Source organism: Bradyrhizobium sp. SZCCHNS1050 (assembly GCF_032484785.1).
Classification (GTDB): domain Bacteria; phylum Pseudomonadota; class Alphaproteobacteria; order Rhizobiales; family Xanthobacteraceae; genus Bradyrhizobium.
In genome coordinates, this window is the sequence record NZ_JAUETR010000001.1 from 2,815,577 (window position 1) to 3,046,262 (window position 230,686).

Below are 230,686 nucleotides of genomic sequence, written 5' to 3' on the forward strand. Positions count from 1 at the left end.
GTGGCCTGATCGTAGAGGATGGTCAGGATACGCACCTCGTCGCCCCGAAAGGTGCCGCGGATGTAGAACTTCTTCAGGTTCTGCAGGCCCGAGAGCACGAAGAAGTCGGGCTTCACCACGCTGTAGTCGACGGTGCGGCCGGGCTCCTTCTTCTCGCGGTCGGCGAGCGCCGCGGTGGTCGGGTTCGCCTCCTTGCGGCGTGACAGCACGACCTGCACGGTGCCGGTGGGCGAGGTCCATTTCGAGCCGGTGCCGTCGCTGGTCTGTTGCGGCACCAGCTTTGCGGGAATACCGAGCCGTGCGCCGCTGACCGGCTCGGTCACGAGCTTCCAGCCGACGCCCTCCTGCTTGCGGCGTGCGGTGTCGGCGAGCACGGCGCGCTCCTGCGGGTTCAGCACGCCGGTCGGCTTGCCGCCGACCAGCTTCTGGTATTCCTTGATCGCGTTGACCATGCGCTCGCTGACGTCGCCGGTGATGGCGCCATTGTACTGGCCGACCCAGGCGAGATCGGATTGCAACGCGAGGCGCTCGGCCTGGCTCATCGCATTGGCGGTGTCGGCGGGAGCCTGCACGCCCGGGCGCACCGGCTGGGTCGCGACGGGCTTGGGCTTGGCGCCCGGCAACGCGCCCTGCGGCGTCTGTGCCTGCGCCGACGCGCATGCGGCGATCCCGCAGATGAAGGTTGCCGTGGCCAGCCGTCTCATGACAAATCCCGATGCTCTTGCCGCGCCGTTAAATAAGCACATCTGCTTGGTCGGTCACAATCCGGCGAGGGTTCAGTGCGGAGATCCGGCGTCTTCGCTACGGGCCGACAATGGGCTGACAGCGGTGCGGCAGCGGAAGGACGGTGTAACGATGCTGAGCGACGAAGAACTGGAGCGCTATGCCCGTCACATCGTGCTGCGCGACGTCGGCGGTCCCGGCCAGGCGGCGCTGAAGCGGGCGTCGGTGCTGGTGGTCGGCGCAGGCGGCCTCGGCGCACCGGCGCTGATGTATCTCGCCGCGGCCGGCGTCGGCACGATCGGCGTGGTCGACGACGACGTCGTGTCGCTGTCGAATCTGCAGCGTCAGGTCATCCATGCGACCCCCGACATCGGCAGACCCAAAGTCGAGAGCGCCGCCGAGCGCATCAACGCGCTCAATCCGCATGTGAGCGTCATGGCGCATCGGACCTGGCTCAATGCCGACAACGCGCTCGATCTGATCGGCGCTTATGATCTCGTGCTCGACGGCTCCGACAATTTCGACACCCGCTATCTCGTCTCCGATGCCTGCTTTCTGGCCGCGCGGCCGCTGATCACCGGCGCGCTCGGCACCTTCGATGCGTCGCTGACGACGATCCGGGCGCATGAGCGGAATGAGAAGGGCCAGTTTAATCCGACCTATCGCTGCCTGTTCCCCGAGCCGCCGCCGCCCGGCACGGTGCCCGCCTGCGCCGAAGCCGGCGTCATGGGTGCGCTCGCCGGCATGCTCGGCTCGATGATGGCGCTGGAGGCGATCCGCGAGATCGTCGGCTTCGGCGAGGGGCTGGTGGGACGGCTCTTGATGCTGGACGCGCGCACGATGCGGTTCGAGACCCTGCGCTATGGGCGCGATCCCGCCAATCCGCTGAACGGTGATGGACCTGTCATTGCGGACTTGAGCGCGCATCGGAAGTGACGGCCGCTTGAGTCGAGAGGCGCGCCACAAATTCACTGTCGTCCCGGACAAGCCCGGCGACGCAACGCGTCGTCGGGCGCCGATCCGGGACCATACTCCGTGTATGCAATGAGGCGCACGGAACGGGTCATCTGCCTGTTCCAGACATCACGCGGTATGGGTCCCCGCGTTCGCGGGGACGACACCGAGTTTGTTGCGCGACCTGGACTCGCATGACGCTCAGCCCGGCTGACCGCGCTCGCTGTCCATATGCACCAACTGCGCCTCCGGATAGCGCTCTCCGGCGGCGACACCAATCGGGAAGGCCTTGTCCAGCGCGGCGAGTTGGACCTCGGTGAGCTTGACGCAGAGCGCGCCGAGCGCCTCGTCGAGACGGTCGCGGCGGCGGGCGCCGACCAGCGGGACGATGTCGTTGCCCTGCGCGGCCACCCAGGCGATCGCGACTTGCGCCGGCGTGGCGCCGACCTCGCCTGCCAGGCTGCGCAGCGTGTCGACCAGGCTGAGATTGCGATCGAGATTGTCGCCACTGAAGCGCGGCGAATGGCCACGGAAGTCGGCAGCGTTGGCGCGGTCCATCGACCAGTGCCCGCTGATCAGCCCGCGCGACAGCACGCCATAGGCGGTGATGCCGATGCCGAGCTCGCGGCAGGTTTGCAGGATGTCGCTCTCGATGCCGCGCGAGATCAGCGAATATTCGATTTGCAGATCCGAGATCGGGTGCACCTTGTGCGCCCGGCGAATCGTCTCTGAACCGACCTCCGACAACCCGATATGCCTGATGTAGCCGGCCTGTTTCAGCTCGGCCATCGCGCCGATCGTGTCCTCGATCGGCACCTTGGGATCGAGCCGCGCCGGGCGGTAGATGTCGATGGCGTCGACGCCGAGCCGCTGCAGCGAATAGGACAGGAAGGTTCTGACAGCTTCGGGCCGGCTGTCATAGCCGAGCCAGCTCTTGTCGGGGCCGCGCAGGGCGCCGAACTTCACGGAGATCTGCACGTTGCGCGGACCGGCCGAGGCCAGCGCCTCGCGGATCAGCATCTCGTTGTGGCCCATCCCGTAGAAGTCGCCGGTGTCGAGCAGCGTGATGCCGGCGTCGAGCGCGGCGTGGATGGTGGCGATGCTCTCGGACCGGTCGGTGGGGCCGTAGAAGTCCGACATGCCCATGCAGCCTAGTCCGATGACCGAAACGTCGGGGCCGGTCGAGCCGAGTTGGCGGGTTTGCATGATCAATCTCCTCTTGCTGGCGCAGGCGGCCTGCTGGCCCGCCCGGACAACGCGGATATCGGCGCATTTCCTCGGTTCGATAAGCTGGACAATTTCGAATGGACTGTTCAACATATCGAACAATGAGCGAGCCGGACCTCCGTGATCTTCAAGCCTTCGCTGCCGTGGCTCGCAGCGGCAATTTCCGCCGGGCTGCGCGCGAGCAGGGCCTCGCGGCATCCAGCCTCAGCCAGCGGCTCAAGGAGCTGGAGCAGCGGCTCGGCGTCCGGCTGCTCAACCGGACCACGCGAAGCGTCGGCCTGACGCAGGCCGGCGAGGCGCTGCTGGCACGGCTCGAGCCGGCGCTGTCCGAGATCGAAGCGGCGATCCATCAGGTGCGCGGCCAGCAGCAGGTCGCGGCGGGGCGCCTGCGCATCAATGCGCCGCCGCCCGCGGTCGATCTGGTGCTGGCGCCGATGGTCGCGCCGTTCCTTCAGGCCTATCCGCTGATCGAGCTCGAGATCGTCGCCGACAGCGGCTTCGTCGACATCGTGCAGGCCGGGTTCGATGCCGGCGTGCGCTATGGCGAGCACCTGGCGCAGGACATGATCGCCGTGCCGCTCGGCGAAACGCAGCGCTACGCCATCGTCGCCTCACCGCACTATGTGGCGCAGCATGGCCGTCCCGCGCATCCGCGCGACCTGCTGCAGCAAGGCTGCATTCGCACGCGCTTCTCGTCCGGTGCGATGCTGGATTGGGAGTTCGAGAAGGACGGGCAGGTGATCAGGATCGCGCCGCCGGCCCGGCTGATCGCGGTCCAGCTCGGTCTGGCCTTCCGTGCCGCCTGCGACGGGGTCGGCTATTGGGCGACATTCGAGGGACATGTGCGCGATGCGTTGGCGGCAGGCCGCCTCGTCAGCGTGCTGGACGACTGGTGCCCGCCGTTCCCCGGACCGTATCTATATTACCCGAGCCGCCGGCAACCGCCGCCGGCGCTGGCGGCGTTCGTCGCGTTCGTCGGGGAGTGGCGGAAGCGCGCGGGCGCCCCGCACCCAGCTGCCGTCCCGGCCTCGAGCGGAGACCCATAACCACCAGCGTGAACGAGACGATGACGACCAGCGATGTCCCACGCGGACATTACGCGGTACGGGTCCCTGCGTTCGCAGCGACGACACTGATTGTGGGGTCGAGTGACGGGCCTACAACATGCTCGGCAGCACGCGGTCCGGCGGGCGGTGGTTGTCGAGGAAGGTCTTGATGTTGATGATGACCTTCTCGCCCATTTCGACGCGGCCTTCGATGGTGGCCGAGCCCATGTGCGGCAGCAGCGTCACCTTGCCGGCCTTGGCGAGCCGGACCAGGCGCGGATTCACCGCGGGCTCGTGCTCGAACACGTCGAGACCGGCGCCGGCGATGTCGCCGGCCTCGATCAGCCGCGTCAGCGTCTCCTCGTCGATCACCTCGCCGCGTGCGGTGTTGACGATGTAGGCGTCCTTGCGGATCAGCTTCAGCCGGCGCGCCGACAGCAGATGGAACGTCGCCGGCGTGTGCGGGCAGTTGACCGAGATGATGTCCATCCGCGCCAGCATCTGGTCGAGGCTCTCCCAGTAGGTAGCGCCGAGCTCGTCGGCGATCACGGGAGCGACCGGGCGGCGGTTGTGATAGTGGATCTGCAGGCCGAAGGCGCGGGCACGCCGCGCCACGGCCTGGCCGATCCGGCCCATGCCGATGATGCCCAAGCGCTTGCCGCCGATGCGGTGGCCGAGCATCCAGGTCGGCGACCAGCCCGCCCAGTTCTTGCCCTCGGTGAGGATCGAGGCGCCCTCGATCAGCCGCCGCGGCACGGCGAGGATCAGCGCCATGGTCATGTCGGCGGTGTCCTCGGTGAGGACCTTCGGCGTGTTGGTGACGGTGATGCCGCGCGCCACCGCCGCCGCGACGTCGATGTTGTCGACGCCGTTGCCGAAGTTGGCGATCATGCGCAGCTTGCAATCGGGCTGATTGAGAATGTCGGCGCTGATGTGGTCGGTGACGGTCGGAACCAGCACCTCGGCGGTGCGCACGGCGTCGGCGAGTTGTTCCTGGCTCAACGGCTCGTCGTCGAGATTGAGCCTGGCGTCGAACAGCTCGCGCATGCGCGTCTCGACCGAGTCCGGCAGCTTGCGTGTCACCACGACGAGGGGCTTTTTCCTACCTGACATGTGCTGCTCTCATGAGATCCTTCAGACCTCATTAACCGGGTTCGCCGAAACTACCGTCGTCGCCTGAGAGCGGCGCTTCCCTGGACTGGTCGTGTCGGATCTCGCAGGTGGGCCGATCCGTCCCTGACAGGGCTTCGCGAGCGATTCTCAGGCGCTTCCTGGCCGCTTGTGTTCGGTCCTGTCTAGCAGAAGGCCCGGCCAAGACAAGAAGCCAACGGCAGGTCGGGACTGGCGCTTTCGGCAAGCCCTCTCCGAGCACGAAGGGGGGCAGCCGGGCGGTTCGATGGGGATCGGGCGAAGGATCGCAACGCAATCCGCTTTGATCGGAGCGCGGGTCGATCCTTTCGAGGGAGAGTGAGTTGAGTAAATTGACGTTGTGGCGTTTCGGTGCTGTCGTGGTGCTGCTGGTCTGTCTGTTCGACGTTGCCGTCGGCAGGGGCGGCGTTGCGGCGAAGGACTCCGTTCTCACCACCAGCGGCCTGCCGGTGCCGCGCTATGTCAGCCTGAAGTCGGATCATGTGAACGTTCGTGCCGGTCCGACCAAGGACAACGACGTGGCCTGGGTCTATACGCGCTCCGGCCTGCCGGTCGAGATCACTGCGGAATATGAGAACTGGCGCCGCGTGCGCGATTCCGAAGGCTCGGAGGGGTGGGTCTATCACTCGTTGCTGTCGGGGCGCCGCACGGCGGTGGTCACGATGAAGAACAAGGACGATCTCGCCCCGATCTACGAGAGCGCCGACGCGACCAGCGCGGTCACAGCGCGGCTGCAGGCAGGCGTTGTCGCGCAGGTGAAGAAATGCGGCAATGGCTGGTGCCGCGTGCTCGGCAATGGTTTCGAAGGCTGGATCCAGCAGCAGCGGCTGTGGGGCGTCTACGCCGACGAGCAGGTCAATTGAAGGCCCAGGTCAGCGCAATGCGCTGACCTCCATCCTGACGCGCTCCCGACACAAAAATGCCCGCAGCGGGTGCGGGCATGGTGCTTCGATGAAGACCTTCCGGAGGCTCAGCGCTTCTTGCGCAGCCGGACGACCATGTCGATCCGGGCGATCTCGTAACCTTCGGGCGCCTCCGGCAGCTTCGACAGCGCCAGATGCTGGTCCGGGATGTCGACCAGCTCGTGGTTGTTCTCGAGATAGAAGTGATGGTGGGCGGTGACGTTGGTGTCAAAATACGTCTTCGTGCCGTCAACGCTGACCTGGCGCAGCAGGCCGGCGTCGGTCAGCTGGTTCAGCGTATTATAGACCGTGGCGAGCGAGACCGGAACCTTGGCCAGCGTCGCTTCCTCGTAGAGCATTTCGGCGGTCAGATGCCGCGCGCCCTTGCCGAACAGCAGCCAGCCGAGGGCCATGCGCTGGCGGGTCGGGCGCAGCCCGGCCGCCTGCAGCATCTCGTTGACGTCGTGCCATGGGCAGCCATTGAGTGCTGGCTGCCGGCCGTTCCCGAGATCCGGGTTGCCGCGGTCATGACCACTCATCGAGGCGTTGTTGCTGACATCCACTTCAAGCACCGCACAATCTCGCTCTCATCCACAACCGATATAGGAAGAAACCCATTCAGATGCAAGCTTATCGCAACTAACGTATCTAGAACGCTCCTAAACTGCATTTGCCGCCCGGTTCGGGCGCCGGCCCTGGTGCTGCGTCGATTTACCTGGATACGCGCATTGACGCCGCAATCCTCTATGTTAGAGAGCGCCCGGACCCGATTTGCCCTGCCATGGTGAGCGCCGGCGGCCGTGATGGCCATGTGCGCGAATCCAGGCGTCGTTAGGCCCGCCGCTGACAGCGGTCATGTTCGCCAAGTGCGATGGCCCAGCCTTCGTGCCGACGCGATGACCGGCCAGCGCGGCGCGGAAGGGGGCGGCGCGCGGGAAGGGTCCATGTCGCGCGGCACAAATTCCACCGGGGATCGTTGAGAAAGGCCACCAAGCATGCTGGATCGGCGCAGCGCATATGAATACGAGGACCTGCTGGCCTGCGGCCGCGGGGAGCTGTTCGGCCCCGGCAATGCACAACTGCCGCTGCCGCCGATGCTGATGTTCGATCGGATCGTCGAGATCTCCGAGACCGGCGGCGAGTTCGGCAAGGGCGTCGTCCGCGCCGAGCTCGACGTGAAGCCGGATCTCTGGTTCTTCGGCTGCCATTTCAAGAATGATCCGGTGATGCCGGGCTGTCTCGGCCTCGATGCGATGTGGCAGATGGTCGGCTTCTACCTCGGCTGGACCGGCGGCGCGGGGCGCGGCCGTGCGCTGGGCCTCGGCGATCTCAAGTTTTCCGGCCAGGTGCTGCCGACCGCCCGCAAGGTTGTGTACAACGTCGACATCAAGCGCGTGATGCGCTCAAAGCTGGTGCTCGGTATTGCCGACGGGTGGCTTTCGATGGATGGCGAGATTATCTATCGCGCCAAGGACCTGAAGGTCGGCCTGTTCAAGCAGGGCGCCGCGCCGACTTGAACCGGCAGGCTGCGACCACAGACAGTGCAGCAGGCACGGCTGCAACACAACACACGAGCAAGGTGAGGCGGACATCATGAGGCGGGTTGTCATCACGGGCATGGGCATCGTCTCATCGATCGGCAACAACACCCAGGAGGTGCTCGCCAGCCTGTACGAGGCGAAGTCCGGTATCTCCCGCGCCGAGAAATATGCCGAGCTTGGTTTTCGTTCGCAGGTGCAAGGTGCGCCGACGCTGAATCCCGCCGACGTGGTCGACCGCCGCGCCATGCGCTTCCTCGGCGAGGGGGCGGCGTGGAATCATGTCGCCATGGAGCAGGCCATCCTCGATTCCGGGTTGGAGCCGACCGACGTCTCCAACGTCAGAACCGGCATCATCATGGGCTCAGGCGGGCCATCGACGCGCACGCTGGTGGAAGCGGCCGACATCACCCGCACCAAGGGCCCGAAGCGCGTCGGTCCGTTCGCCGTGCCGAAGGCAATGTCGTCGACGGCCTCGGCGACGTTGGCGACCTGGTTCAAGATCAAGGGCGTCAACTACTCGATCTCCTCGGCCTGTGCGACCTCCAATCATTGCATCGGCAATTCCTACGAGATGATCCAGTACGGCAAGCAGGACGTGATGTTCGCCGGCGGCTGCGAAGAGCTCGACTGGACGCTGTCGGTGCTGTTCGACGCGATGGGTGCGATGTCGTCGAAGCACAACGACACGCCTGCGACCGCGTCGCGGCCCTATGACGTCACGCGCGACGGCTTCGTGATCGCCGGCGGCGCCGGCGTCCTCGTGCTGGAAGAGCTCGAGCACGCCAAGGCGCGCGGCGCCAAGATCTACGGCGAGATCGTGGGCTACGGCGCGACCTCGGACGGCTACGACATGGTGGCGCCGTCGGGCGAAGGCGCCGAGCGCTGCATGCAGCTCGCGCTGTCGACCGTGAAGACGAAGATCGACTACATCAATCCGCATGCGACTTCGACGCCGGCCGGCGATCCGCCGGAGATCGAGGCGATCCGCAAGGTGTTCGGCCGCGGCGAGAAATGTCCGCCAATCTCGGCGACCAAGGCGCTGACCGGCCACTCGCTCGGCGCCACCGGCGTCCAGGAAGCGATCTATTCGCTGCTGATGATGAAGAACGGCTTCATCTGCGAGAGCGCCAACATCACCGAGCTCGATCCCGCCTTCGCCGACATGCCGATCGTGCGCAAGCGCATCGACAACGCCAAGCTCGGCACCGTGCTGTCGAACTCGTTCGGCTTCGGCGGCACCAACGCGACGCTGGTGTTCAAGCAGCTCGACGCCTAAGATTTCCAACAGCACTGGTTTCGTCGGCATCATGGCCGGGCAGCAGCGCGAAGCTCATTCTTCGCACCGATGTCCGGCCATTGGCGTCTCGAAGACGGAACGATCATCCTGGCTGGGTCGATCCCGGCATGACGAAGGAGAGACATCATGCAGGGACTGATGGCAGGCAAGCGCGGCCTGGTCATGGGCATCGCCAACGACCATTCGATCGCCTGGGGCATCGCCAAGACGCTGGCGGCGCATGGTGCCGAGATGGCCTTCACCTATCAGGGCGACGCGCTCGGCAAGCGCGTCCGTCCGCTCGCCGATGAGCTCGGCGTCAAGCACGTGTTGCCTTGCGACGTCGAGGACATCGCCAGCGTCGACGGCGTGTTCACCGCATTGCGCGAGGCCTGGGGCGGGCTCGACTTCGTCGTCCATGCGGTCGCCTTCTCCGACAAGAACGAGCTCAAGGGCCGCTACGCCGACACCTCGCGCGAGAATTTTGCGCGCACGATGCTGATCTCCTGCTTCTCCTTCACCGAGATCGCCAAGCGCGCCGCCGAGCTGATGCCGGAAAGCGGCGGCAGCATGATCACCTTGACCTTCGACGGCTCCAACCGCGTGATGCCGAACTACAACGTGATGGGTGTCGCCAAGGCCGCGTTGGAAGCCTCGGTGCGCTATCTCGCCGCCGACTACGGCCGCCGCAGCATCCGTGTCAACGCGATCTCGGCCGGCCCGGTGCGCACGCTGGCGGGCTCGGGCATCGGCGATGCCCGCTTCATGTTCGCCTTTCAGCAGAAGCACTCGCCGCTCGGTCGCGGCGTGACCCTGGAGGAGCTTGGCGGCTCGGCGCTCTATCTGCTGTCGGAGCTGTCCGGCGGCGTCACCGGCGAGATCCACTACGTCGATTCCGGCTACAACGTGATCTCGATGCCGCGCCCCGAGGATCTCAAGGCGGACTGACCTCCGCGCGCATCGGCGGTATCAGGGGAACGCGAGACTCCGTCCCCCGATCGACCCAAATTTTCCCAGTTGAAGACAATGTTCCTGAACGGCTAATCAGGAAGCATTGGCGCAACTCGTGTTGGTTGTTGCGACGACGCTGCGATGCATCATGACCGGTGCATCGGCCGCGGCCGTCAGCTAGCCGCTCGCGCCGGCAGCAAGACAAGTCGTGGGGGCGATTGATGCTGCGTTCGAAGGCCCGTGTCATCGCTCTCTGCGCGATGACCGGCATTGCGCTTGTGGCAGGGGGCGTCGGGCCGGCGCAGGCGCAATCGAGCGTCTGGGACTCCACGATCTCCAACACCAGCTGGTATGTGCCGACGGCGCAGCTGCTCGCCTACATGTCGCCGAAGACGGGCTTCTCCAATCCGGTCCCGATCGGTGACCAGACGTTGTGGACCTTGGGCACCGCGAGCAACGGCGCCTTCACCGGCACCAGCGTCGCGCAGCTCAGGATCGGGCTGGCGCTGCTGACGGACACCTCGACCATCCAGGGCTTCGTCACCACCAGCGGCCAGATCACCATGCTGTTCACGCCGACCGGCGGCGGCACTGCGACCGTCGGACTCGGCTATATGCGCAACGTCAACGGCGTGACCAGCATGGAAATGCAGATGATCACCGGCGACAGCCTGCTGGTGACGCATTGGGCCTACATGCTCCCCTATGATCCCGCGACCTTCACGCCGCCGCCGTCGGCACCGGTGCCGGCCAACTCAGTGCCGCAATGGGCGTGGACCGCCGGCACGCCTTGGCGGATCGTCAGTCCCACATTGTTCGGCACGCAGGCGCCGGGCCGTTTCGTCATCACGAGCTATCAGAACGGCTATTTCTGGGGTGCGGGCGTCGCGCCGCCCGGCAGCGCCGCGGCCGGCTTCACGCTGCTCGGCTCGGTGACTCCCGAGGGCAGCGTGCTGTTCAACACCCTCTCGCGCGGCACCCTGACCAGCCTCTATGGCACGGCGAGCGGCAACGCCGCAGGCGCGCAGATGCTGGTGTCGACCTACGACCTCACCGGAAACCTGACCGGAGGACTGGCGACGATGTCGCTGATCCGGCCTTATGCGGATACGCTGCGGTCTGCAGGCGGCCGCGTCGGCTTGGAAGCGGCTGACGTACTGTACCGGCTGTCGATGACGTCGGCCGGCTGGACCGGATCGATGGTCTCGGGCTTTGCCGCGCTTGATAATCTCAGCGGTCCATCTCTCAGCGCCGCCGTGAAGCAGACGTTGCCGGTGTTGACCGGGGCGGCCTCGCAGGCGACCCATGTCAGCCAGCAGGCGTTCCGGCAGACGATGACCAACAGGCTCGACGATGTCGGCAGCATCGGCTGGGCCGCTGGTCGCAATGTCTGGATGCAGCCCCTCGGCAGCACCGCGCAGCAGACGGGGCGCGATGGCGTTCCCGGCTATGACGCCTCCGGCGGCGGTCTGGCGTTCGGCGCCGACGTCGCAGTCTCGTCCCGCGCCATCATTGGCGGCGTTCTCGGTTATTCTCATCACACGATCACCGGAAGCGACGCCGCCGTGCCGAACCGTCTCGGTCTCGCCTCCTATCAGCTCGGGCTCTATGGAGCCTACGCGATCACCCGTGATGTCCTCTTCGACTATCAGCTCGATGGCGGATCGACCGATAACGGCGAAAACAGGTCGCTGAGCTTCATGGGCGCATCCGCCGGCGGCAGCTATCGTTCCTACAGCGGCCATGCCGGCGCAGGCATCAAGACGCGCATTCCGCTGCAGGACCGATTCGCGCTCGTTCCAGCACTGCGCCTGGACTACGGCACGGTTCGCAGCAATTCCTACGGCGAGAACGGTGCCGGCGGCTTCAGCCTCAACGTCGATCCTCAGATCTATCAGGAGCTCGTGACGACGGCGCAGCTGAAAGCGGTCTACGCGCCCACCAGGCAGATTCGTCTGACCAGCGATATCGGCGTCGGCTACAACGCGCTGAATCAGCCGCTGCAGATCCGCGCGGCGTTCTCGGGCGGGGGCGAGAGCTTCGTCACCCATGGCCTCGGCCTGTCGCCATGGATCTATTCGGCGGGCCTTGGTCTTGTGGCCGCCGGCAACGACCGGCTCGACCTCAGCATCCGCTATGGCATCAACGCGACATCGTCCGGTCTCGTCCAGCAGTCGGGCCACGCGGTGCTGAAGATCAGGCTGTGACGCGCCGAGCTCGTCGTTCTATTCGCGCCCGAAATAGGCCGGCAAGCGCTGGTCGAGCCGGAATTTAAGCATCGAACGCGCCATGTCGCGCAGCACATTGTTGTTCGCAGCCTCCGGCGGCGAAGCGGGGAATGCGGAGTTGTCGACGTCCCCGGCGTGAGACGGCGGTCCGACGCCGGACGTCAGCCGTGAGAGCAGCGATCTGGAGCTCGTGGCAGGCTCGCGCGTCTCGAACGTCGCGCCGTCATAGAGCTGGATATCGATCATGGTGAAGACGTGGCTGATCCGGCCGAATCCCTCGCCCCGGTTGATGACACCGACGCCGGTAACCTCGTCGTTTGTCGAGGGTTCGCTGTCGGTCCGGCGGGTGATCACGAGGTAGCGAGCGCACCCTGCCGTGCCGGCCACCTTCTTGACGATGGGCGTGAGCTTCCCGTTCTCGGCCTTGACCGGTGGCGACTGATAGAACGGATCGAATGCGCCCTTGGGGACGCTGATGCGGCGGATCCCGCTATCACCCGCGGCTGCCTTCACACGCGCGTAGACGATGTCGTCGAAACCCCAGGACACCGGCACTTCGGCGTACTCGTTGCCCAGGCGGGTCATGCCGTTCTTCTGCACCGTGAAGGCATCGCCGAGCGCGGCGATCACCCCGACCTCGCACGGTCCGCCCTCGCGAAGGGCCGTCGTCGTCTTGGCTGCCTTGGCAGCGGTGCCCGCGGTCCTTGGCGCTGTTTTGGCATTCAGCGGCGCCGGCGCCGATTGCGCCAGGGCATTGGTGCATGACCAGATCACGGCCATGAACAGCGGCGCCAGTCGGCGAGAGATTGTCACTGGGAGAGCTCGTCGCATAAGGGAGAGGATTGGGCCAATGAAGCTCGTTCGAACCGTGTGAACGCGGGCGACGGCATCATTCGATCTTCAGATAGCTCGGCAGGTCGCGATCGAGCTTCGCCGCGACCAGAGTACGCAGCCGCTCGCGCAGGACGGTGCTGGAGGCCGCAGCCGCGAGAGGCTCGGGGAAGTCGGCATTGTTGAGCTTATTGAGAGGATCCTCGGTGAGCCTCATGGTCTCGGCCAGCCTGGCGCCGGTATCCGCCGAGAACGAGCTGATCTTCTCGTAGGATTGGCCGTCGATGAGCGTGATGTTGACGTTCGCAAACAGATGCGAGTGCCTGAGGATCGATCCGACCCCCTGATTGTAGGCGCCGATGCCTCTGAGCCTCAGGGTGGTGTTGGGAATGGTCGTCTCGAACCTGGTGACGACGAGGTAGCGTGCGCAGTTGGCATTCGTGGTGACGTTGCGCACGATCGAGGCCAGGCTCTCCTTCGGATCGGGCAGGAAGCGCGACGTCGGATGGTAGTAGGGCTCGAACGCGCCTTTCGGATAGCCGATCCTGTGCACGGCCGGGTCGCCGCCGGTGGCCGCGCGCACGCGCGCCATGGCGAGGTCGTCCAGTCCCCATCCCGGCAACGTGACTTCGTCCTCTTCGATTTCAAACACGGTGAGGCGAGCTGGTCGCCGAGTGCGGAAATGACGCCAAGACGGCACGGACCGCTTTCGATGGCGCCTGGTTTCGCCATCGCCTTTGTCTTTCCGGAGGGTTTCTTGGCCGCGGGGGCGGCCTTGGGCGCCGTTGCTGACGGCGCCTGGGCCCAACAAGCCCCGGTTGCGAAGGCAGCGGCGAGGACGAAGAGCGCAAGGCGACGGATCGGCAGGAGCGGCACGGACATGGGGACGGTTCGAGAATGCAAGGTCGTCGGGAACTCGAACTTAGTTCGCCTGCGAAGGCGCACGCAACGGTTTCCGGTCGCCACGCGCAAGATTTGCGCTTGCACGCTCTGCGATCAGGAGGCCGCCGCCTGACCGTCACGCTTCCAGCGATAATATTTCATGATCCGGCCGTGCAGCGGGTCAGCTTCCTCCTTTTCCAGCACGAAGCCCTCGCGCTCATACCAGCGCCACGCCTTGTCGTTGCCCTTTGCGCAGCGCAGCCACACTTCGTCGGGGAGCAGCTCGCGGGTGAAGGCGAGCAGCCGGCGGCCGAGCGAGCGGCCCTGATGGGACGGGGCGATCATCAGCTGGTCGAGATAGAGCGTGGGGACGTTGATCGCGAGCATCGCCGCGAGGCCGCCGCGGTCGTCGGCGACATACAGGCTCCAACCGCCGGCGACTTCGCGCGGCACGCGCTCCCTGAGGACCGCGAGCAGCCTCTCGCTCTGCGCTTCCAGACCCGTCGAACACCAGCTCTCCATCCAGAGCCTGGCGACGGCGTCGTATTCGTCCGGGCGGGCAGGGCGGATGATAGGATGGTGCATGTGGGTGACCTTAAGCGGGGTGACGGCCTCTGCATCCGCAGCCGTGACCCGGGACGCGCGAGGGTGCACGACCAATAGGACAACAAAAAAGGGCGGCCCGAAAGCCGCCCTTTGTATTTCATTCGAAGGGGACGCCGGCTTTACTCGCCAGCGGCTTCGCGCGCCTCGGCGGGCGCGTCCTTCTGCTTGGCCTCGAGATCCTCGCCGGTGGTCTGGTCGACCGCCTTCATCGACAGCCGGGTCTTGCCGCGGTCGTCGAAGCCGAGCAGCTTGACCTTGACCTTGTCGCCTTCCTTGACGACGTCGGTGGTCTTCTGCACGCGCTTGTCGGCGAGCTGCGAGATGTGCACGAGGCCGTCGCGGGTGCCGAAGAAGTTCACGAAAGCGCCGAACTCCATCACCTTGACGACGGTGCCGTCATAGATCTGGCCGACTTCCGGATCGGAGGCGATCGACTTGATCCACTTGATGGCGGCCTTCATCGCCTCGCCGTCGTTGGAGGCGACCTTCACGGTGCCGTCGTCCTCGATGTTGACCTTGGCGCCGGTCTTCTCGACGATCTCGCGGATCACCTTGCCGCCGGTGCCGATCACTTCGCGGATCTTGTCGGTCGGGATCTTGAAGGTCTCGATGCGCGGCGCGTATTCGCCGAGCTCGGCGCGCGCGGCGGTCAGCGCCTTGGACATCTCACCCAGGATGTGGATGCGGCCTTCGCGGGCCTGGCCCAGCGCAACCCGCATGATCTCCTCGGTGATGCCCTCGATCTTGATGTCCATCTGCAGCGAGGTGATGCCGCTCTCGGTGCCCGCAACCTTGAAGTCCATGTCGCCGAGATGGTCCTCGTCGCCGAGAATGTCGGACAGCACGGCGAAGCGGCTGCCTTCCAGGATCAGACCCATCGCGATGCCCGCAGTCGGCCGCTTCAGCGGCACGCCTGCATCCATCAGCGCCAGCGAGGAGCCGCAGACGGTGGCCATCGACGACGAACCGTTGGACTCGGTCACCTCCGACACCACGCGCGTGGTGTAGGGGAACTCGTGGTGCGGCGGCAGCACCGGGTGGATGGCGCGCCAGGCGAGCTTGCCGTGGCCGATCTCACGGCGCTTGGTGCCGCCGAGACGGCCGGTCTCACCGACGGAGTAGGGCGGGAAGTTGTAGTGCAGCAGGAACGTCTCTTTGTACGTCCCCGACAGCGCGTCGATGTACTGCTCGTCCTCGCCGGTGCCGAGCGTGGTCACGACCAGCGCCTGGGTTTCGCCGCGGGTGAACAGCGCCGAACCGTGGGCGCGGGGCAGCACGCCGACCTCGCAGACGATGTTGCGCACCGTCTTGGCGTCACGGCCGTCGATGCGCTTGCCGGTGTCCAGGATGTTCCAGCGGACGATCTTGGCCTCGAGCTCCTTGAACACGGCGGCGATCCGGAGCTTGTCGTATTTCGGCTCCTGCCCCTCGGGGAAGAAGTAGGCCATCACCTTTTCCTTGACGGCGCCGACGGCAGCATAGCGCTGCTGCTTGATCGGAATCGCGTAGGCGTTGCGCAGGTCCTGCTCGGCGATCCCGAGCATCTCCTTCTCGATCGCGCCGTTGTCGATGATCGCGACGTCGCGCGGCTCCTTGGCGGCCTTCTCGGCGAGCTCGATGATCGCGTTGATCACCGGCTGGAAGTGACGGTGACCGAACATCACCGCACCGAGCATGATGTCCTCGTTGAGCTCCTTGGCCTCCGATTCCACCATCAGCACGGCGTCCGAGGTGCCGGCGACGACCAGGTCGAGCTGGGTGTCGGCCATCTCGTCGAGGGTCGGATTGAGGATGTATTCGTCATTGGCGAAGCCGACGCGGGCCGCGCCGATCGGACCCTTGAACGGAACGCCCGACAAGGTCAGGGCGGCCGACGCGCCGACCAGCGCCACGATGTCCGGATCGTTCTCCATGTCGTGCGACAGCACGGTCACGATCACCTGGGTCTCGTTGCGCCAGGCATCGACGAACAGCGGGCGGATCGGGCGGTCGATCAGGCGGGAGACCAGCGTCTCCTTCTCGGTCGGACGGCCCTCGCGCTTGAAATAGCCGCCGGGAATGCGGCCCGCGGCGTAGGTCTTTTCCTGATAGTCGACGGTCAGGGGCAGGAAGTCGACGCCCTCGCGCGGCGCCTTGGCGGCGACGACGGTCGCGAGCACGACGGTCTCGCCATAGGTGGCGACGACGGCGCCGTCAGCCTGGCGGGCGATCTTGCCGGTTTCCAGCCTGAGCGGACGCCCACCCCAGTCGATCTCGACGGAATGCTTGGTAAACATGGGTATCTTCTTTCATGAGATGATCGAAGGCAGACCCCCCGGAAACAAAAAAACCATGCGCAAGATTGCAGGGCGCTGGAAAACGATCAGCGCCCTGCGATCCTGCCATGGTTTTCTTATTTCGGATGGCGTCCATCCTTCTCGTAAATAACGGGCACCTTGCCCGTTACGCCCAGCGGCCGGATTGCTGCTGAGGCGTACTGCATGGTCCGGGCAGGATCAGTCGAAGAGCGTATCTGCCTCTTTCCAGATCCAGCCAGACCGCATGATCCCGGACTCGCGAACGCCGCGATCGAAGCGGCGTCCTCGGCATCATGCCATCAACGCGCGCTGGACTGCGCGCGCTCATTCCAACGCGAAGCTCAACGACGGATGTTGTGCTTCTCGAGCAGCGCCTTGTAGCGCGCCTCGTCGTTCTTCTTCAGATAGTCCAGCAGCGAACGGCGGGTCGACACCAGCTTCAGGAGACCGCGGCGGGAGTGGTTGTCCTTGCCGTGGGTCTTGAAATGGCTGGTCAGGTTGTTGATGCGTTCCGACAGGATCGCAACCTGCACCTCGGGAGAACCGGTATCACCGGCCTTGGTGGCATTCGCCTTGATGATTTCCGCCTTGCGCTCTGCGGTCACCGACATCGTCAGTCTCTTTCGTTGCGACCGGAGCTGGCAGTCAGTCCGGTCAGGTTGAACACGCGCTTGGGGATGAGTTCGCCATTGCCAATTTCGGCAAGCGCCAGAAGGCGGCCTGCGACCGTGACATAGACTGTGCCGCTACTATTGGGCGCATCCCGTCCGCGCAACAAAACGGCCTGGCCCCTGTGGAGCCTTGCCGCATCAGCCCGAGTGACGGCCAGTGCCGGGATGTCGTCCAGCGCGGTCTCAACGGGCAGGAGTGCGTCGGCGAGGCTTCCCTCACCGGACGCGGCTCTATTGCACAAAGCCTCCAACTGTTCCAGCGGAATCATGTCGTTCTCGGTAAACGGACCCACCAGGGTCCGCCGGAGCGCGCTGATATGGCCGTAACAGCCGAGGAGGCGGCCCATGTCGCGGGCCAGCGCCCGGACATAGGTTCCCTTGCCGCATTCCGCCTCGAATACCGAATGGTCGGGGTCGGGCTGGTCGACGAGGGTCAGTTCATGGATCTCGACCGGGCGCGGCTGGAGCTCGACGACCTCGCCGTCGCGGGCGAGATCATAGGCGCGCTCGCCCTGGATCTTGATCGCGGAATAGCGCGGCGGCGTCTGCTCGATCCGGCCGGTAAATTGCGGCAGCAGCGCCCGGATCGCCGCGGCATCCGGCCGGCTGTCGCTGGTCTCGACGACCCGTCCTTCGGTGTCGTCGGTATCGCGCTCCTCTCCCCAGGTCACGGTGAAGCGGTAGCGCTTGCGGCCGTCCATCACGAAGGGAACCGTCTTGGTGGCTTCGCCCAGCGCGATCGGCAGGCCGCCGGAGGCGAGCGGATCGAGCGTGCCGGCATGGCCGGCGCGCTTGGCCTGGAACAGGCGCTTCACCACCGCCACGGCCTGGGTCGAGGTCATGCCGATCGGCTTGTCGAGCACGACCCAGCCATGGACGTCGCGACGATCGCGGCGCGGCTGGCTGCCCTGACCGTTCCCTTGGCGCGGCTTGTTGCGCGGATCGTTGTTGTCGCGCGGCGGGCGTCCGTCGGCAGAATGGATCGTCTTGGCCGCGGTCGGTTCGGCGCTCGGCGCGTCGACAGTGCCGGTTTCGGGGGGAATGGTCATCAGCTCTCTTCCGAATCCGAATTGAGGTCTCTCTGCACCGCGGGTGTTCGCAGTAATTTCTCGATCCGTTCCGCTTCGTCGAATCGCTCGTCGACGCGGAAGCGGATGTCAGGTGCAAATTTCAGGTTAACGCGCCGCGCGATGTCGCCGCGCAGGAACTTCTTGTTGCGCTCCAGCGCCGTGAGCACGACGTCCGTATCCTGTCCGCCGAGGGGCATGATGTAGATCGTGGCGAGCTTCAGGTCGGGCGACATGCGGACTTCGGGCACCGTAATGATGTGTCCCTCCAGGTCCGGGTCGTGCACGTCACCGTGGCTGAGAATGTCGGCGACAGCGTGACGCACGGTCTCGGCCACGCGCAACTGACGCTGCGAGCCGCCGGAAGCGGCGCTTCCCCTCTGGTGATGGCGAGGCATTTTTCAAAAATCCAATGGATCGTCGCCCGGCGTGAGCACGGGCGAGAGGATCATTCTGATTGAGTTCAACGACGCTTCGTTAAGTTCAAGAGGCGCGGCGATTCCGCATGTTCACGGAATCGCTGCTCGCTCGAATTGCAGCGCTCTGTAGGATTCGGACTTACAGCGAGCGCTGGATGGTCTCCACGCGATAACACTCGATGACGTCGCCGACACGCATGTCGCCGTAGCTCTCGAAGGCCATGCCGCATTCCTGGCCGGCCTGCACTTCCTTCACTTCGTCCTTGAAGCGCTTCAGGGTCGACAGCTTGCCCTCGTGAACCACGACGTTGTCGCGGATCAGGCGGACATTGGCGCCGCGTTCGACAGTGCCGTCGGTGACGCGGCAGCCGGCGACCTTGCCGACCTTGGAGATGTTGAACACCTCCAGGATCTGCGCATTGCCGAGCATGGTTTCCCGAAGCGTGGGGGCCAGGAGGCCGCTCATCGCCTTCTTCACGTCATCCACGAGGTCGTAGATGATGTTGTAGTAGCGGATCTCGATGCCGTTGCGCTTGGCGAGTGCGGCCGCTTCCTTGTTGGCTCGCACCGAGAAGCCGATGATCGCGGCGTTGAAGCCTTCGGCCAGCGTGACGTCGGACTCGCTGATGCCGCCGACGCCGGCATGCAGGATGCGGGCGGCGACCTCCTCGGTGCCGAGCTTCTCCAGCGAGCCGAGAATGGCTTCCAGCGAGCCCTGCACGTCGGCCTTGATGATCAGCGGGAATTCCTTGCGGCCCACAGTCTTCAATTGCGACATCATCTGTTCGAGCGAACCGCGCATGCCGGAGATCGAGGCTGCCGCGTTCTCGCGCTTCTGATGCGCGCGATAGCTGGTGACCTGGCGGGCGCGGGCTTCGTTCTCGACGACGGCGAGACGATCGCCAGCTTCCGGCGGACCGTTGAAGCCGAGCACCTCGACCGGCACCGACGGGCCTGCCTCCTGAAGCGTCTCGCCCTGGTCCGAGATCAGCGCGCGGACGCGGCCCATCTCGGCGCCGGCGACGATGATATCGCCGACCCGCAAGGTGCCGCGCTGAACCAGCACGGTGGCGACCGGGCCGCGGCCGCGATCGAGCTTGGCTTCGATCACGGTGCCTTCGGCCGGGCGATCCGAATTGGTCTTGAGGTCGAGGATGTCGGCCTGCAACGCGATCATCTCGAGCAGACGATCGAGATTGGTCTTGTTCTTGGCGGACACCTCGACGTCGACGACCTCGCCGCCCAGCGATTCGACCTGCACCTCGTGCTGGAGCAGCTCGGTGCGGACGCGCTCGGGACGGGCGTCGGGCTTGTCGATCTTGTTGATCGCCACGATCATCGGCACCTTCGCCGCCTTGGCGTGGTTGATCGCCTCGATCGTCTGCGGCATGACGCCGTCATCGGCCGCGACCACCAGCACGACGATGTCGGTGACCTTGGCGCCGCGGGCGCGCATCGCGGTGAACGCGGCGTGGCCGGGCGTGTCGATGAAGGTGATCTTCTTGCCGGAATCCGGCGCGGTCACCTGATAGGCGCCGATGTGCTGGGTGATGCCGCCGGCTTCGCCCGAGACCACATTGGCGTGGCGCAGCGCGTCGAGCAGCGAGGTCTTGCCGTGGTCGACGTGGCCCATGACGGTGACGACCGGCGAGCGCGGCTCGGTGTCGGTCGAATCGTCGACGACGTCGAACAGGCCCTCCTCCACGTCCGAGGCGGCGACGCGCTTGACGGTGTGGCCGAGTTCTTCCGCGATCAGCTGCGCGGTGTCGGCATCGATCACGTCGGTGATCTTGTGCATCGCGCCCTGGCGCATCAGCAGACGGATCACGTCGACCGCGCGCTCCGACATGCGGTTCGCCAGCTCCTGGATGGTGATGGCTTCCGGAATCGTCACCTCGCGGACGAGCTTCTCCTTCTGCTCGTTGGCGGCATGGCCCTTCAGGCGCTGGGTGCGGCGGCGGAACGACGCGATCGAGCGCTCGCGCACATCGTCGGCCGTGAGCGCCGTGACCACCGTCAGGCGGCCGCGCTGCTTCTGCGGGCCCGGCTTGTGCGTGGTCTTCGGCGGCGGCGCGGGACGTGCGGCTCCGCCGGGACCCCTGCGGATCTGGCGCGGACCCTCATCCTCGTCCGGACCGGCGGCAACGGCCGCCGGCGCGCGGCCGAGCGGACCGCCGGCGGCAGGACGGGCGCCGGCCGGGCGTGCGCCGGCCGGCTGAGCGCCACCGGGCCGCGAGCTCGGACCACCAATCTGCTGCGGCCGGCTGCCCGGTGCGCCGACGGGCCTGCCGGGGGCGGGCGTCGAGCGGGCCGGAGCGGCTGCGGCGGGCTGGGGCGCGGATGTCGCCGGACGGGGCGCCTCGCCTTCACCGAACCGCTTCTTGGCTTCGAGCTCGGCCTTGCGCTTGGCTTCCTCTTCGTGACGGTGCCGCTCTTCCTCGGCCTTGCGGCGCGCCTCGGCAGCCTCGCGCTCGGCGCGTTCGGCGGCTTCGCGCTCGGCGCGGCGGCGGGCTTCCTCTTCGGCCTGGCGGCGTTCCTCGATGTCGCGCACGCGGGCATCGGCCAGCGCGCTGGCGCGCGCCGAGCGCTCGTCCTCGGTCAGGGTGCGGAGCACGACGCCGGACCCGCCGCGCTGCGACGAGCCGGATGGGCGCGGACCGGATGAGCGCGGCGATGGCGGGGGCGGCGGCGCCTTGGCGACGGTCGGCTCCGGTGCATGCGGAGCATCAGGCCCCCCATCGCCGACGCGGCGCTTGCCGCGCTTCTCGACCACCACCTGCTTGCTCCGGCCATGTGGGAAGCTCTGGCGTACCGTGCCGGTCTCGACGCGCGGCTTCAGCGTCAAGGTCTTGCTCGGGACACTCAGTTTCTTGTCGCCCGGAGTGTTGTTGTCGGCCATTCAGTCGTCCTAATCTCGTTACCAGCGTGCGGGCTACCGCACCGTCTCATTCGTGCAATCGTCGCGATGTCTTCGTAGCTATGGCTTCAAAGTGCTATGTCTTCGAAGTCGAAGCAGATTTCGTGGCCGCGGTTCCGGCAATCTTGTCAGCGTCGGCCGACCGGTATCGGACCAGTGTCTGGCTGCGCGACAGGAATGTCCTGCTCGCCGGGCCTGCGAGCACGGCAGCATGTATCACATTTGAGCGCCCAAGTGCCAAATCCAATTCTGCCGAAGTGAGACAGCAGATGATCGGAATTGTCGGGGCTTGGTCCTGACCCCCGTCGTTCGGCCGCACCAGCGCGTCGAGCTTGCGGATCCCGTCGGCTGCGCCGTCCGCGGCATGGACGAGGGCTGCCAATGTCGACCGTGCTGGCCGCTGCGACAGCGCCGCTTCCACCTTGGAGAAACCGGAGGCGACCTGACCGGCCTTGGCGGCAATCCCCAGCGCTTCGATCGCGCTGCGGGCCAGCAAGGCTTCCAGGTCTGCGGCAAGGGTTGGCGGGACGCGGACGTTGGTCTTGAAGCCCCGGCTGAAATGGTGACGCCGCACCGCCTCCGCAACCGCCTGGCGCGAGGCGGTGATCCACAAGCCCCGTCCGGGCAGCTTGCGCTTGATGTCGGGCACGACCTCGCCCGACGGGCCGACGACGAAGCGGATCAGCTCGCCGATCGGCCGCACTTCGCGGCTGACCGCGCACATGCGCATGGTCGCGGACTTCTCGGTCCGCGGTCCATTGTCGAGCTCGGGGTCGGCCAAAGCGAGCATGCGGTGATGCGGCTCCTCATCTCAAGCGAGCTGGGTCAGGGTGGGGGTCATCGTGGTGTCCATGGGGCGAGCCAAGCGGGTCAGGCGGGCTGTCCTTCGGTCGTTTCGTCCTCATTCTCGGGTTCGGCTTCGGCCTTGGCGAGGTCAGCCTCACTGACCCAGCCGGCCTTGACGCGGGCCTGCATGACCATGGCCTCGGCATCGTCGCGGGAGATATCGAGACCGTCGAGAATGCCGGGGAATTTGGTGGCTTCGCCACCCTCCTTGCGCTCGGTCCAGCCGACCAGATCGTCGGTCGCGCAGCCCGCGAGGTCCTCGACCGTCTTGATGTCGTTCTCGCCGAACTTGACCAGCATCTTGGTGGTGACGCCGGGCACGTCCTTCACCGCGTCCTCGACGCCGAGCTCCTTGCGCCTAGCCTCGAGCTCGGCTTCCTGCTGCTCGAGGAATTCGCGGGCGCGGGTCTGCAGCTCGGTCGCGGTTTCCTCGTCGAAGCCCTCGATGCCGGCGAGATCCTTGAGGTCGACCAAGGCGAGCTCCTCGACCGAGGTGAAGCCTTCGGACGCCAGCAGCTGGCCGACGACCTCGTCGACGTTCAGCGATTCCATGAACACGCGGGTGGAATTCTCGAAGTCGGCCTGGCGGCGCTCGGATTCCTCCTGCTCGGTCAGGATGTCGATGTCCCAGCCGGTCAGCTGCGAGGCGAGGCGGACGTTCTGGCCGCGGCGGCCGATCGCCAGCGAGAGCTGGTTGTTGGTGTCGGGCACCACGACCTCGATGCGCTCGCGGTCCTCGTCGATGACGACCTTGGCGACTTCGGCCGGCGCCAGCGCGTTGACCACGAAGGTCGCGATGTCGGGCGACCACGGAATGATGTCGATTTTCTCGCCCTGCAGCTCGTTCACCACCGCCTGCACGCGCGAGCCGCGCATGCCGACGCAGGCGCCGACGGGGTCGACCGAGGAGTCGCGGGAGACAACGCCGATCTTGGCGCGCGAGCCGGGGTCGCGAGCGACCGCCTTGATCTCGACGATGCCGTCATAGATCTCCGGCACCTCCTGCGCGAACAGCTTGGCCATGAACTGCGGATGGGTGCGCGACAGGAAGATCTGCGGGCCGCGGGTCTCGCGGCGGACGTCGAAGACGTAGGCGCGGACGCGGTCGCCGTTGCGGAACACCTCGCGCGGCAGCATCTCGTCGCGGCGGATGATCGCCTCGCCGCGCCCGAGGTCGAGGATCACGCTGCCATATTCGACGCGCTTGACGACGCCATTGACGATGTCGCCGATGCGGTCCTTGAACTCCTGGTACTGCCGGTCGCGCTCGGCCTCGCGCACCTTCTGCACGATGACCTGCTTGGCCGACTGCGCGGCGATGCGGCCATATTCCAGCGGCGGCAGGGTGTCGGCGATGGTGTCGCCGATCTGCGCGCCCGGGTTGGCGCGGCGCGCGTCATCCAGCGAGATCTGGTTGGAGGGGTTCTCGACCTTCTCGACCACCAGCATGTGGCGCGACAGCCGCAGCTCACCCTTCTTCGGATCGATCTCGGCATGAACGTCGGTCTCGCTGCCGTAGCGGGCGCGGGCGGCCTTGGCGATCGCGTCTTCCATCGCCGCGATCACGATGCCGCGGTCGATCGACTTCTCGCGCGCGACGGCGTCGGCGATCTGCAGCAGTTCCAACCGGTTGGCGCTGACGGCCATGGCTCAAATCTCCTCTAATCAGGATCGATCTCGCCTCTGCGCGCGCGATCGGCGGCGAGGCGATGTTTCTTGGTATTGGTCGGCAGCGGCTTCTTGGCCGGCTTGTCGTCTTTTGCTTTCGGCTTCGGCTTGGGCTTCGCCTGGGCCGCCGGCTTGGCGTGCGGCGCCAGCGGTGGGACGATTCCAAGCTCGCGCTTCTTCTCGCGCTCGGCCGCCTTGCCGCGGCGCATGGATTCGGCGATCAGCTCGTCGGTCAGCACCATCTTGGCGTCGCCGATGTCGGCCATCAGCAGCACGACATCCGGCTCCTGGTCCTTGGCCACGTCATCGCGGGTGATGCGCACGCCGTCGCCTTCGACGCCGGCGATGGTGCCGCGGAAGCGTTTGCGGTTCTGATGGGCCACCGCCATCTCGATCTTGACGAGATGACCGATGTGACGTTCGAAATCGGAGCGGCGGACCAGCGGCCGGTCGATGCCCGGCGAGGAGATCTCGAGCCGATAGGCACCGTCGATCGGATCGGCGATGTCCAGCACCGGCGACAGCGCCCGCGACACCGCCTCGCAATCCTCGATCTGCATCGTGCCGTCGGGACGCTCGGCCATCACCTGGACCGTGCAACCACCTTCGCCCGAAATGCGGATCCGCACCAGGCGGTACCCCATTCCCTGCAGCACCGGGTCGGCCACCGCCGCCACGCGCGCCGCGACGCCCGGCTCGACGACGAGGCGGGGCTCGGTCAGGAGGTCGGTGTCAGCGGTTGCGAACGTAGGTTCCGTCATCGAGGCGTCGATCGCGTGTCTTGCTTGGTTGGGCCGTCGGGCCTGTTCGATCGCGCTCACCGGACCGATCCCGCCCGTGGCGGAGCGATCCAGGTAACAAAAAAGAGCGGGTCCGGAAGGGCCCACCCTCACTACGCGATCGTATATGAGATGATGTTTGATGGCGCTCATATAGCCGCTTTGCCGCCTGACGGCAAGGGTCGTGTCGCCTCAAACGGCGCCTGGAACTGGGAATTTGCTCCGCGCCAGGACTGCGGATCGGATCGTTTTCCCCGACCGGGAACGGCCGAATGCCGCAGGGTCTAACCCTTCATTCACCAAGATCGCTTAAAAATGAGCTGAGTTCGTGCTTTTCGCCCCCGTCGTCGTGCCGCACGGAGTGGAGCGCACGGAAACGTGTCGCGTTGCGTATCGAGTAGACGTCATGACCCCGGCAACCGCGCTGATCCCCGGCCTCGGCGGGATCGTCAGGCAGGGCAATGCTGAACGCGGCCTCGAGGCCACGCGCCGCATCGCCGACCTGTTCTTCGAGGATGCGACGAAGCTGCGTCCCGAGCACATCAATCTGTTCGACGGTCTCCTGATCGATCTGGTCCCGTTCGCGGATCTGCCGACGCGGATCGATCTGGCGGAGCGGTTGTCGCGGCTCCTCAAGGCGCCCCGTGCCGTCGTCAGCCGGCTGGCGCGCGACGACGAGGTCGCGGTGGCGGGGCCGCTGTTGCGCCGTTCGCTCGTGCTCGACGATCCCGTGCTCATCGCTATTGCGCGCGACAAGAGCCAGGGTCATTTGCTCGCGATGGCAGAGCGGACGCGCCTATCGGCCGATACGACCGATGTGCTGGTGCGCCGTGGCGATCGCGACGTAGTGCGGCGGGCCGCTGCCAATGATGGCGCAGCGTTTTCCCCGCGCGGCTATGCCGCGCTGATCCACCGCGCGAGTTCAGACGGCGTGCTGACGCTCACGGTCGGCCGGCGCGCAGATGTTTCCGACGATCATCTGAAACAACTGCTGGCCGGCTCGCTCGATGTCATCAGGCGGCGGCTGTTCGATGTCGTGCCGCCGGACAAGCAGGCGAGGATCAGGCAGGCTCTCGCCGAACTCGCCGATGCGGCGCGTACAGCGCATAGCACGCGCGATTTCGTGCCGGCGCAGCGGACCATCCTGTCGCTGTATGAAGCCGGTGCCTTGGACCAGTCGGCGTTGTTCGGCTTCGCATCCGAGCACAAATACGAGGAGGTCATCGCGGCGCTCGCCGCAATGACGGGATTGAAGATCGCGACGCTCGACCGACTGGTGTCGGGCAATCGTCACGATCCGCTGCTGATCCTGGGGCGCATGATCGGGCTCGATTGGCGCACCGTGCACTCACTGATCCTGCTGCGCCTCGGACCGAAACGCGTGCCGGCGCAGCGCGATATCGATGCGATCAGGGTCAACTACGCGCGCCTGCTGCCATCGACCGCCGAACGCGTCGTCGCGTTCTGGAAGACACGACACTGAGTGACCTCGCCGGCGCAGCGGTCAGCGCCGGCTGAAGATCAGATAGTTGGCGACGCGGCCTTCGCGCGTGGCCTTCCGCCCGTAGCGCGTCATGGTGTAGCCCGGCCAGGGCAGACGCCAGTCGTCGGCGCGCTCGGCCGTCCAGGCGAACTCCGGCGAACGCAGCAGATGCCACAACGTCCAGGCGCAATAGTCGGCGATGTCGCTGACGAAGCGGAACTCGCCGCCGGGCTTCAGGACGCGCGCCATCGCTGCGATCGTCGCATCCTGCACGAAACGCCGCTTCCAGTGCCGCCGCTTCGGCCAGGGATCGGGATGGATCAGGTCGATCCGCTGCAGCGACTGCGGCGGCAGCCAGGCCAACAGCTCGGCGGCGTCGCCCGCCACCAGCCTGATATTGCCGATGTTGTCGGCCTCGATGGCCGACAGGATCTTGGCCATGCCGTTGACATAGGGCTCGCAGCCGATGAAGCCGGTGGTCGGAAACGCCTTCGCTTCGGCGGCAAGATGCTCGCCGCCGCCAAACCCGATCTCCAGCCGCAGCGCGTCGACCGGCGGATGGTACAGCGTGGGCAGCACGGCTTCCGCGGGCGCGGCGAGATCGAGCGCGAGGTGCGGCAGCAGGTTGTCGACCAGGCCGGCCTGATGCGCCCGCAGCTTGTGGCCCTTGCGCCGGCCGAAGAACGAGCCCTGACCGTGCAGGGCCTCGGTGCCGGTGTGATCGTCGTCGACGGGCATGTTGATCGCTGGGCTCATCGCAGGGTTTGATAGAGACGGTAGAGCAGCCTTGTCCGCGGCTCGATCGAGGAAATGTACATCTGCTCGTAATGCGTATGCGCGCCCTTGCCATCGACGCCGAGCCCATCGAGCGTCGCCGTGAACGGTGCGGTGAAATTGCCGTCGGAACCGCCCCCGGTATAGGTGTCGACCAGCTCGAAGCCGATCTCGTCGGCCAGGGATTTCGCATGCTCGAACAGGGCGGCGCCGGCGTTGCCCTTGACGTAAGGCGGCCGGTTCACCTCGCCGCTCACTTCGACCGTGACGCCATCGCTGCGCGAGGTCAGCCCCAGGATCTTGGGCAGGATCTCCGCGGCATCGGCAGGCGTCGGCAGCCGTGCATCGACCTCGGCATAAGCTTCCTCAGCGATCACGTTGGGACGGGTGCCGCCGCGCACGACGCCGACATTCACGGTGATGCCGCGGGCGGGGTCGTTGAGCGCTTCGAGCGCATGGATGACGTTGGCGAGTTCGCGGATCGCACTGCGTCCATCCTGTGGACGCGCGCCGGCGTGCGCGGGCACGCCGCGGATTGCCACGTCGAACCGCGCCACGCCCTTGCGTCCGGTCACGATCTTGCCGCCGTCGCGCGCCGGCTCGGTGACGAGGACGTATTTGGCCTTGCGGCCTTCCTCCTCGATCAGCGCGCGCGAGGTCGGGCTGCCGATCTCTTCATCCGAGACGAACAAATGAGTAATGCCGAGGGGCGATTTTTGACCCTCTGCGCAGAGCTGACGAAAGGCGTGAAAGGCGAGATACGCGCCGCCCTTCATGTCGTAGATCCCCGGACCGTACGCAACGTCGCCGTCGACTGAGAACGGCAGCCGCGCGATGAACCCGATCGGATGCACCGTGTCGAGATGGCTCAGGACCAGGATGCCCGGCTCGTCCTGTCCCCACGCCGACCGTGCGACGAGGTGGTCGCCGCAGCCGTCGCGTCCGGCGATCCGTTCGATCGTGGCATCGAGCCCGCGATAGCCATCCGCGACAAGGGAAGCCAGCTTGTTGACCTGATCAGGCGCCTCGGTCGGGGTCTCGAGCTCGACCCATTGGCGGATGCCTTCGAGAATTGTGCGACTATCGAACGGGCTGCTGCTGGTGGTCATGAGCTTTGTAAATCGTTCTCGATGGTTACGAAGTGGTAGCAGGCGGTGGACGCGCTTGGCGCGTCGCTGGGCGGGTTGGCGGCTGGGACGCCGGAGTTCCAGGCCACATGTGCATAAAAAGATTTAGAGCGCGATAGCCTTTCCCGAAGGGGAGCCATCGCGCTCTATTGGTCGTGATCCAACCTGTCTATCGGCTCATTCGTCCGGCGGAACGCAGCGTGCCCAGCGCGTCGTCCGCAAACGTGCCCCGCTGATGGCCCCCCGAGGGCGCTGACATTCCTATGAGAGTGATCACGATAGGAATGTCAGCGCCGGCGCATCAGCTAGCCTTCTTCCGGAGCTTCGCGATCAGCGATCTGCTCGACCAGGTCGACGATGCTGCGACGAAGCTTCGAATCGTGGATCCGCGTGAATGCGCGGGTCAACGCCAGTCCTTCGGAGGTTGCCAGGAAATCAGACACATAGGCGGGCGAAGCGCCTTCGCCGAAAGCTTCACCGTTGGTCCCGCCACTCGGGACCCCTTCGAACAGGAAGGAGACCGGGACCTGCAGAACCTCCGAGATCTGCTGAATCCGGCTGGCGCCGACTCGATTGGTGCCTTTTTCGTACTTCTGTATCTGCTGGAACGTGAGTCCGAGAGCCTCACCGAGTTTTTCCTGGCTCATGCCCAACATGATACGGCGCATCCGCACCCGGCTGCCGACATGCTTGTCAACAGGGTTGGGCGCTTTCGTCGACATCTCTCAACTCCTTAGAATGGGCCTCGGAACGAGGCGGTCGCAGTATGCCTCAGGCGCTCACACCGTCAATTTATGTTCGCATGTCGTACTAACGAAGACGGCCGAGCAACGAACTGGACGGCTCATGCTGCCGCGCGAGAATGCGAATTGCAGCAGCTATCTGTCAACACTTGGGGTTTTGCTTGTCAAAAAAAATCTTACGGACCCGGAAAGAATCGAGATCTTGCTGTCGTCAGGGAAGCTTTTGAGCAACACGTCTGCGAACGACGGTGCTCAGGGCGATCACTAACAGGATCGCAACCGGAATGTCGCCGAGCCTTGCATAGGCTGTCGGCTGCAACGCAACAGGCAGCGCGGAATCCAGCACGCCCTCTGCGCCGAGAGGCAATTGCTTAACGATACGGCCGACGGGATCGATCACTGCGGAGATGCCGGTGTTCGCAGATCGAACTAATGGAAGTCCTTGCTCGATCGCGCGCCACTGCGCTTGCTGCAGATGCTGATGAGGCCCAGTCGAAATGCCGAACCAGCCATCGTTCGTCAAGTTGACGATCCAGCCCGGTCGTTCTTCGGTCGGCACGCTGTCACTCGGAAAGATCGCCTCGTAGCAGATCAAGGGAAGAACACGCGGAGCGTGTGGCACGTCCAGGTTGCGTCGCGCCGTGCCGGGGATGAAGCCGCCCTGCACCCGCGTGAGCTGCTCGAGCCCGATCCGCTCCAGCAGATTCTGGAACGGCAGGAACTCGCCGAACGGGACCAGATGGAGCTTGTCGTAGACCGACAGCACGGTGCCGTCGTGATCGATCACGTAGATCGAATTGTAGGCCCGGGTGATGGGGGTGTTGCGAGGCGCGTCGGGGGCGCGGACCGAACCGGTGATCAGCACCGTGCCCGGCGACAGCAGGTCGGCGATCTGGCCCATCGCGTCCGCCTCGCGGGTCAGGAAGAACGGGAACGCCGATTCCGGCCAGATCAGGACGTTGGTGTCCCGGACGCCGGTGGCGTTCGGGCCGGAGGCGCGGTCCGACAGCGCCAGATAGCGGCGCATGACATCGACCTTGGCGCCATAGTTGAATTTGACGTCCTGCTGCAGGTTCGGCTGCATGATCCGCAGCTTGAGGTCGGCGACGAAGGCCGTCGGATGCAGGCCGAGCCGGATGGCGCCGAACACGCCCATCATCACGAGCAGGGCGGCGGCCGCGGCCGGCGCCCGCCAGCGCTCACGCCATGTCTTGCCGTCGATCAGCACCGCGGGGCTGGCAAAGATCGCGGTCGCCAGGAACGTCATGCCCCAGATCCCGATCAGCGAGGCCGTCTGCGCCAGCGCGAGCGGCTGCGACAGGGCATAGCCGAACGTGTTCCAGGGAAAGCCAGTCAGCGCGTGGCCGCGCAGCCATTCGCTCGCGGTCAGGCAGACGGCGAGCGCCAGGATGCGGGTTGCATCACGCGTCCAGATCAACCGGGCCAGGGCGAAGCCCAGGGCCGGAAACAGCGCGAGATAGGCCGGCAGGCCCAGCACGGCGAACGGCATCAGCCAGGCGAAGGTGTCGGCATCGACCAGGAACGCGTTGCCGATCCAGTAAAGGCCGGGGACGAAATAGCCCATGCCGAAGCAGAAGCCGGTGAAGGCGGCAGCCGGGATGCCGCGCCGCCGTCCCGCCGCGGCGCCATCGATCAGCCAGACCAGAACCGGGAAGGTGATCGCAAGCACCGGCCAGGCGTTGAACGGGGCCATCGCGAGCGAGGAGAGCGCGCCGGCGGCGAGCGCGATCGCCGCACGCTTCCAGCCCCAGGCCAGGACAACGCCAATGGCGAGGCCGCGAATCGTCGATGGGCGGATCACTGTGAGCTGGCTCCATCGCCCCGTGGCGGGCTGCTATCGTCGTGGACCGGCGCAGGGCCGGCCTCTGTCGGCGGCGGCTCGGCCGGGACGTCCGTGTCGGCCGGGGTCGCTTCCGGCGCAACGTCTCGACGCCGGCTTTCGCGCTGCGGGCGGGGAGTCGGGCGTTCCTTGCGCGGCGCGATGCGCAGGCGCTTGACCCGGCGCGGATCGGCATCGAGCACCTCGACCTCGAAATTGCCGGGGCCGGAGATCAGCTCGCCGCGCACCGGCAGCCGGCCGACATGGTTGACGAGATAGCCGCCGAGCGTCTCCACCCCTTCGCCCGCCTCTCCCGTCACGAACTCCTCGCCGATCACCCGGCGTACGTCGTCGAGGCTGGCGCGGGCGTCCGCGATGAAGGCGTTGTCGGCCTGCCGCACGATCGCCGGCGGCTCGTCGCTGTCGTGCTCGTCGTCGATCTCGCCGACGATCTGCTCGACGATGTCCTCGATGGAGACCAGCCCGTCGGTGCCGCCATATTCGTCGACGACCAGCGCCAGATGGATGCGCGAGGCCTGCATCTGCGCCAGCAGGTCGATCGCGCGCATCGACGGCGGCACGTAGAGCAGCTTGCGGATGATGTTGGCCTCGAACAGCGGCATCGACAGATCGACGGCCTTGAGATCGAGGCCGGCGGGCAGCGGCTTCTTGCGCCGCGCCTTCACCTCGTCGGAGACCCGGGCCTGCGCTGTGGTGAAGGCGAGCAGGTCGCGGATGTGCACCATGCCTTCGGGGTCGTCGAGCGTGTCGTTGTAGACGACGAGGCGCGAATGCGATGCGCTCTCGAACAGGCTCATCAGTTCGCCGAGCGTGATGTCGCGCCGGACGGCGACGATGTCGGCACGATGCACCATCACGTCGGCGATGCGCCGCTCGTGCAAATCGAGGATGTTGCGCAGGAGCGTGCGCTCGACCGCGGAGAAGCCGATGTCATCGGGCGTCGAGGCATCGAGCACGACCTGCAGATCGTCGCGAACCGAGCCGCCGCCTTTCCAGCCGAACAGGTTGCGCAGCGCGCGAAACAGCCAGTTCTCGCCCGGCGAGCGGCCGAGCTCGGCCGGCGGCACCACGGCCGGCAGATTGCGCGTCTGGCGCGGATTGTCGTGGATGGGCTCGGAATCGGCCATGGTCAGTTCATCCGTTCCCGGTCGGCATAGGGATCGGGGATGCCGAGATGGGCCAGGATCTCGGTCTCCAGCGCCTCCATCTCCTCGGCCTCGTCATCGGTCTCGTGATCGTAGCCGATCAGATGCAGGAAGCCGTGCACGGTGAGATGGCTGAGATGATGCTCGAACGGCTTCTGTTCGTCGTCGGCCTCGCGCCGCATCGTCTCATAGGCGATGGCGATGTCGCCGAGCATGCGCGGGGCATCATCCTCGCCGCGCGGTCCGGTCGGCTGCAGCGCCGGAAACGACAGCACGTTGGTGGGCTTGTCGATGCCGCGCCAATTGCTGTTCAGGGTGCGGATGCCCTGGTCGTCCGTCAGCATGACGGCGATCTCGGCGTCGCCGACATCGGCATCGACCATCTCGGCCGCGGCGAGAATGGCGCGTTGTATGACGTCCTCGGCGTCAGGCTGGTCCTGCCAGCAATCGGCTGCGACGATCACCTCGGTCGTTGGAATGGGACTTTGTGGCATCCTGGTCGATATCTGTGCGGATGGCGCTGGAACGACGCGACCATCGGCGTGCTTGCTCTCGCGTCAGCGGGCTTTCGGCCCCTCATAGGCGGCGACGATGCGCGCCACCAATTCGTGGCGGATGACATCCTCGCCGGTGAACCGGACCTGCGCGATCCCCTCGACACCGTCGAGCAGGCGCGCGGCTTCGGCGAGTCCGGAGGTCTGGCCGTTCGGCAAATCGACCTGCGAGGGATCGCCGGTGATGATCATGCGGCTGTTCTCGCCGAGACGCGTGAGGAACATCTTCATCTGCATCGATGTGGTGTTCTGCGCCTCGTCGAGGATGATCGCGGCGTTGGTCAAGGTGCGCCCGCGCATGAAGGCGAGCGGCGCGATCTCGATCTCGCCGGCCTGCAGCGCGCGCTCGACGATGCGCGCGTCCATCAGATCGTACAGCGCGTCGTAGATCGGGCGCAGATAGGGATCGACCTTCTCACGGAGGTCGCCAGGCAGGAAGCCGAGCCGCTCGCCGGCTTCGACCGCCGGGCGTGAGAGGATGATGCGGTCGACTTCCTTCCGCTCGAACAGCTGCGCCGCATGCGCGACCGCAAGCCAGGTCTTGCCGGTGCCGGCCGGGCCGATGCCGAACACGAGCTCGTGCCGCTTCAGCGCGCGGATGTAGGAATCCTGCGCGGCGGTGCGGGCGCGCACCGGGCGCTTGCGCAGGTTGATGCTCTCGAACGCGTTCTTGGCGTTCTTGGCGTCGAACTCGAACAGCGAGCCCTGCGCCACCACGGCGCGGATCGCGCCCTCGACGTCGCCCTGCGCCAGATCGTGGCCCTTCACGGCCTGCGCATAGAGCGATTCGAGCACGCGCCGCGCGGCATCGCAGCCGTCGCGTGTTCCGCCGATGGTGATGTGGTTGCCGCGGGAATCGACGACGACGCCGAGCCGTCGTTCGACCAGGGCCAGATTCTGGCCGTAAGGCCCGACCAGGGCGGAGGCGGCACGGTTGTCGTCGAAATCGATGACGACCTGGGTCTCGGGGGGCATGGACATGTCGCGGTCGTACTTGCGGCTGGGAGCGAGGGAAGACGGATCCGATGCGCTCTTGGGCAAGTGCTCAGCCTCCGATGGACACGAGGGGCGTGGGGGAGATCACTGCCGGCGCCGCCGTGACGAGCTCGCCGAGCAGGCTGTAGCGTTCGAGACTGTCGATCCGCACCGGCAGAACCTGGCCGATGATGTCGTCGGACGCCATGACGTGGGCCGGCTGCAGATACGCGGTCCGTCCGACCAGTTGCCCGGGCTTGCGCGCTGGCCGCTCGAACAACACGTCGACGACCTGGCCGATCGCGGCCTTGTTGAAGGCTGCTTGCTGGCTGTCGATCAAGCTCTGGAGGCGCTCCAATCGCTCGTCCATCTCGGTCGCTGACACCATCTCCGGCATGTCCGCTGCCGGAGTTCCCGGGCGCGGCGAATACTTGAACGAATACGCCGCAGCGTAGCCGATTTGGTCGATCAGGGCGAGGGTGGCGCGAAAATCTTCCTCGGTCTCGCCCGGGAACCCGACGATGAAATCCGAAGAGAATGCAATGTCGTGACGGGCGGCGCGAAAACGGTCGACGACTTTGCGATAGTCAGTCGCCGTGTGTTTGCGGTTCATGGCGTTCAGGATGCGGTCAGATCCCGACTGAACCGGCAGATGCACGAACGGCATCACCGCTTCGAGATCGCGATGCGCCGCGATCAGGCTGTCGTCGACGTCGTTGGGATGGCTGGTCGAGTAGCGGATCCGCGCCACGCCCGGAATCTCGGCGATCCCATGGAGCAGCCGCCCCAGCGTCCAGGGCCGGCCGTCAGGGCCTTCGCCGTGATAGGCGTTGACGTTCTGGCCGATCAGGGTGATCTCGCGAACGCCATTGTCGACGAGCTGCGTCACGTCGTCGACGATGCGTGTCACCGCACGCGACATCTCGCTGCCGCGCGTATACGGCACCACGCAGAAGGTGCAGAACTTGTCGCAGCCTTCCTGCACGGTCACGAAGGCCGAGACGCCGCGGGCGCGGATCGCCTCGCGGCTGGGCTTCGCCAGGAAGCCGAACTTGTCCTGGGCCGGGAATTCGGTCTCGATCGCCCGCTCGCCGCGGCGGGCCTGGGCCAGCAGCTGCGGCAGATGGTGGTAGCTCTGCGGGCCGACCACGACGTCGACGGTGGGGGCGCGGGCGATGATCTCCTCGCCTTCCGCTTGCGCCACGCAGCCGGCCACCGCGATCTGCATCGTCCGGCCGGCCCGCGCGGCGTCCTCCTTCGCGACCCGCAGCCGCCCGAGCTCCGAATAGACCTTCTCGGAGGCCTTCTCGCGGATGTGGCAGGTGTTGAGGATCACGAGATCGGCGTCACCGGCCTCGGCGGTCTCGACGAAGCCCTCAGGCCCCAGCGTGTCCACCATGCGCTGGGCATCGTAGACGTTCATCTGGCAGCCATAGGACTTGATGTGCAGCTTGCGCGGCGGCGTCATGAACCCTTGCATGCAGTCGGAGGCGCGCCCAATTCGGCGCCGCGCTCAGATATAGGCTAGGGGGCCGAAAATCCAGCGATCGCGGGCTTTTTCTCGGCCAGCCGGCTCAGAATCGCCGGCAACTGCCGCATGTCGTCGAAAACCACGGTGGCGCCGGCCGCGCGCAGGTCGTCGGCGTGCCCGGGCCGGCAGTGGCTGCCGCCGTGAAACCCGAGCACTGTCATGCCGGCGGCGACACCGCCCCGGATACCGGCCGTGCTGTCCTCGACCACCACGCAGGCCGTGGGACGCGCCTTCATCTGCGCTGCGGCGAACAGAAACAGATCGGGCGCGGGCTTGCCGTTCTCGACCTGGGAGGATGAGAAGATGTGCGGGGCGAGGCGATCGTAGAGCCGGGTGGCGCCAAGGCTGACGCGCATGCGCTGGTGCGAGCCGGAGGAGGCGACGCACACCGGCACGTCGATGGTGTCGAGCGTCTCCGCGATCCCGTCGATGGCCGCGAGGTCCTGCTCGAAGGCGCGGAACAGGCGATCCTGCAGTTTCGGGTTGAAATCGTCGGGCAGGGAACGGCCGAGCTCGGCCTCGACCTCGAGCTTCGCCTGTTTCAGGGAGCGGCCCAGGAACCGCGCGAACACCTGCTCGGTCGTGATCGGATAGCCGCACAGGCTGAGCACGTCGGCGTGCGTCTGACAGGAGATCACCTCGCTGTCGACCAGCACGCCATCGCAATCGAAAATGACGAGATCGAGGTTCGAAGCCGTCGCCGCGTCAGCCATTCGTCTCTTCGTCGAGCGGCACGCAATACAGCTCCAGCCGGTGATCGACCAGCTTGTAGCCGAGCTTGCGGGCGATCTCGGCCTGCAGCTTCTCGATCTCCTCGGAGGTGAACTCGATCACCTTGCCGTCGCGCAGATTGATCAGATGATCATGATGGCTGTCGCGCATCTGCTCGTAGCGGGCGCGACCCTCGCGGAAATCATGCCGTTCGATGATGCCGGCATCCTCGAACAGCTTCACGGTGCGATAGACCGTGGAGATCGAGATCTTGTCGTCGACGGCGACGCAGCGCCGGTACAACTCCTCGACGTCGGGATGGTCGCAGGCTTCCGCGAGCACGCGGGCAATGACCCGGCGCTGCTCGGTCATGCGCATGCCGGTGGCGGCACAGCGGGCCTCGATTCCGGTGGAATTGAGCGCTGGCGTGGTTTTCAAGGAGGTCATCGTGTCTCGCCTCAAGGATGCGCTTTCTGCCACCAAGCGCAGGTTACGACAAGTCCCGGCGCATCAGAAGCGCATTCAACTGTTCCCCGCCGGGCTGAAGGTAATAGCGTTCCCGACGGCCCACGGTCGCAAATCCGGCGCGTTCATAGAGTCGGCGGGCCGGCTGGTTGTTTTCCTCCACTTCGAGAAAGACCGTCCGGACCCCGCGCCCCGCGAGGTGCCCGAGATGCTGCAGCAACAGATCACGAGAAAATCCGCGGCCGCGCTGATTTGGGTCAAGTGCAACTGACAATATTTCCGCTTCGTCCGCGCCGATTCGCGAGACGATGAAGCCGATGAGCTTCCGCCCGAGCCGCAGCCGATGGATCATGGTGTTGCGCTCGGCCAGCATCGCCTCGAACTCGCCTTCGCCCCAGCCGCGGTGAAACGAGGCGGCGTGGATCTGGGCGAGCCTGGCGGCGTCGCGCGGCGCGGCCGCTTCGATCAACGGTTTGGGGCTGCCGAGCCAGCGGAAGAACATGTTCATGACGAGACGGCCGTCTGCGCCGGTTGACGCGCCGCCCCGGCGGGCGGCTTGACGTCGGGCGCGCGCAGATAGAACGGTCGCGCCGGCGCGTGCGCCGGGTCGGCGGCCGCGCCAAGCCAGGCGACCCAGCCGATGTCGGGTCCGTCTTGCGAGTCGACCGCAACTGGCGCGGCGGCTTCCTTGGGCCACCGCTCGGCCAGCAGCGCCGCGGCGTTGCCGACGAGGTGCGGGGCGCCGAGCCGCGCGGCCGGCAGGACGTCGTCTGTCGCAGCGACCTGGGGCGCGACCAGTTCCTCGCCGCTGCCGCTCACGACTTGGTAGTAGACATGGTCGTGCCGGGCATCGATCGCCGAGATCACCGGGTTGGCGCGGTCCTCGCTGACGATCGGCGCCGCGTAGGCGGACAGCGTGGTCACGCCGACGACCGGCTTGTGCGCCGCCAAGGCAATGCCGCGCGCGGCGGAGAGGCCGACGCGCAGCCCGGTGAAACTACCAGGACCCGTCGTCACCGCGATGCGGTCGAGCTCGTGGAAGCCGACGCCCGACTGGCGCATCACGCGCGCGATCAGCGGCATCAGCGCCTCGGCGTGGCCGCGCTTCATCGGCAGCGTTTCCTCGGCGCGCATCGCGGCCGAATCAGTGTCCAGAACGGCAGCCGCGCAATGGTCGAGGGCAGTATCGATGGCGAGGATCAACATCCGGTCAGATTCACATTGAAAGGAGCGCCGAATACCTTTTTGGGGCTTTGATAAAGTCGGTTGCCGCTTTCTTACATCCTGATCGGGAAAAACGCATCACGGCGCACGACCGCAAACTACTGAATTGGCGCTCATTCAAGCAAATCTTTCCGGGCTGTTGGATTGATCGTCCGGTTCGACGCTCAGGCCGCCGCGCCATCCCGGTGGCAAAGGCGATGCCCGGCGCGATGAGGCCGGGTCGAGGCGATCAATCGCTCGCAAGCTGGTGCTCGGGTTCGGCACCGACGGCATGGGGATCACCGCCTCATCCGGGCCAGCCTCAAACGCCCAATTCCGCTCGGTCAAGTTCGAGCCCAGTGGGGGGCGATGAGCAGGTCCGGCGAAAGTGCCGATTGGCGCGAGTCTGGGCGGCGTCGGCGAAGCCGGTCGGCGCGCCGAGCGCGGTGACCAGCGAGATACCGTCGAGCATGCGGCGGGGGCGGCCGTGGCCGCCACCCTCGGCGGCGCAGCGTGAGCGGAGGCTGATTGGCGCGCAGATCTGTTCGCCAACCCCATTCGCCATTGCCTTCCTACATCGGCCGGACTTCAACCACCTCGGGCACGAAGTGCTTCAGCAGGTTCTGGATGCCGTGCTGCAGGGTCGCGGTCGATGACGGGCAGCCCGAGCAGGCGCCCTTCATGTTGAGATAGACGATGCCGTCCTTGAAGCCGCGGAAGGTGATGTCGCCGCCGTCATTGGCTACGGCCGGACGGACGCGGCTCTCGATCAGGTCCTTGATCATGCCGACCGTCTCGGTGTCGGCCTCGTCGTAGAACTCGTCGTCCTCGTCGGCGGATTCGTCATTGGCCGCGCTGCCGTCGGCGAGCAGCGGCGCGCCCGACATGTAGTGCTCCATGATCGCGCCGAGGATCGCCGGCTTGAGGTGCTGCCACTCACCGTCGCTCTTGGTGACGGTGATGAAATCGGCGCCGTAGAACACCCCGCTGACGCCGTCGACGGCGAACAGGCGCTCGGCCAGCGGGGAGCGCGCGGCGGCGTCGCGGCTGCCGAACTCCATCGTGCCCGCGGGCAACACGACGCGGCCCGGGATGAACTTCAAGGTGGCGGGATTGGGGGTGGCTTCGGTCTGGATGAACATGGTTTTCTCCGGCAGCGCCGGTTCAAGGCCGGCCTGTGGTGTCCTCATAGCAGATGGCGCGAACGCGCGCACGATCAAGGGGGCATGGCCGGCGTTTCAGATCTAAGCCTATGAAAGAGCGTCGAGATCGGCGTCACCGAGGTCGCCCGGCACGATCACCAGCGGGATCGGGAAGGCTCCGCTCGTCTTCGTGACATGGGTGACCAGCGGGCCGGGGCCCTCGGGGCCGGAATGGGCGGCGAGCACCAGCAGCGCGATGTCGCTGTCGTGCTCGATCGTCTCCAGGATCTGCGCCGTCGGCTCACCTTCGCGGATCACCCGTTCCGGCGCGGTCACGCCGATCGCCGACAGCAGCGCCGCGGCCTGGTCGAGCTCGGCATGGGCCTGCTCCTGCGCCTCGGCCCGCATCAGATCGGCGACCCCCAGCCATTGCTGGTTCTGGTCCTCCGTCTCGATGACGTGCAGCATGACGATACGGCCGCCGGAACGGACGGCCCAGCGGCCGGCATAGCGGACCGCGCGGTCCCACTCCTCGCTGTCGTCGACCACGACCAGGCATTTCGGCGCATGGCCGGTCTGGTAGCTCTGCCGCTGCGCCGCCATCGCGTTCCCGCCTGCTGCTGCGAGTCGATCCGGCCGCGATGCTGCCACAGCCCATCTCCGTTGGGGAGAGGGCAGCGGGTTCCATCGCGCCCGCAACGACAGCGGTGGTGCGGCTTCTAGTAGCGAGGATGTCGCTTCGCTCATCCTGGCTGCGGCCGCAAGGCCGACTCCGGAGCGCGCGCCGTGCTGCTTAGGGCTTGCGGATGAAGCCGACGATGTCCTTGGCCGTCTTCATGGTCTCCGCGGCGATGGCCTGGGCGCGGTCGGCGCCGTCGACCAGCACGGACTCGACGTAGCCGGGATCGGCGGTCAGGCGCTTCATCTCCGCGGCGATCGGCCCGAGCTTGGTGACGCACAGCTCGACCAGCGCGTTCTTGAAGCTGGAGAACTGGCCGCCGCCGAAATCCCTGAGCACATCGGCCTTGCTGCGGTCCGACAGCGCGGCGTAGATGCCGACGAGGTTGTCGGCCTCGGGACGTGCGTCCAGCCCCTTTTCCTCGGTCGGCAGCGGCTCCGGATCGGTCTTGGCCTTGCGGACCTTCTGCGCGATCGTATCGGCATCGTCGGTCAGGTTGATGCGCGAATAGTCCGAGGCATCGGACTTCGACATCTTCTTGGTACCGTCGCGCAGCGACATCACGCGCGTCGCGGGACCGGTGATGAGGGGTTCCGGAAGCGGGAAGAACAGGCCGTCGCCGAAGCCGTGGCTGCGGATCGAGTCGCCGTAGTCATTGTTGAACTTCTGCGCGATGTCGCGGGAGAGCTCGAGATGCTGCTTCTGGTCCTCGCCGACCGGAACATGGGTGGCGCGGTACAGCAGGATGTCGGCGGCCATCAGCACCGGATAGTCGTACAGACCGACCGATGCGTTCTCACGGTCCTTGCCGGCCTTCTCCTTGAACTGCGTCATGCGGTTCAGCCAGCCGATGCGCGCAACGCAGTTGAAGATCCAGGCGAGCTCGGCGTGCCCTGAGACCTGGCTCTGGTTGAAAACGATGTGCTTCTTCGGATCGATGCCGGCGGCGATGAAGGCGGCGGTGACCTCGCGGGTGTTGCGCGCGAGTTCGGCGGGGCCGCCCCAGACATCGATCGGCATCGTGATCGCGTGCATGTCGACGACGCAATAGATGCAGTTGTGCGTCTCCTGCATCTTCACGAAGTTGACGATCGCGCCGAGATAGTTGCCGAGATGCAGGTTGCCGGTCGGCTGGACGCCCGAGAAAACCCGTTCCACGAAGGCCATGGTCACTGTTCCGGATGAATGGATTTGGGGTCGTTTGGCACGTGCGCCTCAAAGGTGCAAGTCGCCGGCGGGCTTTTGCCGGATCGCCCGGACGGTTTCGCGCCAGCTTATGGCGCCCAGGGACAACAGAAGCACGCCGTAGAGGATGATGGCGCCGCTGATCAGGGCGGCGAGCAGGGCGGCCGCGCCGAGATGGCTGCTGCTCCACGTGCCGGCGAAGCGTCCGGCGACGGTCCAGAGGACCGCGCCCATGACCATCGCAGCCAACGTGATGCGCGGCAGCCGGCGCCGCGAGGCAGGGGGAAGCGCGAAACCGAAGCGCGTGGCGCCACGCCGGATCAGGACCGCCGCATTGGCCCAGGCACCGAGCGCGAGCCCTGCCGCGATGCCACTTGCCGCAGACAATTGTGCGAGCAGGAACGCCAGCGCGATCGCGACACCGCATCCGATCAACGTCGCGCGCAGCGGCGTCCGCGTGTCCTCGCGCGCGAAGAAGGCGGGCTGCAGCGCCTTGGTCAGCACCTGCGCCGGCAACGCTGCCGCGAGCCAGGTCAACACCTGCGCCGTCGCGGCGGCATCGTCCGAACTGAATGCGCCATGTTCGAACAGCAAACGAATGATCGGCTCGTTCAGGATCATGAGTCCGAGCGTCGCAGGCAGCGCGAGCCCGATCGTCAGCTCGAGGCCGCGCGATTGCACCTCCGCCAGAGCCTCCTCGTTGCCCTCGTGCAGCGCGCGCGTCAGCTCCGGCACCAGCACCGTGCCCATGGCAACGCCGACGAGCCCGAGCGGCAGCTCGATCAGGCGGTTGGCGAAATACAGCCACGACACCGCGGAAGGCGAGGTGGAGGCGATGACCGCGCCGCCGACCGCGAGCAATTGCGGGCCGGCGCTGGCGACCATGCCGGGCAGCGCCTTGGCGAAGAAGCCGCGCATTTCGGCATGGAAGGTGACGCGCACCGGCGAGGCGAGGGGGCCGTCGCGGCCTCGCCGCGCGAGCATCGCGAGCTGCAGCAGCCCGGCGACACCGATCGTGGCGGCGAGCAGCAGCGCGGCGCTTCCAGGGTCCGGATGTTGCATCAGCAGCACGATGGTCACGCTGATCAATGCCACGTTGAACAGCAGCGGGGCGAAGGCCGCGAGCGCAAAGCGTCGTTGCGCGCTGGACAGTGCGAGCAGCACCGTCGAGGGGCCGGCAAAGGCGAGATAGGGCAGCATCAGCCTGGCATCGTTGACGGCCAGGGTGAGCGTCTCTTCACCGGCGAAGCCCGGCGCGAGCACGGTCATCACGAACGGCATCAGCAGCGCCAGCACCAAGGTGGCGGCGAGCAGGCCGGCGCTGATGGTGCCGAGCACGCGGCCGGCAAAAGCTGCCGCATGTGTCGTACCAGACTGCTGGTATATTCGCAGCCAGGCCGGCACCAGGGCTGCATTGAGCGCGCCCTCCGTCAGCAATCGCCTGACGACGTTGACGAGCTGAAACGCCGCGAGAAATGCGTCCGCGACCGGACCGGCGCCGAGCAGCGCGGCCATCAGCGCATCCCGGACGAAGCCGAGCAGGCGCGAGGCCAGTGTTCCTGACAACACAGTCACGAATGAGCGGATCATCAGGCTTCTATAGCAGCGCCGCTTGTGATAGGCCGCAGCGTTTGCAAAACGCCGTAAACGGGGCCAGTGGATGACTGACGCGAAATACGATGTTCTCGGGATCGGCAACGCGATCTTCGACGTGCTGGTGCATGCCGATGAAGCCTTTCTCACCCGGCACGGCATGACCAAGGGCAGCATGGCGCTGATCGACGAGGCCCGCGCGGCCGCGATCTATGCCGATATGGGTCCGGCCACCGAGATGTCCGGCGGTTCGGGGGCCAACACCATCGCTGGCCTCGCCAGCCTGGGCGCGCGTGCCGCTTACGTGGGCAAGGTCAAGGACGACCAGATCGGCCGGATGTACCGGCATGATATCCGCGCCGCCGGCGTCACCTTCGATACCGTGCCCGCTGCCGACGGCCCGGCGACCGGCTGCTGTTACATCCTGGTGACGCCGGACGGCGAGCGCACCATGAACACCTATCTCGGCGCCGCGCAAAATCTCACCGCCGCGGACATCGATCCCGCGCAGATTGCGGCGGCGCGCATCATCTATCTCGAAGGTTATCTGTGGGACCCGAAGGACGCCAAGGATGCGTTCGTGAAGGCGGCGGCGATCGCGCATGACGCCGGACGCGAGGTCGCGCTGACCTTGTCGGATTCGTTCTGCGTCGATCGCTATCGCGAGGAGTTTCTCGACCTGATGCGCGGCGGCACCGTCGATCTCGTCTTCGCCAACGAGGCCGAGCTGCATTCGCTGTACCAGACCTCGGATTTCGACGGCGCGCTGAAGCAGCTGCGTGAGGACGCCACGCTCGGCATCGTCACCCGCAGCGAACAAGGCTGCGTCGTGGTGTCGAATGACGGCGTGATCTCGGTGCCGGCGCATCCGATCGAGAGCCTGGTCGATACCACCGGTGCGGGCGATCTGTTCGCCGCCGGCTTCCTGTTCGGGCTGGTGCGCAAGACCGGCTATGAGATGGCCGGCCGCCTCGGCGGCCTCGCCGCGGCCGAAGTGATCCAGCATATCGGCGCGAGGCCGCAGGTGTCGCTAAAGGAATTGGCGGCTCAGAACGGACTGAAGGTGTAGGTCGAAGCTGTGGTCACGCAGCCGTTCTCTTGCGCTTCCGACACCACTCTCTGCACCGTGATATCTCTGCACCGTCATGGCCGGGATTGACCCGGCCATGCACGCTTCTTGAGTTGTCGTCGTGAAAGACGAGGATGCCCTGGCCGAGCCCGGACATGACGTCGAACTAACAACGAGTCCGCTCGGAGCGGGACCGAGCTATCAATCTGATCACGCCGCCTTCTGTCCGCCCGCGGCATCGAGCCCGGCATAGACCCCGCGTTCGAAGCCGGCAAAGGTCTCCAGGCACAGCCGGTCGGCGAACGGCAGGAGCTGCATCAGGATCACGCCGGTGACGTCGCGCGCAGGATCGATCCAGTAGTAGGTGTTGGCGAGGCCGGCCCAGGCGAGGCTGCCGGCACTGCGGCCCTCCGGGGTCTGCGCCGTCGTGATCATGAAGCTCAAGCCCCATTTCTTGACGATGTCGGGATAGAGATCGACGTCGTTGGTCACACCGGGCACCGCCGCGGCCATCTTCGTCATCTCGAGCTCGCCGATATGGTTGTCGCGCATCGCCGCGACCGTCTCGGGCTTGAGCACCTGGTTGCCGTTGCCGCGGCCATTGTTGAGGATCATCCGGGTGAAGCGGATGTAGTCGCCGGCCGTGCCGTAGAGCCCGCCGCCGCCCATGTGGAATTCCGGCTCCTGCTCGAGCTCGAACGGGATCGGCGCCAGGCTGCCGTCCTCGCCGCGGGCATGCATGCCGACCAGACGCGCGCGCTGCGACGGGCCGAGCTTGAAGCCGGTATCGTCCATGCCGAGCGGTGCGAACAGATGGTCGCGCAAGTACGCGTCGAGCTTCTGGCCGCTGGCGGCCTCGACCGCCTTGCCGACGAAATCGATGTTGATGCCGTATTCCCAGCGCGTGCCCGGATCGGAGGCGAGCGGCAATTTGAGAGCGTCGTTCTTGCAGGTGATGATGCCGGGCGTTCCGGCCTTCTGCACATAGGTCGCCATATCGCCGTTCCACATGTCGTAGCAGAAGCCGGCGGTGTGGGTCATCAGATGGCGCAGCGTGATCGCGGTCTTCGCCGGCCGCAGGATCGGCTCGCCATTGGCGTCGAAACCGTCGAGCACCTTGGGCGCGGCGAGGTCCGGCAGCACCGTGCCGATCGGCGCATCCAGCGACAACCGGCCCTGCTCGACCAGCTGCATCCCGGCCGCGCAGGTGATGGCCTTGGTCATCGAGGCGATCCAGAACACGCTGTCGGTGGTCATCGGGTCGTCGCGGCCGAGGTCGCGCTTGCCGAAGGCGCCTTCGTAGATGATGCCGTTGCTGTCAGCGGCAAAGGCGACGACGCCGGGAATCTCTCCCGCCTCCGCCTTCTGCCGCAGCACGCCGTCGATGTCGGTCTTGTTCTGCATGGTCTCCTCCGTTCCGTTCTTGATGACGGTAGGCGATTGTTTCTCGGGCCGGCCTGGGCAGCAAGGACCGCCGGTCTCACGGCCGGTCGCGATCTCGTGATGATGCGGCGCGAACGAAGCAGGCGGGGACAACAGCGCGGCGGAGGCCACAGCGCTTCAATTTCTCGCCAGAATCATGATTAGTTCCACTCAGTCGCGAGTCCGACACATGGGGGCCATGTTCCCACCACGGGCTTGCGACTGTTGTGAGTTGCAACCATTTTTGCATTAAAGGGTTGAAGAACCGGCTTTTTCGAGCCGATGGCATGGCTTTGGCGGCAATGTCCGCCGTTGGGGGCGATATGATTTCAACGTGGAGCGAGTGGAAGCGGTATCCCCGCCCGGGGCGCGGCGACAATATCGAGGCGCCGATCACGCCCGGCATCTACGAAGTGCGCATTGCGGCGACCGGAGCGCTGTATGCGTTCGGCGCGGTCGACAATGTGGCGCAGGCCCTGGCGCTGCTGCCCGTGGGGCAGAAATCATGGTTTGGCCGCCGTGATCCCGCCGCCTTGCCGGACCTGGAATACCGCACCTGCGCGACCTCGACCAAGGCCGACGCCAAGGCGGCGGCGGAGCGCATGATCGGCCGGCGCGAGACCTATATGAGCGGCGCGGCCTGATCCCGGGTCGGCTCGTCAGCATTCAGCATTTGGTGCCGTACAGGCACGGATCGCCGGATCGAATGTGCCGTTCAGGAGGCGCACGCGCCGTGCGCCGCCGCCGGGGCGTGGCTATATTCGGAGACGATCGCTCGCTTTCGAGGAGTAGCCCGATGACACCGCCCGCCGCCGCCCGTGCCTCCACTGCCGCCCCGAGCCTGCGTGACCGCCTGAAGGATCCGTCGCTGCTGCGTGAGCAGTGCTACATCGATGGTGCGTGGGTCGGTACGCCGGTGCTTCCGGTCAACAATCCGGCCACCGGCGCCGAGCTCGCCAAGGTCGCGCAGCTCGGTGCGGCGGAGACCACGCAAGCCGTCGAGGCCGCCGCGCGCGCGTTCCCGTCCTGGGCCCGGCTGACCGCCAAGCAGCGCTCCAATACCTTGCGCAAATGGTTCGAGCTGATCACGGCCAACCGCGAGGACCTCGCGCTGATCCTCACCTCCGAGCAGGGCAAGCCGCTGGCGGAGGCGCTCGGCGAGGTCGATATCGGCGCCGCCTATATCGAGTTCTTCGCCGAGGAGGCGCGTCGCGTCTATGGCGAGACCATCCCGACCCAGAAGCCGGATGCGCGCCTGCTGGCGCTGAAGCAGCCGATCGGCGTCTGCGGCGCCATCACGCCATGGAATTTCCCGAACTCGATGATCACCCGCAAGGTGTCGCCTGCGCTCGCCGCCGGCTGCACCGTGGTGCTGAAGCCGGCCAACGAGACGCCGCTGTCGGCGCTGGCGCTCGCCGTGCTGGCCGAACGCGCCGGGATTCCGGCGGGCGCGCTCAACATCGTCACCGGCGACGCGCCGCCGATCGGCAAAGTGCTGTGCGAGCATCCGTCGGTGCGCTTCATAGGCTTCACCGGCTCGACCGAGGTCGGCAAGATTCTCTATCGCCAGTCGGCCGGCACGGTGAAGAAGCTCGGGCTCGAGCTCGGCGGCAACGCGCCGTTCGTGGTGTTCGACGATGCCGATGTCGATGCGGCTGTCGAAGGCGCCATGGTCTCGAAATATCGCAACATGGGCCAGACCTGCGTCTGCGCCAATCGCCTCTATGCGCAGGACGGCATCTACGACGCCTTCGTCGCGAAGCTCGCCGCCAAGGTCGCGGCGATGAAGATCGGCGAGGGCACCGAGGCCGGCGTGACCCAGGGGCCGCTGATCAACGAAGAGGCGGTTGAGAAGGTCGAACGCCACATCGCCGACGCGGTCAAAGGCGGGGCGAAGGTCGTCACCGGCGGCAAGCGCCATGCGCTCGGCCGCACCTTCTTCGAGCCGACCGTACTTCGGGACGTCAAGGCCGACGCGCTGGTCGCGCATGAGGAGACGTTCGGCCCGCTCGCGCCCGTCATTCGCTTCAAGGACGAGGCCGATGTCATCGCGATGTGCAACGCCTCGCCGTTCGGCCTCGCGTCCTACTTCTATGCCCGCGATCTCGGCCGGGTCTGGCGCGTCGCGGAGGCGCTGGAATCAGGCATGGTCGGCGTCAACACCGGTCTGATCACCACCGAGGTCGCGCCGTTCGGCGGCGTCAAGGAGAGCGGCCTCGGGCGCGAAGGCTCGCATCACGGCATCGAGGAATACCTCGAGATCAAGTACGTGATGATGGCGGGCGTCTGAGCTCTGGACGCCTGGGCTCAGGCCGTCTTCGGCAGCTTGTCCACCGGCACCAGGTAGGACTTGTTGCCGACCTGGAAGATGACCTTGCCGCTCTTGCCGTCGGTCGTCGAGATCTGCGACTGACCGAACATGATGACGTTGTTGTAGACGATCCCCGTGCCCTGGCGCGTGACGCCGTTGGTCGTCACGCTGACCTGGGCCTCCTTGCCGCTGACGGACAGCACGCGAAAGCTCGCGCTCTGGCCGTTTTCGCCGGAGTAGCCGGCCCAGCTGCCGACCAGATTGCTCTCGTCGGCGGGAGGCGCCTGTTTCTCCAGCATCGCGGTGGCCTTGCCGCCGCCGGCCGAAAACAGCAGCACGGCGTTCTTGCCGTTCTTGGTGCCGAGCGTGACCGAGCCGAAGTCGATGGTCGAGCCGTTGACCTGGCCGATGCCGCGTTCGGTGCGGCCGTTATGGGTGTATTCCACCGTCGCGGCGGCGCCTCTGATGTTGACGACCTTGAAGCTCACGGCCTGGCCGTTGGCCGTCCAACTGCCCTTCCACTCGCCCAGCAGGTTGCTCTGGCGATAGACCCGCTCGTTGGCGGGCGAGATCTGGTTGGTGCTTTGGATGGCGACCATGTGTGCTTCCAAGGAGCTCGACTGCTCGTTTACCCCGTATGTCGGATCGTTGCAGAGTGTTGCTAACGAGGTGTAGGTCGAGAGGGTTAACGAACGGTGAACTGCGGCTACGAGCCGCCCGTTCCGCAGTGCGGCCCATCGTCTCAGCGTCTTCTGCGGCGATGGACATCACCACCGGATGAATGCGACGGCGCGAATCGCCACCGGGCTGCACGGGCGTAAGCGAGCCGCTTGCCCAGACGCGCCGGATCGTCGACCATGACGCGGCGAACCACGACCTCTCAATGTGCGAGCTCACCATGACCGCAGCCTTCACGCGCGTCGGTGTCGGCCAGCTTCCGGACGCGGATGCGCGCCGCCTCGATGCGGACGGTTATCTGCTGCTGCGCGGCGCGATTCCGGCGGACTGGCTCCCGCCGCTGCGCGATGCGTTCGAGGCGGGCACGCTGCCATCCGAGCAATGGCCGGTGCCGCGCGGCCGCGACTGGCGCCACGCGATGGTCGATCTCGATGCCACGGTGCAGCGCGCCTGCCGGCTGCCGGTGATGCTCGCGGCCGTGTCTCACATTCTCAAGGCGCCGTTCTTCCTCGGCCAAGTCGAGGGCCGCGAGCCGCTCGCCGATGGCGGCCAGCAGCCGTTGCATCGCGACGGCGTCGACCGGTTCCGTACCGACGCCGTCTCGGCGCTCGCCTTTCTCGATCCGTTCGGCCCCGACAACGGCGCGACGCGGGTGGCGCCGGGCACGCATCGCCGCGACACGGATGATGCGCAGGCCGCCCCGTTGGTCACGACAGGCGAAGCCGGCGACATCCTGCTGTTCGACGTCAACCTGCTGCACGGCGCGACCCGCAACCGCAGCGGCGCCCGCCGCCGCTCGCTGCTGATCACCTACGCCACCTCGGTGCAGCTCGACGCGTGGCGACGGACCCGCGCCTTGCGTGCGGTGCGCATGGACCAGGACGAAATCTTCGGCGCGGAGTAGCCGCGCCATCCGCGCAGCTTTCAACCTTCCAGCCAAACTCCGCAGAGAGGACGCTCATGAGGCTGTACGATTCCGCGACCGCGCCAAGCCCGCGCCGCGTGCGCATCTTCCTCAGCGAGAAGGGCCTCACGATTCCCACCGTTCAGCTCGACCTGCGCGCCGGCGAGCAGTTCCGGCCGGAATTTCGCGCGCTGAACCCGCAATGCACGGTGCCGGTCCTGCAGCTCGACAGCGGCGCTGCGATCACCGACATCATCGCGATCTGCCGCTACCTCGAGGAACTGCATCCCGAGCCGGCCCTGATGGGGCGCAGCGCGGAGGAGCGCGCCGTCATCGAATGCTGGGTGCGGCGGATCGAGTGGGATGGCATCTACGCCATCCAGGAAGCGTTCCGGAACAGTGCGCCGGGGCTGGAGCATCGCGCTCTGCCCGGCCCGTTGCCGCTCGAGCAGATTGCCGCGCTCGCGGAGCGGGGACGTCTGCGCGTCGCGCACTACTTCGCCTGGCTCGACGCGCGGCTCGCCGACCACGCCTTCGTCTGCGGACCCGACTTCACCATTGTCGACATCAGCGCCATGGTGACGGTGGATTTCGCGGTCCGCGCCAAGCTCGATCCACCGGATCACCTCCACCATCTCGCGCGGTGGTATGGTGTAGTTTCGAGCCGTCCCAGTGCGAAGGCTTGATATGATGAGCCTCGGTCGTCACTCCGTCCTGCTCGACCTCGACGGCACTCTCATCGACTCCCAGCCCGGCATCGCCGCGAGCGCCCTAGCGGCGTTGCGCGCGCTCGGGCATGCACCGGACGACACGCTCGATATCCGCAGTGTCATCGGGCCGCCGCTGCAGGACATGTTGCGGGCGCTGCTGCAGGCGTATGACGACGATCGGGTCGACGAAGCGGTGACCGCCTATCGCCAGCATTAAGGCGAGAGCGGACTGTTCGGCAGCGAACTCTATGCCGGCATCCGGGACGCGCTGCACGAGATGCATGGCGCGGGGGTGCGGCTCTATCTCGCGACATCCAAACGGGAGGTGTTTGCGCGCCGCATCCTCGAGCATCTCGATCTCGCGTCGCTGTTCGACGCCATCCACGGCTCGGTGCCGTCAGGCCTGCTGGACCACAAGCCGGAGCTGCTCGCGCATATTCTCACCGCGCGGAATATCGCGCCCTCCGACGCGATCATGGTCGGTGACCGCCGCCACGACATTGCCGGCGCCCACGCGGTCAGGATGCGCAGCCTCGGCGTGCTCTGGGGCTATGGCAGCCGCGACGAGCTCGAGATGGCCGGCGCCGACCGCCTCGTGGAATGTCCGGCCGATCTCGCGCGCGCCGTGCTGTCGATGCTGAAGGTCTAGCTCGATCACAACCTCCTGTGTTCGCGACACCCGATCGGTTCGCGCGTCAACCTTGCACCGGAACCGGAAAGCCGCGAATATTCCCGGCAGATCAGGGGTCATCACGGGACTATCACACACATGCAGTTCGACGACGTCATCCTCGGCCGCCGCAGCATCCGCGGCTACAAGCCCGATCCGGTGCCGCGGGCGCTGATCGAGGAGATCATCGGGCTTGCGATGCGCGCGCCGTCGTCGATGAACAGCCAGCCCTGGAATTTCTACGTCATCACCGGCGAGCCGCTGAACCGCATCCGCGCCGGCAATACCGAGCGGATGGTCGCCGGCGTCCCGCAGTCGCGTGAATTCCGTATCGGCCAGCCCTTCGCGGGCGCGCATCGCGAGCGCCAGGTGCAGGTCGCCAAGCAGTTGTTCTCCGCCATGGGCATCGCGCGCGACGACAAGGACAAGCGACAGGACTGGGTGCTACGCGGCTTCCGCCAGTTCGACGCACCGGTCTGCATCATCGTGACCTATGATCGTGCGCTCGACGGCAGCGACGACACGCCGTTCGACTGCGGCGCCGTCACCAATGCGCTGGTCAACGCCGCCTGGTCGCGCGGCCTCGGCGCCGTCATCAACAGCCAGGGCATCATGCAATCGCCCGTGGTCCGCGAGCACGCCGGCATCGCCGACGACCAGGTCATCATGAAGAGCATCGCGCTGGGCTGGCCCGATCATGATTTTCCGGCCAACGCCGTGGTGTCGGAGCGGAAGCCGGTGAAGGAAGCGACGGTGTTCGTGGGGTTCGAGGACTAGTTGCGCTCCAAGCGCCGGCAGAAATCGTCGATCACCGCCGCCGCGGCCTCGGCATGGGTTGCCAGCAGCATGTGCGGTGCATCCAGCTCGCACAGCTTGCAGTCGGGGCGTGCCGTGAGGATCTCGGCGGTCTGTCGCCGGCCCACGAGCCGATCCGCGCGGCCGTGCAGGCACAACGCCGGACAATTGGTCAGGGCCAACCGGTCGCATTTGTCGACGCGAAGGGCGTCCTTGGCGCGTGCTTGAAGAACTGCCGCAGGAAGCGATCTCAAGACGTCCTTCAGCTGCAGCCTGAGCTCCGGTGTCGCCATCCGTCCCATGATCATCGCGGCGAAGAGGTTTGATGGAAGCCATCTCAGATCGAGCAGCGACGCGACGTGCGAAAGCCAGGCCGGTAACGGATGGCGCGCGAAGCTCGATGCAAGGATGAGCCCTGCGACTCGCGCGTCAGTCGCTGCAATCTCGATGGCGATCGGTCCGGAGAACGACTCGCCGAGAATGACGAAGGGATCTCTCGGCAACCGCTCACTGACGAAGGTCGCGAGCTGGTCGTAATCGAGCGGTCGATCGAGAGGGTAGGCGATGATCTGCGTCGGCCGGTTCGCGGACAGGCGCTCGGCAAGCGGCTTCAGGAGCTCTCCGGTTCCGTCCATTCCTGGCAGCAGGATGATGGCGATGGTCGTAGTCGGCGTCATATGATGTTGTAGCACATCCTAATCGTGACCATCGCGGGATGGGTCGGCCGGTACGGTGGGGCGGCAGCGTGCCCACCCTCGATCAGCGACTTGGTGGGCACGGCGCCACCGCGATCACGTTCGGAGACAGCATAGCTGCGCCTTTGCCCTCCTTACGGCCCCGGCCGTCGGGCTACTCTATCACCAATCAATTTTTGACTTGCGTTATTTCCGAAATCATGTTCTTATCCGCGCATCCCGTCCTCATGCAGAGGGGCGTACGCGTCGTCACGATACGTAGAGGCGGGGAGCGGTGGCCGCGTGCCTGTCAGGCGCTCTTGCGCTGACGAACGGCAGCGCGCGGACGGTCAAGCCGTGTGGTCCTGGCGCCCCGATGCTGGCGCCAATCTCGCGATGACGTTCGTGCGTCGTGGCGGGCGACGGGGGCAAACAAGCCGGTCCCCGGGGAGAGTACGGAGCAGCCGTTAAACCCATCGCGCAGGGAGGGCCGGGATGTCTCGGCTGAACCTGTGGTGACCGCCGCGTGCATTTTCTTTCGCACGCGGGCCATGGGGGCGGCCAGCTCCCGGCCTTCCCTGCGCCCTCGCATTTTCAGAGGGCGAGATCGATCAGCATAGCTCGGGCAAGCATGGCCGCGAGATCGACGCAGCGCGTCTCGTTAGCAACTCTCCGATGATCAACGATGCCTTGGCTGATGTGAGCACGCGCCTCGCAGAACGATCAGTTCTCACCTCGTCCCGCTTGCGGGGAGAGGTCGGATTGCATCGAAGATGCAATCCGGGTGACGGGGGCTCTCCGCGAGTCTGGTGTGCATGGAGAGCCCCCCTCACCCCAGCCCTCTCCCCGCAAGCGGGGCGGGGGAGCGCACCGCCGATACGGTACCAGTTCGACTCCCACTCCGAAGAAAATACTGCCTTCGGCTCCGTGATCGCGGCGAGAGACGTGCAGTGCTCAGATCTTCAGCTCGCTGCCCGTCACCCGCCGGAACGCCTCCAGATAGCGCTGGCTGGTCGCATCCACCACGCTCTGCGGCAAGGGCGGCGGGGGGGCGTCGCCGTTCCAGCGGCCGGCACGGCGCTCGGCATCGAGATAGTCGCGCAGCGGCTGCTTATCGAAGCTCGGCTGCGGCTGGCCCGGCTGATAGGCATCGACGGCCCAGAAGCGCGACGAGTCGGGCGTCATCACCTCGTCGATCAGGATGATGTGACCGTCCTTGTCGCGGCCGAACTCGAACTTGGTGTCGGCGATGATGATGCCCTGCTCGCGCGCCAGCTTTTCACCCAGCGTGTAGACCGCGCGCGTCATGCTCTCCAGCGTAAACGCGGTGTCGTCGCCGACCACCTCGCGCATTCGCGCAATGGTGATGTTCTCGTCATGGCCGGTCTCGGCCTTGGTCGCGGGGCTGAAGATCGCGGGGTCGAGCTTCTGGCTCTCGACGAGGCCGGCGGGAAGCTGCTCGCCGGCCAGCGTGCCATGGGCCGCATATTCCTTCCAGGCCGAGCCGGAGAGATAGCCGCGGATCACGCATTCGATCGGGAACACGGTGGTGCGGTTGCACAGCATCGCGCGCCCGAGAATCTCGTCGCGATGCGGCGCCAGCGCTGGCACCTCCGCGATGATCGTGTCGGTGTCGGCCGAGATCATGTGGTGATGCACCACGCCTTCGAGCGCGTTGAACCAGTAGGCCGAGATCTGCGTCAGCACCGCGCCCTTCATCGGGATGGTTTCGTTCATCACGACGTCGAAGGCCGAGATCCGGTCGGTGGTCAGCAGCAGCACGCGGTCGTCGCCGACGGCATAGATGTCGCGGACCTTGCCGCGGCCGATCTTCGGGAGCGGCAGATTGCTGGCGAGAAGCGTGGTCATCGTGCAGAGCCTTCGAAACGGGAGCGTTGCGACCGCAATAGCCTATTCCGGCAGCGGAATGAACTCGTGCTCCTGCGGAACGGCGGCGAAGCGGCCGGTTTTCCAGTCCTGCTTGGCCTGCTCGATGCGCTCCTTGCTGGAGGAGACGAAATTCCACCACACGTGCCGCGGCCCTTCCAGGGCGTCGCCGCCAAGGAACATCATCCGGGTCGGCTTCACCGTGCGCACGCTGATGGCGTCGCCCGGGCGGAAGATCAGGAGCCGCGGGCCCTCGTGGCGCTCGCGCGCGATCTCGACCTCGCCATCGACGATATAGATGGCGCGCTCCTCGTGATCGGGATCGAGCGGCACCACCGTGCCGGCCTGCGCCGTGACCTCGACATAGAACCAGGGCGAGACCATCGTCACCGGCGAGGCCGCGCCGAACGCCTTGCCGGCAATGACGCGCGCGGAGAAGCCGGTGTCGCTGACCGTCGGCAGCGCGTCCGCCGCGTAGTGCTGGAAGCTCGGCGCGATCTCTTCCGATTCGACCGGCAGCGCGATCCAGCTCTGCAGGCCCAGCATCTTCTGCCCGTTCTGCCGCTGCAGGTCGGGCGTGCGCTCGGAATGGGCGATGCCGCGGCCCGCCGTCATCAGGTTCATCGCGCCGGGCTGGATCTCCCGCACGTTGCCCTCGCTGTCGCGATGCATGATGGCGCCGTCGAACAGATAGGTGACGGTGGCAAGCCCGATATGCGGATGCGGCCGCACGTCCATGCCCTTGCCGGACATGAACTGCACCGGGCCGAAATGATCGAAGAAGATGAACGGGCCGACCATCTGGCGTCGGCCGTGCGGCAGCGCGCGGCGCACCGCAAAACCGTCGCCGAGATCGCGGGTGCGCGGCACGATGACGTGCTCCAGCGCATCGCACGAGGTGGGATCGCCGAACTCGGGATCGATCGATGGCTGCCAGCTCATGGGGCGCTCCTGCAATGTGGTCGCGCGAGCTTAGCAGCTTCACGAAGGCGAGGGCAGGGCACGAGGTCGCGGCATCCGCGCGATTTGAACGAAGCGAAGCTCCGGCCTAGAGTTCCGGCGCTGACAACGGACCCGTGACGATGACGCTCGAAAGCCTCGATCTCGCGCTTCGCGCCGCCGCCATCGCGCTGCTGGCCGTGCTCGCCGTCGCGCTGGGACGCGATCTCGGCAGGCAATGGCGCGGCCGGCTCGCGATCGCGCTGGCGCTGGGCTCGGCCGCGCATGCCGCGACCTTCAACATCGGCGGCACGGCCGCGCCATCGCTCGCTTCCGCGCCGCTGATTGCGGTGGCGACCGCCGATATCGTCGTGCTCTGGCTGTTCTGCCGCGCGCTGTTCGACGACGGCTTTGCGTTGCGTTGGCTGCACGGCCTGATCTGGCTCGCGGTGTTCGGCTTCAGCCTGCTGAGCTGTCTCGTGCTGGGGCCTGCCGGACATGGACGGCTCGTGATCGTCGCCAATAATGTGCTGGCTCTCGGCTTCCTCGGCCTGACCTTGGCGCAGACCATCCGTTCCTGGGCGGCGGATCTCGTCGAGGGAAGGCGGCGCATCCGCGCCTTCGTCGTGATCGCGGCGCTGTCCTACGGTGGTGTCAATGCGCTGCTGCAGATGGCGTCCGCCGGCAGCGGCCCGTCGGAGCTCGCCAATGTGGTCAATGCGGCGATGTTCTTGGTCGTGGTCGGCGCCGTTGCGCTGATGCTGCTCAAGGTCGGTGCCGGCGATGTGCTCGCGCCGGAGGCGCCACCGGCCGCGGCGCTCGAAGCGGTGGCTCCGAAAGCCGCCGACCGCAGGTTGGTGGACGCGCTGATGCGGCTGATGGCGGACGAGCGGATCTATCGTCAGGAGAACGTCACGATCGGCATGCTGGCGACGAAGCTCTCCATTCCTGAATACCGGCTGCGGCGGCTGATCAATGGCGAGCTCGGCTACCGCAACTTCAACACCTTCCTCAACGCCCACCGCATCGAGGAGGCCAAGGCCGCGCTGGCCGATCCCGCCCAGGCCGAGGTGCCCGTGATCACCATCGCGATGGACGCTGGGTTCCAGTCGCTTGGGCCCTTCAACCGCGCCTTCAAGGCGGTGACCGGGGTGACGCCGACCGAATACCGGCGCATGAGGCTGTCGGCGGCGTGATCTGTTCAGCCTTGAAACTGCAGAGGAATTCCAGAATCGGCGAGATCCCGGCGATTCTCGGCTGGGATGATTTCCGAAATCGGCGAGCGTCCGGGCCGCAGCCGCAGTCTGGTCCGGCAGATCCAACTGCCGGAGCTCCTCATGACCAGACGCCGCCTGCTGCTTGCCCTCGTTGCCACCACCGCGCTGACCGCCCTGGCGGTCGGCGGCGCCCGCGCCCGCGATGTGCCGAAGGTGGCAACCGGCTTCATCGCCAGCCTCCTGTGCTCGGAGACCTTCGTCTCCGGTCTCGACCCGGACCGCACGCTCTCCGAGACCCGGGCCGCGATGCCCGGCGCCGGCCTGCTGAGCTGGGCGATGGACGTCCGCGTCGATCGCGCCGCCAAGGACGTCACCGTGACGCTGCTCGGGATCGGGCAGAGCCGGGCCGTGTATCGCGACGGGCTCGGCTGCCACATGGACCATGGCGAAGCGGCGGATTGGCCGGCCATCCGGCCCGCTGCGCCAACCCCCGCTTTGCTGCCCGACATCGCTCCGCCACGCGTCGTCGCGCCGGTCACTCCGGCCCTCGCGGCAGCGCTGGATCGCGCCTTTGCCGAGCCGGACTCGCCGCCGTTCCGGCATACCCATGCTGTCCTGGTGATGAAGGACGGCAAGGTGATCGCCGAGCGCTACGCCCAGGGCTTCACGCTCGACACGCCGCTGCTCGGCTTCTCTGCGACCAAGTCGATGACCGCGACCTTGATCGGCATTCTCGTCCGCCAGGGCAAGCTCGCGCTGCATACGCCCGCGCCCATCGCGGCGTGGCGGGACGACAAAGATCCGCGCCACGCCATCACCGTCGATCACCTCTTGCGCCACACCGCAGGCCTCGCGCTCGGCAGCTCGCTGCAGGCCTCGCTGTTCTCTGTGCTCGAGCCTGTCAACCGCATGAAATTCGTCGAAACGGACCGCGCCGCCTTCGCCGAAACCATGCCGCTCGAAACCACGCCGGGCGCGGTCAGCAATTATCACGACGGCAACACCGTCATCCTCTCTCATCTCATCCGCGACGCCGTCGGCGGCAGCGCTGCGGATGTGCTGCGTTTTGCGCATCGCGAGCTGTTCGATCCGCTCGGCATGACCAGCGTCACCCTCGAATTCGATGCCGCCGGCACACCGGAGGGATCGAGCCAGATGCTGGCCTCGGCGCGCGACTGGGCGCGGCTCGGCCAGCTCTATCTCGACGACGGCGTCGTCGCCGGCCGGCGCATCCTGCCCGCGGGCTGGGTCGCGTATGTCAGCGCGCCGACGCCCGGCGCGTTCGTCGGCCTCGGCGCCGGCTTCTGGACCAACAGTGGCGACAGCTTTGGCGCCAACTACCGCACCTCCCATGGCTGGCCGCGCGACGCGTTCTTCGCCAAGGGCACGCTCGGCCAATATGTCATCGTCGTCCCGTCGGAGCGCCTCGTCATCACGCGTTTCGGCCGCACCGTGAACTGGCCGCCGGAGGCCGATGGCGTCGCGCAGCTCGTGAGCGACGTGATCGCGGCGACGCAGGGAGAATGACGCATGCGTTATGCTCTTCCCAAAGCGGTGGCCTGCTCGACACGTTCGAATCGCTCCAGCGACAGGATCGCGTCGGCGAAGCTCTGTGCCCGGCTGCTCAGCACTGGCCGCGCCAGCGTCAGAAACTTGTCGCTCATCGCCTGTGCTGTCGGGAACGAGGTCGGCTCGCCGGAAGGATCGTCGTGCAGCCGCTCGTGCACGCCATCCGCGGTGGTGATGGTGACGCGCGCGCCGAACGGATGGCTGCGGCCGATCTCCAATTTGTCGTCCTGCACGACGTCGAACTTGTCGGCCAGCGCATTGATCGCGGCGTCACCAAGGCGCGTGTAGTCGTCCCAGCCGAAGCGGCCCTGGTCGAGCGCGAGCGCGCCGGTGAAGAACATCGAGAACTGGCCGCCGACGATCGAGGTCGGATGGCGTTTGGTGGCGGCATCGCCCGTCAGGGTGATGCCGTTGCGATGCAGGCCGATCTCGACGCGCTTGACCTGGTCCGGCGTCAGATTGTGCTCGCGGCGCAGGGCGATGATGGCGTCGATCGCTGCATGGGTATAGCGGCAGCTCGGATACGGCTTCACGCCGATCTTCATCGTCTCATAGGTGGAGCCGAGCCCGGCGACGGCCTTGTCGTGATGCGGCGTGTCGGTGTAGCCGACGAGGAGGCCGTGCTTGCCCTCGACGGATTCGATCGCGCCGACGAAGCCGTTCTTGGCGAGCGTCGCCGCGATCACGCCGTTCATCGCCGACGCCCCGACCTGATAGCGCTTGTTCCAGGCGCCGTTGACGAGAAACTGCAGCGAGCCCGCGGCCTGGCTGCCGGAGACGCCGAAAGCGTAGATCAACTGCTGCTCCGACAGCCCGAACAGCTTGGCGGCGGCGGCCGCCGCGCCATAGGTGCCGGCGGTCGCGGTCGGGTGGAAGCCGCGGGCATAATGCGAGGTCGGATCGAGCGCGTTGCCGAGCCGGCAGCACACCTCGTAACCGGCGACGATCGCGGTCAGGACCTCGCGGCCCGAGGCGCCGACCATCTCGCCGACGGCGAAGGCGGCCGGCACCACCGGCGCGCTCGGATGCAGCGAGGAATCGGCGTGGGTATCGTCGAAGTCGAGCGAATGGCCCATCGTGCCGTTGAGCAGCGCCGCCACCGCCGGCGTCCAGGTTCTGTCGTCGCCGAATACGGTCGCCTCGCCCGCTGCATCGAGCTTCAGCGCCGCCAGCATCTTCACCACCGACGGCGTCGATTCCGCCTCGCGCCGGGCCCGGATGGCGCTGCCGAGGAAGTCGAGCGTCAGCACCTTGGCGCGGTCGAGCACCTCGGGCGGGATATCGTCATATTTCAGCTCCGCGACATAGGCGGCGAGCGTTGCGGTTTCCTGGGCCATCGTGTTTCCTCGCATCGTTGCAATGACCGTAGGCAAGCCGATTCCGCCTTTCAAGCCGGTTCGGCCCGGTGGGGAGCTGCCATGCCGCGATCGCGCTGGTGCTTTTCGAGGTGAGCGACTGATGGTGTCCTTGAAACGGCTGTTCGGCCGGTTGCGCGCCCGCAAGGCGCCGATGTCGCTGGCGGTCCGCGGCACGGTGGCGGCGACGCTTGCCTTCGCGATCGCCACGGCCTTCCACCTGAAGCTGCCGCTGTGGGCGGTGCTGACCTCGCTGATCGTGACGCAAGGCAGCGTCGGGCGCTCGCTGAAGGCAACGCGCGACTACATGTTCGGTACCATCGGCGGTGCGATCTACGGCGGCGCCATTACGGTCTTCATCCCGCATTCGGGCGAACTGCAACTGCTCGGCATGCTGATCCTGGCGGTGACGCCGCTCGCCTTCATCGCCGCGATCAATCCAAGTCTCAACGCGGCGACGGTGACGGCCGTGATCGTGCTGCTGGTGCCCACGATGGGCCATCTCGATCCGCTGGGATCGGCGATCGACCGTGTGTTCGAGGTCGCGGTCGGCGCGCTGACCGGCCTCGCCGTTTCGTTCATCGTGCTGCCGTCGCGCGCGCATGTGCAGATGCGTAGCGCGGCGGGGCGTCTGCTCGAACTGATCGCAGCCGCCTTCACCGAGCTGCTGGCCGGCCTGTCGCGCGGCCGCGACAACGACGCGTTGCACCGGATCCAGGACGGCATCGGTACCGCGCTCACCGAATTGAATGCGACAGGAGCGGAGGCCGAGCGGGAGCGCTCGGCGCGGCTGTCCTCCGGCGCCGATACCGGCCCGCTGCTGCGGACGATCCTGCGCCTGCGCCACGACGTCGTGATGATCGGCCGTGCCAGCGTGGTGCCGCTGCCATCCGAGCTGCAGGCGCGCTTGTCGGGACCGGTGTCGCGCGTCAGCGATGCCATCGCGAGCTATCTGCGCGGCTGTGCCGCAGCCATCCGCAACGGTTCCGGCCCGCCGGCGATCTGGCCGATCCACGTCGCGGTGAAGGCCTATGCGGAAGAGGTCGCCGCCGTCCGCAGCGACGGTCTCACGCGGGGGCTGCCGGGTGACGCCGCCGAACGCTTCTTCGCGCTCGGCTTCTCGCTGGAGCAGATGCGCCAGAACCTGATCGACCTCGAGCGCGTCGTCGCCGAATGGGCGGGAGCGTCGACCGGGAAGCCGCATCGACCGGAGCGCGACGAGACGCCGGATACAGCGGGGGCCTGATCTCCTCATCGCGACAACCGCAGGAAGCGCAGCACCAGCAGGGCTGCATAGATGGCGGTGCCGATCGACAGGCCGATCCAGATCCCGGTCGCGCCGAGCGCGGTGTGGAACGCGAGTGCATAGGAGGCGGGAAAGCCGATCAGCCAGTAGCCGAGCACGGCGAGCAGCAGCGGGATGCGCGTGTCCTTGATGCCGCGCAGCGCGCCGACCGCGATGGTTTGCAGCGCATCGGTGATGAAGAAGGTCGTGCCGACCAGGAGCAGCGTGGCAGCAAGTGCCACAGTCGCCGCGGCATCGGCGAGGCCGGCGCCAAGAAACAGCTGCACGATCTCGAACCGCGCAAGGATGATGCCGAGCGTGAACAGCATGGCAAGGACGAGGCCGAGCAGCATCGCCATCAGGCCGGCGCGGCGCACACCGTGCGCATCGTTGCGGCCGGCCGCATGGCCGACGCGTACGGTCGCAGCCATGCTGATGCCGAACGGCACCATGAACAGGATCGCCGTGATCTGCAGCGCGATCTGATGCGCGGCGAGAGCGGCCGTGCTGATCAGCCCCATCAGGATCGCCGCCGCCGAGAACAGGCCATATTCGAGCAGGAACGACAGCGAGATCGGAGCGCCGATGATCAGGAGCTGCCGCATCAGCCGCCAGTCGATGCGCCCGAGCCGGGCCAGGACATGATAGTCGCGGAACGGCGGGCGCAACGCGGCGAACCACAGACCGGCAAGAAACGTTCCGAGGTTGACGGTCGAGGTGGCGAGGCCGACGCCGGTCAGGCCGAGCTGCGGAAAACCCCAGTGGCCGTAGAGCAGCGGATAGACCAGCAGCGCGTTGAGCGGGATCGCGGCCAGGGTGATCCAAAGCACCGGCTCGGGGCGGTTGACGGCGCCCATGAAGCTGCGCAGCGCCAGGAACCACAGCATCGGCGCGATCCCCCAGGCGAGACCGGCGAGATAGTCCTGCGCGAGATGCGCCACGTCCGGCGCCTGTCCGAGTGCGAGCAGGATGATCTCGCCGTTCAGCGCGATCAGCATGATCGGCAACGCGATGAACAGCCCGGCCCACAGCCCGACACGCAGCGCGCGCCGGACCAGCCCGGCGTCGGCCGCCCCGAACGCCTGCGCGGCGAGCGGTGCCACCGCCGACATCAGACCCATGCCGAAGGTGGAGCCGACGAAGTAGACGGTGCCCGCTAACGCCGCCGCTGCAACGGCATCGCCGCCGAGCCGGCCGATGAAGGCGAGATCGGTCGACATCATCGCGATCTGCGACAGCTGGGTCAGCGCCATCGGCGCGGCCAGGCGGACCGTCTCCCAGAGTTCGAGGGCGAGAGAAGATGTCGGCGCGGCCGGCGGCGGCGCGTGGTCGGTTCCAGCTGTCGAGGTCATGATCGAGGCTATAGCAGTCCCCGCAGTGACGTGCACATCACGCCGTCGTCGTCCTGGGCGGTGCGAGACGAGAGCGTCGCGGCAACGTCATCGTTGGAGCTTGGGTTCGCGATGGAGGTCGAGAACTGCTCTCGTGCCAAACCAGATCGGATCGGACGGCCACACGCGTTCCCGCGGCACGCCGTGCCCGGGTGATGCTCGATTTGCTCCCCTCGAACAGGAAGAGGGGCAGGGAAGGCCGGGTGCTTGACCACACCCATGGCCCGCCTGCAAAAGAAGTAGCAGGCGGCAGTCACCACAGGTGGGCCGCACATCCGGCCTTCCCTGCGCCATGGTTGGAACGGCTTATACGTACTCTCCCCGGGGACCGGGCTTGTTTGCCCCCGTCACCTGCGGATCGCCCGCCGGCTTGACCTCAGCATCGGGAGGCCAGGACCATACGATTTCGCCGTATGCGACAGCCCCTTCGTCCACGCGCCAGCCTCGAGGAAACCCCAAGTGCGCGCTGTGAGCCGCCGCATCCATCGCATCCCACCCTCAACGGTCCGTGACGATCGCGAAGCGCCCCTCTCATGAGGACGGGACGGGTGCATTGTTTCTGATTTTCGAAATAGAAGCAAGCGAAAAATTCTGAAAACCGGCAAAACGCAACGCGGTGGCTCGGCTGGGCTGCCGCGCGGTTCGATGCGTTCTCCGTCATTGCTTGCGGAGTATTCAATCCGGGGACGGAGAGCCGGCGCGGCAGCGGGTCGAAGACTTGCGCGGAATCAGGCGGCCGTTGCGACCTGCCGGAGCATCGCCTTCACGACGAGGCGGTGAAACGGCTTTATCACGGCGAGATAGACGCGGCCGAGAGCGTTGTGGGTCTGCACCAGAGTGCTCGCTGTTACTTGCGTGGTCGCGCGATGAGAGACCACGTCGACCAGGACACGAAAATCCAGATGCTTGTCGTCGAAGCCGAGCACGATTCGTTGCGGCGTTTCGTCCACGACCGGAAACATCCCGATCAGAGGACGTGGGTTGCCTGGGTCCGCGCCCGAGGTCTTCAGACCGAAGGGCCTGACCAGCAGGTTGCGGAGCTTCAGGAGCGCCGCCATCCACCAGGGCGCGTGACCGAGCATGCGTTCGGCGGCGGTGCGGGCATCGAGAACCGCGCCGTCGATCGTGATGCGGAAGGCATCGGCGAAGTCAGTACCGGCGAGCCATCGGTCACGGTCGACATCTGGAGTGATCTCGCTGATTGTCATGCGCCCTGAGCCTCGCGTGTCGTGTTTGGTCCTCGGTCCATCAGCGCGTCATTGCGAGCGGAGTGTTCAGCCCGGAGACATAGCTTACACCTGTTCGGGGACATAGTTGACAGTTTTGGGGTCGCGCAGATCAATCGCTGCGATCTGATGTGCGGCAAAGAAAATTCCGAACTTTCCGTCGGCACTGAGTGGCCGGATAGCCAGCCGCTCACCTCGGAAGGCTTGCGGGACTTTCCAGAGCCGCCCCTCGAAACTGACGTAGGCCTTCGTGCTCGACACGGAACGGATGCTCTCACCCTCGTCGTATTCGACGATCGGAAGCCGGTCGGGCATCGCACGTTGGCTCGGTTGATAGCGGCTTGCCGGCACGTCGAAGTTCAAGGCCTCGTGCGGCCGGTCGAGATTGTAGACAGAGCGCCATCCGTCGAGTGCCCGCTGGACATCGGGAAGATCACGGTAGCGCCTGAAGGCAAACACCTCGGCCTTCAGACTACGGTGGAAGCGTTCGTTCTTGCCGCGGCTCTGAGGATGGTAGGGCCGGCTGTGGATCGTTCGAACGCCGAGCTTCAGAAGCCAGACCGTCAACGCGGTCCAGGGGTCTTCGAGGGTAAATCCCCAGGGGCCACCATTGTCGACGAACATCGCATCCGGCAGTCCATAACGGCGGAACGTCGTCTCCAAATGTCCTTTGACCGTAGAGCCGCGCTCGTTGTCACAAGCCGCCAGGCACAACGAGAAGCGGGAGTGATCGTCCAACGCTGTCAGCGGATGACAGGACACACCGTTCTCCAGCGCACTGTGCCCCTTGAAGTCCATCTGCCACAGCTGATTGGGCGCATCCTTCTCGAACCGCGTGTAGGGCTGTCCGGGCGTGCCTGCAGGCTCGACCACTCGATCGTAGCGGCGCAGGATGGTGTGCACGGTGGATATCGCCGGGACAGCTTGACCATCACGCTCAAGACACCGTGCGAGCTTGCGCGCGCCCCAGGCCGGGTGAGCATCGCGCAATGCGACGATCTGCTGCTCGGTCGCAGCCGCGGTGCGCTCCGGACTTCGATGAGGCCGCCGCGACCGATCCGCCAGCGCCGTGTCCCCAGCGTCATGCCGCTGGATCCATTTGTAGCCCGTCTGAGGGCTGATGCCGAACCGCCGACACAGCTCCCGCCGGTTCGCCCCTTCCTGCTTGGCAAGCATCACAAACTCTCGTCGCTGGTCCATGACAGACACCTCTCGCCACGGCATCGCTCGCCCCTCTGCTTGACGAATCGAGCCGATTTTGAAGTGTCAACCATCTCCCCGAACACCCGTCAGCTATGTCTCCGGGCTGAACAGGAGCGAAGCAATCCAGGGGCGGGCAAGGACTCTGGATTGCTTCGCTTCGCTCGCAATGACGGCGGAGAGATCCTGCGCGAATAGCGCTACCGTCCGCGCTCCGGAACGCGGGTGATCTTGGCGCCCAGCGCATTCAGCCGCTCGTCGATACGTTCGTAGCCGCGCTCGATCTGGTCGGCGTTGTCGATATACGAGGTCCCCTCGGCGCACAGCGCGGCGAGCAGCATGGCCATGCCGGCGCGGATGTCGGGGGAGACGACGCGGGCGCCGCGCAGCCGGCTGGGGCCGGCGACGATGGCGCGGTGCGGGTCGCACAGCACGATGCGCGCGCCCATCGAGATCAGCTTGTCGACGAAGAACATCCGCGACTCGAACATCTTCTCGAACATCAGGATCACGCCCTCGCATTGCGTGGCGGTGACGAGCGCGATCGACATCAGGTCGGCGGGAAAGGCCGGCCAGGGCTGGTCCTCCAGCTTCGGCACGTGGCCGCCGAAATCGTCCTTGATCCGCAGCGTCTGCTCCGAGGGCACGATGAGATCGTCGCCGGCAACCTCGCAGACGATGCCGAGCCGCTCGAAGCCCATGCGGATCGAGCGGAGATGCTCGGTGCCGGCGCGCACGATGCGTAAGGGAGAGCGAGTCACGGCGGCAAGGCCGATCAGCGAGCCGACCTCGATGTGATCGGGCTGGATCGAGTAGCTCGCCTGGCCCAGCGTGCTGGCGCCATGGATCACCATCGTGTTGGTGCCGATGCCCTCGATGTTGGCCCCGAGCGCCACCAGGAAATGCGCAAGATCCTGCACGTGCGGCTCGGAGGCGGCGTTGCGCAAGTAAGTCGTGCCGTGGGCGGCCACCGCGGCCACCAGCGCGTTCTCGGTCGCGGTGACACTGGGCTCGTCCAGGAAGACGTCGGCGCCCTTGAGGCCGGAGGCGCGCAGCTCGATCTTGTCGGTTGCGGTGACGGTGGCGCCGAGCTGCTCGAAGGCGAGGAAATGCGTGTCGAGGCGGCGGCGGCCGATGACGTCGCCGCCTGGCGGCGGCAGCGCCACTTCGCCGCAGCGGGCGAGCAGGGGCCCTGCCAGCAGGATCGACGCGCGGATGCGCGCGCAGAGGTCCGGATCGAGGTCCGCGGCGCGGATCTCCTTGGCATGGATCGTGAGCCTGTTCCGGCCGCGCCATTCGGCGGAGGCGCCGACCGAGCGCACCAGCTCGACCAGCGTCTCGGTGTCGCGGATGCGCGGCACGTTGTCGAGCGTGACCGGATGCTCGGTCAGCAGCGCGGCGGCGATGATCGGCAGCGCGGCGTTCTTGTTGCCGGACGGCTCGATCGCGCCCTTGAGCCGGTGACCCCCCTCGACGATGTATTGAATGGGCGCCATGCGCGAAAAGTCCGTTCTGAGATGGTGATTCGCCCGGGGACCGGCGAAAGCGGAACATCGATCTTCAACGGAATTAACACGGAAGGGACGGGCAGGCCACTGCTCCGCAGACTCAGGGTGCGCCTGGTCGTCTATCGCGCCAGTGCGGAGTATCCTCGAGCTGGACGTCGCGACTACACGTCCACGTTGGCCGATAGCGAGTTGTCCTGGATGAACTCGCGGCGCGGCTCGACCACGTCACCCATCAGCTTGGTGAAGATGTCGTCGGCCTCGTCGACCTCCTTGACCTTCACCTGGAGCAGCGTACGGGCCTCGGTGTCGAGCGTGGTCTCCCAGAGCTGTTGCGGGTTCATCTCGCCGAGGCCTTTGTAACGCTGCATGTTGATGCCCTTGCGGCCGGCATCGGTGACCGCCTCGAACAAATCGACCGGGCCATGGATCACGGTCTGGACGTCGCCACGGCGCAAGGCGCCGGGCTTCGCATAGGCCTCCTGCAGGCGGGCCGCATATTCGTCCAGCTTGCGGGCATCGACGGACGCGAGCAATGCGTCGTCGATGACGGCAACGTCCTTGACGCCCCGCACGGTGCGCTCGAAGGCGAAGCCCTGGCCCTCGACGAAGTGGCCGATCCAGCCGCGCTCGACCTCGTCGGCCAGCACGTCGAGCCGTTTTGCGATGTAGGCGGCCGCGGCGTCCGCCGTCGGGATGTCGCGGGTGATATCCGGGCGCAGCACGCCGGCGATCGCGGCCTGCTCGACGACCTTGCGGTCGTAGCGCGTGTGCAGGTTACGCAGGATGTTGCGGACGAGACGCGCTTCCTCGACCAGCGCCAGGAGGTCACGCCCCTTGCGCTCCTCGCCTTCCGCTGTCTTGAACACGCAATCGTCGAGGCCGGTGCCGATCAAATAGTCCTCGAGCGCGCGCTCGTCCTTCAAATACTGCTCGGACTTGCCGCGCGTGACTTTGTAGAGCGGCGGCTGGGCGATGTAGAGGTGGCCGCGATCGATGATCTCGCGCATCTGCCGGTAGAAGAAGGTCAGCAGCAGCGTGCGGATGTGGGCGCCGTCGACGTCGGCGTCCGTCATCACGATGATCTTGTGATAGCGCAGCTTGTCGATCGAGAACTCGTCGCTGATGCCGGTGCCGAGCGCGGTGATCAGGGTGCCGATCTGCTCGCTCGACAGCATCTTGTCGGGGCGCACGCGCTCGACGTTGAGGATCTTGCCGCGCAGCGGCAGCACCGCCTGGAACTCGCGGTTGCGGCCCTGCTTGGCGCTGCCGCCGGCCGAGTCACCCTCGACGATGAAGAGCTCGGACTTGGCCGGATCCTTCTCCTGGCAGTCGGCGAGCTTGCCGGGCAGCGAGGAGACGCTGAGCGGGCTCTTGCGGGTCAGCTCGCGCGCCTTGCGCGCGGCCTCGCGTGCCGCCGCGGCCTGGATCACCTTGCCGACGATGGTCTTGGCCTCGCCAGGATGCTCCTCGAACCAGGCGGCGAGCGCCTCGTTCAGAACGTTCTCGACCACGGGACGCACTTCCGAGGACACCAGCTTGTCCTTGGTCTGCGACGAGAATTTCGGATCCGGCACCTTCACGGAAAGGACGGCGGTGAGACCCTCGCGACAGTCGTCGCCGGTCAGCGCGATCTTCTCCTTCTTCGCATTGGCCTCGGCGTAGCCGTTGACCTGGCGCGTCAGCGCGCCGCGGAAGCCGGCGAGATGGGTGCCGCCGTCACGCTGCGGGATGTTGTTGGTGAAGCACAGCACGTTCTCATGATAGCTGTCGTTCCACCACAGCGCAGCTTCCACCGTGATGCCGTTGACCTCCGAGCGCACCATGATCGGCGCCGGAACGATCGCCTTCTTGTTGCGGTCGAGATATTTGACGAACTCCTCGACGCCGCCGTCGTAATGCATCTCCTCGCGCTTCTCGACCGCGTGGCGCATGTCGGAGAGCACGATGTTGACGCCGGAATTGAGGAAGGCGAGCTCGCGCAGGCGATGCTCGAGCGTCGCGTAGTCGTATTCGACGTTCTTGAAGGTCTCCGTCGAGGCCAGGAACGTCACCTCGGTGCCGCGCTTGCCCTTGGCCTCGCCGACCACTTCCAGCGGCGCAATCGCGTCGCCATGGGCGAACTCGATGAGATGCTCCTTGTCGTCGCGCCAGACCCGAAGCTGCAGCTTGCTCGACAGCGCGTTGACGACGGAGACGCCGACGCCGTGCAGTCCGCCGGACACCTTGTAGGAGTTCTGGTCGAACTTTCCGCCGGCGTGCAGCTGGGTCATGATGACCTCGGCGGCGGACACGCCTTCGCCCTTGTGAATGTCCACGGGAATGCCGCGGCCGTCGTCGCGCACGGTGACCGAATTGTCCGGATTGAGCACCACCTCGACCGCGGTGGCGTGACCAGCCAGCGCCTCGTCGATCGCGTTGTCGACGACCTCGTAGACCATGTGATGCAGGCCGGAGCCGTCATCGGTGTCGCCGATATACATGCCCGGGCGCTTGCGCACGGCATCCAGGCCCTTCAACACCCGGATCGATTCTGCGCCGTATTCGTTCGCGGTTGCAGGCTCGTTGTCGGCGATGGTTTGCCGGGCGGGTTCGGTCATGTGGGGCCTTCGGAAGGGGTGGTCGAATCGGCATTGCAGATCGCATGCCGAGAGCGCTCTTTCTCTCACGAAAGAAGCCACGCGCCTAGCGCAAAGTGGCCCGTCGTAAGACATTGAAGAGATAGCGCTTTTTAACGGTTTTTCAAGGCCTGGCGAGGGTCGTTTTCGTCCCCTCCGAAAGCCGGATTCAGGCCATTCCCGCGGCTGGTTTTGAGGCGTGCAGCGGGGCGCTTTCGCGTGCGATTCAGGGCACGAGTCACGCGTGACGCGGCAGGTGCCGCCTCAGTAGAGCGGGAGCGGCAGGGCGGTGCCACCCGGGCCAACCATGAGGCCCCAGGCATCGCCGGCGGCGAGCTCCAGCGTGTCGATCACGGCGGGCCGGCGGGCGATCTTCAGCTCGTAGCGGTGCTTGCCTGGCGGCAGGTCGAGCAGCGGGCCCTTGGGCGATTGCGGGCTGCCGGTGCCGGCCGCGATCCTGATCGTCTGCCCGTTGATGGTCAGCACGGCGTCGGTGTCGCCGATATTGCCGAGCATCAGCTTGGCCCGGCCAGGCTTCGGCAGGATGCCGGCCTTGGCCGCCGCTTCTGCATTCCTTTGCACCAGGTTGACCGAGGTCTCGCCTTTGGCGCGCCCGAGCGTGAGCACGGCGGGTCCCTGCGACGAGGTAAAGGTGAGCCGGACCCGATCGGGGCTGGCCTGCGCGTCCTCGGGCTTCTCCCGCCAGCCGAGCCTGGTCAGCTCGGCGCGGTAGAAGGCCGTGACGGCACCGAGCTCGGCCGGGACGCTGGCCTCCAGCTCCAGCCGCAGCGGCGTGTCCATTCCCGGCGCCCTGGACCGCGACAGCGCGGTCGCGCTGTGCTGCTTCGGCACCGGCAGCGCCGAGTCGGGATCGGCCTCGAGCGGCGTCGCGTCCTTGGCCGGTCGGGCCGCGGCCGAAGGCCTGGCGGCGGCGAGCAGGCCGGTGCCGTCGGCCGTGACGTTCACCTTGGGGCCCATCTGCATGATCGTGAACGCCACCGACTTGCCCTTCGCCGAGAACTCCAGGCGCGCCATGGTCGGATTGTCGATCACGGTCGGCGCCTCCTTCCAGCCGGCCGTCTTCAACGTGGAACGGAAGAAGCCGGCGAGTGTCTTCACCGACGAAGCCGACTTGAACGCGAGCTGTCCCCGGTCGCCATCGAAGCTCACGGCCTCGGCGGTCTCGGGCAGCGCGATCGGCGCCGGATTGCCGGCCAGCGGCTTCACGGGCGCATCCGACATGGCGCCGGCCTGCACGGCGCGGCGCGCCTCGTCGGCGGCGATCACCTGCTTGGCCATCGCGGCGGCATCCGCCATGAACCTGTCGTCGGCGTCCTTCTTCGCCTTGGCGCGGGCGGCCAGGGCGGCTTCGGTGGTGCGCATCGACAGCTCGACCATGGTGAGATCGTACTTGCGGGACAGCTTCAGCGTCCCGTTGTCCTCGGGCGCGACGACCTTGAGCGTGACCTCGTCCGGCGTTCCCGGACCGGCCGTCTCGATCCGCCAGCCGCGCGCGGGGATCTCCCGCGTGTAGAAGGCGAGCACGGCCGGCAGCTCGGCGATGACGGCGCCATTGGCCTGGCGGCTCGACGAGGCCGCGCTGCCGAGGCTTTGCGACCACTTGGTCGGCTTCGGCATCGGCAGGCCGGCGTGGTCGTCGCCGGCTTCGAGGGTGGAGGGTAGCGCGAATGGCGCGATCCGGATCTCGACATGGGTCCGGCCGTCGTCGCGCCGGGTCAGCGTCAGCATCACCGGATTCTGCCGGCGATAACCGTCGCCGTCGTCATGGCCGTAGAAGGCGCGCACGCCGCCCGGCGCGGTCTCGCCCAGATCGGCATTGGGCCAGCGCGCGGCGGCCTCGGCCGTCAGCGGCTGCCAGCCGAGGGCGGACATCTCCTTGCGGAACAAGGTCAGCGCCGCATCCAGCGTCATCGGCGCGATGCATGACAGATAAGGCCGCGTCTCGTCGAACACGATGTCAGCAGCGCCATCGGGGAACGGCAAATTGGCGTAGATCCGCTGCGGCGAGTAGGTCACCTCCGACTGCCCGGCGCGGCCGGCGCTGCCTGTGAAGAAGACCAGGAGCCCCTGCTTGTCCTTCTTGTAGCTGAGCGTCGGATTGCGCTCTTCGAGCGGCCTGACATAGCGCACCCAGCCGTCGGCGCCGAGCAACTGCTGCGTGGCGGCATTGGCCGCTGCGACAGGCGCCGGCAGACGATAGATGGCGCGGTAGCGATCGGGATGCGACGTGTCTTCCACCGCACCCTCGAGCCGCGGCAGCGCGTGGACGTCGACGATGGCGTCGTCGGCGCGCGCAGGTCCGGCACAGCTCGCGAGCAGCAACAGCCCGCACGCAAACCGACTCAGCCGCGGCGCGGCGATGGCCTGCTGCCAAAGCTCTGACATCATCGATCTCCGGGATTTCGAGTTCGGGGCGCTTGTGCCCTCGGGCTCTGGAGGAGAGCGGTTGGCGCCGGCGTGCCATCCAACGACAACTAGTCGAACCGGCGAACTGATAGGTTCAACGGCGGAATGAGCTACCGCCGCGCGCTGATCCGCCCCGCCTCGACGTCGAAGATCTCGCCGAGCTCGCGTAGTTCGGCAAACGCCGCGGGATCGGCGCCGGTCAGCCATACCTGGGCACCGAGCGTGCCGAGCTCGGCGAACAAAGCGGTGCGGCGGCCGGGATCGAGATGGGCGACGATCTCGTCGAGCAGCAGCATCGGCACGATGCCGGTGGTTTCGGCGACCAAGGTCGCATGCGCAAGGATGAGGCCGATCAGCAGCGCCTTCTGCTCGCCGGTCGACGCGTCGCGCGCCGGCATGCTCTTCGGCGCATAGACGACATGGAGATCGGTGAGATGCGGACCGTCGAGCGTGCGGCCGGCGGCGGCATCGCGCGCGCGATTGTCGCGCAGGACAGCGCGATAGCGGTCCTCGACGGCGAGGGCCGGCTCGCTCAGCAGCGCATTCTCCATCCAGCCGTCGAGCGCGATCTCGGCGGACGGGAACGCCGAGGCTTGTCCGCGCTGGCGCAGCATCGCGGCGAGCTTCACCGCGGTCTGGCCGCGGCTCGCGGCGACGGCGACCGCGAGCTCCGCGGTCTCGCGCTCGATCGCGTCACACCAATGATCGTCGAAATTGCGGACCTCGAGCAGCCGGTTGCGCGAGCGCAGCGAGCGCTCCAGCGCCGACACCCGGCTCGAATGTTCGCTGTCGATCGCGAGCACCAGGCGGTCGAAGAAGCGCCGCCGCTCGGAGGCCGCGCCCATGAACAGGCCGTCCATCGAAGGCGTCAGCCACACCATGCGGATGTGATCGCCGAAGGCGGCCGCCGAGCCGACCGGTTCGCGGTCGATGCGGCAGCGGCGTGTTGTGCTCGCATCGCTGCGCGGCGGCTCGATGCCGGTGCCGAAGGTCGTCAGCCCCAGCGCGCCCTCGACCTCCGCCGAGACCGCCCACGACCCGTCGCCCTGGTTGTCGGCGACGTCCTCCAGGGTGGCACGGCGCAGGCCGCGGCCCGGCGCGAAGAACGAGATCGCCTCCAGGCAATTGGTCTTGCCGGCGCCGTTGGCCCCGACCAGCGCGACCATGTCCGCCTGCACGCTGACGCTGGCAGCGCGATAGCTGCGAAAATGCGTCAGCGCGAGACGGTGGATGCGGGAGGGGGTCATGGGGTGGAGTTGCAAGCCCAGTTCTGTCATTGCCGGGTTTGACCCGGCAATCCATCGTCCGCGTCAGCGGACCATTTCATCATAGAGATCGCGCCAGTCCGGGTAGTTTGCGACGATCAAGTCGACCTTCCATTCGCGTGACCAGTGCTTGATGTTCTTCTCACGTTGCAGCGCCGCCGCGATTGTTTCATGCGCCCCGAAATAGACGAGGCGCTCGATGCCATAGCGGCGCGTAAAGCTCTCGGCGAGACCTTCGCGGTGCTCATAGACGCGCCGGACGAGATCATTGGTCACGCCGACATACAGCGTGCCGCCCGGCTTGCTCGCGAGGATGTAAACCCAGTAGGCCATTTGTAAGGATGGATGGCCGGGTCAAGCCCGGCCATGACGGGTTAAACTCGATCTCGCAGAAGTCTCGCCTCACACCCGCATCGGCATCAGCACGTACAGCGCATTCCTGTTGTCGCGGTCCTGGATCAATGTCGGCGAGCCTGGATCGGCGAGCCGGAGCACGGCGACCTCGCCCTCGATCTGGGCAGCGATGTCGAGCAGATAGCGCGAGTTGAAGCCGATATCGAGCGCGTCGGCGGCGTATTCAACCTCGAGCTCTTCGGTCGCGCTGCCGGAATCCGGATTGGTCACCGACAGCACCAGCTTGCCGGGCGCCAGCGCCAGCTTCACGGCGCGGCCGCGCTCGGAGGAAATGGTGGAGACGCGGTCGACGGCGGCGGCGAAATCGGCCTTGTCGACGACCAGCTCCTTGTCGTTGTTCTGCGGAATGACGCGGCCGTAATCCGGGAAGGTGCCGTCGATCAGCTTCGAAGTCAGCACCACCTGCCCCAAGGTGAAGCGGATCTTGCCCTGCGACAGCTCGATCCTGATCTCGCTGTCATTGTCCTCGATCAGCCGCTGCACCTCGCCGACGGTCTTGCGCGGCACGATCACGCCGGGCATCTCGGCGGCGCCGGCCGGCTGCGGCAGGTCGACCTGGGCGAGGCGGTGACCGTCGGTGGCGACGGCGCGCAAGGTCGGCTGCTTGGCGGTGCCGCCGGCGTGCAGATAGATGCCGTTCAGGTAATAGCGCGTCTCCTCGGTGGAGATCGCGAACTGCGTGCGGTCGATCAGGCTCTTGATGTCCTTGGCGGGAACCCCGAACGCATGCGTCATGTCGCCTGCGGCGAGATCCGGGAAGTCGCTCTCCGGCAGCGTCTGCAAGGTGAACTTGGAGCGGCCGGCGCGGATCGCGAGCACCGCGCGCTCGCCGTCGCTCTCCAGCACGATCTGCGAGCCGTCCGGCAGCTTGCGGACGATGTCGTAGAACATGTGCGCCGGAACTGTGGTCGAGCCCGCGGTGGCGGTCTCGGCCGCCAGGGTTTCCGTCACTTCGAGATCGAGATCGGTCGCGCGCAGCGACAGCCGGGCATTCTCGGCGCGCACCAGCACATTGCCCAGGATCGGGATGGTGTTGCGGCGCTCGACCACACGATGGACGTGGCCCAGCGACTTCAGGAGCTGTGCGCGTTCGACGGTCACCTTCATTGTATTATACCCGCCCGTTCCAACTGAGCTTGTCCTGGAATGCCGGCGGGCTATAGCAGCGCCGCGGCCGATGGCACCTCGCGCCCGAACGGCGCTTGGCCAGCGTCCAGGAGCGTGAGGGGGAGGCGTAAAGTGGCGCGGATGGGGCTCAAGCGCAAGGGATGCGGAGCCGATTTCCCATGTTTCGGCAGGCTCTTCCGTGACCCGGAGGCGGGGGCCGAGCATGACGTCCGAGGACAGCGTCGAACGGCCGGGACAACGGCCCGGCTGGGGGCGAACCTTCTGTCCGCTCCCCTGGCCGTGCGTGCCCTCTAATCCTGCAACTGGCGCTTCAGCGACTCGACTTCGTCGTTCAGCGCGACGTCCTTGCCGACGAGCGCCTCGATCTTGCGCACCGCATGCAGCACGGTGGTGTGGTCGCGCCCGCCGAAGCGGCGGCCGATCTCGGGCAGCGAGCGCAGGGTCAGCGTCTTGGCGAGGTACATCGCGACCTGGCGCGGGCGCACCACGTTGGCGGTGCGGCGCGACGACAGGAGGTCGGAGCGGCTGACGTTGTACTGCCGCGCCACGACGCGCTGGATGTCCTCGATCTTGATGCGCTTCGGTTCCTGCGGCCGCACCAGGTCGCGCACCTCGCGCTCGGCCATGTCGAGCGTGACCGGCTGGTTGTTGAGCTTGGAATGCGCCAGCAGGCGGTTGATCGCGCCCTCGAGATCGCGGCCGTTATGGGTGATGGAGCGGGCGAGATAGTCGAGCACCGGCTCCGGCACGTCGAAGCTCGCATGATGGGCGCGGGCCGCCGCGACGCGCGACTTGAGAATGCCGAGGCGCAGATCCTCGCCCAAAGTTGCCATCTCGACGACGAGGCCGCCGGCAAGCCGCGAGCGGACGCGATCATCGAGACTTTCGAGGTCGGACGGCGGCCGGTCGGCTGCGATCACAACCTGACGCCCCGCGTCGATCAGCGCATTCAGCGTATGGCAGAACTCCGCCTGGGTGGATTTGCCCTGCAGGAACTGCAGGTCGTCGATCACCAGCACGTCGATGCCGCGCAGCGCCTCCTTGAAGGCCAGCGCCGTCTGCGATTTCAGCGCTGCGACGAAGCCGTACATGAATTTCTCGGCGGTGAGGTACAGCACCTTGCGTTCGCCGCCGGCGTTGCCGGCCCAGGTCACGGCCTGCAGCAGATGCGTCTTGCCCAGCCCGACACCGGCATGGATGTAGAGCGGGTTGAACATCACGGGATCGCCGCGGCGACCGTCGGCGACCTGGCGCGCCGCCGCATGGGCCAGCGTGTTGGCGCGGCCGACGACGAAGCTGGCGAAGGTCAGCCGCGGATCGAGCGGCGAGCCGCCGAGCGCATCATGGCTCGTGGCGAGCGAAGCCGCAGCCGACGCCGTTCGCGCGTCGGCGCTGGTCGCCGGCCTGGCGTCGTTGCGTTCGGCGCGGCGGGCTTCGACGGCGACGGGAGCTTCCTTGACCGGCGCCGCGCAGCGCATCGCGGTGCGAACGGACAGATCGATACGGTGCACCTCCGGCATCTCGGCCTGCCAGCACGACAGCACGCGCTCGGCATAATGCGCCTGGATCCAGCTCTTCAGGAAACGCGTCGGCACCGACAGATGAACGCTTTCGTCCTGGACGGCTTCGAGGTCCATCCGCGCGAACCAGCTCGTATAGACGTCCTCGCCGACGGTCGAGCGCAGCCGACCCTTCACGCGAGACCAGCGTTCCTGTTCCGAATTTGTCATGGCAGTCGCAACTTTTCGAATTGAGTGGTGGTGTCGTGTGATCGCCGGGCAGACGTCCCGTGAAAGGACACGTGTGCCGCAGCGAGACCTCGAGCGGAGGCTCAACTCCAGACATGGCTCGCCGTTCGGCGTGGACGCCGTCGGGCCATCAATGCTGGTGGAAGAAGCTTCTCCGCGAGGTCAGCGCATACTCAGATGCGCGATGGACGCGGGAGGGCCGATCGCCGTGCTGGCAATGGCCGGGCTGGAGATGTCGATCACTTCAGTGTTGACCGCCAAGGGTGCGTTGTCCGGAACCAGCCTATAGTGTGTGCCCGCAATGTGTCCGTAAAACATGCAACCTCCCCGCCCTGCCGTGATTGCTCACGGCAAGTTGTCATCCCAATGCCGCCGCGCCCGAACCCCAAGATTCAGCCGCACCGCCGTACATCCCCGTCCAACTTGTCCACTCGGTGAGCGAAGCCGCCACGAGCTCCAGCCGGGTCGACCGATGTCGTATTTCTCTTGTTCAAAGCGGCGCAACGATGATGCTGCGCCCGAGAAATTTCGACAAAGTTCGATCGTTCCCCATATTGCTATGGGTACAGATCCGGCCATCGCTTTGGAAAGCGTCGCCAACGCGCACACCGCCGCCGATTTGCACGTCCGCCCCGTTTCTAAAACCGCGCTGGTCTCAAGATCGTGGGCGCCGCGAGTGATTAAAGAAATACACGATGCGTCAGGACTCGCAATCCATAAGATCGGAGCACGCGTTACGAGTCTTCGCAGCGGTTGCGACGCGGTGTTGCGCGTTAAGAAAGCAACGTTTTGAATCATCGCGAGGAATCTCGGATGTGACAAACAACATCGTCTGCCCAAAATTTCTTCATAATTTTTTTATGTTTCGACCGGCCTCACCCGCTTTTCCAATCACTTGGTCGCGCTATGCACTTAAGTCATTTTCGAAACGATGTTTTTCGCGATTGCTCGAAGCGGGTAACTCCCGCGATGCGCGGTGCGCAAAGTGAGCGGCGCATCGCGCGCTCTTGACATCGATGCGCAAGCGCGGCGCGCAGATTCGCAGCTGTTTCAGATGAGACAATATTGTCACTGCGTAAAAATACGGAACTTCGTGTAGTTCCGACGGAACATGTGTCAGGCGCGCACGACATCGCGCGGGTTCCACCACGCGCGAAGATCGTATTCGCGATGCGATATCACCATCAAGATGTGACCATCAAATGGAGAAGGCGCGGCGAGCGATGGAGGGATGCGCGACAGCGGAACGCGCAATTGAAGATGGCACAAAAGAAAAGCCCGGCGCGAGCCGGGCTGTTTGCATCTTGATAGTTCGTTAGCCGCGCGGTCGCGTCACTTTGCGAGCTTGGCGATCTGATGCGTGAGGCGCGACACTTTGCGGCTCGCGTTGTTCTTGTGAATGATGTTGCGCTGCGCGGCGCGCATCAGCTGCGGCTCGGCATTGGCCATCGCCTTCAGCGCGGCGTCGCGATCGCCCTTCTTGATCGCGTCCTCGACGGAGCGAACCGCGCCGCGCATCTGGGTGCGGCGCGACTTGTTGATGATGGTGCGGCGGGCAATCTTGCGCGTCGCCTTCTTCGCGGAAGTCGTGTTGGCCATGCTCTCAAATATCCTTCGGCGGCGAGCAGTCGCCGCTCTTGCGGGTACGCGCGCGGCCCGCTTGACGCGGCCCCATCGACGCGGTGGGTTGTTCGGACGCCTCTCTGAGAATGCCATGACCGGAGCGGGTGCTCGGCGGATCGGCGCTGCTCAAAGAACAGCGGCGGCGGGATTGCGCCCACCGCCAATGGCGACCTTATAGGGGCAGCCCTGCCGAGCGTCAACGGTCTCGGAGCGGCCCGCGGCGGCCGGAATCGACCAAAAGCCGGTTCTAAGCCCCTGACGAGGTTGAATTTCTGCGGGGCCCCCGCTATGGCCTTGCTGCCCGCAAGGGCGAGCGAGAGAGGGCAGGTGAGGCATGATCCGCGGTTTTTTCCGTCTGGTAGGGCTGTTGCTGCTGGCCGGAAGCTTCATCTTCCTGGTCTATGACGGCGCGCGCTGGGTGGCCGACCAGACCCTGCAGTTCACCCGTTTCGGCCAGCTCTGGAACGACGTCCACCAGGCGAGCCAGGCCGCCTTCAAGGCCTGGATCGAGGCCAAGGCCCCGTTCCTGTGGGAGTGGATCGTCAAGGTATTTTTGGACCAGCCAGTGTTTGCGGTGCTTGGCCTGCTCGGAATCCTGCTGATGCTGCTGTTCCGGCCGCGCAAGCCGCTGATCGGCTACGGGCGCGACTGAGCGCGGCTGTTCGTCTCGCCGCGCCGGCAGCTGTCTTGGATTCCGCTGGCAGCGCGGCGCGGGAACCGCTGGCGCGGCGTAACAGCGCTACTGCCGGACCCGTAGAGCCCTATATATTCCCCTGACAAGAGGTCATCGCGCCGTGGGCCGTCCCGCGGGCGCTGGCCATGAGCGGAGACATCCCATGTTCTTCATGCGCAAAGCCCCTGTCATGCCGTCTGCCGCCGAGGCGCTGCCCGGCCGCGCTCAGCCGATCCCCACCGCCGCGACGCATTTCGTCAACGGTCGCCGCCTGTTGCCGCCCTATCCGGACGGCCTCGAGCAGGCCGTGTTCGGGCTCGGCTGCTTCTGGGGCGCGGAGCGCAAGTTCTGGCAGCTCGGTGACGGCATCCACGTCACCGCCGTCGGCTATGCCGGAGGCCATACGCCAAACCCGACCTACGAGGAGGTGTGCTCGGGGCAGACGGCGCACACGGAGGTCGTGCTGGTGGTGTTCGATCCCAAGATCATGTCCTACGAGCGCCTCCTGAAGACGTTCTGGGAGAGCCACGACCCGACCCAGGGCATGCGTCAGGGCAACGACGTCGGCACGCAATATCGCTCGGCGATCTACACGTTCAGCGACGCGCAGCGCGAGGCGGCCGAGGCGTCGAAGACGGCCTACGAGTCGGCGCTGCGCGCCAAGGGGCTCGGAGCGATTACGACGGAGATCGTCCCGGCAGGGCCGTTCTATTTCGCCGAGGATTATCATCAGCAGTACCTGGCCAAGAATCCGGCCGGATATTGCGGCCTGGGCGGAACGGGCGTCGCGTGCCCGATCGGAGTCGGCGTGAGCGCATAGGCAGGCTGAGCGCGCCCGATCACGGTGAACATTGGATCCCTCTCCCACGCCGTGGGAGGGGGATTTTTTCGGGCGGCTTTGACCGTCGCCCGCTTGCGACGGGGACTACACGCGCCAACGGTTTGTTAACCTTAACCGCGCATGACTAGCGCACATCCTCATTCAAGGATTGTTCGAGTGCGCGCGTTGTTTGTTCCGGTCATTGCCGTCCTGTCCGCGATCCTGTTGTCGGGCTGCATGCAGACGATCTCCCCCGTCGCTGCCGTCCAGCCGCAGAGCGATCTCGACGCGATGGCCTATGGAACGCCTTCCACCGGCCCGGTTGCCGCCACCGGGCAGGGCGGGGCGATCCCGGCGCTGCGCAACTCGTTCGCTGCCGCCACCGGCGCAGGCGCCTATGTCGTTCCCGCCGGCTATGCGCCGGCGCGCCGCGACTCCGCCTATCATCTCGACGCCGGCGACAAGCTGCGCGTCGTCGTCTACGGCCAGGAGGGCCTGACCAACACCTATGCGATCGATGCGTCCGGATCGATCACGATGCCGCTGATCGGCAGCGTGCCGGCGCGCGGCCGCACCACCGCCGGCCTCGCTGCCGAGATCACCGCCAAGCTGCGCAACGGCTACATCCGCGAGCCCTCGGTGGCCGTCGAGATCGAAGCCTATCGCCCGTTCTTCATCCTCGGCGAGGTGCAGGCGCCCGGCCAATACCCCTACGTGCCCAACATGACGGTGGAGAGCGCGATCGCGATCGCCGGCGGCTTCTCGCCTCGGGCGCGGCGCGACGTCGTCACCCTGACCCACACCGATGCTTCCGGAGCCGCGCGCTACGAGGTGCCGCTCGGCACCTCGCTCAAGCCGGGCGACACCATCCAGGTCGGCGAGCGCTGGTTCTGATCTCCGCACGAGTGATTGCGGCTCAACGCCTACCTGAGCACCTGCGTCGACCCGACGCTGAGTGACGCGAGGCTCCCCGCAATGACGGTGGTTGGACGTTTAGCGCAGGTGCTGCGCAAAGAACGCCAGGCTGCGCGTCCAGGCGAGATCGGCGCTCGGCTGGTCGTAGCTGGCGCGCTCGTCGCAACCGAACCCGTGCTGTGCGCCGGGATAGACGAAGATCTCGACGTCCGGCCGCTTGGCCTTGATGGTCTCGACGTCGCGCAAGGGGATGCCCGCGTCCTTCTCGCCGAAATGTAGCTGGGTCGGCACCGTCGGCTTGTCGTCGGCGAACCGCGCGACAGCGCCGCCATAATAGCCGACGGCAGCGCGGAGGTCCGACAGCTTGGTCGCAGCCGCATAGGCGATGCTGCCGCCGAGGCAGAAACCGATGATGCCGACCGGCCCGACATTCTTCACGCCGTCGATCGCGGCCTGGGTGTCCCGCAAAAAGGCCGCCCAATCCGGATTGGCGACGAACTTGCGCGCGACCGCGATCTCGTCGGGCGAATAGCCTGAGGTGAAGCCGGGCTCGACGCGGTCGAAGATCGCCGGCGCGATGGCAACGTAACCCGCGGCGGCGAGGCGGTCGCAGACGTTGCGGATGTGATGGTTGACACCGAAGATCTCCTGGATGACGACCAGCGCGCCCTTTGCAGTTCCCGTCGGATCGGCGCGATAGGCGCCGAGCTGGAAGCCGTCGGATGCCGTCAGCTTGATATCTTGTCCCACGTTCTGTCCTCTTGCGGTCGTCAGGCGCGCGTCAGCGCCACATCCAGTTGGTGCCGTAGTCCTCTTTCCAGCCGGTCAGCCGTCCCCTGCGGAACTTCAGGTAGAGGCGGTGATGGTGCGGGACCAGTCCGCTGCCGCCGAGATTACGCAGTGCCAGAAAGGTCTCGTTGCCGGGCGCGCCGTTCAGATAGATCAACGGCTGCTCCAGCACGCGCGATGTCTCACCGACATCCATGCCGAAGGCAAGCGGCGTGACGTTGGATAACGTCGCTGTGAAAGGCGCGTCGGCGACGCCGAGCGTCTGCCCCGCCGCAGCAGGGCTTACGGCCGACAGGCTCGGCAGCATGGCCGCAGCCAGGCACAGCGTCATGCGTACGGATGGTCTCATGGGCCGAAATCTCCTTTCGCTGTCGGCGTTGGCTGCATCTCTTCTTAGCGTGCCCGGCGTCACCAGCCCAGCATCGTTCGCGCTGCACAACACAAATGCCGTTTCATGTGGCAGGCCGGCGTTCAAATCCCGTTGCGTCGCCGTCGCAACGCGATCATTCTTATGATGGCTGGCATCTATCCGGTGGGTCCCAGCGAATCGATAAAACCGAACTTCGCCGTAAGCGAAGTCGCACGCCGGGCGGGGAAGAAACCAAATGCCCAATCTCACCATCAACGGGCGGACCATGTCCGTCGACGCGGCGCACGACACGCCGCTGCTATGGGTCATCCGCGAGCAGTTGCAGATGACCGGCACCAAGTTCGGCTGCGGCGCCGGGCTGTGCGGCGCCTGCACCGTGCATGTCAACGGCGAGGCCGTGCGCTCGTGCCAGACCATGGTCGGCGACGTCGCGAACAAGAAGATCACGACCATCGAGGGGCTGTCGCAGAAGGGCGATCATCCCTTGCAGAAGGCGTGGATCGCCGAGCAGGTGCCGCAATGCGGCTACTGCCAGTCCGGCCAGATCATGCAGGCGGCCACGCTGCTCGCCAAGACCACGAGCCCGACCAAGGAGGAGATCGTCGCGCATATGGACGGCAATCTCTGCCGCTGCATGACCTATTCGCGGATTCAGAAGGCGATCCAGCGCGCCGCGTCCGAAATGCGCACCGCGTCCAACTCGAGCGACCGGAGAGCGACATGAACCAGCACGTCAAAACCAATTCCTCGGTCGCGACCGATCTCAGCCGCCGCTCCTTCCTGGTCGGCACCGCCGCCACCGGCCTCGTGCTCGGCTATGCCGGCCTCGCCGACAGCGCACTGGCGGCCGCGGCGCCGGCCAGTTTCGAACCCAGCGTCTGGTATGCGATCGCGCCGGATGGCCTGGTCACCGTGACCTGCGGCAAGGCCGACATGGGCCAGCACATTGCGTCCACCATGGCGCAGATCGTCTGCGAGGAGCTCGGCGCGGCCTGGAAGGACATGCGGGTCCAGCTCGCCTCCAACGATCCGAAGTTCAACGATCCCGTGCTCGGCGCCCAGATCACCGGCGGCAGCTGGAGCACGATGATGAACTTCGATGCCATGAGCCGCGCCGGCGCCGCGGGCCGCATCGCGCTCACCGAAGCCGCTGCGACCGCGATGGGCGTGCCGGCCAACGAACTCGTGGTGCGCGACGGCGTCGTGATGCATCCGAAGTCCAAGAAGCAGATGAGCTATGCCGAGATCGTCAGGAGCGGCAAGATCACCAAGAGCTTCACGCCTGACGAATTGAAGGCGCTGACGCTGAAGACGCCCGATCAGTACACGATGATCGGCGTCTCGGTGCCGCAGCTCGACATTCCCTCCAAGACCAACGGCACGGCGAAATATGGCATCGATACGATGCTGCCGGGCATGGTCTACGGCAAGGTCGTCACGCCGCCGGTGCGCTTCGGCGCGACGGTCACCGCGGTCGACGACTCCGAGGCCAAGAAGGTGCCGGGCTTCATCAAGGCGGTGACGCTCGACGACAAGACCGGCTCGACCTCGGGCTGGGTGGTGGCGGTCGCCAACACCTATGCCAACGCCAGGAAGGCGGCGGACGCGCTCAAGATCAGCTATGACAAAGGCCCCTATGCCAATGTCAGCACCGACACCATCATCACCGAGGCGATGCGGCTGCAGGCGCAGGACGATGCCGGGCAGTTCTTCGTCAAGGACGGCGATCCCGTTGCAGCGATGTCGGGCGCGGCCAAGGTGCTGGAGGCGGAGTACACCACCAGCATCAACATCCATGCGCCGCTGGAGCCGATGAACGCGACCGCCGAGTTCAAGGGTGACATCCTGCACATCTACACCGGCAATCAGTTCGCGACCCGTTCCGGCGCGATCGCGGCGGCTGCGGCCGGGATCGATCCGAAATACGTCGTGATGCACCAGGCCTGGCTCGGCGGCGGCTTCGGCCGCAGGCTCGATGCCGACATGATGGTGCCGGCGGTGCAGGCGGCCAAGGCGGTCGGCAAGCCGGTCAAGGTGATCTACTCGCGCGAGAACGACATGACGATGGACTACTCGCGGCCGCTCACCTACCAGAAGGTCAAGGCCGGGCTCGACAGCAACGGCAAGCTGATCGCGCTCAGCCATGACGTCGTCTCGGCCTGGCCGACGGCGCGCTGGGGCATCCCGGACTTCCTGTCGCCCTCGGTCGACAAGAAGGGCCCGCTCGACTCGTTCACGGTCAATGGCGCCGACTTCTTCTACACCGTGCCCAATCATCATGTGCGCGCGATCAAGAACGAGCTCGCGCATAATGCGACGCCATCGGGACAACTCCGTTCGGTGGCGCCGGGTTGGACGTTCTGGGCGGTCGAGAGCATGATCGACGAGATCGCGGTGGCCTCGGGGCAGGACCCGGCGCAGTTCCGCATTGCGCTGCTCGACGGCAAGGGCAAGAACGACGGCGGCGCGCAGCGATTGCGCAACACGCTGCTGGCAGCGATGGGCCTGTCCGGCTACGGCGCCAGGAAGCTCCCGCAAGGCGAAGGCATGGGCGTCTCCTGCGTTTCATCGCAGGAGCGTGCCACGGCGAGCTGGACGGCGTGCGTAGCCCATGTCGCGGTTGCGCCCACGGGCGCGGTCACGGTGAAGAAGCTCACCGTGGCGACCGATGTCGGCACCCAGGTGCATCCCGACAACATCCGCGCCCAGGTCGAGGGCGCGGCGCTGTGGGGGCTGTCGCTGGCGATGTACGAAAAGGCGACGCTGAAGGACGGCGGCATCGAGCAGACCAACTTCGACAGCTACACGCCGCTGCGGATGAGCCAGGTGCCGGAGGTCGCGATCGCCGTGATCGCCAATGGCGAGAAGGCGACCGGCGTCGGCGAGCCCGCGGTGACCGTGGTCGCGCCAGCGCTCGGCAACGCCATCTACAACGCCTGTGGCGCGCGGTTGCGCTCGCTGCCGATCACCGCCGCAGCGGTCAAGGCGGCGATGAAGGCCTAGCGTCGTCGCGAGACCATTCCTGTATCTGGGAACCGCCGGAGCTCGTCTCCGGCGGGTCTTTTTTGCGCTGCGGTCAGGTTCCCGCGCGGCACGATTTGAATGATCCTCTTAACGTCTCGCTCACCTGAAACGATACAGCTTGAATGATCGGCTTAAGCCGCGACGAACCCGTATCCCGGTAACTTGCATGGGCAGCAAACCGCAGGGGGCGAGCACGTATGAGCGCGACAGCCAAGCAGACCGTGACCCAGACCGCGAACAGGCGCCATCTCCTGCTCGCGTCGGATCGCGGTGACCAGAGCAGCGAGCTGGCGCGCATCCTGCGCTCGGTCGGCGACGTCGACATGATGCCGACCACCGAAATCCCCGAGAACCCCGGCAACCGCTTCTCCGGCGTCATCGTCGACATCAACCTGCGTTCGCCCGAGAGCGTGCAGCGGGTGCGCAAGAAGCTGTCGTCACGCGCCTATAGCGACGTGCCGCGGCTGTTCGTGCTCGCGGAGGCGCTGCACCACGCCACCATGCAGGCATGGGCGCTCGGCGCCACCGATACCATCGCGCGGCCGTTCAGCCCCGCCGACGTGCTGCAGCGCATCCGCTCGGCGCTTCCCGCCGACGACGGCTATGACGAGACCGATCGCGGCAAGCTGCTCAATCGCGGCGTCGAGGCCGCGCAGGCCATCATGGTCAAGATCTTCGAGAAGCTGCCCACCGGCGCGCATCTGACGATGGAGGACATCGTCGCGGCCGAGAACAAGATCCTGAAGGCGATCAAGCACTCCTCGCTGCGCGAATGGATGACCGTGGTCGGCTGTCATCACAACGACACCTATCGGCATTGCCTGTTCGTGACCGGCCTTGCGGTCGGCTTCTCGATTCATCTGGGCATGCGCGACGACGACCAGCGCCGGCTGGTCCGCGCGGCGCTGCTGCACGACGTCGGCAAGGCGTTCATCCCGGTCGCGATCCTCGACAAGCAGGGCAAGCTGACGGCGGAAGAGATCGCGCTGCTTCGCCAGCATCCGCGCCGCGGCTACGAGGCGCTGTGGCGGCAGGGCGGCTTCCCGCCGGAGATGCTCGACGTCATCCTGCATCACCACGAATTCCTCGACGGCTCCGGCTATCCCGACGCGCTGCACAACGAGCAGATCAGCGACATCGTGCGCCTCACCACGATCGTGGACATCTACGCCGCGCTGATCGAGCACCGCGCCTATCGGCCGGCCTTCACCCATGCGCGCGCGTTCCAGATCATGGAGAACATGGGCCCGAAGCTCGACCAGCAGCTGCTACAGGCGTTCCGCCCGGTCGCGATGGGCGCGCATTGACGCGATCGCCTGAGAGCGCATCCATCGCCCGAGGGTAGCCGCTCGACGCAAGTGCAACTCGGCCGAGGCGCACTATCCTACCCGCCAATCGGTGAAAGGCGGGAGGAGCAGCATGGGCGCAGCCGAACAGGCCGGCGAGGTCATTCCCGGGCACATCGCCGCCGCGCTGGTCGATCCGGCCTGTTATGCCGACCACCGCATCCATGATGCCTATCGCTGGCTGCGCGCCAACAATCCGCTCGGGCGGGCCGAGCTCGATGCGTTCGATCCGTTCTGGGTGGTGACGCGGCACGCTGACATTCTCGCCATCAGCCGTCAGAACGATCTGTTCCACAATGCCGACCGTGCGACCACGCTGACCAACAAGGCGGTGCTGGAGCGCGTTCACAAGATTACCGGCCAGCCCAATCTCGTGCGTTCGCTGGTGCAGATGGATGCGCCGGACCATCCGAAATATCGCGCGCTGACGCAGGGCTGGTTCATGCCGGCCAACATCGCCAAGTTCGAGCCGCGCATTCGCGAGATCGCGCGGGCGACCGTCGGCCGCATGGCGGCGAAGGCCGCGGCGAATGGCGGCGTCTGCGATTTCGTCGCCGACGTCGCGCTCCACTATCCGCTGCACGTGATCATGGAGATTCTCGGCGTGCCGGAGGAGGACGAGCCGCGCATGCTCAAGCTGACGCAGGAGCTGTTCGGCCCGCAGGATCCGGACACGGCGCGGGTGCGGGAGGCGCTGTCGGCCGAGGTGTTCGCGGCGATGCTGCAGGCGGTGGTGGCCGATTTCGCCGCCTACTTCCAGCGCATCACCGAAGACCGCAAGGCTCATCCGCGCGACGATCTCGCCACCGTCATTGCCAACGCCAGGATCAATGGCGAGGACATGCCGCTGCACGACCGCACCAGCTACTACATGATCGTGGCGACCGCGGGTCACGACACGACGTCGTCGTCCACGGCAGGCGCGATCTGGGCGCTGGCGGAAGATCCCGAGCAGTTCGCGCGCGTCAAAGCCAATCCCGAGCTGATCCCGGGTCTCGTCGACGAGGCGATCCGCTGGATGACGCCGGTCAAGCATTTCATGCGCAGCGCCACCGCCGACACCGAGCTCGGCGGCCGCAGGATCGCCAAGGGCGACTGGCTGATGCTGTGCTACGCGTCAGGCAATCGCGACGAGGCGGTTTTCGAGCAGCCCGACACGTTCCGCTGCGACCGCAAGCCGAACCGCCACGTCGCGTTCGGCTATGGCGCGCATCTCTGCCTCGGCCAGCATCTCGCCAAGCTCGAGATGCGCATCCTGTTCGAGGAACTGCTGCCGCGGCTCACATCGCTGTCGCCGGCGGGGCCGGTGCTGATGACGCGGGCAACGTTCGTGAACGGACCGAAGAAGCTGCCGATCCGCGTCACGATGGGCTGACGCGGCGCTCAATCCAGCAGCTTGCGCAGCTCGGCCTTTGCGACCTTCTCGAGGGTCGAGCGCGGCATCTCGTCGACCAGCTTGACCTCGCGCGGCACCTTGAAGTCGGCGAGCCCGGCGCGGCAGGCGGCCAGCACCTTGTCGGGCAGCTCCTCGCGCGCGATCCCGGGCTGCGGGATCACGAACGCGACCGGCACCTCGTCCAGCATCGGATGCTTCCTGGCGACGACGGCGGTCTCGCGCACGCCGGGCACGGTGATGATCACCTGCTCGATCTCGGACGCCGCGACGTTCTCGCCGCCGACCTTGAGCATGTCCTTGGTGCGATCGCCGAACTTGATGAAGCCGTCGGGCAGGCGCGTGACGCGGTCGCCGGTCAGGAAGAAGCCGTCGGCATCGAAGCTCGTGCGCGTCGCTTCGTCGTTGTAGAGATATTCGGCGAACAGCGACAGGCCGGGCACGCCCTTGATGGCGAGATTGCCGGTGGCGCCGACCTCGGTCGGCCGGCCGTCATCGTCGGTGATGCGGATGGTGTATTCCGGCGCCGCGCGGCCGATCGACATCGGCGCGTTCGGCTGATCGACCTCGCCGACGATGCCATGGGTGATGGTCTCGGTCATGCCCCACCAGCCGATGATCTTGATGCCGAACTTGGCGAAGGCGGGCGGCTCGGACACCGCCGTGCCCCACAGCCGGAACTTGTGATGCTTCGGTACCTCCTGGTCGAGCAGCGCCTTCATGCAGAACGGGATGGTCGAGGTCCAGGTGCTGCCATGCTCGAGCGCCGCGCTCCAGAACCGGCGCGCGGAGAAGCGCGGCTGGATCACGCAGGTCGCGCCGACCCAGAGTGTGGCAAGCATCGAATAGGCCAGCGCGTTGGTGTGGAACAGCGGCAGATAGGTCTGGTGCACGTCGCCCTGATGCAGATCCTCATGGACGGCGTTGACCTTGGCGCCCCACAGCGCGTTGGCATGCGTCCACAGCACCGCCTTCGGCCGCGATGTCGTGCCCGAGGTGTATTGCACGCTGCACGGCGCCAGCGGATCGGCCGGCCGCCGCGGCCGATCGGCGCTGTCGGCAAACAGCGCTTCGAAGCGCTCGCCTCGTTCGACGGCCGACGCCTCCGCCTGACCCGGATCGTGCGAGATCACGGCGATCCATTTGAGACCGCGGCAACGCGCTGCGATCATCTCGGCATAGGCGGGCTGCGTGATCGCAGCCACCGCGCGACAGTGCTCCGCGAAATAGCTCATCTCGGCGGCTGCCGAGCGCGTGTTGGTCGTGACGGCGAGCGCGCCCAGCTCAACGCAGGCAAACCAGGCAAGCATCGCCTCGATGCAATTGTCGAGATGGATCAGCACGGCATCGCCGGGCTGCACGCCGCGCTTAGCCAGCCCGGCCGCCAATGCGCCGACACGCTCGTGAAACGCGCCATAGGTCCAGCGGCGCGCCGGTGCATCGAACGGCGCCGAGATCAGGAACGGATGATCGCGCCGGGTCTCGCTGCGCAGCTTCAACAGCCACGGCACGTCCATGCCGTCGAACGGCGTCACCGTGCCCGCTGCCATTGTCGTTCCCTTCATCTTCGCTCCCGTCGTTCTTGAGTACGGCCTGTCTCCGGCCGCTTCGTTCTCGTCGTCATCTTCTGCCACCTTGCGTCGCCGCGATCAAATCGGGATTGAACCCGTCTCCGTTCGCGGGCGACCAATGGCGCGGCAAGACACGCCCGGAGGTTTGCATGCAGGCCGAGCCACGACCATGGCGGCTGCCCGATGCCCGCTATTTCCAGATCGCGGCATTGGCGACGCTGCTGGCGATCAATTTCGCCATGATCGATTTCGGCGCGCGTCCCGCAGCGAGCGTGGTCGCGGTCGCCATGGCGCTGCTCGCGCAAGTGGTCTGCTGCCGCATCTCCGGCGCGCCGCTCGATCTCAAGTCACCGCTGATCACCGGCCTGTCGCTCAGCCTGCTGTTGCGCGCCGACGCGCTGTGGCTGCATGCGGCGGCAGCCGTGATCGCCATCGGCTCGAAATTCGTGCTGCGCGTCGACGGCAAGCACGTGTTCAACCCGGCGGGGCTGGCGATCGTGGTGCTGCTGTTCAGCTCCAAGGGCGTGTGGATCTCGCCCGGCCAATGGGGGACGGAGATCTGGTTCGCGAGCCTCGCCGGCTTCTTCGCGATCCTGGTGCTCGGCGCCTCCCGACGCGCGGACATCGCAGTCTATTTCTTCGCCAGCCATGCCGCACTGCTGCTGCTGCGTGCCGCCTGGCTCGGCGATCCCCTGGCGATTCCGCTGCATCAGTTGCAGAGCGGCTCGCTGCTGATCTTCACCTTCTTCATGATCTCCGACCCGCGCACCTCGCCGGACTCGCGCGTCGGCCGGCTGCTGTTCGCGCTGAGCGTTGCGGTCGCGGCGCACTACCTCACCTTCGCCATGCAGATGCGGCCGGCGCTCTACGTGTCGCTGATCGCGCTGTCGCCGCTCACGCTGCTGCTCGACCGGCTCGTCCCTGAGACCCGCTTTTCCTGGCGTTCGCCCGTTCCCGAAGGAGTGTCGACATGACCCTGCGTTACAGCAAGCTCTTCCGCACCGGCGTCGCGGCCGCCGCGATCCTGGCGAACGCAGCGATGGCGCCCGCGAATGCCTTTTGCGGCTTCTATGTCGCCCAGGCCGACGCGAAGCTGTTCAACCAGTCATCGAAGGTCGTGCTGGCCCGCGACGGCGAGCAGACGGCGATCACGATGGCCAGCGACTTCGAGGGCGACGTGAAGGAGTTCGCGGTGGTCGTCCCCGTGCCGACCTTCATCGAGCGCAAGCAGATCGGCGTGGTCGAGCCGAAGACCATCGACCATCTCGACAAATACACCGCGCCGCGGCTGGTCGAATATCATGATGCCGATCCATGCGCGCCGGTCGTCGTTGCGGCGCGGGCGATGCCGGCGGCGCCGATGATGGCAGGCGCTGTCTACGAAATGACCCGGCGGAACTACGGCGTCACCGTCGAGGCCAGCTACGACGTCGCCGAATACGACGTGCTGATCCTGTCGGCGCAGGAGAGCGACGGACTGACGCGCTGGCTGACCGACAACGACTATCGCATCCCGCAAGGCGCCGAGGCCGTGCTCGGCAGCTACATCAGGCAGGGCATGCGGTTCTTCGTCGCGAAGGTCAATGCCGAGCGGATGAAGGGGATCGGCAACGGCTCCCTGCGGCCCCTGCAGGTGCGCTACCGGAGCGCCAAGTTCATGGTGCCGCTGCGGCTCGGCACGGTCAACGCCAGGGGACCGCAGGACCTGATCATCTATGCGCTCACCAGGAGCGGCCGCATCGAGGCGGCCAACTATCGAACGGTGAAGATCCCATCCGATATCGATGTTCCGCTCTATGTGAAGGACGAGTTCGGGCCGTTCTACAAGGCGCTGTTCGAGCGGGCGGTCGCGCGCGAGAACATGCAGGCGGTGTTCGTGGAATATGCCTGGGACATGGGATGGTGCGACCCCTGCGCCGCCGATCCCATGAGCAACAAGGAACTGGTCGAGCTCGGCGCGCGCTGGATCGGCAGCGACGATGACACCGCCTTCAGTCTCCGCCGGGGCACGGCCGGAGCCAGCGCCTTCGTGACCCGGCTGCACGTGCGCTACGATGCGAAGTCCTTCCCCGAGGACATCGTCTTCGCCGAGACCAAGGACCGCAGCAATTTCCAGGGTCGCTATGTCCAGCACCATCCCTGGCGCGGCGAGGCGTCCTGTGCCGCGGCGAAGACCTACCGGGACAGTCTCGCCGCGCGTTTCGCCACGCAGGCGACGGATCTCGCGCAACTGACCGGATGGTCGCGCAGCGAGATCATCGCGAAAATGGACAAGAGCGGCGAGACCGTGACGAAATGACCTAAGGGCGGCCTCGGCTCAATCCTGATACGACGAGATCTCGATCAGGCTGCCGTCGGGGTCGCGGCAATACACCGACCGCAGCGTGCCGCGCGCGCCCTGCTTGGCGACCGGGCCTTCCTCGATGGCGATCCCGAGCGCACTGAGATGCGCCACCACCTCGTCGGGGGTGCTGGTGGTGAGGAAGCAGAGGTCGTCGCTGCCGGCCGCGACATGGTCGGCCGTGAACCAATCGACCTTGTCCGCGTCCTTCGGTCGCACGTTGATCTTCTGGTTCCCGAATAGCAGCGACGTGCGCCTCGCCTTGCCTTGTCCGGGATCGAACACCTGGACCGTCATGCCCAGCACCTGTTGGTACCACGCCGTCGTGCGGTCCACGTCGGCGACATTGATGACCAGATGATCGAGCGCATCGACCTTGACCGGCATGGGCTCTTCCCTCCTGATGGGGCATCGATCTCGCCGCAATCGCGGCACTCTGCTACAATCGATCCCGGCGGCTCGTTAACCGCCGCTCAACGATAATGCCTGAGGAAACGCATGATTTCACGTCGTACCGCGCTTGGTCTGATCGCCTCCGCCGTCCCGTCCATCGCTGGCGTTCGCAAGGCGTCCGCGGCCGACTATCCCACCCGTCCCGTCCGCTTCGTGGTGGGTTATCCTCCGGGCGGCGCGACCGACATCCTAGCGCGGCTGATCGGCCAGCGGCTGTCCGAGACGCTCGGTCAGCAGTTCATCGTCGAGAACAAGCCGGGGGCCGGCAACAATATCGGCACCGATGCCGTCGTGAACGCGGCGGCCGACGGCTACACCGTGCTGCTGGTCAATCCGGCCAACTACATCAATGCGAGCCTCTACACCAATCTCAAGTTCAACTTCGTCCGCGACATCGCGCCGGTGGCCTCGTTCAACCGCGTCCCCAACGTGATGACCGTCAACAAGGACATCGAGGCCAAGAACGTCGCCGAGTTCATCGCCTATCTCAAGGCAAACCCCGGCAAGGTGAACATGGCCTCGTCCGGCAACGGCACCTCGGTGCATCTGTCGGGTGAGATGTTCATGGCGATGACCGGAACCAAGATGCAACACGTGCCCTATCGCGGCGCGGCGCCCGCGATCACCGACATGCTCGGCGGCCAGGTGCAGGTCATCTTCGACAACATGCCCTCCATCATCCAGCACATCCGCTCCGGCTCGTTGCGAGCGCTCGGCGTCACCACGCAGCAGCGTTCGCCGCAATTGCCGGACGTCCAGGCCGTCGCCGAGACCGTACCCGGTTACGAGGCGAGCGCGCTGTTCGGCATCGGCGCGCCGAAGAACACGCCAAAGGAGATCGTCGAGAAGCTCAACAAGCAGGTCAACACCATCCTGGCCGAGCCCGAGATCAAGGCCCGTCTGGTCGATCTCGGCGGCGAGCCGCTGATCCAGTCGCCGGAGCAGTTCGGCGCCCAGATCGCCGCCGAGACCGAGAAGTGGAAGAAGGTCGTCGAGTTCGCCGGCCTGAAGGTCGAATGAGTCGACCTGGCGACGCCGCAATCGCTGGGCCGCGTGCCGCGACGGGTCTTCGATGAGGCGCCGGCCCGCGAGACGGGCGTCGAGGGCTGAAGGTGACGTGCCGCGCATGCGACACGTCACGGCCTTGGTTGGTGATCCGTTCCGCCGATTTGTCGTTTTTTGACCATGCCGGTGTGGTGCAACCCTCCGGCCAAAAGAGGAACAGATCATGCGCAAGGTTATGATGATGGCAGCCGGCCTCGTCGGCGTTGCACTTGGTGGCGGTATCGCGCCGGCCTCCGCAGGCGGTTACGACTATCCCTGGTGTGTGCAGGGCCGAGGCGTCGGTTACCCCGGCGACTGCTCCTATCAGACCTTCGAGCAATGCCGGGCGAGTGCCTCCGGGCGCAATGCAGGCTGTGGCATCAATCCGCGCGTCGCGTTCGATCCTGCCCGCCGCGGCCCCTCGGTCTATGTCGACATGCCGCCGCCGCGCCGCGTGCACCGCTATCAGTATTACTGACGCCTCTACGGAGCGGGTCGGCACGCGCGGCCAAGCGGCTGACGCAGGCGCGCTTCCGGAATCGCGCGGGCTTGCATCGACTTTGCGTTCGTATATACTTTGTATTGCAAAGTTAAACGAGCCGTTCCGGGCCTCAGGTGAGACATGCGCGACCTCGATAAGGCGCTGGCGGACATCATCGCGATCCGCAGCCAGCTTGCGGCGGGCACGGCATTTCGCGGCTACGGGCCGGCGACGATGGCCGCGACCTCGGCCGTAGCGCTGGTCACTGCGCTGCTTCAGCAGCTGTTTCTGCGCGACCCGACGGCCGACGCGTGGACGTTCCTGCTCGGATGGGCGGCGGCAGCCTGCGTGTCGCTGACGATGATCTGGTTCGAGATGCGGGCGCGGTCGCGCCGGCATCATTCCGGCCTTGCGGACGCGATGATTCATCAGGCGGTCGAGCAGTTCCTGCCAGCGGGCATCGCTGGCGTCCTGCTCGCGGTGCTGCTGTGGAAGTTCGCGCCGGAGGCGCTGTGGATGCTGCCGGGCCTGTGGCAGATCCTGATGTCGCTCGGCGTGTTCGCGTCGGTGCGCTCGCTGCCACGCACGGTGGCGCTTGCCGGGGCGTTCTATTTCATGGCCGGCTTCGCCGTGCTGCTGGTCGGCAGCGCCACGCATGCGCTGTCGCCATGGACGATGGGGCTTCCGTTCGCGATCGGACAGGGGCTGATGGCGGGCATTCTGTATTTTGCGACCGGAGAGTCCGATGTCGAAGACTGACGGCAGCGCGCCGTTCTCCTATGACGGCCTCGATCGCGTCATCCACGAGAAGGCACGGCTCGGCCTGCTCACCTCGCTGATGGCGCACCCGAAGGGTCTCGCTTTTGCCGACCTCAAGCAGCTCTGCGGGCTGACGGACGGCAATCTGTCCCGCCATCTGCAGGTGTTGCAGGAAGCCGGTCTCGTCGAGGTCACCAAGGGCTATGAGGGCAATCGCCCACATACCACCTGCCGGCTGACCAAGGCGGGACGCCGCCGCTTCCTCGATTATCTCGCCGTGCTCGAGCGCCTCGTCCGCGACGCCGCGGCGGCTGCCGGCAAGGAACATACGCCATCGTCGGTCGGCCTGATCCCGGGCCGCATCTGAATCGCGCATCGCACTTTTTCGACCTGGAGCTTTGCAATGCAAAGTAGTCTGCAACCTAAATCGCCTGCTGTGGTGGATGGCCTGCATGTCGGCATCATCATGGACGGGAACGGCCGCTGGGCGACGCGCAAGGGCCTGTCGCGGCTGCGCGGGCACGAGGCGGGGGTCGAGGCGATCCGGCGCGTCGTCGAAGCCGCGCCCGACCAGGGCATTGGGACGCTGACGCTGTATGCGTTCTCCAGCGACAATTGGCGACGCCCGCGTGCCGAGGTCGCCGCCTTGATGGCGCTGTTGCGGGTCTATCTCGCCAGCGAGGTGGAGTCGCTGGTACGCAACGGCGTCCGCCTCACCGTGATCGGCCGTCGCGACCGGCTGCCCGGCGGCATCGCCGACGCGATCGGCCGGGCCGAAGCGGCAACCCGCGACGGCAGCACCCTGCATCTGCGCATCGCGGTCGACTATTCGGCGCGCGACGCGATCCTCGAGGCCGCGGCGAAGGCCCGCGAAATCGACGGCCTGACGCGTGCGGCGTTCTCCGACCTCGTGACCGGCGAAGCCGGCTTGCGCGACGTCGATCTGATCATCCGCACCTCCGGCGAGCAGCGGCTGTCCGATTTCCTGCTCTGGGAAGGCGCCTATGCCGAGCTGCATTTCACCCAGCGGATGTGGCCCGATTTCGATGCAGCAGATCTCGCGCAGGCGCTCGCCTCGTTCCGCGGCCGCGAGCGCCGCTTCGGAGGACTCGAGGCGGTGCCGCTGGCGCCGGCACCGGTCGCCTGACGACGGCTCAATCTTTCCGCACATCGGGGAATCATCTACCGCTTGCAGCACGAGCGCAGAGATCCCCTGATGAAGCACAAGCAGCGCCGGCCTGCCGGCAAGCCTCCGGTCAGATCCGGATCGATGGGCCACACCGATACGCCCGATGCGCTGTGCGCCGCCGCGCTGCGGCTGCTGCGCGCCGGCCGGCTCGCGCAGGCCGAGGATGCGTGCCGCCGCGCGCTGACGCTGGACGCGGCCTCGCTCGACGCGCTGCGTGCGATGGGACAGGTCTGCCTGGCGCTCAAGCGCGCCGATGATGCGATCGAGTGGTTTGCCCGCGCCGTTCGGCAGGACATGTCCGCAGCGGAGTCCTTCGTCGGCTTGGCGCAGGCGCTGCGGGGCTCCGGCCGCGTCGATGAAGCGATCAAGGCCTATGATCGCGCGCTGCAGCTTCAGACGGATGCTGTGGAGAGCTGGGATGCGCTTGGCGAACTGCTGCAACTGAGGGGGCGGCACGCCGAGGCGGCGCTGGCCTGTGATCGGCTGCTGCAGCTCGCGCCCGATCGTGCCGCGACGTGGTTTCGTCTCGGCGAGGTGCTCGAAGCCCAGGGCCGGCGTGACGAGGCGGCGCTGGCCTTCGATCAGGTGGCGCAGCTCAAGCCAGATCACGTCGAGGCGGCCAATAAGGCCGGAGCGCTTCATTTCGATGCCGGCCATTACGAGCAGGCCATCTCGCGCTTCGGGCAGTCGCTGGCAGTGATGCCGGATCAGGCGGGTGTGCTGTACCTGAACGGCATCGCGCTGCGGCGGCTGCGCCGCTACCAGGAAGCCGAGACTCTCGGCCATCGCGCGCAGCTGCTGGCGCCCGACAATCCCGACTTCGCCAATGGCTATGGATGCATCCTGCAGAACCTCGGCCGTCACGATGACGCCGTCGCCATGTTCGACAAGGCGATCGCGCTCCGGCCGCAGACCGCGGATTTCCACAATCATCGCGGCACGTCGCTGGCCGAGCTGCATCGCTTTGCAGAGGCGTTCGAAAGCTTCGATCGCGCCGTCGCGCTGAAGCCTGATCTGGCCGATGCGCATTGGAACGCGGCGCTGTTCCGGCTGCTGACCGGCGACTTCGCCCGCGGCTGGGCGGCGCGCGAATGGGGACGAAAATGTCGCGCCGTCGGCTTCGTCGAGCGCAGCTTCGAGGCGCCGCTGTGGCTTGCGGACGCGCCCCTCGCCGGCAAGACGATCCTGCTCCATAGCGACGAGGGGCTCGGCGACACGATCCAGTTTTCGCGCTACGCCACCCTGGTGGCCGCGCAGGGCGCGCGCGTCGCGCTCGAGGTCGACGCGCCGCTGCAGCCGCTTCTGTCCGGCCTGGACGGCGTGGCGCAGTGTCTTGCCCGCGGCATCGATGCGCTGCCTGCCATCGACTATCACTGCCCGCTGTCGAGCCTGCCGCTCGCCTTCGCCACCCGGCTCGACACCATCCCTGCTGCGCCGTGCTATCTGCCGCGCCCTCCCGAGGCGCGCCGGGCGATCTGGGAACAGCGACTCGGTCCGCATGACCGCTTGCGGGTGGGCCTGGTCTGGTCGGGCAACCCCGCGCATCTCAATGATCACAACCGTTCGATTTCGTTGCCGACGCTCGCGCCGCTGCTTGAGACCGGCGCGCGGTTCGTTAGTCTGCAGAAGGAGCCTCGGCCGTCCGACAAGGCCGCGCTCGCCGCGCGCGACGACATTCTCGATCTCACCGCTGACATCCGTGACTTCGTCGATACGGCGGCGCTGATCGACAATCTCGACCTGGTCATCACCGTCGATACCAGCGTGGCGCATCTGGCCGGCGCGCTGGGCAAGCCGACCTGGATCATGCTGCCTTCACGCCGGACTATCGCTGGCTGCTCGGCCGTGACGACAGTCCCTGGTATCCGAGCGTGCGGCTGTTCCGCCAGGACACGCGACGTGACTATGCCGACGTCGTCGCGCGCGTGCGCGAGGCGCTCGCCGCACAGCTCGCGACGGTCAGCGTGTGCTGAACGTTTGAGCACCAAAGACGCCATAACTGAAACGTGATCGGCTGGCTGAGCCGCCGGCACGTGCCGCCCGATGGCGATTGAGCTGCGTCAACGGATTTCTGCGTGCGTATGGCACACGGTACGCCTGCTTCAGCGACGAAGGCGTTTTTGGAATGAATCAGCAGGAATCCGAGCTTGTCAGTGACATCCGGCCTGTTCGGGATACGCATGCTGCGCCCGGCGCTGTCGTTCCCTCGTCGGCGGTGTCTGTTCCCGTGTCCCATCAGCCGCGGCGCAGGTGGGCGTTGTGGCCGTTTCTGCTGCTCGTGCTCGCCGTCGGGGCGGCCGGTGGTGGCGGCTACGTCTGGTGGCAGCGCCTGCATCCGCCGCTGCCGGTGGGCATCAGCGTCAGCAACGGCCGCATCGAGGCTGACGAGATCGACATCGCGACCAAATATGCCGGGCGCGTTGCCGAGCTGCGCGCCGATATCGGCGATCGCGTCGAGGCCGGGCAGATCGTGGCGCGGATGGACACGAAGGAGCTGCAGCAATCGCTGTCGAAGGCGCAAGCCCAGGCCGAGCAGGCGCAGCACGTCGTCGACCAGGCCCGTGCCAATCTCGCGCAACTGCAGGCGCAGAAGACGCTCGCCGAGCAGGAGATGGAGCGCACCCGCAGCCTGCTGCAGAGCGGCTGGACCACACGCGAGCTGGCCGATCAGCGCCAGCAGGCGCTCGACAATGCGACCGCCGGCCTTGCCGGCGCGCAGGCGCGGATTTTCGAAGCCGAACGCGGGCTCGAAGCGGTTCGTCACGACGTCGCGCTCTACACCGTTCAGATCGCCGACAATTCCTTGATCGCGCCGAAGCCCGGCCGCATTCAATATCGTCTCGCCAATGTCGGCGAAGTTCTCGCCGCCGGCGGCAAGGTCTTCACCATGCTGGACATCGGCTATGTCTACATGGACGTGTTCCTGCCGACCGAGGAGGTCGGCAAGGTCAAGATCGGCACCGAAGCGCGGATCGTGCTCGATGCCTATCCGGATCGTCCGATCCCGGCGAAAGTTGCGTTCGTGGCGAGCCAGGCGCAGTTCACGCCGAAGACGGTCGAGACCCGCAGCGAGCGTGACAAGCTGATGTTTCGCATCCGTGTACGCGTCGATCCGGATAGACTGGCTGCGCATGCCGATGCCGTGAGGAGCGGATTGCCGGGCGTGGCGTATGTCAGGTGGAATCCCGACGTCGCATGGCCGGCGCGTCTGCAAGTCTCGCCATGATGGCCGACATGATCGGCGATGCGTCTCCGGTCGCGATGGTCAGGAACGTCTCGCAGCGCTATCGCGGCGTGATCGCGCTCGACAACGTCTCGATCGACATTCCCGCCGGCCGCGTGGTCGGGCTCATCGGTCCCGATGGCGTCGGCAAGTCGTCGCTGCTGTCGATCCTGGCCGGCGCGCGCGCGATCCAGGACGGGCAGGCGCGCGTGCTCGGGGCCGACATGGCGGACCGGCGCGCCCGCACGCAGGTGTGTCCGCGGATCGCCTACATGCCGCAGGGTCTCGGCAAGAATCTCTATCCCGATCTCAGCGTGCGCGAGAACATCGCGTTCTTTGCCCGGCTGTTCGGCCAGTCGAGGTCCGAGCGCGACTGGCGCATCGCCGAGCTGATGGAGGCGACGGCGCTGTCCGATTTCGCCGACCGGCCGGCAAAAAAGCTGTCCGGCGGCATGAAGCAGAAGCTCGGCCTGTGCTGCTCGCTGATCCATGATCCCGATCTGCTCATCCTCGACGAGCCGACCACCGGCGTCGATCCGCTGTCGCGCCGGCAGTTCTGGGACCTGATCGACCGTCTGCGCGCGCGCAGCGCGGCGGGCATGAGCGTCATCGTCGCCACCGCCTATATGGAGGAGGCGGAGCGTTTCGACTGGCTGATCGCGATGAACGACGGGCGCATCCTCGCGACCGGCACGCCGACGGAGCTCAAGGCGCAGACCCACGCGGCGTCGATCGAGGACGCGTTCGTCGCGCTGCTGCCCGACCGGCCGGCGCGCGACCGCGCCGAGATGCCGGCCAAGTCCGAGCTCGACGGCAGCCACGAGACCGTGATCGTCGCGCGCGACCTGACCTGCCGCTTCGGTGATTTCACCGCGGTCGACGGCGTGAACTTCCAGATCCGCAAGGGCGAGATCTTCGGCTTCGTCGGCTCCAACGGCTGCGGTAAGACCACGACGATGAAGATGCTGACGGGGCTGCTGCCTCCTAGCGCCGGCGAGGCGCTGATCTTCGGCCGCTCCATGGAGGCCGGCAATCATGAATCGCGCAGCCGCGTCGGCTACATGTCGCAGGCGTTCTCGCTGTATGGCGAGCTCACCGTGCGGCAGAACCTGGTGCTGCATGCGCGGCTGTTCCATCTGCCGCTGGCCGCTGCCGGGAAGCGGATTGCCGAACTGGTCGAGCGCTGCGACCTCACCGACCATATCGACAGCCTCGCGGCCGATCTTCCCCTCGGCATCCGCCAGCGCCTGTCGCTCGCGGTGGCGATCGTCCACGGACCCGATCTGCTGATCCTGGACGAGCCGACGTCGGGCGTCGATCCGGTCGCGCGCAATCAGTTCTGGCGCCTGCTGATCGAACTTTCGCGTCAAGATGAGATGACGATCTTCGTCTCGACGCATTTCATGAACGAGGCGGCGCGTTGCGACCGGCTGTCGCTGATGCATGAGGGGCGGGTGCTGGCGACCGACACGCCGGACGGCCTGATCCGCGCCAAGGGCGCGCAGACGCTGGAGCAGGCGTTCATCGCCTTCCTCGAGCAGGATGCCGGCGTCGCCGATCCGCCGGTCACGCTGACCCAGGCGCGACCCTATCCACGCCCCGCCGATCGGCCGCGGGACGAGCAACGGCAGGCCGCCGTCAGCCCGCGGCGGCTGCTCGCCTATACGATCCGCGAAGGTCTCGAGCTGATCCGTGACCCGATCCGGCTGATGTTCGCGCTGTTCGGAACGGCGTTCCTGATGATCGTGATCGGCTTCGGCATCTCCACGGACGTCAACAACCTGACCTTCGCCGCGCTCGACCGCGATCAGTCGCCGGAGAGTCGCGCCTATCTGTCGGAGCTCAGAGGCTCGCGCTATTTCGTCGAAAGGCCACCGCTCGCCAACTATGCCGAGCTCGAACGGCGGATGAAGAGCGGCGACATCAAGGCCTCGATCGAGATCCCGCCGAACTTCGGTGTCGACATCAAGCGCGGCCGGCCGGCCTTCGTGTCGGCCTGGATCGACGGCGCGATGCCGTTCCGCGCCGAGACCATCCGAGGCTACCTCGAAGGCACGCATCAGCTCTATCTCTCCGATCCCGCCGTCAAGACGACGCAGCCGTTGCCGGCCTCGCCGGTCAATGTCGAGATCAGGTTCAAGTACAACCAGTCCTTCGACAGCATCTACGCGATGGCCCCGAGCACGATCGCACTGCTGCTCGCGCTGTTTCCGGCCATCCTGATGGCGCTCGCGGTCGTGCGCGAGAAGGAGCTGGGGTCGATCACCAATCTCTATGTCACGCCGGTGACGCGGCTCGAATTCCTGCTTGGCAAGCAGCTGCCTTACATCGCCGTCGCGCTGGTGAATTTCGCGTTGATGTACGTGATGGCGATGGTCCTGTTCCGAGTCCCGCTCAAGGGCGCCTTTCTGCCGCTGATGGTCGGCACCTTGGTCTACGTCGTCACCACGACCGGCTTCGGCATGCTGATCTCGACCTTCTGCCGCACCCAGATCGCGGCCCTGTTCGGGACCGCGATCCTGACCGTGCTGCCGGCCACGCAATTCTCGGGCATGCTGGTCCCGGTGTCGTCGCTGTCCGGCGTGGCCAAGCTGATCGGCATGGTCTTCCCGATGACGTACTACCGCCCGATCGCGGTCGGCACCTTCACCAAGGGGCTGGGCTTTGCCGATGTCGGCGCCGACATCCTGATCCTTTTGATCTTCATTCCCGTCCTGACCGGGTTCAGCCTGGCGATGCTGCCGAAGCAGGAGGCGTGAGCCATGATGCGCTCGCTCTCCAACGTGTTCTGGCTCGGAACCAAGGAGCTGCGTAGCCTGTTCGGCGACGTCGTGCTGATCGGGCTCGTGATCTATTCGTTCACCGTGGCGGTGATCAGCCAGGCGCAGAGCAGTTCGCAGGAGCTGCATCGCGCCTCGATCGCCGTCGTCGACGAGGACAGCTCCGAGCTGTCGCGCCGGATCGCCAGCGTATTCCAGCTGCCTTACTTCCAGCCGCCTGTCTACATCAGCCAAGGCGAGGTGGAGCGGCTCATGAACAGCGGCCGCTTCACGTTCGTGCTCGACATCCCGCCGAATTTCCAGCGTGACGTCCTTGCCGGGCGGAAGCCGTCGGTGCAGGTCAACGTCGATGCGACCGCGATGATCCAGGCGGGAATCGGATCCGGCTATGCGCTGCAGATCATCAATACGGAGGTCGCCTGGTTCGTCGCCCGCTCCGAGACATCCTCGTCGGCCCCGGTCAACCTGGTGACGCGGATCGCGTTCAATCCCAACGTCACGACGGCCTGGTTCGAAGGCGTGATGGGCATCATCAACAGCGTCACGATGCTCGCGATCATCCTGGCCGGCGCGGCGCTGGTGCGTGAGCGCGAACATGGCACCATGGATCATCTGCTGGTCATGCCGCTGTCGCCCTTCGAGATCGCGATGTCGAAGATCTGGGCCAATGCGCTGGTGATCGCCGTCGCTGTCGCCATCGCGCTCTACGCCGTCGTGCGGTGGTATCTGCGCGTGCCCATCATGGGCTCGATCCCGCTGTTCATGGTGGGCACCGTGCTGTATCTGTTCTTCGCGACCGCCGTCGGGCTGTTTCTCGGCACCATCGCGCGGTCGATGCCCCAGCTCGGTCTGCTCTATATCCTCGTCGCCGTGCCGATGAACCTGTTGTCGGGCGGGATGACGCCGGTGGAAAGCCAGCCGGTGTGGCTCGCCACCATCATGAAGGCGTCGCCGTCGACGCATTTCGTGTCGTTCGCCCAGTCGATCCTCTATCGCGGCGCCGGCATCGATGTCGTCTGGCCGCAATTCGTAGCGGTGGCGGCGATCGGCGCCGTTGTCCTGGCGTTGACCTTGCGCCGCTTCCGGGCGGCGATCGCGGCGGCCTGAGCCCGCCATCGACCCCAACAAAAAAGCCTCGGCTCTGGGCCGAGGCTTTTCCTTGAATGGCGTCGCTATGGATGACGACGATCAGTAGCGCGCGGCCGCCGGGCCGCCAAACTTGTAGTTCACGCCGACCCGGACCGTGTGGAATGAGAAGTCCTGGGACAGGCGCTCGACGTAGTTCGAGCCGGGCGGGGCAAAGGTGCTGCCCGGGACGTAGGTCGAGGTGTAGTTGATGCTGCCGAGGTCGGTGTAGAGATACTCTGCCTTGACGGTCCAGTTCGGTGCGAACGCATGCTCGACACCCGCGCCGACGGTCCAGCCGACCCGGGTCTCGTTGGCCGAGGCGGTCTTGGTGTAGCCGTTTGCCGAGGTCAGATCCCAGCTGCCCTTGACATTGCCGACCGCGAGACCGCCAGTGACGTAGAACAGCGTCGTATCGACCGCGTAACCGGCGCGGCCGCGCAGGGTCATGAACCAGTCGTTCCGGATGCTCTCGTTGAAGGTGCGGGTCGTGGGCGGGTTGGCCGCCGTGTAAACCGTCCGCTTGTTGAGGTCCGATCCGTTGATGTCGGCCTCGATGCCGAAGACGCCGGCGCCGCTCTGCCAGTTGTAGCCGGCCTGGAGACCGCCGAGCACGCCGGCCGGATTGAGCCGGTTGTTGCTGATGTTGACGAACTCATTCTGGAAGGCGGCGCCCTCGACCGCCCAGCTGCTGGTCTGGTCCAGCGTCGTGTTCAAGTTCGACCGGCCCCAGCCGTAGCCGACGCTGCCGCCGAAGTAGAAGCCGGTCCAGTTGTAGATCGCGACCGGAGGGGGAGCCTTGGTGTAGCGGGCCGGCAGATCCGCGGCGAATGCGCCGAGCGAGCTGGCGAGGAGCAAAGAGACGGCTGAGGCAAGGGTTTTCATCGGTCACAATCCTCAATCAAAATCAGCAACATTGAGACAAGCTTTTCTCACAATTCGGCCGATTAGGCTGTAGTTCAACTACAACACTCGTGAGCGTAAGTATCTGTGACGACGTCACTTTCCGCGCGTGTGGTCTTAACCTTAAGTCATTGTAAATCCGACGAGGCGGTCAACTGATACCGAGCCGTTTCGACGAAGCGGACAATCGGCCGCACCGCGTTAGTCAAGGATTCGCCAACCATCCGGGCACGCGGTCTTGCCCGCTAACGATTTCGCAAATCGGGCGCGTGCACCTTCGGCGCGTCCTGGGGGACGGAGAGGGGAGAGCATCATGATGATGAATGGGGAAGCGGTTCTCGAGAACGTGCGGCGCTATCGGACCATCGCCTCCTTGTACCGCCAGACTGCGGCATTTCGCCCACATCAGCGTGACTCGCTGCTGGCGCAGGCGGCCGAATGGGAAAGCCGTGCGGTCGCCGAGCTTGAGGATTATTTCGTCGCTCGCCAGGCACCGTCGCAACCGCCGGCGAACATCAACTACAATATTGGCCATCACGGGGGCTCCTACCGGCCGTCGCACCGGCAGATGGCGGCCGCGTAGTTCTTCGGGCACAGCGCGTCATTCCCGCGGCGCGATCGGCGCCCGAGCGACAGTGAGGGAGTTGTCACAGCGCGTCTCCATTTCATCTGCAGGCCGGGGTCTGGCGCAGGACTTGCTGGGTCTGATGTCAGCTCCGCCATGGATGGACCTGAATGAGATCGCTCGGGCGCGACCGCGGCATGTGTGCCTGGGACGATTTCGCCCGGTCGTCGACCGATGCCCGGCTGTCGCTGGCGCGGGCGCGATCGGGGCAAATTCCGCCATTCCTGCTGCTATCGGTGCCCGGCATGAGCGCCGGCGAGCATCGCCTTTGCTCCGAGCTGTGGACCCGCGACCGGATCGCCGCCAGCAGCGCCGAGCGGGCGCGGCTGGATTTTCGCTTCGATCTGACATTCCGCGACAAGCTTCGTGTCGGATACCTTTCAAACGACTTCCACGACCACGCCACGGCGCATCTGCTGATCGAAGCGCTCGAGGCGCATGACCGCGATCGCTGCGAGCTGCATGCGTTCTCGTTCGGCGCCGACGATCGCGGCGCCATGCGGGGCCGGCTGCACGCCATCTTCGACGGCTTCCATGATGTGACCGCGCTGAGCGACAGCGCCGCCGCGGCCGCGGTGCATGCCGCGCAGATCGATATTCTGGTCGACCTCAAGGGCTATACGCGCGGCGCCCGGACCGGAATCCTGATGCTGCACCCGGCGCCGGTCCAGGTGAATTTCCTCGGCTATCCCGGGACGCTGGGCGGCGACATCTGCGACTACATCATCACCGATCCGTTCATGACGCCGCTGGCCGTTGCGGCCGATTATTCGGAGAGTTTTGCCTACATGCCGCATTCGTACCAGCCGCACGGCCGGGCGGCGCTGGGCCCGGCGCCGACCCGTGCCGAGGTCGGCCTGCCGGACGCCGGCATCGTGTTCTGCTGCTTCAACCAGGCCTACAAGTTCACGCCCGCGGTGTTCGACCTGTGGTGCCGCCTGCTCGATGCGACGCCGGACAGCGTGCTGTGGCTGCTGGCGTCCGATCGGGCCGAGGGCAATCTGCGCGGCGAGGCGCTTCGGCGCGGCGTGGCGCCCGGTCGCCTGGTGTTCGCGCCGGAAACGACGCAAGGCGAGCATCTGCGCCGACTCCAGCTCGCCGACCTCGTGCTCGACACCGCGCCCTATGGCGCCCACACCACGGCGAGCGACGCGCTGTGGGCCGGCGTGCCGATCGTGAGCTGCGCCGGGGATACGTTTGCCTCGCGGGTGGCTGGCAGCCTGTTACATGCGGTCGGATGTCCCGAGCTCATTGCATCGGACGAGGCCGACTATCTGGCGGTGGCGCTGACGCTCGCCGCCGAGCCGGATCTGCTGCGGGCGGCCAAGGCCAGGCTCTGGCGCAACCGGCCGGCCGCGCCGCTGTTCGACGCTGCCGCCTATGCCCGGTCGCTGCAGGATCTCTACGACCAGATGTGGCGCCGCCGCAGCAGCGGCGGCGCGCCAGGGCCGATCTGGGCGTCGAAGTCTTGAGCAGGGACGAGGCGGGCCTGCTGCGCCTTACTGCGTCGCCATGCGTCCGGCAGCGAGGATCCCGATCAGGGCCGTCAGCGCGCCGACGCTGGTCGCGTTGATTGCGACGAGCGACCCGTAATTGGAGTTGGCGACCTTCATCAGCGGCGCGCCAAGGCGGGCATCGATCAGCAGATAGGACACGAATGGCAGTCCCAGCAAAGGCAACGACATCAGGCGCTCCGCTGGCCGGAACAGCAGCGCGCCGAGCAGGGCGCAAGGCAGCAGGAACAGCTCGACGCCGCTCTGCGCGCCGAACAGCTTGACGGAGAACACCGTGTTGGCCGTGCCGGTCAGGACCATCAGGGCACGGCCGGCGAACGGATTGCGCCGCGCGAGCATGGGCACGCTGGCAAACAACGGCGTCGTAAGCAGCGTCAGCCACGCCGGCCACGCCGCCGTGCCCACGAGGGCATGGAGATAGAGCGGATAGAACGGCTGGTTGGAGACGATGACCAGCGCGACCTTGGCGGCGATGTCGGACTGCGGGTCATCGGCCGACGCATAGGCCTGCACGGCGGCCAGCCCGCGTGAAAACATCTGAGCCATTCAAGTCCCTCAGCTCCGCAAGAAGGTGCGCATCACCGGCCCGGAAACGCGCGCCCCTGCAGGCCGGATCATGCGTCGCGCATCGCACGGTCAAGAGTTCAGTGCGGTCCGCAGCATGCGTGCGAGATCGGCGCTCTGATACGGCTTGGTAAGCAGCAGCACACCGGCATCGAGGCGGCCGTGGTGAACGATCGCGTTCTCCGTATAGCCCGACGTGTACAGCACCTTGAGGCTGGGACGCCGCTTCAGCGCCTCGATCGCGAGCTGGCGGCCGTTCATTCCGCCAGGCATGATGATGTCGGTGAACAAAAGATCGATCCGCGTCGCGCTGTCGATCAGCGCCAGCGCCTCGTCGGCCTTGCTGGCCGCGAGCGTCGTGTAACCGAGCCGCTTGATCTGGGCGATGACATATTCGCGCACCAGCGAATCGTCCTCGACGATCAGGATCGTCTCGTCGCCGCGCTCCATGCCCTCGGCGCCGATGGTCGACAGTGCCGCATCGGCATCGGCATTGGCCTGCGGCAGGTAGAGCTTGACCGAGGTTCCGTGCCCCGGCTCGCTGTAGATCTTGATGTGACCGTTGGACTGCTTGACGAAGCCGTAGACCATGCTGAGGCCGAGGCCGACGCCCTTGCCGACGTCCTTGGTGGTGAAGAACGGCTCGAACACCTTGTCGAGCAGGTTGGCGGGAATGCCCTCGCCGGTGTCGCTGACCGCGATCATCACGTAGTTGCCGGGGATCACCTCCGGGTTCATGCGCGCATAGGCGGCGTCGAGCAGGACGTTCTTGGTTTCCAGGGTCAGCTTGCCGCCGTCCGGCATGGCATCGCGCGCGTTGAGCGCGAGGTTCAGGATCGCGGTCGACAGCTGGCTGGGGTCGATCATCGCCGGCGCCGAATCGTGCGCCAGCATGGATTCGATCTCGATCTGCTCGCCGAGCGTCCGGCGCAGCAGGCGCGCGGTGTCGACCACCATGCCGTTGATGTCGACGCTGCGCGGCTGCAGCGGCTGGCGGCGGGCGAACGCCAACAGGTGCTTCGTCAGGTCGGCGCCGCGCGCCGCCGCCGAGTTGATCAGGCTGGTGATCTGCACCAGCTGCGGCCGGTCCTTGACCGCCTCGGCCAGGATCTCGATGGTGCCGGTGATCACGGTGAGGATGTTGTTGAAGTCGTGGGCGACGCCGCCGGTGAGCTGGCCGATCGCCTCCATCTTCTGCGCCTGCCGCACCTGCGCCTCCGTGGCCTCGATCTCCTGGAACCGCCGGACCATGGCTTCCGCACTGCGCCGCTGCCGCGTCTCCTCCTCGAGTTGCGCATAGGCGTTCCGCAGCTCGGCGCGGGACGGCATCGTCAGCACCCGCGGCAGCAGCAGCAACAGCGCGGCGGCGATGCCGACCGACAGGAAGGCCAGGAAGCCCTTGGTGGCCGCCTCCAGGCTGTAGGCCGGAACCCAGATCGTGAGCACCTCGATCAGCCGTGTCAGCCCGCAGACGGACACCCACAGCGCGAAGGCCCAGAAGATGTAGCTGAACTGAAAGTCGCGGCGGCGATAGACGATGAAGGCGAGCACGAACGCGATGGTGAAGAAGGCGAAGGAGATGAGGATGTCGGACACCGTGTTCACCCAGATCAGCTCAGGTGTCCACAGCAGGCACTCGCCATGCGGCGTGAGCATCGACATGTCCGATATCCCCAAAAGTGTGGCCGACGGACCGTGTCGCCCCCGCGGCGCGGTCGGTTCCCTTAGCAGATCATCGAATTTCCGTTGAGCACACAAGGGTCCTGACTGTCGCGACGCGCACATTTGGTAGAGGGGCACCGCAGGCATAGGGCCCCGCGCGTCGACGCGGATTGGCGCACGGCCGAGCCTGTGCCTGGAGCTCCGCTCGACATCTGAGGCTTGACGGTGTGTACCGATCGGTATAGTCTGTACGATATAGTACACAAGGAGATGTCCCGTGAGCTCTCTCGCCCCGCCGTTCACGCTGCAGACCGCCACCCAGAAGGTGCGCATGGCCGAGAATGGCTGGAACAGCCGCGACCCTGAGCGCGTGTCGCTGGTCTACACGCCCGACAGCCGGTGGCGGAATCGGGCCGAGTTCATCACCGGCCGTGCCGAGATCGTCGCCTTCCTCTCCCGCAAATGGGCCAAGGAGCTCGACTACCGCCTGATCAAGGAGATCTGGGCCCACAGCGATGACCGGATCGCGGTGCGCTTCGCCTATGAGTGGCACGACGACAGCGGCAACTGGTTTCGCTCCTACGGCAACGAGAACTGGGAGTTCGACGCGCAGGGGCTGATGCAGCGCCGTTACGCCTGCATCAATGACCTGCCGATCAAGGCGGTCGATCGCAAATTCCACTGGCCTCTCGGGCGCCGGCCGGACGATCATCCCGGCCTGACCGACTTGGGACTTTGACGCAGGGAGAGCCATGCGGACGCTCAACGAGCGCGCCGACGTCATCCCGCTGATTGCCGAGGTGTTCCGCGAGTTCGGCTTCGAGGGCACCTCGCTCAGCCGGATCACCGAGATGACGGGATTGGGCAAAGGCAGCCTCTATCACTTCTTTCCAGGCGGGAAGGACGAGATGGGGCGGGCGGTGCTGGCGCATGTCGACGCCTGGTTCGAGCGCGAGATCTATGCGCCGCTGCGCGATGATCCGCCGGAGCAGTCGATCGCGCGGATGTGGCGTGGCGTCGACGACTACTTCCGTTCCGGCCGACGCGTCTGCCTCGTCGGGGCGTTCGCGCTCGACGAGACGCGGGATCGCTTCGCCGCCGCCATCGCCAGCTACTTCACACGCTGGATCGAGGCCTTGCGCGATGCGCTGATCCGCGACGGCTGGCCGGCGGCACAGGCCGCCGACGGCGCCGAGGAGGTGGTGCTCGGCATCCAGGGTGCACTGGTGCTGGCGCGCGCAACCGGTGAGGCGGCCGTTTTCGGCCGCGCGCTGACGCGGTTCCAAGCGCGCCTGCAACGATCATCCGTCGTCTGACTCTCGAAACGCCGGCGACCGCTGCCTCAGCAAGCGGCAAATGGCGGGCTGAAATATCGGCGCGCGGCTCTCGTGAAATCGTGGTTGTCTCGAGCAACGTCTCGAGCAGTGGCGACATCCAGGGAGGTCCGGCATGAACGGGTTAGGCGGTCTCAATAAATCCGACAACGGCGTGGTCATCGGCCTGGTGCAGCTGCAGCTGCCGGTCGTTGTGACCAAGGACGACCTCGCGCGGCAGACCGAGAAGATCGTCTGGATGGTCGGCAAGGCCCGGCGGAATCTCGGCACCATGGATCTCGTGGTGTTCCCGGAATACTCGCTACACGGGCTGTCGATGGACACCAATCCCGAGATCATGTGCCGGCTCGACGGGCCGGAGGTCGCCGCGTTCAGGCAGGCCTGCATCGACAACAAGATCTGGGGCTGCTTCTCGATCATGGAGCACAACCCCGACGGCAACCCCTACAATTCGGGTCTGATCATCGACGACCGCGGCGACATCAAGCTGTATTACCGGAAGCTGCATCCGTGGATTCCGGTCGAGCCGTGGGAGCCCGGCGATCTCGGCATACCCGTGATCGAGGGACCGCGCGGCGCCAAGATCGCGCTCATCATCTGCCATGACGGCATGTTCCCGGAGATGGCGCGGGAATGCGCCTACAAGGGCGCCGAAATCATGATCCGCACCGCCGGCTACACCGCGCCGATCCGCGACAGCTGGCGCTTCACCAATCAGGCCAATGCGTTCCAGAACCTGATGGTGACGGCCAATGTCTGCATGTGCGGCTCCGACGGCTCGTTCGATTCGATGGGCGAGGGCATGATCGTCAATTTCGACGGCAGCATCATCGCGCACGGCACGACGGGGCGCGCCGACGAGATCATCACCGCCGAGGTGCGCCCCGATCTCGTGCGCGAGGCTCGCATCAACTGGGGCGTCGAGAACAACATCTACCAGCTCTGGCACCGCGGCTATGTCGCGGTGAAAGGCGGCGCGATGGATTGTCCCTACACCTTCATGCACGACATGGTCGCCGGCACCTACCGGCTGCCGTGGGAGGACCAGGTCAAGGTCACCGACGGCACCTCCTGCGGCTTCCCGGCCCCGACACGCGCCTTCGGCAAGCTCGGCAGGGCGGCGGAGTGAGCGAATGCGGCGGCGCGCCCGGCCGCCGCAAGCTTGACAGATCGATCCTCCGCCAATTATTTTATACTTAAAATAATTGGCGGACAGGTCTTGTCATGAGTGTTTCGGCGAAGGTGATCCCCCGCGACTGGCTCGACTGGCCGTTCTTCGAGTCGCGTCACCGCGCTCTGTGCGACCAGCTCGACCGCTTCGTCGGCTCGGGCGTTCTCGACGACGTCGATCACGGCGATGTCGACACCGCCTGCCGCAAGATCGTTCGCGCGCTTGGTGCCGCAGGCTTGCTCGACAGCGCCGTCGTGGCGCCCGACGCGGATGCCGGCGCGATCGACTCACGCGCGATCTGCCTGTCGCGCGAGACGCTCGCTTATGCCGACGGTTTGGCCGATTTCGCCTTCGCCATGCAGGGACTGGGCTCCGGCGCCATCGCGCTCGGCGGCTCGCCGGAGCTGCGCGCCAGTGTGCTGCCCAAGGTGCGCGCCGGCGAATGGCTCGCGGCCTTCGCGCTGTCGGAGAAGGAGGCGGGCTCCGATGTCGCCGCGATGGCCTGCGCGGCGCGGCTGGACGGCGATACTTACGTGCTCGATGGCGAGAAGACCTGGATTTCCAACGGCGGCATCGCCGACGTCTACACGCTGTTCGCCCGCACCGGCGAGGCGCCCGGCGCGCGCGGCATCTCCGCCTTCGTCGTGTTTCCCGACGATCCGGGGTTCTCCGTGGCCGAGCGCATCGAGGTGATCGCACCGCATCCCCTGGCGACGCTCCGCCTGCAGAATTGCCGCATCCCGGCCAACCGCCGGCTCGGCGCGCCCGGCGGCGGCTTCAAGCTGGCGATGCAGACGCTCGACATCTTCCGCGCCTCGGTGGCGGCCGCCGCCCTCGGCTTCGGCCGTCGCGCGCTCGACGAGGCGCAGGCGCATGCGCAGAGCCGCAAGATGTTCGGCGCCACGTTGTCGGACTTGCAGATGACGCAGGCGGCGTTCGGCGAGATGGCGACCGAGACCGATGCCGCCGCGCTCCTGACCTACCGCGCGGCCTGGCGCCGCGACGTGCAGAAGCTGCCGACCACGCGCGAGGCCGCGATGGCCAAGCTCACGGCCACCGAGACCGCCCAGCGCGTCATCGACCGTGCCGTGCAGATGTTCGGCGGCCGCGGCGTCCGCAAGGGTGAGATCGTGGAGAGCCTCTACCGCGAGATCCGCGCGCTGCGCATCTATGAAGGCGCGACCGAAGTGCAGAAGCTGATCGTCGCGCGCGAGTTCCTGAAGTCGCGGGCCGGCGTGGTGCGCGGCTGAGGCGCGCTGCGCGTCAGGCCCGCAGACGCAAGGGCGCCTGCCAGCCGGGATCTCTGTCGCACGCAGCCTCGCCCATGGTCACGCGGCGGCCTCGGTCGTCACGCAGCAGTTGGATTTCGATCTCGTCGAAGGCGAACCGGGCGATCACCTGCAATGGGGCGACCACCCGTTTTCCGAACGTCCACGGATCGGAGTTTCCGCGCGGCATGGGAAACGCGAAAGGACGCGAGGGGATGCGGAAGAGAAGGCGGCCATCCCAGGACTCGCGATCGCGCAGCTCAGGTTGCCGCATGCCGACGTGACTCAGATAGGCTTGGCAGGCCTGCTCTCGTAGCGAGATGGTCACCCTGAAGCCCGTGAAGTCGATGTCGCCGCGCATGTACTGATCGTAGACCAGTGCCTCCTTCACCTCGACGCTGCCCAGTGAGCTGCCGCTCTCGTCCGGCCGGAAAGAGAAGAAGCGGTCCGAACACATGTGATCGTAAGGGACGATCTCCTGGCGCGGCGGTCGCTGCGCCAAAGCCCGATCCAGGCCGCTGCAAAAGCCGATGTCATCAATGTCGCCGCGGACAGGCTCGAAAAAGAGTCCTTTGGGGGGGGAGCGACGTCTTCGTGCAGCGAACTCGAAGAGACCGAGGGAGAGAGCGACTTAGCCGCGTAATCCAACACGTACAACTTGATAGCTGAGCCAGCGCGCCGTGACGCTGCGACGTCGAGATCCGCTGTCTCGAACCCGACCGCGTCTTCAAGTGGAAGTCGGAGGCGTACCTCCTCTGGATACTTCGCCCCCGACCTCTTTCGCAGGAAAATATTAGAGCTCTCCGAGGGCTTGCGATCAAGAAATCTGCGGATCAACGGCACCATCGCTTCCGCTTTATCCTTGAGCAACGTGCGACGCTGAAGTTTCTCCAGGTCGGAATGGCGACTGGCTGAGCTCTCCGGCTTGAACAATCATTGCGCGGGATGAGCCGTGGTCTGCGGGTGGTCCTCGCCGGTTGGTTCGGCACGGGTTGGTTGCTCCCCGCGCAAATTCGCGACCGCGCGGGTGGCCGGTTCCCCTTCCGCGCGGCTACGTCCTTTTCCGGCTTGAAGATCCTCCGGATCCGCAACCATGCCGCCAAAGGCCGCAGCCGTGCTGCAGCCGAGGGCCGGATCGGCAGCATTGTCGGCGAAGATGCCGCGATTGAAGCCATCCGACAGATGGCAGCGAACGGAGCTGATGAGCAGGCGATCGATGTGTACACGCGTCGCGTGGTGCATTGCCGAGGCAACGTCGTGCCTGACGCGGGAGCGATCCACGCCGGCTCGGATGATGGAATGCTCGATCGCCGCCGTGCATGGCCCCGGCGGTCCTTCGATCCAGGCACGGACGCTTTCAGGGCGGCCATTCGCCGTCGCGGCCACGAAGTGTTCGACGCCGGAACTCGCCGCAGAACAGCGTCCTGCAGGTACATCGTAGACGTAATGAACGGTCTCACCTACGAGCTGCGGTGGCGGTGCCGTCCGGTCCACAGCGCAGCCTGCAGCCAGCACCGCGAGGGCGATGGCGAGGCCGCTTCTGATCGGTGCCATGTTTATCGCTCCTTGGAGGACCGTCATTCGATCAGGAAGCCGGCATCGCCACGCAATCTCCGGCCCGGCACCGGCACCTCAATCGGGCCTGCCCCGGGGCGGGTCGTTCCAAGACGGCCGAATATGATGCGCTCGAGCTCGGAAGGCGGCCCGACGAAGTCGGTCGGGACCGGTATGCGTGCCGATTCGCCGATCGGGCGAACGATTGTCGGCGTGACGATGATGATCAGTTCGGATTCGTTCTTCCGGAACTGTGTCGACCTGAACAGAGCCCCCAGTACCGGTAGGTCGCCCAGCCCCGGCAACATGTCCAGGCCGGTATTGAACTTGTTCTGCAGCAGTCCGGCGATTATGAAGCTCTCCCCGCTGCCGAGCTCGACTGTGGTCTCCGCCCGCCGGGTAATCAGGCTCGGGACGCGGGCGCCGTTCATGATCAGGGCGCCTTCGTTCGAGAGCTCGCTGACCTCGGGCTTGACCTGCAGGTTGACCAGACGATCGGAGAGCACCGTCGGTGTGAACTCCAGTCCCACGCCGTAGCGACGAAAGTCGATCGAGATGCGGTCCAGCCCTTGGGCGACGGGGATCGGAAATTCGCCGCCTGCCAGGAAGTTCGCCTTCTGACCCGAAACAGCGGTGAGCGTCGGTTCTGCCAGGATTGAAACCAGTCCCTCCTGAGCGAGCGCATCCACGATGGCAGTCACGCTGTAGCTGCCGTTTGCCGGCGTATTGATCCTCCCTGAGGCCGCCGACGAGAGCCCAAAGCTGAAGCCACCGGCCGAGCCTGCGGCCTCCCAGTTGACGCCGAGTTGCTTCACCGCGTTGCGCGAGACCTCGGCAATACGGACCCGCAGGTTCACCTGCGTGCTACCGCCGATCTTCAACTGATTGAGCAGCACCTCGTCCTCGCCGAGGAACTGCGCGCAGGTGGAGCGGACCTTCTCGGCGATGTCGGCGTTGGGCACCAGCCCGCTCAGCACCGCGCCGCGCGGCGTCCGCGACAGCCTGACGTCGAGGTCTGCGAATTGAGCTCGCAGCAGCTGCCGTAGATCACTCTCGTCATAGGCAATCGCAATCCGGAACGTCGCGACGGTCGCGCCGGAATCGTCGAGCGCGAAGAGCGTCGTACGGCCGGGCTTTTTGCCGAAAACGAAGACGCGGTTGGCGGCCGCGACCTGGACGTCCGCAACAGCCGGCTCGGCGACGAAGACCTTGGAAGCCGGACGGGGCAAGGTCAGCATCTCGCCCTGAGACGCGTAGATCCGCACCTGTTGCCGCGCATTGGATGATGCCGGCGCGCAATGAACCAGCATCGTAAGGATCACCACGATCGAGGTCAGCCAGGCGGATGGCGAAATTCGAAACGGTCCCATCGTCAGCGCCGCATCGCCGAGAGCATCTCGAGATTGAGCCTCACGTCCTCTTCCCGAAGGTCGACCCGCGCAAGCTTGGCGGCGCCATCGCGATCTCCGCTCAGCGCCATAGCGATCACGAGGTTCTGGCGTGCACGAGGCGAGGCGCTCTCACCGAGCGCGATCGGCCGCAGAACCGTCATCGCGTCGGCGTACCGGCCCGTCAAGGTAAGCGACAGTCCCAGATTGTTGCTTGCGATCATGTCGGCGGGAGCGATTGCGAGCACCTGACGATAGGCTGTCTGAGCTTCGTCATGGCGGCCGAGCATGTCGAGAGCCACTCCGAGGCCGTTGAGCGCCGGAATGTTCTCGGGGTCCGAGGTGAGCACGCTGGTGAAGATTGCCAGGGCGGGCTCGGCTTGATGTCTGGCGAGCTCGCTTCGCGCTTTTCTGATTCGATCGTCCTTGTCTTCCATCCCGGCGACTTGGTTGGCGGGAGCTGCTGCGGCTGCCGTGGAGGCCGGGAGATTGCGACCCTCGACCGAGGCGCGTGCGGTCGTGGGCGTCGGCACCGGTCCGCCAATGTCTGGGGTCAGCGACGAACAGGCGCAGAGCAGACCGGCGATGCTGCCAGCCAGCGCCATTCGCCTGCAAACACCGGCACTCGGTGTCAGATGGTTGTTGAACACGGTTTCCCGGCCTTCAGAGCTACGCATGTACTTCCTACGGATATTGCACTGTCTTATAGTTCAAGTCTCGAAACCTCGCAGGTGTCGTCGCGGGTTGACTGGTTCATTGCATCGCCGAGATCGGGGAAGGTTCAGCCTGCTCGCGTGATTCATCCAATCCAAGGACGGCGATCGGCTCGACCCGAAAGTCCTTTGAGATTTCCTGATAGGAGAGCACGACCACATTGAGACCGGACGGCGCAAGCAGCGTCCAGACCACCCGGCGCAGGTCGGCGGAGGCCAGTACAATACTCGGCGATGCGGCAAGATGATCGACGTCGGCAAGCTGCCGGGTCAACGCATCAAGCAGGCGCGTGCTGACGGCAGGATCGAGAGACGTCTGAGCGTTTTCATCGAGGGCGTGCACGGCCGTTCGGATCGCTTCCTCTGTCTGTCGATCAAGCACGAAGCAGCGCAAGGTCCGATCAAAGCCTGAGCTTTCGAAGCAGATCTGTCGGCGCAGCGCCAGCCGCACGTGCTCGACCAGCATGACGCTGCTCTGCTCCCGCATTCCCCACTCGGCCAGCGTCTCAAGAATCAGCCGCAGATTGCGGATGGAGACCCGCTCGTCGAGCAGCCGGCGAAGGACATCGGTGATGCGCTGTGTAGGGACCACACGCAAGGCCTCGCGCACCAAGTCGGCGTAGTCAGCCTCTAACTGGTTGAGCAGGCGCTTGGTCTCCTGTATGCCGAGGAACTCCGGCGCATAGCGGACAAGAACGCGCCGCAGCTCGGCATCGACTGCGGAGATGGCCGGTCCCCCCGCCGTTCGGGTTGCCGGCTGATCCAGTTCACCGGACGAGAGCAGAAGAGGCACGCCATGCAGCTCGATCCTGAAATGACCGGGCGCCAGGGCGCTGCTTTCGTCGACTGCCGCCCCTGGACAGGCGCATCCGAGCCAGTCTGCCACGTCCTGTCGCGTCCGCCTGATCCGATCATGAATGCCGGCTCTCCGCAGTTCATCGCACAAGGCGGCTTCCGCGAGGATCATGATCGGTGCAGACTTGGCCGCCGGGATAGCGATCCGCGAACTTCTCGCGGGCTCTGACGGGTCGGACGGTTGCGCCGTGCCGGAGGTTCGTTGTGATCGCCGTCGAGCCAAGAGCATCGCAACGCCGGAGCCGCCGAACACGGTGGCCATAAAAAGGAAAATCGGCGCCGGAAAACCCGGTACGAACGCCAGCCCGAGCATCATGAGACCGGCCAGCTGCAGGGATTGCGGCTGCGACGTGATCTGCTCCATGATCTCGGAACCAAGATTGCTCGGCGCTTCTGTCGCAACCCGGGTCACGACCGTTCCCGCCGCCATCGACACGAACAGCGCCGGGACTTGGGAGACCAAGCCGTCGCCGATCGTCAACAACGAGTAGAGCTGGATCGCTTCGCTGATACGCAGCCTGTGCTGCACGGTGCCGACAACGATGCCGCCAACGAGGTTGACGGCGATGATAATGAGACCGGCGATCGCATCACCTTTGACGAACTTCATGGCGCCGTCCATCGCTCCGTAGAGCTGGCTCTCGCGCTCCAGCCGGCGTCGGCGGCGCCGGGCCTCGGCCTGGTTGATGTCGCCGTTGCGAAGGTCGGCATCGATGCTCATCTGCTTACCCGGCAGTGCATCGAGCGTGAATCGGGCAGCAACTTCGGCGACCCGTTCAGATCCTTTGGTGATAACGACGAACTGGACGATCGTGATGATCAGGAACACCACGAGCCCAACCACGACATTGCTGGAAACGACGAACTCGCCAAAGGTCTGAACGATGGACCCGGCATCGGCCTGGCTGAGCACTAGGCGCGTAATGGTGATGGAAATCGAGAGCCGGAACACCGTGGATATGAGAATGATTGCCGGAAGTGCGGAGAATTCGACCGCGGCGTTCAAGTAGAACGCCACCATCAGCAGCAGAATCGACGCGCCGATGTTGACGGACACCATGACGTCGACGAGCGCCGTCGGAATCGGCAGGATCATCGCCATGATCGTGGTGACGATCAGGATGACGACGAGAAGCTCGCGCTTGTCGTTCGACCAGCGGGTCAAGCTCTCGACAATGGCCGTCATAGTCTGCGGTTCCATCCAAGCGGGATCGAAACCTTCGTCACATTGATCGAAACGCAGAGCGGCATGGTCTTACAAGCTCACGGCGAGCAGGTCTGCGCCGCGACGCAATACGACCCGGTCTTGTTCGATTCGATCGACGATCCACCCTTCGCTGATAACGGCGCCTGCGAACAGCTTCTGACCGCGTCCATCAATGACATACGGCCCATTTCCGGCCCAAATCGCCTGAACGGTCAAAGGGGCGCTACGCTTTACAGATTTCGCCTCGACCTGGCTCGTCAACACGATGGCAATGCCGAACGTGCCGTCGAACCATCGCTCAATGTCGCGCCACCTGCCTAACGCCGCGGGTTCAATGTTTCCTCTCGCCGTGATGGCGTTTGAGTCGCTGACAATCTCGACGGTCGTGAGGCCCGCAGTTAGCAATCGCTGGCGCAGCGCGTCCGCCGCGCTGTTCAAATCCGCCACCGGCGCGCCGGGCTCCGCGCCGGCCCGTCCCGTTCTGTCCTGGCCGGGCAGTCGTGCGGGGGTAAGGGTGGGGGCGGGCGAATTGGGCGCGTGCCTGCTCGGATATTTTGTCGAACAGTCGGAGTCGCAGCGGGGGGATCTCAGCCGCTCAGCTGTGGCATAGCCGCCATCGCCGGGCACCTTGTCCGCACCAGCGGGAAATCCCTGCAGAAGCAGGGCTAGACAGACCAGGATCGCGGCGGTGCCGAGTCCATACCTCAAGAAGGTATAGCGGGTTGTTCTGCGCTTGCGGGTGCAGCGGAGCTGAATTCCATTCAGAACGACATCGGCCGGATAACGACTGATCCGTGCTTCTCCGGCACCGAGCAGGGTGCCGTTCAGCAGAACATTATCTGCGGTGCCTTCGATTTCGCAACAGTCCGCCTCTAGCGCGAACCGCGCGTGCAAAGGAGCCAGACAGTCATCCATGAGAACGACATCGGCGTCCATCGAGTGACCCACCAGATAGGTCCCGGAGTCGAGTTCTTGCCGGACCCCGGCATGAAGGCCCGATCGGATCGTGAGTTCGAATGGGGACGGTGATGCCGGCATTCTCTGCCTCTCCATCAGGACCTAGCAGCCATGTTGGCAGCGGAGCGCTCGGTACGAACGCCCCGTGCCGTAAGCGGTTGGTAGCTGTCCGAGGGCGATCGCTGGATCAGCCGACGTTCGGGCGCTGCTGCGCGACCGTCTCGATCGATCCCCAGTGCGTCTTCTTGGTCGTGATCTCGGCATTCGTCTTGATCGCTTCGTCGAAGGCACTCTTCATCTTTGCGATCGCGCTATCGATGCTCGAGTTCGATGACGTCGTCGAAGAAACGGAGCCTGTTGAATGGGACATCGCTTTATCTCTCTATGCTTGTGTTGCGTTGAGGATTGGGCTGTCGGGGAATGCCCTCCAGCCGGGAAGTGATCGTTAGCGTTGTCCACGCTGATCACCTCTCGGCTGAAGCGGCGGCTTGGATCCCGTCCCGAGGCGCACCTTGTGAGGTACGCCTCTCGCGCTTCCTTCAACGTCCTGGTCTCATCGCTCTCGTCGCGTTGCGAGAATGAGTCCTCGTTGCTTTACTCAGCTCTGTCAGTGATATGGTTGTCGGCCGAGAGGTGTCCCGCGGAGCGGTCGCATGGCGATCCCGAGCCTGAATCCGCGAGTTGCAGAATGATCGAGGAAAGCTTGTCGAGGATGTTGTTCTTCGTCGCTTGGTCAAGGCCCTTTGCCTCTGAGACTTGGCTGACGAGCTGATTCAGCGTCTTGAGTATCGAGCTGTTCGCGCCGGGGTGATGGGATGGGCCGGACACGAGTTGCTTCAGGATCTTCGCGATCCCGTCGAGCAGCTCACCTTTGGCGGGGTCGCTGGGCCCGTTGGAATTCGTGATCTGATGGGTCAGGTCACCAAGGATCTTGGCAACGCGGCCGTTGTTCCGCGCGTCGCACTGGCTCGGTCCGCCCCTCAGGATGCTGATGGCCGCCGAGATCAGAGCCGCCTTGTCTGCAGGTGTCTTTGCGTCCGCGACCAATCCAAGAACGTCCGATGCTATGGAAGACGTCCGCGGATCTTGCTGCTGCGAAGCGGGCGGCATCGACGACTGCCACCAATCCCCCGCATCACAGCGATGAGCCGGATGAGCTGACGACCCGCCGGGCGTGGGCTGAAATCCTGCAAAGCCGGGCCAGGACGACGCGTGTCCGTGCGGACCCATCATGTGACCGGTGTGAGCTTCACGTGAGGATGATGCGTGGGAGCTGACCCTAGACATGCAACTCTCTCCTTGTTTGCGATCCGATGTCTTATCTGTCTTGTTCTGAGCAAAGGGTCTAACGAGGCGTCAGTCGGCATGCTCCGTCACGGATCCGGGGTTGCACTATTCTCGTCGCCGACGGATGCCATCTCCTGAATGCCGTCCTGAGCAACAGTCATGAGCATGAACGCGGCCGCCTGCGGCATTGCGCTGAGAAACGCCTCCTCGAACTTTGCTTGATCCTCAGCCGAGACTGCCTCGCTGCTGCTCGGGGCGCTTGCCGTCGCGGTCGTCATGCTCGATGCTTCTACGGCCATTCTGACACTCCTTTGATCCGTCCGGTCGATCTGGCAGGACTTGCGAACCCGTTGATTTGCGTCATGGCACGTCGCCTGGGGCGTTGAGCTTGACCACTTGGACGTGCTCCCCGCGATAGACGGTGACGGACGATGGCTGGTCAGCTCGAGGCTTCAGTGCTGCGAGCGTACGCTCCACCGCTTGGATGTATTGGGGGGGACCCGAGACCAGGGCCATGTCGGCCTGCTTGATGGATCTGAGTGAGAATCGCGCGTCGGAGAGCGCGAGATCGCGAAGTGCGGCTTCGAGACGCTGGAGCGGCACGGCACCGAGTTGAACGAGCCTGCTCGAAGCTTCCTTGTTGCTAGTGACATAAATCCGGAAGCCGTCGAAATACCAGTCGAGCCCGTAGTTCCGGGATAGATGCTCGATGAATTCTCTGGCCTTGAGTTCAGGCAGAGGCCCGCGCACACGTCCCCGTACTTCCGGGCTCACTTCTAACCGCAGGCCGGTATTCCGTCCGAATTCCTGAAGAACGTTGCCAAGGTCTTGGTCGACGATGGTGTACCTGTAGGACTCGGTCGGCCAAGCAGGTTCACCCGCGTCTGCGGACGTGGTGTGGATTGCAGCCGCCGAGAGCGTCAGGCAGACGGTCGCGATCGCAGCCACGCTGCGCAATGGGACCAGAACCCGAGATGCCAAATGGTCGCATGGGAAAACGTGGCCTTCGTGCGACCTTGTCGCGGAACAATCGTGGCAATCGTGTAGTTGATCGCGCGTACCCACGAGCAAACTCACATGTACTTGTTGCTATCAGCTCATCTCATTCAATCACAGCGGTCGCGGGTGCGTCGGAGAATATATTAGGAAAATATTATGCTCTGCCCCGCTGGGCGCCGTGCAAAGCTCTGTCTGATCTGTTGTGCAAGCCATGGTCCGGCTGTCCTTGTGAGTCATTATTTGTTTGGAGTGAGCAATGGCGAGAGCACGAGGGGTCCTGAGACGGCATGGAGCGGTGACATGACGACGATTGCGCCGTTGGGTGGCGTCACAGCTTCCGGAACAGTTGGTGTCAGTTTCGGAGCCGTTGAGCCCGGAGCGGCCGCCCAGCAGTCGTTTCAGGACGCTCTGCATAGATCGGTCACTAAACTGCCTATGGAGCCTGAGCACGCCGTCGACCAACTCGGCAGCAAGGTGATGGAGTGGATGGAGAGTTCGTACGAGCGGGTCCAGCGCAATGCCGCGCCCGAGCTCAATCTCATGCCGGAGCCGGCAGCATCCGGTCCAGCATCTTCCAACATTGGCGGAACGGCCCTGGGAGCGGACAAGCCAGACGCGGGCCGTCAGGCCCTGCAAATGCTGGAGCACGCATTCTCGTTTGCCATTGAGGCGACGCTGATGTCGAAAATCTCGACCGAGTCGACCCGAATCTTCAACACGTTCTTGAAGGGACAATGAGAATGGCCGGTTGCGGCAAACAATGGCTGGCCGCTCGAGGGCGCGGATTGAATTTGGCGCTGGTGCTGGGCTTGGCGTTCATGCTGAGCGGTTGCAAGGGTGAGCTCTATAGCCGCTTGAGCGAGAAGGAGGCTAATCTGATGATGGCCCTTCTGCTGCACCACGGCATCGCCGCCGACCGACTCCAGGCAAAGGACGGTAGCAATACTGTCAGGGTCGAGCAGGAGCGATTTGCCGACGCTGTGACGCTGCTGAATGCGTCCGGGTTGCCGCATGCGAAGTTCGAAGACATGGGCAGCATATTCTCAAGCAATGGTCTGGTGTCGTCACCCACAGAGGAGCGAGTCAGGTTGATTCACGCGCTCAATCAAGAGTTGGCAAGGACGATCATGGAGATCGACGGAGTCATCTCTGCCCGAGTCCACGTGGTGCTGCCTAAGATAGACCCGTTGCGTCACGATCAGGTTCCGTCGTCGGCGGCATCGGTGTTCATCAAGCACGATGCGCGCGCCGAAATCGCCGTGCTCCTACCGCAGATCAAGACCCTCATTGCCAATAGTGTCGAAGGACTGACGTACGACAGGGTGGCCGTGGTTTTCGTGCGTGGCAGTTCGGATCCCGTCGAAGTCAGCCCTTCCACGTCGATCGAGACGACGGCATCCGTTCTATCTCACGACGGATCTGCCCTGCGTGACGGTCCGCTCATCCTGCAGGTGTCAGCCGCGGTAGGGCTGGGGCTGCTGGGATCGATCGGAATCTTCCAGCTCTGGCGCCGGGCACGCGTGGGATATGCGCAACGCAACGCGCCGCGTCGGGAGGCGCGAATGCCGGCGCGTGATCCGCTGCGTGTCGTATCCTAGTGCGATTGAAGTGGGCTTGGCCGGCAAATGAGTAGGCTTGTGCAACCTGGAGCATCCCTTGGTTTGCGTGCTCCGAAGGTCGGCGGTGGCTGCGAACCCGGCGCGCCGGTGGGGCATTGGCCGGTGATGGATATGGACACGTTTTGTCGATTACCGGCACGCTACATCCACGTTGAACGATTTCTCGCGTGCGTACCGGGCGTTTCGCCCGGGCTTGCCGCACGGATACTCGCCTGCGACCGACTCCACCGAGATATCTCAGAGCGGATCGTTGTGCATTACGAGCTTGATTGCTGCACGGCAGCCGACGTCGCTGACACGCGCAGTCGCATTGCGTTTCTCGACTGCGAGCAACTATGCCGCGTCGGTGAGCTGGCCGGCGGTGTTTGGCATGCCCACGCAATTCGTTCCATGGTCCTCAAGACTACGCTCCGGGAGCATCTCGGAGAATTCGATTCCCGACTCCACAAGGTCGCGCTCGCCAATATCGATCTGTCGCCCAAACCCGATCGCCCCCCGAATCCATCTGCGCTTGCGGACCTCATCCGAGGTGATGGGATGCAATGTCTCAATGCCGCAATCTGGCGACTCCCCGCCACCTTGCGTAGCCGCATCCTTCTTCGATTTCCGATTAACTCGCCGCTGGGCTCCTCGGTCTCGCGGCGACACCAGCAGCTTGGTCCGGAGATTGTTGATCGCGTTCTAGCCGATGGGATGGTGCCGTGAAAGCCCGCGAGAGTGACAAGCCTGTCGGCACGTTCCATCCGCTCGGACCCGTGGTTCGAGCCGAAGAGGCGGAGACCTGGTTTTCCGCGGCTGCCTCTCTTGCCGACGCCCGGCGGCAATGCGAGCAGATCGCCGCGCAGGCCCGGCTCGCGTTCGAAGAGCAGCGCATGAGAGGCTTTGAGGATGGTCGTCTCGCGGGAGTTGAGGAGGCGGCTCGCCTGATTGCGGAAACGAAGGTCACGGTTGATGATTTCGTCGCCGATCTGCAAGACGAACTTATCACGCTCGTCGTCGAGATCATCAGGGAGATCCTCGGAAGTTTTGAGCCGGACGATCTCGCCGCGCGCGCCATCACCAGAGCACTCGAAGAGATCCGTTCCGGTACGGCCCTCGTGCTGATGACTGCGCCGCAGGAGATGGAGTCCATCCGTGTACGAGTGGCGACGCTGCTGGAGGATGGGGCCGACCAGCTCACCATCGTGTCCGACCCGCAGTTTGCGCCGGGGCGCTGTATGCTTTGGAGCGAGTTCGGGCAGATCGATGTTTCCGTTGACGCTCAACTGGAGCAGCTCGCCTTGGCGCTGCGTGCCGGTTTCGAGGGCGTGGAGCCATGATGCCGGCAGGCTCTGCCACGCACCGACTCGCGCGAATCCTGCCGCAGTTGCGTGAAGCTGCAGGCCGTTCGCAACTGCGCCCGATCCGCGGGCGCGTGATTCAGGTGTCGGGGACCCTCATCAGGGCGATCGTTCCCGATGCGCGTGTTGGCGATATCTGTTTGCTCCGTTCTGCCCATGCCTCGCCTGATCTGCGGGCCGAGATCGTGGGCATCGAAGGCGGAGTCGCGTTGCTGACGCCTCTCGGAGACGTGGCGGGTCTCTCAACAAGAACGGAAGTCGTCTCGACAAGGCAGGCCCTCGGCATCATGGTTGGGCCAGCGCTGCTCGGCCGCGTCGTCGACGGGCTCGGGCGCCCTCTCGACGTTCAGGAACGAGGATGGCCCGAGTTCGACCAGATTCGACGAGTCCGCGGAGCTGCGCCGGCGCCCTTGGCACGGCGGCTCGTTGACGGCCCTTTGTCACTTGGTATCCGGGCGATCGATGGTCTGCTCAGCTGCGGCGAGGGGCAGCGGATCGGCATCTATGGCGAACCCGGCGCGGGCAAATCGTCGCTTGTCGCCCAGATCGTCCAGAACGCGGACGTCGACGTCTGCGTTGTCGCACTGATTGGCGAGCGTGGGCGCGAAGTTCGAGAAATGGTCGAGCGCTGCCTGGCCGGAGCGGCTCGGGCGCGATCAGTCGTGATTGTCGCAACCTCCGACCGGCCGCCGACGGAGCGCGTCACGGCTGCCTATGTCGCCGTGACGATCGCGGAGTACTTCCGGGATTGCAACGCACGCGTGCTCCTGGTGCAGGACAGTGTCACTCGCTTTGCGAGGGCATTGCGTGAGATCGGACTGGCCGCGGGCGAGCCGCCGACGCGCCGGGGCTTTCCGCCGTCGGTGTTTGCGGCATTGCCCGAGTTGCTCGAGCGGTCCGGTCCCGGAGTCGCCGGCTCAATCACTGCATTCTACACCGTGCTGGTTGAGGGGGATGGTACCGCGGATCCGATCGCGGAGGAGACGCGCAGCATTCTGGACGGGCACATCGCGTTGTCACCTAAGCTCGCACAGTCGGCGCATTTCCCTGCGATTGACATCGTGTCCAGCCTCAGCCGCGTCATGGATCAGGTCGTGACGAGCCGTCATCGCTCTGCAGCCAGGAGGGTGCGTGAACTCATAGCTCGCTATGCAGAGCTTGAGTTCCTGCTGCAGGTTGGGGAGTACAAGGCCGGATCCGATCCGATCGCCGATGAGGCGATCGCCAAGCAGGATGCTATCAAGTCCTTTCTGCGGCAGGGCCTCGGCGAGGTCGTTCCGTGGGATCGCACGATCCATCAACTCGAGCAGCTCGCGTCATGAGGTACGATCCACTGCTCACGCGCATACGCAGGATGCGGATCGTTCTCGGAGAGAGGGAGCGGCGGGCGAATTCCGCGCTTCAGCGCGGCGTGGAGGCACAGGTCGAAGCGGCTGCGGAACTGACGCAGATCAATCATGCGCTCGCGTTGCAAGCAGCGGCGCGTGGCGCACGCGAACGTCAGATCTACCAGCAGATGGTAGGGCGTCCAATTTCCGCGCGGGAGATCACCCAACTTGACGCGCAACTCAGGCGCCTCGAGTCGCTGGCAATGGCGCTTGCCGAGCAGCGCCTTGCGAGCATCCGTACGCTCGACCATGCGCGTAACGAAGTTCAGGGTCTACGCCTCGAATTCGTGAAGGCTCATCGGAGGCGTCGCAAGTGGGATGAGTTATCGCAGCAATCACGTCGCCGTCGCGAGGACCGTGAGACGTTGCTAGAGGAGATGGCTAATTCGGACGGCAGGGCGGCGGGGCGGCAAGCATGAACGCGCCATTCCCCGCTCGCAGGCGCGGAGCGCCTGACGGTGAGATCACCGAATTTCATCCGGACGTGCTATCCATTGCTGATGTTCTACGTGCCCGTCGTTGGTGTCGGCGGCTGGCTGAACTCACCTGCGAGTTGGCAGGTCTGCCGCTGCGGATTTCCTTCTCGGGCGCCTCCTCGGGCGTTTCGAGCCGGCCGGCGTGTCGTCTGCATTTTACGATCGGCGGTGATCCATGCGCCGTAAGTCTGCCTGTCGAGGTGATCGATGCAACGCTGCAGGCGATTGATGGTCCGCCTCGAACTACGCTCGCCGAGCCCGATCTGCTGCTTCTGATCGAGTTCGCCTGCGCCGCCATACTTGATTCAATCGAGGAGACGCTCGGCCTCCCCGTCACCCTCACGCATGCTTCCTTCGATGGCAGCGTTCCGGACTCGATTGGAATCCTGTGTCGCGGCAGGTTTGGCGAACGATCGTTCAGTGCTTACCTGTCTTTACCAGAGCCATACGAATCCCGTTTGGCAAATCAAGTTCAAGCATTGGGTCCGGCTGCTGCCGCCGGAGTTCCGATCTGCGCGGCCTTCCGGCTTGGTGTTACGCGCGTCAGCGCCCGCTTGCTTGCGAGCTTACGGCCGGGAGACGTCGTGATCGTCGAACACGCGATGCCGGATGGACGCGTCGCCGCCGTCTTCGGCGAGCGTCGTCTCACCTCATGCCGCTTCGAGGGAAGCGACGCGACAGTGGTGGACACGTTGCACCAGATCAGAGGCGATCTTCATCATCATTGGACGGCTGTGGACATGACGGCACATGAAAGCGTCGATACAGGCGCAGACGATGTGAGCCTGGACGACCTCCAGATCAAGCTCCTATTTGAGATCGGCCAGCTCGAGATACCTCTCGGCGAGTTGCGCATGATCGCGCCCGGCTATGTCTTCAATCTCGGTCGGGATCCGCGACATGCAATTGAGATTCACGCGGGGAATCGGCGGATCGGGCAGGGCGAGATCGTCAGGATCGGCGAGGCACTCGGCGTGCGGATCGCCAGATTGTTCAATCACGAATGAGCTGAAGCCGTGACCCAGTTCAATTTGTTCGCTGTTCTCGCGGTCATCGCCGGACTTGGCCTTATCATCTTTGTCGTCGTGACGATGACATCGTTCGTCAAGATCGCCGTGGTCCTGTTCCTGATCCGGAACGCGCTGGGAGTGCAGCAGACGCCTCCAAACCTCGTGCTCTATGCCATTGCGCTGGTTCTGACGGCCTATGTCAGCGCGCCGCTAGTGGAGACCGTGTATGAGCGCGTCAATGATCGTCCCAGCGAGTTTCAAACCTTTACCGACTGGAAAGATGCTGCTGAGCGGGCAGGCCAGCCAATTCGCGAACATCTGAGCCGGTTCACGACGGTCGCGGAGCGGGAGTTTTTCGTCACTGCCACCGGCAGCTTATGGCCCGATAGCAGCAGAGCCAAGCTATCGAGCGAAGATCTTGTTATTCTCGTTCCCTCCTTCATGAGCTCGGAGCTCAAGCGCGCCTTCGAGATCGGCTTCCTGCTCTATCTGCCCTTCATCGCGATTGATCTCGTGGTGTCCGCGGTCTTGATGTCCCTTGGCATGTCGATGGTGCCGCCATCGACGATCTCCGTCCCATTCAAGTTGTTCTTGTTCGTGATGGTCGAGGGCTGGTCCAAGCTGATGCATGGCCTGGTGTTGAGTTACGGATAGCCTGCGAGATGGGGAGGGAAAGCAATGGGCCAAGCGACAATCGTCGATCATCTGGTCAGGGGTCTGACGGTCGTTCTCATATTTGCCATGCCTCCCCTGGGTGTGGCGATGGTTGTTGGCCTCTTCGTCTCAATTCTTCAGGCCGCAACCCAGATTCAGGATCAGGTGCTGCCGCAGACGATCAAACTGATTGCCGTCGTGGCCACGCTGGCGGTGTTCGGCGCAGTGTTGGCGGCACCGCTGATCCAATATGCCGATCAGATCCTTGCGGATTTTCCTGCACTGACGCGTTGACGGGCCTTCCCTTCATAGCGCTCGGAGGGACATGGGCGACGCGGAGTGGCGATGGGGCTTGACCTCATGCCGTTGGACAGCATCGAGGCGGGGGCCAATCTCGTCTTCCGTCATCTTCTTTCGTTGGCGCTCGCCATCGCGCGTCCCAGCGCCTTCGTCATGACCTTTCCGGTGTTTGTTCGCCTCGGGCTGACCGGCTTGATTCGTGGTGCCTTCGTGGTCGCGATCTCGCTACCGGTCATGACCGGACTTGTTGAGGTGCTTCCTCCGATCGGCACGCAAACATTGCGATTGGTCGCGGTCGGGTTCAAGGAAGCGATCATCGGAGGGCTCCTTGGTCTGCTGCTTGGGATCCCGTTCTGGGCCGCCGAGGTCGCGGGCGACCTGCTCGACTACGAACGTCAGGCCCCCGATGCCCAGCTTCAGGATCCCAACGCCATGACCGAGTCCACCGCGTCTGGCACGCTTTTTATGCTCGCTGCGGTGGTTCTGTTCGTCGCAGCCGACGGCTTTCATAGCGTCGTCGAAGCCCTTTATGGCAGCTACAGGCTCTGGCCGGTCATTGAGCTCGCGCCGTTGCTACGCGCGGAGAGCGGCCTATTGGCGCTGGAAATGCTCGTCCGCGTGCTGCAGTTGGCATTGATCCTGGCATTCCCAGTGCTGGCGGCCATGTTCGTTGCGATGTTCGCGCTGATGGTGATCGCCCGTTTCGCACCGCAGTTGAATGTGTTCGATCTTTCGATGGCGGCGCGCAACTTGGTCTATTTCCTGGTTCTGCCGCCCTATGCGGCCGTTCTGCTCGATCACTTCGGTACTCAGCTTGGAGAGTTGACCGGAATCCTGGACCAGCTAGGGCAGTTCCTGCGATGAGTGAGGATGGCGGCACTGAGGAGCGGACGCTGCCTCCGAGCGAGCGGAAGTTACGTAAGGCGCGCGAAAAGGGACAGGTCTTTCGCAGCACCGATATGGTCGCCGGTGCATGCCTGTCGTCCATGCTGCTCTATCTCTGGCTGATCTTGCCGGAGCTTTTCGCGCGGCTACGGGGAGCCATGATGCTCGTGGGCGATGCGGGCGGGCAACCGTTTCGGGAAGCTGCGGGCACGATCGGAACGATGATGTACGAAGCCGCCGTGCCATACCTTGCAAGGGGGGCGGCCATCGTCGTCCTAATGTCCCTCGTCGTCAACGTCGCCGTCACCAAGGGGATCGTCTTCAGCCTTGACCCTATCAAGCCCCGCGCAGAGCGCTTGCATCCCGCAAAGGGTTTGAAGCGAATTTTCGCGCTCAAGAGCCTGATCGAGCTGGTGAAGAGTCTGGTCAAGACGACCCTGCTCGTCACGATCTCGGTTTTCGTCCTCGCGATGTCGCTCAACTCCTTGGTTCACACGCCAGGATGCGGCCTTTCGTGCCTCGCGCCGGTGATCGGGGCGGTGATGGCACCGCTCGTCGTCGCGGCAATCGTCGTGCTGATGGTGGGCGGCCTTATCGACGTTCTCTTGCAGCGCGGACTGTTCATGCGCGAGATGCGGATGACACGAAGCGAGGCGAAGCGCGAGCGGAGAGACCAGGAGGGCCTGCCGGAGGTGCGCTCCGCACAACGCCGTCAGCGTCAATCGCTGGCGCACGGGGGAGGGCGGGGAGGAATCGAAAGCGCAACACTGGTCATTGAGGGCGACGATGTGATGGTCGGGTTGCGCTATGTTCCGGGTGAGACACAGGTCCCAAGGCTTGTGTGCAAGGGACGTTCCGTCCGCGCGCACAACCTCACCGAAGCTGCCACTGAGCTCGGCATTCCTCGTCTGCGCAATCCAGACCTTGCAGCGGAACTCGATCGCCGCATCGCCCAGGACCATTACATCACTGAGGAGTTTTTCCAGCCAGTGGCGTCGGCGTTGCGCGCGAGCGGCATGTCCTGACTGTCGCTGCGCCGCCCAACAGTATTTTCATAATATATTCCGGATCAGCGGCTGGCTGACGTCCTACAATGCCGCTCGGAGTTCACCGAATGGGCTGCACGGCTGACGATATGCGCCGGCCAAAGCAGCACTGTCGCCATTGACGGGGAGACGCGCGAATGCGGATAGATGACGCAGGTGGTTCGGTTGTCGCCAGCCCGCCGCCTCCTCCGCCTCCTCCGCCTCCGCCGCCACCCCCGCCACCACCTCCTCCGCCGCCGCCACCTCCGCGGCCGAAGTCCACGGCGTCGTCTTCGGGCATGCTCGATCGCAATTCGACGCACAGCGTTGGATCATCATCGACGGCACCTTTGCCGCTCTTTCAGCCCGCTCGGCCAATCATGGGTCCGGTTCTGCAACCGACGCCCGTGTTGTTTGGTCCCCCTGTTCCGCCGAAGGCGGTGGCCGCGTGTCCGGGGGTCCCCGCCCCGGCGTCGGCGGCGCCGGTCCCAGACGCCGTTTCGCAGGCAAAAGCGGTTCAGACAAAGGCGCAGACGACACTCGATGGTGATGCTGGAAAGCTGCATAAACTGCAGAGCGAGCTGACTGATGCGCAGGGCACGAAGGCTCCGATCGGGTACGGTCGCGGCGCCGGCGCCGCGGCGGCTGCCCATCAAACCCATATCAACGATCTGAAGAAGCAGGTTGCGGCCGCTCAGCAGCAAGTCACCGCCGACCAGGCGGTGTTGAGTTCGGCCAAGAGCAATCTGAGTGCTGCACAACGCATCGACGCCGCCGCAGCGAACTACAAGCCGGCACCGCCGCCGGTCACCGTGAAAGATCCAGTCGCGCGGAAAGTTGCCCCGCTCGTCGACGCGGCCTCGGCCCAGGTTTCCGCGGGAAAGGCCAAGGTCACCGCCGATACGGCTGCTCTCGAGCAGACCAAATCGCAGCTCGGCCGTCTGGACACCGAGATGGACCGGGGGATCAGCGCCGGAACATTGCACCGTCTGTCGTTGCTGAATCAGCAGCAGGATGCGCAGCAACACAAGCTGGCGACGGACCAGCGCAAGCTTGATGCCGCGGGCGCCGACCTTGCGGCAGGGAAAAGCGTCGTCTACGGGCAGCAGGCCGCGGCGGACAAGAAAGAGCTCGAGAGCGCTTCCACAGCGCTGAAGAAAGCCGGGGTCACGATCGACCAGAACGAAAATCCGACCCAGGCGGATTTGACGCCATCGCAGCTGCGCGCCTATGACGACTTCACCGTCGCGCGGAGCAAGCTCAACGCCGATGTCGGCATGGTCGCGCAGGGCAAGGCCCAGCTCCAGTATTATGCTTCGAATTCCGAGAAATACGGGACGGTTGCGAAGGATGCCCAGGATCGGGTGAACGACGCTCTGCATCCATTGGGGTACACCGTACGTGCAACGCGCGGCAGCGATCCGCAGCAGGCATCGCTCGATCTCAAGCTCGCGAACGGGAACGCTGATTACCAGAATGCAGGCTGGGCCGCGGCTCAGCACCGAGTGGCATTTGCGGCGGCAGCGCAGACCGATCTTGAGGCAGCGCAGGACTCCGATCTTGCCAAATTGTCCCCGCAAGCCCGGCAGACCGCTACCACGGCGAAGATCGACTACGATCAGGCAAGCGCCTATCAGAACAAAGTCGGGACCGACCTCGCCCTGATCAAGGGCCACCAGGCCGTCTCGGATGCGCAGGCCGCCTATATCAAGAATCCGACGGCCGCCACGGAGCTCAAGCTGAACCAAGCGCAGCATCAGTTGCGCGAGCTCTCGACAATGTCCGACATTGCGACGGCGGGCTTCAAGTCGGCAACCGGGCTTGCCTACGCCGACCGGCGCAATACGACATTGGCTAATCTGGAGCAGACCTATAGCCATGTTCCCTTGCCCTCAAACTCGCCGGTGTTGCAGCAGATAGCGCAGGCAAGAACTGATGCGGCATCGGCCGGCCTGATCACGAAAGAGCTGGCTGCAACGACCAACAGGCTGGTTCAGGATTATCGTGTCACACAGAGCGAGGCGGCGGTCGCAACCGCGCGGCAGTCCGCCAACACTGATTTGGTACAAGCTGGCAATGTACAGGCTGTGGGTTTCACCAAAGCGGGCAGCGCCCTGACGACGGCTCAGCAATCGCTTCAATATGCACAACTTCAACAGAAGCTGGCTCAATATCAGCTGCTGGACTCCCAGTTTCGGCTGACGTTGCCGCAAAATCTACTTGATCCGCAAACGGCCGCTGACCAGAGCGCGCTCTCGCATGCGTACAATACATTCTTTGCGCAGCATCCGGGTGCCTTGAGCGATGGCGCGGTCGCTGAGCAGCTTGCGAGCCTCAAGGACGCGAACGCGCGAGTGGATATCGGTCAAGGGCTGCATGAGCTGCAGGATGCCATCGGCAGGGAAGACAAAGCGCTCGGCAACCGCAGCCTTCTGCAGAAGGGCGGCGATTGGGTCGGGGGGCTGTTCGGTGCCAACCGGTCTGAGCTCGAGTCGGATCTGCAGGACAAGAAAGAGGCGCTCACGGCCCTGCAGAAAAATCAGAGAGGGATGACTGCCCAGGAGGTCAACGGCGAGTATCTGAAAATCATGGGTAATCTGGCCACCCAGAATGACCGGATGTTCGAGAACGAGCGCAAGACCGACGCCAATTGGTCGAGTGCACAGGAAGTCGTGCGCGACGTCGCGATCGCCGCGGCTGCGACCGCTGTCACCATGGCCACGGCCGGAGCCGGCGCGCCTGTCTTGGCCGCCCTCGCAGCGGGCACCTTGGTAGGAACGGGAACGGCAGAAGCCATCGACACGGCCCAGAATGCAGCGACTGTGTTCGGTGGCGGCGACATTCACAGCAGCTCTCACGTCTCCCTCGATGCGGCGCTGACCAACAACTTCTTCCAAGGTGGCGGCAGCTGGGATGAAGTGAAGCAGGCGGGCGTCGATGCGACCGTATCGGGCGTGCAGTCCCTGGGCGCAGCAGGCGGGGCGTTGACGGGCGGAGCGACGGAGGCCTTCGTTACGCGCGGCCTCGACCAGGCTGCAAGCTCGGTCGTCTCGAAGCTGGCAACCGGATCAACGGTCATGGTCGCCAATCAGGGGGTCATGGGCCTCGGCAACGTCGCGGGGACCTACGTCGAGTCCCAGTATCAGCTCTCCGAGGGACGGCTCACGCAGGACGAAGCCAACGCGCAGATGAAGGACGCGTTCTCGGGGTACTTCAAGAATGTCGCGATGGCCGGCGTGACTGGCGGTCTGACGAAGTTCGTCGACGGCAAGGTCGCCGTGCGGACCTCAAGCGCGGCACGGCCGAATGGCCTCGTGTCGAACCCGCTTTATCAGACAGCCTCCCAGCTGGGCGCGAACACCATGCTGACTGCGGGTCCCGGCCTCCTGTCAGGCAAGGCGCCGACCACGCAAGACTATCTGTCCATCGGACTCAATACAGTTTCCGGTGTGGCTTCTCATCACTATCAGCAGAGCAGATCCCGCACCGCGACCGAAGCGGGCCTCGCCGGACAGCCCGCTGCGTTCGACGCGGGAAGGAAGGTGTTTGACGCCTATCAAGGTCGGACGAGCGGCTCAGCGCCGAATGGCATCCGGCTGCAGGCCATGGATCCTGCCGATTTCGCCCGTGCATATCAAAAAGCCGGCGGCCAGCACGATCCGGCGGCCGTCGATGCTTTCAGCATCGCATCGGATCGGGGGCATCGCGTCTATGTGCGGACCGACAGATTGAGCCCGGACGTGGTCGCGCACGAGGCGGTGCATGCACTGACTTCGGAATCGTTCAAGAAGCTCGCAAGCACCTTGGTCGTTGATTCAAGCCGGCCACATTCGAACTTGAACGAAGGTGTGACCGAGTTTCTCGCCTCGCAGGTCGTGCCGCGCCGCGGCACATCGCCCTATGCGACGGAGGCAAAGATCGCGGAGGCCATTCGCGACCGGATGGGGGAGACCGACTTCCACAAGGCGGTTTTCGGAGGCGATCCAGCGGCACTCGCATCGTTCCGGCAGACCGCTTTGGGGTTGCAGGATACGCCAATCAGCCAAGATCACGCGGCCGATTGGGCTCTGGCCGCCTCGACGACACCTCAGGCGGGAGGCGGCGCCAAGCGCATCGCGAATCGATTGAGAGAATGGGTCGCTGCCGCTCCGCCGGCCGCAGCATCGGCAGCCGTTGCCGGCGAACTGGTGTTGGCCACGCATGGTGCGCCGGCATTGAGCGAGGCCATCGCTGATCTTAATCCAGTAGGTCGCGCGTTTTTCAACAGTCCCCTGGCGCATGCGCGGGTGAGGACGTGGCTCGGGTCGTCTCGTGAAGCGGCGGCTCGCGCCGTCGTCGCCTCGAGTTTCGGGACCAACGCCTCGATCAATTTCATGAAGGCTGCGAGTGGATGGCATACAGACAGGGCCGCCGCCATATCGGACGGTTTGCTCGGTCTTGGGCAGGCAGCTTTCGCCTTGCGCAATGGTGTGAGCTCCCAAGCGCTGATGCGCTCGCGCGGGACGAAAGTCGACGTTCTGCCAGGCGATACGATGGTCAGCATTGCCCAAAGGCTTGGCCTCATACCGCGCGACCTCACGCGAAGCAATCCTGGCGTTCAAGACATCAATCCGACAGTTACCGCTCTCAACAGTTCTGGTGCGACATGGGCCGAGATTGCGAAGCGCGAGGGGGTCGATGTCAAGACGCTCGTGGCGCTGAACCTGGATCGGCATGGATGGTCGATCCCCGCTCGGAAGGATTCCGCAGGCGCATCCGTTCCGGCAGTCGATGACGCACGCGTGCAAGCCGGTCAAAGCCCGCAGGAGTTTCTCGACAGCCACAGCACCTCGCTGCGATCGATCGCCAAGGCCAACGCCAAGAATGTAGCGCCCGCCGAGATCCTGGTTCCTCAGCGGCTTCGTCAGGTCACGAATGGCGTGACCTACGGGGAATTTGCAACCGATCAGGGACTCAGCCTGAAGCGGCTGTTGGAGGCGAACGGGCACCGTGGTTTGTCCATCCCACCACGACGGGTTTATGATGCAGCGAGCGGTGGCCGCGTGCTTCGCGGGGCAACGACCGATCGCTTGCAACCAGGCGAGTCACTGGAGAGTTTCGCTCGCAGGCATGGTGTCGGGATCAAGAAGCTGATCACGGCAAACAAGGACAGTCGTGCACCTTTGCGGATTGACGTTCCGGGCCAAGCCTCGTCGGCCAGCAACCCAACAGCCGTGACATGGGAACAGATCGCCAAAAAAACCGGTGTGCCTCTCCGACGTCTGTTGTCGATGAGCGGCCAGAATCTGCACGTTCCCGGGCAAAAGCAAGCCGTCGATCTCCAGCCGGGACAATCTCTGAGAGATCTCGCAAAGGAGCATGGCACAACAGTCAGAAAGATCGTGGCCGAGAACCGGACTTGGATCCCCCAGACTTACGAGCTTCCGCGGGCCGGGGCTTGGGTCGGTGACAAGCTCTCGGTCGACCGCGTCTACGATAATCGTGACGTCCAAGATCCGTCGAAGGGCAGGCTGACATGGGTGCAGGTGGCGCGGAGAACGGGGCGCACGACGAAAGAATTGATGAGCTACAATAAGGCCAGCTCTGCAAACAAGAAGGACTTGGCTCCTCCAACTGTAAATATTCCCACCAAGTCAAGTTGGGAAACATCAACCAAATCCGGAAAAGGCCTTCAATTTGTCGGCGCGATCGGGCTCGTTCCGGGCAATCTGGTAGCGGCTGATGTACACGCTCACGCGGGGAACTGGGCGCTCATTGGTCCCGATGTCGGTGTCGCTGTCGGGGTCGGCCTTGCTGCAACGCGTTCAGCGGTCGGGTCCGTTGCGAAGAGTGGTGCAGCAAAGAAATGGGCGAGGGCCCGTCCCCGCGACGCGTGGACCTCCGGACTTTCTTTCGGCGCCAAGGGTTTGATCAAGTACATCGAATCGTTCCGGCCCTAAGGAACGGTTCTGACATTCGGTTCAGTAGATCTGCGTGCCGGATGTCATGTGCCAAGCCGCACTCGTCACTGGTTTGCCGCGGCTCCGATGCGCGCAATCCGACGCTCCGAAATGATTCGCGCGTCGGGGTTCGGCACCAAGCCGCCGAATGCTGAAGGTGCGTTGTTGGACGATATGAAGGACCCGCGATCTCCTGAGGCCATCGCCATCTCCTGAGCCTGTATGCGAACGCATGGTTCTCTCCGGCGTTGCAGCAGATGCTTGGCCCATGTGTGCGTCGCCTCCGACGCTGAGTAGTCGAGAACGGCGTCGCCGCGGTTCCTCGATCGCCAGCTCGTTGGGCCAGGAGAATTTCGTCAAGAAAACGACTCAATGATGTTTCATGCTTCGGTTGAGTTTGGTGGTTGCACCTCATGATGGTTGTGTGTCTTTTAGGGCAAGCAATCATTGGCTGAACTGGCCATGGAGATCGTGATCGATCTGAGTCCTTCGGGTCTCGCCGGTCGCGATTGCGCGACAGTCTTCGCGAGATGAGTCCCATATGCGCAGCGCAACATTGATTTGACGCTTGGTATTATCGTGCCGAGCTGATATTTTCTCAAAGCAATCTTAAGTTGTCGGAGACGGTTGAATCGCACGGGCGGCAGTGCGTCGTGCCGCAGCCATGAAAGAGTATCGTGTAGGTTGGCCATTGGTTAGCGCATGAAGGATAGCGGTGTTCCGCTTATAGGAAGGGACCAGGAGTCGAACCGGCTTCGCGAGCTTCTCCCGAGCACGAATGGACGCGCTGTCGGCGCGGTCCTGATAGGAGAGGCTGGTATCGGCAAGAGCCGTCTGGTCGAGGCACTGGCCCTAACTGCGAAGCAGCGCGGCTTCTGTGTCGCGAGGGGGGCCGCCTACGAGATGGCCGAACCTCTGCCCTATGGATTGTTCGCCGACACGTTCTCCCAATGGGCTCGCGAGCAGCCGACACTCCTCAACCATGCTCGCAATGATATGATTCGGCCGCTGTCTCGCCTGGTGCCGGCGTTCGCGGCCGCTGCGGATCTTCCTGCTCTCAAAGGACTCTCCGGACCGGACGAGCGGTTTCGGCTGTTCGAATCCGCCGTTCATCTGCTTCATGCGGTTGCAGTCGAATCTCCACTGTTGCTCGTGCTGGAGGACTTGCACTGGGCCGATCGCGAATCCTGGTCGATGTTGCTGCATTGCTTACGCTCGACGCGATCTCTCCCCTTGCTAACCGTCATGACCCTCCGTCCCGACGAGACCGGTGGCGAGCCGCTGGAACTCAGTGCGATGGCGCGTGAGAGCGAACTTCACCGGATCGCGGTTCGGCCGCTCGAGCCTGCGGACACGATGCGCATGCTTGAGTCGTTGGCTGGCGAGCGGCTTCCCGCATCGCTTGCGACGGCAATTCATCGTGAGACTGGCGGCAATCCGTTCTATGTGCGCGAGCTCTTCAACCACCTCGTCGAGGAGGGAAGATTTCCGGGGCGCCAGGGCCAATGGCCCGCCGATCTCGTGACCAACGGTGTCGGCATCCCGGCCGGATTGCGTCCGCTGCTGTCGCGACGGTTCGCGCGGCTCTCGGGGCCGACCCTGGGGATGCTACGGATCGCTGCGATATTTCCGGAAGGCTTCGATCTCGGCCGATTGCAGCTTCTGATATCGGATTCCGAAGAGACGATTCTCGACCATATCGACGAGGCGATGAGGGCCGGGGTCCTCGTCGTGCGAGGTGATGGCTACGTCTTTGCGCATGCGTTGCTGCGGCGTGCCATGTACGACGAACTGAACCCCGACCGGCGAGCGATCTTGCATCGGCGCGCGGCGACGCGTCTCGCCGAGCTCGATGCCGATCCCGGAGAGATTGCACATCAGTATCACGCTTCACAGCGCATCGCGGGTGCCGAGATCGGCCGGGTCTTCGCACTGAAGGCAGCCGAGCGCGCGCGAGCGAACTATATCAGCGAGCACGAAGCTGCATTCCTTCGGATCGCTTGCGATCTCGCAGGCGATGCTGTCTCGGACGAGATGCTTCGTGATCTCGCGCTTGCCCAGGCCGCATCACTCGATGTCGAAGCCGCCGACGCGACGTCGCGCCTTCTGTTCGGCCGATGCTGGGAGCGGCAGCCATCATGGATCATGAGTTTCTTGGTGACGATTGCCCGCAGGCTGCGCGACGCCGGCGCTCCCACCGAGATGTGGCAGCCTCTGGTGGAGCGCGGACTGGAGGCCTGCGGTGCTCGCCGAGATTTGCACTGGGCCCGATTGGAGGTGCTCCGACAGCACTGGCGATGCCGATGGAATGACGGGACGTTTGAGACGATCTACCACGCGCCGGATCCGCGTGCGCTCGATCTCGTTCATCAGCTTGGAGACGAAGAGGACCGTGCCTCGGCGCTCGACCTGTATGCTCCTCGATCAATCGAACAGACAGAGCAGGTGCAACGTTGGGCCGCCGAATGGCAGAGTCCGGCGGCCATCATCCGGGCTCGAGAGGTCGTCACCCATGATTGGATCTATCGGCATGGACAACTCGCCATGGGGGTCGAAACTGCGCACGACCTGTTGCGGGATGCCAAGTGTTTCGGGTCGCTTCCTGGCCAGATCGAGGCCTTAACCTCTCTCGCGATTGCCGAGGCGAGCCTGGGCCATTTGACAAGCTCCGACGCGGCGCTGCGCGACGCGCGTGCGCTGGCTGTCCGACTGGGACCGTGGCACCGGTTGCATCTCGCCCTGGAGCTTTCCGCGGTCGCATGGCGGGCCTATTTGTATGGTGGCGACTGGACGGCAATCGGCAGAATCGCTTCGCGTGCGCTGCAGATCGTCAAGGATCATCCGGTGCGCCTTGGACAGATCGTGCTCGGCTTCGCCGCTCTGACTGAAGCGTTCTTGCCTGGCGAAAACGAATATGACGTTCGCATCGAGGCGCTGCTCCGATCCTTGGAGAACACAAATTGCGACAGACAACTGTCGGATGATGCACTTGGGCTCGGGGTCTGCGCCGCCTGGCAGCGTGAGGACGTCAAGCGCGCGCGCCGGTTCGAAGCGTTGGTCCGCACTCCAAAACACGGAAGCACGATCGGTGCAGCCGGTGAATGCCGTGAATTCATCCTCGGACGTCTGGCCGCCCTTCAGGGTCACACGGTTGCGGCATGCACACACTTCGCAAAGGCCCGCGGCGACCTTGAGCGGGCAGGCCAGGTCTGCCTCCGAGCGCTCGTCGATCTTGACGAGGCGATCGTGACGGGAACCTCAGGCGACAAGCCGTCCTCGCATGCGCTGCTGCAGCGGGGACGCGAGCAGTTCGTAGCACTCGGCATGCGAAGCTGGCAGGAGCGTGTCGATCGAGCACGGATAGAGGGAGTCGAGGTCGGGTCGCGCAACTTATACGCGCGAGGCCCTGATGATCTTTCGCCGCGAGAAATGGAGATCCTCAGCAAGCTCGCTGCCGGCAGCCGCTCCAAGGCCATTGCCGCGGAACTACGCCTTAGTGTGCCGACCGTCAACAGACACATTGCGAACATATATATGAAGATCGGCGTGAGCTCGCGCGCCGCTGCAACCGCTTACGCGATGAGACACCGTCTCAGCATGCTCCAGTGAACCAGTACACATCGATTGCATAGTTTTTATGATGGTGACGGCTGCAATGAGTGCGTAAGCTTACAGTGTGTAAAAAAATGACAGTCATGGGCGGACAACGAGTAGCAGGGCAAGGGTTCGACGTCGGGCGTCGCCGAACCCGTTCATGCGTGCTCGTCGGCGCGGTCGGAGCAATCCGGGAACAAGGCATACGCCTCTCCGGTGCTACGTCCGCGGCCGGCAAGTTGCGTCCGCCTAGGGTGGTTCAAGGGGACGTGGCATGCGTGATACAGACGGGGATATCAGCAAGGTAGACACCGCTTACACTAAGCTCAAGGACCTCGTCATCCACTATGATCTGGTCCCTGACAGCAAGGTCCGGGTGCTTCCGGGAGAGCATCTGCACATTGACGATCTGGCGGATCGCGTCAATGCGAGCGCAACGCCTGTGCGCCAAGCGCTGGAGCGCCTGCAAGGCGAGGGACTGATCGACAGCATCGCGAAGCGAGGCTTCTTTTCCAAGGTTCCGAACGCGTCCGAGCTGCAGGACCTGTATGAATTTGCCCGGCTGGTTCTTGAGCACAATATCACGAGGCCACTCGATCCGTCCTCGGTCGCGCGTCTCGGCCGGGGTTTGATGAAAGTGGAAGCCGTTGCAGTGGGCCACTCGGCAACGAAGTGCGTCAAACATCATGCGATGACCATCGAAAGCGTTTTCGAGCAGATCACGCAGCTGTCGCGAAACGAGCAGATGCTGAGAATGATGCGGAACTTCAATGATCGCAGCCGGTATGTCCGATGCCTCTCGATCCTGCAAAGCCCGGATCAAGGCGCCCAGGTACGCGAATGTCTCGAGTTGATCGAATTGCTCCGCGATCAAGATCCGAAAGGTGCGTGTGCCAAATTGGAAACGCACATGTGCCGGATGATCGTCGATCTGCCTGAGCTCATCAGGGAGGCCAGGTCACGCTGGACGATGGCCGCGGCCATATAGATCTCATTTTGACCGTAATGCCTGGGGCACATCGACCTTCGACCTGTAAGAGGGTCCAAGACTCCGGTTGCGGGTGAAGCTCTGGATCCGGCATGCGGGGGGAGAATTCGCGAGATGACCGAAGCGTAGGTCAGGTCCATCATTCGAGCCCTGGCGTGAGCGGGAGTGTATCAATGTCGGCGTGGTTTTCGAGCCGACTGGAACTGCCGCGTGAGCTCTCAAGGGCTTGGCCGGTTATCGCGGCCATTGCCATCCTGGCAATCGTGGGAGTCGCGCTGCTGTCCTACCGATTGGCCCTGAGCGCTGGGCTCGCGCAGATGAGCCGCGATTCCGATGATCGGCTCACGTTGATCGGCAGCACGTTCGATGCAACCGTTGCCCGCTTCCGATATCTGCCCACGGTTCTTTCACTCGCCGACCCGGTGCGCCGGCTGTTCCGGACACCGGGCGACGGGGCAGTCGTCGAAGCCGCTAACCGCTATCTCAAGTCGCTAAATCAGGCCGCGGGATCGGCCGAGCTCTACGTGCTGGACACGGCAGGGGTGGCGCTGGCAGCAAGCAACTATGATGGAGCAAAGAGCTTCGTCGGGCATGCGTACGACTTTCGCCCCTATTTCCAGAGCGCAATCCGTGACGGGGAAGGGCAGCTCTATGCCGTCGGGGTGACGACCGGCCTGCCTGGTTACTTCTTGTCGCAACGGATCACGGAAGGCGAGCTTACGATCGGGGTCGCCGTCGTGAAGATCGATTTGACGCCGCTGGAAGCCGATTGGGTCAGGGCCGGTGATCTGGTGGCCATGGAAGATGAAGGAGGTGTGGTGATCCTGGCCAGCCGCGCGCGGTGGAAATATCACCCGCTGCAAACGCTGCCCTCGAGCGCGGTCGCGCGTCTCAACAAGTCCCGGCAGTTCGGCGACACGATCGAGAATGCCCCGATCCTGCATTCCTCGGCGGCATCAGGCAACGTATCGGTCGGACTGGGCGACGACAATGACGTCCACGAATATGCGCTGCGTGCGCGGCATCTGCCGGCGCATGGGTGGCAGCTCCTGATCTTCTCGGATATCGGAGACGCGCGACGGCATGCAATGACGGTCGCCGCCACAGCCGGTTTTGCCGTTCTCACGGTACAGCTGCTTGGACTTGTAGCCTATCAATGGCGGCAATCGATGAAAGCCAAGGGCGAAGCAAACGAGCTGCTGGAACGAAGTGTTGCGGAGCGCACGATGGAGCTTCGCGAAGCCAATCGTCAGCTGACGAGCGAAGTCCTGGAACGGACGCGCACCGAACAGGAGTTGCGACAAACCCACGAGAGCTTGGTGCAGAGTGCGAAGCTTGCCAGTCTTGGACAGGCGCTGGCCGGGGTGGCGCATGAAATCAACCAGCCACTCGCGGCACTCACCACTTACATCGCAAGCAGCCGAGTCTTGTTGCAACGCAACGAGATCGAACGAACGGCCTTGAACCTCGACTTGATGTCGTCCATAGCCGAGCGAATGATGGCATTGATCGGTCACTTGCGCATGTTCGCGCGCAAGGAGACAGGGGCAACCAGCAGAGTCGATGTCGGTGTGACACTTGGCAATGCGATGCGGCTTCTGCAGTACCGGATCAGAAATGAAGGTATCGAGGTTGTCCTGGACTTGCCCGCGGAGCCGGCTCACGTCGAAGCGAACCCGATCCGTCTGGAGCAGGTCTTCGTCAACCTGCTCTCGAACGCGGTCCAGTCGATGCGTGATCGCCCGCGCCGAGTTCTCACGGTCTCCATCCGTCGTGCGGGGAGCACCGTTACGACCGAGGTCGCAGACACCGGGAGCGGAATCTCCGCGGATCACATGAAGTCGCTGTTCGATCCGTTCTTCACCACCAAGGAAATCGGTGAAGGGCTCGGCCTCGGTCTTTCAATCAGCTATGGAATCGTGAGGGAGCTCGGAGGCACGATTTCGGTTGAGAGTGAACCGCAAATCGGAAGCCGGTTTTGGGTGACCCTGCCGGCGCCGTCCGCGCCGGCCTAGATCTATCGGGGTATGTGGATGAGCAAATCGATTCTTGTCGTCGACGACGAGGAGATCGTTCGCAGCTCGATCAGACAATGGCTGGAGCTGGGCGGCTTCGACGTGCGCACCGCCCGAAATGCGGACGAGGCGCTTTCGATGCTTCAGGCCGAGCTGCCCGACGTGGTACTGACCGACTTCCGGATGCCGCATCGATCCGGCATCGAACTGATGCGCGACGTGCAGCGCATCGATCCCGACATTCCGGTCATACTGCTGACTGCTCACGGCGACGTTGCACTCGCGGTAGCGGCCATGCGCGAGGGCGTCTACGACTTTTTGCAGAAACCTGCCAACCCGGATCATATGTCTGCCGTGCTGGCACGGGCGGCAGAACAATCAGGATTGAAGCGTCAACTCAGGCAACTCACGAGCCGGCTCGGCGCCGAAGGTGAGCTGGAGCGACGTCTCCTCGGGACATCGCCAGCGATGGCCACGCTGCGAAAGTCCGTTGGCGAGCTCGCCGAGCACGACAGGGATGTGATCCTCTTCGGCGAGAGCGGCACGGGAAAGGAGGTCGTCGCTCGCGCACTGCACGACCTTGGTCCGCGGGCACGAGCTCCTTTCGTTGCGGTGAATTGCGCGGCCGTCCCCGCCGAGCTGTTCGAGAGCGAACTGCTGGGTCACGAGGCGGGGGCGTTTACCGGCGCACGCGGGGCTCGCATCGGGAAGTTCGAACATGCCAGCGGCGGAACCCTCCTGCTCGATGAAATTGAAAGCATGCCACACGCGTTTCAGGTCAAGATCCTGCGCGTTCTTCAGGAGCGCGTGGTCGAGCGGGTGGGATCGAACCGGCTGATCCCGATCGACGTCCGTGTGATCGCCGCCGCGAAGGCCGATCTCGCGGCCGACAGCCGCAGCGGCCGCTTTCGTGCCGATCTCTACTTCCGCTTGGCCGCGGCGGAGATCCGTCTGCCGCCGCTGCGCGAACGGGGCAACGACGTGCTGCTGCTATTCCAGCATTTCGCCGCGGAAGCCGCCCGGCGCAGCGGCCGTGACTTGACCCCACTCGGAGCCGAGGATTTCGATGCGCTGCTGACCCATGACTGGCCAGGCAACGTTCGGGAATTGAAGAACGTGGCTGAACGCTACGCGCTCGGCCTGGCCGCAACGGGTCGCCGCGTCGCGGAAATTCTGCGGCGGGCCGAAGGAGCGGGCGCAAGGCGCTCGCTCTCCGAGCGTGTCGCAGCTTATGAGCGCATGCTGATCGAGGCGTCTTTGCTGGAGCACAACTGGTCGGTTGTGGCGGTCATGGAAAGTCTCGGCGTGCCACGGCGGACGCTCAACGAAAAAATGGCAAGGTACGGCTTGCTGCGACCCAGCCGAACCTCCTGCTAGGCACGAGGCGGATTCCCGCTCACACGCCGACGCGGATCGGCGGAATTCCGCTGAGCGCCGCGAGCCCGTTTCACGCGGGGCGCAATGCAACCATCTGAAATCGCTTTGTTTGCCGGCGCGGTCGGCGGCCGCGGCCGGCTGGCACGCGGGTTGCTCAGGCATGAGCACGATTGGCCTTAGAGCCTAAGAAAACGTGCACTCGGAGGACGCCATGAATTTTGAGCGAGCTATCAACCCCACCCTCGTTGCGGCCGCCGATGAAGCACGCCGTGACGGCCTTGGGATGGGTAGCCGCTTGCGCGCGATCTTCGTCGGCTCGATCGGAAATCTGGTGGAATGGTATGACTTCTACGCCTATGCTGCGTTTGCGTTGTATTTCGCCAAATCGTTCTTTCCTGAGGGCGACGAGGTCGTGCAGCAGTTGAACGCCGCGCTGCTGTTTGCCGCCGGCTTTCTCGTCCGCCCACTCGGAGGCTGGCTATTCGGCCATTTTGCCGATCATCATGGCCGCCGCAATGCCCTGACCTTGTCGGTCTTGATGATGTGCTTCGGCTCTCTGATCATCGCCGTGACGCCCACCTATGCGTCGATCGGCTTTGCGGCGCCGGTCCTGCTTGGCTTCGCGCGAATCGTGCAGGGAATCAGCCTTGGCGGTGAATATGGCGCCAGCGCAACTTACCTGAGCGAGGTCGCGGACGAAAAGAACCGCGGATTCTATTCCAGCTTCCAATATGTGACGTTGATTGGCGGCCAGCTCTGCGCGATCGTCGTTCTCCTGGTCTTGCAGAAGGTGCTCCTGACGGAGGAGCAGCTTCGGGGATGGGGCTGGCGTATTCCGTTCGTCATCGGCGCGCTGCTGGCCGTCGTGGCCGCCGTCATGCGCCGCAACCTGCACGAAACGGATATATTCACCCGCGCGAAGTCGGCAAGACAGGGGAGTTCGCTGCGCGCGCTGGGGCAGTTCCGACGTGAAGTCCTGCTTGTTGTTGGACTAACAATGGGGGGAACTGCGGCCTTCTACACCTATACCACCTACATGCAGAAATACCTGAAGCTCTCCGTCAAGCTGACCGATGATCAAACGACCATGGTCACGGCCTGTAGCCTGATCTTCGCAATGGTGCTGCAGCCGCTCTATGGCGCCCTTTCCGATCGCATCGGACGCAAATGGCTGTTGATCGGGTTCGGACTGGGCGGAACTCTGTTCACGATTCCGCTTCTGAACACGCTGCAGGGAGTCCACGATCCGTTTACCGCATTCCTCCTGATCGCGGCGGCGTGGTTGATCGTATCCGGCTATACCTCGATCAATGCGGTGGTCAAGGCCGAACTGTTCCCAACTGCAATTCGAGCAACGGGCGTAGCTTTGCCATATGCATTGACCGTCTCGATCTTCGGCGGCACGGCAGAGTCGATCGCGCTTTGGTTCAAGTCGATCGGTCACGAAAGCTGGTTCTATTTCTACCTCACCGGCTGCATTGCGACCTCTCTTGTCGTCTATCTCGCCATGCGCGACACCCGGCGGCACTCGGCGATCGATCGTGAGCAGAAAGCGAGATGAGCGGCGCGTCGCATGAGCGCGCGACGCGCCGCGCAGCCTTCGGCTCAAGCCCGCCGGATCAGCAATCCTCGCGCAGCAGGTATCGATATGGACAGCGAATTCAATCGAGTCGATGTTGCCTACGCCCGAATCAAGGAATTGGTCACACATTACGAGTTGACGTCGGAGTCGAAGATCATTTTGCCAGGCGAGCACCTGCGCATCGACGAGCTTGCGGACTATGTCAGGGCGAGCGCGACACCGGTGAGACAAGCTCTCGAGCGTCTTCATGGCGAGGGGCTGATTGATATCGTTCCGAAGCGAGGCTTCTTCTCGAGGGTCCCGGACGCAGCGGAGCTGCAGGACCTCTATGAGTTTGCTCGGCTGGTACTCGCGTATAATCTCAGGAAGGCTTTGGAGTCGTCGTCGGCCGTACGCTTTGGCCGAAGCGCGATGAGAGTGGCGGCGCTTCCGCCCGCGAATTCGGCAAGGAATCGCGCCAAGCATTATGCTGCCGCCATCGAGGGTGTGTTCGAGCAGATCGCGCAGATATCGAGGAACGAGGAGATGCTGCGAATGATAAAAAACTTCAACGACCGCAGCCGGTATATTCGATGCCTCGTCATCTCCCAAGACGCCGATCCGGACTCCGAGCTCCGTGACTGTCTTGATATCGCGGACGGCGTCCGCAGCCAGAACGCCGCGCGCGCGTGCGCGCGCCTGGAAGCCCACATGCACCGAACGATCGCAAATTTGCCAGAATTGATACGGGAGGCCAGATCGCGCTGGGCCATTGCCGCCGCTGCAGGCTGAACCATCCCACCTGGTGGTCTCGCACTCACGGCGCCCGCGAAGTTCGACGGTCGATCGTTGCCATCGATCGAGCTGGTGGGTCGTTTGCGTTCGTGTGGACTGGCAAACTGGTCTTTAGCTGCAGTCTCGTGCCGACCTTACTCGACGTTTGCGGACGTGTGCGGCCGACCGCAAGGAGCCGCTCCTGATAGTTGCGCTCGAACCGTTCACGGTCGACGAGCAGCGGCCGCGGTTTGAGGGCTACCTCAGCGTCCCGGGCATCCAGGCCCTGGAGCGCTATGAGGAAGTGGAGCTAAGCCGGTATTGATGAACTCCAAAAGATCCGCCGGGTATTCGAGGAGGTGCGGCCTTATGGCTCGCTCGATGCCGAAGCCGCCTACAAGAACGCTGAGCTTGCCCGCGAAGCGGCTGGCAGCCGGGTCAACCGCGCCAGCCGCGCGCTCCAGCTCGAGACCGAACTGCGCATCGATTCGGGCCGCCGCGCCGACCGCTTCGCTGGCGGCTCTCGGGCGCAACCGGGCGGCGCGCAACCGTCAACAGGCAGCAAGGGTGCGGCATGATATGCGGCGGGTCGAGCGCCGCAAGCGCACGCGGCATCTCATTGAACTCGGCGGCCTCGTCGTCAAGGCTCGTGTCGTGGACTTGACCGGCGATGATTGCGGACCGATCGCCGCTCGGGATCATCGCGGCCGTGCCGGTCATGGATGGTCAGAACAGGGTCGAGAGCGCGCGCATCCTGACGATGAACGCAAAGGCGCGCGAGATCCTGCGAATCCATCACGTTTTCAGATTCACACCATCGGCGAACTGATCCGACATACCAGCAATCCGCTGGGCTGGACGGTCGTCAAGACCGTGCAGGATGGCCAGGCAACGCGGATCGACTATCACAGCCCGGACGGTGAGCTGTTCTCGATGGTGATCGAATATGTCGCCCAGATCGTCCTGATCTCCCTGGCGGAGCTGAACCGGTCGGAACAGCCGGAGATTGAACAGCAGCCGGAGGTGAGGACAGCAACCCGCTTCGCACGGATGATCGGGCTGAGCTGAGATCGGCAAGTCGTCTGCGCGCCGCCTCGCGCAGACGATGCTCAGGAGCCGTCCGCCGATCTCGGGATGGTCCAGGCGCTCCAGGGCCGGCCCAACGCCATTGGGACGGTGTTTCTAGAATCTGTCCTGGCCACCGTAACTTGGTGCCGTTCAATGTTGACGAACGACCCTGTAACGCCATCTTACAAGAACTCCACCCGAACTAACTGCGTCGACTCCTTCGACCGAGAGTCGTTGTGGCAAGCGCGGCGTAGGCTTGCACGGAGCTCTCCGGCGCAAGGGTCCTTCAGTCGAGGCAACCTCAGTCCGCCTTACGACGAAGCTTGCGCTGCAGTTCTCGCTCATGCTCGCATATTCTTCGGCGACCCCGCCGCGCCTGCTTGGTGCGCTCGGGATGTGAAAGTAGTATCGGGACGGGAACGTTATCCCGGAACGTCCTAATCCATGACGGGCCCGGCTCTTTGAGAACCAGCGCTTTGATCTGAACGATCATCGGTCACTGCTCGTCGTGCAACATCCAAGACGACCTTGATTTCGCAAATCGGGTCGTTGAGGTGTCGACCATGCCGACCCGCTGCGTCGGCGTTCCGCCGAGCGTCACCACCATCAAGGGTACCGATGAGCGCAGCATGGCCCACGACCTACGAACCGGCGATCGCGAGGGCTTGCGTATCAGCCATTGCTGGCATTCCGTCGTCCGGCGAGCCCGCTGGCCGAGCGCTGCGACGGCGTCCGCCCCGATACGGTAGGGCATCTAAGGCCGACCGCCTGCGGCGTTCGTTAGGGATCACAGCGCCAACCGGCCCGGGAAGCCGCTCTCGCAACGGTCGACGTGGGCGCCGCATCCTTAGTGCGTTCCACGACCACGCGATTTCGGCCCGCCGTCTTGGCTGCGTAAAGCGCCTTGTCTGCGCGGTTGACCAGATCGAGGAGCTTGTCGCGCGGATCGTCGAGAGGCGCGAGCCCGATGCTGACGGTCACGCGTTCGCTGCCCGGCAGCCAAGTCCCGACGTTCGACACCGACCGTCTCACCTGCTCGGCCACGTGTTCGGCCGAGGTCTTGCTCAGGCCGATCAGCGCGACGCAAAACTCTTCACCGCCGTAACGGCCGACCAGATGCGGCGCGCCGCAGAATGTCTGCAACTGGTCGGAGAGCCCGACCAGCACCTTGTCGCCGAAGGCATGGCCGAACCGATCGTTGATCCGCTTGAAGTGGTCGGCGTCGACCATCATGAAGACGAACGGACGCCGAGTGCGGATTGCTTCGGTCAGCAGTGCTTCCGCCTGTTCGAAAAAGGTGCGACGGTTGAGACAGCCGGTCAGAGGGTCGCGCGAGGCAAGATATTGCAACTCGAGATTCTGATCGGAGATATGCCGCTGTGCCTTGCGCAGCTCCTCGACCGAGGCGCTCAGCCGCATATTGGTTTCATGCAAGGCCGTCACGTCGGTGAACGTGACGATGGCGCCGCGTGCCGTCCCGCTGCCGTCGAGGATGCGGGTCGCGTTGACGACGAGCCGGTGCATGCCGCCGCCGGCATCGCGAATGCTCAGCTCCGCGCCGAGCACCGGATGCTCATGTTCCAGGGCGACACGCCACGGCAGATCGCTTGGCGCAACCGGAGCCGCCACCGACGAAAGCCACGGCAATCCGCTGGCCGGAGAGCCGAGCTCAAGCTCGCCACCGGTCAGAACGTTGTGTTTGAAAGCCCGGTTTGCGAGCAGCACGCGCTCGTCGTCGTCAATGATCAGCACGCCCTCAGCGAGGGTATCGAACGCCGCCTCGATCCGCTTCGGAATCGTGCGACTCGGATCGAGCTCGCGCAGGGCGCGGCCAAGCACCAGGTAGAAGCCGGCAAAGCCCGTAACCGCCATGAATCCCACGAACGCGAACAGGGCCGGCCCCAGATCGAGCGGGTTCGCTCCGCTGGTGAGCGGCCTGAAGGCGATCTCGATCCGACCGGCAGGCGTGTCATCATTGAACAGCGGCACCTGGATATGCGTCGCGGTCGACTTGCCGTCGGGCAGCTCGCGCCAGTGGGTCAGGTGGCGATCGGATCCGGCGAGGATATTGCCATGCGCGTCGCGGATGGCAATGGAGAGGATGGCTGGGCTGCGGCTGACCACGACGTCGATCGTGTCCTTGATCGCGGCCGTGTCATTGCGGCTGGCGAGGACGGCGAGTTGCACCGCCAGCGCGGTTGCGGTGACGCCGCGCTGCTCCAGCTCGGCTCTCTCCTCGTTTGGTAGCAAGCCAAGCGAGGCGGCGACGAGAATTAGGCTGACGGTCAAGGATACCAGACCGAGGCTGAGCTGGAGTTTGGGGGACAGCCATCGCTTCATCGCGTGACGTCCGCGAGCGATCGACCGGCTCCCTGGCCGCCCTCGAACATCGCATCAACCTCGGATGTGGCGCGGGTCCTTTCCGTCCTCCGCGGCCGCAGCACCACCATCAAAGGATCGAAGCCGCGCCACAGCGGGACCGAGGCCAGGAACGCGGCGAGCAGCGTCCCGCCGCGCAGCAGCCAAGCGATGAAGCCGACGGTCAGGACCGAGCTTGCGGCCGCAATGGTGAATTCGGCGGCCCTCAATGACCTCGCGGCGGAGCGGGCCACACGCGAAATTTCCTCGGCAATGGTGGTCGCGAGCGCTTCGCGATTGAGGCGCGACAGCGCAAGATCGACCATGCTTCGGGCTGGCGCAGGCGCGATCGTGGTGGGCGGCGCGGATAAGATCGGTGGCTCGGGGGCAGCTTGGGCGGGTTGGCTCGGCGGCGGCACGGGTGCGGCGGCCGGCGGAGCCGCAGCGGCATGCTCGGCTGCGGACTTTGCCGGGCCGGCTGCAGGGCCTTGGCCTGCCGAACCCTGGGAAGCGCTCGAGGCAGAGGCCGCACCGCCCAAGCCGCCATGGCCACCTCCAGCACCGCCGCTGGTCCTTCCATTGTTCACTGACTCAGCTGCGGCTCCAAAGCCGTTCAAGACGCCGGAATCGGGCGTGGAGGACGGCGAGGGGGGAATCAGAGCGGGCGTCGATGGGGCCGGAATGAGATCCGTGTTCGCGGACGATGAGCCATTGCCGGCCGTCCCGGGCGCGGCAGCCGCAAACAGGTAACGATTGCCCGGCGCACTCACGCTCCCCGGCGGCACCGACTGGTAGGTCGCGTTCCAGATCGCCGGATTGCCGCTGTCCAATCCGCCGAAACTGTCGGCGCCGGGTGCGGCCGAATAGATCAGCCAGCGGCCGGACGTCGCGCTCACCGCGCCGCTGCCGGCATTGTTGATGAAGGCACGAGCTGCCGATAGGACCGGGCTTGCGGCGACCACCGCGCTGCCGCTTGCGATCGTCAGGTCGCCGGCCGAGAGGATCGTCGCGTTGGCGCTGGCGCTGATTCCGCTGATCCCCTGTACCGCACCGATGGTCAAACTCTGTGCGTTGTTGAAGGTGAGCGCGCCGATACCGCTGGCGGCAAGCGTGCCGACAGTGTTGTCGGCGCCAAGCACGTAGCTCGTTCCGCCCGACAGCCGCAGCGCCGTAGCAGCGATGGCGCCGCCGATCTGGCTCACCGCACCAGTGTCACTGATCACCACCGGCGCCGCGCCTGAGGTGATCGTGGCGCCGAGCCGGTCGCCGCCGCGACCGTCGAGGATGAGGGTGCCGGTGCCGTTGTTGGTGATCGCAACCCCGGCTGCAGACGTGTCGATTCCGACAGCCGAGGCGGACGAGGTGCTGCCTACAAGGGTGACCGCGCCCGAGTTGGCCGTAATGGCGTTGCTACCGCTGGCGACGAGGCCGGATGCGGTGCTGCTCGTCCCCCTCAGCTGCAGGTCGCCTGAGGTCGTGAGCGTGCTGCCTTGATCGATCGTCACTCCGGCCCCGCTGGTGCTCGTGCCGGCGAACGTCACGGCGGTTCCGCTCAGATTGTCGATCGTGGTGCTGCCCCGCAAATAGATGCCGTTGCCGCTGGTCGAGCTGCCTGAGATCGACGTGGTGCCGGAGGAGGTCACATTGGCGTTGACCGCGATGCCGCTTCCGCCGCTACTCGTTCCGCTGATCGACACAAGCCCCGAGCCGCTGGTGGCGAGCGTCCCGCGCAGTTGCAGGCCATCAGCGGACACCGAAGTGCCTTGCAGGATCAAAGCGCCGCTCGTCGCGGTCAGCGTGTTGCCTCCGTTGGCGACCATGCCGACATTGCTGTTCGAGGTGCCGGTCAGCGTCACACTTCCCGTTGCGGTGAAGCTGGCGAGCGATGCCAACACGCCATAACCCGTGCTCGACGTTCCAGCCAGCGACATGGTGCCAGATGTAGTTACAGCAGAGAAATTCCGGAACTGGAGTCCGTAGCCGGACGGATTGAATCCCGAAATGGCCAGCGTGCCAGCGCCGGAATTGCTGATGGCGTCGGTGCCGGCAAAGAGCACGCCGGCGCTCCCGCTGTTCGTCGGCCCCGTGTCGTTGGAGGTTCCAGTGATGGTCAGCGATCCGCTGCCCGAGTTACTGACCGTCGCACCGGAGAAGTAAGTGCCGACCGTCGAGCCCGACCCGCTCGTGGCGGTGGAGATGCCGCTGACGGCGACGTTCCCGCCCGTTACGGCGAGGCTCGAGGCTGATCCAAAGCTGACGCCGTCGCTCGCCGTCGAGATGCCCGCGAACGATACGTTGCCGGACACAGTGTTCGTCCCGGTGAAGTTCACGCCAAAGCCGCTGTTTGACGTGCCCGAGAACGTCGCCGTGCCGGTCCCCTGGTTATCGATGGTCGTGGCGCCCTGGAAGAAGACGCCGCTGCCGGAGGTCGAGCTGCCTGCAAAGCTCGGCGTGCCGTTCAGAATCGTGACGATGTTGCTGCCTTTGAACGACAGGCCTTCACCGCTTCCCGACGACCCGTTCAGTGAGACGGAGCCCAGGGTGGTCAGATTGCTGCCGGTATTGAAGCGGATGCCACGACTGGCGCTGGGTGTGCTGCCGATCAGCTGGAATGTGCCGGCCCCCGCGTTGGTCAGCGCCAAGGTGCCGTTGCCCTGATCCCAGACGCCATTCGAACCCGTCGAGGAGCCGCTCAGCGTGAGATTGCCCGAGTTGCTGGTGATCGCGGAGCCGTTCAGGTACAGGCCGTAGGAGGTGCCGGTGTCGGTGCCGGAGATCGAGATGTTGCCCGACGTCGTCAGGTCGGAATTGATGGCCGCGCCAAATCCCCCTCCCGCGCCCGCAACCGAACTGCCTGAGATCGAAAGAGCTCCCGTCCCGGAATTGGTCAGCGTTGTTGGTGTGGCGGTAAAGAAGACGCCGATGCCGGTGGTACTGGCTCCGCTGACGGTAAGGTTTCCGGCAGTGTCGGTGACGAGGTTCGAGCCTTGGAATTCGACACCGTTGGAGGTGATCGATGTGCCGGTGAGCGTGACCGTGCCCGACGTGGTCAGGCCCACGCCTGAGTTAAATGCGATGCCCTGGGATCCGGATGAGGTCGTGACCGTGCCGTTCAGCGCGAGCGTGCCGCCACCAGAGTTGGTGAAGGTGTTGTTGCCACTGTTGATCCAGAATCCGACGTTGGATGACGTCGTCCCGCTCAGGGTCAGACCGCCGGAATGATCGGTGATGGTGTTGTTGCCCAGCAGATAGACGCCGACACTGCTGTTCGACGTTCCGGTGATGCTGACTGCGCCGGCGGTATCCAGACTCGCACCGGCCTGCAGCACGAATGCCGGCAACGTGGGGCTGCTTCCGCTGATGCTCAACGTGCCGCCGCTGGTGTTGGTGATGGCGTTCGATCCGGCGAATACGACCCCGTTGCCGGAGGCCGAGGTGCCCGTGAGCGTCAGAGCGCCGACGTTGAGGGTGCTATTGGCCAGCCAGACAGCCGCGTTGCTCCCCGCCTGAACTGCGGACCCGGTCAGCGCGCCGCCATTCGTGTCGATGGTTGCGCCGTTGATAACGAGCGAGCCCGAGCTTCCGGACGCAGCCAGATTGACGTTGAGGGCTCCGCCGGTGGCCGTGATGCTGCTGCTGACATTCACGTCGCGGCCGGCCGACACCGAGAATGTCCCGCCGCCGCTGGTGCTGATGCCCGCATTGACGTTGACGTCACGCGCGGCGTTCAACGTCAGCGAGTGGCCGCTGGCCCAGGTCACTGCGTTCGCCACGGTGATGTCGCCGCTCTGTGACCCGCCGCTTCCGGTGTCGACGGTGACATTTGCCGTCGCCAGCGCGCCTTGCAGCGTGGCGACCGACAGCACCGAGCTGTTGCCGGTCGGCGAGTAGGTGTTGCCGCTGCTCGACATGTTGCTATCGGCCGCGGTCGAGATGGTCACGTCATAGGGGTCGAGCAGCAGCGTGCCGGTCTTGCCGCCCGTGGCGGTCAGGTCGACACTGCCGCGGAAGTCCAGCAGGCCGTGGCTCGAGACCTCGGCGCCGCCGCCATTGCCGCCATCAGCGCCGGTCGCAACGACGCTGCCGCGGAAGTCGGTCGTCTGCTCCGACCACAGCACGACCTTGCCGCCATCGCCGGCACTGCCTTTCGCCGAGATGGTCGCGCCCTGCGCGACCGAAGTGGTCTCGGCCGTCGGCACGTCATCGGCGACCAGCTTCGCGGACGGATCCCGGCCGCCGCGCATATCGCCGCCGATCAGCACCTTGCCGCCGCTCTTGCCGTCGGCGCTCACCTTCGCTGTCGCGGTCAGCGCAACCTTCTTCCCGGTCACCACGATGGTGCCGCCGGCATTGCTGCGGCCGCCATTGGCCGCAAGCCGTCCTGATATGGTCACCGCGCCGCTTCCGCCGCCGAGCACGATGCGGCCGGAGCGGCCCGACAGCGAGCGGGCGCTGAGCACGCCGGACACGTTGACCACGTCGCGCACGGCCTGCTGGGCCGCCGCCGCCTTGATCTCGATCGCGCCGCCCGCCGCCTTGATCCTGCCGGCGATGTCGATGATCGCCTTGCCATCGGCGGTGGTGGACTTGGTGGGAAGCGCGACCTGCAGGAAGCCGTCGCCTGTCGGATTGAGCGTGATCGCCTCTCCGGCGCCGAGCCCGACGCGGCCGAGCGGCACGGTGATCGTGCCGCTGTTGGACACGGTCCCGCCGATCAGCCCGACAAATGCACCGCTCGCGCCGGAAATCGCGCCGGCATTGCTGACGGCGGCCGAAGCGCCCTTGCCGGTGAAGATCAGGCGGCCGGCGTTGAAATCGGCATTGCCGATGTCGAGCGTCGAGGCCACGAAGCCGCCGCCAACCTGCACCGACCCAGTTGGCGTGATCGCGATGCCGTTGGGATTGACCAGGAACACCTGCCCGTTTGCGCTGACCTGGCCGGCAATGGTCGAGGTCGTCGTCCCCGTGACCCGGTTGAGGATGGCTGCGCTCGAGTTCGGCTGGACGAAGTTGACGCTGTTTCCGGCACTGACAGAGAAGCTGTTCCAGTCGACGATCGCCCTGGAGGATGTCTGGTTGATCGTGAGGGTATTGCCCGCCGGCGCGCCGATCGTGGCCTGACCTGACACGACGCTGCCGCCCTGCGGCAGACCGGCTTGCGCCAGCGCGCGCGATGATATGGCGAGCAGAGAGGTGCAGCCGAGCAAGAGGGCAGCGCGTCTGCGCCATCCGCTCGCCGCTCGCGCGTTTCGTGCGTGGTCGAACGCGCGCATCAGAAGCTCACCGTGCCCAGGACATTGGCCCGCCAGCCCTGCCGCACGCCGCTGACGTCGGTGAAGCCGCGCGCGATCTCGACTGCAAGGCTCGCATCGGCGGAGCTGCCGGGAATGCTGACGCTGCTGCGGACGCCGGTCCCCACGGCTCCCGCGTTGAGGGCGGCTTGTTCGACGGCCGAGGGACTCGCGATCCAGCCCCGGCCGCCGGCTGCAAACAGATAGGGCGATGCGGCGGCCCCCGTGCCGAACGCATTGAACACGAACGGGTAGGCCAGCTCTCCGCGCAAGGTGAAGCCCTCATCGGCATTCAACGTGCCGGACGCGAAGGCAGACAGCGCGTCGCTTCCGTCGAGCGACAGCTGCTCGGAGCGCAGCATGGCCTTGCCGCCGGTGATCTGGCTGGTGCCGATGACATCGAAGCGGAAGCCGGCGGGCAAAGGTTGCGACAGGCGCGCGGTGGCCGCAAGCTTGACGAAGTCGGGCGTCGCGCCGATCCGCGACAACGGCACGCGCGAGGTGATCGCGTCCTCGGCATTGCGTCCGCCGAGCCCCTTCGAGAGCTGCGCTCCGAGCTGCAGCCCTGCCTGCGACGGCAACGTCGTGGCGTAGTCGATGCCGCCGCGAAGCACGCGGTAATGATCGTGGCTGAGCGCCACCCCGAAATCCGGCGCCGAGATCTGCTGCTCGACATCCTCGACGGCGAGGTTGGCGTAGAGCGACGCCTTTCGCGACAGCCCGATCGGCCCGCGCAGGCGTAGCGCGAACCGGTCGAAGCTGCCGAGCGAAGCGGGGGCGCCGGGCGTCTGCTTCGTGACCGTCCGCGAATGCGTGTATTCCGGATTGACCGTGATGCCGTCCGCTCCGATCGGCACGACGGCCCCGCCGCCGTAGAGCGAGAACGGCGCGTCGCCTGCCGAGGCCGCACGCAAATCCGTGCTGAGTCCGGCCGTGCCGTAGATCTGCTCGCCAGCGCCGAGCGCGCTGTTGAGCGCCAGCGTGCCGCGCAGCTGCCAAGTGCCGAGCGAACGCGACAGGCGATCGTCGGCTCCGGCCGAGCCCGAGATCAGCCGATGCTCGCCCTCGAGCACGAGCCGTACCCCGCCTTCGCGCGTGCCGCGCACCAGGGTGCTGCGCAGCCTCAAGCCGGGAACGTCGCCCGCGATCAGCAGCGCACGCTCGATTTGTTCGGTCGTGAGATGCGGCCGCCCCAGCAGCAAGTTGGTCCGGCCGGCGACCACGTTTCGCACGCGCTCAGGAAGCGTATTGACGTCGATCGCTTCGATGAAGCCGTCGATGACAACAAGGCGAAGTGTCCCGCCGTCGACCAGCTGTTGCGGCGGCACGCTGACCCGCACCAGCGGATAGCCGGCGCGCGAATAGAGGCCTTCGAGGTTGGTCGCGAGCGCATAGATCTGGGCAACGCTGACACGTTGGCCCTTGACGCGAGCGATCAGGGGGTCGGTGAGCGTGCGAAGCTCGGGAAACGCGCCATCGAGCTGCGCCTCGCCGACCACGACGGCCATGGCTGCGTTGCCGGGCGGCACGGCCGTTTCCAGCGGCCCCGGTAGTCGCAACGGCTGCTCGCCCGCCGGGAATTGAGGTCGCAGGCTCGGCGGAGTCACCTGACTGGGAGCTGCGATCTGGGATAGCGCGGACGAGGAGTACATCAGCGCCCCGATACTGGCTGCGGCACATAGAAGGGAGCTGACAGGCTTCGCCATATGCCGCTTCGACTCATGTCACTCCGCGAGCCAACGGTGTTGTCCGAGGCGCGCGCACTTCTTTCAGCCCAACGACCTAAGCGCTTCATGCTTAATGGGACGTTGAAGTGGAGCTCTCTGCGGGGTCAGCCAGTAATTCCACGGAGCGATCGTGAGCCAGCCAGCGCCAAGCCGTCCTCCTCGCCGACAGGTACACGCTCCATGAGACGCACGGCTATTCCGCAGCCATGATCTCATTGGGACTTCGGCTTCGTCAATTTCGGCGAGGCGGCCGAGATAAAGATCGACACCTTCAACTTCACCCATTACGGCCTTGTCTACGGCAGGGTGCTGAGCGTCTCGCAGGACGCCGGCGCCCTGGCCGAGACCGGCGTTAGGCGCCGCGAACAATCCGCAGATGTAAGCCTCACTAAAGTGCAGTTTGATTGACCATTATGCCATATTTGACCACCCGGCGATTGAGCGATGGGCTGGGGCGCGTGGTCGTGTCCCCGGTGGTGGTGTAGCTCGGTAGAGCAAAGCCGCTCGGACGCGCGCCTCCGATAGCGCCGTAGCGGGCGGGCGGCTTTGCGGTGGTCACCGGCAGTTCTCCGGTAGGATCGGGTTGCGACACGCCAACGCAACCGAGGAACCACCGATGACCGACGAAATGATGAACCTGCGCACGCTCGTGGAGAAGACCCCTGATGCCGATCTGTTGCGCGAGATGATCGGCTTTGCTGCTCAGCGGCTGATGAAGATGGAAGTCGAAGGCCAGACCGGGGCGGCCTACGGCGAGAAGACCCCCGAGCGCCTGGCCCAGCGCAACGGCTATCGCGACCGGACCTGGGAGACTCGTGCCGGCACGGTCGAGCTTCGCATCCCCAAGCTGCGCAAGGGCTCCTACTTCCCCGGCTTCCTGGAGCCGCGCCGGATGGCCGAGAAGGCGCTCACCGCCGTGGTTCAGGAAGCCTATGTGCAGGGCGTCTCGACCCGTTCGGTGGACGATCTGGTGCAGGCCATGGGCATGACCGGTATTTCGAAGAGCCAAGTGAGCCGGCTCTGCGCGGAGATCGACGACAAGGTGAAGGCGTTCCTCGCCCGTCCGATCGAAGGCGACTGGCCGTATCTGTGGATCGACGCCACCTACGTGAAGGTGCGTCAGAACGGGCGCATCGTGTCGGTCGCGGTGATTGTTGCGGTCGGCGTCAATAGCGATGGCCGACGCGAGGTGCTCGGGATGGACATCGGTCCCTTTGAAGCCGAGACGTTCTGGACCGCTTTCCTGCGCAAGCTCGCCCGCCGCGGCCTGCGCGGTGTCAAGCTGGTCGTGTCCGACGCCCATGAAGGTATCAAGGCCACCGTCGCCAAGGTGCTCAACGCCAGCTGGCAGCGGTGCTGCGTGCACTTCATGCGCAACGCGCTGGCGCATGCCGGCAAGAGCGGCCGGCGCGTGGTCTCCGCCTTCATCGCCACCGCCTTTGCCCAGGACGATGCCGAGGCTGCACAAGCGCAGTGGCGGAAGGTCGCCGATCAACTCCGCCCCAAACTGCCTAAGCTTGCTGGCTTCCTCGACGAGGTCGAGACCGATGTGCTGGCCTATATGACGTTCCCACCGCAGCACCGGACCAAGCTGCACTCGACCAATCCGATCGAGCGCCTCAACGGCGAGATGAAGCGCCGGACCGAGGTTGTCGGCATCTTCCCCAATGAAGACGCCATCGTCCGCCTCATCAGCGCGATCCTGCTTGAGCAAAACGATGAATGGGCCGTCCAGCACGCCCGCTACATGACACTGGAAACAATCGCGCCGTTGAGCGATGATCCCACCGTCAGCCTTCCGGCGATCGCCAGCTGACCTGCCCAGCTCTCCCCGGCGAACGCGCTGCCCCACCGCTAGCTACACCACGCAATGGGACACGATCCCGACGCATCGATATTGCCGCCCGACAAAATCACCCCGACCTTCTTTCCGGCCAAGCGGGCGCGCTCTTGCAAAAGCCCGGCAAGCGGAGCGCCACCCGCGCCATCGGCAACGTTGTGCGTAACCGGAAAATAGGAACGCACCGCTTCGGCGAGGTCGTCCTCATACCAGCAACCCGATTGGACCAGCTAGCTAGGGCTGCTGCGACGGTGGCACGCGACGATCAGAATGCTCGCCGGGGATATTGAGCAGGGCCGGGAGAGAATGCGCTGCGGACCGATGCGCAGGCGAGGCAAAAGCCAGCAGGCTGTCCAACCGCGTCACGGGACCAAGCCAGGACTGGCGCACCCGACACGATTCGAACGTGTGACCTTTGCCTTCGGAGTATTTTAAGTTGTCTTGCGCCAGAAAACGCCAGGACATCCAATGCTGCGATATCCTACTATAATCATTAGTAAATCTCGAATGAGCGTCCGCCGGCTCTATCCTGCGATACGCCCCAGTTTTCCTCCAAGTGCTTACGTGGTGCTTACGCGGGAGACGGGCTTCGGAGGAGAGAAAATCCGTGCCTAAGCTCAGTAAACGCGTTGTCGATGGCGCCGAACCGCAAGCCAAAGACTACGTCATCTGGGATGACGATCTGCCTGGCTTTGGTCTGCGCGTCTTCAAGTCGGGTAAGCGCAGCTACCTAATTCAATACCGTTCAGCCGGCCGCTCTCGCCGCTATAGCATCGGTGTTCACGGTGTTTGGACGCCGGAGCTTGCACGCAAGGAAGCCAAGATTCAGCTGGGGCGGGTGGCACAGGGCGACAACCCAGCCGAAGAGCGGCAACTCGATCACAAGGCGGTCACGGTCAAGGAGCTCTGCGAACTCTACCTCAAAGACTTTGAAGCGGGCCTTATTCTAGGCAAGGGCGGACGCCCGAAGAAGTCGACCACGTTGGTGACGGACACTGGGCGCATCAATCGCCATATCATTCCCTTGATCGGCACGCGTCGGGTCAAGGATCTCGTCAAAGCAGACGTCAACAAGGTCTTGAAGGACATCATGGCAGGGAAGACCCGTGTCAGCGTCAAGACCAAGAAGCTCCGCGGCAGAGCCAACGTGCGCGGTGGTGTCGGCACGGCAACGAGGACCGTAGGCCTCCTCGGCGGCATCCTCACCTACGCGGTGGAGGCCGGTATCATCGAGCACAACCCAGCTCATGGCATTCGCAAGCCGAAGGACAACGTGCGCAATCGTCGGCTCACGGAGGCCGAGTACCGGACGCTGGGTGAGATGCTGGAGACAGCAGCCAAGGACGAAAAGTACGCCATAACGGTCGACATCATTCGTCAGATCGCGCTGACCGGCTGCCGTCGCAGTGAAATTATCGGCCTCAGGTGGTCCGAAGTGGATACCGACGCGAGCTGTTTGCGTCTAGCGGACAGCAAGGAGGGCGCTTCGATCCGACCGATCGGACTTCCTGTGGTGGAATTTATGGAGGCCCGAAAGAGGAAGAAAGTCGGCTCTTACGTTTTCCCTGGGTACAGAGATGACAATGCATTCGGCAGCTTCCCAAACCACTGGGAACAGTTGTTCAGTAAATCATCGCTCTCCGACGTCACACCCCATGTGCTACGTCATAGCTTCGCGAGCATCGCTAACGACCTTGGCTTCACTGAGGTGACTATCGCGGCGCTGGTCGGGCATTCAAAGGGGTCGGTCACCAGCAAGTACATCCATACACTCGATACAGCTCTCATCATGGCTGCCGATACGATCGCGGGTTACATCCAGGGCCTGCTGGAAGGTGTCAAGTTCAAACAGACCGCCTATGCGTTAGATCTTGATTCCCGGAAGGCCGCCTTGGCTCGCTTCTTGGCCAAGGCAGTTTGTCAGCTTACCGATGAAATCAAAGAAGCGGATCGTCAGGCCGCCTCGCACGCAACCTTAGAACAATCCACGGACCAATGCGTAAGACTGATAGCCGATCAATGTCGCGCGCGGCATTAAGGTCATCGGCAAATGTGGTGAGGGGCACGGGAGATCGTTCGCCCAACCAAAGAACCCATACCGCGCCCTGCTCAGCGTCGCGGATCAGGACTTCAAGGTGAAGCTTGCCTTGGCCAATTTGGGTCGGAGGATTATTGTGTACGCAAAAATTCGCAGTTTTTGCGAATATCAGCAGCTATAGCATTGCGGCTCTGCTCAAGGGAGTATATTCTATATGCCAGTTTTCTCATTTTCTGTGAATTAAAGCTTGTGAAAAGTACAGTCTCTCATCTGCCGCAAGGTCGCGCGCAGCTCCAGCGCGTTCTCTCCGCATCCGGTGATGTGATCCACATCGAGGATGTGACGAAGGCGCTTGACGTCTCGCGGGTGGAGGCGGCGAAGCGGCTCGCACGTTGGCGAGAGCAAGGCTGGCTTAGCCGGGTGGGGACTGGCGCTTACGTGCCCGCAGCCGTGGATACGCTCGGCTCGGAGCGCGTTCTTGATGACGCCTGGGTGCTGGTGCCGGCCCTGTTCGCTCCGGCCTATATCGGCGGTCGCACTGCGGCCGAGCACTGGGATCTCACGGAGCAGATTTTCAAGGACGTTGTCGTGGTGACCGGCCGGGCCCTCCGCACCAAACACAAGCAGCTCCAGGGCTTCGACTTCACGCTCAAGCATCTGAATCCGGCAAAGATTTTCGGTACCAGGCAAGTTTGGCGCCATCAGAGCAAAGTGCCGGTGTCGGACGTGCACCGCACCATCGTTGATATACTTGATGACCCAGCCATCGGCGGCGGCATCCAGCAGGTCTCGGACTGTCTGAATGCTTACTTCAAGCGATCTGACCGCAGCAACGAGAAGCTCATCCAATACGCGGACCAGCTCGGGAACGGCGCCGTCTTTAAGCGCCTCGGCTTCTTGGCCGAACGGCAGGCCGATGGGACGGAACTCGCCGAGCTCTGCCGTCAAAGGCTGACAACCGGTAATGCAAAGTTAGATCCCGCTTTGGATTGTAAGCGACTCGCCTCAAGATGGCGGTTGTTCATTCCCGCATCCTGGGCAGCCGGAGACCCTCATTGATCGACAGGCGCGAAATCCTCGATCTTGCCGTGCAGACGTCGCTCACTCCGCATGTCATCGAAAAGGATTACGTTCTCGGCTGGATACTGGCCGGCATCTACGCCCATGAGGAGCTCGCCGAGAAATGGATCTTCAAAGGTGGCACCTGTCTGAAGAAGTGCTTTTTTGAGACCTACCGGTTCTCGGAGGATCTCGATTTTACGCTGCGTGACGAAGCCCAGCTCGACGAAGCTTTCCTCAAGCGCGTCTTCTCCGAGATCGGGACTTGGATTTACGAAGAGACCGGCATCGAGGTTCCGGCCGCTCAACAGGAATTCGATATCTACCGCAATCCACGCGGCAACCTCTCCTGCCAAGGCAAGATCAGTTACAAAGGCCCGGTCTCCCCGACCCGGCCCTTGCCGCGCATCAAGCTCGATCTGACGGCTGACGAGTACGTCGCTCTGCCGCCTGAGACTGTGGAGATTTTCCATCCTTACTCCGATGCTCCGGAAGAGGGCATCGAGGTGCTTGCCTACGATTATGTTGAGGCATTCGCCGAGAAGTTTCGGGCGCTTGCTGAGCGCACCCGTCCTCGCGACCTCTATGACGTCGTCAATCTCTACCGAAACTCTGACGCCAGGCCCGAGCGCGTTCAGTTTGTCGATGTTCTGCGCCAGAAATGCGCCTTCAAAGGCATTCAGCTGCCGCAGCTAGTGGACATCGAACAGCATCGAGGTGACGTCGAGGCCGGCTGGACGGGAATGCTCAACCATCAGCTTCCGGCCTTGTTGCCAATTGCGTCGTTCTGGAACGCTCTGCCCGAGATTTTCCAGTGGCTCCATAGTGAGGTGGTGGCACCGGTGTTGCCAGCCATGCCGCTCATGGGTGGCGCCACCGCGGAAATTGTCCGCGACCGGATCATCGGCCTACCAACCGGGTTACCCGGCCAGACCGCGATCGAAGTTATCCGCTTCGCTGCGGCCAACCGGCTGCTTGTTAATATTGATTACCGCGATAAGGATGGCAAACGCTCGACTCGCGCAATCGAAGCATACTCGCTGCGACGATCACGCGAGGGCGCCATCCTGTTGATGGCCGTCCGCGCAGAAGACGGAAAGTCGCGCACCTATCGCCTAGACAGTATCCTTGGAGCTTCACCGACGCAGACCACCTTCTCGCCCCGTTATCCGATCGAACTGACACCAACCGGCGTTCAGTCAATTCCGCCGACATCACGATCTACGGAAATATCGATGCCACGAGCCTCGACGCGGCGGCAGTCGCGAACCTCGAGCTCCGGACCAACTTACGTCTTTCGCTGCACCGTTTGCGGCAAGCTTTTCGAGCGTAAAACCCACGACAGCACGCTGCGGCCTCACAAGAACCGGGCGGGCTACCAGTGCTACGGTTCTTACGGGGCCTACATCCGCACCAAATATTAGGTCGATAGCTATATGAAAAACTTGCAATCGGCGTTGACCCTCGTGGATCGGTTTGAAGCAGGGAAGTTTGTCGAACCATCTGAGGCAGAGAGTTTAATCGTGGAAGTCTTTCAGACGTGCGGCTGCCCGGTTATTGAAAAGGGTTTCGCCGTCTCGGAACATGCTCTGCTTGAGGTCGATTGCTTCATTCGCACGAAGATTGATGAGTCTCTGGAGACGATCGCAATCGAGATAAAAGCTGCTGGGAGACAGGCTGGTCTCGAATCAGTTGAGCAAGCTTTCAGGTTAAAAACAACTGGGCCGTTTGATCGCGCGATGATCTTATCGCGACTCGGATTTTCTGCCGAAGCGCTCCGTCATGCCGATACGGTCGGACTCGGTAAAATTGATTTGCTCCAGCCGAACGATCTGCGCGCATGGCTTTCAAAACAGGCCGAGGCGGAACAAGACGATTCTGAACAGGCAGATACGGCATACGAACGGATCGTGAGAACGGCAATGCGGCAGCTCGTAGAACTGATCGCTCGTCGGCCGGAGACCCTCGTAGAGCTTGAATGGCGGGAGCTTGAGAAAGTTTTGCGGGAAGCCTTTGAAGGAATTGGCTTCGAGACGAAGCTCACACGGCCGGGTAAGGATGGCGGATTCGATCTCGAATTGACTGCTACGGAAGGCGGTCGAAAACAAATATACCTTGTCGAGGTTAAGCATTGGGCGGAGGCGAGACCGGGCATGGCTCATGTACGAAAGTTCGTCGAAGTGACCGCGTCCCGACAGGCTACAGCGGGCATCTTTCTGTCTACATCCGGCTTCACGAAGCCCCTGTACCGCGGGATCACTGAATTCACAGAGCCGATGTATCTTGGGGAAAGCAACAAGGTTGTGTCGTTGTGTAAGACGTACTTTCGCCTTCGTAGCGCGATGTGGATCGAAGATGTCGATCTGCAAGCGACGCTTCTGTCGGAAACGCGGTCGATCGGAATTCGCCCGATCACGTCGTGACTTCTGGATATTTGCCGCAAGAATGAGATAAGGTAGGCAGGGTGAGAATAAAACTATTCAAAGCTCGGGCGCTTTGACGGAAACAAATCCCGTCGCAGGCTCACTGCAAATAACCTGAAGGTCATAGGTTCAAATCCCTACCCGTCGACCGGGTTAGCTGCCATCGCGGAAAGTTGGCCCTCGGCTGTTTGCTTTTCCCCCGACCGTGAACTTCTACTCGTCTCCAGACCTCATCCCCCTCGGCCGCCATCCGACCGGGTCTGCGATCCAGCGGTTGATGTCGGATTCATGCCAGCCCGAGCCGTTGGTGCTGATTTTGAGCTGCGCGGGGAATGTACCCTCCGCAATCTTTCGATAGATGGTGGACCGGGATAGTCCGGTCCTGGCGAGGATGGCTTTTAGACGGATGATACGGTCTGGCTCGCGCATGGCCGAGATGCCCCTTGCTGGCTGCTTCTGACGGCTTGTGAGGCCAGAGAGGCCCAACAGGTGAAGGCGGACAATGGGAGTTCGTGCGTTGCCGGTCATAGCGTAAGGTCGGCTGCAATTGGGATGGGCTAAAGTCCGAGGCCACGGCCTCTGCCAAGATCGATGCCATGGGCTAAGGCCAGATCCTGGCCGAGGCGCCGGCCTGATTCGAACGCGATGCCGAGGTCATTCTTGCGGCCGGCGAGGATGGATTCCAGTTGCGGATCGCGCTCGAGACCTTTGGCCATGTCGCCCATCACCGCGCGCGTCGCCCTGTAGCCGGCCATGTCGCCGGCCTGATACAGGCGCTGGCTGGTCTGTTCGAGCTTCTGCCAGCGCTCCACGAACCGGTCGGCACGGCGGCTCGGATCGATGCGCAGTTCGGTCTCGAGCTGGAGCGCGCGGATGGCGCGGTTGAGGCGTCCGCTGGCGGCCTCACGGGCCAGCTCCGGGTTCTTTCTGTAAGCGGCCTCGGCGTCGTGCGAGCCAAAGGGGCGCACCTCCTCAAAGGCTTGGCGGGCCTTCTGCAGCTCTTTGACCTGTTCGGGGCTTGCTCTGCCGCCCGTCTCCTGCGCCGTAAGGATCGCATCCATAGCGCGGGCATGGCGTACCAGCGCCCGGGTCCGGACGCGACGCGCTTCCGCTTCGGGATCTTGCGCCACATTCCTTGCCGGCACTTCGGCTGCGCGCCGGCCGGCTTCCGTATCGCTCGTCTCCCTTTCCGGCGATCCCCGCTCGGGCCGTTGTCCGCCATCCCGGTCGGACGCCTCTCCAGGAACGCGAATGCCGTCGAATATGTCGCGCAGCTTCTCCGGCACGATCTTGCGCACGATCTCGGCCACGCGCTCGCGGAAGGCGATGGCACGCCGCTCGGCGTAGTTCTGGATCGGATCGGCACGTTCGTAGTCCGAAGCCATGTCCTTGGCCCGATCGCGCGACAGGGCGCGGACAAGACGGTCCGCATCGGCAAAATCGTCACGGCCGTAATGCAGGTCGACGCCGTCGCGATGTCGCGACAGCGCGACATAGCTGCTGTGGGCATCCATGCCGGGCGTCGCCAGCACATGGACCCGGTCGACCGTCATGCCCTGCGCTTTGTGAATCGTCGCCGCATAGCCGTGGTCGATCCGGTTGTAGTCCTTGAGGTCGAAGCGCACGGCTCGGCCATCGTCGGTCTGCACGGTCATCGATTGAATGCTGACCAACTCAATGGTCCCGAGCGTGCCGTTCTTCACGCCAAGCCCCCGCTCATTCTGCAGGAACATGACGCGATCTCCGCTCGCGAAGCTTCTCGCGCCGCGCTCGACTGTCACACGCACCTCGTCGCCCAGATCGCCCGCGGCCCGCATCCGCCTGCGCGCCGCCTCGTTCACGATGCGGACCTCGTCGTTTGTGTGGGTGAGGATGATCCGGCTCCAATCCGGCGATGCCTGCCGGTCGTGGTCCCAGCGCTCGATCAGATCGCCGCGCGCCTGCTCTCGGGTCTGGGCCTCATGCACCATGCCGCGGGAGCGATAAGCTCCGAGCGCATGGCCCACTTTACCGGTCGCCAGATCGCGCGTGGCGTCGCGCTGCCAGTCCTCGCGTTGACGGCGCACTTCACCGATTTCGGCGCCGCCGTGACGCTCATGGATCGACCGGAATGCCGCGCCCGCCTCGATCGCTTGCAGTTGCTGCGGATCACCGACCAGGACCACCTTGGCGCCAGCCTGGGCAGCATGGGACAGCACGCGCTCGAGCTGGCGCGTGCCGACCATGCCGGCCTCGTCGATGACCAGCACATCGCTCGATTTCAGCAGATCACGGCCTTGCTCCCAGCCATGCTCCAGGCTGGCAATCGTGCGTGACGATATGCCCGATCCGCTTTCGAGGTTTTCCGCGGCGACGCCGGACAGCGCCACGCCCCGGACCTCGAAGCCGGCCGCCTCCCACGCCTCTCGCGCCACCCCCAGCATCGCGCTCTTTCCCGTCCCGGCATGGCCGACCACGACGCCGAGATCGCGCCCGTTTGTGACATGCGCCAGCGCCTCGGCCTGCTCGGATGACAGGACCAGGCCTTGCGCTTCCGCGCGCGACAAAGCGGCCCTGCGGTCCGCGTCGCCGACCTCATGGCGCTTCCGCTCCGCCAGCAGCTCTGAAGCTTGGTGCAGGCGCTGCTCTGCCTCGATCATTCCGCGGGTGGTGAACCGGTCCTCGCCGCGGGCGTCCCTGCCGAGTTCGACCAGATCAGGCGCCCCCTGCATTGCGCCCATCACCGCGTTGAACTGGTGGAGCCCGTCGCTGTGCCGGTGCGCGAACTTCGCCAGGTCGCGGCGCGTGAAGGTTGATTGCTGCCGGGTGATGGCCTCCAGTCCAAGGGAGGGATCGGCGATGATCCGCGCGCCATTGTTCCGCGCGATCTCGCGGTGCATCTCGGCCCGGTCGGCCTCAATCCCTTCGCCTGCGACGCCCCGAACTTCGATCCTTTTGGCCGGCGCGCCGATCTGGCTTTGCGGCTCGAGCGCAATGCCCTGGGCATCTAGACTGCGATGGTCGATCCGCGCGTCGATGTCGAGCTCGGCCAGGCGCTCGTTGGCGAGCTCCGCCCAGCGTTTGCGCCAGCGCTCGACCATCTCGGTGCGGTTCCAGTCTCGCACCTTTTGGCCAAAGCCCTTCTCGCCGACCGCGCGCATCGTTAGCATCACGTGGGCATGGGGCTTGGGCAGTCCGTCCTCACCCCTGTCCCAATGCACATTGAGATCGGCAATCATGCCGAGACCGACGAACTCACCGTGAACGAAGTCCCGGGCCAGCTCGATGCCCTGCGCATCAGTCATCTCGCGCGGAAGGGCGAATTCGACCTCGCGTGCAAGCTGGGCATCTTTCCGGACTTCGAACGCTTCGACATCATTCCAAAGCCGTTCGCGATCGCTCCAAGCCTCCGGCGCGTTCTCCGGCAGCATCACCTCGGAATGGACGACGCCACGCTTGCCGGAAAAATCCTGATCACGGCCAAGCTGCTCGTCGCGCAGACGCGAGCCCGAACGGTAGGCGGCCGACGCCACCGCACTGCTTCCGGCCTTGCGGCCGATGACCTTGACGTGAAGATGATAGATCGCCATCGCGATCAGATCACTGACACACCGAAGCGCACGTCGGAACGACGTATAAGCGCGCCCTCCCTCGAAAAAATCTCGGGAGGGATCGCACCGTGTCAGCCTGTCCTGATGATCCTACAGTATTCTGCTGTTTGCTCGCCTATGATTTCTGCATCGAACTCATGGAGACGAGGATGCGCAAACCACGAGACTTTGATGCGGACCTGAAGGCACTCGAAGAAAAGGCGCGCGGGCTGAAAACTCGCAAGGTGCGCCAGCTCGGCGAACTGGTTATCGCGACTGGAGCCGACACTCTCACCGCTGAAGAACTGGCCGGCGCGCTGATCGTGCTGGCCGAGACGAAAGAGGCCGGTAGGAAGGAGGCATGGGCCAAGCGCGGCGCCGCGTTCTTTCAAAGCCGGTCGCGGCGAAATGCGCCAACAACTGACCTCAACCCTGACGTCGCTCCTACGCAACCGAGCGGCGTGCAACCGGCATCAAGCCGCAAGGGCGCGGCATGACATGCGCGCATGGCAGGTCGAACGCCGCAAGCGCACGCGGCACCTCATCGAACTCGGCGGTCTCGTCGTCAAAGCCGGAATCGTGGGGCTGACTCGCGATGATCGCGTTATGATCTACGGCGCGTTAATCTGGATCGCCGAGAAACTCAACGGCGATCGGCGCGAAACGGCGAGTGCGCTCTGGGCCGCAAAAGGAAAGGAGGCATTTTCTGTGGAACGGGCGACACATGTACTCTCACTATCGCAGCAAACGGCGCAGCATCGGGAATGACCCATCGTGGGCGGCGCGAAGTCTCCGAATATTGCAGTGCTGCCCGCCAACGCGCGGCTTGAGGTCCCTTTTCGGTTGGATGGAAGCCAGAGTTCAGACCTTTGATGGCTTACCCAAAGCTCCGCTGAAAGATCGACTTTAGTGACGAACACAAACGTGCCGTAAGCGTCGTTCTCAAGCCACGGCTTTGAGGACTTGACCGCGGTAGACCCAGGGCAGGAGCTCGTCTATTTCGCGGTTCGGATGACCATTCGCGATCCTGGTCAGGACGTCGGAGAGATAGGCAAGCAGGTCGACATCGTTGCGCTTGCAGGTCTCGATAAGGGAGGCGACGACAGCCCAGTGTTCGGCGTTACAAAGTACTTTCCCTGTATTCTGAGCCGACTGCTAAGTGTTCGTTCCCATCGGATGTCTCCAAGCAATCCTAAGGTTATTGGGCCACCATAGCGCGCCTTCCGGGAATTCTTAATCAGGCTGGTACGCTCTGACGTGTCAAGAGAGATGGCCATTGGTAGATCGTCCTCGGAACTGAATTGCCAACCTGCCGATCTGCAGGACCGCCAAGTCCCGCCGGGCGCCCCGGCCCCCCGCGCGGCTTCCCGTCGCGCCATAGCGCGGGAAATGCGGCAAGCCAAGCTCTTATTGTGAGCGCACTCGACCGTGGCTTGTGATCGGGGGGCGGCTCGAACATGACGTTGACGTCTTTGCTCCGGGACAGCGAATAGAGGGCCGGCTTGCGGTCTAGATTGGCATTTGAACAAAAGAAGAGCTATTCTTTGTTTCGGTGAGCACGGAACAGGGCCGTGTCCGCCAACACCGATGAGATCCAAGGCCTAAACCCGCGCCCTAGAAGCAGCGACGGACGAAGTGATCGCGTCATGCGACGGCGACGTGCGAGCGGCTGTTCGAGAGTTGATCGTTGCCAGCGGCATGCTGGAGGACGAGCCGAACGGCCAACGTGCGGCGGACTCATCGGGCTATGCGCGTGGTGGGACAAGAGGGAAGCAGTAGGGCAGGGAGAGTTCAGGTGGCCGGCGCAATCGCTCGGCGCCTTGATTGCCACCACAACGGAGATCACGCATGGTCGAAGGGAGCATGACAGGAGTGGCGTGCCGGCGAGGCGCTTGCCAGTCGACCGCGAGGGACAAGGAAGCTGACGCAGCGTCGGTGGCCGCTGAGCCGGCTGGCGCGCCGCTCAAGATCGTCGGCACCACGGGTGACGACTCGCAGCTAAGCTTCGAGCTGGCGGCCGGTGCGACACGCGGCGACGCGGAAGCTTTCATGCGCGATGAACAGGTTTGTCACTTGTTCCGGTAGCGGTGCAGCTCTCTGGGGTAAGGCTCTCCGACCGGTCTGCCGAAATGTCAGGGCGACGCGGCCGGACGGGTTCATTCTGCCAAGCTACAAGAAATGCCGGATACGACCAAAAATAGAGTCGGTGGCGAGGCTAAGTGTTGAGTCCGAAATCGGAGCGTCGTGCCTCAATTTAACGCAATCAATCAGACGTTCAATTTACTGCAGCGAGACTCGGCCGACATATAGGCGCGCTCAGAGCACGGGAGTCGACCAAAATTTCCTATCAGCAGTACTATCGCTGCGTCTGGCCCTCCGGTAACATTCACCTAAAGGTTGCTTTTGGGCACCTGGCGGGACCGAGGAGAGGGAGATGGTTTACGCTCGCATTTTTACGCTGCAGATATTCCTGCAAACTCTGTTTGTGGTCACAGGTGAAGTAAAAAGTTCCTATGCTTATGTAATCGATGGCATGACGCTGGGTGAGAAACTCCCGGCCAGTTCTTACGCAAAGAGGTTCAGTGAGTGCAGCGACAGCCGCGATTTTGACGGATATCAGTGGTGCAAGCGAATTCAGCCGAGGCCGACTAGCTTAGGTCGCGGTCAAGCTACTACACAGATTCTTCGGTCGAAAGATGGAACACTCACCTATCTTATGACGACCGTAGCGCCCGTCTCGCTTAGCAAGTCGATAGTGCAGGCGGAGATTGACGAGCTCTCGCGAGAAAACAAAGAACAACCAATAAAGCTTGACTGGTATCAGACTCGAGATGGCATCACTGCCGTAATCGGTGTATGGGGCAAGCTTGAACTCGCAAGGATCCACAAAGACGATATTGGTCGCACGGATGCATTGATTGATCCCTTGGAAGATCCCGATAAATCAACAGATCAGGGCCTTCCCATATTTAGAGTAGCGGGAGAAGCCGGCTATGTCTATTGCGCAAGCTTCGATGCAAGTGGACGGGGGCACAGGCACTACGTTGCAGCCAATATGGCTCAGGCGGCGATCACGACCTTCGTTCCCACGCTCGAGGAAGCCGTTCGCGATGACCAGACTCGTTCGGCAGATGACTTCTCGCTCTGGATTAAAGTCGCTCAGGACAGCAGGCGTATCGCCGTTGCCGCCTCTCCTGCGGTTGCAAATCGAGAATTGGATAAGATCTTCCAGAGATACCGGCAAAAAAAGCTTCAATCGCGTGTGTGGGCGCTACTTCCTTTGGGTGTTTCTGAAACGCTCGGTCAGAAGATACATTGGACGGAAGTAAACTATGGTCCTAATACCCTGTATCCGGAAATACGAGAACGGATATTAGAGTTCTTGGCTGCAAATCCCAAAGGACGATTTTCAGAGTTTCTATATTACACGATAGGTGAGTTCGAAAAAGGACTGGCGGTTAACCCCTCGTCGGTCATCAAGACGGAGCTCCGGTATGCTATGGGCTATGCTGCTCTTAGGCCGTTACTCGAAGGCGTCGTAAAACGTCTAAACGATCCCGAAATCCATCTTGCCGACGGCGATTCCATAGAGTCAGTAATCTCGCTCCTGAATCATGAAGCACGATATAGAAGTACGCGACTAAGTGCTGTCGATCCCGAGTTTGTAAGCAGGGCGGCAGTCGCCAAGCCGCTGTTCGAGCTGGTGCTAAATGACGAATCGTCTAGATTGGCCGATGATGCGGCCTACATGATAGGCTGGCTTGCGTTTCATCAGAATAAGATGCAAGAAGCGCTCGGTTACGCTGCGCGGGCAATGAACGTTGGAAATGGCGATTATAGTTCTGCTGCCACACGGCTAGTGCTTCGAATATTTGAGAGATACACGCCTCAGCAGCAGGTTGCAGCACTTGAAGAGATTCCTGCGTTGTCGCAGCAGCCCGCGATATGGTACAAGGTGGCTCGAGATGCTTACCGGCGTTTCGATTATACGTACGTGATCGATGTAGCTGAGAGAGCGTTGCGCTACTTGCAAGCGCCGTCGGACCAGCTACCTGCGACTACGGACCCAATTCTCATTGCGCAAGCACTGAAAAAGATTAAGCACAAGTATGCTGACGATCCCAATTTTGTGGAAATTCCATACGTGTTGCAGGCGTCTCGGGAGATCGTCGAACTTAGCACCTCTATTAAATCAATTGCTGACAGTCGCCCTGATGCGGCCAATAAAATTGTGAGAATGGCTGTGATCAAGTACTCACGGCTCACAGACGCCACCGACGACGTAGCCAGCAGAAAGCGCATGGCGCCGCTGGCGCACCGCGACCTACGACAGGCCCTGCACCTTATAGACATTTCTCTCGCGCAGTTGCCAAAGAAGACGCAACTCGATTCACTACGCGAATGGCTACTTTATAGAAAGGTCAGAATCCTGGTTTCTTTTGATCCTCGCAAGGTTCCAACCTCAGTCGTGGATCTTTCAAACGAATTCCCGGGTTCAGGCCTGTTAGACGACGCCATGGCGGAGCAGTTGTACTCGGAGGGAGTAAGGCTAAAAAATGTAGAGGCCGCCGAGCGCACTTTTCAAGCGCTCGTCGATAAGTTTCCCCGAGCCAACGCTATCGACAACGCGTACACCTGGATGGCGATCATTTATCACTGCGCGAACAGGGCTCCGGAAGAGCATAGAATGAATTTTGAAATAATTCGACGCTTTCCAACAACGCGCCACGCGTTGTATGCTGCTAAACGGGAGGCCGTGGGTGGTTCGGTCAGCTGCAGCGTTTGGAGCGACGACGATGAAAATCTCTGAACTCATCTTGAGTCGCTTGGTCTAATCGACCGTCCAACTCGTATCCCAATGGTGCTGCTGCCAGAGCTGGACCAGTCGCGGGCTGATGAGCGCAGTCCCCTTGGCTTGTCAAGGTATGAGCCGCCCCTTATAACGTGCCGTATACAAGCTGTTTCATTCCATGGCTCCTTCTTTGGCCCGTCTCCGTAATTGTCTCTGAAACAGTCCGCAACCCACTCGGACACGTTCCCGTGCATGTCGAATAACCCAAAATCGTTTGGGCGCTTTTTTCCAACCTCTTGTGGTTCCGTGAGTGCGAGACCCCCACCGTACCATGCGTATAGATCGAGCTCCTTGTCGTCGTTGCCAAAGGAAAAGTAGGTCGATTTTCCGCCTCTGGCTGCGTACTCCCACTCGGCCTCGCTTAACAGCCGATAGTCCTCGGCAGTCACCTGCTTCAGCCAAGATGCATAGTCACGTGCATCGGCCCAGCTGACGTTCGTAATCGGCGTATTTCCGTTAGTTGCTGGATCCGCTCTCTGCGAACAAAATGAAAACCTAACACACTGGTCCCATTCGTCGTTCGTTATCTCATGCTTGGACACGGCAATTGGCGTCTCAAACTCTAACATCTTGGCAGGCTGCTCCCTGGCCATCTCTTTTACCGCCGCGGTTGGCGAGCCGATGATGATGCGGCCGGTTGGTAAAACGACCATTTCGGGGCAGTGCGAGCATTCTTTGAAAGTACTCCCTACAGACAGCGAGCCAACCGCAGCAGTATGAACTTGAGTGAGTTGGTAGGCCATCAAATGAAGCCAACGGTGCTGCCACCAGATCACCGCGGTAATGACTGCTATACAAAAAGCGACAGCAGAAGCCAAGCGGATGCGCCGGGATTGACGTCTAGAGGATTCGTCCGCTTCCTTGGATGCATTCAGATAAGTGACCTCCTTGCCGGTCGGTGCCCGAGAGCCGACCAGGCCCTTTCGCACCAGTTCTAAGGAAGCAACGTCAAGAAGGCCGGCTGACGGATCCCTTGGGTCCCATTCCTTGGCGCGGTCGGATAGACGACGGATGGCTCTTTGACCAAGCCTTTCCGACCGGTCAAAGCGACGACGCACAGGAGAAGCAAGAGTGTCGTGAGCGAGCCTCGTGGACCTTTCGTCATCGGCGGTAGCTACCGTGTAGAGCAGAGCATTTCGCAGGAGCTCGTCGATCAATCCTTCGATATCGTGTTTTTGATCAGCAAGATGGGCATATAGCTTAAACGTCTCCGACCTGGACAGCTCAAGCGCTGTGCCATAGTCCGTGGTATGCCGGTAGAGGATATCCTCGACTAGTCCCGAGTTGACATGTTGCGGATAGATCTCCGCTAGAACGTTTATTTGTTCTTCAAGAAATTGATCGAGGTCCAATTTTCCACGCATGCGGACGTCATAGTGCGTCAGACTAAGGCACTGGTTGCCGGCTCGGTCCTTCTTGGCCTCTTGCCAGAGCCGCGTAAGAATGATGCTTAGCATGGGTGTTATGGGCGACTTGGGGTCGCTTAACAGATCCATGCCTATGCGCGCCGGAAGGTCGTCATCGACGCCAACATTATACCAACTACGGAGCCGCCGGGTGCTGACTATACCGCGGACCACTTCCTCGATTTCATCCTGCGTTAATCTCTCAAGAAAGAACTCGGTAAAGACCACCTCCGCCTCGCGCAAGCGGGCACGAACTTCGGCCAGCCATTCGCTTCGAAATCCGATCAGAATTCTAGTATCGCGTCGCTCGTGTTTAAGTCGCTTGAGGCGGTGTGCCAACTGGCTAAGTTCGGCGTTACCGAACGACCGGCTAGTGAATGCTTCCTCTATCTGGTCGATTACTAGGACAACAGGCTTATTGCTGGTGTCGGTGGCGGCAAGAGCTTCTTTAAGGCGGTCTTCGAAAAGCTCCAGAAGAGTCTTGCCCGCCTCCCTGCGATGCGCCCGCGCTTCGTAGCTCCACCGTAGGCGAGGAAGCAACCCAGCCTCGAGTAATGACGATTTCCCGACCCCTGAAGCTCCATACACCAGAATGACGCCGGGCCCCTCGTTGTCAACCACCTGCTCATATAGTTCCCGCAATCTACGGCTTCTACCAAAGAAGACTTCCGCATGCTCGGCGCCGTACCATCGAAGGTACCGGAACGGCTCTGCTGGCAGTGCTTGATGAGGAAGTCCCGGCAATCCGAGAATTGGATCTATTGCTGGCAGATATCGTGCGCAGCGTGTTTGGAGTACGTCGTTGTTGATGGGACAAGCGAACAGTACGCCAGCTGCAACGGAATCTCTATTGAGAGGTGAAACTAAGTTTGATCGGATAATGCCGACTGCGACGCCATCAACAAGGCATGGAGCGCCAGAGAAGCCGTCTAGTCGAGCGCTCTGACCGGCTGCGACATTGTCGCTGTAAAGCTGATAGACGTCGATCTCTGGACCTTGTGACAGTGCGCCTTGAACGCGGCCGTCAATGAAGAGAGCCCCACCAGCCATCTCGGCAATTGCGGGGAAGCCCCAACTTTCAAATGCTCGAGAGGCACTGTTGTCATTGGAGTTGGGAGAGAGTTCGCCGAGCGTCAGTGGAAAAATGCCTGCTGTCGGATTGTCAAGTTCCAACAAAGCCCAGTCGCCTATAACGTCAAAGCATCCCTCTGTTACTTTAGCTGCAAGATCGCACAATCCAGCGTCCGGAAATGTTACCCGCAAGGCCGAGTAGAAAAATGGAGCGTCACTCAGCGAAGACTGGATCCGATCTCCCACAACATGAAAGGCGGTCAAAAGGTGCCGCTCGGTTACTAAAAAACCCGTTCCGAGGACTGTATTGCGATCGTCCCTAATGCTCGTTATCCGTGCGATTGCTCGCTTTATCTCCGGTCTCATGGCACAAGTCCACACTATGATTTAAGGTCCGTGCCTATCGGCAGGCTAAAGTATGCTTCCATTGCCTTCGTGCAGGCTAAGGAGGCGTTCTCGGATGTCTCACTTTGACGCTGGTTCAGAAGGGAACGCTAGTTGCGCGAGAACAGCCGCCGCCTCACACTCGGTGCAGCCCAAGCCAGATAGCTTTCGCTACATTTGCATCGTCAAGATATCCTGTGATCCCGTGCCTATTGTCGGTGTAGTTGTTGACGGTGCCAATATTGATAATCGATGGGTCTACGTCGAAATTGTTGGTGTCAAGCGGATACAAAGAAACGATGTCACGAGGATCGTAAGCGTTGTACCATCCATTGATGCCGAACGGGTTTGAGATAGGTGTCACTGATTTTCGGATCGCTCGAATCGCAAGGGGGGAGCCTACTGTCACGTAAGCCGGAAGCGGAGTGAACCGCGCCTTAAGAACGTTGTAAGCGACAACGCTCCCAAGGGAATGTCCCACGACAACCGACGTTTCTTGGGCAAGTAGATCCGCTACGATACTATCGATCGCGTTTCGGACCGAATCGCGCTGCGTGTATAGAAAAACGTCGCGCATGAAGACCTCAATTGTGCCTTGCGATATCGTCGTTATGCGACGATCGATAAGACGAACGATGGCTTGCACCCATTTCCAGTTTTGCAGCCCTTTTTCCGCCGGCGCTGATCCTAGCTGGGCTTGCACCTCTGCATCGCTAATTCCGACGCGGAGCCGCATTTCATTAGCGATTTGCCGTCGAAACTCGGCGTACTCGTCGAATGCCGGACTCCCTTTGGGAGCAATAGCCGGGTCGGCCGGCAACTCAAACTGACGAACGAAGTGGTCGAGGCGATCCCCATAGAAAGGAAAATCGAACACGACGCCAGCGGGCAACGCCAATCCGGCCTTATTAAGTCCGTTGTTCAGCGCCTCAAGCCATTTCGCTTTCAGCGTTTCAGGATTGTTATGTTCTTGGCTGCGGCCGTGCACAAACAGAACTCTCATTGAAGTTCTCCAAGTCTGCCGTGCTGGATCGCGTCAATAATCGCCTGCGTTCGAGACGGAGTGAATGTAGTCCATAGCGCGGGTTCGAGTTCATCTTGGGCATGATCGAGAACTTCAGGGAGTACGATGCGTCGCGCGCGCAAGAAGTTCCAGCCTTGCGTCAGCATTGGACAGAATGGCACGATCGCCGAGTTGCCAGGATCCTGTTCGGCAATTCGTCTCGCCAGCATCGCGACATCGAACAACTTGCTTCGCAAGTCGCCGGTCATACAGTCGAGAACAAAAGAGATATCGTCGCGGCGATCGGCTTCAGAATAGGCGTATGCCGCATACAAAGCTGCGGTTGGATCGAGCCCCTCCCCAACGCGAATTCGCTCGGCAAGTTCGCTAGCATGTGGTGTCTCGTTCAGGCGAAACACGCCAAACTGCGCAGCAGCAGCGACCACAGCCCTCAACCGATCCAATCTCTGCCGTCGATGGCTATAGTCGACCCAGCGAGGGCTATTTTGGGCCGGGATATAACTGACGTTTACAACTTTTCTGCCGTCCACGATTACGTGACCGACATATCCGTTCAATGCCGCCAATGCTGTGCCGTAGCCGTTTGTGAACCTAATCACAACAGTGCAGCCGCCGGTCCGTGGTGTGCCAATTGAAATCGCGTTTGGACCCCTTACATCTCCCAACGAGCTGAGTTTGGGCCGCTCGCCGGTTGCAACTATGGCGTCAGAGATTGCTGCACCTATGATTACGAATCCGGATGTGGTCACGGAGGGATGGATGCTAGGTGAGAGCGCTCCGAGCGTTGCGAGGACATGCTTGAACGGCTTGGCCGCAGCAGTCGAGAATGGTCGTGCATCCTCGATCATTTCGGTCCCTCGCATCCCTAGCGCGTGACTTAGAGCAAGGGACGCGACCTCCCGCACGTGAAGAACCTGCGTAGCGGGAGCGACATCGGCGATGTCGCCACTCCAATCCGCGGGTGCCGGCTTCGCTTTTGCAGTGCCGATATAGACCGTGTCGTCAGAAAGAACTTCCGCATCCGGTAACTGGCTCAAACGGACATCTATGTTAGCCAGGAGCGATGGCACCTCACGCTCAAGGTACTTACCGAGGTTGCGGTTCGGGATTATGCTAATAGAACGGCCATCTTCTACGATTTCACGAATCATGTCGGCGTCTGGTCTCTCAAACGCCTGCAGGAAGCAGTGCGTGAACACGTTCGTTATAAGACCTTCTTTGCCGATCGGGGCTTCGAAAGCAGAAGCACCTTGCGCTGCTGCCATGAACTTATCGACCTTTGCGCGCTTCCGCTGGATATCTTCATTTGGGAAGACGATAGTGCCTCGCACCTTGAGAGCTCGAGGCGTGTCCGGAATCGTGCGACAGGCGTCTGAGATGATCACGACGCTTGGTATCCCACAATCTTTTGCGAACTCGGCCGTTTCCGCCCAACTGATCGCAGCGTTGGCGTCGGCTGGTGCGCCGCTAAGGAGCCAAATCTCAGAATCGTTTTTCCAGTATCCGTGGCCTGAGAAATAGATGACGAGTTGCTCGAAAGTGCCGGTTCCGATAAATCCCTGGATCGCTTCTGCGATTTGACGAGGCACTACGGGTTCAGTCTGGTCGGTTATGATGACCACCTCGAATCCCTCAGTGGCCAACCACTTGCCAAAAGCTTCCGCGCCGCTTGCAGACGCCTTAAGGACCGGTAGAGCGCCTGTCTTATTGACCCCTATGACCACGGCTCCACGCTTCCTAGGCATGACGTCTCCTCAATTCCGTCGCCGTTCACGCAACGATAGATCATGTTAAATCAGGGCTGCAACCCAAAATGAGCCTCTTTGGCCGAAGCAAGGAGTGTCTTGAGGCGCCCTGAGGGCGGCGCCTTCTCGACGAGCCGCCATGATCTGTAAGGTGGCTCTCTGCTGAGAAATGAAAGCGTAACGTCACTGTCCTTTGGTTTCGACGACAGCCGGCCGGCTGCGACTCCGCCTCGCGCGTGGCGCATAAGTCGAAAAGCAGCGTTGCGATTGATCCCGTCGGCGCGTTCTTCAGCGCGGCTGTCGATTTCGCGTAGCGGATCGGGGGAGTTGTGCTGAGTACCCAGGTAGATTGGACTGCGGGGCAGCGCCGACGTTTTGAGCGGGTGCAGGACCTAAGGTAGAGAAGTTGGATCAACTCGGGGGGGGGACGTGCTCTTGCTGGGTAAGATGCCATACGTGACCGTGCTGCCACCCGAAGTGCGCCCTGCTACCGATGGGAGAACTTCCAATGGTGCGAGCCGGCCGATGGTAGTCCGACGTGGTCGACGAGAGGTCACGGCGTACGCATCCGGTGAAGACCGCCAATTGAGCGGCGGCGCGGGTTTGAGGCTTGACCCGTTTGATCAGGCGCCAGCCGACGCTTCGGCGATCTTCCAGTTGCAGGGCAGCAGGTCGGTGACCTTTGCTGGCCGGATATCCGGCCGTCTGGCGAGCACGTCGGCCAGCCACGCTTGAGATCGACATTATTGAGCTTCGCGGTCTGGATCAGGGAGTAGATCGCAGCAGCGCAGCGGCCGCCGTCGTCGGAGCCGACGAAGGTCCAGTTCTTGCGGCCGACAGCCGCGGGGCGCAGCTCGCGCCGGCTGCGTGGTTGGACATGCACAGCGTTCCGTCGTCAAGTAGCGCGTGAACGCCTCCCAGCGTTTGAGGTTGTAGTCGATCGGCGGTCTCGCTCTTCGGAGAACTTGGCGCGGCGCTCGTGCAGGAAGGCGTGGGCCGCGCCGACCAGCGGGTGCTGCGTTGGTTGCGTATAGCGGCGCGCTCGTGTGCCGCTGGCCATTGATCTCGCGCTCGAACGCGAACGACCCATCGATCTTGGCGATCGCTTCGATCGCGATCGGCGCCTTTCTTAATCCCGCGACTCGAAGAAACTGCGCCGCGCATGGTCGCCATGCGGATCGCGCTTCAATGTCTCCTGGACCAGCAGGGCAAGGCCGTCGAAGCCCCTGCGCATGTCGGTATGCCGGCGCAAGCCAGACCTGGGTGCCGGAGGGGATCGGGATCGTCATCGCGAACCCGCCTGGAGCGCCGCAATCACCGCGGTCCCATCGCGCCATAAGCCGCGCCGTTGATCCGGATCCGTGTCCCGGACCCGCATTCGATCTCGATCAGCCCATGCGCAAAATTAGCGGCTGCGTGCGGATGGGCAGCGATCTTTCACCGCCGGAAAGCCGAACCGAATTGCCTCCTGGCTGCACAGCTGTTGTCGCCGGCGAAACACCTGGCAGGCATGCACACCGAACGCCCGTGCGCCCCCGAGGATCGTCGCTCCGGGCTGAAGCGTCGCAGCCACAATCGGCTCCTCGGCCGCCTGCGGCCAATACCGCCGGCGGCGCTCCGACGTGATCACTTCCACTTCCGCCTTCGTCATCGGACCAGCTCCAGGACTAGTCCTATGGCTTCTCCAAGCGGCACCTCCGGAGTAAGCCGGCCGTCACCTGGAGCTTACGTCACAGCGTCCTTTCGGCTGGCACAAAATGACCGCGCGTGGTCGGCTTCGCTGAAGGTCGATCGTGTCCCCAAGCGTGGTGTAGCTGGCGGCCCACCGCGTTCGCCGGCTGGAGCCGGGCCTGTCAGCTGGCGATAGCCGTGAGGCTGACGTTCGGATCATCGCTCAATGGCGCGATGGTTTCCAGCGTCATGTAGCGGGCGCGTTGGACCGCCCATTCATCGTTCTGTTCGAGCAGGACAGCTCCGATGAGGCGGACGATAGCGTCCTCATTGGGGAAGATGCCGACCACCTCGGTGCGCCGTTTGATCTCGCCGTTGAGGCGTTCGATCGGATTGGTGGAGTGCAACTTGGTCCGATGCTGCGGCGGGAACGTCATGTAGGCAAGCACGTCGGTCTCGGCCTCGTCGAGGAAGCCGGCAAGCTTGGGCAGCTTGGGACGGAGCTGATCGGCGACCTTGCGCCATTGGGTGCGAGCGGCCTCGGCATCGTCCTGGGCAAAGGCCGTGGCGATGAAGGCGGAGACCACGCGCCGTCCGCTCTTGCCGGCATGAGCCAGCACGTTCCGCATGAAGTGGACGCGGCAGCGTTGCCAGCTGGCGTTGAGCACCTTGGTCACGGTGGCCTTGATGCCCTCGTGGGCGTCGGACACCACCAGCTTGACGCCGCGCAAGCCGCGGCGGGCCAGCTTGCGCAGGAAGGCGGTCCAGAACGTCTCGGCCTCGGACGGCCCGATGTCCATGCCGAGAACCTCGCGCCGGCCGTCGCTGTTGACGCCGACTGCAACGATCACCGCGACGGAGACGATGCGCCCCTGCTGGCGCACCTTCACATAGGTGGCGTCGATCCAAAGATAGGGCCAGTCACCCTCGATTGGACGGCCGAGGAAGGCCTTCACTTTGTCGTCGATCTCGCCGCACAACCGACTGACCTGGCTCTTGGAGATGCCGGTCATGCCCATCGCCTGCACCAGATCGTCGACCGAACGGGTCGAGACGCCCTGAACGTAAGCCTCCTGAACCACGGCGGTGAGCGCCTTCTCGGCCATGCGCCGCGGCTCCAGGAAGCCGGGGAAATAGGAGCCCTTGCGCAGCTTTGGGATGCGCAGCTCCACCGCACCGGCGCGGGTCTCCCAGATCCGGTCGCGGTAGCCATTGCGCTGGGCCAGACGTTCGGGGCTCTTCTCGCCATAGGCAGCCCCGGTCTGGCTCTCGACCTCCAGCTCCATCAGGCGCTGGGCCGCAAAGCCGATCATCTCGCGCAGCAGATCGGCGTCTGGGGTCTTCTCTACCAGCGTGCGCAGGTTCATCATGTCTTCGGTCATCGGTGGTTCCTCGGTTGCGTTGGCGTGTCGCAACCCGATCCTACCGGAGAACTGCCGGTGACCACCGCAAAGCCGCCCGCCCGCTACGGCGCTATTTGGGAGCGCGCGTCCGGGCGGCTTTGCTCCACCGAGCTACACCACCTCCGGGGACACGACCTGAAGGTCGCGTCGGTTACACGCCTCTTGGCTTGTAAATGATGGGTTAGAGACCGCTGGCCGCCGCAGCCATGATTTCCATACAAGGGTGGCGCTGAGAATTGGGCTGCGTGACCGCCAGATCGGATGTTAAGCGCGTTGGAGGCGACGCGAACTACCGTGTGCCTAGAGAGTTTTCCGAGGCCGACAGAATTCCGTGATGGCGTTCGCGACAGCAGAAGCGATATTTACTTGGTATGCAGGCGTCGCAATCAGTAGCTCCTCGTCTCGGTTAACGATTACGCCGCCCTCCAGCAGCACTGCCGGCATTTTTAGCGCGCGAAGCAAGGCCAAGTCGTCTCGCTTGTAGATTCCCCGGGTAGAATCCGCATAGGGTTTCCTTGCTCCCCATGGCTTCCAGGCCTCATGAATCCGGTTAAAGTTCAAACCTTTCTCAATCAATTGATCCGCGATTAAGCGCGCTAGCTCCAAGCTCTCGAGGTATTTTGGATTGCTCGGTGCGACGTGAAGGGAGAACCCATTCGATTGATCGAAGAAGTAGAGTGTTTGGCCGCCGTACGTCCACTTGTTAAGATAATCGTCGTTGATGCCGTCATGATGAACAGAAATGAATACATTGGCATTCATTGCGTTAGCGAGATCCGCCCTTTGGGCGAGAGTAGTTCCCACTCTAGGGATCAAGAGGCGTGTGGAACGAAAACCTTCGCTGATCAGTTCATCGCTAACTCGCGTTGCAAGCTTGATATTAAAATCATATTCGGGCACGCCGCGGGCGCTTGTTTCTCCCCAGCTGCATACTTTACCTCGTTGACATTGTTGCAGCGGCTGGCGCGCGATGTGTCCCACGTCGATCGCGATGACGATGTCCTCTGTCGCTCTCGAACTGCAGCTAGCCGCGAGCACGACCTGGCAAGGCGACAACAGAAGCGGGATCATCAGTGGGAACACGAGGGCCCATTGTATTACGCGCATATGCGCCTCCACGGAGTCGATAGTCCGTTCGTTAAGAAACGGATGGTCCATCCATCCGTTTGCACCTGAAACAACATATCTAGCACCCCTGCTCTGTAAGATCATTGGTCGTGCGGGTGTGGATAGAATTGCCGTTCTGTGGAATCGCCGCGACGATGGTGGCACTAGCGTCGAGCCGCGAGCACATTAAGATCATCGTTGGGGCAATGCTGGCGGTCCGAAGTTTTGCGAAGCGATGGGGAACCGGCGTCTCAGCACTAAAACGATTGAGCGTCGACGGCTAGCGATTGTGAAGTCCCTCTAAGTGCTGCTCGAGTGAATCCTCGGGACCCTGAGGGGTAACTCCGTGGGGCCGCCAGTTCGATAGTCACACAACCAATTGAGGGAAATTCATATTTCACGCCGCTTGGCAGACATATTCTCGATTTGGTTCAAGGCGGTGACCTGCCACCGAAGTGTCATCCAGTAGCATTTAGAGCCCTGTTGTGCCGAGCGGTCCCGGTAGAGCAACGGTGGAGGCGGAGCTGGTCGGGATCTTCTAGCCGATGGCGCGTTGCGTTGAGGTCCGCGTCTACGCAGGGGTCTGATAGGCCACCGATGAGTACGGCCGGTCGTTCTTGTAGTCGGCGGCCGGCGAGCCCGCGCCTAGTGTCGTCCAGGTCAAAAAACAGCGTTTCGTTCAGAACTGGTCGCGCATCCAGCAGGCTCGGCATCGCAACCATGGAGGCGGTTTGCACTGGCAACCTTTCGCGGCGGAAGGGCAGCAGGTCGTGATGCTCTGGCGCCGATAGGAAAAGCGGATTTGTTCACCGCGAAATCTCCCAATGTGCCTTGTAAGCTGGCGCGTGATCGGCCGTCGTAGTTCAGCCGTAATCGTCCCCCGTTCTCCGGCGCAATCCGCGGTTCGGATAGGGGTAGCGTCGCGGGCAGCCGACGATAGTGTCGAGCTAACCGATTGATTCTACATTTAGATTAGATTTGTTTGCGCGGACTCCCCTCTCCGCCATCGGTTTTGGCAGCGGCGGAAAACCTTCAAAAAAGCCGACTCCAGCCGACAGTCTTTTGCAGTCCATCATCGGTCCGCTCTCTCCTCTATCCTCGGAAGCGGTCCGCAACACGCCAGCAGTCCCTCAGTCCTGATCATCGAGGCGTGATTCCAGATGACGCTGTTTGATGTCTGCTTCGAGTTCGGCCGTGCGTTCAATCATGCTGTGAACAATCGTTTCGCGGTCGAGTTTGGTTAGTCCGCGAATGCCATGTTCTCGCAACTCCTCTTCGAGGATCGCGGCCATGATGGATACGATGCTCATTCGCTCCAATCCTTCCATCGAAAGTTGATCAGCAACAAAATTTGTACGGCGTCATTAGTTCTCTTCTGTTGGATTCGGCTCGAAGGAATATGGAACGGATGCCACCTCGCAAACCGCTTCGATCAAGGAACGAACAGCCCGAGCGTGCCAGTCGTTCTGATCAAGCGGCGTATCCCAATATTCTGAAACGACGTAGGCTGCATGGCGAGCTTTCACGCCCAAGCCGGCTATCGTTCGTGCCGGTGTGCCCATAATGGCCTGTTCTACGGGCGCTAGATCGGCGAGCATGGTTTCAATTCGATCGAGATGATCTGGTGATGCCGGGTCGTACAAGGATCGTATCTTGCCCAGAGCCTCTTCGAGCTGCTTGCCCAATACGAGCAAGCCTAAATCGTCGTCGGTTGCCCGTCGATTTTTGGCGAGGTCTGAAGTTGATCGGCTACAGGCATTGTTCGGATTGTCGCCGTCGCGGTGGCCAGAGTGAGAACCGACTTTGGTCTGAGACTCGAAAGACTGTTGGGAAGAGAGGGGCTTCATTGCTCAGGTATCCTCAATGAACGGCAACATGCACCCGAAATTGCGCAGACGGTCAGCTCGGAATTCTCAAGGCTATCCACATGAGATTTCGTCTCTATACGGGTAGATAATACCCTTAAGAGGTGGATTTATAACCTTATAGTGGCGCTTTTGCTAGGGCTGTCGATGGTGATCTCATGGTCACCTCTCGACAAATTCGGGCTGCTAGAGCGTTGCTTGGCTGGTCCCAGCAGCAACTCGCGGACAAGGCGATCGTGTCCCTGAACGCCGTCGCAAGGCTCGAGGGCGGCGTCGTGGATTCGCGGATAAGTACGGTGCAGGCCGTTCAGGAAGCTTTGGTCAAAGCCGGCATAGAATTTCTTGATGCGGACCAAAAAGGCGAAGGCGTGAGGCTCAAGAGCCCGAAGGCCTAACCAGCCCCCAGATCAATGTAGCCCTTGCCCCATTAAATGGCGTGGCAATTCGAGCACATCGCTTTGGCTTCTGACGATCAAATCCAATTCGCCGAAGGCACCTTTGGCGCTGAACGCAAATCTGATCGGTGGCTGCGAAGAACGTGTCCCGAGCTCTTCCCGAACCCGCAATATGAGCTTTGATTGGGTGGCGCACCCGACACGATTCGAACGTGTGGCCTTCGCCTTCGGAGGGCGACGCTCTATCCAGCTGAGCTACGGGTGCCTGCGCTGCTTACGCAGTGCTTACGCGGAAACTTCGTGGCTGTGAAGCGATCCGCGCCGATTTCTTAAGTGTCTGAAACCCAAGTGACTTTTTACTTTCACACTGCCGCAAAACAGCTTGACATCTGCCTTCGGAGGGCAACGCTCTATCCAGCTGAGCTACGGGTGCGTACGGCAAATCGTTTAGCCGATTGCCTGGGCGACGGCAACGGCCTTGGATGCTCCCCGGACCAGGCGGACGGGCCGCTCGCGCCGCGAGGCGGCAGTTCGGCGGGGTGCGCGGCCGGACCGCTCCCGCCGACCCGCCTTACGCCGGCACGATGGTCTTGCCGATCGGCCACAACGCCAGCCCGGCGAGCTTCAGATGGGCCCAGGCGAAGGGCAGGCCGACGATGCTTACCGCGAGCACGATTGCGGTCAGGAGGTGGCCGAGCGCCAGCCACCAGCCGGCCAGCACGAACCAGATGATGTTGCCGAGCAGCCCGAGAACGCCGGTTCCGACGTCTTCCATGCCGGTGAGCTGGTCGCGGCGGACGGCGCGCGAGCCGAACGGCAGCAGCGTATAGGCGGCGATGTTGAATGCGGCGCGGGACCAGGGCAGCCCGACGATCGTGATCGCCATGACGACCGCGGCGACCAGCCAGCCGAACGCCATGTAGGCGCCGCCGCACAGGATCCAGAGGATGTTCAGAAGCATGGAAACCGGCTGCATGACGACCTGCCAACTCCGTTGTTGCCGCTCCGGATATAGGAACGCGGCGCCAAGGCCGGTAGCGGGCCGGTCGTCGAAATCTGCGTGGCCTCGCGCCGCAGGCTCGGCCGGGGCGGCCAGGCGTTGACGGCGCCGCAAAGCGGGCTCAGCCGGCGGCCTGCAAGCTCCCTGCCGCCGCTTCCGGACCGAACAGCTTGCGCAGCTCGGCCGCCGGCTTCGGGGCGCTGAACAGGTAGCCCTGCATCTCCGTGCAGCCGAGCTGGCGCAGCGCCGTCTGCTGCGCCCCGGTCTCGACGCCCTCGGCCGTGGTCGTCATGTTGCTGGCGGTGGCGATGCTCACCACCGCCTGGACGATCGCCGACGAGCTGCCGGCGCCGATGTCGCTGACGAAGCAGCGGTCGATCTTGATCTTGTCGAACGGAAACCGCTTCAGATAACTCAGCGACGAATAGCCGGTGCCGAAATCGTCGAGTGCGATACGCACGCCCATGTCGTGCAACTGGTGCAGGATGCCGAGCGCGACGTCGTCGTCGCTGATCAGCACCGCCTCGGTGATCTCGACCTCGAGCCGTTCGGGCGCAAGGCCGGCCGTCGACAGCGCGCCTGCGATCCGCAGCGCCAGGGTCGGCGATTTGAGCTGCACCGGCGAGACGTTCACGGCGATGCGGATGCCGGCGGGCCAATGCGCGGCCTCGGCGCAGGCGGTGCGCAACACCCAGTCGCCGATCTCGTTGATGAGCCCGGTGTCCTCGGCGAGCGGAATGAAGTCGAGCGGCGGCACCATCCCTCGCTCCGGATGACGCCAGCGCAACAGCGCCTCGCAGCCGGTCATGACGTTCTCGCTGAAGCCGAGCAGCGGCTGGTAATGCAGCTCGAACTGGCCTTCGGTGATCGCCCGGCGCAGGTCCTGCTGCAACTGCAGCCGCGCGCGCGCGGTTTCATCCATCGCGGGCTCGAAGAAACGGAAAGTGCGGCGGCCGCCGGCCTTGGCGGCATACATTGCGAGGTCGGCATTCTTGGTCAGCTGGTCGCGCTCGACGCCGTCATGGGGCGCCAGCGCGATGCCGATGCTGGCGTCGGTCGACAATTGGTGGCCCAGGCATTTATAGGGCTTGCGGATCGCGTCGAGGATCTCCTTCACGGCCACGATGACCTCGTCCCGGTCCGCAACGGTGGTCAGCAGCACCGCGAATTCGTCGCCGCCGAGCCGGGCCACCATATCCTCCGGCGCGAGACAGCCCTCGATGCGCCGCGCGATCGTCTTCAACAGCTCGTCGCCGACATGATGGCCGAGCGAATCGTTGATGCCCTTGAACTCGTCGACATCGATATAGAGCAGCGCGAAGAAGGTGCCGTGGCGCGCGCGTTCCAGCTCCTCATCGATGCGTTCCTGGAACAGCACGCGGTTCGGCAGCTCGGTCAACGCGTCGAAATGCGCGAGATGGGCGATCTTCTCGTCGGCCAGCCGCCGCTCCGTGGTGTCCTCGATCACGTTGATCAGATAGCGCGGCCGCTGCGCATCATCCGCGATGGCGATGCGCCGTGACGTGATGTAACGCAATCCCAGCCCCGGACTCTGCCAGGGATGTTCGGCGAGAAACAGCCCGTCCGACTGCTCCAGAGCCCGGTCGTCGTCCGCGGTCACCTTTTCCGCGACCGGTCGCGGCAGCAGGTCGAACGCCGTCTTGCCGACGATCTCCTCGCGCGGCACGCCGAAGCGCTGCTCGGTCGACTGGTTGACCAGTACATAGCGCCGGTCGCGGACGTCCTTGACCATGATGTGCGACGGGATGTGGTCGATGATCTCGCGCAGGAATGCGTAGTTGCGGTCGCGCTCCTGCTCGAGCCTGCGATGCTCGCTGATGTCCTCGATCGTCGTGACCCATCCGCCCGAGGCCAGCGGCTTGTCGATGATGTTGAAGAAGCGGCCGGCTCCGCCCTCCGCGATCATCTGCGACGTGCCGCCTGCCGCGGCTCTGTCGATGATGTCGGCGCAGAAGTCGGTCACGTCGCCGTTGAAGGATCCGCGCGCCTTGCAGTGCGCGATGACCTCGCTGAGGTGGGCGCCGGGCCTGATCACGTCCGTGGACAGGCCGAGCAGGTCGATGAAGCGCTGATTGAACATCACGACGCATGCGTTCGCGTCGAACGAGATCAGCCCCTGCGTCATGTTGTCCAGCGCAGTCTCGACCCTTTGCTTCTCGGTCTCCAGTTGACGCGTTGCCGCACGCCCCTGTCGCACGATCTGCCGGATCATCAGGGTGAACGTCACGGCGATGACGGCGATCGCAAGCACCGCCGCACCCACGATCAGCACCATCTGCGATCGCCAGTCCGCGAGCGCATCGTCGACCGGCCTATTGGCCGAGATGACGAGCGGAAAGCGCCCGATCCTGGAAGCCGACGCGATCTTCTCCAGGTTGTCGACGGAGCTCGTGAGCAGGGTCGTGCGCAGGCCACTCTCGGCGACCCCCTTCAGCAACTCGTCGTTCCCTATCCTGGCGCCCATCAGGGATTCGGCGTGCGGGTAGCGCGCCAGCACGGCGCCGTCGGAATGGACCAGCATGATCGACGAGCCCTTCCCGAGAGCCATCGATTCCAGGAACGTCTCGTAGGTGTGCGGATCCACGCGGCGGGTCAGCAAGCCAAGGAATTCCCCGTTGGCGCCGTTCAGGCGATGCGCGACGATGGTCGCCCAGCCGCCGGTGACGCGGCTCATGACCGGCAGGATCACGAAGCTGTCCGGCCGCGATGCCGATTGCAGGTCCTTGAAGTAGGAGCGGTCCGCGACGTTGATGGGCGGCAGTGGGTCGCTGGACGACCAGTTCACGAAATTGCCGTCGACGTCGACGATCGTGAGGTCTCCCATATAGGACAGGCCGCTGACCTGAGAGCGCAGCATCTCGCTGATCTCGGGTCTTGCCATCTCGGACCGGAACGCCTCCGGCGAACCGATCGACTCGAGCTGCATGCGGCGGATCGCATGCGAAACCGCGGTCTCGGCGTCTTCGAATTGCTGCGCGAAATGCCGGCTCAACAGCAGTACGGTGTTTTCGAGTTCGCGCTCGTTGTTGGCGATCGCACGCGCCCGAAAACCGCTGGCCATGACGATCGTCCCGATGACGATGGCTGCGATCAGAAGCGCTCCGCACGCGATCAGCCATGGCACCGGACCGCGCCAGAGGGACGTGCCAATCCATTCCGGCTCGCTACCGCCGGTCCCTGACGTGTCTGCTGCGCCTTGCATGCCTTGATCGACCCGGGAGGAAATGACTTGTTGCAAGCTCGCTTGATAACAAGGCACTGGTGCCGGTCCGGTTAGGAAATGCGGTTAGCCGTCGCTTAAGCGCGCGTCGAAACTTCGCGGCAAACGATAATTTCCGCATGTGGATACCGTGCGGCCTAGGCTGCTCCGGCGCCGCCGCGCAGAATTTCGGGGGTACTTGCAGCTCAGCGCGCCGCGCCCGGCTTGTTGCGAAGGCGGCCGACGACGCCGGTCGGAAAGAAATAGACGCTGGCGATGAACAGGAGGCCGAGCCACAGCAGCCAGCGGTCGGGGTGCAGCAGGCCGGGCAGCAGCGGCAGTCCGGCGTCCGCCGCCGCGGTCGAAGCGATCCCCATCAGGGCCTGCAGATAATTCTGCGCCAGGATGAAGATGGCAGCCCCAATGATGGCGCCGTAGATCGTGCCCATGCCGCCGATCACGACCATCAGCAGGATGTCGAGCATGATCGAGAAGCTGAGCGACGTGTCGGGGCCGGCATAGCGCAGCCAGAGTGCGTTCAGCATCCCCGCGCAGGCCGCGATCATGGCTGCGATGCAGTTGGCATAGGTGAGATGAAAGACCGTGCGATAGCCGAGCGCCTCGGCGCGGAAGCGGTTCTCGCGGATCGCCTGCAGCACGCGGCCGAACGGCGAGTTGACGACGCGCAGCAGGGCCAGGATCATCAGCGCGCAGGCCGACAGCACCAGGTAATAGGTCAGGATGCGACCGTTGATCGGGAAGCCGAACCAGTCCTTGCCGATGAACACCGTGCCCGGGCGCAACAGCTCGGGCAGCTGGAAGCTGCGGCCGTCCTCGCCGCCCGTCAGCCACGACAATTGCGATGCCAGCACCAGGAAGGCCGAGGCGACCGCGAGCGTGATCATGGCAAAGAAGATCGCCTCGACCCGCAGCGAGAACAGGCCGATCGCGAGCGCCAGCAGCAGCGCGAGCGGCAACCCGGCGGCGGCGGCAATTGCCACCGATGACCAGTTGGGACCGAGGCCATAGAGCGCGATCGCGACCGCGTAGGAGCCAATGCCGTAGAACATCGTATGCGCGAACGACACCGAGCCGGTATAGCCGAGCAGCAGATCGTAGGAGGCGACCAGCGCGGCAAAGATGCAGATCTTGGCGGCGACGTTGAGCGCCTTGGCGCCGGGGAAGATGAAGGGCGTCGCCAGCAGCGCCAGGATGATGACGGTGAGCAGGATGGACAGCGCGCGGCTGCGGGGCGGATCGCCGGACAGGATCATCATCGGCTGGTCACCGCATAGAGACCGCGCGGCCGCCACATCAGCACGGCGACCATCAGCAGGATGTTGGAGACGAGGGCGAGCTTGGGCACCAGGAAGCCGCCATAGTTGGCGACCATCGCAACCAGGACCGCGCCGATGAAGCAGCCGGTGATCGAGCCGAGCCCGCCGATGATCACGACGATGAACACCAGCACGGTGAGCTCGTCGCCGATCGAGGCATGCACCTGCTCGCGATACAGCCCCCACATCACGCCGCCGAGGCCGGCCAGCGCCGAGCCGGTCATGAACACGCCGAGGAACAGCCGGCGGATGCGATAGCCGAGCGCCTCGACCATCTCGCGGTTTTCGACACCGGCGCGGATTAACAGGCCGATCTTGGTCCGGTTCAGCACCAGCTCGATGGCGACGAAGATCGCGAAGCCGACGAGCATGGCCAGCAGCCGGTATTTCGAGATCGCGACGTCGCCGATGATGAAAGACCCGCGCAACGCCGCGGGCAGCGGCATGGGAATGATCTGCGGACCGAACAGCGCATACAGCGTCTGCTCGGCGACGATGAGTCCGCCGGTGGTCATCAGGATCTGCTTGAGGTGCTGGCCGTAGACCGGCAGCACCAGCACGCGCTCGACCACGAGGCCGAGTGCGCCGGTCACGCCCATCGACAGCAGCGCCGCCGGAACGAGGACGGCAAGGTTGGTCAGCAGCGAGTCGGACTGGGCCCAGCCCGCCAGTGGCAGCAGCACCAGCGTCGCAACGTAGGCGCCGACGGCGATGAAGGCACCGTGGCCGAAATTGAGCACGTCCATCAGGCCGAAGACGAGCGTCAGGCCCGAGGCCATGATGAAGATCATCATGCCCATCGCGAGGCTCGCGACCGTCAGGGTCACCCAGGAGCTCGCTGACCCGACCAGCGGGATCATCAGGAGCGCCAGCACGACCGGCAGCAGCAGCGGCGCGATGTCGCGCTTCGGTTTCGGCAGTGCCTCGGTCGCAGCGATCTCGCTCATTGATGCGCCTCCAGGCTGAGGCCGAGCAGGCGCTCCTGCAACGGCACGTCGGCCGCGAGCGCGGCCATCTCGCCGCGATGGACGATGGTGCCATTGTCCATCACAAGCACCTGGTCGCCGAGCTCGCGCGCGGCGTGGAAATTCTGTTCAACGAGGAGAATGGTTGCGCCACGGCGCTTGATCTCCTTGAGGCATTCGATCAGCGACACCACGATCGCCGGCGCCAGGCCCTTGGTGGGCTCGTCGATGAGGAGCAGCTTGCGCGGCTCGACGATGGCGCGGGCGATCGACAGCATCTGCTTCTGGCCGCCGGACAGGCTGCCGGCGCGCGACAGCCAGAACTTCTTCAAGGCGGGAAAGAAGCCGAAGATCCAGGCGAGCTGGGCATCGTCGAGCGGGCCGTTGCGCGCCGCCAGGATCAGGTTCTCCTTCACCGTGAGGTCGGAGAACACGGCCATGCTCTCGGGCACGTAGCCGACGCCGCGCTGCGCGATGTCGGGCGTTGCCAGCCTCTCGATCGGCTCGCCGGCGAGTGAGATGGTGCCGTTCCTGGCCTGCCAGAGGCCCATGATGGTGCGCAAGGTCGTGGTCTTGCCGGCGCCGTTGCGGCCGAGCAGCATCGTGGTCTGGCCCTCGGGCACCTCGAAGTCGACGCGCTGCAGGATGTGATAGCGTCCGATATAGGTCTCGACGCCCGCAAGCTTCAGTAGCGTGCTCATGCCGCACTCCGCGGCGCCACGCCAAGGTAGGCTTCCTGCACGATTGGCGAGGCGATGACCTCCGCGGGCGGACCGTCGGCGACCAGCTGTCCGTTGTGCAGCACGATGATGCGGTCGGCGAGCGAGCGCACGACGTCCATCTTGTGCTCGACCAGCAGGATGATCTTGCTCGTGTCCTGCTTGAGCCTGCCGATGAGGTCGAGCACGACCGGCACCTCGTCGATGCTCATGCCGGCGGTGGGCTCGTCGAACATGAAGACCTTCGGCTCCAGCGCCATCATCAGCGCGACTTCGAGCTTGCGCTGATCGCCATGCGACAGCGTCGTCGCGGTGACGCTGCGGCGGCCGCCGAGCGCGACCTGGTCGAGGATCGCGTCCGCGCGCGCAATCAGGTCGCGCCGCGCCATCCAGGGGCGGAGCAGGTCATAGTGCACGCCGCTCTGCGCCTGCGCAGCGAGCCGCACGTTCTCCTCGACGCTGAGATTGGGAAACAGGTTGGTGAGCTGGAACGCGCGTCCCAAGCCGGCGCGGGTGCGCAGCGGCGCCGAGAGACCGGTGATGTCGCGGCCGTCGAACAGGATGGAGCCCGAGGAGGCCGTCAGCTGGCCGGAGATCAGGTTGAAATAGGTGGTCTTGCCGGCCCCGTTGGGGCCGACGATGGCGGTCAGCTCACCCGGCCTGAAGCTGCAACTGACGCTGTTGACCGCGACATGACCGCCGAAACGGATGGTGAGGTCGCGGGTTTCGAGGGTAAGGGCCATGTCGCCAGCTTGTCACTGCCAGTAAGAATGTGCCCGGCGCGAGGGCCGGGCACGCGATCCATTATCTCACCGCTTGTTGCGGATCGGCACCGCCATCTCGTCGATCTTGATCTCGCGCACCGGCTCGTTGACGGCCCAGGCAAGGTTCGGATCGACCTTGACGCGGAAGTGATACATGCTTTGCAGCGCCTGGTGATCCTCTTTCCGGAAGATCATCTTGCCCTTCGGCGTATCGAACTCCATGCCCTCCATCGCCGCGATCAGCTTCTCGGTGTCGGTCGACTTGGCCTTGGTTACGGCGGTGACGACGGCCATCGCGGCCGAGAAGCCGCCGGCGGTGAAGAAGTCCGGCGGCGCGTTGAAGCGCTTCTGGTGCTCGGCCACCAGCCAGTCGTTCACCGGGTTCTTGGGAATGTCATAATAGTAGTAGGTGGCGCCTTCCATGCCGGGCAGACGCTTGTAGGCGGCAAGCGCCGGCAGGATGTTGCCGCCGGTCGACAGCTCGATGCCGTAGCGCTTCGGATCCATGTCCTGCAGCTTCGTCAGTGGATCGCCGGCGCCGGCCCAGATCACCCAGATGATCTTCTTGCCGGGCTTGTCCTTCAGCGCGTCGAACAGGCGTTGGCCGACGGCGGTGAAGTCGGTGGTGCTGGTCGGCACATATTCCTCGGCGCCCAGCGTCGCGCCGGTCTTGGCCAGCGCCTCCTTGAAGGCAGCGACGCCGTCGCGGCCGAAGGCATAGTCCTGCGCAAGGGTGGCGACCGTGACGCCGGGCTTGCCGATCGCGACCGCGTTGGAGATAGATCGCGTCCTGTGAGGAGTTGCGGCCGGTGCGGAAGATGTAGCGGTTCCACTTCTCGCCCGTGATCTGGTCGGCGACCGCAGGCTCGACGATGAGGATCTTCTTGTTCTCCTCGGCGACCGGCAGATCGGCCAGCGCTGCGGCCGAGGAGGTCGTGCCGATCGCGATGTCGGCGCCGTCATCCTGATAGGCTTCGGAGAGCGCGGCCTTCGACAGGTCGGGCTTGCCCTGGTCGTCCTTGGTGATGATGACGATCTTGCGACCGTCGATCATGTTGGTGCCCTTGGTGGCATATTCGAAGCCGAGGCGGAGACCGGCTTCGGTCTGCTTGGCATAGGCCTCGAGCGGGCCGGTCTTGCCGTAGATGAGAGCGATTTTCAGATCATCGGCCTGGGCGGCGGTCGCCAGCAGGGCGGCGGTCAATGATGAAACAATACCTTTGAGAATATGTGACGTCTTCACGAGCCTTCCTCCCAGCTACTGGCGGCTGTTGCCTGCAACTGATAGTGTGCAGGCTCGGCCTGGGTCAAGGCGCTTTCGGCGGCAGCCCGTGATGGCTCATACGTTGGGTCGAAGGGTGTCGTCCTCCAAAAGCTCAGCGCCGATAGCGGCTGCTGCGCGCATAGACCTGGCGATTTTCCTGCACAGGGCGACTGGCGAGACTGATGCGCGCTTCGCTTGCAAGCGGGGCCGCCGGCTTCAGCTCCTCCAGGAAGATCGGACGCGAGAAGTAGTAGCCCTGCGCATAGCGGATCTTGGTCGCGGCCTGCAGATAGGCGAGCTCCTCGAACGACTCGATGCCCTCCGCGATCACCGTCATGCCCAGCGCCTCGCTCAGGGATTCGATCGCACGCAGGATGCCCTGGCTGCGCGGTCGCTTATGAATGTCGGTGATGAAGGAGCGGTCGATCTTGATCTCGTCCGCCGTGATGTCGGCGAGTGCCGACAGCGACGAATAGCCGATGCCGAAATCATCGATCGAGATGCCGACGCCGATCCCGCGCAGCAGCGGCACGATCTCGTCCTGGAAATGGCTGCGGGTCACGAACGCGTCCTCGGTGACCTCGATCATGAACCGCTTGGGAAAGCCGGTCGCTGCGATCGCCCGGGCGAAGGGCTGCATGAATTCCGGATTCGACGCCTGTTTCGCCGCGACGTTGATGCTGATCGTCGCTTCCGGCCCAAACGCGTCGTTGATAAGATCGATCGACTTGATGATCTCGTCGAGCACGAGATGGGCGAGCTCGTCGATGAGACCGAGCTCGACCGCGAGGTTGATGAACGATCCGGGTGCCTGGATCACGCCTTCATTGTCGCGCAGCCGCACCAGCGCCTCGATGCCCTTGATCTCCTCGGTGCGGATGTCGACCTTGGCCTGGAACGCGCAGCAGAAGCGCTTTTCGAGGATCGCGAGCCGCAGCGACTGCTCGACCTTCATGCGCGCCAGCGCCTCGTGCTCCATCGCGCTGGAGAAGAAGGCCAGCGTGCCCTTGCCGCCGTTCTTGACGCGGTACATCGCCAGATCCGCGTTCTGGCGCAGCACGTCGTAGCTTGCGCCGTGTTCGGGAAACAGGCTCACTCCGACGGACGCGGAGGCGAACACCTCGGCGCCGTCGATGAAGAAGGGCGCGTTCAGGCGTTCCAGCATCGCGTGCAGGAATTCGGCGACCTCCTCGGCGCGCTCGATCGGATGCAGCAGCAGCAGGAACTCGTCGCCGCTGATGCGCGACAGCAGGTCCGACTCGCGCAGGTCGCGGCTGATGCGCTTGGCGAGCTCGACCAGCAGCGCATCGCCGGTGGCGTGGCCGTAATAGTCGTTGATGTACTTGAAATTGTCGAGGTCGAGAAAGGCGAGTGCGAAGCGTCCGTCGACGCGGCCGCGCCGGACCAGCAGGTCGGCGCGATGCTCGACCACGCGGCGCATCGGCAGGCCGGTCAACTCGTCGTAATAGGCGGCGCGAAACAACTGGTCCTCGAACTCCTTCTGCTCGCTGATATCGGCCGAGCTGGAGATGAGGACGGTCTGGTCGCCGATGCGAACCGGCCGATGCGCGGTCAGCAAGGTCTGCGCGCCGCGCTCGCCTGCCACTTTTTCCTCGCCGATCACCGTCCGACCCCGGCCGAGGATCTCGCGGCAGGCCGTGCGCCGGTTATGGAGATGCGGCGCTGAGAGGCCGTCGATGCTGTTGGCGGCGGCGCCGAGCTGGACGGCGGCCGTATCGTTGACCAGCAGAAAGCGACCATGCTCGTCCTGGACCGTGACGCCCGACGGCAGCTGGCTGAGGACGCTGCGCAGGAAGCGCAGCTCGGCCTCGGTCGAGCCCAGCCCCTCATTCGGCCCGGGGGAAAAGTTGAATCGGTCGCTGCTGTACATGCGCCGATTGTGCAAAGTTCCCGCTTCATTTTAGTTAAGCGCTACGTAGAAACCCGGAACGCGCGAGCCAAGTCTCGGGAATGACGGAGCTTTGTGCCGCGGCGTCATTAACCGTTCCTGAATCGGAGCAGCGACGCGGCCGCGCGCATGCGGCGAAAGTGGTAGGCAGGAATGGCCGCCCGGCGGCCGGTTCAGCTTGGTGGCACGCGACACTGCAAGGTGCAGTGAAGGCCGGATTCGAGAAATCTGGTCTCGGTCCTGCCATCGAACGACGACAGCACGGACTTCAGCAATTTGCTTCCGAAGCCGGGCCTGCCGATCGGACCGATCGGCGGACCCGCGGCCTCGTCCCAGGTCAGATGGAGGCGGTCCTCCTGCATCGTCCATGACACCTGAAGGAAGCCGCGCGGCGAGGCAAAGGCGCCGTACTTGCCGGCATTGGTCGCAAGCTCGTGAAAGATCAAAGCGAGGCTGACGGCGAGCTTGGCAGGCAGGAACAGCGGCGGGCCGTGGAGCTCGAAGCGGACATGGCCATATGGCCCGAGCTCCGAGACCAGCAGATCCTTCAGGTCGCAGCCCTGTCCGTCGGCGCGCGCGATCAGGTCGTCCGCGGTCGCGAGCGCGCGGATGCGCTGGTCGATGCGGCTCCACACCTGCGGCTGGTCGTACAGCACCTGATGCAGCACGGCGTGAATGGTGGAGGTCTTGTTCTTGAGCCGGTGGTGCAGCTCGTCGACCAGGAGCTTGCGATACTGCTCCTCCTGGGTGAGCCGCCGGGCGATCTCGCGCTGCTTGGCGGCCAGGCGCCGGTAGTGATCGACGCCCCAGATCACCAGCAGCGCCACGACCATATACATCGCCATCAGCGCGAGCCGGGCGCCATCGGCCGGACCGCCGCCAAAATCGAGCGTCAGGCCGAGCGCCGCGCCTGCGATCGCCGTCGCCAGGCCGACGCCCGATCCGCCCATCGCGGTGGCGAAGAAGACGGCCGGCAGGTAGGGCGTGAAGAACACGTCGGGCCGCAGATGCGCCATGCCGTAGCGGATCGCCGTGGCTGCGAGCAGGCACATCGCTGCAAACATGCAGCTCCATGTCAGGGAAGGCTGCTGCTCGCCGCGCCAGATCCGCTTGATGTCGTCGATGAGTCGCGTCATGGACATCCATGAGCCTCAACTGCGCAACCAAATTAAGGCCGACGTGGCGGTAATTTGTCCGGTTGATGGAGGCCGTCTTGCGTGTGTGGCAACCTGGCGCGCAGGATGATGGTTCCGCGGCGGAACTCAGGCGCTTGTTATTCCGCCGCCCAGAACGAGCACGCAGCAGCAAAGGAAGGAGCAGGGAATGGGACGGTTGGAGGGCAAGGTCGCCGTGATCACGGGTGCGACCAGCGGCATCGGCCTGCGCACGGCGGAAATCTTCGTAGCCGAGGGGGCGAAGGTCGTCGTCGCGGGCCGGCGCAGCGCCGAGGGCGAGGCGCTGGCGAGCAGGCTCGGGGCGAGCTGCGTGTTCCGGCAGACCGACGTCACGGTCGACGGGCAGATGCGGGCATTGATCGATGGCGCGGTCGAGCGCTTTGGCCGGCTCGATTGCGTGTTCAACAATGCGGGCGGTCCGGCGCAGACCGGCGGCATCGAAGGCCTCGACGCCGATCGGTTCGACCAGGCCATGGCGGTGCTGGTGCGCAGCGTCATGCTCGGCATGAAATACGCCGCGCCCCACATGAAGCGGCAAGGCTCCGGCAGCATCATCAACAACGGCTCGATCGCCGGCCGGCTCGCCGGCTTCTCCACCTCGGTGGTCTACAGCACGGCGAAGGCGGCGGTGATCCATCTGACGAAATGCGTGGCGATGGAGCTCGGCGAGTCCGGCGTGCGCGTCAACTCGATCTCGCCCGGACTGATCGCCACCGGCATCTTCGGCAAGGCGCTGGGCCTGTCGACCGAGGCGGCCGAGAAGACGCCGGAGACGATCCGCAACGCCTATGCCACGGCGCAGCCGATTCCGCGTGCCGGCCTGCCCGACGACATCGCCTACGCTGCAGTGTTTCTCGCCAGCGACGAATCGAGCTTCATCAACGGCCATGATCTCGTCATCGACGGCGCCATCACCGGCGGCCGCAACTGGAGCCAGCAGCAGCAGGGCTATCAGGCGATGCGCAAGCTGCTGGGGGATGCGGTGGAGTAGGGGACGGCGAAGTATACATTTCGTCATGCCCGGACATCCACGTCTCTCATCCGCGCGTTGCAGCAGGATGGATGGCCGGGTCAAGCCCGGCCATGACGAGGAGGAAGACGAGGGGGAAAGAGTCCGCAACAAACCAAGATACTTGGCGCCCTCGCTGTATCAATGCGCGCGGGTCACACCGCCTTCAGCATCACCTTCAGCCCGTCGCGCGGTTTCGGGATCGGCCAGACCTGCCAGTTCGGCTGATAGCCGGGGGCGAAAGAGACCTCAAGGTTGGCGAGGAAGTGCCGCGCGAAGCACTTCACCTGCATGTAGGCGAAGTGCAGGCCGAGGCACATGTGCGCGCCGCCGCCGAACGGCACCCAGGCGAAGCGGTGGCGGCCGCGCTGGGCCTCGTCGGTGAAGCGCATCGGGTTGAACCGCTCCGGCTCCGGCCAGATCTCCGGCATGTGATGGGTGTACATCGGATTGATGCCGACGCCGGTGCCGGCGGGAATCGCGTAGCCCTTGAAGGTGAAATCCCGGATCGGCCGGCGCGGCAGCGACGGCACCGGCGGCATCAGCCGCAGGGTCTCCTGGAACGCCATCTCGGTCAGCTTCATCTTCTCCAGATGCTCCGAGTTCATCGGTTCGTCCTTGGCGAGGCCGAGGCTCGTCACCTCGTCGCGCAGCTTCTGCTGCCACTGTGGATGCGCGGCGAGCTGGGCGACGAAGGAGGTCAGCGACGAGGTCAGCGTGTCGTGCGCCGCCATCATCAGGAAGCTCATGTGGTCGACGATGTCCTGCGTCGACAGCAACGCGCCGTGGTCATCGGTGGCGCGGCACAGATGCGAGAACAGATCGTCGCCATCGCCTTTCGCACGTCGCAACGGGATCTGCTCGGAGAAATAGGCGACGATGCGCTGCCGGCCCTTGACCCCGCGCGCCATCTGCGTGCCTGGCAGCGGCCTGCGGATCGGCGCCACCGAGGCCGCGACCATGTCGACGAAGGCGCGGTTGATGGCGTCGACCTCCGGCCCGATCTCGGTGCCGAGGAAGGACGTCGCGGCGAGGTCGAGCGTGAGCTGCTTGATCGCCGGATAGAACAGCATCTCGCCCGGATTTGCTTTCCACTGCGCGATGCGCGCGGCGATGCCGCGGTCGAGGCCGGCGAGATAGGACTTCATCGGCCCGGCCTTGAAGGCGACGGACAGCGCCTTGCGGTGCATGCGGTGCTCGTCGAAATCGAGCAGCATCAGGCCGCGCGGAAACAGCAGGTTGAGGATGTGGCCCCAGCCATGCGCCGAGGAGAACAGCTTGGCCTGGTCGAACAGCACCAGCTCGTTGGCCTCGGGGCCGAGCAGCACGACGTTGACCTCGCCGAACATGTGGGTGCGGTAGACGGGGCCATACTTCCTGGCGTTGCGCTCGACGTGACCCTTGGGGTCGGCGAGGGTCTCGAATGTCTTGCCGATGATCGGCCAGCCTTCGTCGCCGGGGATATGGGTCAGTGAGTTGCGCCGCGGCGAGGTCAGGCGGAACGATGGCGTGGCCACACTTTGCATCGACATCAAGGAGGCTCCGTTTTCGAGGCGGCGGGGCGCGGCGACGCGCCGGCACACATTGAAGGGCGGTTGCAGCCATCATGCAATACGCTGCGTTATTTCGTCTCGGTGTAGTTGTGCTGCATCGCACGCGTTGGCGATCTCGCGACGCGCTTCATGCGTCCGAGTCCTGCTGGACTTGCTGCCCCCCCAAGCAGAGGGCACGGGGAATGCCGGGCGCTGGCCGCACCCATGGCCCGCCTGCAGAAAAAAATGCAGGCGGCAGGTACCACAGGTTCAGCCGAGGCATCCCGGCATTCCCCGCGCGATGGTTTTCACGGCTGCTTCGCGTTCTCCCCGGTGCGCCGGGCTTTTTGGCCACCGTTGCCTGCGCGACGCGTGAGCGCCGCTGCAAGCGTAACACCAGCATCGGGGTGCCAGGACCACGCGACTTGACCGTGCGCATCGCCGCCGTTCGTCCGCGCGGGATAACCACGCTGCGACATCGACACGCCCACCGCATCCCGCCTCAACGTTCGTGACGACCGCGAAGCGCCCCTCTTAATCGAGACGGGACTGCGTTAAGGTATGCTTGATTCGGAAAAACGAAAGCAGAATATTTTTGCGCGCAGGACTGGACAGGGATGATGTGATTGAGGTGTTTCGTGAAATGAGTTTTTCGGCGCGCACCGCTTCATGGTGATGAGCCTGTGATCGACAGGCCGGCGCGGTGCGGTTTCGCCTTCTCAAAGGCGCTTTGCTGGAAGCGATTTGCCCGTCGGCCCCGACGATCGCCAATACGTCCTGCTGTCGCTCGCCGGTGATGCCGCGATTTCGGCGGTCAATCCGCGCAGGGTCAGCGGATCATCTTTCGAGGCGGGCAAGCCTCGCCGCAGGCAGAAGCCGCCACGCGTTCCGACCTGGAGCCAAGTCCATCAGCCGCCCGATTTGTTGATCTTCTTCACCTTGGCGTCGGTTGCCTCGATCGAGGCCGCCAGCTCCAGGATCGCCTTTGCCAGGAGGTCGGCGGCCTCCTTGGGGTCCTGCGAACGTTCGGCGCGCAGCGCGTAGTTCTTGGCTGAGGAGAGCGACATTTGCGACCTTTCTCGCGGAAAAACCTGCCGGGTCGAGACGGCGGGCTGCCTGGCGCATCCTACGCGCGAGCGGTCCCCCGCGGACCGTGCGCGATTGGCGGCGAACATGGCAGGCCGGGGTTAAGAAAATCCTCGTGACACCCGAGCGCCGATGCGTCCTCGGCTGCGCGCGTAGCCGCGTCGCGCACGCGTCGGTTCGTCCCAAGGCGCCGATTTTCAAAGTGCGACGCCATGACGGTAGGCGAGTTTCGCGTGGCCGTATATCCGTGTGCCCCGCCGCGTCACCTCAAGGGCGATCTGATCGCGGTCGATTCGGGTCATCAAGACGCCGAGGCAGTCATATCTCGCCGCTCCAATGTCGCGGCTGGTTTCGACGTGCAGCTGTAGGCGAGCCGGGTCTGGGCCGAAGTTGCGCACGATCGCGTCGTCGCCATAGAATCGCTTGATCGTGTCCTTGATGAAGATGATTTCATCAGCAGACACGGGGGCGGGCGGCCGTGGAAAGCATTGAGGTTTGGCAGCAGGCATGCCGCTCAAAGTAGCGCCCGGGCAGTTTGGAGCCAAGCCTCGCCGGCCCTATGGTTTGACGGTGCTCACTCTCATCGGCGAGCGCATGACAGTGCGCGTCAGGACCAGCCGCGCCTCAGAACTTGTAGGCGAGGCCGATCGTCGCCGTATGAGTTCGCGTCGTCACGTGCGCGGTGAAGCGGTCGTCGAACCCGACCCCGACGCCGCCGGCGACGAAGAAGGGCTGAGTCCAGGTGCCGAAATCGGCGTAGCGGTAGTCGGCCCGCACCAGCCAGCGGCCGCCGATCATGTGCTCGATGCCGCCGCCGACGGTCCATCCGACCCGGGTCGAGGCGTAGGTCTCATCGTGCGGACTGCCGAAGCAGAACGGGTTGCCGGGAACGATGGTGCAACTGGCGTTCAGCTCGAGGCGCTGCCATGCCACGCCGCCGCTGCCATAGACCAGCGTAGATGGCGCGATCAGATAACCCAGACGGGCGCGCACGCTGCCGTCCCATGTTTCCTTCACTGAGCCGGACGGAAGGCCGACCAGCGGGATGCCGAAGAACAGCCCGGCCGTGCCCGGCAGCGCACTCGCCCGCTTGGTGTTGTCGGCCCAGCCGAAGTCGCCCTCGACGCCAGCCACCCATGACGGAGCGAACTGCCAGTTGACGCCGAGATAGCCACCGATCCTGGCGGCGACGCTGTCCATCGCCCCGCCGGTGCCGGCCGTCGGCACGAACACGCCGGCACCGAAGTTCGGGGAGATGTCGCTGGTCCGCCAATCATTGTCCGCCCAGCGGGCGCCGACCGACACGCCGGCATAGACGCCGGTCCACGACGGCGCGGCGACAACCGGCGGTGCCTTCACCGGCAGGTCGGCCGCCTTCGCCGCTCCCGCCAGCGCGATGCTCGCGAACGCGAACGCAATCGCCGCTACTCCAGATTTCGTCATGCTTTGCCCTAGCGCGCGACGTCGATTCGACATGGTTGCGGCACCATCGCCGGTTGCATCGAACGCGGCAATTGCATCGCGATCGGCTGAGCCAAAAAGTTCGCGGTGTTGCTGGTGGGATACGTCGACTTGGCCGAAGCGACGTTGGACGGTCCACCCCGCCCGAGGTCGGCCCCCGCGTCCTCTTGACCCGTAAATCCACGGAGCCAAATGTTTACCACCCGGCCATCGGCCTCATCTAGCAACGGCCAGACCTGACGTCTGGTCAGCAGATAACGAGGGCAAGGGCATGAGCAATCAGTTGCTGGTGATCGAGGATGCCGAGGTGCATCTGTCGATCCTGCGCAAGATCGCCGCGCAGTGCGGCTACGAGGCGACCTGCGTGACCTCGGTCGGGGCTGCGGCGGAGGTGCTGCGCCAGCGGACCTTCGACTGCATCACCCTGGATCTGTCGCTCGGCGATCGCTGCGGCGCCGATATCCTGCTGCTGCTCAACGAGCTGAAATCGCGCACGCCGGTGATCTTCATCAGCGGCGCCGAGGACGCCACGCGCGAGGAGCACGTCCGGCTCGCGACCGTGCTCGGGCTCGTCGTCTATCCGCAATTCCAGAAGCCCGTCGACCTGCCGGCGCTCCGCGAGACACTGAAGCAGATCGCGACCATCGCCGACTGCGAGAGGCTGGTCGCGGCGGTGAGGTGAGGGCCATGGGTAGGGCGGATTAGCGCAGCGTAATCCGCCGTCAGGGTACGGCGTAGTGACCTGCCCACTTGGCATATACGATGCTCGATCGTGATACCGACGACGACCTGATGAAGTCTCTCGTGAGGGTCGGCGGACTACGCTGCGCTAATCCGCCCTACGCACCGTCGTTGATTCACCCCCGCTGCTTCGCCGCGGCCTGCTGCAGGTCCGGCGCATTCACCGCGGGAATCGCGACGCGGCCGGGTCCCGTCTGCGACAGCGCCGCGGCGGCCTTGTCGTTGTCCATGATCTTGGCCATCACGGCCTGGCCGGCGCGCTCGAAGATGGCGCGGTTCTCGATGACGAATTTCTGCGAGCGGCGCAGCCCGTCGATGTAGCCGTTGATCTCCGGCACGACGTAGCGCGCGACCATGTCCCAGCTGCGGCGCGTGTTCTCCGGATTGGCCCAGTCGTGCACGAAGCCGATGATGGCGCCGACACCGCCGGACACCTGCATCAGGTTCTTGATCGTCTTGACGAGGTCGTCGGGCGTGCCGATCGTCGACGCCGCGCCGTCGACGAAGGCGGTCTTGTCGACGGCTTCATCGGGCGAAGAGAACGGCTTCAGGCCCGGCCGCATCAGGGTGCCCACGGTATACTCGTTGTGCCAGCGCATCAGCCCAGGGCCGGCCTCGCGGCGCGCCTGCTCGCGCGTCTCGGCGATGTGCCAGGACAACAGCACGCGCCAGTTCGCGCGGCTCACGGTCGTGCCGTGCTTCTTCGCGGCATCCTCGGCGAACTCCCATTGCTGCGGCAGCGCCATCAGGCCCTGCGTCGACATCGAGCCGAGCGAGATGATGCCGATGCCGTATTTGCCCGCGAGCGTCATGCCGGACGGCGAGATCTGCGACGCCACGACGAACGGCATCTCCTCCTGCAAGGGGAGGATCTGCAGCGCTGCGTCATTCATCGTGAACCAGTCGCTCTTGGCGGTGACGCGCTCGCCGTTGAACAGGCGACGGATGATCGCGATCGCCTCGTCCTGACGGTCACGCTGCGTCATCGGATCGATGCCGAGCGTGTGGGCATCGGAGGCGAGCGCGCCCGGGCCCGAGCCGAAGATGGCGCGGCCGCCAGTCATGTGATCGAGCTGCACCATCCGCTGCGCGACGTTGTAGGGATGATGATAGGGCAGCGAGATGACGCCGGTGCCGAGTCTGATGCGCTTGGTGCGCTCGCCGGCTGCGGCGAGAAACATCTCGGGCGAGGCAATCATTTCCCAGCCGCTGGAATGATGCTCGCCGCACCAGAACTCGTCATAGCCGAGCTCGTCGAGCTGAGAAACCAGATCGAGGTCGCGGCGGAATTGCAGCATCGGATGCTCGCCGATCGGATGATGCGGAGCGAGGAAAGCGCCAAATTTGAGCCGCGCCATGTGTGTTTTCTCCCAAGCGGAATTCGTTGTTGCTTGCCGATCAGGCTAGTTGGCGCCTCGGTGTGAGGCAATCATCTTGCCGCGCACGGCGACCGGTGCATGGCTGCCATTTGTTTGTTTACTGATCGCCGATCGGTGCTCACACTTCATTCGCGCGGAGCGATTCGCCATGTGATGAAGAATGATGCCGTCGAGCGCGTGGTGCGGGTCTTGCTGGTTGCGGCGCGCCTCGCTCTCACGTTCGCGGCGATTGACGTGCCCCGCGGTTCGCGTTTCGGTGATTGCTGCGTGAAGTGCCGCCTCGGCGTGGCATTTAGATCGCAGCAAGAACGAAATTCGCAATCAAATTGCTGAGGTCCGCAGTCTCGCGGGCTTTTTCTTTTGCACTGCAGCAACCATCTGGGTGATGGTGGATTGTCTACCCGCTGACGTGAATACGTGAATGCCTAAGGAGCTTGCCGTTGTCCCTCGCTGAAAATGTTGAGTACTTGCGAAGGCTGCGCGAGCTGAACAGCATCACCGGATTTGCCGATTTTCATCGTCAGCCGCGTCGCGCCCCGGAGACTCCACTGATCGAGATCGAGCATTTCGGCACCAATCCTGGGCGCCTGAAGATGTTCGCCCATGTGCCGGCGCAGCGTCAGCCGCTGGCGCCGCTGGTCGTCGTGCTGCATGGCTGCGGGCAGGGCGCCGCCGAGTACGATCTCGGCGCCGGCTGGTCGACGCTCGCCAAGCATTTCGGCTTCGCGCTGCTGTTGCCGGAGCAGCAGCGGGTCAACAATCCGCAGCGCTGCTTCAACTGGTTTCAGTCGGAGGACATCACGCGCGACCAGGGCGAGGTCGCCTCGATCCGTGAGATGATCGCGCGCATGGTGGCGGACTATGCCATCGATCCCAGGCGCATCTACGTCACCGGCCTGTCGGCGGGCGGCGCGATGACCATGGCGCTGCTTTCCGCGCATCCCGAATTGTTCGCTGCCGGCGCCGTCATCGCCGGGCTGCCGTTCGGCACCGCGCGCAGCATGCGCGACGCGATCCTGCAGATGCGGATGCCGCCGGCGCGCCCCGCCGGCGAGCTCGGCGATCTCGTTCGCCGTGCCTCGAACCACCGCGGCAAGTGGCCGAAGCTGTCGGTGTGGCACGGCACAGCGGACTACACGGTGCATCCCGACAATGCGGGCGAGATCGTCAAGCAGTGGCTGGACCTGCACCATCTGCCGTTGGCGCCAATGGCCGCAGCCGAGGTGAACGGCTATCCGCATGAGCAATGGTGGAATGCCGACGGCGAGACCGTCGTGGAATCGTTCACGATTTCCAACATGGCGCATGGCACGCCGATCGGGCTCGCGGCCAACGACAAGCGCTATGGCAAGGCCGGACCGTTCCTGCTCGAGGCCGGCATTTCCTCGTCCTATCACATCGCGAAATTCTTCGGCGTCACCGATTGGATTCGTCCGCTCAAGGCGGCCACGACGTCGCCGAGCACGAAGCTGATCCCGCAGGTGTCGCCGATCTCGGCGGTGCCGGCCTTGACCAAGATCTTGCGACGCGCGGCGGACGCCCCATCCCCCGCTGCGGAGCCGGTCGACGTCAAGCCAGCCGAGATCAAAGTGGTCGAGCCCCGAATGTCGCCGACCGGCATGTTGCTCTCTGCACCGGCATCCGCTGCGGTCCCGCAGCCCAAGGTCGCGCCCGAGGCGCCGGCATCCGAGTCGCGGAAAGCGGCGAAGCCCAAGCCGGACCAGAAGCCGGAGTCCAAGCCCGTGGCCGTCTCCAAGCCCCCAGAGCCGAAACGGCTGGAGTCGTCGACCGGCGAATCTTCGATCAACGGCAGTGGCGCGACCGCCAAGCCGCGGCGCCGGACCATCAACGTCGCCGCCGTGATCGACCGTGCCCTGCAAGCGGCCGGCCTGAAGTAGACGCGCCGTAGCCGTTCATGGCTCGCGCGCGAGAGACGCGCGGGTCAGACGGTCCCCGTCAGGAACGGGTTCGTCATCCGCTCCTGGCCGAAGCTCGATCCGGCGCCATGGCCGCAGATGAAGCCGACGTCGTCGCCGAGCGGCAGCAGCTTGTCCTTGATCGAGCGGATCAGCGTGTCGTGGCTGCCGCCGGGCAGGTCGGTGCGGCCGACCGAGCCGTTGAACAAGACGTCGCCGACATGGGCGAAGCGCATTTCCTTGTTGAAGAACACGACACTGCCCGGCGAATGGCCGGGGCAGTGCAGGATGTCGAAGACGAGCTCGCCGATCTCGACCCTATCGCCTTCCTCGAGCCAGCGGTCGGGCGTCACGTCGCGCACGCCCGTGATGCCGAAGCGCGCGCCACTGGCGACGACGTTGTCGAGCAGGAATTTGTCGGCGACATGCGGCCCCTCGATCGGCACCTTCAGCTGATCGCGCAGATCGGCCGCGCCGCCGACGTGATCGATATGGCCATGCGTCAGCCAGATCTTCTCCACGGTGACATTGGCCTGCGCGATCGCCGCCTGGATGTTCGGCACGTCGCCGCCGGGATCGATCACGATCGCCTTCTTCGTCGCCTCGCACCACAGGATGGTGCAGTTCTGCTCGAACGGCGTCACGGGCACGATCATCGCGCCGGCCTTCGCCCTGGTCTGGTTCTGCTCGGTCATGGCGCCAGCATGCCGATTTTTCGCAATGCGCCAAGTGAAAAACACCCTGCGGGCGGCGGCTCGACGTCCCGGCCAGGGCGACCAAGGGGGGCTTGTGAACCTGCCGCCGGTTCCTGCGTTGGGCCGCACGTTGCGAGCAGAAAGCGGTCGACATGGCGGAGCAGGGCGCCTGGTGGCGCGAGGGGATTTTCTACCAGATCTATCCGCGCTCGTTCCAGGACAGCGACGGCGATGGGGTCGGCGACCTCACCGGCATCATCCATCGCCTGCCCTATCTCTTGACGCTCGGTGTCGATGCGATCTGGCTGTCGCCGATCTTTACCTCGCCGATGGCCGATTTCGGCTACGACATCGCCGACTACACCGGTATCGATCCGCTGTTCGGGACGATGGAGGATTTCGACGCGCTGGTGAAGGCCGCGCATGACGGCGGCCTCAAGCTCATTCTCGATCTCGTGCCGAACCACACCTCCGATCAGCATCCCTGGTTTCTGCAGGCGTGCCACTCGCGCGACGACCCGCACCGCGACTGGTACATCTGGCGCGATCCCGCCGCCGATGGCGGGCCGCCGAACAACTGGCTGTCCGAGTTCGGCGGCAGCGCCTGGCAGTTCGAGTCCCAGACCGGGCAGTACTACTATCACGCCTTCCTGGCGCAGCAGCCGGACCTGAACTGGCGCAATGCGCAGGTGCGGGCGGCGATCTATGACGTCATGCGGTTCTGGCTGCGCAAGGGCGTCGACGGCTTTCGCGTGGACGTGATCTGGCACCTCATCAAGGACGCCGAGTTTCGCGACAACCCGGCCAATCCCGACTATCACGGCGGAAGGCCGCCGCATGAGCAGATCTTGTCGCGCTACTCCGCCGACCAACCGGACGTGCACGAGGTCGTCGCCGAGATGCGGCAGGTGATCGACGAATTCGACGACCGCGTGCTGATCGGCGAGATCTACCTGCCGCTGGAGCGGCTGATGACCTATTACGGCAAGGATCTCGGCGGCGCGCATCTGCCGTTCAATTTCGCGCTGCTGTCCGCGCCCTGGCATGCGCGCGAGATCGAGAGGATCATCGCCGACTACGAAGCCGCGCTGCCACCGGGCGCCTGGCCCAACTGGGTGCTCGGCAACCACGACCGGCCCCGGGTGGCGAGCCGTGTCGGGCCCGAGCAGGCGCGGGTAGCGGCGATGCTGCTGCTGACCTTGCGCGGCACGCCGACGCTGTATTACGGCGACGAGATCGGGATGCATCAGGTCGCCATCAGCCCGGAGCAGGTGCGCGATCCCTTCGAGAAGAACGTGCCCGGCATCGGCGTCGGCCGCGACGGCTGCCGCACCCCGATGCAATGGAGCGCGCTGCCGCAGGCCGGCTTCAGCCAAGCCGCGCCGTGGCTGCCGGTTGCCGATGACTACATGCATGAGAATGTCGTCAATCTGACCGCCGACCGGCGCTCGATCCTCAATCTCACCCGTGCGCTCATTCGTCTGCGGAAGCAGCACCGCGTGCTCGTCACCGGGTCCTATCGGTCGGTCGCGGCGCAAGGCGATCTCCTGCTCTACCGCCGCGAAGACGACGGCGAGGTGCTGACCATCGCGCTCAATCTCGGCGGCGAGCCGGTTTCCATCGCGACCGAAGCAGGCGGCCTTACCGGCGAGATCCTGCTCTCGACCTGGCTCGACCGCGGCGGCGAGCGCATCGACGGCACGCTGGATCTGCGCGGCAATGAGGGCGTGGTCGTCGGCAGGAGGACGTAGCCACTTCTCCGGCGAGGGGGCGGCGCGTCGCAATCGATGTCGTTGAGGCCCGATCGCAGGGCTTCGCTGGACGCCTTCAGCGGTATTGCTCGCGTCTTCCGTGCCGCCGTGTCCCCGGAATTGTTGAGGTTCCCACCGAACGGCGCCATATTGCGCGACAGATGCCGGGGAATCTTCGGCCTTCAAGGAGATGACGTGTACTGGTCTCCGAAACCGGTACTTCGCGGGAGTTCGAACTGATGAATACGCCGCCGCCGACGACGTCTGACAGTCTCACCGCGGCCGTGACCACGATCAATACGCCGCTGCCGGTCCGCATTGGCGAGGCGACGTTGCTGGCCTGCCTCAAAGCCGAGAAACTGGAGCCGAAATGGCGTGTCCACGTGCAGGCGTTCTTTGACGAAATTGATGCCTCTGTGATCCATCATCTCGTCCTCGACAAGGCTGTGACGTTCGAAGAACTATCGAAGGCGATCGACACTTGGCAGGTTGTGGGGTCCGAAAATGAGAGATGGGTCAGGGAAATGGCGGCCTTCGAGGTGGCAAGACCTCATGCAGAAGGCGCTGCTGTCCCTCGATAGCCTGGAGGGCGGCCCTGGGGCGTGGACGTTCGGGGGCGGCACGGCCCTGGCGCAGAGCTTCGATCATCGCATCAGCTACGACGTCGACATCTTTCTGGATTCGAGCACGGCCCTGAAGCGGCTCGCGCCGAACATGAATCCTGTCACGAAGGCCCTTTGCGATACGTGGCAATGGCCGGGCAAATATCTGAAGCTGATTCTCCGGGACGTAGGTGAGATCGATTTCTTGAATGCGCCCACCTTTACGGATCATCCGACGTATCCGTTGAGCTTCGGCGGCCGGATTATACCGGCGGAGCGACCGGCAGAGATTGCGACGAAAAAGTTGATCTATCGTGCATCGACCTACACGGCGCGCGACACGTTCGACCTTGCCGCGGTCTATCTCTATGATCGACCGGCGCTCGGCGAGATCGCGCAATCTCCGGCAATGACCCGCGATGTCGTATCGGCCGCACACAATCGTTTAAGTCTGGCAAGATATCAGTTCCAGGCGGAAATGCGAGACCTCATCAATTTGACGGCTCGCGGAGAGAAGTTCGTCGACACCTCCTGCGAAATGGCGTTGGAGGCGTTGGTCGAAATTCAGCGCCTCGTTCACGAACGAGATGCGCAGCCGAGCGGCTGAAGCCGTTCTCCTTGAAGACGCCCGTCATCAGTTGGTCGTCGATCGCCGCCGCGCCTTCCGCCGCTTTTTCACCGGGCTCTTCGTCTCGATATCGCTTCGCCGCAGCAGATAGTCCAATCCGCCGACGCGGTACCAGCGGTAGCCGTAGGGCTCGAGCACCAGGGTGTGGCGGCCGCGGTCGTCGGCCTGGCTGTGATCCTCCGACAGCAGATTGATCAGCAGCTTCCCGCCATCGTCCGGCAGTCCGGCATCGAAGCTGATCTCCCGCGGCTTCTCGTCGAGATTGTGCACGAACAGCACCGAGTTGTTGCGCCAGTCGTAGCGCATGATCAGCACGGCCGGATCCCTGGTCGCGATCACCTCGAAATCGCCCCAGCCGACTTCCGGCACCTCCTTGCGCATGCGGATGATGCGTTCGGTCCAGTTCAGCATGGAATTCGGATCACGCCGCTGCCGGGCGGCGTTGATGTGATCATAGCCATAGGGGCCGTGATCGATCACCGGAGACGCCGGCGCGTCGCTCTTGGTGAAGCCGCCATGCGGCTCGGTCGACCATTGCATCGGGGTGCGCGCGCAATTGCGCTCGGCCAGGCTGAGATCGTCGCCCATCGCGAGCTCGTCGCCATAGCGGATCACGGGCGTGCCGGGCAAGGTGAACATCAGGCTGTAGGCGAGCTCGATGCGGCGGCGGTCGCCGCCGAGCATCGGCGCCAGCCGCCGCCGAATGCCGCGATCGTACAACTGCATGTTCTTGTCCGGGCCGAACGCCGCGAACACCGCCGCGCGCTGCGGCTTGGTCAGGCGTCCCAGATCGAGCTCGTCGTGATTGCGCAGGAACAGGCCCCATTGCGCCGAGGCCGGCCGCGCCTTTGTCTGATAAAGCGCCTCGGCCAGCGGCCGCGTGTCGGAGGCCGCCAGCGCGTAGAACAGATGCTGGTTGACGTGGAAGTTGAACATCATGTGCATGCGGTCGCCGTCGTCGCCGAAATACTCCATGTCGGTTTCCGGCAGCACGTTGGCCTCGGCCAGGATGATCGCTTCGCCCTGGCGCCATTGCAGGAATTCGCGGAAGGTCCTGAGCATGTCGTACTGCTCGACCGGCTTCCTGACATCGGCGCCCTTGGCCGCGATCACGAACGGAACCGCGTCCATGCGGAAGCCGGAGACGCCGAGCTGGATCCAGAAGCCCATGATCTTCAGGATCTCTGCCTGCACCTCGGGATTGGAGGTGTTGAGATCGGGCTGGAAGTCGTAGAAGCGGTGGAAGTACCAGGCGCCCGATTCCTTGTCGCGGGTCCAGGTCGACTTCTGCACGCCGGGAAACACCATCCCCTTGTCGGCATTGGCCGGCTTCTTGTCCGACCAGACATACCAGTCGCGGTAGCGGGCGCTCTTCGAGCTGCGGGCGTCGACGAACCAGGGATGCCGGTCGGAGGTGTGGTTGACGACGAGGTCGATGATCACCCGGATGCCGCGCTGCTTGCAGCCATGCGTGAACTGGACGAAATCACCGAGCGTGCCGTAGCGCGGGTCGACGCCGTAATAGTCGGCGACGTCGTAGCCGTCGTCGTGCTGCGGCGAGGGCTGGAACGGCATCAGCCAGATCGCGGTGATGCCGAGCCCGTGCAGATAGTCGAGCCGGCGCGTCAGCCCCTTGAAATCGCCGATGCCATCGCCGTCGGCGTCCATATAGGTGCCGACCGACAGACAGTAGAACACCGCGTTCTTGTACCAGAGATCGTCGATCATGGACGGCGCCTCGCTGCGCCGCCCGGCCGGCGGCCGGCTTGTTAAGCGGAAGGCCGGCGTCAGGTTCCGGTTCCCGGGTGATCGGCGGGCTTGGGCGACGCCTGGAATCGGTTATGCTGCGGCAATGGAATCGTCCGCCGCCAGGATCAGCCTCGTTCCCACCGACCGCCGCCAGTCGGAGACGGCGCTGGCGATCGCGCGCGGCACCTCGCGCCTGCTGCGCTCGCTCGGCTTTGCCACCATCAGCGAGCTGCCGCTGCCGTCGGGCCGTCGCGCCGACCTGGTGGCGCTGAACGAGCGCGGCGAGATCTGGATCGTCGAGATCAAGTCGTCGGTCGAGGATCTGCGCGCGGATCACAAATGGGAGGACTACCGTGCCCATTGCGACCGGCTGTTCTTCGCCTTCACGCAGGATCTGCCGTGCGAGATCTTTCCGCAGGACACCGGCCTGATCGTCGCCGATGCCTATGGCGCCCACCTGCACTGCGAGGCGCCTGAGCACAGATTGCCGGCACCGACGCGCAAGTTGATGACGGTACGCTTCGGGCTCGCGGCGGCGCAGCGGATCAACCGGCTGATCGACCCGCAGGGCCACGCGGACCGCTAGACAATCCTCAAATGCGCTCCACTGGACGGGGTTTCCCCGCCTAGGTAGGTGACAGAGGCTCCGTCAGGTCACGAGTCTCGAGATGAGAGACATCAGCATCGCTGAGAACCGATCCGCATCACCGCCGGCCTGGCCGATCGCCGGCAGGCATCGCCTTCAGAAATTGGCGGCGACGAGATCGTAGGAGCCCCGGCTGCCGCGGACATAGAGCCGGGCGGCGGCGGCGCAGATCCGCTCGCGGTTGGAATCGAATGCGGTCAGAAAGCCCGACTCGTCGGGGCGGGCGTCGGGCTGAAGGCGTCTCAACGCACCCTCGTCGACGAAGAACGACGCTTCCATCGCGCTGTCATAGCCCCAGAACCGTACGGCACGTCGCGTGCGGTCATAGGAGCGGCTGTGATTTGGAAACTCAATCATGTGTGTGACCGATCAGGTTCGGAGGACACCGCGGTGAGGGCGGACGTCATCCAAGGGGCGTCGTTCGGCAATGGTCGCCGGCGACAAAGGGGGGGGGGCGCGCATCTCAATCGAAAGCCGATGGCAATTCGCCGTGGCGGAAGAAGACCGTCGGCTCATCGTCATAGTCGCCCATGTCGGGATCGCCCGAGGATGAGAACGCGACGACGCCTGCCTTGCTGGACACCAGCCGTTCCGCAGTCCGGAGCGCGCTCGCTTCCGTCTTGCAGGCGATCGGCGTCTCGGCTTTCGCGCGTCCGCCCCGGCCGGCGCTGAACGCCTGAACGACATAGATCGTTTCGCGCGCCATGTTCTGTCCTTTGGGCTGTCTACCGGTCGGCCGCGTCGTCGCTGCTTGCGCGCGGCCTTGATTGCGCACGGCCTTGCGTGCGGGAGACCATCCAGACTGATGAGGACCGGAAATCCCCTAGCGCTTCTTCTTGTCGCTGGAAAAATCCGGCTGCCATGCTCCGGCCTTCTGGCTCGGCGCTGCGGCAATGCTCTTGGGCTTTTCCTTCTTGGGTTTCTTGGCTTCGCGATTGCCTTTTTGCTGACCTTTGGCCATGTCGGTCTCCTCGACTCGGGTTGGAGCTGGTTCAACGCATCGGACGAGCGCCCCGTCGATCCTGCGTGCGCAGCGTCACTGCCGGTCGGCCGGGCGGCCGTCGTCCACCGGTTGCCGATGCGGGCGCCGCGGTGGTCGGATCTACGAATGCAGTGCGGCAACTGCGAGCGCGAGAAGGATCAGCAGAAGCGGCACGATAATGGGTGGAACGATCCACTCGCTCAGACGAAACTGCGGCATTGGCTACCCCTCGCGTGGTTTGCGGCGGGAGCGCTCGTGACCCTCAGTCACCGGTGAATGCCGTCGGAATGGCGGTGATCGCCATTGATACACCCTGGCTCCTGCAATAGCGAGCACCAAAGCGCAGCGACACGGTCCGATGACGCCACGCCGCTCATCACGTCGTGCTGATGAGAAAGCGGTGGCTATTGCCGGCCGCAAGGCGCATGCTTCGAAAGACTTCGAAGTCGCGACAGCGACAGCCGTTGCGAAAGGTAGGCGCAGATGAGCATCCGCTCGCGGCGCGAATTCGTCACATTCAAACACCCGTTCCGGATCAGGAGCATCGAGCGTCTCTTGCCCGAGGGCACCTACGAGGTGGTCACGGACGAGGAACTGATCGAGGGATTGTCCTTTGCTGCCTACCGCCGGGTTGCGACAATGATGATGGTCCCGGTCGCCGGTTCGCGCTCCGCTGCCGTCGAGATGCTGTCCATCAGCTCGGTCGATCTTGCAGACGCGCAGCGTGTCGACGCGAGTGCGTCGGATGACTGACGAGCCGCTCGATCTCGACAGGCACCGCGGGATGAGCGCGCAGAAGGCCGTGGACCTCCGTCGCGCGTTGGCAGAGGCCGAAAGTCATGCGCGGGAGCTGCGCGATCGGCAGGCTGTTCTCGAGCAGCACCTGCTCGCCAACGCGGCCGAGTCGTGGCCGGAAGCCGCCGCGAAGGCGCGCTATCTCCTGAACATCTACGCCGCGAGCCTTGCGGAACAGGATACCAGGCATCGGGAGCTGATCGCTGCTGTCCTGGCCGATTTCTCCCGGCTGACGGGGGAGAGCTGACGTCGGGCCGGCGCATCGTGGCGCCTTCCAGATCCACCTGTGAATCCGCCCGCGCCCGATTCAGGACCGTTGCCAGCGCGCGACAACATCCGCTCGTCCCGGCCTCCTGGCAATTTCCCCGGCTCTGCCCGACAATTGCCCCGCATGGGGCGCAACATGCCGGAACATTTTTAAGGCTCGAGCGGTATCCAGCCCAGGGGTGCGGACAGGGACGACAGATGCGACGGGTGGTCTTGGCGTTGACACTGCTCTTCGCGACCGGAGTCCGCGCGGAGGAAATGGCGTTCTACGTCCTGGGCGTGGGCGCCGATTCCTGCGAGCGCTTCATCGCCGCCGCCGAGGAGCAGCCACCCGGCACCTACAAGGCCATCACCAGTGCCGACGGCCCCTACGTCAACGCCATCTCAAAATATCAGCAGTGGATGATGGGCTACGTGTCCGCCATCAACGCGGATCGCGGCGATGAGGGCCGGCAGATCAAGCTCGATCTGACCGAGGTCGACAGCTGGATGCGCAATTGGTGCAGCCGCAACCCGCGGCGCACCGTCTTCCATGCGTTGCAGGCGTTCGTGAAGTCGCATTGACCCGCGGCGAACAAAAAATCCGCCTATTTCGGTGCGCGCTTGGCGAGGATGCGCTGCAGGGTGCGGCGGTGCATGTTGAGCCGGCGCGCCGTTTCCGAGACGTTACGGTTGCACATCTCATAGATGCGCTGGATGTGCTCCCAGCGGACACGGTCGGCCGACATCGGATTCTGCGGCAGCTCGGATTTTTCGCTGGTGGTCGACAGCAGCGCTGCAACGACGTCATCGGCATCGGCCGGTTTGGCGAGATAGTCGACGGCGCCCATCTTCACCGCCGTCACGGCGGTGGCGATGTTGCCGTAGCCGGTCAGCACGATGGCGCGCGCTTCGGGACGCTTGCGCTTCAGCGCCGACACCACGTCGAGGCCGTTGCCGTCGCCCAGCCGGAGGTCGACCACGGCGAAGGCCGGCGCCGCCTTGCCGATCTGTGAAATACCTTCGGCGACGCTCTCGCAGGAGGTCACCGTGAAACCGCGGGTCTCCATGGCGCGCGACAGGCGCTCCAGGAACGGCTTGTCGTCCTCCACGATGAGGAGAGAGCGGTCCGGATGGTTCGTCAGTTCGGCGATGGCGCCCACGGTCATATCCTTGAGAAGAAGGCTCGATGGTTGCGAGACGATCTGGTCCATCCTCATATGGTCTGCCGAGTCGCCGCTGCCAAGATCGCGGGTTGCCGCAGTCTGCGGCGTGACGCCGCGCGGGGCCGGTTTGCTGTATGCCAGGACCGCGCCAGCGGCGGCTGCCCCGGAGGTTTCATTCCGGCTCCGCCTCGCCATCGTCGTCCTCGCTGGCCTCGAAGCGCCGCCGCGGCCAGACGATCTGGACCACGGCGCCATGGTCGGGGAAGGTGCGGTTGCTGAACGAGACCTTGGCTCCGGTCCGCTCCAGCAGGGTGCGGGCGATGAACACGCCGAGCCCGAGGCCGCCGCCCTGGTTACCTCCCGGGCCGTCCTCGACGCTGGGCCGGCGTGACAGATAGGGCTCGCCGATCCGCTTCAGGATATCAGGCGCAAAGCCGGGGCCGTCGTCGGACACCACGATCTCGACCGTCTCGTTGTTCCACCAGGCGTTCACCTCGACGGCGTTGCGCGCGAAATCGACGGCGTTCTCCAGGATGTTGCCGACGCCATAGAGGATTGCGGGGTTGCGCGAGCCGACCGGCTCCTTGGCCGCGGTCACCGCGACGCGCACCTTGATGTCGACGCCAAAGTCGCGATGCGGTGCGACCGTCTCCTCGATCAAGGTCGACAGCTTCATCCGGTCGTACATCGACCCGATCGAGGACAGCTGGGTGATCTTGCCGAGAATGTCGCGGCAGCGCTGCGCCTGCTCGCGCAGGGTCTTGATGTCGGAGGTGACCTGGCTGTTGTCCTGCAGGGCGCGCTCCAACTCGCGCGAGATCAGCACGATGGTCGCGAGCGGCGTGCCCAGCTCGTGCGCGGCGGCCGCCGCGAGGCCGTCGAGCTGGGTGAGGTGCTGCTCGCGCGCCAGCACCAGCTCGGTCGCCGCCAACGCGTCCGACAGCTTGCGCGCCTCCTCGGTCACCTGGAACGCATAGAGGCTGGTGACCCCGATCGCGAGCGCGATCGAGAGCCAGACACCGAACAGATAGATCGGCGGGAAGATCAGCGGCTCCTCGCCTTCCCACGGCAGCGGCAGATGCATGAAGAACAAGGCGGTGGCGCAGGTGACGGCGAGCAGGCCGAGCATGATCGTCAGGCGGACGGGGAGGGCGGTCGCCGAGATCAGCACCGGGGCGAGGAACATGTAGGAGAAGGGATTCTCCAGCCCGCCGGTGAGATAGAGCAGCACCGTCAGCTCGATGATGTTGAGCGCGAGCAGGCCGCCGGCGTGGGCCGGCTCCAGCAACTGCATCGGGTTGAAGGCGATCTGCAGGCCGAGATTGAGCAGCGCCGAGATGCTGATCACCGCGAGACAGGGCACCACTGGCAGGTCGAACTCCAGGCCCTGCACCACGATGAAGATCGCGCTCAATTGACCGAGCGCGGCCAGCCAGCGCAGCCGCAGGATGGTGTCGAGCCGGACGCGCTGTCGCGGATGGCGATAGTCGGTGTCGGGCGTGTCGATGATCAGGGCGTCGTCGGTCATGACGGGAACCTAATGCCGCGCAAGCACGGCGACAAATCTGGCCCGCCGTTGGTGGCCTGTTGCGGTTTGCGGCACAATGCCTCAATGAACCCCTCCCATGACGCAAGATGACGCAGTGCCGACCCTCTCATCCGATTCCAGCTCGGTTTCCCCCGCGATTGCCGTGTCGCGGCTGACCAAGGTCTACAAGACGACGACCGCTGTCGACGGCGTCTCGTTTGCGATCCGCCGGGGCAGCATCACCGGGCTGCTCGGCGGCAACGGTGCCGGCAAGACCACGACGATTGCGATGATCATGGGGCTGGTGCAGCCGACCTCGGGCGAGGTCGCCGTGCTCGGCCACAGGATGCCGGACGAGGCTGCGGCCGTGCTGGGGCGGATGAATTTCGAGAGCCCCTATGTCGACATGCCGATGCGGCTCACGGTGCGGCAGAACCTCACCATCTTCGGCCGACTCTATGCGGTGGACCACCTCAAGGAGCGGATCGCCGAGCTCGCGGCGCAGCTCGACCTGAGCGACTTCATCGATCGCGCCAATGGCAAGCTCTCGGCCGGGCAGAAGACCCGCGTGGCGCTGGCGAAGGCGCTGATCAACGATCCCGAGCTGCTGCTGCTGGATGAGCCGACGGCCTCGCTCGATCCCGACACCGCCGACTGGGTGCGCGGCCATCTTGAGCGATACCGACAGCGCCGCGGCGCCACCATCCTGCTCGCCTCCCACAACATGCTCGAGGTCGAGCGTCTATGCGACCGCGTCATCATCATGAAGCGCGGCCGCATCGAGGACGACGACAGCCCGGCGCAGATCATGGCACGCTACAACCGCTCGACGCTTGAGGAGGTCTTTCTCGACGTCGCCCGCGGCCGCAACCGGGAGGCGGCGCAATGAACGATCTTTCGCTCCGCATCGCCCCGCACCGGATCGGCGCGATGATCCTGCGCTACTGGTATCTACTGCTGTCGTCCTGGCCGCGGCTGCTGGAGCTGATGTACTGGCCGACCTTGCAGATCATCACCTGGGGGTTTCTGCAGACCTACATCGCCGCCAATGCCGGCTTCTTCGCCCGCGCCGGCGGCACCCTGATCGGCGCGGTGATCCTGTGGGACATCCTGTTCCGCGGACAGCTCGGCTTCTCGATCTCCTTCCTGGAGGAGATGTGGGCGCGCAACATCGGCAACCTGATGATGAGTCCGCTGACCCCGATCGAATTCCTGCTGGCGCTGATGACGATGAGCCTGATCCGGCTGGCCATCGGCATCATTCCGATGACCCTGATCGCGGTCTGGTTCTTCGACTTCAACTTCTACAGCATCGGCCTGCCGCTGATCGCCTTCTTCTGCAACCTGATCTTCACCTCCTGGGCGGTCGGCATCTTCGTGTCGGGGCTGGTGCTGCGCAACGGGCTCGGCGCCGAAAGCATCGTCTGGACACTGATGTTCGCGCTGATGCCGCTGGCCTGCGTGTACTATCCCGTTCAGGTGCTGCCGCACTGGCTGCAACTGGTTGCCTGGTCCCTGCCGCCGACCTACGTGTTCGAGGGCATGCGCGCGCTGCTGGCGGATCACGTCTTCCGGTCCGACCTGATGCTGACCGCGCTCGGGCTCAATGCCGCCCTGCTGCTGGCGTCGTTTGCGGCATTCATTGCTCTCTTGCGCAGCGCACGCCGCGCCGGCTCGCTGCTGGCGGCAGGGGAATAATTACGCTTTTCCCGTGGATTTCCGGGCTTTTTCGTCGCTTTGAGGCACCTTCTCGTACACCACCGCATTGACGCATAATTGCGCATTCGGCAGTATGCTGCGCTGCAGAGAGGTTGAACGAGAATGCCGATAGGTGAGTTTGGCGGTGCACCGCCCCTGGCGTCGGAAGGCAGTCCGGTCCTGACGACGCCGATGTACTGGATGTACGAAATGGCGCACGCCTCGCTCAATCCGGCGCGCGCCGTCACCGACGCCACCAAGATCCTGTTTCAGAATCCGCTCAATCCCTGGGCCCACACCCAGATGGGCAAATCGGTCGCGGCGGCCTGCGAACTGTTCGAGCGCACCACACGCCGCTACGGCAAGCCCGAATGGGGACTCGACGAGACCGAGGTCAACGGCATCCGGACCCCGGTCGAGGTCCGCTCGATCTGGGAAAAGCCGTTCTGCAGGCTGCTCTATTTCGACCGCAAGCTGACCCGCCCCTTGCGCGCGCCGCAGCCCCGGCTGCTGATCGTGGCGCCGATGTCCGGCCATTACGCGACCCTGTTGCGCGGCACGGTGGAAGCGTTCCTGCCGACCCACGAGGTCTACATCACCGATTGGTCCGATGCGCGGATGGTCCCGCTGGCCGAAGGCCGCTTCGATCTCGACGACTACATCGACTATGTCATCGAGATGCTGCGCTTTCTCGGCACCAACATGCACGTCATGGCGGTGTGCCAGCCGGCGGTGCCGGTGCTGGCGGCGGTCTCGGTCATGGAGGCCGAGCGTGACCCGTTTGCGCCGATCTCGATGACCTTGATGGGCGGCCCCATCGACACCAGGCGCAACCCCACCGGCGTGAACAATCTCGCCCAGGAGCGCGGCATCGACTGGTTCCGCAACCACGTCATCACCAAGGTGCCGTTCCCGCATCCGGGCGTTATGCGCGACGTCTATCCGGGCTTCCTGCAGCTGAACGGCTTCATCAGCATGAATCTCGACCGCCATGTCGACGCCCACAAGGCGCTGTTCGCCAACCTGGTGAAGGGCGATGGCGATCAGGTCGACAAGCATCGCGACTTCTACGACGAGTATCTCGCCGTCATGGACCTGGCTGCGGAATATTATTTGCAGACGGTGGAGACGGTGTTCATCAAGCACGCGCTGCCGAAGGGCGAGATGACCCATCGCGGCACCCTGGTCGATCCGTCGAAGGTTACGCGTGTGGCGTTGATGACGGTCGAAGGCGAGAAGGACGATATCTCCGGTCTCGGTCAGACCGAGGCGACGCACGGACTCTGCTCGTCGATCCCGGATCACCGCCGGGTTCACTACGTGCAACCGGGTGTCGGTCACTACGGCGTGTTCAACGGCTCGCGATTCAAGTCGGAGATCGTGCCGCGCATCAACGATTTCATGTTGTCGGCAGCCGATCCGAAGTCGCTGCTCGCCATTGCGGCTGAATGAGCGAAGACGATGGTCACCGCGCATCCGAATCCGGCTGCGCGGTAACCCTTTGAAGGGACGGTCGAAACCGAAACTCAGGAGTGACTCAAGCAGTGAATGTGGCGTCGCTTCTTGAGCGATGCTTTTGAATCTGAATTCATGTTTTCGGGGGCGCGCGAGGCCCAACTGCTAGGGTGCGGAACCTTCTGAACCCCTGTATGTTGGGCAAATGATTTGTTTTTGCGCCGAGCGCTTTCCCTGGCGGTGGATATGGCAAAATCCGGGCGAGCTCTTACCCCCCGGACTGACAGAAATGGCCACTCGCGCGCTACTCTATCGGCGGCCCGCCGAACCCTCGCGTCTTCTCGTCAAGCATGGCTCGCAAATCTACTCGATTAGATTGCGGCGTCACCGTCGTGCGCGACGTTATACCCTGAGAATTCATCCGTCGGATCGCGAGGCGATCCTCACGATGCCGCCGCGCGGCACCATCATCGAGGCGAAAGACTTCGCGCAGCGTCACGGCGCCTGGATCGCAGCCCGTCTAGGACGTCTGCCGAAGGCGGCGCCGTTCCTGCCGGGCACGTTGGTGCCGCTTCGCGGCGTGCCGCACAAGATCGTGCATCGCGCGGGCGAACGCGGCACGGTGTGGACCGAGACGCGAGACAGTGGCGAGAAGATCCTGTGCGTGGCCGGCGGGATCGAGCACACTGAACGCCGCGTGCTCGACTTCCTGAAGCGCGAGGCGCGCCGTGACCTGCAGAAGGCGGCCGACGCCTATGCCGAGCAGCTTGGCGTCAAGGTCAAGCGGCTGTCGATCCGCGACCAGTCCAGCCGCTGGGGCTCGTGCACCTCGGCCGGCTCGCTGTCGTTCTCGTGGCGCCTGATCCTGGCGCCCCCCTTCGTGCTCGATTATCTCGCCGCGCACGAGGTCGCGCATCTGATCGAGATGAACCACTCGCCGCGGTTCTGGAAGGTGTGTGGCCGGATCTGCGCCTCGGTCGAGCGCGCCAAGAAGTGGCTCGACACCTGCGGCAACGACCTGCATCGCTACGGCATCGACGATTGAGGTATCGACGACGGACCGCTCGACGATGTGAATCCCAATGGCCCGGCCGTCTGGTCCGGGCCATTTCTTCGTAGGGTTCCAATCTGCAACGATGAACTCAGAACCCGCCTGCGGACTATCGAATTCTTAAGCCTTCTCGCCTGCAGTCGGAGGATATTGCCCAATTCGGCGGCGCTTTAACGTGGCTGTAACGCTGCGCTCGCCAGATTTACCGCAATCAAACCCAAGGTGACGTCCCAGCGAGCTGCCGGGTCGTTCGCTGCAACCAAAGCGCAGATCGTTTCTCTCGAAACGTGCAGCGCGCCTCGAATCGAACGATGCTTGCAAGCGAGTTCCAACCGGCCGCATCCACACAATTGCTCTCGGCCGCGCTCGACGGTGTTTCCGAGGCGATTCTCTTTCTCGACGCGCAGGGCCACGTCCAGCACGCCAATCGGGCGGCGTCGGTGCTGCTGCGGCGTGAGCCGGCCGCTCTGGTCGGCGCCGACCTCGAAAGTCTGGGTCTGCCCGCGGATCTGATCCCGGCGATCGCGTGCGACGAGACGACCGACGCGCAGCAGGAGGCGGACCAGTCCGACGCCCGCGAAATGACGATGCGCCATGCCGACGGCGGGTGGACCCGCCTCCGCCTGTCGCTGTGCGCGCTCCCGCCGGGCCGGGAGGATCAGCCGGTCCGTTCGCTGCTGTTCATTCGTGACGTGACCACCGAAGTCGACATGCGCGAGCGCAATGCGCTGCTGACGTCGGTCGCCGACCGGACCAACCGGGCCGTCATCGTCACCGATCGCGATCTCAACGTCCTCTACACCAACGCCGCCTTTGCCAGCCTGTTCGGCTACGCGCCTGAACAGGCGATCGGGCGCCGCGCCGAGGAGCTGCTGATCGGCCCCTGCACCGATCCCGCCATCGTCGACCGGCTGAGACAATGCCTCGAGGACGACCGTGGCATCGAAGAGGACGTGCTGGTCTACGACAAGGACGGCCGCGAGATCTGGACGACCGCCTATGTCAAGGCGCACCGGACCAAGCGGGGCAAGGTCAGATATCTGTTCGGGCTGCTCACGGACATCCGGGAGACCAAGCAGTTGCGCTCGCTGCAGCAGTTGATCATGGCGTCGCTGGCGTCCGACGTTTCGATCACGACCATCGCCGATCAGCTGTGCCGCCGGGTCGAAGAGCTCGCTCCGGACGCCGTCTGCTCGATCCTGCACGTCGATTCCGATGGGCACGTACATCCGCTCGGCGGCCCCAGCCTGCCGCCCGCTTATTCGGCCAGCCTCGACGGCGTCGCGATCGGGCCGGACGTCGGCTCCTGCGGCACCGCCGCCTATCTCTGCGAGCCGGTGCTGTCGCACGACATCGATAATGATCCGCGTTGGCAACCCTACAAGGCCGGCCCGCTCGCCGCCGGCCTGCGTGCCTGCTGGTCGTCGCCCATCAAGGGTAAGGATGGCCGCGTCATCGGCACCTTTGCCTTCTACTTCCGTGAATGCCGCGGCCCCAGTCCCTGGCACGAGCAGATCGTCGCCGCCTGCGTCCAGCTCGGTGCGCTCGCCATCGAGCGCCAGGAGGTCCGCTCGACGATCTCACAGGTCGCCTATCACGACATGCTGACGGGCCTGCCGAACCGGGCCCGCATCCCGTCGCTGATCGCCGAAGCCATCAAGGCGTGTCCGGACGGCGGACACGTCGCCGTGGCCTTCCTCGACGCCGACAATTTCAAGGACGTCAACGACACGCTGGGCCATGCCGCCGGTGACGAGTTCCTGGTCGGCTTCGCCAACCGCCTGCGAGCGCAGATCCGCCCCGGCGACATGCTGGGCCGGCTCGGCGGCGACGAGTTCGTGATCGTGCTGCAGAACCGCGATGCCCTGGAAGCCTCGCTCGCGGCCGCGCGCATCACCGCCGCGCTGGCGATGCCGCTGACGATCGGCAAGCGCCAGGTGCCGATGTCGGCGAGCATGGGGCTCAGCCTCTATCCTGATAATGCCAAGGACATCGAGACCCTGATCAAGCAGGCCGACGCGGCGATGTACAAGGCCAAGCGCGGCGGCCGGGCGACCTACCGCTTCTTCAGCGCCGACATCGACAAGCTCGCCGAAGAACGGCTGATGCATTCGACCGCGCTGCGCGAGGCGATCGCCAGCGAGGCCCTGACATTGCACTATCAGCCGCAGATCCGCACCCGCGACGGCGCGATCCACGGCGTGGAAGCGCTGGCGCGCTGGCACGATCCGGTGCTCGGCGAGGTCTCGCCCGCCAAGTTCATTCCGCTCGCCGAGGAATGCGGCCTGATCGAGCAGATCGGCGTGTGGTCGATCAAGCTGGCCTGCCAGCAGATGGCGTCGTGGCGCCGCGCCGGTCTCGACATCCCCTGCATCTCGGTGAACCTGTCGCCGATCAACTTCCAGAACGTCAACCTGGCGGCGATGGTGGCGCAGATCCTGGCCGCCAACGACCTGCCGGCGAAGATGCTGATGCTGGAGATCACCGAGGGCGTCATCCTCAACGAGCGCGCCACCGTGATCGCGACCATGAACGAGCTGCGCAACATGGGCGTCGGCCTGTCGCTGGACGATTTCGGCACCGGCTATTCGAGCCTGAGCCGACTGGCCCAGCTGCCGATCGACGAGTTGAAGATCGATCGCAGCTTCATGCGCGATTTCGAGAACGACAGCGGCACGCGGGCGATCGTGACCGCGGTCGTGCGCGTCGGCCAGAGCCTCGACGTGGCGGTGGTCGCCGAAGGTGTCGAGACCGAGCCGCAGCGCAAGCTGCTGGCCGAGCTCGGTTGCGATGCAATGCAGGGCTTCCTGTTCGCGCGGCCGATGGCCGCCAGCGCCTTCAGCCGCTGGCTGCTGGACTACAGCGCGCTGCGGGCGAGCCTGATGCTGCGGCAGATCGGGCGCAAACTGGCTCGAGCGTCCGGCGCGGCAACGGCCGAGCCGGCAGCGCGTCCCATCGCCGCAGCCGCCAGCTGAGAAGGGCGCATCCCCTCGCGGATGCGCCTCTCACCTCATCTTCGCCGGCTCAGCGCTTTCCACCGAACAATCGATCCACCAGCCAGCCGTCGAGGCCCGCGGCGGCTTCCGGCCGCGCGTTGCCGCGGCTCGGCGGCGCCGAGCGTGCGCTCGGTGCCGGCGCGGATGGCGCCGTGATCTGCGAGGCGATCTGCGCCAGGGTCGGGACCAGGCCCGAGCCCTGCGCGTTCGGCAGCGCCGCGACCGGCACGCCCTGATGCGCTGATCGCATGAAGCGGGTCCAGACCTCGACGGGCAGGCCGCCGCCGGTCGCCTTCTTGGTCGGCGAGTTGTCGTCGTTGCCGAGCCAGACGCCGGTGACGAGATGCGCGGTGTAGCCGATGAACCAGGCGTCGCGGAAATCCTGGCTGGTGCCGGTCTTGCCGGCAGCGATCCAGCCCGGGATCTCCGCCTTCTTCGCGGTGCCGGAGATCAGGGTCTCCTGCATCATCTGATTCATCATCGCCGCGTTGCGCGGCTCGATCACCTGCACCGGCTGCTCGGTTTGGCGCATGTAGAGCAGCTTGCCGTCGAGCGTCCTGATCCGCGTCACCACATGCGGCGAGACGGCGAGGCCGCCATTGGAGAACGGCGCGTAGGCGCCGACCAGCTCGATCATCGACACCTCGGAGGTGCCGAGCGCGATCGACGGGTTGGGATCGAGCTTGGAGGCGATGCCGAGCCGGTGTGCGGTCCGCACCACGTTCTTCGGTCCGACCTCGAGGCCGACGCGCACGGCGACCGTGTTGAGCGACATCGCCAGCGCCTGGGTCAGCGTCACCGGGCCGAAATATTCGCGGGTGTAGTTCTCCGGCTTCCAGCCCTTCAGATCGAGCGGCGCGTCCTGGCGGACCGTGTCCGGCGCCAGGCCCTGCTCGATCGCGGTGAGATAGACGAACGGCTTGAACGCCGAGCCGGGCTGGCGTTTGGCGGTTACGGCGCGGTTGAACTGGCTGTCGGCATAGTTGCGGCCGCCGACCATGGCGCGCACGGCGCCGTCGGGGGTCATCGCCACCAGCGCGCCCTGGCTGACGTTGAACTTGACGCTCTTCGCCGCGAGCTCGTCGATGATGGCCGCTTCCGCCACGCTCTGCAGCTTCGGATCGATCGTGGTCTCCACCACGATCGACTCCTCGACTTGGCCGACGAGGTCGTCGAGCACCTCGCCGATCCAGTCGGCGACGTAGTTGATGGTGCCGGCGCCGGCCGGCTTCACCGCGACGGATGGATGCGCGATCTGGGCCTGCGCCTGGGCCTCGGTGATGAACTTGGCCTCCGCCATCGCCGCCAGCACGGTCTGGGCGCGCTTGGCCGCGCCCTCCGGGTTGCGGTTCGGCGCCAGCCGCGACGGCGACTTGACGAGACCTGCGAGCATCGCGGCTTCGCCGATCGTCACCTGCCGCGCCGACTTGCCAAAATAGCGCTGCGCCGCGGCCTCGACGCCGTAGGCGCCCGAGCCGAAATAGACCCGGTTGAGATACAGCTCGAGGATCTCGCGCTTGGAATATTTGCGCTCCAGCCACAGCGCCAGCTCCGCCTCCTGCAGCTTGCGCGCCAGCGTGCGCTCCTGGGTCAGGAACAGGTTCTTGGCGAGCTGCTGCGTCAGGGTCGAGCCGCCCTGCGACACGCCGCGATGCAGGATGTTGGCGACGACGGCGCGGGCGATGCCGATCGGGTCGATGCCGAAATGCTGGTAGAAGCGGCGGTCCTCGATGGCGATGAACGCCTTCGGCAGATAGGGCGGCAGATCCTTCAGGGCGACGTTGGCGCCGGCCATCTCGCCGCGCTGCGCCAGCATGGTGCCGTCATAGCCCACGATCTCGATCGTCGGCGGCCGTTTGGGGATCTCCAGCGATTGGATCGGCGGCAGATGCGCGCCGGCCCAGATCACGACGCCGACCAGCGCGATCACGCCCCACAGGCCGCAGACCAGCGCCCAGTAGAACATGCGCCCGATCGACATTCCCCAGCGCGACTTGCCGCGTCTCGGCTTTGGTTTCGGTGTCGAGGCCTTCGGCTCGCGCGCCGGCACATCGTCCTCGTCGTCGGGCTCGACCGGCCTTTTCTTTGCAGTCTTTGCAACTGACTTCTTGGGCGTGTCGTCGGAGGGAATGCGATCCTTGGGGTCGAGGCGCAGATCGGCCATCGCGGCCGCAAGACCGAATCGCGGCTCCTTGCGTCCGCCGCCCTGTTTCCGTCCCCGCGCCATACGCAACCCGAGCCCGCGACCCCGCCGTCCGACCACGGTAACGTCCGGAGTTTAAGGGGCAGTTAGAAAGATCTTAACGCGCGATTAGGAGTTTCGCGCCGCTAACGCCGCGTTATGGTTAAGCCAAGGTAAACAACAACAGGCGAGGGAGTTCATGGGCCATATCGATCCCACCAAGGAGGTGTTCGCGCAGTTTCGGGAGAACGACCGCCCGGGGCCGATCCACATGCTGAACCTGGTGCGGCTGCGCAGGGAGGCAGCCTATCCCGATGGACGCAAGGTCAGCGGCGCGGAAGCCTATGCCGCCTATGGCCGCGAGAGCGGCCCGGTGTTCGAGCGCCTCGGCGGCCGCATCGTCTGGCAGGGTCGTTTCGAGCTGATGCTGATCGGTCCGCAGGACGAACGTTGGGATCGCTGCTTCATCGCGGAATATCCGAGCGTGCAGGCGTTCGTCGAGATGATTAGGGATCCCGTCTATCGCGAGGCGGTGAAGCACCGCCAGGCTGCGGTCGAAGACTCGCGCCTGATCCGCCACGCCGTGCAGCCGGTGGGCAAGAACTTTGGCGAGGTGCCGGCGGGGTAGGTCTCATTGCATTTCGCGTCTCATTGCATTTGCGAGACTGGTAGTACGGTGTTGCCACACGAAAGGTACGTTCCCTCCCCCCTTGTGGGGGAGGGCTAGGGAGGGGGGTGGCCACGAAGACGGTCGCCCGGAGCTACCCCCCTCCCCAACCCTCCCCCACAAGGGGGGAGGGAGCGCGGCGGTGGACGGCGATAGGGAACGCCAACATCCACGTCGTCGACGCTTGCACGTCACATAAGTTTATGCTTATGTGTTGGCATGATCGAGAGTGACATCTTCAGAGCCCTGGCTGATCCGACGCGATACGCGATCTTCGAGAAGCTGGCGAACGGCAGCATGAATGCCAGCGCGCTTCGCGAGGGTCTGACGATCAGCCAGCCGGCGATGTCCCAGCACCTCGCGGTTCTCCGAAGCGCGGGATTGGTGAGGGAAGAACGGCAGGGTCGCTTCGTCAACTATGAGGTCGATCCGGAGGGCCTGGCGCAGATCGCGCGCTGGCTGGCGAAGTACCGCGCCTACTGGCCGTCGCGGGTCGATGCGTTGAAGGCCGTGCTGAAGGACATGGACCAATGACCGATATCAAGGCTGACCGGCAGAGCGACGATCTGGTGCTCGACTACGAACTGGACGCGCCGCCGGAGAAGGTCTGGCGTGCCATCAGCATTCCTGCGCTGCGCGAGAACTGGCTGCCGCGCGGCGACCTCGCCGATGCTGCGCCAATCTCCGCGACGCCCGGCGAAGAAGTCCGCTACCGGATGCGCGACCACGAACCGCCGTACCTGGAGAGCATCGTGACGTTCCAGGTCATGCCCAATGCCGAGGGCGGCACCAGGCTCAGAATCATTCACGGGTTGGTCGCCACGACGCTGATGCGGCGGACATCGTCGGCGGCGAACAGCAACAGGCGCAGCCTGATGCGCGCGGCCTGACCCTTCAAGTCACCGACACCTCACTGAAACCGGGAGCTCGCGCATGCGCGACACGATGCAACTCGTCCCTATGGTCATCGAGCAGTCGAGCCGGGGAGAGCGATCCTTCGACATCTATTCGCGGCTGCTGCGCGAGCGGATCGTCTTCCTCAACGGCGAGGTCAACGATACGGTCTCCGCCCTGGTCTGCGCGCAACTGCTTTTCCTCGAGGCGGAGAACCCAAAGCGGCCGATCCATCTCTACATCAATTCACCTGGCGGCGTGATCACCAGCGGCCTGGCGATGTATGACACGATGCAATTCGTCAAAGCACCGGTGCACACGCTCTGCATGGGAACGGCGCGTTCGATGGGCTCGTTTCTTCTGATGGCGGGAGAGCCGGGCGAGCGGACGGCGCTGCCCAATGCAAGCCTTCACGTGCATCAGCCGCTCGGTGGCTTTCAGGGCCAGGCGTCCGACATCCTGATTCACGCGAGGGAGATGGAGCAGACCAAGCACCGCATGATCAGGCTCTACGCCGAGCATTGCGGGCGCAGCTATGAGGACGTCGAGCGCACCCTGGATCGCGATCACTTCATGACCGCGGACGAAGCCTTGCAGTGGGGCTTGATCGACCGCGTCGTCAAGCAACGCGACCTGGGTGACGTCATCAACGACTGATACTCCCTCGACGCGAGGGCGGATCCTGCCGCAACAGCCGTCGTCACCCGCGATGCGGTCGAATGGCCGTCGGCGAGCGCACGCAGCGGCGAACGGGCGCACCCCCGTGCCGCAATGCAGAACGGGGCCGCGCCATCGCGCAGCCCCGTACCATCGATGTTGACCGCGTCATTCCGGGGCGAAGCGCAGCATCGAACCCGGAATCTCGAGGTTGGTTCGTCGCTGTCGCGACGCCCTGGAACGACGTCGAGTGCAGCTAGCCCGCCGCGCCCTTGTCCTCCAGGATCGGGCCGAACAGTTCCCAGCGCTCGCCGTTGAACTTCATCATCTGCAGTTGCTTGTTGACACGATAGTCGGTCGGCGAGGTGTTGATCTTCATTCCCGGTAGCGAGAAGTCGCCGGTTACATCCTTCAGCGACGCCGCCTGCTTCATGACGTTCTCGTGCGTCAGGTTGTCGCCGCACATCTGCAGCACGGTGACCAGGAGCTGCGCGGTCGAATAGCCGTAGGTGTTGAAGTTCGAGTTCTTGTCACCCTCGGGATAATACTTGGCCATGAAATCGAAATAGCGCTTCAGGCCCGGATCGTCCTTCCACTGCGGGTCGAGCGGATCCTTGCCGTAGTTGACGGAGATGACGCCCTTGGCAGCGTCGAGGCCCGCAGGCTGCATGACCGCGCCGACCGAGGTCGCGTTGATGTCGACAATGTGCACGGGGTGCCAATCGAGCTCATGGAGCTTCTTGATCGCCTGCGCGGCTTGTTTCGGCGTCGCGGCCGAGAACAACAGGTCGGCTCCCGCCGACTTGATCTTCAGGATCTGCGAGTCGATGGTCGGATCGGAAACCTCGTAGGAGGCTTCGGACACGATCATCGTCGACGCCTTGTCGCCGAGGCCGGCCTTGATACCGTTCAGGTAGTCCTTGCCGAGATCGTCATTCTGATAGAGCACGCCGATCTTGGCGTTGGGATGCTCCTTCAGAATATACTGGCCGTAGATGCGGCCCTCGGTGAAGTAGTTGGGATTGTACCCCATGGTCCACGGGAAGTTCTTGGGGTCCGTGAACTTGGTGGCGCCGGTGGCGGCGAACAACTGCGGCACCTTCTTGGCGTTGAGGTATTTCTGGACCGCGGCGTTGGACGGCGTGCCGATAATCTGGAAGGTCAGCAGAACTCCGTCGTCCTCGACCAGCTTGCGGACCTGCTCGACGGCCTTGGGCGGCGAGTAGGCGTCGTCATACTGGATCAGCTTGATCTTGCGGCCGTTGATGCCGCCCTGCTCGTTGATCATGTTGAAATAGGCGGCCTGGGTCTTGCCGATCGAGGCATAGGCCGAGGCAGGACCCGAGAACGGCACCGTCTGGCCGACCTTGATCTCGGTATCGGAGGCGCCGGGATCATACTTCTTCTGGGCCGAGGCTGACGTGACGGAGAGGGTGACGGCCAAAGCGGCCGCCCCTGCAAGACGGAAATATCCCTGTCGCATGGGGTCTATCGTTCCTCCTGATTTGTTATGCGGCTGGTCTGCCCGACCGGGGCGCCATCGCTGGGAGGGAGTGTGGAGGAAGGGCTGGGCGGACGCAAGGCGAGGGGAGCACGGGTGCGGCGGTTCCGTCGATGTCGCTATGATGAGCCCAACTGGCTCAACAAGTTCGGTGTCGTCCCGGCCAAGCCCGGCGTCGCGCAGCGACGTCGGGCGCAGAGCCGGGATCCATAGCCACAGGCCGTCGTGTGGCTACGGCTCGGAGTGGCGATCCTGCCCCAAAACGCTGCCTGGGATTATGGGTCCCGGATCGGCGCCGCGACGCGCTTGTGCGCGTCACGGCTTGTCCGGGACGACACAGAGGATGGAGATACAGCCCGGCTCAGCCCGCGAGCCAAACCAGCACCAGGCCGATCGTGGCCGGCACGCTCTGGATGAACAGGATCTTGCGGCTGGCGGTGGCGGCGCCATAGAGCCCGGCGACGAGCACGCAGAGCAGGAAGAAGATCTTGATCTGGAACGCGAAGGCCGGCGTCGGGTGCGCCAGGCCCCAGAACAGGCCGGCGGCGAGGAAGCCGTTGTAGAGGCCCTGATTGGCGCCGAGCACCTTGGTCTGCTCCGCGCGCTCCGGCGTGTTGTTGAACGCCCTCAAGCCGGCCGGTTTGGTCCAGAGAAACATCTCGAGTACCAGAATGTAGACGTGCAGCAGGCCGATCAGCCCGACGACGATGTCTGCAATCAATGCCATGGTTCGGCTCCCCCAAGCCTGCGTGGGCCGGCGCTGGTGCCGGTCCCCTCGTTCAAATCGAGCTCCCGAGCGGCTCAGGGCCGCGCGATGGTCGCTCATGCCGCCGGTTGAGCGGCCGCGTCGTCATTCGCCAGCAGATGCAGCAGCGCGCTCTTGATCGCGGCCTGCCGGGTCGGCGCGTTGATCTGCGCGCCCAGCAGGTCGGTGACGTAGAACACGTCGCGGGCGCGTTCGCCGAAGGTCGCGACATGGGCCGAGGCGATGTTGAGATTCAGCTTCGAAATCGCGGTGGTCAGCTCGTACAGCAGGCCGGGGCGATCCAGGCCGGAGACCTCGATCACGGTGTAGAGCTCCGACCATTGATTGTTGATGGTGACCTCCGGCTCGACCGAGAACGCCTTGTGCTGCTTGCCCCGCGTCGTCCGCCGCGCCACGGCGTCCGGCAGCCGCAGCTTGCCCTCCAGCACCTGCTCGATGGTCTCGCCGATCCGCGTCGCGCGGCGGCCTTCGTCCTCGTCGCGCTCATATTCGCGGGAGATCGCGATGGTGTCGAGCGCGCGGCCGTCGGTCGTGGTGTAGATCTGGGCATCGACGATGTTGGCCCCGGCGGAGGCGCAGGCGCCGGCGATGATCGACAGCAGCCACGGATGGTCCATCGCGAAGATCGTCAGCTCGGTCACGCCGCGCGCCGGATCGAAGCCGACATTGATCGCGAGCTTGTGCCCGGCATCCTCGCTCGATCGCACGAAGCGGGCATGGCGGATCTTGCGCGGCAGCTCGACCTTGAGCCAGTAGGCCGGATAGTGCCGGCCGATATAGGTGTTGAGCTCGTCCTCGGGCCAGTCGGTGAAGGCGTTGCGGAATTCGGCCTGCGCCGCGGTGATGCGCTTGGCGCGGTTGACCTCGGAGAAGCCGCCGGTCAGTACCGGCTCGGTCTCGTAATACAGCGTACGCAGGAGCTGCGCCTTCCAGCCGTTCCAGACGCCGGGGCCGACTCCGCGGATGTCGGCGGTGGTCAGGATGGTCAGCAGCTTCATCTGCTCGACGGACTGCACCACGGCGGCGAAATTCTCGATCGTCTTGCGGTCCGACAGGTCGCGCGACTGCGCCACCGTCGACATCGTCAGATGCTCCTCGATCAGCCAGGCGACCAGTTCGGTGTCGGCATTGTTGAAGCCGAGCCGCGGGCACAGCCGGCGCGCGATCTTGGCGCCGGCGATGGAATGGTCCTCGGGCCGCCCCTTGGCGACGTCGTGCAGCAGCACGGTGATGTAGATGACAGCGCGGTGCTCGGGCCGGATCTTGCGCATCAGGTCGGAGGCCAGGGTGAACTCGTCGATGCCGCCGCGCTCGATCTCCTGCAGGAACCCGATGCAGCGGATCAGGTGCTCGTCGACCGTGTAGTGATGATACATGTTGAACTGCATCATCGAGACGATGCGGCCGAAGGCGCGAATGAAGTGGCCGAGCACGCCGGTCTCGTTCATCCGCCGCAGCACGACCTCGGCATCGTTGGAGGTCAGGATCTCCATGAACAGCCGGTTGGCCACGGGATCGTCGCGCAGCTCGGTGTTGATCAGGTTCAAAGAGCGCGTGACCGCGCGCATCGCGTCGGGATGGAAGGCGAGGTTGTGCTTCTGCGCCAGCCGGAAGATGCGGATCAGATTGACCGGATCGTGCTTGAAGACGTCGGGCGCGGCGAGGTTGATGCGGTTGTTGTCGACGATGAAGTCGTCGCTCTCCGGCACGCGCCGCCAGGTGGCGCCGGTGGTCAGGCGCGAGATCATCCGGCTCAGCACCGGCGCCGGCTTGGCCTGCTGGTCCTCGAGCTTGGCGCACAGGATGGCGGTGAGATTGCCGACCTCCTTGGCGACCAGGAAGTAGTGCTTCATGAAGCGCTCGACATCCTGCATGCCGGGATGGCTGGTGTAGCCCAGCCGCACCGCGATCTCGCGCTGCAGGTCGAACGACAGCCGTTCTTCCGGACGGCCGCTGACGAAATGCAGGTTGCAGCGCACCGACCACAGGAAGTCCGCGCAGCGCCGGAAGGTGCGGTATTCATGCGCGTCGAACACGCCGCGCTCGACCAATTCGGCGGTCTCGCGCACGCGGTAGACGTATTTGGCGATCCAGAACAGCGTGTGCAGGTCGCGCAGGCCGCCCTTGCCGTCCTTGACGTTGGGCTCGACGAGATAGCGCGACTGGCCGCCGCGGCGGTGCCGCTCCTCGCGCTCGGCGAGCTTGGCGGCCACGAACTCGGCTGCGGTGCCCTGCACCACCTCGCTGTCGAAGCGCGCGACCAGCTCGTCATAGAGCGGCCGGTCGCCCGCGAGATAGCGCGTCTCCAGGATGGCGGTGCGGATGGTCATGTCGCCGCGCGCCTGGCGGATCGACTCGTCGACCGAGCGGGTCGCGTGGCCGACCTTCAATCCCATGTCCCACAGCGAGTACAGAATGGCTTCGGCGACCTGCTCGCCCCAGGCGGTCTGCTTGTAGGGCAGGATGAACAGGAGATCGATGTCGGACTCCGGCGCCATCAGGCCGCGGCCATAGCCGCCGGTGGCGACCACCGCCATGCGCTCGGCGCCGCTCGGCACCTGCGAGCGATAGAGGTGCTGGGTGGCGGCGGCGTAGAGGATGCGAATGATCTCGTCCTGCACGAAGCAGAGCTGCTCGGCGCAGCGCCGGCCGTGGCGGTCCTTCAACAGTTGCGCCTGGGCCGCCGCGCGCGCCTTGACCAGCTCGGCCTTGAGGAATTGCACCACGGCGGCGCGGAACATGTCCTCGCGTCCCGAATGCTGCGCGGCCAACGCGTCGACCGCAGCCGCGATGCCGGCGCTGTCGAAATCGGAAAGGCTATCAGGGTGGGAATGG

At 64.5% G+C, this 230,686-nt stretch carries 190 protein-coding genes, 1 tRNA gene and 7 pseudogenes (2 of these 198 cut by a window edge); 91 read left to right on the forward strand and 107 right to left on the reverse strand.

Going from position 1 to position 230,686, the window contains the following annotated elements:
- Positions 1–704, reverse strand: partial view of a peptidoglycan-binding protein gene (locus QX094_RS12820; protein ID WP_316173522.1) — the 5' portion only. Its footprint begins 655 nt before the window's first position; 704 of the gene's 1,359 nt are visible here — the first part of the coding sequence; the start codon lies at positions 702–704; the stop codon falls past the left edge of the window.
- Between the two features lie 151 nt (positions 705–855).
- Here QX094_RS12820 and QX094_RS12825 point away from each other — a divergent pair, with 151 nt between their 5' ends.
- Complete coding sequence (locus tag QX094_RS12825; protein ID WP_315716910.1) at positions 856–1,659, forward strand: molybdopterin-synthase adenylyltransferase MoeB; 804 nt, start codon at positions 856–858, stop codon at positions 1,657–1,659.
- A gap of 219 nt (positions 1,660–1,878) precedes the next feature.
- Here QX094_RS12825 and QX094_RS12830 read toward each other — a convergent pair whose 3' ends face one another.
- On the reverse strand, positions 1,879–2,883 hold the full coding sequence (locus QX094_RS12830) for an aldo/keto reductase (protein WP_315716911.1): 1,005 nt from the start codon (positions 2,881–2,883) through the stop codon (positions 1,879–1,881).
- A gap of 122 nt (positions 2,884–3,005) precedes the next feature.
- On the opposite strand from QX094_RS12830, the gene QX094_RS12835 reads away from it, so the two are divergent.
- Positions 3,006–3,950 (forward strand): LysR family transcriptional regulator, encoded by a 945-nt coding sequence (locus tag QX094_RS12835; protein ID WP_316173523.1) that lies wholly within the window; start codon positions 3,006–3,008, stop codon positions 3,948–3,950.
- Between the two features lie 111 nt (positions 3,951–4,061).
- Here QX094_RS12835 and QX094_RS12840 read toward each other — a convergent pair whose 3' ends face one another.
- Complete coding sequence (locus tag QX094_RS12840) at positions 4,062–5,063, reverse strand: D-glycerate dehydrogenase (RefSeq protein ID WP_315716913.1); 1,002 nt, start codon at positions 5,061–5,063, stop codon at positions 4,062–4,064.
- A gap of 413 nt (positions 5,064–5,476) precedes the next feature.
- Here QX094_RS12840 and QX094_RS12845 point away from each other — a divergent pair, with 413 nt between their 5' ends.
- Complete coding sequence (locus QX094_RS12845; protein ID WP_409977910.1) at positions 5,477–5,962, forward strand: SH3 domain-containing protein; 486 nt, start codon at positions 5,477–5,479, stop codon at positions 5,960–5,962.
- A 107-nt stretch (positions 5,963–6,069) separates the two neighbouring features.
- Here QX094_RS12845 and irrA read toward each other — a convergent pair whose 3' ends face one another.
- Complete coding sequence (irrA, locus tag QX094_RS12850; RefSeq protein WP_315716966.1) at positions 6,070–6,540, reverse strand: iron response transcriptional regulator IrrA; 471 nt, start codon at positions 6,538–6,540, stop codon at positions 6,070–6,072.
- Between the two features lie 456 nt (positions 6,541–6,996).
- On the opposite strand from irrA, the gene fabA reads away from it, so the two are divergent.
- The 4 genes from fabA to QX094_RS12870 all read left to right on the forward strand — a co-directional run bounded on the left by fabA (position 6,997) and on the right by QX094_RS12870 (position 11,976).
- Positions 6,997–7,518: a 3-hydroxyacyl-[acyl-carrier-protein] dehydratase FabA gene (gene fabA, locus QX094_RS12855; RefSeq protein WP_315716914.1), complete on the forward strand. Its 522-nt coding sequence runs from the start codon at positions 6,997–6,999 to the stop codon at positions 7,516–7,518.
- A 76-nt stretch (positions 7,519–7,594) separates the two neighbouring features.
- Positions 7,595–8,818, forward strand: coding sequence for a beta-ketoacyl-ACP synthase I (fabB, locus tag QX094_RS12860; RefSeq protein ID WP_315716915.1), 1,224 nt, complete (start codon positions 7,595–7,597; stop codon positions 8,816–8,818).
- 147 nt (positions 8,819–8,965) lie between these two features.
- Positions 8,966–9,766: an enoyl-ACP reductase FabI gene (gene fabI, locus QX094_RS12865; protein WP_315716916.1), complete on the forward strand. Its 801-nt coding sequence runs from the start codon at positions 8,966–8,968 to the stop codon at positions 9,764–9,766.
- A gap of 224 nt (positions 9,767–9,990) precedes the next feature.
- Entirely contained in the window at positions 9,991–11,976 is a 1,986-nt protein-coding gene (locus tag QX094_RS12870) for an autotransporter outer membrane beta-barrel domain-containing protein (protein WP_316173525.1), read from the forward strand.
- Positions 11,977–11,994: 18 nt separating this feature from the next.
- Here QX094_RS12870 and QX094_RS12875 read toward each other — a convergent pair whose 3' ends face one another.
- The 11 genes from QX094_RS12875 to rimP form a co-directional block, all read right to left on the reverse strand.
- Positions 11,995–12,777, reverse strand: coding sequence for a hypothetical protein (locus QX094_RS12875; protein ID WP_316173527.1), 783 nt, complete (start codon positions 12,775–12,777; stop codon positions 11,995–11,997).
- Positions 12,778–12,886: 109 nt separating this feature from the next.
- Positions 12,887–13,480 carry a hypothetical protein gene (locus QX094_RS12880; RefSeq protein WP_316187943.1) on the reverse strand — a complete coding sequence of 198 codons (594 nt, stop codon included), beginning with the start codon at positions 13,478–13,480 and terminating at the stop codon, positions 12,887–12,889.
- A 344-nt stretch (positions 13,481–13,824) separates the two neighbouring features.
- On the reverse strand, positions 13,825–14,295 hold the full coding sequence (locus QX094_RS12885) for a GNAT family N-acetyltransferase (protein WP_315716920.1): 471 nt from the start codon (positions 14,293–14,295) through the stop codon (positions 13,825–13,827).
- A 140-nt stretch (positions 14,296–14,435) separates the two neighbouring features.
- Positions 14,436–16,592 (reverse strand): polyribonucleotide nucleotidyltransferase, encoded by a 2,157-nt coding sequence (gene pnp, locus QX094_RS12890; protein ID WP_315716921.1) that lies wholly within the window; start codon positions 16,590–16,592, stop codon positions 14,436–14,438.
- A 362-nt stretch (positions 16,593–16,954) separates the two neighbouring features.
- Positions 16,955–17,224, reverse strand: coding sequence for a 30S ribosomal protein S15 (gene rpsO, locus QX094_RS12895; protein ID WP_009025947.1), 270 nt, complete (start codon positions 17,222–17,224; stop codon positions 16,955–16,957).
- 2 nt (positions 17,225–17,226) lie between these two features.
- Positions 17,227–18,333, reverse strand: coding sequence for a tRNA pseudouridine(55) synthase TruB (truB, locus tag QX094_RS12900; RefSeq protein WP_316170040.1), 1,107 nt, complete (start codon positions 18,331–18,333; stop codon positions 17,227–17,229).
- Positions 18,333–18,749 (reverse strand): 30S ribosome-binding factor RbfA, encoded by a 417-nt coding sequence (gene rbfA, locus QX094_RS12905; RefSeq protein WP_315716923.1) that lies wholly within the window; start codon positions 18,747–18,749, stop codon positions 18,333–18,335. The genes truB and rbfA overlap by 1 nt, the downstream gene beginning before the upstream one ends.
- 160 nt (positions 18,750–18,909) lie before the next feature.
- Positions 18,910–21,669: a translation initiation factor IF-2 gene (gene infB / locus QX094_RS12910; protein ID WP_315716924.1), complete on the reverse strand. Its 2,760-nt coding sequence runs from the start codon at positions 21,667–21,669 to the stop codon at positions 18,910–18,912.
- 94 nt (positions 21,670–21,763) lie between these two features.
- Positions 21,764–22,477 (reverse strand): RNA-binding protein, encoded by a 714-nt coding sequence (locus QX094_RS12915; RefSeq protein ID WP_316183719.1) that lies wholly within the window; start codon positions 22,475–22,477, stop codon positions 21,764–21,766.
- Positions 22,478–22,557: 80 nt separating this feature from the next.
- Positions 22,558–24,180, reverse strand: coding sequence for a transcription termination factor NusA (gene nusA, locus QX094_RS12920; RefSeq protein WP_315716926.1), 1,623 nt, complete (start codon positions 24,178–24,180; stop codon positions 22,558–22,560).
- Between the two features lie 14 nt (positions 24,181–24,194).
- Positions 24,195–24,962: a ribosome maturation factor RimP gene (rimP, locus tag QX094_RS12925; RefSeq protein ID WP_316173533.1), complete on the reverse strand. Its 768-nt coding sequence runs from the start codon at positions 24,960–24,962 to the stop codon at positions 24,195–24,197.
- Between the two features lie 424 nt (positions 24,963–25,386).
- On the opposite strand from rimP, the gene QX094_RS12930 reads away from it, so the two are divergent.
- Entirely contained in the window at positions 25,387–26,463 is a 1,077-nt protein-coding gene (locus QX094_RS12930) for a DUF2336 domain-containing protein (protein ID WP_316173535.1), read from the forward strand.
- A 21-nt stretch (positions 26,464–26,484) separates the two neighbouring features.
- On the opposite strand, the gene QX094_RS12935 is transcribed toward QX094_RS12930, so the two are convergent.
- The 16 genes from QX094_RS12935 to murJ all read right to left on the reverse strand — a co-directional run bounded on the left by QX094_RS12935 (position 26,485) and on the right by murJ (position 42,148).
- Positions 26,485–27,219 (reverse strand): tRNA (guanine(46)-N(7))-methyltransferase TrmB, encoded by a 735-nt coding sequence (locus tag QX094_RS12935; protein ID WP_316173537.1) that lies wholly within the window; start codon positions 27,217–27,219, stop codon positions 26,485–26,487.
- Positions 27,216–28,346: a M20 family metallopeptidase gene (locus tag QX094_RS12940; protein WP_316173539.1), complete on the reverse strand. Its 1,131-nt coding sequence runs from the start codon at positions 28,344–28,346 to the stop codon at positions 27,216–27,218. Before QX094_RS12940 ends, QX094_RS12935 begins: the two co-directional genes overlap by 4 nt.
- A 323-nt stretch (positions 28,347–28,669) precedes the next feature.
- Entirely contained in the window at positions 28,670–29,086 is a 417-nt protein-coding gene (locus QX094_RS12945) for a helix-turn-helix domain-containing protein (RefSeq protein ID WP_006615449.1), read from the reverse strand.
- Positions 29,087–29,318: 232 nt separating this feature from the next.
- Positions 29,319–30,929: an apolipoprotein N-acyltransferase gene (gene lnt, locus QX094_RS12950; RefSeq protein ID WP_316173540.1), complete on the reverse strand. Its 1,611-nt coding sequence runs from the start codon at positions 30,927–30,929 to the stop codon at positions 29,319–29,321.
- Positions 30,926–32,095 (reverse strand): hemolysin family protein, encoded by a 1,170-nt coding sequence (locus QX094_RS12955; protein ID WP_316173542.1) that lies wholly within the window; start codon positions 32,093–32,095, stop codon positions 30,926–30,928. Before QX094_RS12955 ends, lnt begins: the two co-directional genes overlap by 4 nt.
- Before the next feature lie 2 nt (positions 32,096–32,097).
- Positions 32,098–32,607 (reverse strand): rRNA maturation RNase YbeY, encoded by a 510-nt coding sequence (gene ybeY / locus QX094_RS12960; RefSeq protein WP_315716933.1) that lies wholly within the window; start codon positions 32,605–32,607, stop codon positions 32,098–32,100.
- Between the two features lie 63 nt (positions 32,608–32,670).
- Positions 32,671–33,648, reverse strand: a complete 978-nt coding sequence (locus QX094_RS12965; RefSeq protein WP_315716934.1) for a PhoH family protein — start codon at positions 33,646–33,648, stop codon at positions 32,671–32,673.
- A 64-nt stretch (positions 33,649–33,712) separates the two neighbouring features.
- Positions 33,713–35,110 carry a tRNA (N6-isopentenyl adenosine(37)-C2)-methylthiotransferase MiaB gene (gene miaB / locus QX094_RS12970; protein ID WP_315751787.1) on the reverse strand — a complete coding sequence of 466 codons (1,398 nt, stop codon included), beginning with the start codon at positions 35,108–35,110 and terminating at the stop codon, positions 33,713–33,715.
- A gap of 56 nt (positions 35,111–35,166) precedes the next feature.
- A complete protein-coding gene (locus QX094_RS12975; RefSeq protein WP_316166351.1) occupies positions 35,167–35,886 on the reverse strand; it encodes an HAD family hydrolase in 720 nt (239 codons plus the stop codon).
- A complete protein-coding gene (locus tag QX094_RS12980; protein WP_315716937.1) occupies positions 35,879–36,331 on the reverse strand; it encodes a Fur family transcriptional regulator in 453 nt (150 codons plus the stop codon). The genes QX094_RS12975 and QX094_RS12980 overlap by 8 nt, the downstream gene beginning before the upstream one ends.
- A gap of 43 nt (positions 36,332–36,374) precedes the next feature.
- The gene (gene rimI, locus QX094_RS12985) at positions 36,375–36,857 is read right to left on the reverse strand and encodes a ribosomal protein S18-alanine N-acetyltransferase (RefSeq protein WP_316166350.1); all 483 of its coding nucleotides are present in this window, start codon (positions 36,855–36,857) and stop codon (positions 36,375–36,377) included.
- The gene (gene tsaB, locus QX094_RS12990) at positions 36,854–37,555 is read right to left on the reverse strand and encodes a tRNA (adenosine(37)-N6)-threonylcarbamoyltransferase complex dimerization subunit type 1 TsaB (protein WP_316166349.1); all 702 of its coding nucleotides are present in this window, start codon (positions 37,553–37,555) and stop codon (positions 36,854–36,856) included. Before tsaB ends, rimI begins: the two co-directional genes overlap by 4 nt.
- 569 nt (positions 37,556–38,124) lie before the next feature.
- Complete coding sequence (locus QX094_RS12995) at positions 38,125–38,694, reverse strand: NifU family protein (RefSeq protein ID WP_315716940.1); 570 nt, start codon at positions 38,692–38,694, stop codon at positions 38,125–38,127.
- A gap of 108 nt (positions 38,695–38,802) precedes the next feature.
- Positions 38,803–39,297: a universal stress protein gene (locus tag QX094_RS13000; protein ID WP_315716941.1), complete on the reverse strand. Its 495-nt coding sequence runs from the start codon at positions 39,295–39,297 to the stop codon at positions 38,803–38,805.
- A gap of 190 nt (positions 39,298–39,487) precedes the next feature.
- Entirely contained in the window at positions 39,488–40,540 is a 1,053-nt protein-coding gene (gene trpS, locus QX094_RS13005) for a tryptophan--tRNA ligase (protein ID WP_316166346.1), read from the reverse strand.
- A gap of 48 nt (positions 40,541–40,588) precedes the next feature.
- Positions 40,589–42,148, reverse strand: a complete 1,560-nt coding sequence (gene murJ / locus QX094_RS13010; RefSeq protein WP_316173544.1) for a murein biosynthesis integral membrane protein MurJ — start codon at positions 42,146–42,148, stop codon at positions 40,589–40,591.
- Positions 42,149–42,218: 70 nt separating this feature from the next.
- Between murJ and QX094_RS13015 the strand changes: the two genes are divergently transcribed.
- Positions 42,219–43,220: an adenosine kinase gene (locus QX094_RS13015; RefSeq protein WP_315751792.1), complete on the forward strand. Its 1,002-nt coding sequence runs from the start codon at positions 42,219–42,221 to the stop codon at positions 43,218–43,220.
- 210 nt (positions 43,221–43,430) lie between these two features.
- On the opposite strand, the gene QX094_RS13020 is transcribed toward QX094_RS13015, so the two are convergent.
- Positions 43,431–44,624 carry a serine hydrolase domain-containing protein gene (locus QX094_RS13020; RefSeq protein WP_315751793.1) on the reverse strand — a complete coding sequence of 398 codons (1,194 nt, stop codon included), beginning with the start codon at positions 44,622–44,624 and terminating at the stop codon, positions 43,431–43,433.
- Positions 44,625–44,965: 341 nt separating this feature from the next.
- Here QX094_RS13020 and QX094_RS13025 point away from each other — a divergent pair, with 341 nt between their 5' ends.
- Positions 44,966–45,286 carry a hypothetical protein gene (locus QX094_RS13025; protein ID WP_011942561.1) on the forward strand — a complete coding sequence of 107 codons (321 nt, stop codon included), beginning with the start codon at positions 44,966–44,968 and terminating at the stop codon, positions 45,284–45,286.
- A 152-nt stretch (positions 45,287–45,438) separates the two neighbouring features.
- Positions 45,439–46,932: an NAD-dependent succinate-semialdehyde dehydrogenase gene (locus QX094_RS13030; RefSeq protein ID WP_315825644.1), complete on the forward strand. Its 1,494-nt coding sequence runs from the start codon at positions 45,439–45,441 to the stop codon at positions 46,930–46,932.
- Between the two features lie 17 nt (positions 46,933–46,949).
- On the opposite strand, the gene QX094_RS13035 is transcribed toward QX094_RS13030, so the two are convergent.
- A complete protein-coding gene (locus tag QX094_RS13035; protein ID WP_315825643.1) occupies positions 46,950–47,552 on the reverse strand; it encodes a hypothetical protein in 603 nt (200 codons plus the stop codon).
- A 299-nt stretch (positions 47,553–47,851) separates the two neighbouring features.
- On the opposite strand from QX094_RS13035, the gene QX094_RS13040 reads away from it, so the two are divergent.
- From QX094_RS13040 to QX094_RS13055, 4 genes and pseudogenes are all read left to right on the forward strand, one after another.
- Positions 47,852–48,535 (forward strand): phytanoyl-CoA dioxygenase family protein, encoded by a 684-nt coding sequence (locus tag QX094_RS13040; RefSeq protein ID WP_315825642.1) that lies wholly within the window; start codon positions 47,852–47,854, stop codon positions 48,533–48,535.
- A gap of 56 nt (positions 48,536–48,591) precedes the next feature.
- Positions 48,592–49,221: a glutathione S-transferase gene (locus QX094_RS13045; protein WP_316173546.1), complete on the forward strand. Its 630-nt coding sequence runs from the start codon at positions 48,592–48,594 to the stop codon at positions 49,219–49,221.
- A 4-nt stretch (positions 49,222–49,225) separates the two neighbouring features.
- Positions 49,226–49,894 (forward strand): annotated as a pseudogene (locus tag QX094_RS13050) (HAD hydrolase-like protein).
- 120 nt (positions 49,895–50,014) lie between these two features.
- Positions 50,015–50,692 carry a nitroreductase gene (locus tag QX094_RS13055; RefSeq protein ID WP_315751798.1) on the forward strand — a complete coding sequence of 226 codons (678 nt, stop codon included), beginning with the start codon at positions 50,015–50,017 and terminating at the stop codon, positions 50,690–50,692.
- Here QX094_RS13055 and QX094_RS13060 read toward each other — a convergent pair.
- The 3 genes from QX094_RS13060 to QX094_RS13070 all read right to left on the reverse strand — a co-directional run bounded on the left by QX094_RS13060 (position 50,689) and on the right by QX094_RS13070 (position 54,213).
- Positions 50,689–51,387: an alpha/beta fold hydrolase gene (locus tag QX094_RS13060; protein WP_315825640.1), complete on the reverse strand. Its 699-nt coding sequence runs from the start codon at positions 51,385–51,387 to the stop codon at positions 50,689–50,691. The genes QX094_RS13055 and QX094_RS13060 overlap by 4 nt on opposite strands.
- 951 nt (positions 51,388–52,338) lie before the next feature.
- Positions 52,339–53,253: a phosphoribosylaminoimidazolesuccinocarboxamide synthase gene (locus QX094_RS13065; RefSeq protein WP_316173548.1), complete on the reverse strand. Its 915-nt coding sequence runs from the start codon at positions 53,251–53,253 to the stop codon at positions 52,339–52,341.
- 42 nt (positions 53,254–53,295) lie between these two features.
- The gene (locus QX094_RS13070; protein WP_315715008.1) at positions 53,296–54,213 is read right to left on the reverse strand and encodes a pirin family protein; all 918 of its coding nucleotides are present in this window, start codon (positions 54,211–54,213) and stop codon (positions 53,296–53,298) included.
- Positions 54,214–54,353: 140 nt separating this feature from the next.
- On the opposite strand from QX094_RS13070, the gene QX094_RS13075 reads away from it, so the two are divergent.
- Positions 54,354–55,406, forward strand: a complete 1,053-nt coding sequence (locus QX094_RS13075) for a helix-turn-helix domain-containing protein (protein WP_316173550.1) — start codon at positions 54,354–54,356, stop codon at positions 55,404–55,406.
- A 141-nt stretch (positions 55,407–55,547) separates the two neighbouring features.
- Entirely contained in the window at positions 55,548–56,954 is a 1,407-nt protein-coding gene (locus QX094_RS13080; RefSeq protein ID WP_316170048.1) for a serine hydrolase, read from the forward strand.
- Positions 56,955–56,962: 8 nt separating this feature from the next.
- Here QX094_RS13080 and QX094_RS13085 read toward each other — a convergent pair whose 3' ends face one another.
- On the reverse strand, positions 56,963–58,333 hold the full coding sequence (locus QX094_RS13085; RefSeq protein WP_316173552.1) for an MmgE/PrpD family protein: 1,371 nt from the start codon (positions 58,331–58,333) through the stop codon (positions 56,963–56,965).
- Positions 58,334–58,454: 121 nt separating this feature from the next.
- Here QX094_RS13085 and QX094_RS13090 point away from each other — a divergent pair, with 121 nt between their 5' ends.
- Positions 58,455–59,597: an FUSC family protein gene (locus tag QX094_RS13090; protein WP_315715012.1), complete on the forward strand. Its 1,143-nt coding sequence runs from the start codon at positions 58,455–58,457 to the stop codon at positions 59,595–59,597.
- 5 nt (positions 59,598–59,602) lie between these two features.
- On the opposite strand, the gene QX094_RS13095 is transcribed toward QX094_RS13090, so the two are convergent.
- From QX094_RS13095 to dnaA, 10 genes are all read right to left on the reverse strand, one after another.
- Entirely contained in the window at positions 59,603–60,988 is a 1,386-nt protein-coding gene (locus QX094_RS13095; protein ID WP_316173554.1) for an MATE family efflux transporter, read from the reverse strand.
- A 767-nt stretch (positions 60,989–61,755) separates the two neighbouring features.
- Positions 61,756–62,235, reverse strand: a complete 480-nt coding sequence (locus QX094_RS13100) for a DUF2867 domain-containing protein (RefSeq protein ID WP_315825636.1) — start codon at positions 62,233–62,235, stop codon at positions 61,756–61,758.
- 84 nt (positions 62,236–62,319) lie between these two features.
- A complete protein-coding gene (locus QX094_RS13105) occupies positions 62,320–63,477 on the reverse strand; it encodes an IS481 family transposase (RefSeq protein WP_315759740.1) in 1,158 nt (385 codons plus the stop codon).
- Positions 63,478–63,653: 176 nt separating this feature from the next.
- Positions 63,654–64,949: a UDP-N-acetylglucosamine 1-carboxyvinyltransferase gene (gene murA / locus QX094_RS13110; protein WP_315715017.1), complete on the reverse strand. Its 1,296-nt coding sequence runs from the start codon at positions 64,947–64,949 to the stop codon at positions 63,654–63,656.
- Between the two features lie 173 nt (positions 64,950–65,122).
- Complete coding sequence (gene gyrB / locus QX094_RS13115; RefSeq protein ID WP_316187944.1) at positions 65,123–67,558, reverse strand: DNA topoisomerase (ATP-hydrolyzing) subunit B; 2,436 nt, start codon at positions 67,556–67,558, stop codon at positions 65,123–65,125.
- 282 nt (positions 67,559–67,840) lie between these two features.
- Positions 67,841–69,982, reverse strand: a complete 2,142-nt coding sequence (locus QX094_RS13120; RefSeq protein WP_315825635.1) for a hypothetical protein — start codon at positions 69,980–69,982, stop codon at positions 67,841–67,843.
- A 131-nt stretch (positions 69,983–70,113) separates the two neighbouring features.
- Complete coding sequence (gene recF, locus QX094_RS13125) at positions 70,114–71,250, reverse strand: DNA replication/repair protein RecF (RefSeq protein WP_315751815.1); 1,137 nt, start codon at positions 71,248–71,250, stop codon at positions 70,114–70,116.
- Positions 71,251–71,313: 63 nt separating this feature from the next.
- Positions 71,314–71,601, reverse strand: coding sequence for a GIY-YIG nuclease family protein (locus tag QX094_RS13130; RefSeq protein WP_316183720.1), 288 nt, complete (start codon positions 71,599–71,601; stop codon positions 71,314–71,316).
- A gap of 69 nt (positions 71,602–71,670) precedes the next feature.
- Entirely contained in the window at positions 71,671–72,789 is a 1,119-nt protein-coding gene (dnaN, locus tag QX094_RS13135; RefSeq protein ID WP_315751817.1) for a DNA polymerase III subunit beta, read from the reverse strand.
- A 311-nt stretch (positions 72,790–73,100) separates the two neighbouring features.
- Positions 73,101–74,540, reverse strand: coding sequence for a chromosomal replication initiator protein DnaA (gene dnaA / locus QX094_RS13140; protein ID WP_315715023.1), 1,440 nt, complete (start codon positions 74,538–74,540; stop codon positions 73,101–73,103).
- 490 nt (positions 74,541–75,030) lie between these two features.
- On the opposite strand from dnaA, the gene QX094_RS13145 reads away from it, so the two are divergent.
- On the forward strand, positions 75,031–75,351 hold the full coding sequence (locus tag QX094_RS13145) for a hypothetical protein (protein WP_315715025.1): 321 nt from the start codon (positions 75,031–75,033) through the stop codon (positions 75,349–75,351).
- Between the two features lie 539 nt (positions 75,352–75,890).
- On the opposite strand, the gene rpsT is transcribed toward QX094_RS13145, so the two are convergent.
- On the reverse strand, positions 75,891–76,157 hold the full coding sequence (gene rpsT / locus QX094_RS13150; RefSeq protein ID WP_315715026.1) for a 30S ribosomal protein S20: 267 nt from the start codon (positions 76,155–76,157) through the stop codon (positions 75,891–75,893).
- A 358-nt stretch (positions 76,158–76,515) separates the two neighbouring features.
- On the opposite strand from rpsT, the gene QX094_RS13155 reads away from it, so the two are divergent.
- The 3 genes from QX094_RS13155 to QX094_RS13165 all read left to right on the forward strand — a co-directional run bounded on the left by QX094_RS13155 (position 76,516) and on the right by QX094_RS13165 (position 78,568).
- Positions 76,516–76,833, forward strand: coding sequence for a hypothetical protein (locus QX094_RS13155; protein WP_315715027.1), 318 nt, complete (start codon positions 76,516–76,518; stop codon positions 76,831–76,833).
- 184 nt (positions 76,834–77,017) lie between these two features.
- Entirely contained in the window at positions 77,018–77,674 is a 657-nt protein-coding gene (gene msrA / locus QX094_RS13160; protein WP_315751818.1) for a peptide-methionine (S)-S-oxide reductase MsrA, read from the forward strand.
- A 177-nt stretch (positions 77,675–77,851) separates the two neighbouring features.
- Complete coding sequence (locus QX094_RS13165) at positions 77,852–78,568, forward strand: polysaccharide biosynthesis/export family protein (RefSeq protein WP_315715029.1); 717 nt, start codon at positions 77,852–77,854, stop codon at positions 78,566–78,568.
- Positions 78,569–78,667: 99 nt separating this feature from the next.
- Here QX094_RS13165 and QX094_RS13170 read toward each other — a convergent pair whose 3' ends face one another.
- Both QX094_RS13170 and QX094_RS13175 read right to left on the reverse strand, forming a co-directional pair.
- The gene (locus QX094_RS13170; RefSeq protein WP_316173558.1) at positions 78,668–79,339 is read right to left on the reverse strand and encodes a dienelactone hydrolase family protein; all 672 of its coding nucleotides are present in this window, start codon (positions 79,337–79,339) and stop codon (positions 78,668–78,670) included.
- A 31-nt stretch (positions 79,340–79,370) separates the two neighbouring features.
- Positions 79,371–79,685, reverse strand: coding sequence for a hypothetical protein (locus tag QX094_RS13175; protein ID WP_409977940.1), 315 nt, complete (start codon positions 79,683–79,685; stop codon positions 79,371–79,373).
- A gap of 298 nt (positions 79,686–79,983) precedes the next feature.
- Here QX094_RS13175 and QX094_RS13180 point away from each other — a divergent pair, with 298 nt between their 5' ends.
- From QX094_RS13180 to QX094_RS13195, 4 genes are all read left to right on the forward strand, one after another.
- The gene (locus QX094_RS13180; protein ID WP_315715032.1) at positions 79,984–80,472 is read left to right on the forward strand and encodes a (2Fe-2S)-binding protein; all 489 of its coding nucleotides are present in this window, start codon (positions 79,984–79,986) and stop codon (positions 80,470–80,472) included.
- Positions 80,469–82,751: a xanthine dehydrogenase family protein molybdopterin-binding subunit gene (locus QX094_RS13185; protein WP_316173560.1), complete on the forward strand. Its 2,283-nt coding sequence runs from the start codon at positions 80,469–80,471 to the stop codon at positions 82,749–82,751. Before QX094_RS13180 ends, QX094_RS13185 begins: the two co-directional genes overlap by 4 nt.
- 218 nt (positions 82,752–82,969) lie before the next feature.
- Positions 82,970–84,079: an HD-GYP domain-containing protein gene (locus tag QX094_RS13190; RefSeq protein ID WP_315715034.1), complete on the forward strand. Its 1,110-nt coding sequence runs from the start codon at positions 82,970–82,972 to the stop codon at positions 84,077–84,079.
- 112 nt (positions 84,080–84,191) lie between these two features.
- A complete protein-coding gene (locus QX094_RS13195) occupies positions 84,192–85,493 on the forward strand; it encodes a cytochrome P450 (RefSeq protein ID WP_316183721.1) in 1,302 nt (433 codons plus the stop codon).
- A gap of 8 nt (positions 85,494–85,501) precedes the next feature.
- Here the strand turns inward: QX094_RS13195 and QX094_RS13200 are convergent, their stop codons facing one another.
- Complete coding sequence (locus tag QX094_RS13200; RefSeq protein ID WP_316173564.1) at positions 85,502–87,076, reverse strand: AMP-binding protein; 1,575 nt, start codon at positions 87,074–87,076, stop codon at positions 85,502–85,504.
- 155 nt (positions 87,077–87,231) lie between these two features.
- Here QX094_RS13200 and QX094_RS13205 point away from each other — a divergent pair, with 155 nt between their 5' ends.
- Positions 87,232–88,056 (forward strand): RnfABCDGE type electron transport complex subunit D, encoded by an 825-nt coding sequence (locus QX094_RS13205; protein WP_316173565.1) that lies wholly within the window; start codon positions 87,232–87,234, stop codon positions 88,054–88,056.
- Positions 88,053–89,381, forward strand: coding sequence for a DUF2330 domain-containing protein (locus QX094_RS13210; RefSeq protein WP_316173567.1), 1,329 nt, complete (start codon positions 88,053–88,055; stop codon positions 89,379–89,381). Before QX094_RS13205 ends, QX094_RS13210 begins: the two co-directional genes overlap by 4 nt.
- An 18-nt stretch (positions 89,382–89,399) precedes the next feature.
- Here the strand turns inward: QX094_RS13210 and QX094_RS13215 are convergent, their stop codons facing one another.
- Positions 89,400–89,810 (reverse strand): VOC family protein, encoded by a 411-nt coding sequence (locus tag QX094_RS13215; protein WP_316166328.1) that lies wholly within the window; start codon positions 89,808–89,810, stop codon positions 89,400–89,402.
- Between the two features lie 111 nt (positions 89,811–89,921).
- On the opposite strand from QX094_RS13215, the gene QX094_RS13220 reads away from it, so the two are divergent.
- From QX094_RS13220 to QX094_RS13260, 9 genes and pseudogenes are all read left to right on the forward strand, one after another.
- On the forward strand, positions 89,922–90,896 hold the full coding sequence (locus tag QX094_RS13220; protein WP_316166327.1) for a tripartite tricarboxylate transporter substrate binding protein: 975 nt from the start codon (positions 89,922–89,924) through the stop codon (positions 90,894–90,896).
- Positions 90,897–91,104: 208 nt separating this feature from the next.
- Positions 91,105–91,398, forward strand: a complete 294-nt coding sequence (locus QX094_RS13225; RefSeq protein ID WP_315715041.1) for a DUF3551 domain-containing protein — start codon at positions 91,105–91,107, stop codon at positions 91,396–91,398.
- 144 nt (positions 91,399–91,542) lie between these two features.
- Positions 91,543–92,160 (forward strand): hypothetical protein, encoded by a 618-nt coding sequence (locus tag QX094_RS13230; protein WP_315715042.1) that lies wholly within the window; start codon positions 91,543–91,545, stop codon positions 92,158–92,160.
- A complete protein-coding gene (locus tag QX094_RS13235; RefSeq protein ID WP_315715043.1) occupies positions 92,147–92,527 on the forward strand; it encodes a transcriptional regulator in 381 nt (126 codons plus the stop codon). Before QX094_RS13230 ends, QX094_RS13235 begins: the two co-directional genes overlap by 14 nt.
- Before the next feature lie 36 nt (positions 92,528–92,563).
- Positions 92,564–93,307: a di-trans,poly-cis-decaprenylcistransferase gene (locus QX094_RS13240; RefSeq protein ID WP_315751826.1), complete on the forward strand. Its 744-nt coding sequence runs from the start codon at positions 92,564–92,566 to the stop codon at positions 93,305–93,307.
- A 69-nt stretch (positions 93,308–93,376) separates the two neighbouring features.
- Positions 93,377–95,322, forward strand: a pseudogene (locus QX094_RS13245) (tetratricopeptide repeat protein).
- 152 nt (positions 95,323–95,474) lie between these two features.
- On the forward strand, positions 95,475–96,575 hold the full coding sequence (locus QX094_RS13250) for an HlyD family secretion protein (RefSeq protein WP_315825621.1): 1,101 nt from the start codon (positions 95,475–95,477) through the stop codon (positions 96,573–96,575).
- Between the two features lie 8 nt (positions 96,576–96,583).
- Entirely contained in the window at positions 96,584–99,331 is a 2,748-nt protein-coding gene (gene rbbA, locus QX094_RS13255; RefSeq protein WP_315825822.1) for a ribosome-associated ATPase/putative transporter RbbA, read from the forward strand.
- Between the two features lie 3 nt (positions 99,332–99,334).
- A complete protein-coding gene (locus QX094_RS13260; protein WP_315751829.1) occupies positions 99,335–100,459 on the forward strand; it encodes an ABC transporter permease in 1,125 nt (374 codons plus the stop codon).
- A gap of 81 nt (positions 100,460–100,540) precedes the next feature.
- Here the strand turns inward: QX094_RS13260 and QX094_RS13265 are convergent, their stop codons facing one another.
- Positions 100,541–101,362 carry a porin family protein gene (locus QX094_RS13265; protein WP_316173570.1) on the reverse strand — a complete coding sequence of 274 codons (822 nt, stop codon included), beginning with the start codon at positions 101,360–101,362 and terminating at the stop codon, positions 100,541–100,543.
- A gap of 331 nt (positions 101,363–101,693) precedes the next feature.
- On the opposite strand from QX094_RS13265, the gene QX094_RS13270 reads away from it, so the two are divergent.
- On the forward strand, positions 101,694–101,963 hold the full coding sequence (locus QX094_RS13270) for a hypothetical protein (protein WP_315715049.1): 270 nt from the start codon (positions 101,694–101,696) through the stop codon (positions 101,961–101,963).
- Between the two features lie 152 nt (positions 101,964–102,115).
- Positions 102,116–103,477, forward strand: coding sequence for a UDP-N-acetylglucosamine-peptide N-acetylglucosaminyltransferase (locus QX094_RS13275; protein ID WP_315825620.1), 1,362 nt, complete (start codon positions 102,116–102,118; stop codon positions 103,475–103,477).
- A gap of 27 nt (positions 103,478–103,504) precedes the next feature.
- On the opposite strand, the gene QX094_RS13280 is transcribed toward QX094_RS13275, so the two are convergent.
- A complete protein-coding gene (locus QX094_RS13280) occupies positions 103,505–104,065 on the reverse strand; it encodes a hypothetical protein (protein ID WP_316173572.1) in 561 nt (186 codons plus the stop codon).
- A gap of 90 nt (positions 104,066–104,155) precedes the next feature.
- On the reverse strand, positions 104,156–105,745 hold the full coding sequence (locus QX094_RS13285) for an ATP-binding protein (RefSeq protein WP_315751832.1): 1,590 nt from the start codon (positions 105,743–105,745) through the stop codon (positions 104,156–104,158).
- Positions 105,746–106,022: 277 nt separating this feature from the next.
- On the opposite strand from QX094_RS13285, the gene QX094_RS13290 reads away from it, so the two are divergent.
- From QX094_RS13290 to QX094_RS13305, 4 genes are all read left to right on the forward strand, one after another.
- Positions 106,023–106,484, forward strand: a complete 462-nt coding sequence (locus QX094_RS13290; protein WP_316173574.1) for a nuclear transport factor 2 family protein — start codon at positions 106,023–106,025, stop codon at positions 106,482–106,484.
- Between the two features lie 13 nt (positions 106,485–106,497).
- On the forward strand, positions 106,498–107,061 hold the full coding sequence (locus tag QX094_RS13295) for a TetR/AcrR family transcriptional regulator (RefSeq protein WP_315715054.1): 564 nt from the start codon (positions 106,498–106,500) through the stop codon (positions 107,059–107,061).
- A 133-nt stretch (positions 107,062–107,194) separates the two neighbouring features.
- Positions 107,195–108,208: a formamidase gene (locus QX094_RS13300; RefSeq protein WP_315715055.1), complete on the forward strand. Its 1,014-nt coding sequence runs from the start codon at positions 107,195–107,197 to the stop codon at positions 108,206–108,208.
- 95 nt (positions 108,209–108,303) lie between these two features.
- Complete coding sequence (locus QX094_RS13305; RefSeq protein ID WP_315715056.1) at positions 108,304–109,500, forward strand: acyl-CoA dehydrogenase family protein; 1,197 nt, start codon at positions 108,304–108,306, stop codon at positions 109,498–109,500.
- A 13-nt stretch (positions 109,501–109,513) separates the two neighbouring features.
- On the opposite strand, the gene QX094_RS13310 is transcribed toward QX094_RS13305, so the two are convergent.
- From QX094_RS13310 to QX094_RS13350, 9 genes are all read right to left on the reverse strand, one after another.
- The gene (locus tag QX094_RS13310) at positions 109,514–110,020 is read right to left on the reverse strand and encodes a hypothetical protein (protein WP_315715057.1); all 507 of its coding nucleotides are present in this window, start codon (positions 110,018–110,020) and stop codon (positions 109,514–109,516) included.
- 431 nt (positions 110,021–110,451) lie between these two features.
- On the reverse strand, positions 110,452–111,072 hold the full coding sequence (locus QX094_RS13315) for a hypothetical protein (protein ID WP_315715058.1): 621 nt from the start codon (positions 111,070–111,072) through the stop codon (positions 110,452–110,454).
- A 23-nt stretch (positions 111,073–111,095) separates the two neighbouring features.
- On the reverse strand, positions 111,096–112,382 hold the full coding sequence (locus QX094_RS13320; protein WP_315768101.1) for a type II and III secretion system protein family protein: 1,287 nt from the start codon (positions 112,380–112,382) through the stop codon (positions 111,096–111,098).
- A 62-nt stretch (positions 112,383–112,444) separates the two neighbouring features.
- On the reverse strand, positions 112,445–113,065 hold the full coding sequence (locus QX094_RS13325; RefSeq protein WP_315715060.1) for a tetratricopeptide repeat protein: 621 nt from the start codon (positions 113,063–113,065) through the stop codon (positions 112,445–112,447).
- 148 nt (positions 113,066–113,213) lie between these two features.
- Positions 113,214–115,214, reverse strand: a complete 2,001-nt coding sequence (locus QX094_RS13330; protein ID WP_315715061.1) for a flagellar biosynthesis protein FlhA — start codon at positions 115,212–115,214, stop codon at positions 113,214–113,216.
- A gap of 69 nt (positions 115,215–115,283) precedes the next feature.
- Positions 115,284–116,273, reverse strand: a complete 990-nt coding sequence (locus tag QX094_RS13335) for an FHA domain-containing protein (RefSeq protein ID WP_315715062.1) — start codon at positions 116,271–116,273, stop codon at positions 115,284–115,286.
- A 513-nt stretch (positions 116,274–116,786) separates the two neighbouring features.
- Entirely contained in the window at positions 116,787–117,239 is a 453-nt protein-coding gene (locus QX094_RS13340; protein ID WP_315715063.1) for a hypothetical protein, read from the reverse strand.
- Positions 117,240–117,565: 326 nt separating this feature from the next.
- Positions 117,566–117,778: a hypothetical protein gene (locus QX094_RS13345; protein ID WP_315715064.1), complete on the reverse strand. Its 213-nt coding sequence runs from the start codon at positions 117,776–117,778 to the stop codon at positions 117,566–117,568.
- 61 nt (positions 117,779–117,839) lie between these two features.
- Entirely contained in the window at positions 117,840–118,427 is a 588-nt protein-coding gene (locus tag QX094_RS13350; protein ID WP_316173581.1) for a nodulation protein NolW, read from the reverse strand.
- A 351-nt stretch (positions 118,428–118,778) separates the two neighbouring features.
- On the opposite strand from QX094_RS13350, the gene QX094_RS13355 reads away from it, so the two are divergent.
- The 20 genes and pseudogenes from QX094_RS13355 to traD form a co-directional block, all read left to right on the forward strand.
- Positions 118,779–119,216, forward strand: a complete 438-nt coding sequence (locus tag QX094_RS13355; RefSeq protein WP_315715066.1) for a hypothetical protein — start codon at positions 118,779–118,781, stop codon at positions 119,214–119,216.
- A 2-nt stretch (positions 119,217–119,218) separates the two neighbouring features.
- The gene (gene sctJ / locus QX094_RS13360) at positions 119,219–120,076 is read left to right on the forward strand and encodes a type III secretion system inner membrane ring lipoprotein SctJ (protein WP_315715067.1); all 858 of its coding nucleotides are present in this window, start codon (positions 119,219–119,221) and stop codon (positions 120,074–120,076) included.
- 63 nt (positions 120,077–120,139) lie between these two features.
- Positions 120,140–120,802 (forward strand): SctK family type III secretion system sorting platform protein, encoded by a 663-nt coding sequence (locus QX094_RS13365; RefSeq protein ID WP_315715068.1) that lies wholly within the window; start codon positions 120,140–120,142, stop codon positions 120,800–120,802.
- Positions 120,799–121,416, forward strand: a complete 618-nt coding sequence (sctL, locus tag QX094_RS13370) for a type III secretion system stator protein SctL (protein ID WP_315715069.1) — start codon at positions 120,799–120,801, stop codon at positions 121,414–121,416. The genes QX094_RS13365 and sctL overlap by 4 nt, the downstream gene beginning before the upstream one ends.
- Entirely contained in the window at positions 121,416–122,759 is a 1,344-nt protein-coding gene (locus tag QX094_RS13375) for a FliI/YscN family ATPase (RefSeq protein WP_315729338.1), read from the forward strand. Before sctL ends, QX094_RS13375 begins: the two co-directional genes overlap by 1 nt.
- Positions 122,760–122,791: 32 nt before the next feature.
- The gene (locus QX094_RS13380; RefSeq protein WP_315715071.1) at positions 122,792–123,244 is read left to right on the forward strand and encodes a hypothetical protein; all 453 of its coding nucleotides are present in this window, start codon (positions 122,792–122,794) and stop codon (positions 123,242–123,244) included.
- Positions 123,241–124,308 (forward strand): type III secretion system cytoplasmic ring protein SctQ, encoded by a 1,068-nt coding sequence (sctQ, locus tag QX094_RS13385; protein WP_315715072.1) that lies wholly within the window; start codon positions 123,241–123,243, stop codon positions 124,306–124,308. Before QX094_RS13380 ends, sctQ begins: the two co-directional genes overlap by 4 nt.
- Before the next feature lie 9 nt (positions 124,309–124,317).
- Positions 124,318–124,965, forward strand: a complete 648-nt coding sequence (gene sctR, locus QX094_RS13390; RefSeq protein WP_315715073.1) for a type III secretion system export apparatus subunit SctR — start codon at positions 124,318–124,320, stop codon at positions 124,963–124,965.
- Between the two features lie 24 nt (positions 124,966–124,989).
- Positions 124,990–125,259, forward strand: coding sequence for a type III secretion system export apparatus subunit SctS (gene sctS, locus QX094_RS13395; RefSeq protein WP_315715074.1), 270 nt, complete (start codon positions 124,990–124,992; stop codon positions 125,257–125,259).
- 51 nt (positions 125,260–125,310) lie between these two features.
- Complete coding sequence (gene sctT / locus QX094_RS13400) at positions 125,311–126,129, forward strand: type III secretion system export apparatus subunit SctT (protein WP_315715075.1); 819 nt, start codon at positions 125,311–125,313, stop codon at positions 126,127–126,129.
- Positions 126,126–127,175, forward strand: a complete 1,050-nt coding sequence (locus tag QX094_RS13405) for an EscU/YscU/HrcU family type III secretion system export apparatus switch protein (protein WP_315715076.1) — start codon at positions 126,126–126,128, stop codon at positions 127,173–127,175. Before sctT ends, QX094_RS13405 begins: the two co-directional genes overlap by 4 nt.
- 380 nt (positions 127,176–127,555) lie before the next feature.
- On the forward strand, positions 127,556–133,114 hold the full coding sequence (locus tag QX094_RS13410) for a LysM peptidoglycan-binding domain-containing protein (protein WP_316173586.1): 5,559 nt from the start codon (positions 127,556–127,558) through the stop codon (positions 133,112–133,114).
- A 702-nt stretch (positions 133,115–133,816) separates the two neighbouring features.
- A complete protein-coding gene (locus tag QX094_RS13415) occupies positions 133,817–136,723 on the forward strand; it encodes a helix-turn-helix transcriptional regulator (RefSeq protein ID WP_316173588.1) in 2,907 nt (968 codons plus the stop codon).
- Between the two features lie 259 nt (positions 136,724–136,982).
- Complete coding sequence (locus QX094_RS13420; protein ID WP_315825600.1) at positions 136,983–137,696, forward strand: GntR family transcriptional regulator; 714 nt, start codon at positions 136,983–136,985, stop codon at positions 137,694–137,696.
- Between the two features lie 173 nt (positions 137,697–137,869).
- Positions 137,870–139,711 (forward strand): ATP-binding protein, encoded by a 1,842-nt coding sequence (locus QX094_RS13425; protein WP_316173590.1) that lies wholly within the window; start codon positions 137,870–137,872, stop codon positions 139,709–139,711.
- Between the two features lie 18 nt (positions 139,712–139,729).
- Positions 139,730–141,088, forward strand: a complete 1,359-nt coding sequence (locus QX094_RS13430; protein ID WP_315715081.1) for a sigma-54 dependent transcriptional regulator — start codon at positions 139,730–139,732, stop codon at positions 141,086–141,088.
- A gap of 283 nt (positions 141,089–141,371) precedes the next feature.
- Positions 141,372–142,649, forward strand: a complete 1,278-nt coding sequence (locus QX094_RS13435; protein WP_315751954.1) for an MFS transporter — start codon at positions 141,372–141,374, stop codon at positions 142,647–142,649.
- 12 nt (positions 142,650–142,661) lie between these two features.
- Complete coding sequence (locus QX094_RS13440; protein WP_315715082.1) at positions 142,662–143,441, forward strand: GntR family transcriptional regulator; 780 nt, start codon at positions 142,662–142,664, stop codon at positions 143,439–143,441.
- 302 nt (positions 143,442–143,743) lie between these two features.
- Positions 143,744–143,935 (forward strand): annotated as a pseudogene (locus tag QX094_RS13445) (conjugal transfer protein TraA); the annotation flags it as partial.
- 67 nt (positions 143,936–144,002) lie between these two features.
- Positions 144,003–144,098 (forward strand): annotated as a pseudogene (traD, locus tag QX094_RS13450) (conjugal transfer protein TraD); the annotation flags it as partial.
- Between the two features lie 1,173 nt (positions 144,099–145,271).
- On the opposite strand, the gene QX094_RS13455 reads toward traD, so the two are convergent.
- The 3 genes from QX094_RS13455 to QX094_RS13470 are packed head-to-tail and all read right to left on the reverse strand — an operon-like array spanning position 145,272 to position 153,669.
- Positions 145,272–146,831 carry a diguanylate cyclase gene (locus QX094_RS13455; RefSeq protein ID WP_316173593.1) on the reverse strand — a complete coding sequence of 520 codons (1,560 nt, stop codon included), beginning with the start codon at positions 146,829–146,831 and terminating at the stop codon, positions 145,272–145,274.
- Positions 146,828–152,122, reverse strand: coding sequence for a filamentous hemagglutinin N-terminal domain-containing protein (locus QX094_RS13460; protein ID WP_410052677.1), 5,295 nt, complete (start codon positions 152,120–152,122; stop codon positions 146,828–146,830). Before QX094_RS13460 ends, QX094_RS13455 begins: the two co-directional genes overlap by 4 nt.
- Complete coding sequence (locus tag QX094_RS13470) at positions 152,122–153,669, reverse strand: ShlB/FhaC/HecB family hemolysin secretion/activation protein (RefSeq protein ID WP_315715086.1); 1,548 nt, start codon at positions 153,667–153,669, stop codon at positions 152,122–152,124. Before QX094_RS13470 ends, QX094_RS13460 begins: the two co-directional genes overlap by 1 nt.
- 814 nt (positions 153,670–154,483) lie before the next feature.
- Here QX094_RS13470 and QX094_RS13475 point away from each other — a divergent pair.
- The 5 genes from QX094_RS13475 to QX094_RS13495 all read left to right on the forward strand — a co-directional run bounded on the left by QX094_RS13475 (position 154,484) and on the right by QX094_RS13495 (position 161,227).
- Positions 154,484–155,683: an IS256 family transposase gene (locus QX094_RS13475; RefSeq protein ID WP_316173597.1), complete on the forward strand. Its 1,200-nt coding sequence runs from the start codon at positions 154,484–154,486 to the stop codon at positions 155,681–155,683.
- A 631-nt stretch (positions 155,684–156,314) separates the two neighbouring features.
- Positions 156,315–157,745, forward strand: a complete 1,431-nt coding sequence (locus QX094_RS13480) for a tyrosine-type recombinase/integrase (protein ID WP_284422126.1) — start codon at positions 156,315–156,317, stop codon at positions 157,743–157,745.
- Positions 157,746–157,928: 183 nt separating this feature from the next.
- The gene (locus QX094_RS13485; protein WP_316173602.1) at positions 157,929–158,804 is read left to right on the forward strand and encodes a type IV toxin-antitoxin system AbiEi family antitoxin; all 876 of its coding nucleotides are present in this window, start codon (positions 157,929–157,931) and stop codon (positions 158,802–158,804) included.
- Positions 158,801–160,228, forward strand: coding sequence for a nucleotidyl transferase AbiEii/AbiGii toxin family protein (locus QX094_RS13490; protein ID WP_284422124.1), 1,428 nt, complete (start codon positions 158,801–158,803; stop codon positions 160,226–160,228). The genes QX094_RS13485 and QX094_RS13490 overlap by 4 nt, the downstream gene beginning before the upstream one ends.
- A gap of 12 nt (positions 160,229–160,240) precedes the next feature.
- A complete protein-coding gene (locus QX094_RS13495; protein ID WP_284422123.1) occupies positions 160,241–161,227 on the forward strand; it encodes a restriction endonuclease in 987 nt (328 codons plus the stop codon).
- A gap of 213 nt (positions 161,228–161,440) precedes the next feature.
- On the opposite strand, the gene QX094_RS13500 is transcribed toward QX094_RS13495, so the two are convergent.
- Positions 161,441–161,656 carry a helix-turn-helix transcriptional regulator gene (locus QX094_RS13500; protein ID WP_316173606.1) on the reverse strand — a complete coding sequence of 72 codons (216 nt, stop codon included), beginning with the start codon at positions 161,654–161,656 and terminating at the stop codon, positions 161,441–161,443.
- Positions 161,657–161,784: 128 nt separating this feature from the next.
- Complete coding sequence (traA, locus tag QX094_RS13505; RefSeq protein WP_284422121.1) at positions 161,785–164,796, reverse strand: Ti-type conjugative transfer relaxase TraA; 3,012 nt, start codon at positions 164,794–164,796, stop codon at positions 161,785–161,787.
- 170 nt (positions 164,797–164,966) lie between these two features.
- Between traA and QX094_RS13510 the strand changes: the two genes are divergently transcribed.
- Entirely contained in the window at positions 164,967–165,293 is a 327-nt protein-coding gene (locus QX094_RS13510) for a conjugal transfer protein TraD (protein WP_284422120.1), read from the forward strand.
- Between the two features lies 1 nt (position 165,294).
- A complete protein-coding gene (locus QX094_RS13515) occupies positions 165,295–165,564 on the forward strand; it encodes a conjugal transfer protein TraD (protein WP_284422119.1) in 270 nt (89 codons plus the stop codon).
- Between the two features lie 174 nt (positions 165,565–165,738).
- Here QX094_RS13515 and QX094_RS13520 read toward each other — a convergent pair.
- Positions 165,739–165,915: pseudogene (locus QX094_RS13520) on the reverse strand (transposase domain-containing protein); the annotation flags it as partial.
- 1,315 nt (positions 165,916–167,230) lie between these two features.
- Between QX094_RS13520 and QX094_RS13525 the strand changes: the two are divergent.
- Positions 167,231–169,606, forward strand: a complete 2,376-nt coding sequence (locus tag QX094_RS13525) for a hypothetical protein (RefSeq protein WP_316187945.1) — start codon at positions 167,231–167,233, stop codon at positions 169,604–169,606.
- Between the two features lie 2 nt (positions 169,607–169,608).
- Here QX094_RS13525 and QX094_RS13530 read toward each other — a convergent pair whose 3' ends face one another.
- The 10 genes and pseudogenes from QX094_RS13530 to QX094_RS13570 all read right to left on the reverse strand — a co-directional run bounded on the left by QX094_RS13530 (position 169,609) and on the right by QX094_RS13570 (position 181,306).
- On the reverse strand, positions 169,609–172,491 hold the full coding sequence (locus QX094_RS13530; protein ID WP_410052298.1) for an SUMF1/EgtB/PvdO family nonheme iron enzyme: 2,883 nt from the start codon (positions 172,489–172,491) through the stop codon (positions 169,609–169,611).
- 154 nt (positions 172,492–172,645) lie between these two features.
- A complete protein-coding gene (locus tag QX094_RS13535; protein WP_284422115.1) occupies positions 172,646–173,512 on the reverse strand; it encodes a hypothetical protein in 867 nt (288 codons plus the stop codon).
- Positions 173,509–175,278: a caspase family protein gene (locus QX094_RS13540; RefSeq protein ID WP_284422114.1), complete on the reverse strand. Its 1,770-nt coding sequence runs from the start codon at positions 175,276–175,278 to the stop codon at positions 173,509–173,511. Before QX094_RS13540 ends, QX094_RS13535 begins: the two co-directional genes overlap by 4 nt.
- A 623-nt stretch (positions 175,279–175,901) precedes the next feature.
- Positions 175,902–176,216, reverse strand: a pseudogene (locus tag QX094_RS34545) (transposase); the annotation flags it as partial.
- A 191-nt stretch (positions 176,217–176,407) separates the two neighbouring features.
- Entirely contained in the window at positions 176,408–176,512 is a 105-nt protein-coding gene (locus QX094_RS34550) for a hypothetical protein (protein WP_284422112.1), read from the reverse strand.
- Positions 176,513–176,683: 171 nt separating this feature from the next.
- Complete coding sequence (locus tag QX094_RS13550; RefSeq protein WP_284422111.1) at positions 176,684–176,929, reverse strand: hypothetical protein; 246 nt, start codon at positions 176,927–176,929, stop codon at positions 176,684–176,686.
- 202 nt (positions 176,930–177,131) lie between these two features.
- Positions 177,132–178,331, reverse strand: coding sequence for an IS256 family transposase (locus QX094_RS13555; RefSeq protein ID WP_315714240.1), 1,200 nt, complete (start codon positions 178,329–178,331; stop codon positions 177,132–177,134).
- 321 nt (positions 178,332–178,652) lie between these two features.
- A complete protein-coding gene (locus QX094_RS13560; RefSeq protein WP_284422110.1) occupies positions 178,653–179,510 on the reverse strand; it encodes an N-acetylmuramoyl-L-alanine amidase in 858 nt (285 codons plus the stop codon).
- A gap of 1,079 nt (positions 179,511–180,589) precedes the next feature.
- Complete coding sequence (locus tag QX094_RS13565) at positions 180,590–180,769, reverse strand: hypothetical protein (protein ID WP_284422109.1); 180 nt, start codon at positions 180,767–180,769, stop codon at positions 180,590–180,592.
- A gap of 54 nt (positions 180,770–180,823) precedes the next feature.
- Positions 180,824–181,306 carry a hypothetical protein gene (locus QX094_RS13570; RefSeq protein ID WP_316173634.1) on the reverse strand — a complete coding sequence of 161 codons (483 nt, stop codon included), beginning with the start codon at positions 181,304–181,306 and terminating at the stop codon, positions 180,824–180,826.
- A gap of 176 nt (positions 181,307–181,482) precedes the next feature.
- On the opposite strand from QX094_RS13570, the gene QX094_RS13575 reads away from it, so the two are divergent.
- Positions 181,483–181,719, forward strand: a complete 237-nt coding sequence (locus QX094_RS13575; RefSeq protein WP_284422107.1) for a multiprotein-bridging factor 1 family protein — start codon at positions 181,483–181,485, stop codon at positions 181,717–181,719.
- A gap of 188 nt (positions 181,720–181,907) precedes the next feature.
- Here the strand turns inward: QX094_RS13575 and QX094_RS13580 are convergent.
- From QX094_RS13580 to QX094_RS13625, 10 genes and pseudogenes are all read right to left on the reverse strand, one after another.
- Positions 181,908–181,984, reverse strand: a tRNA-Arg gene (locus QX094_RS13580).
- 306 nt (positions 181,985–182,290) lie between these two features.
- The gene (locus QX094_RS13585; RefSeq protein WP_315715111.1) at positions 182,291–182,695 is read right to left on the reverse strand and encodes a YccF domain-containing protein; all 405 of its coding nucleotides are present in this window, start codon (positions 182,693–182,695) and stop codon (positions 182,291–182,293) included.
- A gap of 145 nt (positions 182,696–182,840) precedes the next feature.
- Positions 182,841–185,942, reverse strand: a complete 3,102-nt coding sequence (locus QX094_RS13590) for an EAL domain-containing protein (RefSeq protein ID WP_315715112.1) — start codon at positions 185,940–185,942, stop codon at positions 182,841–182,843.
- Positions 185,943–186,145: 203 nt separating this feature from the next.
- A complete protein-coding gene (locus QX094_RS13595; protein WP_315715113.1) occupies positions 186,146–187,216 on the reverse strand; it encodes a branched-chain amino acid ABC transporter permease in 1,071 nt (356 codons plus the stop codon).
- Positions 187,213–188,223 (reverse strand): branched-chain amino acid ABC transporter permease, encoded by a 1,011-nt coding sequence (locus QX094_RS13600; protein ID WP_315715114.1) that lies wholly within the window; start codon positions 188,221–188,223, stop codon positions 187,213–187,215. The genes QX094_RS13595 and QX094_RS13600 overlap by 4 nt, the downstream gene beginning before the upstream one ends.
- Positions 188,220–188,942, reverse strand: coding sequence for an ABC transporter ATP-binding protein (locus QX094_RS13605; RefSeq protein ID WP_315715115.1), 723 nt, complete (start codon positions 188,940–188,942; stop codon positions 188,220–188,222). The genes QX094_RS13600 and QX094_RS13605 overlap by 4 nt, the downstream gene beginning before the upstream one ends.
- Positions 188,939–189,703, reverse strand: coding sequence for an ABC transporter ATP-binding protein (locus QX094_RS13610; RefSeq protein ID WP_315715116.1), 765 nt, complete (start codon positions 189,701–189,703; stop codon positions 188,939–188,941). The genes QX094_RS13605 and QX094_RS13610 overlap by 4 nt, the downstream gene beginning before the upstream one ends.
- A 66-nt stretch (positions 189,704–189,769) precedes the next feature.
- Positions 189,770–190,967, reverse strand: a pseudogene (locus tag QX094_RS13615) (substrate-binding domain-containing protein).
- A gap of 133 nt (positions 190,968–191,100) precedes the next feature.
- Positions 191,101–192,879, reverse strand: a complete 1,779-nt coding sequence (locus QX094_RS13620; RefSeq protein WP_315825571.1) for a putative bifunctional diguanylate cyclase/phosphodiesterase — start codon at positions 192,877–192,879, stop codon at positions 191,101–191,103.
- Positions 192,880–193,070: 191 nt separating this feature from the next.
- Positions 193,071–194,039 (reverse strand): sensor histidine kinase, encoded by a 969-nt coding sequence (locus QX094_RS13625; RefSeq protein WP_315825570.1) that lies wholly within the window; start codon positions 194,037–194,039, stop codon positions 193,071–193,073.
- A 181-nt stretch (positions 194,040–194,220) separates the two neighbouring features.
- Here QX094_RS13625 and QX094_RS13630 point away from each other — a divergent pair, with 181 nt between their 5' ends.
- Positions 194,221–195,063 (forward strand): glucose 1-dehydrogenase, encoded by an 843-nt coding sequence (locus QX094_RS13630; protein ID WP_315715120.1) that lies wholly within the window; start codon positions 194,221–194,223, stop codon positions 195,061–195,063.
- Between the two features lie 173 nt (positions 195,064–195,236).
- Here QX094_RS13630 and QX094_RS13635 read toward each other — a convergent pair whose 3' ends face one another.
- The 4 genes from QX094_RS13635 to QX094_RS13650 form a co-directional block, all read right to left on the reverse strand.
- Positions 195,237–196,613 carry a cytochrome P450 gene (locus QX094_RS13635; RefSeq protein ID WP_315751885.1) on the reverse strand — a complete coding sequence of 459 codons (1,377 nt, stop codon included), beginning with the start codon at positions 196,611–196,613 and terminating at the stop codon, positions 195,237–195,239.
- Positions 196,614–197,521: 908 nt separating this feature from the next.
- The gene (locus QX094_RS13640) at positions 197,522–197,680 is read right to left on the reverse strand and encodes a hypothetical protein (protein ID WP_213737209.1); all 159 of its coding nucleotides are present in this window, start codon (positions 197,678–197,680) and stop codon (positions 197,522–197,524) included.
- 216 nt (positions 197,681–197,896) lie between these two features.
- Positions 197,897–198,208, reverse strand: a complete 312-nt coding sequence (locus QX094_RS13645) for a hypothetical protein (RefSeq protein WP_315715122.1) — start codon at positions 198,206–198,208, stop codon at positions 197,897–197,899.
- Between the two features lie 115 nt (positions 198,209–198,323).
- The gene (locus QX094_RS13650) at positions 198,324–199,142 is read right to left on the reverse strand and encodes an outer membrane protein (RefSeq protein WP_315751886.1); all 819 of its coding nucleotides are present in this window, start codon (positions 199,140–199,142) and stop codon (positions 198,324–198,326) included.
- Positions 199,143–199,431: 289 nt separating this feature from the next.
- Here QX094_RS13650 and QX094_RS13655 point away from each other — a divergent pair, with 289 nt between their 5' ends.
- A complete protein-coding gene (locus QX094_RS13655) occupies positions 199,432–199,842 on the forward strand; it encodes a response regulator (RefSeq protein WP_315825568.1) in 411 nt (136 codons plus the stop codon).
- 175 nt (positions 199,843–200,017) lie between these two features.
- On the opposite strand, the gene QX094_RS13660 is transcribed toward QX094_RS13655, so the two are convergent.
- Complete coding sequence (locus QX094_RS13660) at positions 200,018–201,259, reverse strand: LLM class flavin-dependent oxidoreductase (RefSeq protein WP_315715125.1); 1,242 nt, start codon at positions 201,257–201,259, stop codon at positions 200,018–200,020.
- 45 nt (positions 201,260–201,304) lie between these two features.
- A complete protein-coding gene (locus QX094_RS13665) occupies positions 201,305–201,586 on the reverse strand; it encodes a hypothetical protein (protein WP_315751889.1) in 282 nt (93 codons plus the stop codon).
- Between the two features lie 134 nt (positions 201,587–201,720).
- On the opposite strand from QX094_RS13665, the gene QX094_RS13670 reads away from it, so the two are divergent.
- Complete coding sequence (locus tag QX094_RS13670; RefSeq protein WP_315751890.1) at positions 201,721–203,178, forward strand: PHB depolymerase family esterase; 1,458 nt, start codon at positions 201,721–201,723, stop codon at positions 203,176–203,178.
- A gap of 44 nt (positions 203,179–203,222) precedes the next feature.
- On the opposite strand, the gene QX094_RS13675 is transcribed toward QX094_RS13670, so the two are convergent.
- Positions 203,223–203,891, reverse strand: a complete 669-nt coding sequence (locus tag QX094_RS13675; RefSeq protein ID WP_316174419.1) for an MBL fold metallo-hydrolase — start codon at positions 203,889–203,891, stop codon at positions 203,223–203,225.
- A gap of 152 nt (positions 203,892–204,043) precedes the next feature.
- Between QX094_RS13675 and QX094_RS13680 the strand changes: the two genes are divergently transcribed.
- From QX094_RS13680 to QX094_RS13690, 3 genes are all read left to right on the forward strand, one after another.
- Positions 204,044–205,642 carry an alpha-amylase family glycosyl hydrolase gene (locus QX094_RS13680; RefSeq protein WP_316174420.1) on the forward strand — a complete coding sequence of 533 codons (1,599 nt, stop codon included), beginning with the start codon at positions 204,044–204,046 and terminating at the stop codon, positions 205,640–205,642.
- A gap of 239 nt (positions 205,643–205,881) precedes the next feature.
- A complete protein-coding gene (locus QX094_RS13685) occupies positions 205,882–206,223 on the forward strand; it encodes a hypothetical protein (RefSeq protein ID WP_315825563.1) in 342 nt (113 codons plus the stop codon).
- Complete coding sequence (locus QX094_RS13690; RefSeq protein ID WP_315715130.1) at positions 206,195–206,851, forward strand: nucleotidyl transferase AbiEii/AbiGii toxin family protein; 657 nt, start codon at positions 206,195–206,197, stop codon at positions 206,849–206,851. The genes QX094_RS13685 and QX094_RS13690 overlap by 29 nt, the downstream gene beginning before the upstream one ends.
- Positions 206,852–206,878: 27 nt before the next feature.
- On the opposite strand, the gene QX094_RS13695 is transcribed toward QX094_RS13690, so the two are convergent.
- A complete protein-coding gene (locus QX094_RS13695) occupies positions 206,879–208,600 on the reverse strand; it encodes an alpha-amylase family protein (RefSeq protein WP_315751893.1) in 1,722 nt (573 codons plus the stop codon).
- A gap of 124 nt (positions 208,601–208,724) precedes the next feature.
- Between QX094_RS13695 and QX094_RS13700 the strand changes: the two genes are divergently transcribed.
- The gene (locus QX094_RS13700; RefSeq protein WP_315751894.1) at positions 208,725–209,207 is read left to right on the forward strand and encodes an MmcB family DNA repair protein; all 483 of its coding nucleotides are present in this window, start codon (positions 208,725–208,727) and stop codon (positions 209,205–209,207) included.
- A gap of 156 nt (positions 209,208–209,363) precedes the next feature.
- Here the strand turns inward: QX094_RS13700 and QX094_RS13705 are convergent, their stop codons facing one another.
- The 3 genes from QX094_RS13705 to QX094_RS13715 all read right to left on the reverse strand — a co-directional run bounded on the left by QX094_RS13705 (position 209,364) and on the right by QX094_RS13715 (position 210,228).
- Positions 209,364–209,624 carry a DUF1488 domain-containing protein gene (locus QX094_RS13705; RefSeq protein WP_315715133.1) on the reverse strand — a complete coding sequence of 87 codons (261 nt, stop codon included), beginning with the start codon at positions 209,622–209,624 and terminating at the stop codon, positions 209,364–209,366.
- Between the two features lie 106 nt (positions 209,625–209,730).
- Positions 209,731–209,973, reverse strand: coding sequence for a hypothetical protein (locus QX094_RS13710; RefSeq protein WP_172134681.1), 243 nt, complete (start codon positions 209,971–209,973; stop codon positions 209,731–209,733).
- A gap of 117 nt (positions 209,974–210,090) precedes the next feature.
- Entirely contained in the window at positions 210,091–210,228 is a 138-nt protein-coding gene (locus QX094_RS13715; RefSeq protein WP_172115158.1) for a hypothetical protein, read from the reverse strand.
- 504 nt (positions 210,229–210,732) lie between these two features.
- Here QX094_RS13715 and QX094_RS13720 point away from each other — a divergent pair.
- The 3 genes from QX094_RS13720 (at position 210,733) to QX094_RS13730 (ending at position 211,875) form a co-directional block, all read left to right on the forward strand.
- Positions 210,733–211,002 (forward strand): hypothetical protein, encoded by a 270-nt coding sequence (locus tag QX094_RS13720; protein ID WP_172115156.1) that lies wholly within the window; start codon positions 210,733–210,735, stop codon positions 211,000–211,002.
- The gene (locus tag QX094_RS13725; RefSeq protein WP_315715135.1) at positions 210,995–211,291 is read left to right on the forward strand and encodes a hypothetical protein; all 297 of its coding nucleotides are present in this window, start codon (positions 210,995–210,997) and stop codon (positions 211,289–211,291) included. Before QX094_RS13720 ends, QX094_RS13725 begins: the two co-directional genes overlap by 8 nt.
- Before the next feature lie 218 nt (positions 211,292–211,509).
- On the forward strand, positions 211,510–211,875 hold the full coding sequence (locus QX094_RS13730; protein ID WP_316174422.1) for a hypothetical protein: 366 nt from the start codon (positions 211,510–211,512) through the stop codon (positions 211,873–211,875).
- A 23-nt stretch (positions 211,876–211,898) separates the two neighbouring features.
- Here QX094_RS13730 and QX094_RS13735 read toward each other — a convergent pair whose 3' ends face one another.
- Both QX094_RS13735 and QX094_RS13740 read right to left on the reverse strand, forming a co-directional pair.
- Entirely contained in the window at positions 211,899–212,453 is a 555-nt protein-coding gene (locus tag QX094_RS13735; protein WP_315715137.1) for an ActR/PrrA/RegA family redox response regulator transcription factor, read from the reverse strand.
- Positions 212,454–212,628: 175 nt separating this feature from the next.
- Positions 212,629–213,984, reverse strand: coding sequence for an ActS/PrrB/RegB family redox-sensitive histidine kinase (locus QX094_RS13740; RefSeq protein WP_315751897.1), 1,356 nt, complete (start codon positions 213,982–213,984; stop codon positions 212,629–212,631).
- Between the two features lie 97 nt (positions 213,985–214,081).
- On the opposite strand from QX094_RS13740, the gene QX094_RS13745 reads away from it, so the two are divergent.
- The 5 genes from QX094_RS13745 (at position 214,082) to QX094_RS13765 (ending at position 221,163) form a co-directional block, all read left to right on the forward strand.
- Entirely contained in the window at positions 214,082–214,873 is a 792-nt protein-coding gene (locus QX094_RS13745) for an ABC transporter ATP-binding protein (protein WP_315715139.1), read from the forward strand.
- Entirely contained in the window at positions 214,870–215,682 is an 813-nt protein-coding gene (locus QX094_RS13750) for an ABC transporter permease (protein WP_315715140.1), read from the forward strand. The genes QX094_RS13745 and QX094_RS13750 overlap by 4 nt, the downstream gene beginning before the upstream one ends.
- 123 nt (positions 215,683–215,805) lie before the next feature.
- Positions 215,806–217,134, forward strand: a complete 1,329-nt coding sequence (locus QX094_RS13755) for a polyhydroxyalkanoate depolymerase (RefSeq protein WP_315715141.1) — start codon at positions 215,806–215,808, stop codon at positions 217,132–217,134.
- A 208-nt stretch (positions 217,135–217,342) separates the two neighbouring features.
- A complete protein-coding gene (locus QX094_RS13760; RefSeq protein ID WP_315715142.1) occupies positions 217,343–218,182 on the forward strand; it encodes a SprT family zinc-dependent metalloprotease in 840 nt (279 codons plus the stop codon).
- Between the two features lie 317 nt (positions 218,183–218,499).
- Entirely contained in the window at positions 218,500–221,163 is a 2,664-nt protein-coding gene (locus QX094_RS13765; RefSeq protein WP_316166290.1) for an EAL domain-containing protein, read from the forward strand.
- A 49-nt stretch (positions 221,164–221,212) separates the two neighbouring features.
- Here QX094_RS13765 and QX094_RS13770 read toward each other — a convergent pair whose 3' ends face one another.
- Complete coding sequence (locus tag QX094_RS13770; protein ID WP_316174424.1) at positions 221,213–223,411, reverse strand: penicillin-binding protein 1A; 2,199 nt, start codon at positions 223,409–223,411, stop codon at positions 221,213–221,215.
- A 154-nt stretch (positions 223,412–223,565) separates the two neighbouring features.
- On the opposite strand from QX094_RS13770, the gene QX094_RS13775 reads away from it, so the two are divergent.
- The 4 genes from QX094_RS13775 (at position 223,566) to QX094_RS13790 (ending at position 225,584) form a co-directional block, all read left to right on the forward strand.
- Positions 223,566–223,994 (forward strand): DUF1330 domain-containing protein, encoded by a 429-nt coding sequence (locus tag QX094_RS13775; RefSeq protein WP_316174425.1) that lies wholly within the window; start codon positions 223,566–223,568, stop codon positions 223,992–223,994.
- A 258-nt stretch (positions 223,995–224,252) separates the two neighbouring features.
- Entirely contained in the window at positions 224,253–224,567 is a 315-nt protein-coding gene (locus tag QX094_RS13780; protein ID WP_315715146.1) for a metalloregulator ArsR/SmtB family transcription factor, read from the forward strand.
- Positions 224,564–224,923: an SRPBCC domain-containing protein gene (locus tag QX094_RS13785; protein WP_316174426.1), complete on the forward strand. Its 360-nt coding sequence runs from the start codon at positions 224,564–224,566 to the stop codon at positions 224,921–224,923. The genes QX094_RS13780 and QX094_RS13785 overlap by 4 nt, the downstream gene beginning before the upstream one ends.
- 43 nt (positions 224,924–224,966) lie before the next feature.
- Positions 224,967–225,584 (forward strand): ATP-dependent Clp protease proteolytic subunit, encoded by a 618-nt coding sequence (locus QX094_RS13790; protein ID WP_315715148.1) that lies wholly within the window; start codon positions 224,967–224,969, stop codon positions 225,582–225,584.
- 256 nt (positions 225,585–225,840) lie between these two features.
- Here the strand turns inward: QX094_RS13790 and QX094_RS13795 are convergent, their stop codons facing one another.
- The 3 genes from QX094_RS13795 to QX094_RS13805 all read right to left on the reverse strand — a co-directional run.
- On the reverse strand, positions 225,841–227,067 hold the full coding sequence (locus QX094_RS13795; protein ID WP_315768055.1) for an ABC transporter substrate-binding protein: 1,227 nt from the start codon (positions 227,065–227,067) through the stop codon (positions 225,841–225,843).
- Positions 227,068–227,446: 379 nt separating this feature from the next.
- Positions 227,447–227,812, reverse strand: coding sequence for a DUF1304 domain-containing protein (locus QX094_RS13800; RefSeq protein WP_315715150.1), 366 nt, complete (start codon positions 227,810–227,812; stop codon positions 227,447–227,449).
- A 95-nt stretch (positions 227,813–227,907) separates the two neighbouring features.
- Positions 227,908–230,686, reverse strand: the 3' portion of a protein-coding gene (locus tag QX094_RS13805) for a [protein-PII] uridylyltransferase (protein ID WP_316174428.1). The gene runs 17 nt beyond the window's last position; only the last 2,779 of its 2,796 coding nucleotides appear in the window; its start codon lies off the right edge, out of view; its stop codon occupies positions 227,908–227,910.

Bases quoted from the DNA above. Each gene is read 5' to 3' on its own strand.
- QX094_RS12825 (WP_315716910.1), top strand. From the start codon at position 856: ATGCTGAGCGACGAAGAACTGGAGCGCTATGCCCGTCACATCGTGCTG.
- QX094_RS12830 (WP_315716911.1), bottom strand. From the start codon at position 2,883: ATGCAAACCCGCCAACTCGGCTCGACCGGCCCCGACGTTTCGGTCATC.
- QX094_RS12835 (WP_316173523.1), top strand. From the start codon at position 3,006: ATGAGCGAGCCGGACCTCCGTGATCTTCAAGCCTTCGCTGCCGTGGCT.
- QX094_RS12840 (WP_315716913.1), bottom strand. From the start codon at position 5,063: ATGTCAGGTAGGAAAAAGCCCCTCGTCGTGGTGACACGCAAGCTGCCG.
- irrA (WP_315716966.1), bottom strand. From the start codon at position 6,540: ATGAGTGGTCATGACCGCGGCAACCCGGATCTCGGGAACGGCCGGCAG.
- fabA (WP_315716914.1), top strand. From the start codon at position 6,997: ATGCTGGATCGGCGCAGCGCATATGAATACGAGGACCTGCTGGCCTGC.
- fabB (WP_315716915.1), top strand. From the start codon at position 7,595: ATGAGGCGGGTTGTCATCACGGGCATGGGCATCGTCTCATCGATCGGC.
- fabI (WP_315716916.1), top strand. From the start codon at position 8,966: ATGCAGGGACTGATGGCAGGCAAGCGCGGCCTGGTCATGGGCATCGCC.
- QX094_RS12870 (WP_316173525.1), top strand. From the start codon at position 9,991: ATGCTGCGTTCGAAGGCCCGTGTCATCGCTCTCTGCGCGATGACCGGC.
- QX094_RS12875 (WP_316173527.1), bottom strand. From the start codon at position 12,777: ATGGCCGTGATCTGGTCATGCACCAATGCCCTGGCGCAATCGGCGCCG.
- QX094_RS12885 (WP_315716920.1), bottom strand. From the start codon at position 14,295: ATGCACCATCCTATCATCCGCCCTGCCCGCCCGGACGAATACGACGCC.
- pnp (WP_315716921.1), bottom strand. From the start codon at position 16,592: ATGTTTACCAAGCATTCCGTCGAGATCGACTGGGGTGGGCGTCCGCTC.
- rpsO (WP_009025947.1), bottom strand. From the start codon at position 17,224: ATGTCGGTGACCGCAGAGCGCAAGGCGGAAATCATCAAGGCGAATGCC.
- truB (WP_316170040.1), bottom strand. From the start codon at position 18,333: ATGACCATTCCCCCCGAAACCGGCACTGTCGACGCGCCGAGCGCCGAA.
- rbfA (WP_315716923.1), bottom strand. From the start codon at position 18,749: ATGCCTCGCCATCACCAGAGGGGAAGCGCCGCTTCCGGCGGCTCGCAG.
- infB (WP_315716924.1), bottom strand. From the start codon at position 21,669: ATGGCCGACAACAACACTCCGGGCGACAAGAAACTGAGTGTCCCGAGC.
- QX094_RS12915 (WP_316183719.1), bottom strand. From the start codon at position 22,477: ATGCTCGCTTTGGCCGACCCCGAGCTCGACAATGGACCGCGGACCGAG.
- nusA (WP_315716926.1), bottom strand. From the start codon at position 24,180: ATGGCCGTCAGCGCCAACCGGTTGGAACTGCTGCAGATCGCCGACGCC.
- rimP (WP_316173533.1), bottom strand. From the start codon at position 24,962: ATGACGGAACCTACGTTCGCAACCGCTGACACCGACCTCCTGACCGAG.
- QX094_RS12930 (WP_316173535.1), top strand. From the start codon at position 25,387: ATGACCCCGGCAACCGCGCTGATCCCCGGCCTCGGCGGGATCGTCAGG.
- QX094_RS12935 (WP_316173537.1), bottom strand. From the start codon at position 27,219: ATGAGCCCAGCGATCAACATGCCCGTCGACGACGATCACACCGGCACC.
- QX094_RS12940 (WP_316173539.1), bottom strand. From the start codon at position 28,346: ATGACCACCAGCAGCAGCCCGTTCGATAGTCGCACAATTCTCGAAGGC.
- QX094_RS12945 (WP_006615449.1), bottom strand. From the start codon at position 29,086: ATGTCGACGAAAGCGCCCAACCCTGTTGACAAGCATGTCGGCAGCCGG.
- QX094_RS12955 (WP_316173542.1), bottom strand. From the start codon at position 32,095: ATGGCCGATTCCGAGCCCATCCACGACAATCCGCGCCAGACGCGCAAT.
- ybeY (WP_315716933.1), bottom strand. From the start codon at position 32,607: ATGCCACAAAGTCCCATTCCAACGACCGAGGTGATCGTCGCAGCCGAT.
- QX094_RS12965 (WP_315716934.1), bottom strand. From the start codon at position 33,648: ATGTCCATGCCCCCCGAGACCCAGGTCGTCATCGATTTCGACGACAAC.
- miaB (WP_315751787.1), bottom strand. From the start codon at position 35,110: ATGACGCCGCCGCGCAAGCTGCACATCAAGTCCTATGGCTGCCAGATG.
- QX094_RS12975 (WP_316166351.1), bottom strand. From the start codon at position 35,886: ATGGCTGACGCGGCGACGGCTTCGAACCTCGATCTCGTCATTTTCGAT.
- QX094_RS12980 (WP_315716937.1), bottom strand. From the start codon at position 36,331: ATGACCTCCTTGAAAACCACGCCAGCGCTCAATTCCACCGGAATCGAG.
- rimI (WP_316166350.1), bottom strand. From the start codon at position 36,857: ATGAACATGTTCTTCCGCTGGCTCGGCAGCCCCAAACCGTTGATCGAA.
- tsaB (WP_316166349.1), bottom strand. From the start codon at position 37,555: ATGTTGATCCTCGCCATCGATACTGCCCTCGACCATTGCGCGGCTGCC.
- QX094_RS12995 (WP_315716940.1), bottom strand. From the start codon at position 38,694: ATGTTCATCCAGACCGAAGCCACCCCCAATCCCGCCACCTTGAAGTTC.
- QX094_RS13000 (WP_315716941.1), bottom strand. From the start codon at position 39,297: ATGGCGGCGCAGCGGCAGAGCTACCAGACCGGCCATGCGCCGAAATGC.
- trpS (WP_316166346.1), bottom strand. From the start codon at position 40,540: ATGGCCTTCGTGGAACGGGTTTTCTCGGGCGTCCAGCCGACCGGCAAC.
- murJ (WP_316173544.1), bottom strand. From the start codon at position 42,148: ATGATCCGCTCATTCGTGACTGTGTTGTCAGGAACACTGGCCTCGCGC.
- QX094_RS13015 (WP_315751792.1), top strand. From the start codon at position 42,219: ATGACTGACGCGAAATACGATGTTCTCGGGATCGGCAACGCGATCTTC.
- QX094_RS13020 (WP_315751793.1), bottom strand. From the start codon at position 44,624: ATGCAGAACAAGACCGACATCGACGGCGTGCTGCGGCAGAAGGCGGAG.
- QX094_RS13025 (WP_011942561.1), top strand. From the start codon at position 44,966: ATGATTTCAACGTGGAGCGAGTGGAAGCGGTATCCCCGCCCGGGGCGC.
- QX094_RS13030 (WP_315825644.1), top strand. From the start codon at position 45,439: ATGACACCGCCCGCCGCCGCCCGTGCCTCCACTGCCGCCCCGAGCCTG.
- QX094_RS13035 (WP_315825643.1), bottom strand. From the start codon at position 47,552: ATGGTCGCCATCCAAAGCACCAACCAGATCTCGCCCGCCAACGAGCGG.
- QX094_RS13040 (WP_315825642.1), top strand. From the start codon at position 47,852: ATGACCGCAGCCTTCACGCGCGTCGGTGTCGGCCAGCTTCCGGACGCG.
- QX094_RS13045 (WP_316173546.1), top strand. From the start codon at position 48,592: ATGAGGCTGTACGATTCCGCGACCGCGCCAAGCCCGCGCCGCGTGCGC.
- QX094_RS13055 (WP_315751798.1), top strand. From the start codon at position 50,015: ATGCAGTTCGACGACGTCATCCTCGGCCGCCGCAGCATCCGCGGCTAC.
- QX094_RS13060 (WP_315825640.1), bottom strand. From the start codon at position 51,387: ATGACGCCGACTACGACCATCGCCATCATCCTGCTGCCAGGAATGGAC.
- QX094_RS13065 (WP_316173548.1), bottom strand. From the start codon at position 53,253: ATGACCACGCTTCTCGCCAGCAATCTGCCGCTCCCGAAGATCGGCCGC.
- QX094_RS13070 (WP_315715008.1), bottom strand. From the start codon at position 54,213: ATGAGCTGGCAGCCATCGATCGATCCCGAGTTCGGCGATCCCACCTCG.
- QX094_RS13075 (WP_316173550.1), top strand. From the start codon at position 54,354: ATGACGCTCGAAAGCCTCGATCTCGCGCTTCGCGCCGCCGCCATCGCG.
- QX094_RS13080 (WP_316170048.1), top strand. From the start codon at position 55,548: ATGACCAGACGCCGCCTGCTGCTTGCCCTCGTTGCCACCACCGCGCTG.
- QX094_RS13085 (WP_316173552.1), bottom strand. From the start codon at position 58,333: ATGGCCCAGGAAACCGCAACGCTCGCCGCCTATGTCGCGGAGCTGAAA.
- QX094_RS13090 (WP_315715012.1), top strand. From the start codon at position 58,455: ATGGTGTCCTTGAAACGGCTGTTCGGCCGGTTGCGCGCCCGCAAGGCG.
- QX094_RS13095 (WP_316173554.1), bottom strand. From the start codon at position 60,988: ATGACCTCGACAGCTGGAACCGACCACGCGCCGCCGCCGGCCGCGCCG.
- QX094_RS13100 (WP_315825636.1), bottom strand. From the start codon at position 62,235: ATGACAATCAGCGAGATCACTCCAGATGTCGACCGTGACCGATGGCTC.
- QX094_RS13105 (WP_315759740.1), bottom strand. From the start codon at position 63,477: ATGCCGTGGCGAGAGGTGTCTGTCATGGACCAGCGACGAGAGTTTGTG.
- murA (WP_315715017.1), bottom strand. From the start codon at position 64,949: ATGGCGCCCATTCAATACATCGTCGAGGGGGGTCACCGGCTCAAGGGC.
- gyrB (WP_316187944.1), bottom strand. From the start codon at position 67,558: ATGACCGAACCCGCCCGGCAAACCATCGCCGACAACGAGCCTGCAACC.
- QX094_RS13120 (WP_315825635.1), bottom strand. From the start codon at position 69,982: ATGTCAGAGCTTTGGCAGCAGGCCATCGCCGCGCCGCGGCTGAGTCGG.
- recF (WP_315751815.1), bottom strand. From the start codon at position 71,250: ATGACCCCCTCCCGCATCCACCGTCTCGCGCTGACGCATTTTCGCAGC.
- QX094_RS13130 (WP_316183720.1), bottom strand. From the start codon at position 71,601: ATGGCCTACTGGGTTTACATCCTCGCGAGCAAGCCGGGCGGCACGCTG.
- dnaN (WP_315751817.1), bottom strand. From the start codon at position 72,789: ATGAAGGTGACCGTCGAACGCGCACAGCTCCTGAAGTCGCTGGGCCAC.
- dnaA (WP_315715023.1), bottom strand. From the start codon at position 74,540: ATGACAAATTCGGAACAGGAACGCTGGTCTCGCGTGAAGGGTCGGCTG.
- QX094_RS13145 (WP_315715025.1), top strand. From the start codon at position 75,031: ATGTCGTATTTCTCTTGTTCAAAGCGGCGCAACGATGATGCTGCGCCC.
- rpsT (WP_315715026.1), bottom strand. From the start codon at position 76,157: ATGGCCAACACGACTTCCGCGAAGAAGGCGACGCGCAAGATTGCCCGC.
- QX094_RS13155 (WP_315715027.1), top strand. From the start codon at position 76,516: ATGATCCGCGGTTTTTTCCGTCTGGTAGGGCTGTTGCTGCTGGCCGGA.
- msrA (WP_315751818.1), top strand. From the start codon at position 77,018: ATGTTCTTCATGCGCAAAGCCCCTGTCATGCCGTCTGCCGCCGAGGCG.
- QX094_RS13175 (WP_409977940.1), bottom strand. From the start codon at position 79,685: ATGCTGCCGAGCCTGTCGGCCGTAAGCCCTGCTGCGGCGGGGCAGACG.
- QX094_RS13180 (WP_315715032.1), top strand. From the start codon at position 79,984: ATGCCCAATCTCACCATCAACGGGCGGACCATGTCCGTCGACGCGGCG.
- QX094_RS13185 (WP_316173560.1), top strand. From the start codon at position 80,469: ATGAACCAGCACGTCAAAACCAATTCCTCGGTCGCGACCGATCTCAGC.
- QX094_RS13190 (WP_315715034.1), top strand. From the start codon at position 82,970: ATGAGCGCGACAGCCAAGCAGACCGTGACCCAGACCGCGAACAGGCGC.
- QX094_RS13195 (WP_316183721.1), top strand. From the start codon at position 84,192: ATGGGCGCAGCCGAACAGGCCGGCGAGGTCATTCCCGGGCACATCGCC.
- QX094_RS13200 (WP_316173564.1), bottom strand. From the start codon at position 87,076: ATGAAGGGAACGACAATGGCAGCGGGCACGGTGACGCCGTTCGACGGC.
- QX094_RS13205 (WP_316173565.1), top strand. From the start codon at position 87,232: ATGCAGGCCGAGCCACGACCATGGCGGCTGCCCGATGCCCGCTATTTC.
- QX094_RS13210 (WP_316173567.1), top strand. From the start codon at position 88,053: ATGACCCTGCGTTACAGCAAGCTCTTCCGCACCGGCGTCGCGGCCGCC.
- QX094_RS13215 (WP_316166328.1), bottom strand. From the start codon at position 89,810: ATGCCGGTCAAGGTCGATGCGCTCGATCATCTGGTCATCAATGTCGCC.
- QX094_RS13220 (WP_316166327.1), top strand. From the start codon at position 89,922: ATGATTTCACGTCGTACCGCGCTTGGTCTGATCGCCTCCGCCGTCCCG.
- QX094_RS13225 (WP_315715041.1), top strand. From the start codon at position 91,105: ATGCGCAAGGTTATGATGATGGCAGCCGGCCTCGTCGGCGTTGCACTT.
- QX094_RS13230 (WP_315715042.1), top strand. From the start codon at position 91,543: ATGCGCGACCTCGATAAGGCGCTGGCGGACATCATCGCGATCCGCAGC.
- QX094_RS13235 (WP_315715043.1), top strand. From the start codon at position 92,147: ATGTCGAAGACTGACGGCAGCGCGCCGTTCTCCTATGACGGCCTCGAT.
- QX094_RS13240 (WP_315751826.1), top strand. From the start codon at position 92,564: ATGCAAAGTAGTCTGCAACCTAAATCGCCTGCTGTGGTGGATGGCCTG.
- QX094_RS13250 (WP_315825621.1), top strand. From the start codon at position 95,475: ATGAATCAGCAGGAATCCGAGCTTGTCAGTGACATCCGGCCTGTTCGG.
- rbbA (WP_315825822.1), top strand. From the start codon at position 96,584: ATGATCGGCGATGCGTCTCCGGTCGCGATGGTCAGGAACGTCTCGCAG.
- QX094_RS13260 (WP_315751829.1), top strand. From the start codon at position 99,335: ATGATGCGCTCGCTCTCCAACGTGTTCTGGCTCGGAACCAAGGAGCTG.
- QX094_RS13265 (WP_316173570.1), bottom strand. From the start codon at position 101,362: ATGAAAACCCTTGCCTCAGCCGTCTCTTTGCTCCTCGCCAGCTCGCTC.
- QX094_RS13270 (WP_315715049.1), top strand. From the start codon at position 101,694: ATGATGATGAATGGGGAAGCGGTTCTCGAGAACGTGCGGCGCTATCGG.
- QX094_RS13275 (WP_315825620.1), top strand. From the start codon at position 102,116: ATGAGATCGCTCGGGCGCGACCGCGGCATGTGTGCCTGGGACGATTTC.
- QX094_RS13280 (WP_316173572.1), bottom strand. From the start codon at position 104,065: ATGGCTCAGATGTTTTCACGCGGGCTGGCCGCCGTGCAGGCCTATGCG.
- QX094_RS13285 (WP_315751832.1), bottom strand. From the start codon at position 105,745: ATGTCGATGCTCACGCCGCATGGCGAGTGCCTGCTGTGGACACCTGAG.
- QX094_RS13295 (WP_315715054.1), top strand. From the start codon at position 106,498: ATGCGGACGCTCAACGAGCGCGCCGACGTCATCCCGCTGATTGCCGAG.
- QX094_RS13300 (WP_315715055.1), top strand. From the start codon at position 107,195: ATGAACGGGTTAGGCGGTCTCAATAAATCCGACAACGGCGTGGTCATC.
- QX094_RS13305 (WP_315715056.1), top strand. From the start codon at position 108,304: ATGAGTGTTTCGGCGAAGGTGATCCCCCGCGACTGGCTCGACTGGCCG.
- QX094_RS13315 (WP_315715058.1), bottom strand. From the start codon at position 111,072: ATGGCACCGATCAGAAGCGGCCTCGCCATCGCCCTCGCGGTGCTGGCT.
- QX094_RS13320 (WP_315768101.1), bottom strand. From the start codon at position 112,382: ATGCTGGTTCATTGCGCGCCGGCATCATCCAATGCGCGGCAACAGGTG.
- QX094_RS13325 (WP_315715060.1), bottom strand. From the start codon at position 113,065: ATGGCGCTGGCTGGCAGCATCGCCGGTCTGCTCTGCGCCTGTTCGTCG.
- QX094_RS13330 (WP_315715061.1), bottom strand. From the start codon at position 115,214: ATGACGGCCATTGTCGAGAGCTTGACCCGCTGGTCGAACGACAAGCGC.
- QX094_RS13335 (WP_315715062.1), bottom strand. From the start codon at position 116,273: ATGCCGGCATCACCGTCCCCATTCGAACTCACGATCCGATCGGGCCTT.
- QX094_RS13345 (WP_315715064.1), bottom strand. From the start codon at position 117,778: ATGGCCGTAGAAGCATCGAGCATGACGACCGCGACGGCAAGCGCCCCG.
- QX094_RS13355 (WP_315715066.1), top strand. From the start codon at position 118,779: ATGACGACGATTGCGCCGTTGGGTGGCGTCACAGCTTCCGGAACAGTT.
- sctJ (WP_315715067.1), top strand. From the start codon at position 119,219: ATGGCCGGTTGCGGCAAACAATGGCTGGCCGCTCGAGGGCGCGGATTG.
- QX094_RS13375 (WP_315729338.1), top strand. From the start codon at position 121,416: ATGCCGGCAGGCTCTGCCACGCACCGACTCGCGCGAATCCTGCCGCAG.
- QX094_RS13380 (WP_315715071.1), top strand. From the start codon at position 122,792: ATGCGGATCGTTCTCGGAGAGAGGGAGCGGCGGGCGAATTCCGCGCTT.
- sctQ (WP_315715072.1), top strand. From the start codon at position 123,241: ATGAACGCGCCATTCCCCGCTCGCAGGCGCGGAGCGCCTGACGGTGAG.
- sctS (WP_315715074.1), top strand. From the start codon at position 124,990: ATGGGCCAAGCGACAATCGTCGATCATCTGGTCAGGGGTCTGACGGTC.
- sctT (WP_315715075.1), top strand. From the start codon at position 125,311: ATGGGGCTTGACCTCATGCCGTTGGACAGCATCGAGGCGGGGGCCAAT.
- QX094_RS13405 (WP_315715076.1), top strand. From the start codon at position 126,126: ATGAGTGAGGATGGCGGCACTGAGGAGCGGACGCTGCCTCCGAGCGAG.
- QX094_RS13410 (WP_316173586.1), top strand. From the start codon at position 127,556: ATGGGTCCGGTTCTGCAACCGACGCCCGTGTTGTTTGGTCCCCCTGTT.
- QX094_RS13415 (WP_316173588.1), top strand. From the start codon at position 133,817: ATGAAGGATAGCGGTGTTCCGCTTATAGGAAGGGACCAGGAGTCGAAC.
- QX094_RS13420 (WP_315825600.1), top strand. From the start codon at position 136,983: ATGCGTGATACAGACGGGGATATCAGCAAGGTAGACACCGCTTACACT.
- QX094_RS13425 (WP_316173590.1), top strand. From the start codon at position 137,870: ATGTCGGCGTGGTTTTCGAGCCGACTGGAACTGCCGCGTGAGCTCTCA.
- QX094_RS13430 (WP_315715081.1), top strand. From the start codon at position 139,730: ATGAGCAAATCGATTCTTGTCGTCGACGACGAGGAGATCGTTCGCAGC.
- QX094_RS13435 (WP_315751954.1), top strand. From the start codon at position 141,372: ATGGGTAGCCGCTTGCGCGCGATCTTCGTCGGCTCGATCGGAAATCTG.
- QX094_RS13440 (WP_315715082.1), top strand. From the start codon at position 142,662: ATGAGCGCGCGACGCGCCGCGCAGCCTTCGGCTCAAGCCCGCCGGATC.
- QX094_RS13455 (WP_316173593.1), bottom strand. From the start codon at position 146,831: ATGAAGCGATGGCTGTCCCCCAAACTCCAGCTCAGCCTCGGTCTGGTA.
- QX094_RS13460 (WP_410052677.1), bottom strand. From the start codon at position 152,122: ATGCGCGCGTTCGACCACGCACGAAACGCGCGAGCGGCGAGCGGATGG.
- QX094_RS13475 (WP_316173597.1), top strand. From the start codon at position 154,484: ATGACCGACGAAATGATGAACCTGCGCACGCTCGTGGAGAAGACCCCT.
- QX094_RS13495 (WP_284422123.1), top strand. From the start codon at position 160,241: ATGAAAAACTTGCAATCGGCGTTGACCCTCGTGGATCGGTTTGAAGCA.
- QX094_RS13500 (WP_316173606.1), bottom strand. From the start codon at position 161,656: ATGCGCGAGCCAGACCGTATCATCCGTCTAAAAGCCATCCTCGCCAGG.
- traA (WP_284422121.1), bottom strand. From the start codon at position 164,796: ATGGCGATCTATCATCTTCACGTCAAGGTCATCGGCCGCAAGGCCGGA.
- QX094_RS13510 (WP_284422120.1), top strand. From the start codon at position 164,967: ATGCGCAAACCACGAGACTTTGATGCGGACCTGAAGGCACTCGAAGAA.
- QX094_RS13515 (WP_284422119.1), top strand. From the start codon at position 165,295: ATGCGCGCATGGCAGGTCGAACGCCGCAAGCGCACGCGGCACCTCATC.
- QX094_RS13525 (WP_316187945.1), top strand. From the start codon at position 167,231: ATGGTTTACGCTCGCATTTTTACGCTGCAGATATTCCTGCAAACTCTG.
- QX094_RS13530 (WP_410052298.1), bottom strand. From the start codon at position 172,491: ATGAGACCGGAGATAAAGCGAGCAATCGCACGGATAACGAGCATTAGG.
- QX094_RS13535 (WP_284422115.1), bottom strand. From the start codon at position 173,512: ATGAGAGTTCTGTTTGTGCACGGCCGCAGCCAAGAACATAACAATCCT.
- QX094_RS13540 (WP_284422114.1), bottom strand. From the start codon at position 175,278: ATGCCTAGGAAGCGTGGAGCCGTGGTCATAGGGGTCAATAAGACAGGC.
- QX094_RS34550 (WP_284422112.1), bottom strand. From the start codon at position 176,512: ATGCGCAGGGGCTTCGACGGCCTTGCCCTGCTGGTCCAGGAGACATTG.
- QX094_RS13550 (WP_284422111.1), bottom strand. From the start codon at position 176,929: ATGACGAAGGCGGAAGTGGAAGTGATCACGTCGGAGCGCCGCCGGCGG.
- QX094_RS13555 (WP_315714240.1), bottom strand. From the start codon at position 178,331: ATGACCGAAGACATGATGAACCTGCGCACGCTGGTAGAGAAGACCCCA.
- QX094_RS13560 (WP_284422110.1), bottom strand. From the start codon at position 179,510: ATGGACCATCCGTTTCTTAACGAACGGACTATCGACTCCGTGGAGGCG.
- QX094_RS13565 (WP_284422109.1), bottom strand. From the start codon at position 180,769: ATGAGCATCGTATCCATCATGGCCGCGATCCTCGAAGAGGAGTTGCGA.
- QX094_RS13570 (WP_316173634.1), bottom strand. From the start codon at position 181,306: ATGAAGCCCCTCTCTTCCCAACAGTCTTTCGAGTCTCAGACCAAAGTC.
- QX094_RS13575 (WP_284422107.1), top strand. From the start codon at position 181,483: ATGGTCACCTCTCGACAAATTCGGGCTGCTAGAGCGTTGCTTGGCTGG.
- QX094_RS13585 (WP_315715111.1), bottom strand. From the start codon at position 182,695: ATGCAGCCGGTTTCCATGCTTCTGAACATCCTCTGGATCCTGTGCGGC.
- QX094_RS13590 (WP_315715112.1), bottom strand. From the start codon at position 185,942: ATGCAAGGCGCAGCAGACACGTCAGGGACCGGCGGTAGCGAGCCGGAA.
- QX094_RS13595 (WP_315715113.1), bottom strand. From the start codon at position 187,216: ATGATGATCCTGTCCGGCGATCCGCCCCGCAGCCGCGCGCTGTCCATC.
- QX094_RS13600 (WP_315715114.1), bottom strand. From the start codon at position 188,223: ATGAGCGAGATCGCTGCGACCGAGGCACTGCCGAAACCGAAGCGCGAC.
- QX094_RS13605 (WP_315715115.1), bottom strand. From the start codon at position 188,942: ATGAGCACGCTACTGAAGCTTGCGGGCGTCGAGACCTATATCGGACGC.
- QX094_RS13610 (WP_315715116.1), bottom strand. From the start codon at position 189,703: ATGGCCCTTACCCTCGAAACCCGCGACCTCACCATCCGTTTCGGCGGT.
- QX094_RS13620 (WP_315825571.1), bottom strand. From the start codon at position 192,879: ATGTACAGCAGCGACCGATTCAACTTTTCCCCCGGGCCGAATGAGGGG.
- QX094_RS13625 (WP_315825570.1), bottom strand. From the start codon at position 194,039: ATGTCCATGACGCGACTCATCGACGACATCAAGCGGATCTGGCGCGGC.
- QX094_RS13630 (WP_315715120.1), top strand. From the start codon at position 194,221: ATGGGACGGTTGGAGGGCAAGGTCGCCGTGATCACGGGTGCGACCAGC.
- QX094_RS13635 (WP_315751885.1), bottom strand. From the start codon at position 196,613: ATGTCGATGCAAAGTGTGGCCACGCCATCGTTCCGCCTGACCTCGCCG.
- QX094_RS13640 (WP_213737209.1), bottom strand. From the start codon at position 197,680: ATGTCGCTCTCCTCAGCCAAGAACTACGCGCTGCGCGCCGAACGTTCG.
- QX094_RS13645 (WP_315715122.1), bottom strand. From the start codon at position 198,208: ATGCCTGCTGCCAAACCTCAATGCTTTCCACGGCCGCCCGCCCCCGTG.
- QX094_RS13650 (WP_315751886.1), bottom strand. From the start codon at position 199,142: ATGACGAAATCTGGAGTAGCGGCGATTGCGTTCGCGTTCGCGAGCATC.
- QX094_RS13655 (WP_315825568.1), top strand. From the start codon at position 199,432: ATGAGCAATCAGTTGCTGGTGATCGAGGATGCCGAGGTGCATCTGTCG.
- QX094_RS13660 (WP_315715125.1), bottom strand. From the start codon at position 201,259: ATGGCGCGGCTCAAATTTGGCGCTTTCCTCGCTCCGCATCATCCGATC.
- QX094_RS13675 (WP_316174419.1), bottom strand. From the start codon at position 203,891: ATGACCGAGCAGAACCAGACCAGGGCGAAGGCCGGCGCGATGATCGTG.
- QX094_RS13680 (WP_316174420.1), top strand. From the start codon at position 204,044: ATGGCGGAGCAGGGCGCCTGGTGGCGCGAGGGGATTTTCTACCAGATC.
- QX094_RS13685 (WP_315825563.1), top strand. From the start codon at position 205,882: ATGAATACGCCGCCGCCGACGACGTCTGACAGTCTCACCGCGGCCGTG.
- QX094_RS13690 (WP_315715130.1), top strand. From the start codon at position 206,195: ATGCAGAAGGCGCTGCTGTCCCTCGATAGCCTGGAGGGCGGCCCTGGG.
- QX094_RS13695 (WP_315751893.1), bottom strand. From the start codon at position 208,600: ATGATCGACGATCTCTGGTACAAGAACGCGGTGTTCTACTGTCTGTCG.
- QX094_RS13700 (WP_315751894.1), top strand. From the start codon at position 208,725: ATGGAATCGTCCGCCGCCAGGATCAGCCTCGTTCCCACCGACCGCCGC.
- QX094_RS13705 (WP_315715133.1), bottom strand. From the start codon at position 209,624: ATGATTGAGTTTCCAAATCACAGCCGCTCCTATGACCGCACGCGACGT.
- QX094_RS13710 (WP_172134681.1), bottom strand. From the start codon at position 209,973: ATGGCGCGCGAAACGATCTATGTCGTTCAGGCGTTCAGCGCCGGCCGG.
- QX094_RS13715 (WP_172115158.1), bottom strand. From the start codon at position 210,228: ATGGCCAAAGGTCAGCAAAAAGGCAATCGCGAAGCCAAGAAACCCAAG.
- QX094_RS13720 (WP_172115156.1), top strand. From the start codon at position 210,733: ATGAGCATCCGCTCGCGGCGCGAATTCGTCACATTCAAACACCCGTTC.
- QX094_RS13725 (WP_315715135.1), top strand. From the start codon at position 210,995: ATGACTGACGAGCCGCTCGATCTCGACAGGCACCGCGGGATGAGCGCG.
- QX094_RS13730 (WP_316174422.1), top strand. From the start codon at position 211,510: ATGCGACGGGTGGTCTTGGCGTTGACACTGCTCTTCGCGACCGGAGTC.
- QX094_RS13740 (WP_315751897.1), bottom strand. From the start codon at position 213,984: ATGACCGACGACGCCCTGATCATCGACACGCCCGACACCGACTATCGC.
- QX094_RS13745 (WP_315715139.1), top strand. From the start codon at position 214,082: ATGACGCAAGATGACGCAGTGCCGACCCTCTCATCCGATTCCAGCTCG.
- QX094_RS13750 (WP_315715140.1), top strand. From the start codon at position 214,870: ATGAACGATCTTTCGCTCCGCATCGCCCCGCACCGGATCGGCGCGATG.
- QX094_RS13755 (WP_315715141.1), top strand. From the start codon at position 215,806: ATGCCGATAGGTGAGTTTGGCGGTGCACCGCCCCTGGCGTCGGAAGGC.
- QX094_RS13760 (WP_315715142.1), top strand. From the start codon at position 217,343: ATGATTTGTTTTTGCGCCGAGCGCTTTCCCTGGCGGTGGATATGGCAA.
- QX094_RS13765 (WP_316166290.1), top strand. From the start codon at position 218,500: ATGCTTGCAAGCGAGTTCCAACCGGCCGCATCCACACAATTGCTCTCG.
- QX094_RS13770 (WP_316174424.1), bottom strand. From the start codon at position 223,411: ATGGCGCGGGGACGGAAACAGGGCGGCGGACGCAAGGAGCCGCGATTC.
- QX094_RS13775 (WP_316174425.1), top strand. From the start codon at position 223,566: ATGGGCCATATCGATCCCACCAAGGAGGTGTTCGCGCAGTTTCGGGAG.
- QX094_RS13780 (WP_315715146.1), top strand. From the start codon at position 224,253: ATGATCGAGAGTGACATCTTCAGAGCCCTGGCTGATCCGACGCGATAC.
- QX094_RS13785 (WP_316174426.1), top strand. From the start codon at position 224,564: ATGACCGATATCAAGGCTGACCGGCAGAGCGACGATCTGGTGCTCGAC.
- QX094_RS13790 (WP_315715148.1), top strand. From the start codon at position 224,967: ATGCGCGACACGATGCAACTCGTCCCTATGGTCATCGAGCAGTCGAGC.
- QX094_RS13795 (WP_315768055.1), bottom strand. From the start codon at position 227,067: ATGCGACAGGGATATTTCCGTCTTGCAGGGGCGGCCGCTTTGGCCGTC.
- QX094_RS13800 (WP_315715150.1), bottom strand. From the start codon at position 227,812: ATGGCATTGATTGCAGACATCGTCGTCGGGCTGATCGGCCTGCTGCAC.